The organism is Polaribacter sp. HL-MS24 (assembly GCF_032758595.1).
GTDB lineage: Bacteria > Bacteroidota > Bacteroidia > Flavobacteriales > Flavobacteriaceae > Polaribacter.
The window spans coordinates 1,466,102-1,696,787 of record NZ_CP136415.1; the positions used below are offsets into that span (position 1 = coordinate 1,466,102).

At 36.5% G+C, this 230,686-nt stretch carries 192 protein-coding genes, 4 tRNA genes, 19 pseudogenes and 2 riboswitches (2 of these 217 cut by a window edge); of the genes and pseudogenes, 122 read left to right on the top strand and 93 right to left on the bottom strand.

Going from position 1 to position 230,686, the window contains the following annotated elements:
- Positions 1 to 713, bottom strand: the 5' portion of a protein-coding gene (gene era / locus RRF69_RS06920; protein WP_316939111.1) for a GTPase Era. 172 nt of this gene lie to the left of the window's left edge; 713 of the gene's 885 nt are visible here — the first part of the coding sequence; the start codon lies at positions 711 to 713; its stop codon lies off the left edge, out of view.
- Positions 714 to 1,117: 404 nt separating this feature from the next.
- Here era and RRF69_RS06925 point away from each other — a divergent pair.
- Positions 1,118 to 1,190 (top strand) — tRNA-Met (locus tag RRF69_RS06925).
- Positions 1,191 to 1,533: 343 nt separating this feature from the next.
- Here RRF69_RS06925 and RRF69_RS11785 read toward each other — a convergent pair.
- Positions 1,534 to 1,626 (bottom strand): annotated as a pseudogene (locus RRF69_RS11785) (IS982 family transposase); the annotation flags it as partial.
- A 330-nt stretch (positions 1,627 to 1,956) separates the two neighbouring features.
- Between RRF69_RS11785 and RRF69_RS06930 the strand changes: the two are divergent.
- Positions 1,957 to 3,735, top strand: coding sequence for a GEVED domain-containing protein (locus RRF69_RS06930; protein WP_316939112.1), 1,779 nt, complete (start codon positions 1,957 to 1,959; stop codon positions 3,733 to 3,735).
- Positions 3,648 to 8,402: an Ig-like domain-containing protein gene (locus RRF69_RS06935; RefSeq protein ID WP_316939113.1), complete on the top strand. Its 4,755-nt coding sequence runs from the start codon at positions 3,648 to 3,650 to the stop codon at positions 8,400 to 8,402. Before RRF69_RS06930 ends, RRF69_RS06935 begins: the two co-directional genes overlap by 88 nt.
- Before the next feature lie 210 nt (positions 8,403 to 8,612).
- Here the strand turns inward: RRF69_RS06935 and RRF69_RS06940 are convergent, their stop codons facing one another.
- The 3 genes from RRF69_RS06940 to RRF69_RS06950 form a co-directional block, all read right to left on the bottom strand.
- Positions 8,613 to 8,825 carry a helix-turn-helix transcriptional regulator gene (locus RRF69_RS06940; RefSeq protein ID WP_316939114.1) on the bottom strand — a complete coding sequence of 71 codons (213 nt, stop codon included), beginning with the start codon at positions 8,823 to 8,825 and terminating at the stop codon, positions 8,613 to 8,615.
- Positions 8,826 to 8,827: 2 nt separating this feature from the next.
- Positions 8,828 to 9,217, bottom strand: coding sequence for a DUF6249 domain-containing protein (locus RRF69_RS06945; RefSeq protein WP_316939115.1), 390 nt, complete (start codon positions 9,215 to 9,217; stop codon positions 8,828 to 8,830).
- A gap of 428 nt (positions 9,218 to 9,645) precedes the next feature.
- Positions 9,646 to 9,783: a hypothetical protein gene (locus RRF69_RS06950; protein ID WP_316939116.1), complete on the bottom strand. Its 138-nt coding sequence runs from the start codon at positions 9,781 to 9,783 to the stop codon at positions 9,646 to 9,648.
- Positions 9,784 to 9,898: 115 nt separating this feature from the next.
- On the opposite strand from RRF69_RS06950, the gene RRF69_RS06955 reads away from it, so the two are divergent.
- The 11 genes from RRF69_RS06955 (at position 9,899) to RRF69_RS07005 (ending at position 17,110) form a co-directional block, all read left to right on the top strand.
- Positions 9,899 to 10,645 (top strand): NIPSNAP family protein, encoded by a 747-nt coding sequence (locus tag RRF69_RS06955; protein ID WP_316939117.1) that lies wholly within the window; start codon positions 9,899 to 9,901, stop codon positions 10,643 to 10,645.
- Positions 10,646 to 10,764: 119 nt separating this feature from the next.
- Complete coding sequence (locus RRF69_RS06960) at positions 10,765 to 11,958, top strand: serine hydrolase domain-containing protein (protein WP_316939118.1); 1,194 nt, start codon at positions 10,765 to 10,767, stop codon at positions 11,956 to 11,958.
- 87 nt (positions 11,959 to 12,045) lie between these two features.
- Complete coding sequence (locus tag RRF69_RS06965; protein WP_316941152.1) at positions 12,046 to 12,258, top strand: hypothetical protein; 213 nt, start codon at positions 12,046 to 12,048, stop codon at positions 12,256 to 12,258.
- Positions 12,162 to 12,410 carry a DUF5684 domain-containing protein gene (locus RRF69_RS06970; RefSeq protein WP_316939119.1) on the top strand — a complete coding sequence of 83 codons (249 nt, stop codon included), beginning with the start codon at positions 12,162 to 12,164 and terminating at the stop codon, positions 12,408 to 12,410. Before RRF69_RS06965 ends, RRF69_RS06970 begins: the two co-directional genes overlap by 97 nt.
- A 253-nt stretch (positions 12,411 to 12,663) precedes the next feature.
- A complete protein-coding gene (locus tag RRF69_RS06975; RefSeq protein ID WP_316939120.1) occupies positions 12,664 to 13,401 on the top strand; it encodes a heavy-metal-associated domain-containing protein in 738 nt (245 codons plus the stop codon).
- Between the two features lie 283 nt (positions 13,402 to 13,684).
- On the top strand, positions 13,685 to 13,951 hold the full coding sequence (locus RRF69_RS06980; protein ID WP_316939121.1) for a hypothetical protein: 267 nt from the start codon (positions 13,685 to 13,687) through the stop codon (positions 13,949 to 13,951).
- Positions 13,952 to 13,999: 48 nt separating this feature from the next.
- Positions 14,000 to 14,422, top strand: a complete 423-nt coding sequence (locus RRF69_RS06985; protein WP_316939122.1) for a Rieske (2Fe-2S) protein — start codon at positions 14,000 to 14,002, stop codon at positions 14,420 to 14,422.
- Between the two features lie 18 nt (positions 14,423 to 14,440).
- The gene (locus tag RRF69_RS06990; RefSeq protein WP_316939123.1) at positions 14,441 to 14,839 is read left to right on the top strand and encodes an FAD:protein FMN transferase; all 399 of its coding nucleotides are present in this window, start codon (positions 14,441 to 14,443) and stop codon (positions 14,837 to 14,839) included.
- A gap of 43 nt (positions 14,840 to 14,882) precedes the next feature.
- On the top strand, positions 14,883 to 15,437 hold the full coding sequence (locus RRF69_RS06995) for an FAD:protein FMN transferase (RefSeq protein ID WP_316941118.1): 555 nt from the start codon (positions 14,883 to 14,885) through the stop codon (positions 15,435 to 15,437).
- Complete coding sequence (locus RRF69_RS07000) at positions 15,430 to 15,642, top strand: DUF4266 domain-containing protein (RefSeq protein ID WP_316939124.1); 213 nt, start codon at positions 15,430 to 15,432, stop codon at positions 15,640 to 15,642. Before RRF69_RS06995 ends, RRF69_RS07000 begins: the two co-directional genes overlap by 8 nt.
- A 10-nt stretch (positions 15,643 to 15,652) precedes the next feature.
- The gene (locus RRF69_RS07005) at positions 15,653 to 17,110 is read left to right on the top strand and encodes a DUF3570 domain-containing protein (protein WP_316939125.1); all 1,458 of its coding nucleotides are present in this window, start codon (positions 15,653 to 15,655) and stop codon (positions 17,108 to 17,110) included.
- A gap of 321 nt (positions 17,111 to 17,431) precedes the next feature.
- Here RRF69_RS07005 and RRF69_RS07010 read toward each other — a convergent pair whose 3' ends face one another.
- Both RRF69_RS07010 and cas9 read right to left on the bottom strand, forming a co-directional pair.
- Positions 17,432 to 18,508, bottom strand: coding sequence for a hypothetical protein (locus tag RRF69_RS07010; protein WP_316939126.1), 1,077 nt, complete (start codon positions 18,506 to 18,508; stop codon positions 17,432 to 17,434).
- Entirely contained in the window at positions 18,402 to 22,025 is a 3,624-nt protein-coding gene (gene cas9 / locus RRF69_RS07015) for a type II CRISPR RNA-guided endonuclease Cas9 (protein WP_316939127.1), read from the bottom strand. Before cas9 ends, RRF69_RS07010 begins: the two co-directional genes overlap by 107 nt.
- Positions 22,026 to 22,556: 531 nt before the next feature.
- Here cas9 and RRF69_RS07020 point away from each other — a divergent pair.
- Both RRF69_RS07020 and RRF69_RS07025 read left to right on the top strand, forming a co-directional pair.
- Complete coding sequence (locus RRF69_RS07020) at positions 22,557 to 23,798, top strand: OmpA family protein (RefSeq protein WP_316939128.1); 1,242 nt, start codon at positions 22,557 to 22,559, stop codon at positions 23,796 to 23,798.
- Between the two features lie 240 nt (positions 23,799 to 24,038).
- Entirely contained in the window at positions 24,039 to 24,785 is a 747-nt protein-coding gene (locus RRF69_RS07025) for a LytTR family DNA-binding domain-containing protein (RefSeq protein ID WP_316939129.1), read from the top strand.
- 3 nt (positions 24,786 to 24,788) lie between these two features.
- On the opposite strand, the gene RRF69_RS07030 is transcribed toward RRF69_RS07025, so the two are convergent.
- Positions 24,789 to 25,052 carry a hypothetical protein gene (locus RRF69_RS07030; protein ID WP_316939130.1) on the bottom strand — a complete coding sequence of 88 codons (264 nt, stop codon included), beginning with the start codon at positions 25,050 to 25,052 and terminating at the stop codon, positions 24,789 to 24,791.
- Between the two features lie 64 nt (positions 25,053 to 25,116).
- On the opposite strand from RRF69_RS07030, the gene RRF69_RS07035 reads away from it, so the two are divergent.
- The 7 genes from RRF69_RS07035 to RRF69_RS07065 all read left to right on the top strand — a co-directional run bounded on the left by RRF69_RS07035 (position 25,117) and on the right by RRF69_RS07065 (position 45,272).
- Positions 25,117 to 25,425 (top strand): GIY-YIG nuclease family protein, encoded by a 309-nt coding sequence (locus RRF69_RS07035; protein ID WP_316939131.1) that lies wholly within the window; start codon positions 25,117 to 25,119, stop codon positions 25,423 to 25,425.
- A gap of 710 nt (positions 25,426 to 26,135) precedes the next feature.
- Positions 26,136 to 27,683, top strand: coding sequence for a T9SS type A sorting domain-containing protein (locus RRF69_RS07040; protein WP_316939132.1), 1,548 nt, complete (start codon positions 26,136 to 26,138; stop codon positions 27,681 to 27,683).
- 50 nt (positions 27,684 to 27,733) lie between these two features.
- Positions 27,734 to 28,390 (top strand): hypothetical protein, encoded by a 657-nt coding sequence (locus RRF69_RS07045; protein WP_316939133.1) that lies wholly within the window; start codon positions 27,734 to 27,736, stop codon positions 28,388 to 28,390.
- A 50-nt stretch (positions 28,391 to 28,440) separates the two neighbouring features.
- Positions 28,441 to 28,989 (top strand): Ig-like domain-containing protein, encoded by a 549-nt coding sequence (locus RRF69_RS07050; protein WP_316939134.1) that lies wholly within the window; start codon positions 28,441 to 28,443, stop codon positions 28,987 to 28,989.
- A 206-nt stretch (positions 28,990 to 29,195) separates the two neighbouring features.
- On the top strand, positions 29,196 to 29,966 hold the full coding sequence (locus RRF69_RS07055) for a hypothetical protein (protein ID WP_316939135.1): 771 nt from the start codon (positions 29,196 to 29,198) through the stop codon (positions 29,964 to 29,966).
- Between the two features lie 185 nt (positions 29,967 to 30,151).
- Positions 30,152 to 43,573, top strand: a complete 13,422-nt coding sequence (locus tag RRF69_RS07060) for a beta strand repeat-containing protein (RefSeq protein ID WP_316939136.1) — start codon at positions 30,152 to 30,154, stop codon at positions 43,571 to 43,573.
- Positions 43,574 to 44,993: 1,420 nt separating this feature from the next.
- Entirely contained in the window at positions 44,994 to 45,272 is a 279-nt protein-coding gene (locus RRF69_RS07065; protein WP_316939137.1) for a hypothetical protein, read from the top strand.
- Positions 45,273 to 45,316: 44 nt separating this feature from the next.
- On the opposite strand, the gene RRF69_RS07070 is transcribed toward RRF69_RS07065, so the two are convergent.
- Positions 45,317 to 46,063: a LytTR family DNA-binding domain-containing protein gene (locus RRF69_RS07070; protein ID WP_316939138.1), complete on the bottom strand. Its 747-nt coding sequence runs from the start codon at positions 46,061 to 46,063 to the stop codon at positions 45,317 to 45,319.
- A 239-nt stretch (positions 46,064 to 46,302) separates the two neighbouring features.
- Between RRF69_RS07070 and RRF69_RS07075 the strand changes: the two genes are divergently transcribed.
- The gene (locus RRF69_RS07075; RefSeq protein ID WP_316939139.1) at positions 46,303 to 47,286 is read left to right on the top strand and encodes a type IX secretion system membrane protein PorP/SprF; all 984 of its coding nucleotides are present in this window, start codon (positions 46,303 to 46,305) and stop codon (positions 47,284 to 47,286) included.
- Here RRF69_RS07075 and murI read toward each other — a convergent pair.
- The 8 genes from murI to RRF69_RS07115 all read right to left on the bottom strand — a co-directional run bounded on the left by murI (position 47,283) and on the right by RRF69_RS07115 (position 55,195).
- Positions 47,283 to 48,119, bottom strand: coding sequence for a glutamate racemase (murI, locus tag RRF69_RS07080; protein WP_316939140.1), 837 nt, complete (start codon positions 48,117 to 48,119; stop codon positions 47,283 to 47,285). The two genes, RRF69_RS07075 and murI, sit on opposite strands and share 4 nt — an antisense overlap.
- 36 nt (positions 48,120 to 48,155) lie before the next feature.
- Positions 48,156 to 48,677: an OmpH family outer membrane protein gene (locus RRF69_RS07085; protein WP_316939141.1), complete on the bottom strand. Its 522-nt coding sequence runs from the start codon at positions 48,675 to 48,677 to the stop codon at positions 48,156 to 48,158.
- A gap of 84 nt (positions 48,678 to 48,761) precedes the next feature.
- The gene (locus RRF69_RS07090; protein WP_316939142.1) at positions 48,762 to 49,490 is read right to left on the bottom strand and encodes an OmpH family outer membrane protein; all 729 of its coding nucleotides are present in this window, start codon (positions 49,488 to 49,490) and stop codon (positions 48,762 to 48,764) included.
- Positions 49,491 to 49,555: 65 nt separating this feature from the next.
- Positions 49,556 to 52,138, bottom strand: coding sequence for an outer membrane protein assembly factor BamA (gene bamA / locus RRF69_RS07095; RefSeq protein ID WP_316939143.1), 2,583 nt, complete (start codon positions 52,136 to 52,138; stop codon positions 49,556 to 49,558).
- A complete protein-coding gene (locus tag RRF69_RS07100; protein WP_316941119.1) occupies positions 52,107 to 52,850 on the bottom strand; it encodes an isoprenyl transferase in 744 nt (247 codons plus the stop codon). Before RRF69_RS07100 ends, bamA begins: the two co-directional genes overlap by 32 nt.
- A gap of 3 nt (positions 52,851 to 52,853) precedes the next feature.
- Entirely contained in the window at positions 52,854 to 53,531 is a 678-nt protein-coding gene (locus RRF69_RS07105; protein ID WP_316939144.1) for a DUF6089 family protein, read from the bottom strand.
- 105 nt (positions 53,532 to 53,636) lie between these two features.
- Entirely contained in the window at positions 53,637 to 54,536 is a 900-nt protein-coding gene (locus RRF69_RS07110; protein ID WP_316939145.1) for an NAD kinase, read from the bottom strand.
- Positions 54,536 to 55,195, bottom strand: a complete 660-nt coding sequence (locus RRF69_RS07115) for a CBS domain-containing protein (protein WP_316939146.1) — start codon at positions 55,193 to 55,195, stop codon at positions 54,536 to 54,538. The genes RRF69_RS07110 and RRF69_RS07115 overlap by 1 nt, the downstream gene beginning before the upstream one ends.
- A gap of 60 nt (positions 55,196 to 55,255) precedes the next feature.
- On the opposite strand from RRF69_RS07115, the pseudogene RRF69_RS07120 reads away from it, so the two are divergent.
- Both RRF69_RS07120 and RRF69_RS07125 read left to right on the top strand, forming a co-directional pair.
- Positions 55,256 to 55,973: pseudogene (locus RRF69_RS07120) on the top strand (pyridoxine 5'-phosphate synthase).
- Between the two features lie 29 nt (positions 55,974 to 56,002).
- Positions 56,003 to 56,776, top strand: a complete 774-nt coding sequence (locus tag RRF69_RS07125; protein WP_316939147.1) for an alpha/beta fold hydrolase — start codon at positions 56,003 to 56,005, stop codon at positions 56,774 to 56,776.
- A 156-nt stretch (positions 56,777 to 56,932) separates the two neighbouring features.
- On the opposite strand, the pseudogene RRF69_RS07130 reads toward RRF69_RS07125, so the two are convergent.
- From RRF69_RS07130 to RRF69_RS07150, 5 genes and pseudogenes are all read right to left on the bottom strand, one after another.
- A pseudogene (locus tag RRF69_RS07130) lies at positions 56,933 to 59,283 on the bottom strand (TonB-dependent receptor).
- A 312-nt stretch (positions 59,284 to 59,595) separates the two neighbouring features.
- On the bottom strand, positions 59,596 to 60,000 hold the full coding sequence (gene arfB / locus RRF69_RS07135; protein ID WP_316939148.1) for an alternative ribosome rescue aminoacyl-tRNA hydrolase ArfB: 405 nt from the start codon (positions 59,998 to 60,000) through the stop codon (positions 59,596 to 59,598).
- Between the two features lie 18 nt (positions 60,001 to 60,018).
- On the bottom strand, positions 60,019 to 60,621 hold the full coding sequence (locus tag RRF69_RS07140) for an ATP-binding protein (RefSeq protein WP_316939149.1): 603 nt from the start codon (positions 60,619 to 60,621) through the stop codon (positions 60,019 to 60,021).
- Positions 60,585 to 61,214, bottom strand: coding sequence for a nicotinamide riboside transporter PnuC (pnuC, locus tag RRF69_RS07145; RefSeq protein WP_316939150.1), 630 nt, complete (start codon positions 61,212 to 61,214; stop codon positions 60,585 to 60,587). The genes RRF69_RS07140 and pnuC overlap by 37 nt, the downstream gene beginning before the upstream one ends.
- A 224-nt stretch (positions 61,215 to 61,438) precedes the next feature.
- A complete protein-coding gene (locus RRF69_RS07150; RefSeq protein ID WP_316939151.1) occupies positions 61,439 to 62,092 on the bottom strand; it encodes a 4'-phosphopantetheinyl transferase family protein in 654 nt (217 codons plus the stop codon).
- 62 nt (positions 62,093 to 62,154) lie between these two features.
- Here RRF69_RS07150 and ahcY point away from each other — a divergent pair, with 62 nt between their 5' ends.
- Positions 62,155 to 63,462: an adenosylhomocysteinase gene (gene ahcY, locus RRF69_RS07155; protein WP_316939152.1), complete on the top strand. Its 1,308-nt coding sequence runs from the start codon at positions 62,155 to 62,157 to the stop codon at positions 63,460 to 63,462.
- A 114-nt stretch (positions 63,463 to 63,576) separates the two neighbouring features.
- On the opposite strand, the gene RRF69_RS07160 is transcribed toward ahcY, so the two are convergent.
- From RRF69_RS07160 to lpdA, 9 genes and pseudogenes are all read right to left on the bottom strand, one after another.
- Entirely contained in the window at positions 63,577 to 65,112 is a 1,536-nt protein-coding gene (locus RRF69_RS07160; RefSeq protein WP_316939153.1) for a YifB family Mg chelatase-like AAA ATPase, read from the bottom strand.
- Between the two features lie 210 nt (positions 65,113 to 65,322).
- On the bottom strand, positions 65,323 to 67,902 hold the full coding sequence (locus RRF69_RS07165; RefSeq protein ID WP_316939154.1) for a phosphoenolpyruvate carboxylase: 2,580 nt from the start codon (positions 67,900 to 67,902) through the stop codon (positions 65,323 to 65,325).
- 137 nt (positions 67,903 to 68,039) lie between these two features.
- Positions 68,040 to 68,435, bottom strand: a complete 396-nt coding sequence (locus tag RRF69_RS07170) for a hypothetical protein (protein ID WP_316939155.1) — start codon at positions 68,433 to 68,435, stop codon at positions 68,040 to 68,042.
- Between the two features lie 55 nt (positions 68,436 to 68,490).
- Positions 68,491 to 70,455 carry a protein-disulfide reductase DsbD family protein gene (locus RRF69_RS07175; protein WP_316939156.1) on the bottom strand — a complete coding sequence of 655 codons (1,965 nt, stop codon included), beginning with the start codon at positions 70,453 to 70,455 and terminating at the stop codon, positions 68,491 to 68,493.
- 200 nt (positions 70,456 to 70,655) lie between these two features.
- Positions 70,656 to 71,891 carry a tRNA lysidine(34) synthetase TilS gene (gene tilS, locus RRF69_RS07180; RefSeq protein ID WP_316939157.1) on the bottom strand — a complete coding sequence of 412 codons (1,236 nt, stop codon included), beginning with the start codon at positions 71,889 to 71,891 and terminating at the stop codon, positions 70,656 to 70,658.
- 1 nt (position 71,892) lies between these two features.
- Positions 71,893 to 72,171, bottom strand: coding sequence for a hypothetical protein (locus RRF69_RS07185; RefSeq protein ID WP_316939158.1), 279 nt, complete (start codon positions 72,169 to 72,171; stop codon positions 71,893 to 71,895).
- Between the two features lie 27 nt (positions 72,172 to 72,198).
- Positions 72,199 to 73,506 (bottom strand): aminodeoxychorismate synthase component I, encoded by a 1,308-nt coding sequence (pabB, locus tag RRF69_RS07190; RefSeq protein ID WP_316941120.1) that lies wholly within the window; start codon positions 73,504 to 73,506, stop codon positions 72,199 to 72,201.
- 22 nt (positions 73,507 to 73,528) lie between these two features.
- A complete protein-coding gene (locus RRF69_RS07195) occupies positions 73,529 to 74,749 on the bottom strand; it encodes a hypothetical protein (RefSeq protein WP_316939159.1) in 1,221 nt (406 codons plus the stop codon).
- 81 nt (positions 74,750 to 74,830) lie between these two features.
- Positions 74,831 to 76,230, bottom strand: a pseudogene (gene lpdA, locus RRF69_RS07200) (dihydrolipoyl dehydrogenase).
- A gap of 141 nt (positions 76,231 to 76,371) precedes the next feature.
- On the opposite strand from lpdA, the gene RRF69_RS07205 reads away from it, so the two are divergent.
- Together RRF69_RS07205 and RRF69_RS07210 are read left to right on the top strand one after the other, a co-directional pair.
- Positions 76,372 to 76,845, top strand: coding sequence for a heme-binding domain-containing protein (locus RRF69_RS07205; RefSeq protein WP_316939160.1), 474 nt, complete (start codon positions 76,372 to 76,374; stop codon positions 76,843 to 76,845).
- Positions 76,846 to 78,093 (top strand): glycosyltransferase, encoded by a 1,248-nt coding sequence (locus tag RRF69_RS07210; RefSeq protein WP_316939161.1) that lies wholly within the window; start codon positions 76,846 to 76,848, stop codon positions 78,091 to 78,093.
- A 42-nt stretch (positions 78,094 to 78,135) separates the two neighbouring features.
- Here the strand turns inward: RRF69_RS07210 and RRF69_RS07215 are convergent, their stop codons facing one another.
- From RRF69_RS07215 to RRF69_RS07230, 4 genes and pseudogenes are all read right to left on the bottom strand, one after another.
- Positions 78,136 to 80,151 (bottom strand): M3 family metallopeptidase, encoded by a 2,016-nt coding sequence (locus RRF69_RS07215; RefSeq protein WP_316939162.1) that lies wholly within the window; start codon positions 80,149 to 80,151, stop codon positions 78,136 to 78,138.
- A 29-nt stretch (positions 80,152 to 80,180) separates the two neighbouring features.
- Positions 80,181 to 80,661: pseudogene (purE, locus tag RRF69_RS07220) on the bottom strand (5-(carboxyamino)imidazole ribonucleotide mutase).
- A gap of 257 nt (positions 80,662 to 80,918) precedes the next feature.
- Entirely contained in the window at positions 80,919 to 82,076 is a 1,158-nt protein-coding gene (locus RRF69_RS07225) for a 5-(carboxyamino)imidazole ribonucleotide synthase (protein WP_316939163.1), read from the bottom strand.
- A gap of 48 nt (positions 82,077 to 82,124) precedes the next feature.
- Positions 82,125 to 82,535 (bottom strand): phosphoribosylaminoimidazole carboxylase, encoded by a 411-nt coding sequence (locus RRF69_RS07230; RefSeq protein ID WP_316939164.1) that lies wholly within the window; start codon positions 82,533 to 82,535, stop codon positions 82,125 to 82,127.
- Positions 82,536 to 82,728: 193 nt separating this feature from the next.
- Here RRF69_RS07230 and greA point away from each other — a divergent pair, with 193 nt between their 5' ends.
- Positions 82,729 to 83,202, top strand: coding sequence for a transcription elongation factor GreA (gene greA / locus RRF69_RS07235; RefSeq protein ID WP_316939165.1), 474 nt, complete (start codon positions 82,729 to 82,731; stop codon positions 83,200 to 83,202).
- A 40-nt stretch (positions 83,203 to 83,242) separates the two neighbouring features.
- A complete protein-coding gene (locus RRF69_RS07240) occupies positions 83,243 to 83,632 on the top strand; it encodes an HIT family protein (protein WP_316939166.1) in 390 nt (129 codons plus the stop codon).
- Between the two features lie 30 nt (positions 83,633 to 83,662).
- On the opposite strand, the gene RRF69_RS07245 is transcribed toward RRF69_RS07240, so the two are convergent.
- Positions 83,663 to 84,811, bottom strand: coding sequence for a HAMP domain-containing sensor histidine kinase (locus RRF69_RS07245; RefSeq protein WP_316939167.1), 1,149 nt, complete (start codon positions 84,809 to 84,811; stop codon positions 83,663 to 83,665).
- Positions 84,812 to 84,889: 78 nt separating this feature from the next.
- Here RRF69_RS07245 and RRF69_RS07250 point away from each other — a divergent pair, with 78 nt between their 5' ends.
- Positions 84,890 to 85,750: a flavin reductase family protein gene (locus RRF69_RS07250; RefSeq protein WP_316939168.1), complete on the top strand. Its 861-nt coding sequence runs from the start codon at positions 84,890 to 84,892 to the stop codon at positions 85,748 to 85,750.
- A 13-nt stretch (positions 85,751 to 85,763) separates the two neighbouring features.
- The gene (locus RRF69_RS07255; protein WP_316939169.1) at positions 85,764 to 86,135 is read left to right on the top strand and encodes a DUF3127 domain-containing protein; all 372 of its coding nucleotides are present in this window, start codon (positions 85,764 to 85,766) and stop codon (positions 86,133 to 86,135) included.
- Between the two features lie 103 nt (positions 86,136 to 86,238).
- On the opposite strand, the gene RRF69_RS07260 is transcribed toward RRF69_RS07255, so the two are convergent.
- Entirely contained in the window at positions 86,239 to 86,484 is a 246-nt protein-coding gene (locus RRF69_RS07260) for a DUF1456 family protein (RefSeq protein ID WP_316939170.1), read from the bottom strand.
- A gap of 19 nt (positions 86,485 to 86,503) precedes the next feature.
- Positions 86,504 to 87,133, bottom strand: coding sequence for a short-chain dehydrogenase (locus tag RRF69_RS07265; protein ID WP_316939171.1), 630 nt, complete (start codon positions 87,131 to 87,133; stop codon positions 86,504 to 86,506).
- A gap of 109 nt (positions 87,134 to 87,242) precedes the next feature.
- Here RRF69_RS07265 and aat point away from each other — a divergent pair.
- The 7 genes and pseudogenes from aat (at position 87,243) to RRF69_RS07300 (ending at position 93,218) form a co-directional block, all read left to right on the top strand.
- Positions 87,243 to 87,870, top strand: a pseudogene (gene aat, locus RRF69_RS07270) (leucyl/phenylalanyl-tRNA--protein transferase).
- A 46-nt stretch (positions 87,871 to 87,916) separates the two neighbouring features.
- The gene (locus RRF69_RS07275; RefSeq protein WP_316939172.1) at positions 87,917 to 88,243 is read left to right on the top strand and encodes a nucleotide pyrophosphohydrolase; all 327 of its coding nucleotides are present in this window, start codon (positions 87,917 to 87,919) and stop codon (positions 88,241 to 88,243) included.
- On the top strand, positions 88,244 to 88,492 hold the full coding sequence (locus RRF69_RS07280; protein WP_316939173.1) for a hypothetical protein: 249 nt from the start codon (positions 88,244 to 88,246) through the stop codon (positions 88,490 to 88,492). It abuts the gene before it with no gap.
- 186 nt (positions 88,493 to 88,678) lie between these two features.
- On the top strand, positions 88,679 to 89,908 hold the full coding sequence (locus tag RRF69_RS07285) for a 3-phosphoshikimate 1-carboxyvinyltransferase (RefSeq protein ID WP_316939174.1): 1,230 nt from the start codon (positions 88,679 to 88,681) through the stop codon (positions 89,906 to 89,908).
- Between the two features lie 73 nt (positions 89,909 to 89,981).
- The gene (queA, locus tag RRF69_RS07290; protein ID WP_316939175.1) at positions 89,982 to 91,031 is read left to right on the top strand and encodes a tRNA preQ1(34) S-adenosylmethionine ribosyltransferase-isomerase QueA; all 1,050 of its coding nucleotides are present in this window, start codon (positions 89,982 to 89,984) and stop codon (positions 91,029 to 91,031) included.
- A 104-nt stretch (positions 91,032 to 91,135) separates the two neighbouring features.
- On the top strand, positions 91,136 to 92,173 hold the full coding sequence (gene rlmN, locus RRF69_RS07295) for a 23S rRNA (adenine(2503)-C(2))-methyltransferase RlmN (protein ID WP_316939176.1): 1,038 nt from the start codon (positions 91,136 to 91,138) through the stop codon (positions 92,171 to 92,173).
- 67 nt (positions 92,174 to 92,240) lie between these two features.
- On the top strand, positions 92,241 to 93,218 hold the full coding sequence (locus tag RRF69_RS07300) for a polyprenyl synthetase family protein (protein ID WP_316939177.1): 978 nt from the start codon (positions 92,241 to 92,243) through the stop codon (positions 93,216 to 93,218).
- On the opposite strand, the gene RRF69_RS07305 is transcribed toward RRF69_RS07300, so the two are convergent.
- The 4 genes from RRF69_RS07305 to RRF69_RS07320 all read right to left on the bottom strand — a co-directional run bounded on the left by RRF69_RS07305 (position 93,215) and on the right by RRF69_RS07320 (position 97,262).
- Positions 93,215 to 93,856: a DUF4139 domain-containing protein gene (locus tag RRF69_RS07305; protein WP_316941121.1), complete on the bottom strand. Its 642-nt coding sequence runs from the start codon at positions 93,854 to 93,856 to the stop codon at positions 93,215 to 93,217. The genes RRF69_RS07300 and RRF69_RS07305 overlap by 4 nt on opposite strands.
- Positions 93,850 to 95,076, bottom strand: coding sequence for a DUF4139 domain-containing protein (locus RRF69_RS07310; protein WP_316939178.1), 1,227 nt, complete (start codon positions 95,074 to 95,076; stop codon positions 93,850 to 93,852). Before RRF69_RS07310 ends, RRF69_RS07305 begins: the two co-directional genes overlap by 7 nt.
- 62 nt (positions 95,077 to 95,138) lie before the next feature.
- Positions 95,139 to 95,675 (bottom strand): hypothetical protein, encoded by a 537-nt coding sequence (locus RRF69_RS07315; protein WP_316939179.1) that lies wholly within the window; start codon positions 95,673 to 95,675, stop codon positions 95,139 to 95,141.
- 78 nt (positions 95,676 to 95,753) lie between these two features.
- Positions 95,754 to 97,262 carry a GH3 auxin-responsive promoter family protein gene (locus RRF69_RS07320; protein WP_316939180.1) on the bottom strand — a complete coding sequence of 503 codons (1,509 nt, stop codon included), beginning with the start codon at positions 97,260 to 97,262 and terminating at the stop codon, positions 95,754 to 95,756.
- 82 nt (positions 97,263 to 97,344) lie between these two features.
- On the opposite strand from RRF69_RS07320, the gene RRF69_RS07325 reads away from it, so the two are divergent.
- On the top strand, positions 97,345 to 98,136 hold the full coding sequence (locus RRF69_RS07325; protein ID WP_316939181.1) for a DUF2797 domain-containing protein: 792 nt from the start codon (positions 97,345 to 97,347) through the stop codon (positions 98,134 to 98,136).
- A 20-nt stretch (positions 98,137 to 98,156) separates the two neighbouring features.
- Here RRF69_RS07325 and RRF69_RS07330 read toward each other — a convergent pair whose 3' ends face one another.
- From RRF69_RS07330 to RRF69_RS07355, 6 genes and pseudogenes are all read right to left on the bottom strand, one after another.
- Complete coding sequence (locus RRF69_RS07330; protein WP_316939182.1) at positions 98,157 to 99,188, bottom strand: LacI family DNA-binding transcriptional regulator; 1,032 nt, start codon at positions 99,186 to 99,188, stop codon at positions 98,157 to 98,159.
- Positions 99,189 to 99,220: 32 nt separating this feature from the next.
- The gene (locus RRF69_RS07335) at positions 99,221 to 100,624 is read right to left on the bottom strand and encodes a mannosyltransferase (protein WP_316939183.1); all 1,404 of its coding nucleotides are present in this window, start codon (positions 100,622 to 100,624) and stop codon (positions 99,221 to 99,223) included.
- Positions 100,624 to 102,114 (bottom strand): glycosyltransferase family 2 protein, encoded by a 1,491-nt coding sequence (locus RRF69_RS07340; RefSeq protein ID WP_316939184.1) that lies wholly within the window; start codon positions 102,112 to 102,114, stop codon positions 100,624 to 100,626. The genes RRF69_RS07335 and RRF69_RS07340 overlap by 1 nt, the downstream gene beginning before the upstream one ends.
- Positions 102,114 to 102,806: a glycosyltransferase family 2 protein gene (locus RRF69_RS07345; protein WP_316939185.1), complete on the bottom strand. Its 693-nt coding sequence runs from the start codon at positions 102,804 to 102,806 to the stop codon at positions 102,114 to 102,116. The genes RRF69_RS07340 and RRF69_RS07345 overlap by 1 nt, the downstream gene beginning before the upstream one ends.
- 106 nt (positions 102,807 to 102,912) lie before the next feature.
- A complete protein-coding gene (locus RRF69_RS07350; protein ID WP_316939186.1) occupies positions 102,913 to 104,535 on the bottom strand; it encodes a 4Fe-4S binding protein in 1,623 nt (540 codons plus the stop codon).
- A 3-nt stretch (positions 104,536 to 104,538) separates the two neighbouring features.
- Positions 104,539 to 105,889 (bottom strand): annotated as a pseudogene (locus tag RRF69_RS07355) (NAD(P)/FAD-dependent oxidoreductase).
- 168 nt (positions 105,890 to 106,057) lie between these two features.
- On the opposite strand from RRF69_RS07355, the gene RRF69_RS07360 reads away from it, so the two are divergent.
- Both RRF69_RS07360 and RRF69_RS07365 read left to right on the top strand, forming a co-directional pair.
- Positions 106,058 to 107,050, top strand: a complete 993-nt coding sequence (locus RRF69_RS07360) for a glycoside hydrolase family 113 (RefSeq protein WP_316939187.1) — start codon at positions 106,058 to 106,060, stop codon at positions 107,048 to 107,050.
- A 95-nt stretch (positions 107,051 to 107,145) separates the two neighbouring features.
- Entirely contained in the window at positions 107,146 to 107,979 is an 834-nt protein-coding gene (locus RRF69_RS07365) for a universal stress protein (protein WP_316939188.1), read from the top strand.
- 80 nt (positions 107,980 to 108,059) lie between these two features.
- Here the strand turns inward: RRF69_RS07365 and mscL are convergent, their stop codons facing one another.
- The 3 genes from mscL to RRF69_RS07380 are packed head-to-tail and all read right to left on the bottom strand — an operon-like array spanning position 108,060 to position 110,237.
- Positions 108,060 to 108,473, bottom strand: coding sequence for a large conductance mechanosensitive channel protein MscL (gene mscL, locus RRF69_RS07370; protein ID WP_316939189.1), 414 nt, complete (start codon positions 108,471 to 108,473; stop codon positions 108,060 to 108,062).
- A gap of 46 nt (positions 108,474 to 108,519) precedes the next feature.
- The gene (alr, locus tag RRF69_RS07375; RefSeq protein ID WP_316939190.1) at positions 108,520 to 109,620 is read right to left on the bottom strand and encodes an alanine racemase; all 1,101 of its coding nucleotides are present in this window, start codon (positions 109,618 to 109,620) and stop codon (positions 108,520 to 108,522) included.
- A gap of 5 nt (positions 109,621 to 109,625) precedes the next feature.
- Positions 109,626 to 110,237, bottom strand: a complete 612-nt coding sequence (locus tag RRF69_RS07380; protein ID WP_316939191.1) for a thymidine kinase — start codon at positions 110,235 to 110,237, stop codon at positions 109,626 to 109,628.
- A gap of 100 nt (positions 110,238 to 110,337) precedes the next feature.
- On the opposite strand from RRF69_RS07380, the gene RRF69_RS07385 reads away from it, so the two are divergent.
- From RRF69_RS07385 to RRF69_RS07395, 3 genes are read left to right on the top strand one after another with little or no spacing between them, the layout of a single operon-like run.
- Entirely contained in the window at positions 110,338 to 111,132 is a 795-nt protein-coding gene (locus RRF69_RS07385) for a hypothetical protein (protein WP_316939192.1), read from the top strand.
- Between the two features lie 12 nt (positions 111,133 to 111,144).
- The gene (locus RRF69_RS07390; RefSeq protein ID WP_316939193.1) at positions 111,145 to 112,125 is read left to right on the top strand and encodes a glycosyltransferase family 4 protein; all 981 of its coding nucleotides are present in this window, start codon (positions 111,145 to 111,147) and stop codon (positions 112,123 to 112,125) included.
- A gap of 4 nt (positions 112,126 to 112,129) precedes the next feature.
- Positions 112,130 to 113,131, top strand: a complete 1,002-nt coding sequence (locus tag RRF69_RS07395; protein WP_316939194.1) for a DUF3089 domain-containing protein — start codon at positions 112,130 to 112,132, stop codon at positions 113,129 to 113,131.
- On the opposite strand, the gene RRF69_RS07400 is transcribed toward RRF69_RS07395, so the two are convergent.
- A complete protein-coding gene (locus RRF69_RS07400) occupies positions 113,128 to 113,475 on the bottom strand; it encodes an arsenate reductase family protein (RefSeq protein WP_316939195.1) in 348 nt (115 codons plus the stop codon). The genes RRF69_RS07395 and RRF69_RS07400 overlap by 4 nt on opposite strands.
- A gap of 42 nt (positions 113,476 to 113,517) precedes the next feature.
- Between RRF69_RS07400 and RRF69_RS07405 the strand changes: the two genes are divergently transcribed.
- Entirely contained in the window at positions 113,518 to 113,973 is a 456-nt protein-coding gene (locus RRF69_RS07405; RefSeq protein ID WP_316939196.1) for a DinB family protein, read from the top strand.
- Between the two features lie 81 nt (positions 113,974 to 114,054).
- On the top strand, positions 114,055 to 115,203 hold the full coding sequence (locus RRF69_RS07410; protein WP_316939197.1) for a cystathionine gamma-synthase: 1,149 nt from the start codon (positions 114,055 to 114,057) through the stop codon (positions 115,201 to 115,203).
- Here the strand turns inward: RRF69_RS07410 and RRF69_RS07415 are convergent.
- Both RRF69_RS07415 and RRF69_RS07420 read right to left on the bottom strand, forming a co-directional pair.
- On the bottom strand, positions 115,200 to 116,810 hold the full coding sequence (locus RRF69_RS07415) for an Ig-like domain-containing protein (RefSeq protein ID WP_316939198.1): 1,611 nt from the start codon (positions 116,808 to 116,810) through the stop codon (positions 115,200 to 115,202). The two genes, RRF69_RS07410 and RRF69_RS07415, sit on opposite strands and share 4 nt — an antisense overlap.
- A gap of 49 nt (positions 116,811 to 116,859) precedes the next feature.
- A complete protein-coding gene (locus tag RRF69_RS07420) occupies positions 116,860 to 117,552 on the bottom strand; it encodes a ComF family protein (RefSeq protein WP_316939199.1) in 693 nt (230 codons plus the stop codon).
- A 146-nt stretch (positions 117,553 to 117,698) separates the two neighbouring features.
- Between RRF69_RS07420 and RRF69_RS07425 the strand changes: the two genes are divergently transcribed.
- Positions 117,699 to 119,246, top strand: coding sequence for a glycine--tRNA ligase (locus RRF69_RS07425; RefSeq protein WP_316939200.1), 1,548 nt, complete (start codon positions 117,699 to 117,701; stop codon positions 119,244 to 119,246).
- A 68-nt stretch (positions 119,247 to 119,314) separates the two neighbouring features.
- On the opposite strand, the gene RRF69_RS07430 is transcribed toward RRF69_RS07425, so the two are convergent.
- The 6 genes from RRF69_RS07430 to RRF69_RS07455 are packed head-to-tail and all read right to left on the bottom strand — an operon-like array spanning position 119,315 to position 125,108.
- Complete coding sequence (locus RRF69_RS07430) at positions 119,315 to 119,818, bottom strand: DUF3575 domain-containing protein (protein WP_316939201.1); 504 nt, start codon at positions 119,816 to 119,818, stop codon at positions 119,315 to 119,317.
- Between the two features lie 42 nt (positions 119,819 to 119,860).
- Positions 119,861 to 120,394: a DUF3575 domain-containing protein gene (locus RRF69_RS07435; RefSeq protein ID WP_316939202.1), complete on the bottom strand. Its 534-nt coding sequence runs from the start codon at positions 120,392 to 120,394 to the stop codon at positions 119,861 to 119,863.
- Between the two features lie 54 nt (positions 120,395 to 120,448).
- Positions 120,449 to 120,982 carry a hypothetical protein gene (locus RRF69_RS07440; protein ID WP_316939203.1) on the bottom strand — a complete coding sequence of 178 codons (534 nt, stop codon included), beginning with the start codon at positions 120,980 to 120,982 and terminating at the stop codon, positions 120,449 to 120,451.
- On the bottom strand, positions 120,945 to 123,824 hold the full coding sequence (locus tag RRF69_RS07445; protein ID WP_316939204.1) for a hypothetical protein: 2,880 nt from the start codon (positions 123,822 to 123,824) through the stop codon (positions 120,945 to 120,947). Before RRF69_RS07445 ends, RRF69_RS07440 begins: the two co-directional genes overlap by 38 nt.
- Before the next feature lie 35 nt (positions 123,825 to 123,859).
- A complete protein-coding gene (locus RRF69_RS07450; protein ID WP_316939205.1) occupies positions 123,860 to 124,360 on the bottom strand; it encodes a methylated-DNA--[protein]-cysteine S-methyltransferase in 501 nt (166 codons plus the stop codon).
- Positions 124,344 to 125,108 carry a TatD family hydrolase gene (locus tag RRF69_RS07455; RefSeq protein WP_316939206.1) on the bottom strand — a complete coding sequence of 255 codons (765 nt, stop codon included), beginning with the start codon at positions 125,106 to 125,108 and terminating at the stop codon, positions 124,344 to 124,346. Before RRF69_RS07455 ends, RRF69_RS07450 begins: the two co-directional genes overlap by 17 nt.
- 47 nt (positions 125,109 to 125,155) lie before the next feature.
- Between RRF69_RS07455 and RRF69_RS07460 the strand changes: the two genes are divergently transcribed.
- The 3 genes from RRF69_RS07460 to RRF69_RS07470 all read left to right on the top strand — a co-directional run bounded on the left by RRF69_RS07460 (position 125,156) and on the right by RRF69_RS07470 (position 126,179).
- Positions 125,156 to 125,611, top strand: coding sequence for a retropepsin-like aspartic protease (locus RRF69_RS07460; RefSeq protein ID WP_316939207.1), 456 nt, complete (start codon positions 125,156 to 125,158; stop codon positions 125,609 to 125,611).
- 35 nt (positions 125,612 to 125,646) lie between these two features.
- A complete protein-coding gene (locus RRF69_RS07465; RefSeq protein ID WP_316939208.1) occupies positions 125,647 to 126,099 on the top strand; it encodes a GatB/YqeY domain-containing protein in 453 nt (150 codons plus the stop codon).
- Between the two features lie 6 nt (positions 126,100 to 126,105).
- Positions 126,106 to 126,179: transfer RNA gene (locus RRF69_RS07470), tRNA-Arg, on the top strand.
- A gap of 59 nt (positions 126,180 to 126,238) precedes the next feature.
- Here RRF69_RS07470 and corA read toward each other — a convergent pair.
- Positions 126,239 to 127,291 (bottom strand): magnesium/cobalt transporter CorA, encoded by a 1,053-nt coding sequence (gene corA / locus RRF69_RS07475; protein WP_316939209.1) that lies wholly within the window; start codon positions 127,289 to 127,291, stop codon positions 126,239 to 126,241.
- A 162-nt stretch (positions 127,292 to 127,453) separates the two neighbouring features.
- Here corA and RRF69_RS07480 point away from each other — a divergent pair, with 162 nt between their 5' ends.
- A complete protein-coding gene (locus RRF69_RS07480) occupies positions 127,454 to 127,870 on the top strand; it encodes a CBS domain-containing protein (protein WP_316939210.1) in 417 nt (138 codons plus the stop codon).
- 47 nt (positions 127,871 to 127,917) lie between these two features.
- Here RRF69_RS07480 and RRF69_RS07485 read toward each other — a convergent pair whose 3' ends face one another.
- The 5 genes from RRF69_RS07485 to RRF69_RS07505 form a co-directional block, all read right to left on the bottom strand.
- Positions 127,918 to 129,198 (bottom strand): FAD-dependent oxidoreductase, encoded by a 1,281-nt coding sequence (locus tag RRF69_RS07485; RefSeq protein WP_316939211.1) that lies wholly within the window; start codon positions 129,196 to 129,198, stop codon positions 127,918 to 127,920.
- Entirely contained in the window at positions 129,179 to 130,573 is a 1,395-nt protein-coding gene (locus tag RRF69_RS07490; RefSeq protein WP_316939212.1) for an exonuclease domain-containing protein, read from the bottom strand. The genes RRF69_RS07485 and RRF69_RS07490 overlap by 20 nt, the downstream gene beginning before the upstream one ends.
- Positions 130,566 to 131,222 carry a ribulose-phosphate 3-epimerase gene (gene rpe / locus RRF69_RS07495; RefSeq protein WP_316939213.1) on the bottom strand — a complete coding sequence of 219 codons (657 nt, stop codon included), beginning with the start codon at positions 131,220 to 131,222 and terminating at the stop codon, positions 130,566 to 130,568. Before rpe ends, RRF69_RS07490 begins: the two co-directional genes overlap by 8 nt.
- Positions 131,223 to 131,404: 182 nt before the next feature.
- Positions 131,405 to 132,268 carry an RNA polymerase sigma factor RpoD/SigA gene (locus RRF69_RS07500; RefSeq protein ID WP_316939214.1) on the bottom strand — a complete coding sequence of 288 codons (864 nt, stop codon included), beginning with the start codon at positions 132,266 to 132,268 and terminating at the stop codon, positions 131,405 to 131,407.
- A gap of 199 nt (positions 132,269 to 132,467) precedes the next feature.
- Positions 132,468 to 133,082 (bottom strand): deoxynucleoside kinase, encoded by a 615-nt coding sequence (locus RRF69_RS07505; RefSeq protein ID WP_316939215.1) that lies wholly within the window; start codon positions 133,080 to 133,082, stop codon positions 132,468 to 132,470.
- 248 nt (positions 133,083 to 133,330) lie between these two features.
- Here RRF69_RS07505 and RRF69_RS07510 point away from each other — a divergent pair, with 248 nt between their 5' ends.
- From RRF69_RS07510 to RRF69_RS07520, 3 genes are all read left to right on the top strand, one after another.
- Positions 133,331 to 134,164: a GLPGLI family protein gene (locus RRF69_RS07510; protein WP_316939216.1), complete on the top strand. Its 834-nt coding sequence runs from the start codon at positions 133,331 to 133,333 to the stop codon at positions 134,162 to 134,164.
- 22 nt (positions 134,165 to 134,186) lie between these two features.
- Positions 134,187 to 134,642 carry a carboxypeptidase-like regulatory domain-containing protein gene (locus tag RRF69_RS07515; protein WP_316939217.1) on the top strand — a complete coding sequence of 152 codons (456 nt, stop codon included), beginning with the start codon at positions 134,187 to 134,189 and terminating at the stop codon, positions 134,640 to 134,642.
- Positions 134,643 to 134,943: 301 nt separating this feature from the next.
- Positions 134,944 to 136,938, top strand: coding sequence for a TonB-dependent receptor (locus RRF69_RS07520; RefSeq protein WP_316939218.1), 1,995 nt, complete (start codon positions 134,944 to 134,946; stop codon positions 136,936 to 136,938).
- A gap of 85 nt (positions 136,939 to 137,023) precedes the next feature.
- Here RRF69_RS07520 and metK read toward each other — a convergent pair whose 3' ends face one another.
- Positions 137,024 to 138,280, bottom strand: coding sequence for a methionine adenosyltransferase (gene metK, locus RRF69_RS07525; RefSeq protein WP_316939219.1), 1,257 nt, complete (start codon positions 138,278 to 138,280; stop codon positions 137,024 to 137,026).
- A gap of 394 nt (positions 138,281 to 138,674) precedes the next feature.
- Positions 138,675 to 138,808: riboswitch (SAM riboswitch) on the top strand.
- Positions 138,809 to 138,996: 188 nt separating this feature from the next.
- Between metK and RRF69_RS07530 the strand changes: the two genes are divergently transcribed.
- The 22 genes and pseudogenes from RRF69_RS07530 (at position 138,997) to RRF69_RS07635 (ending at position 161,247) form a co-directional block, all read left to right on the top strand.
- A complete protein-coding gene (locus tag RRF69_RS07530) occupies positions 138,997 to 140,277 on the top strand; it encodes an O-acetylhomoserine aminocarboxypropyltransferase/cysteine synthase family protein (RefSeq protein ID WP_316939220.1) in 1,281 nt (426 codons plus the stop codon).
- Between the two features lie 25 nt (positions 140,278 to 140,302).
- On the top strand, positions 140,303 to 141,277 hold the full coding sequence (locus RRF69_RS07535; protein ID WP_316939221.1) for an alpha/beta fold hydrolase: 975 nt from the start codon (positions 140,303 to 140,305) through the stop codon (positions 141,275 to 141,277).
- 12 nt (positions 141,278 to 141,289) lie between these two features.
- Positions 141,290 to 142,456, top strand: a complete 1,167-nt coding sequence (locus RRF69_RS07540; RefSeq protein ID WP_316939222.1) for a trans-sulfuration enzyme family protein — start codon at positions 141,290 to 141,292, stop codon at positions 142,454 to 142,456.
- A 25-nt stretch (positions 142,457 to 142,481) separates the two neighbouring features.
- Entirely contained in the window at positions 142,482 to 142,895 is a 414-nt protein-coding gene (locus RRF69_RS07545; protein ID WP_316939223.1) for an Rrf2 family transcriptional regulator, read from the top strand.
- A 136-nt stretch (positions 142,896 to 143,031) separates the two neighbouring features.
- The gene (locus tag RRF69_RS07550) at positions 143,032 to 143,247 is read left to right on the top strand and encodes a DUF2061 domain-containing protein (RefSeq protein ID WP_316939224.1); all 216 of its coding nucleotides are present in this window, start codon (positions 143,032 to 143,034) and stop codon (positions 143,245 to 143,247) included.
- Positions 143,244 to 143,873, top strand: coding sequence for a phosphoadenosine phosphosulfate reductase family protein (locus tag RRF69_RS07555; RefSeq protein ID WP_316939225.1), 630 nt, complete (start codon positions 143,244 to 143,246; stop codon positions 143,871 to 143,873). The genes RRF69_RS07550 and RRF69_RS07555 overlap by 4 nt, the downstream gene beginning before the upstream one ends.
- Positions 143,874 to 143,884: 11 nt before the next feature.
- Complete coding sequence (gene cysD / locus RRF69_RS07560) at positions 143,885 to 144,790, top strand: sulfate adenylyltransferase subunit CysD (RefSeq protein WP_316939226.1); 906 nt, start codon at positions 143,885 to 143,887, stop codon at positions 144,788 to 144,790.
- A gap of 18 nt (positions 144,791 to 144,808) precedes the next feature.
- Entirely contained in the window at positions 144,809 to 146,056 is a 1,248-nt protein-coding gene (locus RRF69_RS07565) for a sulfate adenylyltransferase subunit 1 (RefSeq protein WP_316939227.1), read from the top strand.
- 11 nt (positions 146,057 to 146,067) lie between these two features.
- A complete protein-coding gene (locus tag RRF69_RS07570; protein ID WP_316939228.1) occupies positions 146,068 to 148,176 on the top strand; it encodes a nitrite reductase in 2,109 nt (702 codons plus the stop codon).
- Positions 148,166 to 148,935, top strand: a pseudogene (cobA, locus tag RRF69_RS07575) (uroporphyrinogen-III C-methyltransferase). The gene RRF69_RS07570 and the pseudogene cobA overlap by 11 nt, the downstream one beginning before the upstream one ends.
- A 5-nt stretch (positions 148,936 to 148,940) precedes the next feature.
- Positions 148,941 to 149,516 carry a bifunctional precorrin-2 dehydrogenase/sirohydrochlorin ferrochelatase gene (locus RRF69_RS07580; protein WP_316939229.1) on the top strand — a complete coding sequence of 192 codons (576 nt, stop codon included), beginning with the start codon at positions 148,941 to 148,943 and terminating at the stop codon, positions 149,514 to 149,516.
- A gap of 7 nt (positions 149,517 to 149,523) precedes the next feature.
- Positions 149,524 to 150,580: pseudogene (locus tag RRF69_RS07585) on the top strand (NAD(P)/FAD-dependent oxidoreductase).
- 55 nt (positions 150,581 to 150,635) lie between these two features.
- Positions 150,636 to 150,965 carry a 2Fe-2S iron-sulfur cluster-binding protein gene (locus tag RRF69_RS07590; RefSeq protein WP_316939230.1) on the top strand — a complete coding sequence of 110 codons (330 nt, stop codon included), beginning with the start codon at positions 150,636 to 150,638 and terminating at the stop codon, positions 150,963 to 150,965.
- Positions 150,966 to 151,014: 49 nt separating this feature from the next.
- A complete protein-coding gene (epsC, locus tag RRF69_RS07595; protein ID WP_316939231.1) occupies positions 151,015 to 151,728 on the top strand; it encodes a serine O-acetyltransferase EpsC in 714 nt (237 codons plus the stop codon).
- Positions 151,729 to 151,732: 4 nt separating this feature from the next.
- On the top strand, positions 151,733 to 152,626 hold the full coding sequence (gene cysM, locus RRF69_RS07600; RefSeq protein ID WP_316939232.1) for a cysteine synthase CysM: 894 nt from the start codon (positions 151,733 to 151,735) through the stop codon (positions 152,624 to 152,626).
- Between the two features lie 68 nt (positions 152,627 to 152,694).
- A riboswitch (SAM riboswitch) is annotated at positions 152,695 to 152,819 on the top strand.
- Between the two features lie 49 nt (positions 152,820 to 152,868).
- Positions 152,869 to 153,870 carry a homocysteine S-methyltransferase family protein gene (locus RRF69_RS07605; RefSeq protein ID WP_316939233.1) on the top strand — a complete coding sequence of 334 codons (1,002 nt, stop codon included), beginning with the start codon at positions 152,869 to 152,871 and terminating at the stop codon, positions 153,868 to 153,870.
- A 120-nt stretch (positions 153,871 to 153,990) separates the two neighbouring features.
- Positions 153,991 to 156,750, top strand: a complete 2,760-nt coding sequence (metH, locus tag RRF69_RS07610; RefSeq protein WP_316939234.1) for a methionine synthase — start codon at positions 153,991 to 153,993, stop codon at positions 156,748 to 156,750.
- Positions 156,751 to 156,888: 138 nt separating this feature from the next.
- On the top strand, positions 156,889 to 157,842 hold the full coding sequence (gene metF / locus RRF69_RS07615; protein ID WP_316939235.1) for a methylenetetrahydrofolate reductase [NAD(P)H]: 954 nt from the start codon (positions 156,889 to 156,891) through the stop codon (positions 157,840 to 157,842).
- Positions 157,843 to 157,980: 138 nt separating this feature from the next.
- A complete protein-coding gene (gene trxA / locus RRF69_RS07620) occupies positions 157,981 to 158,298 on the top strand; it encodes a thioredoxin (protein ID WP_316939236.1) in 318 nt (105 codons plus the stop codon).
- A gap of 132 nt (positions 158,299 to 158,430) precedes the next feature.
- On the top strand, positions 158,431 to 159,351 hold the full coding sequence (locus tag RRF69_RS07625) for a DUF58 domain-containing protein (protein WP_316939237.1): 921 nt from the start codon (positions 158,431 to 158,433) through the stop codon (positions 159,349 to 159,351).
- Between the two features lie 62 nt (positions 159,352 to 159,413).
- Positions 159,414 to 159,487: transfer RNA gene (locus tag RRF69_RS07630), tRNA-Asp, on the top strand.
- A gap of 491 nt (positions 159,488 to 159,978) precedes the next feature.
- Entirely contained in the window at positions 159,979 to 161,247 is a 1,269-nt protein-coding gene (locus RRF69_RS07635) for a hypothetical protein (protein WP_316939238.1), read from the top strand.
- 74 nt (positions 161,248 to 161,321) lie between these two features.
- Here the strand turns inward: RRF69_RS07635 and RRF69_RS07640 are convergent.
- From RRF69_RS07640 to RRF69_RS07680, 9 genes and pseudogenes are all read right to left on the bottom strand, one after another.
- Positions 161,322 to 162,019: pseudogene (locus tag RRF69_RS07640) on the bottom strand (sulfite exporter TauE/SafE family protein).
- Positions 162,020 to 162,466, bottom strand: coding sequence for a FixH family protein (locus RRF69_RS07645; RefSeq protein ID WP_316939239.1), 447 nt, complete (start codon positions 162,464 to 162,466; stop codon positions 162,020 to 162,022). It lies immediately after the preceding pseudogene.
- Between the two features lie 30 nt (positions 162,467 to 162,496).
- Positions 162,497 to 163,919, bottom strand: a pseudogene (gene ccoG / locus RRF69_RS07650) (cytochrome c oxidase accessory protein CcoG).
- A 30-nt stretch (positions 163,920 to 163,949) separates the two neighbouring features.
- On the bottom strand, positions 163,950 to 164,078 hold the full coding sequence (locus RRF69_RS07655) for a hypothetical protein (RefSeq protein ID WP_316939240.1): 129 nt from the start codon (positions 164,076 to 164,078) through the stop codon (positions 163,950 to 163,952).
- Positions 164,056 to 164,820: a cbb3-type cytochrome c oxidase N-terminal domain-containing protein gene (locus RRF69_RS07660; protein WP_316939241.1), complete on the bottom strand. Its 765-nt coding sequence runs from the start codon at positions 164,818 to 164,820 to the stop codon at positions 164,056 to 164,058. The genes RRF69_RS07655 and RRF69_RS07660 overlap by 23 nt, the downstream gene beginning before the upstream one ends.
- Positions 164,821 to 164,831: 11 nt before the next feature.
- The gene (locus RRF69_RS07665) at positions 164,832 to 164,999 is read right to left on the bottom strand and encodes a CcoQ/FixQ family Cbb3-type cytochrome c oxidase assembly chaperone (protein WP_316939242.1); all 168 of its coding nucleotides are present in this window, start codon (positions 164,997 to 164,999) and stop codon (positions 164,832 to 164,834) included.
- 10 nt (positions 165,000 to 165,009) lie between these two features.
- Complete coding sequence (ccoN, locus tag RRF69_RS07670; protein ID WP_316939243.1) at positions 165,010 to 167,187, bottom strand: cytochrome-c oxidase, cbb3-type subunit I; 2,178 nt, start codon at positions 167,185 to 167,187, stop codon at positions 165,010 to 165,012.
- 21 nt (positions 167,188 to 167,208) lie between these two features.
- Positions 167,209 to 167,373: a cbb3-type cytochrome oxidase assembly protein CcoS gene (gene ccoS / locus RRF69_RS07675; RefSeq protein WP_316939244.1), complete on the bottom strand. Its 165-nt coding sequence runs from the start codon at positions 167,371 to 167,373 to the stop codon at positions 167,209 to 167,211.
- A 115-nt stretch (positions 167,374 to 167,488) separates the two neighbouring features.
- Positions 167,489 to 169,866: pseudogene (locus RRF69_RS07680) on the bottom strand (heavy metal translocating P-type ATPase).
- Positions 169,867 to 169,967: 101 nt separating this feature from the next.
- On the opposite strand from RRF69_RS07680, the gene RRF69_RS07685 reads away from it, so the two are divergent.
- The 9 genes from RRF69_RS07685 (at position 169,968) to RRF69_RS07725 (ending at position 178,000) form a co-directional block, all read left to right on the top strand.
- A complete protein-coding gene (locus RRF69_RS07685) occupies positions 169,968 to 170,654 on the top strand; it encodes a Crp/Fnr family transcriptional regulator (protein ID WP_316939245.1) in 687 nt (228 codons plus the stop codon).
- A gap of 350 nt (positions 170,655 to 171,004) precedes the next feature.
- Positions 171,005 to 171,826, top strand: coding sequence for a prephenate dehydratase (locus RRF69_RS07690; protein ID WP_316939246.1), 822 nt, complete (start codon positions 171,005 to 171,007; stop codon positions 171,824 to 171,826).
- Positions 171,823 to 172,965 (top strand): pyridoxal phosphate-dependent aminotransferase, encoded by a 1,143-nt coding sequence (locus RRF69_RS07695; protein WP_316941122.1) that lies wholly within the window; start codon positions 171,823 to 171,825, stop codon positions 172,963 to 172,965. The genes RRF69_RS07690 and RRF69_RS07695 overlap by 4 nt, the downstream gene beginning before the upstream one ends.
- Positions 172,962 to 173,813, top strand: coding sequence for a prephenate dehydrogenase (locus RRF69_RS07700; RefSeq protein ID WP_316939247.1), 852 nt, complete (start codon positions 172,962 to 172,964; stop codon positions 173,811 to 173,813). The genes RRF69_RS07695 and RRF69_RS07700 overlap by 4 nt, the downstream gene beginning before the upstream one ends.
- 60 nt (positions 173,814 to 173,873) lie before the next feature.
- Positions 173,874 to 174,956, top strand: coding sequence for a bifunctional 3-deoxy-7-phosphoheptulonate synthase/chorismate mutase type II (locus tag RRF69_RS07705; protein WP_316939248.1), 1,083 nt, complete (start codon positions 173,874 to 173,876; stop codon positions 174,954 to 174,956).
- Between the two features lie 180 nt (positions 174,957 to 175,136).
- Positions 175,137 to 176,102: a ribosome small subunit-dependent GTPase A gene (rsgA, locus tag RRF69_RS07710; protein WP_316939249.1), complete on the top strand. Its 966-nt coding sequence runs from the start codon at positions 175,137 to 175,139 to the stop codon at positions 176,100 to 176,102.
- A gap of 3 nt (positions 176,103 to 176,105) precedes the next feature.
- Positions 176,106 to 176,558: a D-aminoacyl-tRNA deacylase gene (dtd, locus tag RRF69_RS07715; protein WP_316939250.1), complete on the top strand. Its 453-nt coding sequence runs from the start codon at positions 176,106 to 176,108 to the stop codon at positions 176,556 to 176,558.
- Between the two features lie 13 nt (positions 176,559 to 176,571).
- Entirely contained in the window at positions 176,572 to 177,285 is a 714-nt protein-coding gene (locus RRF69_RS07720; RefSeq protein WP_316939251.1) for a tRNA threonylcarbamoyladenosine dehydratase, read from the top strand.
- Between the two features lie 79 nt (positions 177,286 to 177,364).
- The gene (locus RRF69_RS07725) at positions 177,365 to 178,000 is read left to right on the top strand and encodes a YceI family protein (protein WP_316939252.1); all 636 of its coding nucleotides are present in this window, start codon (positions 177,365 to 177,367) and stop codon (positions 177,998 to 178,000) included.
- Between the two features lie 211 nt (positions 178,001 to 178,211).
- Here the strand turns inward: RRF69_RS07725 and RRF69_RS07730 are convergent, their stop codons facing one another.
- Positions 178,212 to 178,667, bottom strand: a complete 456-nt coding sequence (locus RRF69_RS07730; RefSeq protein WP_316939253.1) for an Lrp/AsnC family transcriptional regulator — start codon at positions 178,665 to 178,667, stop codon at positions 178,212 to 178,214.
- Positions 178,668 to 178,820: 153 nt separating this feature from the next.
- Here RRF69_RS07730 and RRF69_RS07735 point away from each other — a divergent pair.
- Positions 178,821 to 180,021 (top strand): annotated as a pseudogene (locus RRF69_RS07735) (aminotransferase class I/II-fold pyridoxal phosphate-dependent enzyme).
- A gap of 25 nt (positions 180,022 to 180,046) precedes the next feature.
- Here the strand turns inward: RRF69_RS07735 and RRF69_RS07740 are convergent.
- Positions 180,047 to 181,069 (bottom strand): metal-dependent hydrolase, encoded by a 1,023-nt coding sequence (locus RRF69_RS07740; protein ID WP_316939254.1) that lies wholly within the window; start codon positions 181,067 to 181,069, stop codon positions 180,047 to 180,049.
- Positions 181,070 to 181,149: 80 nt separating this feature from the next.
- On the opposite strand from RRF69_RS07740, the gene RRF69_RS07745 reads away from it, so the two are divergent.
- Positions 181,150 to 182,616, top strand: a complete 1,467-nt coding sequence (locus RRF69_RS07745) for a Na+/H+ antiporter NhaC family protein (protein ID WP_316939255.1) — start codon at positions 181,150 to 181,152, stop codon at positions 182,614 to 182,616.
- A gap of 3 nt (positions 182,617 to 182,619) precedes the next feature.
- The gene (locus RRF69_RS07750; protein WP_316939256.1) at positions 182,620 to 183,072 is read left to right on the top strand and encodes a GNAT family N-acetyltransferase; all 453 of its coding nucleotides are present in this window, start codon (positions 182,620 to 182,622) and stop codon (positions 183,070 to 183,072) included.
- Here RRF69_RS07750 and RRF69_RS07755 read toward each other — a convergent pair.
- The 3 genes from RRF69_RS07755 to RRF69_RS07765 are packed head-to-tail and all read right to left on the bottom strand — an operon-like array spanning position 183,023 to position 185,173.
- Positions 183,023 to 183,277: a hypothetical protein gene (locus tag RRF69_RS07755; RefSeq protein ID WP_316939257.1), complete on the bottom strand. Its 255-nt coding sequence runs from the start codon at positions 183,275 to 183,277 to the stop codon at positions 183,023 to 183,025. The two genes, RRF69_RS07750 and RRF69_RS07755, sit on opposite strands and share 50 nt — an antisense overlap.
- 49 nt (positions 183,278 to 183,326) lie before the next feature.
- Positions 183,327 to 184,028 (bottom strand): putative porin, encoded by a 702-nt coding sequence (locus tag RRF69_RS07760; RefSeq protein WP_410479479.1) that lies wholly within the window; start codon positions 184,026 to 184,028, stop codon positions 183,327 to 183,329.
- Positions 183,998 to 185,173, bottom strand: a complete 1,176-nt coding sequence (locus RRF69_RS07765) for a putative porin (protein ID WP_316939259.1) — start codon at positions 185,171 to 185,173, stop codon at positions 183,998 to 184,000. Before RRF69_RS07765 ends, RRF69_RS07760 begins: the two co-directional genes overlap by 31 nt.
- 305 nt (positions 185,174 to 185,478) lie before the next feature.
- On the opposite strand from RRF69_RS07765, the gene RRF69_RS07770 reads away from it, so the two are divergent.
- The gene (locus RRF69_RS07770) at positions 185,479 to 186,108 is read left to right on the top strand and encodes a ribonuclease HII (RefSeq protein WP_316939260.1); all 630 of its coding nucleotides are present in this window, start codon (positions 185,479 to 185,481) and stop codon (positions 186,106 to 186,108) included.
- Between the two features lie 99 nt (positions 186,109 to 186,207).
- A complete protein-coding gene (locus tag RRF69_RS07775) occupies positions 186,208 to 187,260 on the top strand; it encodes a nucleoid-associated protein (protein ID WP_316939261.1) in 1,053 nt (350 codons plus the stop codon).
- Between the two features lie 39 nt (positions 187,261 to 187,299).
- Here RRF69_RS07775 and lipB read toward each other — a convergent pair.
- Positions 187,300 to 187,999 (bottom strand): annotated as a pseudogene (gene lipB, locus RRF69_RS07780) (lipoyl(octanoyl) transferase LipB).
- 64 nt (positions 188,000 to 188,063) lie between these two features.
- Here lipB and RRF69_RS07785 point away from each other — a divergent pair.
- A complete protein-coding gene (locus RRF69_RS07785) occupies positions 188,064 to 190,298 on the top strand; it encodes a zinc-dependent metalloprotease (RefSeq protein ID WP_316939262.1) in 2,235 nt (744 codons plus the stop codon).
- A 102-nt stretch (positions 190,299 to 190,400) separates the two neighbouring features.
- Positions 190,401 to 191,315 (top strand): gliding motility-associated ABC transporter ATP-binding subunit GldA, encoded by a 915-nt coding sequence (gene gldA, locus RRF69_RS07790; protein WP_316939263.1) that lies wholly within the window; start codon positions 190,401 to 190,403, stop codon positions 191,313 to 191,315.
- A 22-nt stretch (positions 191,316 to 191,337) separates the two neighbouring features.
- Here gldA and dnaE read toward each other — a convergent pair.
- A pseudogene (dnaE, locus tag RRF69_RS07795) lies at positions 191,338 to 195,676 on the bottom strand (DNA polymerase III subunit alpha).
- A gap of 233 nt (positions 195,677 to 195,909) precedes the next feature.
- Here dnaE and RRF69_RS07800 point away from each other — a divergent pair.
- The 4 genes from RRF69_RS07800 (at position 195,910) to RRF69_RS07815 (ending at position 197,877) form a co-directional block, all read left to right on the top strand.
- Positions 195,910 to 196,449 carry a 30S ribosomal protein S16 gene (locus RRF69_RS07800; RefSeq protein WP_316939264.1) on the top strand — a complete coding sequence of 180 codons (540 nt, stop codon included), beginning with the start codon at positions 195,910 to 195,912 and terminating at the stop codon, positions 196,447 to 196,449.
- 20 nt (positions 196,450 to 196,469) lie between these two features.
- Positions 196,470 to 196,994 (top strand): ribosome maturation factor RimM, encoded by a 525-nt coding sequence (gene rimM, locus RRF69_RS07805; RefSeq protein ID WP_316939265.1) that lies wholly within the window; start codon positions 196,470 to 196,472, stop codon positions 196,992 to 196,994.
- Positions 196,995 to 197,079: transfer RNA gene (locus tag RRF69_RS07810), tRNA-Ser, on the top strand.
- A 75-nt stretch (positions 197,080 to 197,154) separates the two neighbouring features.
- Positions 197,155 to 197,877, top strand: coding sequence for a tRNA1(Val) (adenine(37)-N6)-methyltransferase (locus tag RRF69_RS07815; RefSeq protein WP_316939266.1), 723 nt, complete (start codon positions 197,155 to 197,157; stop codon positions 197,875 to 197,877).
- Position 197,878: 1 nt separating this feature from the next.
- On the opposite strand, the pseudogene RRF69_RS07820 reads toward RRF69_RS07815, so the two are convergent.
- A pseudogene (locus RRF69_RS07820) lies at positions 197,879 to 199,244 on the bottom strand (saccharopine dehydrogenase family protein).
- A 71-nt stretch (positions 199,245 to 199,315) separates the two neighbouring features.
- On the opposite strand from RRF69_RS07820, the gene RRF69_RS07825 reads away from it, so the two are divergent.
- Positions 199,316 to 199,696, top strand: coding sequence for a DUF423 domain-containing protein (locus RRF69_RS07825; RefSeq protein WP_316939267.1), 381 nt, complete (start codon positions 199,316 to 199,318; stop codon positions 199,694 to 199,696).
- A 74-nt stretch (positions 199,697 to 199,770) separates the two neighbouring features.
- Complete coding sequence (pckA, locus tag RRF69_RS07830; protein ID WP_316939268.1) at positions 199,771 to 201,381, top strand: phosphoenolpyruvate carboxykinase (ATP); 1,611 nt, start codon at positions 199,771 to 199,773, stop codon at positions 201,379 to 201,381.
- An 80-nt stretch (positions 201,382 to 201,461) separates the two neighbouring features.
- On the opposite strand, the pseudogene RRF69_RS07835 reads toward pckA, so the two are convergent.
- The 3 genes and pseudogenes from RRF69_RS07835 to RRF69_RS07845 all read right to left on the bottom strand — a co-directional run bounded on the left by RRF69_RS07835 (position 201,462) and on the right by RRF69_RS07845 (position 205,749).
- Positions 201,462 to 203,935: pseudogene (locus tag RRF69_RS07835) on the bottom strand (sodium-translocating pyrophosphatase).
- A gap of 118 nt (positions 203,936 to 204,053) precedes the next feature.
- Complete coding sequence (locus RRF69_RS07840) at positions 204,054 to 204,581, bottom strand: inorganic diphosphatase (RefSeq protein ID WP_316939269.1); 528 nt, start codon at positions 204,579 to 204,581, stop codon at positions 204,054 to 204,056.
- Between the two features lie 190 nt (positions 204,582 to 204,771).
- Entirely contained in the window at positions 204,772 to 205,749 is a 978-nt protein-coding gene (locus RRF69_RS07845) for a pyruvate dehydrogenase complex E1 component subunit beta (protein ID WP_316939270.1), read from the bottom strand.
- 693 nt (positions 205,750 to 206,442) lie between these two features.
- On the opposite strand from RRF69_RS07845, the gene RRF69_RS07850 reads away from it, so the two are divergent.
- The 6 genes from RRF69_RS07850 (at position 206,443) to RRF69_RS07875 (ending at position 212,171) form a co-directional block, all read left to right on the top strand.
- Positions 206,443 to 207,189, top strand: coding sequence for an electron transfer flavoprotein subunit beta/FixA family protein (locus RRF69_RS07850; protein ID WP_316939271.1), 747 nt, complete (start codon positions 206,443 to 206,445; stop codon positions 207,187 to 207,189).
- A gap of 65 nt (positions 207,190 to 207,254) precedes the next feature.
- A complete protein-coding gene (locus RRF69_RS07855) occupies positions 207,255 to 208,217 on the top strand; it encodes an electron transfer flavoprotein subunit alpha/FixB family protein (protein ID WP_316939272.1) in 963 nt (320 codons plus the stop codon).
- 136 nt (positions 208,218 to 208,353) lie between these two features.
- The gene (locus tag RRF69_RS07860; protein WP_316939273.1) at positions 208,354 to 208,977 is read left to right on the top strand and encodes a bifunctional nuclease family protein; all 624 of its coding nucleotides are present in this window, start codon (positions 208,354 to 208,356) and stop codon (positions 208,975 to 208,977) included.
- Between the two features lie 17 nt (positions 208,978 to 208,994).
- Positions 208,995 to 210,728, top strand: coding sequence for a NupC/NupG family nucleoside CNT transporter (locus RRF69_RS07865; RefSeq protein WP_316939274.1), 1,734 nt, complete (start codon positions 208,995 to 208,997; stop codon positions 210,726 to 210,728).
- Positions 210,729 to 210,750: 22 nt separating this feature from the next.
- Positions 210,751 to 211,575: a thymidylate synthase gene (locus tag RRF69_RS07870; RefSeq protein ID WP_316939275.1), complete on the top strand. Its 825-nt coding sequence runs from the start codon at positions 210,751 to 210,753 to the stop codon at positions 211,573 to 211,575.
- Between the two features lie 107 nt (positions 211,576 to 211,682).
- Positions 211,683 to 212,171: a dihydrofolate reductase gene (locus tag RRF69_RS07875; protein ID WP_316939276.1), complete on the top strand. Its 489-nt coding sequence runs from the start codon at positions 211,683 to 211,685 to the stop codon at positions 212,169 to 212,171.
- On the opposite strand, the gene RRF69_RS11790 is transcribed toward RRF69_RS07875, so the two are convergent.
- Positions 212,168 to 212,386 carry a DUF6146 family protein gene (locus RRF69_RS11790; RefSeq protein ID WP_410479453.1) on the bottom strand — a complete coding sequence of 73 codons (219 nt, stop codon included), beginning with the start codon at positions 212,384 to 212,386 and terminating at the stop codon, positions 212,168 to 212,170. The two genes, RRF69_RS07875 and RRF69_RS11790, sit on opposite strands and share 4 nt — an antisense overlap.
- Before the next feature lie 303 nt (positions 212,387 to 212,689).
- Between RRF69_RS11790 and RRF69_RS07885 the strand changes: the two are divergent.
- Positions 212,690 to 213,246, top strand: a pseudogene (locus RRF69_RS07885) (DNA-3-methyladenine glycosylase I).
- 6 nt (positions 213,247 to 213,252) lie between these two features.
- Here RRF69_RS07885 and RRF69_RS07890 read toward each other — a convergent pair.
- The gene (locus RRF69_RS07890) at positions 213,253 to 213,459 is read right to left on the bottom strand and encodes a hypothetical protein (protein ID WP_316939277.1); all 207 of its coding nucleotides are present in this window, start codon (positions 213,457 to 213,459) and stop codon (positions 213,253 to 213,255) included.
- Between the two features lie 108 nt (positions 213,460 to 213,567).
- Here RRF69_RS07890 and RRF69_RS07895 point away from each other — a divergent pair, with 108 nt between their 5' ends.
- Both RRF69_RS07895 and RRF69_RS07900 read left to right on the top strand, forming a co-directional pair.
- Entirely contained in the window at positions 213,568 to 214,290 is a 723-nt protein-coding gene (locus RRF69_RS07895; protein WP_316939278.1) for an SDR family NAD(P)-dependent oxidoreductase, read from the top strand.
- Positions 214,291 to 214,315: 25 nt separating this feature from the next.
- Positions 214,316 to 214,702: a nucleoside triphosphate pyrophosphohydrolase family protein gene (locus RRF69_RS07900; protein WP_316939279.1), complete on the top strand. Its 387-nt coding sequence runs from the start codon at positions 214,316 to 214,318 to the stop codon at positions 214,700 to 214,702.
- Between the two features lie 353 nt (positions 214,703 to 215,055).
- Here RRF69_RS07900 and RRF69_RS07905 read toward each other — a convergent pair whose 3' ends face one another.
- Positions 215,056 to 216,111, bottom strand: a complete 1,056-nt coding sequence (locus tag RRF69_RS07905) for a branched-chain amino acid aminotransferase (protein ID WP_316939280.1) — start codon at positions 216,109 to 216,111, stop codon at positions 215,056 to 215,058.
- A 244-nt stretch (positions 216,112 to 216,355) separates the two neighbouring features.
- Here RRF69_RS07905 and mnmD point away from each other — a divergent pair, with 244 nt between their 5' ends.
- The 7 genes and pseudogenes from mnmD to RRF69_RS07940 all read left to right on the top strand — a co-directional run bounded on the left by mnmD (position 216,356) and on the right by RRF69_RS07940 (position 221,442).
- Complete coding sequence (gene mnmD / locus RRF69_RS07910; protein ID WP_316939281.1) at positions 216,356 to 217,018, top strand: tRNA (5-methylaminomethyl-2-thiouridine)(34)-methyltransferase MnmD; 663 nt, start codon at positions 216,356 to 216,358, stop codon at positions 217,016 to 217,018.
- Positions 217,019 to 217,220: 202 nt separating this feature from the next.
- On the top strand, positions 217,221 to 217,772 hold the full coding sequence (gene ruvC, locus RRF69_RS07915; RefSeq protein ID WP_316939282.1) for a crossover junction endodeoxyribonuclease RuvC: 552 nt from the start codon (positions 217,221 to 217,223) through the stop codon (positions 217,770 to 217,772).
- A 134-nt stretch (positions 217,773 to 217,906) separates the two neighbouring features.
- Complete coding sequence (locus RRF69_RS07920) at positions 217,907 to 218,053, top strand: hypothetical protein (protein ID WP_316939283.1); 147 nt, start codon at positions 217,907 to 217,909, stop codon at positions 218,051 to 218,053.
- A 141-nt stretch (positions 218,054 to 218,194) separates the two neighbouring features.
- Positions 218,195 to 219,321 (top strand): annotated as a pseudogene (gene hemW / locus RRF69_RS07925) (radical SAM family heme chaperone HemW).
- Positions 219,322 to 219,357: 36 nt separating this feature from the next.
- Positions 219,358 to 220,119: a cyclase family protein gene (locus RRF69_RS07930; RefSeq protein WP_316939284.1), complete on the top strand. Its 762-nt coding sequence runs from the start codon at positions 219,358 to 219,360 to the stop codon at positions 220,117 to 220,119.
- Complete coding sequence (locus RRF69_RS07935; protein WP_316939285.1) at positions 220,106 to 221,059, top strand: alpha/beta hydrolase; 954 nt, start codon at positions 220,106 to 220,108, stop codon at positions 221,057 to 221,059. The genes RRF69_RS07930 and RRF69_RS07935 overlap by 14 nt, the downstream gene beginning before the upstream one ends.
- Before the next feature lie 8 nt (positions 221,060 to 221,067).
- The gene (locus RRF69_RS07940) at positions 221,068 to 221,442 is read left to right on the top strand and encodes an MmcQ/YjbR family DNA-binding protein (RefSeq protein WP_316939286.1); all 375 of its coding nucleotides are present in this window, start codon (positions 221,068 to 221,070) and stop codon (positions 221,440 to 221,442) included.
- Here RRF69_RS07940 and RRF69_RS07945 read toward each other — a convergent pair.
- Entirely contained in the window at positions 221,431 to 222,279 is an 849-nt protein-coding gene (locus RRF69_RS07945; protein WP_316939287.1) for an AraC family transcriptional regulator, read from the bottom strand. The two genes, RRF69_RS07940 and RRF69_RS07945, sit on opposite strands and share 12 nt — an antisense overlap.
- Before the next feature lie 126 nt (positions 222,280 to 222,405).
- Here RRF69_RS07945 and RRF69_RS07950 point away from each other — a divergent pair, with 126 nt between their 5' ends.
- From RRF69_RS07950 to RRF69_RS07965, 4 genes are all read left to right on the top strand, one after another.
- Entirely contained in the window at positions 222,406 to 223,317 is a 912-nt protein-coding gene (locus tag RRF69_RS07950) for a dihydrodipicolinate synthase family protein (RefSeq protein ID WP_316939288.1), read from the top strand.
- Positions 223,318 to 223,441: 124 nt separating this feature from the next.
- Positions 223,442 to 225,025, top strand: coding sequence for an aldehyde dehydrogenase (NADP(+)) (locus tag RRF69_RS07955; RefSeq protein WP_316939289.1), 1,584 nt, complete (start codon positions 223,442 to 223,444; stop codon positions 225,023 to 225,025).
- A 79-nt stretch (positions 225,026 to 225,104) separates the two neighbouring features.
- Complete coding sequence (locus tag RRF69_RS07960) at positions 225,105 to 226,115, top strand: 4-hydroxyproline epimerase (protein ID WP_316939290.1); 1,011 nt, start codon at positions 225,105 to 225,107, stop codon at positions 226,113 to 226,115.
- Position 226,116: 1 nt separating this feature from the next.
- Complete coding sequence (locus tag RRF69_RS07965) at positions 226,117 to 227,364, top strand: NAD(P)/FAD-dependent oxidoreductase (protein WP_316939291.1); 1,248 nt, start codon at positions 226,117 to 226,119, stop codon at positions 227,362 to 227,364.
- A gap of 18 nt (positions 227,365 to 227,382) precedes the next feature.
- Here the strand turns inward: RRF69_RS07965 and RRF69_RS07970 are convergent, their stop codons facing one another.
- Complete coding sequence (locus RRF69_RS07970) at positions 227,383 to 228,129, bottom strand: peptidoglycan DD-metalloendopeptidase family protein (protein ID WP_316939292.1); 747 nt, start codon at positions 228,127 to 228,129, stop codon at positions 227,383 to 227,385.
- A 91-nt stretch (positions 228,130 to 228,220) separates the two neighbouring features.
- On the opposite strand from RRF69_RS07970, the gene ade reads away from it, so the two are divergent.
- On the top strand, positions 228,221 to 229,843 hold the full coding sequence (ade, locus tag RRF69_RS07975; protein ID WP_316939293.1) for an adenine deaminase: 1,623 nt from the start codon (positions 228,221 to 228,223) through the stop codon (positions 229,841 to 229,843).
- Positions 229,844 to 229,937: 94 nt separating this feature from the next.
- Complete coding sequence (locus tag RRF69_RS07980) at positions 229,938 to 230,537, top strand: PhnA domain-containing protein (protein ID WP_316941123.1); 600 nt, start codon at positions 229,938 to 229,940, stop codon at positions 230,535 to 230,537.
- A gap of 102 nt (positions 230,538 to 230,639) precedes the next feature.
- Here RRF69_RS07980 and RRF69_RS07985 read toward each other — a convergent pair whose 3' ends face one another.
- Positions 230,640 to 230,686, bottom strand: the 3' end of a protein-coding gene (locus tag RRF69_RS07985; RefSeq protein ID WP_316939294.1) for a dipeptidase. It continues 1,342 nt past the right edge of the window; the window shows 47 of its 1,389 coding nt (coding positions 1,343–1,389); its start codon lies off the right edge, out of view; its stop codon occupies positions 230,640 to 230,642.

Below are 230,686 nucleotides of genomic sequence, written 5' to 3' on the forward strand. Positions count from 1 at the left end.
CCTTTTTGTGTTTCTCGCTCCACCATAATTACAGAGCGGATACGAACGATATGTTCTTCTTCTGTAAATTCTTCTGTTTCTACTTCTACAGAATAGGGAATTTCTTTTTTGTAGTGAATGAGTATTTTTTCTCGTATTTTTTCGTTCACAAAAAAGCGTTCGGGTTTGTCGGTCAACTGATCTTTTGGATAATAGGCAGGAGCTTCGGGAAGCAGTTCGATGATTTTTTCGAACAAACTGTCTACATTGAATCGTTCTAAGGCAGAAATGACAAAAACTAAGGCATTGGGGACTTTTTCTTTCCAATACTGAACTTTTTCTTCCACTTCTTCTTGAGAAGAGGTGTCTATTTTATTCAATAATAAAATGACAGGTATTTTACTGTTGATGATTTTTTCAAAGAAGCCTTCATTTTTGAGTTCTTTTTCACCTACTTCGACCATATAGATCAAAATATCGGCGTCATCCAGTGCCGATTTTACAAAATCCATCATTGAAGATTGCAATTCATAGGCAGGTTTTAGGATTCCTAGGGTGTCAGAAAAAACAATTTGGTAGTCATCGTGGTTTACAATTCCTAAGATGCGGTGTCTGGTGGTTTGTGCTTTTGGGGTGATGATTGATAGTTTTTCACCAACTAAAGCATTCATTAGTGTAGACTTACCCACATTTGGATTTCCAATAATATTTACAAAACCTGATTTGTGTACCATAGGGCAAAGATAGTTTCTTTTTCATTTTTGAAGTAGATATTTTAAATGAATAAAAAAAATGAAATAAAGTTTGGGAAATCCTTTGAATATATACTGTAGTTTAGTCCAAAACTCGAGATAAAGCAGTAGGTAGCTCGATGGGTTTTGTCACATCTACCAATTATAATTATAAAAGTTTGATTTGAATCTTGATGGACGAGGCTAATGATACAAATGATAAAAAGTTTGATTGAAACTTACAAAAACAGATATCGAATTTGAGCTAGATCTTTGTGCTAGAGAATCCTATGAATTACCATCAAATTCAGGTTTTGTGTTTGAATTGAAAACACCTTCCTGTTTTTAAATTATATTCAAATAATCCTTGCAGAGGTTAAAAACTATTGTATATTTGCAGTCTAAATCGCGGGATAGAGCAGTAGGTAGCTCGTCGGGCTCATAACCCGAAGGTCACTGGTTCGAGTCCAGTTCCCGCTACTAAATAGAAAGTCAAAGCTTAATTGTTTTGACTTTTTTTGTTAAAAAAACTAAGGTTTTAAGGACGAGAAGTTTACACTGAGCGGAGTCGAAGTGAGTCCAGTTCCCGCTACTAAGAAACTCCTTGAGAAATCAAGGAGTTTTTATTTGGAATCAAGTAATGCTTGCATCTTCTTGAGAACAAAATAAAAATTTAGATTGCAAAGCAATCGAGTTTCTTTGGGCTTGTTTTCCTCTTTGGCCCTTTGCGAAACAACGTGAAGCAATGAATTCAGTTCCCGCTACTAAACAATACGGATCGGTATTTCTACCGGTCCGTTTTTCATTTTTTTTGTTGTAAGTCCAGATTGGTAATTTGTCCATTTTGCAATTGATTGAATAATGGATTTTCACTATCAATAGACATATATTCGAAAGTTAAACTTAAAGCAACTACCTATAAATCAGATATTTTAAATCCTCTTCAAGCTCGATTTTCTGTATTTAAAACAATATTCAAAGAACTTATAAGTTCTAAAATTTTTAAATAATTCTTTACTGCATTTGAGAAAAATATTGGGTATTTATCTGATTCAAAATATTGATAATCAATTATTTGACTAATGTTCATAACGCTTTTTTACTTTAAGTAATTGCACCTAACGGGTTAATAATATACTTTTGCGTTTTCAACCAAGCACATAGTTAATTTCAAATTATTTTAAACACCTCTAAAAATAATAATAATTGAATAAATCATTTTTTTTCTTGTTTCTATTTATTTTCAATGCTAATATGTTTTCTCAGGAGAAAGCAGATATATTGGCAACTCATTACTAAGGTAATTGACAAAAGTGCTCTTAAATTACCTAGTCCTAATAAAGGAATGGCCTCTTTAAAAACAATCATTTCAACATCCTATGGTGATAAACTAATCATTTGGGACGAGGAAAGATTTGAAGATATCAATGGAATAACAATAATTAATGGAGTTGTTGCTGATAAAAGAGTAACTAGCAAGGTGTATAGAAATGCTGTGATGACTATTAACAGCAAGACAGGAGATATAACCATTATGTTTTCTGATCATGATGGTACTTTTACCATTAGACCATTGAAGCCATTTTCAAAATCGCTATGGGTTGAGGAGCCAAATAAATCTGATTTTAGTGAATTTACATGTGGTTTAGAGGACTTTGATCCAGACCAACTAAAATCTAATTTAAATCATTCCCTGCTATCAAAGGCATCTGAAGAAACTAGTGCATTCAAAAATAGTGCGACATGTGCCAACACGACCATTGATGTGGGTTGTTCTGAAATGGATGCAAATGGGAAATATGTCATAGATATTTTTGTTGGGTATTCGAACGATGCAGTTAATTATTTGACAAGGTATGGGGATACTTATCAAAGCCATGCCGATAGGATGGTCCAAACTATAAACCAAAGTTTATCTAATTCTCTAGTAGATAATGTTTATTTGAGATTGGTTGGAACTGCAGTTAAAGACCACAATACGGGGATTAATTTAAATCCTGATGGACTTGCCTATGTATCCACGCTCTTTGAAAAAGAAATGGTAGAAACGGGTGCTGATTATATTGCCATGTATCAAGAGAGGCTTAATCCTAAAAGTTACAATACTGCAGAAGGATGGGGGGATACACAGGGAAGAAAATCTATAAATGCCATTGAATCTGAAAATGTATTAAGACATGAAGTAGGACATAACTTTGGGTCTTCACATTGTAGTGGGGGCAGCTCAGGATTTCCCTATGCAAATGGCTACAACAATGGTGTGCAAAAAACAATTATGTGCGGTAATGAAATTTTGTATTATTCAAATCCACAGGTTGTCCTCAGTGGTGGGGCAATAGGTACGGCAGGTTTTAATGACAATGCAAGATTAATTCGTGAAAGAGCTTCCGTTATCGCCAACATTGCTACTCATAGAATACCCTATGGTTCCAATGACCCATGTTTTGGAGAAGGAGTTGTTGTAGTTGATTATCCACAGCATTTTGGATCGTATCTTGGAAATAGAATTAATAGGGTTCAGATTGGTCAAATCGATAATATTTCAACCGATCCAACTTGTAGTAATATATTGGGTTACAGCCAATTTAGAAGTGTCTCCACCACGCATGATATGGGTGCTTCAGTTGGTTATGTAGTGACTGGTAACTATAATTTCCCCAATTCTAGAACTCATATTTGGATCGATTGGAGCGGCGATGGTGTTTTTCAAAATACAGAATTAATGGCTCAATCTACTGGTTTACAGATTCTTTCTGGCACATTCACTGTTCCAAATAACATTAATCCAGGACCTAAAGTGATGCGAATTAGGAGGGTCTCAGCTGATGCTCCCTATGTACCTACTCCAATTACACATAAGGTGGAAATTATGAAGGGGGTGAAACCGAAGATTACACCTTTATTGTTACGGATCCCAATATCAATAATATTGCACCAGTGGCTGATGATTTGTCGTCTACCACCTCCGAAGACTCACCTGTTCAAATTATGCTGGCAGGTAGTGATGCTGATGGTGACCAATTGACTTATTCCATTACCCAACCCGATAATGGAGCGGCGGTGGCAACAGGAAATAGTGTTACATATACACCTAAAGCCAACTTTAATGGGGTGGATTATTTTAATTATCGAGCCAATGACGGTAAGACGAACTCCGCCTATGCTAAGGTAACTGTTCAAGTGTCTTCCGTTGAAGATCTACCTGTAGCAGCTGACCTATCGATAGGTACAAAAGTAAATACTCCAGCTGAAATAACCCTCTCCGGATCAGACCCTGATGGGGATGCGTTATTCTACACTGTTGGGAATGTATCAAATGGACAAATCTCATTGAGTGGTTCCCGAGCTACCTATACACCAAATTCTAATTTTGTAGGGAATGATTCATTTACCTATCAAGTAAGTGATGGTAAATCCACATCTCAACCTGCTACGGTAAGTATTTCCATCAGCTCAAATACGCCACCTGTGGTTCAGAGTTTCTCTTTAACAACCAAACAAAACACGCCGATAGAAATTACCTTGATTGGTTCAGATGCAGATTCAGATAATTTAACTTTTACCATCACATCTTTTAATCAGGGGGTAGTTAGTCAAACTGATGATAAATTAACGTTTACTCCCAACTCCACTTTCAGTGGTATAACTTCACTTTCTTATACTGCCAGCGATGGATATTCTACATCTAATACAGGAGTTATCACCATAGTGGTTGACAATCCTGATGAATGTTATGATGCATCACTTTCCCTCGTACAGCTCCCTATTCATGCCTTACCTTTAAGTGGTGAACAAATTTATCAAGTTCAATTGGGTAGTATTAATAACTATAGTAATTCCATCCTATGTGAAAGTGGATATAGTGACTATAGGCAGATTTCTACTACTCATAACATTGGATCTTCCATTCCATTTTATATAAATCATTTTTTTAAATTTGACTTTTCTAGGACAGATATTTGGGTGGATTGGAATGCCGATGGAGAATTTCAAAGCACAGAACTTGTTTCAAGTTTTACTGGCGAAGAAAGTGTTACCGGGACTATTCAAATTCCAAGTAATGTTAGTTTAGGATCAAAAACCTTGCGCATTCGACGTGACTATCGTCCCGACCCACATACCCCAAATGCAGTATCCTCTACAGGATACAATGGAGGAGAAACGGAAGATTACACACTTGTAGTTCAAAGCACCTTTTCTACAAATTCTTTTTCCATTTCAACAGAGGAGGATACTCCAATCAGTGTGGAACTAGCAGTTACCGGAGAAAGTTCAAATTCTTTAATTTACTCTTTGGTAAAACAACCAGAACATGGAGCTGTATCCATCACTAACAATATTGCGACTTATAATCCTGATCCAAATTTCTTCGGTTCAGATGACTTTTCTTTTAAAGCTAGCGATGGCGATATAGACAGTAACGTATCTACTGTTTCAATAAATATTTCTTCAGTCAATGATCAACCTACAACAGCTTCAATATTAAAAACAGTTAAAAAACTGGAAACCTCCTCAATTGACTTACTGGGTTCTGATATTGACGGTGACAATCTAACCTATACTATAGTTAGCGGACCTTCGAATGGTTCAGCTTTACTTTCTGGTAGTGTACTGACGTATACTAGTGATTCAGGTAACATTACTTCTGATCTCTTGACATACAAAGCCAATGATGGATTTGTCGATAGTAATGTATCTTCTATTTCCATCTCCATCATAGAGGATAACTCAGATTCTAGCTGTGGTCCTAAATTGGAACAAATCAATCAAGATGCCTTAGATAATTATGCTCAAGATAGCAACAACAATTTTCTTCCAATACCTAGCGGTTTAAGCGATAGGGATTGGGCAGGAACTACAGTTTCTGCAACAGTTAATGAAATTGAATCGAATTTTACAGCTGCCAGAAGTCTTGATTCTTCTGTCTATCAAGAACATAAAACATTCGAAATCCCGCAAAGTCTTAAAGTTAAAGTTTGTCCAGATGGCGGTTCTTCATGCCTTGATGGTGATAAAATAGAAAAGTGGTTTCTTCTTTCTATTCAGGAAAAAGGATTATTTATTTTGAATTCTGAGCGTGCTGCCAGAGGTCTACCGACTTTTCAAGGAGTTAGCACGGAAGTTGTAGATATCGCACAACAATATGCGGATGCACTCGCAAATCGAAATAATGGTTTAAGCCACAATCTTTCCTTAACTATAAATGGGGTTCAAACTTCAACGCCTTGGGAGAGACTAGCGTCAAACCAAACAATTAGTAATCATAGTGAGTTCTATGGATTTGCAGAAAATTTAGCATATACCGCCAATAACCCTCAAGAAAGTAATATTCCCATTGAACACGCTATTTATTTGTGGAACTACAATGATAGTTCGTCGAATTGGGGACATAGAAACTTTAATCTATCCATTCTCAATGACAATTCTGGCAATGAATATGAGGAGGGTCTTATCGGCTTTGGAGTAAAAAAAGTAGTTCAATCGGATGGCTGGATAAAATATTATACAGTTATGAATGTTATTGATCCAGATTCAACATGGGACTTGACTAACCTACTATTATATTGCAGCTCAGCTTTTCAAAACCATAGGCCATCGGTGTTTACTGTTTCAAAGTCTACCACAGAAGACATTGCGGTTGAGATTACCCTATCTGGAACCGATACTGATGGAGATGAACTTACCTTCTCGGTAACTGACCCTTCTAATGGAACAGTCGAGTTAAATGGAGCAGTAGTTACCTATATCCCTGCCGCTAACTTTAACGGAACCGATTCTTTTACCTATACCGCTAATGATGGAACACTCGATTCTGAACCAGCAACGGTAACGATAACAGTAACTGCGGTTAATGACTCGCCTGTCGTATCTAGTGCAGTTGCTTCAACAAATGAAGACACTGCAGTAGACATTACCCTATTTGGAACCGATGCTGATGAGGATGAACTTACCTTCTCGGTAACTGACCCTTCTAATGGTTCAGTCGTGTTAGACGGGGCTGTAGTGACCTATACTCCGAATGCGAACTTCAATGGTAGTGATAGTTTTAGCTATACTGCTAATGATGGCAATATAGACTCAGAGTCAGCGACGATAACCATAACAGTAACTGCAGTAAATGACGCCCCTATCGTTTCTGATGAGTCCGCTTCAACTAACGAGGATACTGCTGTAGAGATCACCCTATCTGGAACAGATGCTGATGAGGATGAACTTACCTTTTCGGTAACTGACCCTTCTGATGGAACAGTCGAGTTAAATGGAGCAGTAGTTGCCTATATCCCTGCCGCTAACTTTAACGGAACCGATTCTTTTACCTATACCGCTAATGATGTAACACTCGATTCTGAACCAGCAACGGTAACGATAACAGTAACTGCGGTTAATGACTCGCCTGTCGTATCTAGTGCAGTTGCTTCAACAAATGAAGACACTGCAGTAGACATTACCCTATCTGGAACCGATATCGAAGAAGATGAACTCACCTTCGCTGTAACCGACCCTTCTAATGGAACAGTTGTTTTAGATGGCGCAGTGGTTACTTATACTCCTAACGCCGACTTTAACAGCACGGATAGCTTTACTTATACTGCTAACGATGGAGGTTCTACTTCTGAGGTGGCTACCGTATCGATTACAGTGACTGCTGTTAATGATACGCCTGTCGTTTTTGATGAGGCTATTACGACCAATGAGGATATTGCTGTAGAGATCACCCTAACTGGAACCGATGCTGATGAGGATGAACTTACCTTCTCGGTAACTGACCCTTCTAATGGTTCAGTCGTGTTAGACGGGGCTGTAGTGACCTATACTCCGAATGCGAACTTCAATGGTAGTGATAGTTTTAGCTATACTGCTAATGATGGCAATATAGACTCAGAGTCAGCGACGATAACCATAACAGTAACTGCAGTAAATGACGCCCCTATCGTTTCTGATGAGTCCGCTTCAACTAAAGAGGATACTGCTGTAGAGATTACCCTATCTGGAACCGATACTGATGGAGATGAACTTACCTTCTCGGTAACTGACCCTTCTAATGGAACAGTCGAGTTAAATGGAGCAGTAGTTACCTATATCCCTGCCGCTAACTTTAACGGAACCGATTCTTTTACCTATACCGCTAATGATGGAACACTCGATTCTGAACCAGCAACGGTAACGATAACAGTAACTGCGGTTAATGACTCGCCTGTCGTATCTAGTGCAGTTGCTTCAACAAATGAAGACACTGCAGTAGACATTACCCTATCTGGAACAGATGCTGATGAGGATGAACTTACCTTTTCGGTAACTGACCCTTCTGATGGAACAGTCGAGTTAAATGGAGCAGTAGTTGCCTATACCCCTGCCGCTAACTTTAACGGAACCGATTCTTTTACCTATACCGCTAATGATGGAACAGCAGACTCAGAATCTGCAACCATTACTATTACAGTAAACGCATCACTGTCATCAAATGAATATGATGTAAAAAGCTTTATAATATTTCCTAATCCTACCTCATCCCATATTAGAGTGGAAATTCAATTTAAAAAAGCTAAAGTATATGATATTTTTGGACGAATTGTATTAGAGTCTTCGGATAAAATCATAGACCTAACCAATCTTGAAACAGGCGTTTACTTACTTACACTTTATGATGATTCAAATAGGATTTTAGGAACATCAAAAGTGACAAAAAAATAATTCATTTATGTTACATTAAGTTTCTTGACTTATTAAAATTATATGAATTCAACTTTTCATAATACGAGTCATCAAATTTTGAGTGTCTAAGAAATCTCTTGGGGTTAGACTAATGTTCGATATTTTAAAGGAGTTATCTACTAAAACAATAAAACGGTTATACTTTTATAAAGTGTAGCCGTTTTTTTATTATTAACGAGGGCTATTCAATTAAGGAAGTATGAACAAATCTTCAACTGAACAATTTAAAGTCTTTGAAATTTTCAATGCTAATACGGTAGATGGGACATACACTCCATTTTCAATGGCATTAATACTCTTCCTTGAAACCTCCGCTCTTACAGATAATTCTTGTTGAGTTAAACCACAAGACTTCCTCATTTGTTCTAAATTATTTAAAAGTTTTATATGGTTTTTGCCCATAGTTATTCTTTTTCATATTTTTCAACGGTATCAGTTAATTCTTTTCCAGTATTTGGATAGAGATATCCTGCGATCATTGTTCCAATTCCAATTAATCCAACCAAAGCACCAACACCTTTTAGTATATCTCCAATTGCATAATATCCAAGAAGGTATAGACCAATACCAACAAAAATTGTGATGACTCCGTTTCTACGATAATCTATTGGTTCCTTTTTTCTTTCATCAAAAATTCTCAGCAATTCTTCTAATTTTGAAGAGTCATCTAAATGTTTTGAAATTTCTATTATAGTTTTATTTTTGTCTTTACCTTCTATGTATTGCCAGTAAAATACGGATACAGGTATTATTACTCCAATTAGCATTCCAAAAAGCGGTATAATATTTTCCATAATTTTATATATCTTATTAATGTAACGCAAACGTAACATTTATTATTATGATACGCAAACGTTACATTTAATAATTTGGTAATTTTTAAGAATCAGTAATTCTATCTGATTTGCAGTATCGTCAAAATCTCTTGTTGTAAAAATTGAGTTCGATATTTCAATAGAGTTATCTACAAAGAAACTCCTTGAGACATCAACGAGTTTTTATTTGGAATCAAGTGATGCCTGCATCGTCTTGAGAACGAAAGAAAAAATCAGATTGCAAAGTAATTGGAGTTTCTTTGGGCTGTTTTCCTCTTTGGCCCATTTCGGAACAACGTGGAGAAATGAATCCAACTCCCGTTACAAAAATTACAAAACGCTTATACAATTATAGTGTAGCTGTTTTCATTTTATATTCCTTTTGGAGTCTCTCTATAACTTCCTCTTTATTTTGATTCATAGCATCCAAAACTGGATGAAGATCTATTTTCTGGTGTATCGGTCTTATAATGATGATCACTCCACAATGCCAACTCCACGATTATTGCCGTTAATGAGAGCCCATTCTCTGTCAAAAGGTACATATTAGTTTTCTTGTTTTGAGGAATTTTCTTTTTTCAATAAACTTTTAGTTGCATTATGGATTGAATTTTACTGTATCTTTGAATAGAGAGTACCTTAATCTATCAAAACCTTTCCATGATGTCTAAAATTTTCTTCTGTATTTTTACCCTGTCCCTTTTTATTACTACACAAGCTCAATCTGAAATGTATGAGCTTCGCACCTATGAAATGGAATTTTTTAAACAGGCAGACCTCCTTCACGATTATTTTAAAAAGGCACTGATTCCTGCTTTAAATCGGCAAGGGGTATTACATGTAGGTGTTTTTGAAGAAACAAGTGAAGCCTTACCTAAAAAGATATACCTACTTATTACTTATCAACAGCTGCAGGCTCATGAAGACGTAGCTATTGGATTGGCAAATGACCCGCAATTTAAGATTGACGGGATGCCCTATTCAACAGCATCGCAAGAAGAAATTCCTTTCAAACGAATAGAAAGTACCTTTATAAAATCGGTTTCAGGATTTCCTAATTTGGTAAAACCTCCAGAAAATTCAGAGTTCTTTGAACTGCGAATTTACGAAAGCCACAACGAGGATGCACTTCGTAGAAAAGTAAAAATGTTTAACGATAGTGAATTCGGTATTTTTGAGGACGTTGGACTTCCAACGGTGTTTTTTGGTGCCAATATTTCTGGAAATCAAATGCCTTGTTTGACCTATTTATTAGCTTTTAAAGACAAAGAAGAACACGAGCAGGCTTGGTCTAAATTCGGACCGCATCCAGAATGGCAACGAATTATCAAACTTGAAGAATACGCCAATGCGATGAACAATATCACTCGCGTATTTTTAAAACCTTTAGCCTATTCTCAATTGTAATTTTGCTTCTTTTTTTTATATTGAAAAGTGTTTTTTAAAAATTCACAGTCTTCCAAAGTATATATTGATAGTTTCAGAAGAATTGTTAACTTGTACCCAATAAAAAATCTGTTGACAAATTGAAAAAAAATACAAAAAAAATAGCATTCTTAATCCTATCTTTTTGGGGTGCTTTTTTTCTTGTGAATTTGATTTCTGCTACCAAAAACAAGGAAGTAGTTTCGGAGCTTCCCATAAAAACAGAAGTCATCCCATTGCCTGCGGTTGTTACTGAAAGATATCCAGAGAGTCAAACTAAAAAGGTTCACAGCAAGTTAGATTCTCTTTTACAAAGAATTCATAAACGCCAAGATTTTCACGGGACCATTTTAGTTGCTAAAAACAATATGATACTCTATCAGAATCAGATAGGATACGCAGACTTTAAAAAGAAACTTCCTATAGAAGAAAATTCTATTTTCCAATTGGCATCGGTAAGTAAACAGTTTACTGCAGTGGCAATAATGATGCTCGTCGAGCAAAACAAACTTCAACTTACCGACAGCGTACACACCTATTTCCCTAGGTTCCCATATAAGGGAGTTACCATTCAAAATTTATTAAATCACACTGCTGGTTTGCCTAATTACTTTTGGTTGGCAGAGCACAAGTGGGAGCAAGAGAAAGCCCCATCCAATGCTGAAATGATGGAGCTTTTGGCAAGTTCAAAAGTCTATCCCTTTTTCAAGCCTGGAAGAAATTTTGATTATTCGAATACGGGGTACTTTGTACTTGCCTCTATTGTGGAAAAGGTCTCAGGAACCTCCTTTCAATCGTTTTTAAATACCGCTATTTTTGAACCCCTTCAGATGTCAAATTCTTATGTGTACAGTTTCGAAAAGGACAGTATTCGAGAGCATCAGTTGAATGGGTATCGGATACATAGAGGATGGAAACACGTTAAAATAAAAAGTACTGTGAACGATGCTGTTGTAGGAGATAAAAATGTATACACTACTGCAGGAGATTTGTTTAAATGGACTGTTGGACTAAATTCTGGCAAACTTTTGAAAAAAGAATCATTGGATCAAATGTATTCAAAAGGAAAGACTATTTATGGGAGAAAAATACCCTATGGTTTTGGATTTAGAATCAATTCAAAAAAAGAAAATACCATCTACCATCATGGGCGATGGAATGGTTTTAGCACAGGGCTTACCAAATATATAGATGAAAATTTGGTGGTAATTGTTCTGGAACATTCTAGTTACAATGCCATTTCATCGCTCAATAAAAAAATAAAGAAAATTGTTGTCGAAAACTTAAAAAGCTGATTTTTAATTGGATATTTTAATTACGGATAAACTAAAATTTATTTTTTTTATTATATTTGAACATACGAACCCATAAAACTAAAAAAAATGGAAGACGCAGCTTTATTAGGTATTGGTTTGATTGCCATAGTATTTTATCTAGCAATCATTATTTTATTAATTGCCGCTCAATGGAAAATTTATTCTAAAGCGAATCAACCCGGATGGGCCAGTTTGATTCCGATTTACAATATAATAGTCCTGCTACAAATTGTAGGGAAACCTGGTGGTGGCTTTTATTATTATGTATTCCTGGAGTAAATTTTGTATTTCTCATTTGGATGACCAATCTCTTGTCTAAAAGTTTTGGAAAAGAAGAAGGCTTTACAATCGGATTGATTGTATTACCAATTATTTTTTACCCAATTCTTGGATTTGGTTCTGCCGAATACAAAGGACCCGCAGGACAATAACAACAGACTCCACTTCGATGAGTGGTATAATTTTTACACAACCAAAACGGCGATACTAAGTTCAGTATTGCCGTTTTTTTTATAAATACTCAAACCTATCGAGTTGGAAAAATTCGAAAAGAAGCATTTATTATTTTTAGCGGACTTCATATTGGGGATATTGCTTCAAAAAAGAGGATGTAATTTTGTATATTTGTAGAGTATTAAATCGACTACTTTTAGTCCCTTTTTAGGAAAAAAAACAGCACAACAGATGAAGGTAAAAGTTGCAATATTGGGAATGACTTGTGGTGGTTGTAAAGCAACTGTCGAAAAGGCCCTTCTTAGTTTGGAGTCAATCTCAAAGGTTGAAATTGATCTTGAAAAAGAAGAAGGAATCATTCATATGGCTCACCTTATTGAGATCGAAGCACTCCAAAATGCAGTGCCTTCAAAATTTTCAATTTCACTAAAACCAGTAGCAAAGACTCCCACTGGTGATCCTATTGAAATAACAGATAATATTTCAGAAAAGACCAAAGTACAACAATTAAAACCCTTGTTTTTAATTCTCCTGTATATTCTAGTTGCAAGTGTGCTAATGCATTTTAAAAATTGGAGTTGGAGCGAATTCATGCTCGACTTTATGGGCTTGTTCTATATTGTCTTTAGTTTCTTTAAAATGTTAGATTTAAAAGGCTTTCCCGAATCGTTCCAAATGTATGATCCTTTGGCAAAGCGGGTTCCTGTTTATGCACGAGTATATCCCTTTTTAGAAACGGCATTGGGACTTCTGTTTCTAATGCGAGTTGAACTACAAATTGCTCTAATTTTGACACTTATCATTTTGGGGATTACCACTATTGGAGTCACCAAAACATTACTCTCAAAAAAGTCAATTCGTTGTGCTTGTTTAGGCACGGCCTTAAAATTGCCCATGTCAGAAGCGACCTTTATCGAAAATGCGATTATGATAGTCATGGCACTAGCGATGTTGCTTGGTGTTTTTTAGGACAAAAGGATCATCGTTTTTTTTAAAATAAGTATTGCAGACCTACAGTAATTTAAAAAAAGTTAACTTTGTTTTTGAAGGAATAGATTTTATATTTCAAAATTGTAAGAATCACCCATGAAAAAAACACTTTTAATAAGCCTTGTATTGTTATTGTCTACTCGTGCAATAGGTGCTCAAGATTGGTATACCAATGCCGAAACTGCTATAGAAACAGCTGCCAAAGAAGAAAAAAAGATCATCTTGGTTTTCGGGGTCCGATTGGTGTGCGCCCTGTATCAAATTGGACAGAGAAATTTGGAGTACAACCGAATTTCAAGAAGCCGCTAAGGCGCATTTTATCATGCTTCAGGCTGATTTTCCTAAGAAAAAGAAAAATCGTTTGTCCAAAGAATTACAAACTCAAAACAAGCGGTTGGCAGAAAAATACAACCCCAAAGGACATTTTCCGTATGTGGTAGTTTTAAATCCCCAAGGAAATATTTTGGGGAGCTTAGGTTATGAAAAAACAAGCCCAGCGCTGTATTTCAAAAAATTAATGGACTTTTAAAAACAATACCATCAATCATTTACATTGATTTGGAACAAATAATAATATATGGAACGCAAAGAATTCTTAAAATCGATTGGAGCAGCTGCAGCACTCGCTGTTACTTTTTCATGTTTAGGGGGCTGTTCTGATGCCTCTCCAGAAGATGCACCAGATGCTACCCCAACAGGCACGCTACTAACATTAGATTTAACCGCAGCCTCATCAGAGCCTCTCAAGGAAAATGGAGGATACCTTATTAAAAATAATATTGTTGTTGCCAAAAATCTTTCGGGAAATTATGTCGCTGCAACCGTCGTGTGTAGTCATCAACAAAATAAGAATGTGATTTTTAGAGAAGATGAGTTTTACTGCACAGCCCATGGTGCTCGATTCGATTTGAACGGAAACGGACTCAATGACGAAGGCGGAAATGGACTAAAAATCTATTCAACTTCTGTGGAGGGTGATTTGTTAATTATTTCGAATTAATTTTGATAAAGAATTAAGATGAAAATTAAATTTTTCCTTTTAATAATTATTGGATTTATCGGTTCAAGGAGCCACGCACAAGAGGTGTTTCATCAAACATTAAAGTGCATGGGGAGTTGGTTTGAGATCACTGTAGTTGCTAAAGATTCTCTTCAAGGAAACAAATACATCGATGCAGCAGTTCAGGAAATTACTCGCATTGAAAAACGAATCTCTTCATGGGATCCAACATCGCAAACCTCAGAAATTAATGCCAATGCGGGGATCAAACCTGTAGTTGTGGATGCCGAATTGTATCAATTGATTCAACGTGCTCTGAAAATCTCAAAAATCACCAACGGAGCATTTGATATCAGCTATGCTTCTATGGATCGTGTTTGGCATTTTGATGGTTCCATGACCGAGATGCCTTCCTAAGGCCCAAATTGCAAAATCTGTTGCAAAAATAGGCTACCAAAATATTCTTTTAAATGACGAACAACAGTCGGTTTTTCTGAAAAATCCAGGAATGAAAATTGGGTTTGGTGGAATTGGTAAAGGCTATGCTGCAGATAAAGCAAAAGCCTTGCTGATTGAAAAAGGGGTTTCCGCGGGCATTATCAATGCCTCAGGAGACTTAAATACTTGGGGCAAACAACCCAACGGAAAAGACTGGACGGTTGCCATTGTCAATCCATTAAACAAAGAAAAAGTGTTCTCATGGATGCCAGTTTACAACAGTGCTGTTGTAACTTCGGGCAACTATGAAAAATATGTAAAATTCAATAATGTGCTGTACACTCATATAATCGATCCTAGAACGGGCTATCCTGCAACAGGAATTTTAAGTGCAACGGTATTTACAAAAACAGCCGAATTGGCCGATGCACTCGCTACTTCCATTTTTGTTATGGGCACTTCTACGGGTTTGGACTTTATCAATCAATTAAAAGGAGTAGAATGTATCATCGTCGATCAAGACAATCATATTCTTACTTCAAAAAACATCACATTAAATCCTTTAAAAAATGATTAAAAAAACAATAATATATGCATTCCTCATCAGTTTTTACAGCTCCTGTGTAGCTGTAAAAGAATATGAAAAGGTAAAGCTTAGTGATCCAGATATGGCACTGACAACAAAAAAGATAGATCGTTTTGAAACTGCCTTTCAAGTTTATCGAGAAGGAGCAGCGGGCGCAAATGGTGGAAAATCAGGTGGAGGCTGTGGTTGTAATTAAATTGATACCGATGAAACACCTACAAATAATGATGGCCCTTTTTTGCTTTGGAAGCATTTTCGCTCAAGAAGAAACGCCCGATGCATACAAAAAGAGAGTTTTAGAAACTGCAGAAATTGATTTTTTAAGCAGTTATTACAGTCAAGAGGGGAACAATGCATCAGTAACAGGTGGAATTGGAACAGAACAATTATCAGATGCAACAGCAACCATTGTTTTGAGTATTCCATTGAATGATGATGATGTTCTGACCATAGATGCAGGAATTTCTGCATACTCGTCGGCTTCTTCAAGTAATGGAAACCCTTTTGATATCACAGGGGCTTCAGGTAATGGATACGATGATGATGATGACGACGATGATGATGACAACGACCGAGGTAGCAATGCCGCGGGATCTGTAATTGGAAGCCCTTGGCTTGCGTCTACTGGAGCTTCGCGTTCGGATGTATGGTCTTCTGTCAATGCCGATTATGCACACAGTTCGGAGGATCGAAATACCTTTTGGAATGCAGATGTTTCTTTTGCCACAGAATACGATTATACTTCTTTCGGATTTGGAGGGGGAATCACTCAACTTTTTAATGAAAAGAACACAACTATTGGGCTTAGTGGAAAGGTCTATATAGATGCTTGGCAACCCATTTATCCTACCGAATTAAAAGCCTATGACGACGAAAACGGCAACCAGAACCAGGGCTTTTTTAATGGGGTTACCATACGCAATCAGAACGGAAATGCCTCAAGTCAATGGAAACCCTTGAATGGCTTTGCTACGATACAAGACAAGGGAAGAAATACCTATTCGGTTTCTTTCAGTTTTTCTCAAATCCTCACACAAAACGCTCAGTTTTCTGTGTTTTTGGATCTCGTAAAACAACAAGGATGGTTGGCAAACCCTCTGCAACGTGTTTATTTTGGTGATGTTCCAAATTTTTATATTGGAAATGCGGCCAGTATTCCCACTTATACTTCTGCTTCCAATACCGACGTATTTCAATTGGCAGATGACATCGAGCGCTTGCCTTCTAGCAGATTGAAAATTCCTGTGGGCTTAAGACTGAATTATTATGTCAATGAGGTCATTTCTCTTCGAACCTATTATCGCTATTATTTTGACGATTGGGGCATGCAGTCCAATACGGCAAGTTTGGAAATGCCAATTAAAATTTCGGATCAATTTACGCTCTATCCTTCTTATCGATATTATGATCAAACGAAAGCAGATTATTTTGCGCCTTATGAACAAAACCTATCGACGAGTGAATTTTATACTTCCGATTACGATTTGGCACAATTCAATGCTCAACAATTTGGCTTCGGGATCAGTTATACCGATATTTTTACCAAAGCTCATTTGTGGAAAGTTGGACTGAAAAGCATCGATTTTAAGTACAACAATTACCAACGATCAAATGGCTTGAGTGCTCATTTTATGGGAATAGGATTTAAGTTTATTGTAGATTAATTTTTTTTTAAACAGCCTTGAAATCGAGTTGGTCATGTCAAAAGGCTCAATTTTTGAATCAGAATGCCTTTAAACAAGTAAGTATTGCTATTTTTTTGTTAAAAAAATATTTTTCTTTGGTTTTCTAAAAAACTAAATGTACATTCACACTGTCTATAGGGCACAGAAACAATTTTTACAATATATCTTAAGTTGTGAATTGATTTCGAATTGCGCGGTCTATGTGAGCAATCACTAGATACATAGATTCCCCAATCTTTCAATGATGGACTCTTTTCCGCAATTTTCTCACGATAATGATTACAAGCAAATTCTATTGAATCAGCGTTCAACGCCGAGAACTTCTCCTAGTCGACTGATTTGCAATTTCCAGCAAAAGGTTTTCAAAGATCTTTTTTCAAAATCGGCTTCTACTTTGTTTAAGGTAGAAAATTCTACTTTGTCTTGTATCGGTTTTGCAACATGATGTGGAATACCATACAACCGCTTGCCTGTAAAACTTACAATTTTATAGATGCGATGCACTTGTTCTTTGTTAAGATTTTTAAAGTCTACCGAGTTTTTTTCATCCAACTCATCGTCTGTTGGTAGGTAGATGAGGTCGTTGGGAGAGAGGCTAAAAAGCAATCGCCCTTTGGCAGGATTGGGAGCAATGGGAAGCTTGTTTCCTTTAGAAACTGTTGCCATTTCTTTTTGATGAGCGATCACCTGATGTAAAGGAATGGTTTCAAAATCACGTTCCATTGTTTTTTCATTCAAATACACTGCAAAAAACAGATTGGTCCCTCTTGCGGCTTCTACAAATTTTCGCTTCTTGGAACCTTTTTGGCCTACTGGAAATTTATTTCCCTCCTCGTACAGGCGTACTTTGTATATGGGCTGATGCGGTTTTCCTCCATTCAGTTCGGTAAGATGGGCGTTCATATCTGCAAGTCCTTCGGGGTTGAATGCCAAATCGAAGCGCTCTTTTTGGTTGGCGTCGATGTATTTCAGAAGGTGGTTTTCCAAGATGGTTTGAATCCCTCTGTCTGTAATGGCACCGAGTTGTTTTCGTGTAAATTTTTCATCCAAAGAAACCCGAGTTGCTGTTGCGTTTTGAGTCCATTCAAATACAGAAACTTTGGTGATTTCTTTTCCATCCATCCTCATGGGATACCGTTTGAGATGTTGTTTCATTTTTTTGAGATTCTGCTCAAATTCTGTTCCGAGAGCAACCACACGGTTTCGAATGCGTTTATCGACAATGAGGTTGGGTTGGTCGAGGTAACGCATCAACCAGCTTTCTCCTTTTTTAATATTTTGAATGTATACTTTCCCCGAAACGGTTTCTTTGTGTAGGGGTTTTCGAATGGCCCAGTTTTGAAGATTCGACGTCGTTATAGGGCCTTTTTGCTTCACCCGTTCTTTTTGAAAATGACCATTCGCTTGTCGCTTCCATTGCTAAGGTTGCATTATTGGTTTTGTTGATGATGCGAACATTCTGTTTAAAACTAATCACTGTTATGTCTAGCTTTTCTTTGAGTTCAGATATGAATTCCTCCCAAGGAAGCTGAAATTTATGTTTGAAATTCCCCATCTTATTTTGTTCGAAGAGGATGGGTTTTAAGGATAATTTTTCTTTTTTCGCATGCAAGGAACTCAAGTATTCGAGATGATTTTTTGTGCAACATGCCACGACCAACGCATGAAGAGCGGCAAATCGATAATCGATTTTCTTTTTGTGAAATCCCCGAGCGATTTGCTCTGGAACCATACTTCTAAAGGCGTCAATTTTTGCATCCCACTGTCCAAAATCCGAACTGTTGGTCAGTGTGTTCAATCGGATAAATCTTGGGGCAATAATTGCATTCCACGTCTGGTGTAGCTGCCAATCTTGAATTAGTTTAGACGAAACAGCACTAATAACTGGCAAGACCCGTTTTGAGGTGGCTTCTTTTTCATCTGCTTCTCGAACGAGATTGCTTAATAAAATACACATCATTTTTTCTACAGCACTTTGTTCTTTGAATTGCCCTTTGATGATTTCCTTAGGAATTTTTTCCGCCATTAAATACTCAAGTTTCCGACGGTTATTTTTAAAATACTGATGACAATGGATGCTGTAGGCTTCAAAATTGAGCAATCCAATCAACCTACCATTGTTAGCCTTGAGGAGCTTTCCTCCTTGTTCTTTCATAAAGGTATAGGCGGTTTGTGAACCCTTAGCTTCATTGACTTCATGTTCACAAATCACCATATTTGCTTTGGAATTTTCAAAATACTGCGATTGGGGAAGAATGTGTTCTCGTTGGTATTCATCTGTAAATAGTTTGTCCAAGGGAATCCGTTCGCCTGTATAGGGCGAAATATAACCTTGCGCTAACCACGAGCGATAGGTCTCTAGTTCTGCTCTGCTAGGAGCATCGCTTTTCCGAATTCGATGAATGGCTGCCTCAGTCACTTCAGAATAGTCGGCATTTGGATTTTGAAAGACGCCTTCTTCATAGATTTTTAAAAGTTCTTGATGACTCGGAGAATAGGATCGAATTTCGTTGGAAGAGGTTTCATTAAGCAATTCCAAGAGGGCTTTGATTCGGTGTTCTGTATTTTCATTTTCGTGGATACGCGATGACAAAAGTTTGCGTTTCTCACTACTGCTTTTCAGTTCTCTGCTCATTTCGACATGAATTTCATCAAAAAAATTCTCGGCTCCCTTTCCATAAGTTTGCCAAAGATCTCTAACCACACGGAGAGTTTCCGCAACGACCTGTGCAACAATAGGGTTGTTAAAATGCTGTTGTTGAAACTCCTTATTTAAAAAGTGATCTATAGCTTTGGGGGAGTTCCAATTACTGATTAGACCCGCTTTGCTGTGGTGATTGTACACTGCAAAACAGGCTTGTTTCGCGTTCAAACCTTTGGTTGCATTTTTATGCAGCAAGGGCAAAAAACAGTCTTGAAACTCTTTCGAAATTTCTGTAGATTCTGTTGGCGAACTTCCAAATTGTTGGAGCGAGTTCATCACCTGGGAAACGCGTTGGTGTGTTTCGGGAGAAAGTGCATTCGCATTCCAGTACTTCCCCAATCGCATCAAAGGAAGTATTTTTTTTAGGGCTTTTTCGGAATAGCTGGCAGCGGCTTTTGGAAAAGGAGGGAACTGACTAAAACTTCCCACAAAAGAAGGAGCATCAAGCTTGTTTTTTCGTGCAAAAGTTTTCAATGCTTGGAGGTATTCATTGGGGTCTTTGATTGAATAAATTAAATGCCACAAGGCAACTTCCATTTCATAATTTAAAAAGGAGCTTGCCTTTAGATGTGCTACTTTTTTCAATCGAGAAAGCAATGCGGCTCGTGTTTCATTCAAAGGATATTTTTTATTCGCCACATCATTCCAACGATATTTTTGGAGCTGATTTTTTTCAATCTTTTGTTCACGTACCAAAAAGCGAAGCACTTGTTTCTGGGTTACTTCTTTGCTGTCTTTTAGGAAGTCAAACAAGTCAACCCAGTCCTTTTCAGAGCTAAAAAACTGTTCTGTAACATCGGTTTCAAAGACTCCTTGCGCTGGGGCTCCTTTTTCAAAAATCCGAAGATGATGCACAAATTGCCACAAACGAAATTCTTGATAGATGGGATGCGACTTCGAAATACATTTTACTGCCTTGCGTACTTTTTGTCCATCTTTTAGGTAATACCTTGATTCATAGGGGCAGTCTGGATGACTTGAAGGTTTGGGCTTTAAGGGTCTTTGATAAAAAAGAAGATCTTCGATAAATAAATGAGAAAAGCAGTCTGAAGCGCTCTGTTCGAGAAGTGCTTTTTGATGGCCTTCATTTTTGGGATACAATTCGTGCACACAGTCAGAAAACAGTTGAACATCGGTCAGTTCAGAATGAAAAGTAGCTTGTGTTTGCAAGATGGCCTTCAATTCTGATTTGTAAAAGCTCCGATCGATGGTCTTGATCCAGGCACCTTTTATTTTTTGAATCGGATGTTCTAGGAGTCGCTCGAAGATATATTCTCCAACCGTTTTGGCTTGTGTTTTGAGTGCTTGTTCTGTTTTTTCTTTAATGGCAATCCAATCTTTTTCAGGATCTACCGCATTAAAGTTTCTAAGTACGACTCCCTCATCATCTACCTTTTCCTTTCCGTTTGCGTCGAGATGGGTGGTCACCATAAAGGATTTTGTACTACCTACCCAATGTTGTAAAGGGGCAGTACTTTGTCTTTTGTAGACCCAGCCATTTTCAAGGTGAAGATGGTACCAAGTTCCTTTGGAGTCACTTTCTTCGGTGGCAATCACGGCATTTATTTTGAGCTCGTGGTATTCTTTTTGGGTTCTTTTGGGAAGTACTTTCTCGCCTTCACTTCGCAATTTCGAATAGCCTCTTTTTTGATTGAAATGCAAGAGAATCCAAGCCAATTCTTCCTTCTTAATTTTTTGGGTCAGGGCTTTTGTTCTTAGGTAATAGAGTGTCCAGTCATAGGGAATTTTTGCCTCCTGTCCATGCGCTTTAAATACTGCCGTCATTTCTGCAAAGGAATCTTTAAATAGAAATTCGTGATTACCTTGGCTATTTTTTCTGTAATTGAGTTTTACTTCTGAATGTTCTTTAAATCGGCCTAATTGCTTTTTAAAATCGAGAGACTGTTCATAGTGCGCTGGCAAAAAACCCATACGATATAATACTCGATGCAATCGAGCTCTTCGCAAAAGCATTCTTTGGTGGCGTCTTCGGAGGATTCTATATTGGGTACGTTCAGCAGTTTGTGAAAGCGAATAGCCTGCATCAAATTTTCCCAAAACATCTTGAGGCATCGGCAGTACTCGACAGCCTATTTTGGCAATAGCTCCTCGGTGATCTTCAATGTCTTGAGTACTAATAGCCCAACCAATGGAATGGGGACTAAGGCTTAATCCTACAATTCTTTTCATCGCTCTTTTTTGTACAATCTTGGAAGATTGAGATTTGATCTTATTTCAAAAGAGTGGGGAAGTTGTGTGTAAAAATTTTGTGAAAAATAGCTTTTTTTTTAAAACTAACAAATTTTTTATACATTTGAAGTGCAATTTGATTTCAATTCACAATAAGGACGATTCCGTTGTGAAAACATACAAAGGGGCATCATAGATTCTATGGTGTCGTTTTTTTTGCACCTGGTCGGCGTATTCTTTTCATGCACTTGAAGCACCAAAAATAACAATCTGCGCATAGAATGAGGGGAAAAGAGCATTTTTAGAGTCGAAAATGTTGGTAAAACCAGCATTTTAAGAGCTTCATAGACCCCTAAATCAACAATGTATTCTCAAATTCAACCCACTTATACCTTTATTTGACCACTTGTTACTTGGTGTAACATAGTATCAAAAGTTTGTTTTTTATTTGCAGTTCATGACAAAAATTGGATAAAAATCAATATGAAGCACAACTTGTTTTTTGTAATTTTTTTTTGTAGCCTATTTTCAATGGCACAAAAGTATCAGAAAGTTGATAACTATGAAAAATGGTCATTTAAAGTAGGTCTGAATGCTGTAAATAATTCTGGAGATTCAAATGTATTCAAGGTTTTTGAAACGGATAAAATGGCTTTTTCCAATCCTATTGCTGCAGGTTTGGATTATAAGATTTCGCCCCATTGGTCTGTGGGTTTCTTTATAAGTAACAACAAGTTTTTGAAATCAAAAGCAGTGATTGATGGAGAAGTTATCACCAAAAATTTAGGATATCTTGCTACAGATGTAAATGCAAAATATTATTTATGGAGTGCTCAACGTGAAGAAAAGAACAACTTTACGATGTATTTTTCTGGAGGATTTGGTGCATTCAATCTTTCAGGGGCATCACTTTCTTACAACTTTGGTGGAGGTCTAACGTATTGGATCAATAGTTCTTTGGGTGTGAATCTTGAAACGATGGCCAAATGGTCTGGAGAGGATGATGTGCTATACAATACGGGGCATATTCAGTATTTTGCTGGAATTGCTTTTCGCCCAAAAGTGAAAGCGGACAGAGATCAAGATGGTGTGATTGATTCAGAAGACTTTTGTCCGGATGTTTTTGGGTTTGCCGAATTTAAAGGCTGTCCAGATAGGGATAATGATGGTGTAGAAGATGCAAAAGATAACTGTCCTAAAATTGCTGGAACGAAAGCGAACCATGGATGTCCAGATACCGATGGTGATGGTGTGATCGATTCTATTGATGAATGTGATCATATCTATGGCCCAAAAGGAAATAATGGATGTCCCTACAAAGATACAGACCACGATGGGATCATAGATAAAGACGATCAATGTCCTTACACAAAAGGAATTTCTGCAAACAATGGTTGCCCTGTACAAGTGAAGAAAGAAAACCCAAATAAAGTAGTAAAAGAGTTTACGAAATTAATTCATTTCAATGCTTCTAGAAGTAGCTTTAAAGAGGAATCCTATGGTGTTTTGTTGGAGATTCTTTCTGCTTTCCAAAAACATCCTACTGCTCAGATTACCATAGAAGGGCATACAGATAACATTGGAAGTGAAGATAAAAACCAAAAAGTAGCTACTTTAAGAGCCAATACAGTTCGAAATTTCTTAATTAAAAATGGAATCCCTGCAAAGAATATCAAAGCAATAGGCTATGGCGAATTGAAGCCAATTGCCTCTAATATGCACGAAGAAGGTAGAGCTATGAATAGAAGAGTTGAAATCCGAGTGAGCGAATAATTGAAAAGAGAGAGTAGTTTTTTAAACGCTACTTCCTAAGCTATGGGAAGTGGCGTTTTTCTTTTCCGCTTTTAAAAAGGGCTCATTTTGGTATTTAATGAAAAGGTATTACTGTAGTTAAAACCACTTATTCCAAATTTTAATACACTTATACTTATATTTTACCAGATATTAAACGGTACAAGTATTTCAGAGCAACGTTTTTTTTTTAGCATAATTTTGAGAGATAAAATTTATGGCATGAGAAATACCGGAGATCGAATCAGGACACTAATAGTAGAGGATGATGTTCTAAACATTGCCCTACTTCAAAAATTAATAGCGACCTATTGTCCAGAATTGGAAGTCACTGCAACTGCAAAAAATTCTGATGAATTTGTAGAGGCATTGTTCTTGGAAACACCCGACTTGATCCTGTTAGACATTCATTTGGGTGAGCAAAGAAATAGCTTAGAAATCTTATCTGAAATTAAGGACTTACAATCCGAAATCATCATCATTAGTGCCGATGAATCACAGGCGCTGAAAGCCATCAATCAATATCATGTGGCAGGATACCTTTTAAAGCCTATCAACATTGTACAGCTTAAAAGTGTAGTCAAATCAGCCCTACATCATATCAATCTGAAAATTATTGCACAAAGATCAGAGGGATTTCATTCCGAAGTATTGATTGCCGTTTCTACGACAAAATCCATTGAGTTTTTAGTCATCAAAGATATTTTGTATCTAGAAGCCGATGGCAAGTATACTATTTTTCACTTATTAGATCAAGAGGTAAAAGTAGTTTCCAAAAATATTGGAGAATATGAAAAGATTCTTCCTCCGCAGCTTTTTTTTAGAATTCACCACAAATACATTGTCAATATTCAAAAGGTTGTCAATATCAATCGTTCTGAAGGGATTTACTGCCATTTAGTTAACGGAGAATCTTTGTCCATTTCGAAAAGAAGACAAGATACACTTCGGAAGTTTTTAAATGTGTGATGTTCAATTCCCACCCAGTTGGTTTCTAGAGACTCCTACACAACAGTAAGCCAGCAAGAGTAAGCCCGCAAGAGTAAGCCCACCCAGTTTGTCTTCCTGAAAGGAACCCACACAAGAGTGAGCCCGCAAGAGTAAGCCCACAACAGTGAGCCCACCCAGTTTGTCTTCCTGAAAGGAACCCACACAAGAGTGAGCGGACAAGAGTAAGCCACCCAGTTGGTCTCCTGAGACTCCTAACGGAGTGACAAACTCGATGGGTGAGCCCACCCAGTTTGTCTTCCTGAAAGGAACCCACACACGAGTAAGCTAACAATTAAAAAAATCAATATTTATGATATCACATACAAAAGGAATTTACAATTTTTACGTGTATATACTTACTAATAAATCCAAAACAGTTTTATATACAGGTGTCACTAACAACCTAAGGAGGCGACTCTATGAGCACACAGTAAAGTTAAATCCAAAGAGTTTTACTGCAAAGTACAATACTCATTTTCTAGTTTATTTTGAGCATTTTGGATGGATACAAAAAGCCATAGCTAGAGAGAAGGAAATAAAAAATTTAAATAGAGAAAAAAAAAGAAGCATTGATTGCAAGCCAAAATCCAAATTGGTCGTTTTTAAATCATCTTTTTGAGACTCCTAACGGAGTGACAAACACGGGGGGTAAGCCCACCCAGTTTGTCTTCCTGAAAGGAACCCACACAAGAGTGAACCCGCAAGAGTGAGCGGACAAGAGTAAGCAACCCAGTTGGTTTCCAGAGACTCCTACGGAGTGACAAACTCGATGGGTGAGCCCACAAGAGTGAGCAACCCAGTTGGTTTCCAGAGACTCCTAACGGAGTGACAAACTCGATGGGTGAGCCCACCCAGTTTGTCTTCCTGAAAGGAACCCACGCAAGAGTGAGCCAGCAAGAGTAAGCAACCCAATTGTCTTCCTGAGACTCCTACGGAGTGACAAACTCGATGGGTGAGCCCACCCAGTTTGTCTTCCTGAAAGGAACCCACGCAAGAGTGAGCGGACAAGAGTAAGCCCATGCAGTTTGTCTTCCTGAAAGGAACCCACGCAAGAGTGAGCCCACAAGAGTAAGCAACCCAATTGTCTTCCTGAGACTCCTAACGGAGTGACAAACACGGTGGGTTGTGTTTCTGAGACTCCTATGGAGTGAAAAACACAGGGGCTCCAAAGGGCACTCGTAGGGGTGTTTTGAGGTCTCAAAAAAAACACTTATTCTATTTTTAAACCCACTTGTACTAATTTTCGACCACTTGTTTATTCGTGTAAAAAAATGTGAAATAGTAGCCTCAAATTTGTCTTATAAAGTAAGAATTAAAAAAAAAAAAAACATGAATAAAATTATCTTTTTTATACTGTGTGCTGTGGTAGGGAATATCGCTTGGGCACAAGATTTAAGTGTTTATACAGGAGGCTCTCTCTACATAACTCCAGAAAGCCATGTGTTTGTCAAAAGTAATTTTAGCAATGAGATTCAAACGGCAGGAAATGTAACGGTGAGTTCGGACGAGAACAATAGTGGAGTTTTAATTGTAAAAGGAACTGCAACAGGTAGTGTCACTTACCAACGTTTTGTAAATGCAACAGGAACTTCCTGGCATTTGGTTTCGCCTCCTGTTGGAGCGGGAACTCAAGATATTAAGACTTTCGCAGCGCATGCCGACAACAAAATTAGAGTTAGTACGACTAATTATGCGATTGCGGAGTTTGATAATTCAAAGCCTATCGCTTCGAGATGGGTATACCAAAGTGTTGGTGCACCTGTTGATGAGAATCAGGGTAATTTAGGGAATTTTAATAACGGAATAGGATATAGTACTAGTAGAGAAGAAGCGGGAACCTATACTTTTGAAGGCGCCTTAACGGTTGGAAATGTTGACGTTACCATAGGGGGTAATGGAAACGGGTGGACAAGTGTTGGAAATCCATACACTGCTTTTCTTTCTAAAGCAGAAATTTTTACAGCCAATATGAGCAATATCAATTCAGAAGTTTTTGGGGCTCTTTATTTTTGGAATCCAGAACTGGCCACCTATGTTCCTTTCAATTTGTCATCAGTTGATGAGCAATTGCACCCGGGGCAAGCATTTATGGTAAATGGAGCCTCCGATCAAACTTCAAATTTTAGCTTTTCGGAGAATTTGAGAGCAGTAGAAGATCCAGCAACAGGAAATTTCCAAAGAGCAGAAACGACTCCAAGCATTGCGGTTCGTTTAACCAATGGAACCGATACTTCTAGAACCATTTTAAAATATTTTTCAAATACCACTTCCGGTTTAGACATTGGTTGGGATGCAGGAACCTTTAGTGGTACCGTTTCTTCTTTTGCCATCGACACCCATTTGGTCAGCGATAGCAATGGGATTGACTTTACCTTGCAGTGTTTGCCTGATTCGAATTATGAAGCTTCTATAGTACCACTATCGGTAAGAGCAGCGGCGAATCAAGAAATCACTTTTAGTACAACGGTTGAAAACCTACCCGAAGGAATCATGGTGTTTTTGGAAGACAAAGTTGCTGAAACGATCACCAATATCACAACAGAAAGCCACCTAGTCACTTTAGATACTGATTTGAGTGGGATAGGGCGTTTTTATCTACATACGTCCACCGAAAATTTGAGTGTTGATTCTGAAATGAACCATACGCCAATTAATGTCTATACAACTAGCAACACAAATCTTCGAATTGCTACTGTTCAGCAAGGAGCTGCTTCGGTGAAGGTGTATACCATCTTAGGGAAAGAGGTACTTTCTTCTGATTTTCAATTGAAAACGGTAAACGACATTTCGCTACCAAGTCACTTAGCTTCAGGAATTTATCTAGTACAGTTAGAGACTCAAAATACGAAACTGTCTAAAAAGATAATTTTAGAATAAAATCTACCTCATAGAAACGAGAATATAGACCGATAAACACGACCATGTTTATGAATAAACATATTCAGATTGCCAATTCTCTTGTGCATGCAAGCAGACCTCTCTTTATAGGAGTCTGCTTGTTGTGCGCGAGTGTTTCTTCATGGGCACAGTTCTATTTGCAAAAAGGAACCACTTTGAGTCTTGGTGATGCAACGACGATTGTAAGTTCTCAGGAAACTTGGAACCAAATCAATGCCGATATTACGGGTGAAGGAACGCTACTTTTAAATGCTAAAACGCCTCAAATTTTGAGCAGCACGCAAGAGAAGTTAGTGCTTCCAAATCTTCAGTTGGAAAATGCTGATTGGGTTGCCATTCACACCGAGCTCAAAATTGAAAATACCCTGAAGATTACAAAGGGAATTTTACTCCTAACTCAGAAGCTTGTGCTAAAGAATCAAGACGCTTTGGTGTTGGGAGAAACTGCGGGTATTTTGAGTACGAGCATAGGACAGTTGGTCTACAGCAACAAGCTGCTAGAGCAGATACGGCCCCCAATTTTTCAAGTACATCAGTTTCTAAAATATACCTGTTCTCATGGCATTTATGAAGATGCATCCAATGTGTTGAAAATCACACAGACTTCCCATCGAGGAAGTGTTGCCGCTTATATCGGTCTAGTGCATTGTAAATACATGACACCTCCTCCAGAAGTTGTCGGTTAACAGTGCTCATTTCAAATTTTAAACACAACAATAATATAAATACCAATACCATGAAATATTTAAAACAAATTTTAGTCATCACTTTATTTTTTACACTAAGTACAACCTCTTTTGCTCAAGTGGGGATTGGAACCATTACTCCCGACCCTGCTGCAGCACTTCATTTAGAAAGTAACTCGAAAGGTTTTTTGCCACCACGTATGAATAAGGACCAGCTAGATGCATTGAATGCTACAGCACCTCAAGGACTTATGATTTATTGTACCGATTGTAATCCAAAGGGAATCTACATGTCGGATGGTACCGATTTTGTCGCTTTGGCAAATGATTCGGGAGTTACAGTAGATGCAGTTTCTTTAATCACTACAGATACCACTCCAGAACTGAATGGAACTGTAGGACAAACAACGACTGTGGTTACGGTGACTGTTGGAGGAACTGAATATACAACGACAAACAACTTAAACGGAACCTGGACCTTGGCCGATGATACCATTTCTCCTGCATTGTCTGTTGATACCCATGGGATTACGATCAAAGCAACAAAAGCAGACGGAAGATCATTTACCATTTCGGCAAGTCTTGTAATTCAACAATAAGACAAAAATGAAGCTGGAACAAAGGGTTTTGGAAGAGGGGACTGGTTTTTACCAGGGTGCTCTCAACGGGTGTAAGGATACACCAGTCTTCAAAAACAATCTGATTGGGTTTCTTCAATTCGGAAATTCATCATCCAAATAATAATTTAGAATATTCAAAATTTAACTTTTAAATGAAGTTATATAACTTATCAAAATCAAAAGCAATGAAAAATTTTACGCAATATATATTGACGATTTTATTTTTTATGGTAGGCTTAACCACCTTTGCTCAGGTGGGAATTGGAACTACAACTGCAAATCCTGCTGCCATATTAGAAATAAAGAGTACAACAAAAGGGTTTTTACCACCGCGTCTTAGCCAATCACAAATGAATGCCATCCAAGCTCCAATTCCAGAAGGACTGATGGTGTTTTGTACAACCTGTTCCCCGGTAGGAATCTACTATTATGAGGGGACCTCTTTTCTGCCCATTTCATTTACGGAGTCTTATGTGCCTTTAAGGGCGTCGTTGACTTCGCAATTGCTTGGAAACTATGTGAATCCAACATTTTTTGACAATGGAGATCTCGTTACAGTGACCATTGACTATCCTGTTACAATGGCATTTGAAGCAGGGGCTAGTGGAACCATCAATATTGACGGTGTGTCTTTTGTTTTAGACACCACAGCGAGTGACCCTGCAAACGGAAAGTTGGTATTTTCTCTTTCTGTAGGATCGGGGCATTCTATTAAGGCTGTCGATTTTGACTTTATTCCATCAATGGATGTACTTTTAACTGGAGTGACAGAAAACGGAAATCCAGTAGACTTGTCAGTGTATACAACACCGATAGATTTTAGAACACTCATCGATGGAAATGCAGCTTTGCAAAGTTTGGCTTCTGATGATGCAACACCCAATGACGGTGTGACTGCCAACCCAGATATTTTAGTTTCCAACCTTGTAGCCAACGCTCCTGGGAATATAGTTTAGATGGAGGTTCTACATGGATTTCCAGTCCAACCGATGCCGATGCAGACGGAAAAGGAACCATTACCGTTACAAGCTTTCCACTGACTGGAGAAGTACTCGTGCGCCATATCTACAACGGATCGCTTATTGAGAGCAACCCCTTAGATTACGTAAAAATTGTCAGGGCTAATATTACAATTTTAGGAGTGAGTGACGACTTTGGAGATGAATTAGGGGCTGTGGCTGATGGGGAGACTACAGACGATTTGACACCCACAATTTTTGGTGAAGTCGCAGCAGCTCTACCCAGTGGTGCCATATTACAGATCTATGATGGAGATAGTCCTATAGGAGAAGCAACTTTTGCGCCGAATTCGCTTCTTTGGTCCTTTACGCCTTCTCAGGCTCTAGCTGAGAGGCAGTACAATTTGAAGGCGAACATTGAAGAGAACAGCACAATCCTTGCTAGCTCAAACTCCTTTGGTTTTATTACGGCCCTACCATCTCTTCCAACAACAATTGCTACCATTGCAACCGTGACCGACGATGCGGGCGATACTACTGGAACGCTAAGCAGCGGTGCCAGCACAGATGACAGGACCCCCGCAATGGCAGGAACCCTATCCACCACCTTGGGAGCCGATGAAGTGCTGGCACTTTATGAGGGCAGTACCCGTTTGGGGGAAGCGGTTGTTGATACGATTACCAAAACTTCTTGGTCTTTTGATTTGATCAACAATGCCCCCTTTGGATTGACTGCGGGTGTTACTGTCGATGCGACGACCAACACGATTACAAAGACGGCAGCGAATGATTGGAATGCTATGGCAATTTCAACCCAACAACTGAGTGGAGATGCTTCGGTATCCATCACAGTAGATGTCAACAATACATATAAGCAAATAGGCTTTGCGACGTCTTCCAATCCAGCATTCAATGGTGAGCATACGCTGCGCTATGCGATGTATATGTATAGAACTGGTAAAATATATATTAATGAGCTTGAAAGTCGAAGAGCCAATGAAGTAACTACCTATGCGGCAAATGATGTATTGACGGTTAGAAGGACAGGTTCTAAGGTGACCTATTTGAAAAATGGCACAGTTTTTTATGAATCAAGGTATGCCTCTACCGGAAATGTGTATGCCGGGGGTGTAATTTACACTTCCGGAGCGATCCTTCAAAATATGGAGATTGTTACCGAATTATCCTTTGACAGTAATACCCTAACGGTTCAGGTGGAAGATACAGCTACGGGCTTGAGCGGTCCTGCTTCGGACCCCTTTGTGTTGAATGTCAATGAGGTGGTTCTTAGTACTATTAGCGATAATTTCGGTCCAGAGGTGGGTGCCGTACTTCAAGGGGAATCCACAGACGATTTGACCCCAACCCTAGTGGGTACTTTAGGAGCTCCTTTGGGGGCAGGAGAAAAAATTCAAGTCTACAACGGTACAACTTCATTGGGAACGGCAACCCTAGACGGACTCAATTGGAACTTTACACCTTCCCAAGAATTAGCTATTGGTGACCAGCAGTTGAGCGCTAAAATTGAAAACGCCAGCGGGGACGCCCTGATGGTCTCAGAGACCGTTGGTTTTACTACGGTCCTACTACCAACCCCTCCAACGACAACCGCCATCATTACAACGGTGACCGACGATGTGGGCGATACTACAGGAACCCTAAGCAGCGGTGCCAGCACAGATGACAGGACCCCCGCAATGGCAGGAACCCTATCCACCACCTTGGGAGCCGATGAAGTGCTGGCACTTTATGAGGGCAGTACCCGTTTGGGGGAAGCGGTTGTTGATACGATTACCAAAACTTCTTGGTCTTTTGATTTGATCAACAATGCCCCCTTTGGATTGACTGCGGGTGTTACTGTCGATGCGACGACCAACACGATTACAAAGACGGCAGTGAATGATTGGAATGCTATGGCAATTTCAACCCAACAACTGAGTGGAGATGCTTCGGTATCCATCACAGTAGATGTCAACAATACATATAAGCAAATAGGCTTTGCGACGTCTTCCAATCCAGCATTCAATGGTGAGCATACGCTGCGCTATGCGATGTATATGTATAGAACTGGTAAAATATATATTAATGAGCTTGGAAGTCGAAGAGCCAGTGAAGTAACTACCTATGCGGCAAATGATGTATTGACGGTTAGAAGGACAGGTTCTAAGGTGACCTATTTGAAAAATGGCACAGTTTTTTATGAATCAAGGTATGCCTCTACCGGAAATGTGTATGCCGGGGGTGTAATTTACACTTCCGGAGCGATCCTTCAAAATATGAAGATTGCTACCGAATTATCCTTTGACAGTAATACCCTAACGGTTCAGGTGGAAGATACAGCTACGGGCTTGAGCGGTCCTGCTTCGGACCCCTTTGTGTTGAATGTCAATAAGGTGGTTCTTACGGGGTTGAGTGATGATTTTGGTTCCGTGGTGGGTCCTGTACTTTCAGGAGAGGTTACGGACGATTTGACCCCAACCCTATCGGGTACTTTGGGAGTTCCTTTGGGGGCAGGAGAATACATTCAAGTCTACAACGGTACAACTTCATTGGGAACGGCAACCCTAGACGGACTCAATTGGAACTTTACACCTTCCCAAGAATTAGCTATTGGTGACCAGCAGTTGAGCGCTAAAATTGAAAACGCCAGCGGGGACGCCTTGGTGGTCTCAGAGACCTTTGGTTTTACTACGGTCCTACTAACCCCTCCAACGACAACCGCCATCATTACAACGGTGACCGACGATGTGGGCGATACTACAGGAACCCTAAGCAGCGGTGCCACCACAGATGACAGGACCCCCGCAATGGCAGGAACCCTATCCACCACCTTGGGAGCCGATGAAGTGCTGGCACTTTATGAGGGCAGTACCCGTTTGGGGGAAGCGGTTGTTGATACGATTACCAAAACTTCTTGGTCTTTTGATTTGATCAACAATGCCCCCTTTGGATTGACTGCGGGTGTTACTGTCGATGCGACGACCAACACGATTACAAAGACGGCAGCGAATGATTGGAATGCTATGGCAATTTCAACCCAACAACTGAGTGGAGATGCTTCGGTATCCATCACAGTAGATGTCAACAATACATATAAGCAAATAGGCTTTGCGACGTCTTCCAATCCAGCATTCAATGGTGAGCATACGCTGCGCTATGCGATGTATATGTATAGAACTGGTAAAATATATATTAATGAGCTTGGAAGTCGAAGAGCCAGTGAAGTAACTACCTATGCGGCAAATGATGTATTGACGGTTAGAAGGACAGGTTCTAAGGTGACCTATTTGAAAAATGGCACAGTTTTTTATGAATCAAGGTATGCCTCTACCGGAAATGTGTATGCCGGGGGTGTAATTTACACTTCCGGAGCGATCCTTCAAAATATGGAGATTGTTACCGAATTATCCTTTGACAGTAATACCCTAACGGTTCAGGTGGAAGATACAGCTACGGGCTTGAGCGGTCCTGCTTCGGACCCCTTTGTGTTGAATGTCAATAAGGTGGTTCTTACGGGGTTGAGTGATGATTTTGGTTCCGTGGTGGGTCCTGTACTTTCAGGAGAGGCTACGGACGATTTGACCCCAACCCTAGTGGGTACTTTAGGAGTTCCTTTGGGGGCAGGAGAAAAAATTCAAGTCTACAACGGTACAACTTCATTGGGAACGGCAACCCTAGACGGACTCAATTGGAACTTTACACCTTCCCAAGAATTAGCTATTGGTGACCAGCAGTTGAGCGCTAAAATTGAAAACGCCAGCGGGGACGCCCTGATGGTCTCAGAGACCGTTGGTTTTACTACGGTCCTACCAACTCCTTCAGCGACAACCGCCATCATTACAACGGTGACCGACGATGTGGGCGATACTACAGGAACCCTAAGCAGCGGTGCCACCACAGATGACAGGACCCCTGCAATCACTGGAACCCTGACTGCCGCCTTGGGGGACGATGAAGTGCTGGCACTTTATGAGGGCAGTACCCGTTTGGGGGAAGCGGTTGTTGATACGATTACCAAAACTTCTTGGTCTTTTGATTTGATCAACAATGCCCCCTTTGGATTGACTGCGGGTGTTACTGTCGATGCGACGACCAACACGATTACAAAGACGGCAGCGAATGATTGGAATGCTATGGCAATTTCAACCCAACAACTGAGTGGAGATGCTTCGGTATCCATCACAGTAGATGTCAACAATACATATAAGCAAATAGGCTTTGCGACGTCTTCCAATCCAGCATTCAATGGTGAGCATACGCTGCGCTATGCGATGTATATGTATAGAACTGGTAAAATATATATTAATGAGCTTGAAAGTCGAAGAGCCAATGAAGTAACTACCTATGCGGCAAATGATGTATTGACGGTTAGAAGGACAGGTTCTAAGGTGACCTATTTGAAAAATGGCACAGTTTTTTATGAATCAAGGTATGCCTCTACCGGAAATGTGTATGCCGGGGGTGTAATTTACACTTCCGGAGCGATCCTTCAAAATATGGAGATTGTTACCGAATTATCCTTTGACAGTAATACCCTAACGGTTCAGGTGGAAGATACAGCTACGGGCTTGAGCGGTCCTGCTTCGGACCCCTTTGTGTTGAATGTCAATGAGGTGGTTCTTAGTACTATTAGCGATAATTTCGGTCCAGAGGTGGGTGCCGTACTTCAAGGGGAATCCACAGACGATTTGACCCCAACCCTAGTGGGTACTTTAGGAGCTCCTTTGGGGGCAGGAGAAAAAATTCAAGTCTACAACGGTACAACTTCATTGGGAACGGCAACCCTAGACGGACTCAATTGGAACTTTACACCTTCCCAAGAATTAGCTATTGGTGACCAGCAGTTGAGCGCTAAAATTGAAAACGCCAGCGGGGACGCCCTGATGGTCTCAGAGACCGTTGGTTTTACTACGGTCCTACTACCAACCCCTCCAACGACAACCGCCATCATTACAACGGTGACCGACGATGTGGGCGATACTACAGGAACCCTAAGCAGCGGTGCCAGCACAGATGACAGGACCCCCGCAATGGCAGGAACCCTATCCACCACCTTGGGAGCCGATGAAGTGCTGGCACTTTATGAGGGCAGTACCCGTTTGGGGGAAGCGGTTGTTGATACGATTACCAAAACTTCTTGGTCTTTTGATTTGATCAACAATGCCCCCTTTGGATTGACTGCGGGTGTTACTGTCGATGCGACGACCAACACGATTACAAAGACGGCAGCGAATGATTGGAATGCTATGGCAATTTCAACCCAACAACTGAGTGGAGATGCTTCGGTATCCATCACAGTAGATGTCAACAATACATATAAGCAAATAGGCTTTGCGACGTCTTCCAATCCAGCATTCAATGGTGAGCATACGCTGCGCTATGCGATGTATATGTATAGAACTGGTAAAATATATATTAATGAGCTTGAAAGTCGAAGAGCCAATGAAGTAACTACCTATGCGGCAAATGATGTATTGACGGTTAGAAGGACAGGTTCTAAGGTGACCTATTTGAAAAATGGCACAGTTTTTTATGAATCAAGGTATGCCTCTACCGGAAATGTGTATGCCGGGGGTGTAATTTACACTTCCGGAGCGATCCTTCAAAATATGGAGATTGTTACCGAATTATCCTTTGACAGTAATACCCTAACGGTTCAGGTGGAAGATACAGCTACGGGCTTGAGCGGTCCTGCTTCGGACCCCTTTGTGTTGAATGTCAATGAGGTGGTTCTTAGTACTATTAGCGATAATTTCGGTCCAGAGGTGGGTGCCGTACTTCAAGGGGAATCCACAGACGATTTGACCCCAACCCTATCGGGTACTTTGGGAGCTCCCTTGGCGGCAAATGAAACTTTGGAAATTTACAACGGTACAACCCTTTTAGGAACAGCAACAGTAAACGGCCTCGGTTGGAGTTTTATACCGAGCCCAGAACTTTCTTTGGGTGCACAACAGATTTCAACTTCCATTGTCGCACGAGGAAATGCATTGGTCACTTCCACCAATACCTACAACTTTACGACCATTGAGCCGGCTACGGCACCTAGCCAAACAGCTGTTATTGTACAAGTGGCAGACAATGTTGGAGAGAATACCACGGCAATCAGCAAGGGAGCATCTACCGATGATGCCACCCCGAAACTAAGCGGAATGCTTAGCGGTCTTTTGGTAGACGGTCAAGTACTTGCCATTTATGACCTTGCCAATGGTGCAAAAACCAAATTAGGTGAAGCCACAGTATCCGGAACCGTATGGACCTATGACGCATCGCTTGCTTTTGGGCTCCATCAATTGACGGCGCAGGTGGAACTTTCGGGAACCAACTTGGTCGGACCTTCCAGTGAAGCCTTTGGAGTCATTGTCAATGGCATTCAAATCAGCAGTATCTTCGATGATGAAAATACGGCAGGAAATGTTTCCAATGCAGGAGAGACTGATGATCCTACTCCCACCTTGTCGGGGACTTTGAAAGCACCCTTAGGAACCAGCGAAACCGTAAAAATATACAACGGGACTGCACTTTTAGGGGAGGCTCAGGTGACAGGGAATCAATGGACTTATACACCAACGGATGCACTTTCTTTTGCAAATTACAACTTTGTGGCAAAAATTCACAATGCCAATGGCGATGTCCAACTCAGTTCTGCAGCTTATGCCGTTCAGATTATAGATGCTACAACTCCACCTCCTACACAAACGGTGGCTCTTTTGAGTGTTACTGACAATGTAGGACTAAACGGCTCAGTTCAGGGGACACTCACTTCCAATAGCAGTACCGATGACACGACGCTCGCTTTGATGGGGACACTGAGCGCAGTGTTGCGTTCTGGTCAAATTTTAGCGGTCTATGACCAAGTCAATGGAATCACTACGAAAATTGGTAAGGCAACGGTCAACGCCAATACCTGGAGATTTACCACACCAGCACTCGTGGAGGGGCAACATCGTTTGACCCTAGCGGTGGAAAACACCATCAACGGTGTACAAGGGCCGGTATCAACCGCCTTTACGTTACAGGTGCAAAGCATCACTCTTTCGGCCATTGTGGATGACCAAGGTACAATTACAGGGAATCTCTTGGCACAAGGGGTAAACACCACCGACGATGTCCTTCCTGTTATTTCCGGAATACTAACAGTACCCCTGGGGACTGGAGAAGAAATTGGAATCTACAATGGAAGCAATTTATTAGGAATAGCGACCACAACGGGAACCGATTGGACCTTTACCCCGAGCAGCGATTTGTCTACGGGCACACATTCACTCAAAGCAGTGATTCAAGCGACGGGGACTACAGACAGTACTTCTGGACGTGTCATTAGTGGCACGCAAACTTTCACAATTCTTGATGCTGCTGTACCTGTCCAAACAGTCACTCTTGTAAGTTTGACGGACAATGCTGCGACCAATGGTTCTATCGAGGGAACAGTGGCCTCGGGCAGCAGTACGGATGACACTACGCTGGCCATTTTGGGGACTTTGAGTATTCCATTGGGCACGGGACAAGTGCTCGCTGTGTATGACACCTTCAATGGTGCCACGGCCAAGATTGGCAACGCTACCCTTTCCACGACGACTTGGACTTTTAACACACCTACATTGAACCCTGGGCTTCACAGCTTTACAGCACGTGTTGAAAACACCGCGAACAATACACAAGGATCTCTATCAACCCCTCCATATGAAGTACGAGTGCAATCCCTTTCGATTGCTGCGGTTTCAGACAATATTGGGAAAGATACAGGGAATTTACTATCGCAAGGGGTCACTGTGACCGATGACAGTACTCCAACACTAAGCGGTACGGTTGCTACAGCACTTGCGAGTACTGAACAACTTTCTATTTACGATACTACAGGCTACTTAGGGGCGGCAACGGTAACAGGGACCTATTGGACCTTTACCCCGTCAGGCAACTTATCTGAAGGAGACCATACTTTTAGAGCAGTGATTCAAGCCACAGGCATGTCCACAATTGCTACTGCGCAGGTAGTCAGCAATTCAGTAGACATAATAGTGGGAAATCCTGCAGCTCCAACCCAAACGGTGGCCATTTTGAACGTTACCGACAATGTGGGAGTCAATGGCTCAGTTCAGGGAACACTCACGTCGGGTAGTAGTTCGGATGACGCAACTTTAGACTTGACAGGGACACTGAGCACCGTGTTGGCTACGGGTCAAATTTTGGCAGTCTATGACGAAGTAATTGGAGTGAATACAAAAATTGGTGAGGCGACCGTCAATTTCACCACTTGGAGTTTTACAACACCAGCACTCCTTGAGGGGCAACATCGTTTGACGCTGGTGGTAGAAAACACCATCAATGGTTCACAAGGGCCGGTATCAGCCGCCTTTGCGCTACAGGTGCAAAGCATCAAACTTTCCGCTATTATGGATGACCAAGGTGTACTAATAGGAAATCTTCTGGCACAAGGGGTGGACACCACCGATGATGTCCGTCCTGTTATTTCAGGAACGCTTTCCACAGCCTTGGGTGCTGGAGAAGAAATTGCAATCTACAATGGAAGCAATTTATTAGGACTAGCGACCACAACGGGAACCGATTGGACCTTTACACCGAGCAGTGATTTGCCGTTGGGAACTCATTCACTATATGTAGTGGTTCAAGCTACGGGGACTACAGACATTGGTTCTGGTCGTGTGATTATATTGAAGATCATAACGATTATGGATACTGCTGCACCGGATCAAACAGTCACTCTTGTGAGTATGACGGACAATGCAGTGACCAATGGCTCTACTCAGGGAGCATTGACCTCGGGCAGCAGTACCGATGACAGTACCTTGGATATTGTAGGTACGTTGAGTATTCCTTTGATTTCTGGACAGGTGCTAGCCATTTATGATGTCTTTAATGGGGTAACCACCAAAATTGGCAACGCTACCGTTTTGGGTACTACTTGGAACTTTACAACACCTACATTGGGACAAGGGCTACACAGCCTTACAGCAGTTGTTGAAAACACCTCGAACAATACGCAAGGATCTCCTTCAAGCCCTCCTTTTGAAGTACGAGTGCAAGTACTCTCGATCGTTAAAATTGTCGATGACCAAGGTACGATTACTGGAAACTTAAGGCTTATGGGTGCTTCGGAAACGGATGATGGAAGACCCACATTGAGCGGTGTTATTTCGACGGACCCAGGTAGTGGTGAAGAACTTGCGGTCTATGATGGTTCGACCTATCTTGGTTCGGCAACCTTTATGGGCACTAGTTGGACCTTTACACCAAGTTTTGATATACCAATTGGAGAACATTCATTCAGAGCCACCATTCAGGCGACAAACAACAGGGATTTGAGTGCTGCTCGTGTGATTTCCAATTTTTATTTACTCACCAATGTGTATGGCGGTATTCCATCACAAACCGTTACGATTTCCAGCGCCACAGATAACCAGACAAGTTTGGGCTCTGTACAAGGGATTGTAGCTTCTGATAGCAGCACAGACGACAACAGCTTGGATTTGGAAGGAATTTTGAATTCTGCTTTGCAAACTGGACAGGTATTGGCAATCTATGACACCAGTAATGGCGTTAGTAGTCGCATCGGCGAAGCCAATGTTTCTACTACTACTTGGATGTTTACGGCCAATTTAGGGAATGGAAGTCATACCTTGACTGCACGTGTAGAAAACACTACAGCCGGAGTCTATGGAGCATTCTCTGATGGTTATCAAATTCATATACAAGCCCCTTCTTTAAACACGGTAACGGATGATGTAGGAAGTATTCAAGGGGATGTATCCACATCTCAAGCAACAGACGATACCACACCAACTCTAGTGGGAATCCTGGGGAGTACCTTGGGGACTAACGAAGTGGCTGCAGTCTACGCGACTGTCAATGGGGTGGTAAGCCGTTTGGGAGAAGCTACAGTGAACAACGACAGCTCGTATAGCTTTACACCAGCTTCGGCATTGAGTGATGGTGAATATCAATTTTCCGTTCGGGTTGAAGATGGTACAGGAAGTATTCTTGCGGCATCTTCAAGCAGACTGTTGATCATTAATACCAGCGATGTAACCCAAACCATCACCATTACGGAAGTCTTAGACGATAATACGATTACTGGATCAGTTACAGGATTGGTTGCTAGTGGAACGACTACGGATGATTCCACACCAATCCTAAAAGGGACGCTTTCGGCACCACTGACTTCTGGGCAAAAGATTCTTGTCTATGTTGGTAGCTATTTCTTGGGTGAAGCCACAGTTTCCACAATTTCTCCTGTAAGTTGGGAAAAAGAGATGCCAAGAGAAATTGTAATTTTGGATGGAGATTCAGACTTTACCGCTGTGATTGAAAACCCGAGTGGGAGCAGTACTACTTCAGAGGTATACACAGTTCACTTGCAAAACATTCTTAGTTTTGATATCGATGGAAATAGTAACTCAGACTTAAGTGTCACAACGAGTCCTTCTCCAACGTTATCAGGGACTCTAACGGCGTCATTGGGTACGAATGAAGAACTGGCTATGTACAGCGATGAGAATAAGATAGGGACAGCTACCGTCGAAACAGATTTAAGCTGGACCTTTACCCCAACGACTCCACTTGTTGAGGGACTTCATAGGGTATTGATTCAAGTACAGGACGTCACAACAGGTAGTTTTAGTACTGGGCGTGTAGTCAGTCGAACCCATTCCTTTTTGGTAAGTGGTTCACCTACCCAAACAGTAGTTATAGACGGTATGACAGACGATGAGTCTGTTAACGGATCAAGTACCGGTATTTTTGGAAGTACGGGAGTCACAGACGATACCACCCCAAGTTTCTCGGGAACGCTAAATGCTCCGCTGATTTTAGGGCAGCAAGTCAATATTTATGAAGGAACAACGCTTGTCGGTTCGGCGGTAACGAGTGGCCAGTCGTGGAGTTTTTCAGTACCTTCTGAGGCTGCCTTGACAACGGGTACACACAGTTTTACCGCTCGGGTTGTCAATCCTGGTAGTGGTGCTCAAGGACCTGAATCATCAGCCTTTAGCTTCGAGGTTCAGCAAATTGACATTACAACGCTTACGGATAATGAAGGGGCTGTGACAGGCAACCTGTTGGCAGATGCTAGTAGCACAACCAGTTTTGCAACTGATGATACCACTCCAGTGATTGCTGGGACCACTGCATTGGCCTTGAAAGCAGGTCATGTGGTTGCAATTTACAATGATGGTGTTCGTTTGGGCGAAGCAACAATCAGTAATTCGGTCGATTGGACTTTTGACATTCCGACCCTCAATGAGGGCAGTCATGATTTGGTTGCAAAAATTGAAGATACGACGACGGGCAATGTGATTGCCGCGACCACTAGCAGCAGTTCAGTTACGCTACACGTGGATGCAGCAACGCCAACACAAACGGTTGCCATCAATACGGTTGTCGATGATCTATATGAATTTACATTCACAGGGAACCTAACCGATGGAAGTACGACCAATGATAATGTTTTAGATCTCTCAGGAACCCTGAGTGAGCCTCTAACAGGACCACAGGTCTTGGCAGTCTATGACGGTACTACCCGTATGGGGGAAGCCAACCCAACTGGAACGGCATGGACCTTTAAGTTTTTCGATCCTATTTGGAGGTCAGCGGCCGAACAGGCTGGATTTGTTCCGATCACCCCCGATACGATTAGCAATATTTCGACCACGGGCAACAATTTCACAAAGACAGGGACTGCTGATGCTTGGGATGCAGGTTTCTTCGCTTCCAATGTCATCACAGGCGATGGTGCGGTCGCTACCACAGTAGTAGAAACCAATACCAGTCGAATAATTGGGTTGAGTGACTTGTCATCTCGTGATGACAATAGTCTTGCAGCCATAAAATTTGCAGTCCTTTTGAAATCCAACACTCGCTTGGAAGTTTATAAAGAGGGAGCATGGGCAAACCCGAATGTTACCTATGCCACAGGCGATGTAGTCAGTATTGTTCGTCGAGGGGATCAAATTTCCGTTTTAAAGAATGGTGTGGAGGTTCATAACTTTGGTAATTTTACAGGCGATTTGTATGTAGATGCTACGTTTTTAACACCAAATGCTACACTGAACAATGTTGTAGTGAATACTACGAGTGCTAGTATAGACCCAACAATATTCAGATTGGGCAGTCGTTCTTCTTTGACAGCACAGGTTGAGAATCCTGCGACAGGTACGAATGGACCTGTTTCTACCCCCTTTACGGTAGTACTTCAAAGTGTGCACTGGAGCAGCATTACAGATGATGTAGGTACTGTGACAGGTGATTTCTTAGACAATGGCGCAACAGACGATCGAAGACCAACTCTAGCCGGTACGATCGGTATTGCGCTTGGAGCGAATGAAGTTTTGGGTGTCTACGATGGTACTCAACGGATAGGTCAGGCAACAGTCAATGGACTTGACTGGAGTTTTACTCCAACAGTCGATTTGACTAACAGAGTACATCTATTACGTGTGCAAGTGGAAGATGCCATTAGTGGATCTGCCACCTCAGGTATAGCCAGTAGCAAACAACATGCTATATCTGTGGATGCGACGGCACCTAGTTCAATTTTGGCAAGTATTACTCGTCTAACTGACAATTTTGGTACAGAAACCGGTGTGGTAGTACCCGATGGGATCACAGATGATGAGACTCCTACCGTAACAGGTATTGTCAATCTCTCATTGACTCCAAACCAGCGTGTGATCATCTATGATGGGACAACCCTTCTGGGCACAGCGACGGTCACGGGAACCAACTGGAGCTTTACAACACCTACGTTAGCAGCAGGAAGTCATGCCTTGACTGCCGTGGTAGAAAATCCAGCTCTGGGAGACAGTGGTGTAGCATCGGCGGTGTTTAACTTTAGCATACAACAAATTACGGTACTAGCAATCATGGACGATGTTGGCGTACTGCAAGGGAATGTGTTTAATGGTAATAACACCCAAACAAATGACACCTCGTTGACTTATACAGGTAGCTTGGCAGGATCACTAAATGAAGGTCAGAGCGTGAAAGTATACGACTCGGGCGTCTTTATAGGTACTGCGACCATAAGTGGTACGGAGTGGAGTTTTGTTTCACCGAGAGCCTCTTATGGAACTCATAATTTGAAATTCCAAATTGAAGACGATGCAGCACTAGGAACTGGTATATTAGATACAAGAGTGACCGTTGAGGTTGTTTTAGAAGATCCTGCTTTCGATTCGTTTTCTACTAGTACCTATGAAATTGGAAGGAATGGTCGAAGCTTAGATCTTACACTAGTAAGTAATCTAGATCAGCCGGTTTATGCAGTATTTAATTTAAGTAATAATATAGGTGTTACTTCAGGAGCAGGGACAAACAGCTTGACCTTGAATATTGATGATGTAATGCTATCAGATGTAAATCTGTTCAATAGCACTAATGGTTATGATGGATTGGACGCTACTGGTCGTAGACAAATTAGAATTGACGGTACCAGTGGTACGGTGAATGTACTAGGTGGCGGATGGACAGCTGCAGGAACTACTACGGATTCTGAAGGCACTACTTACAATGTCTTTAATTATGGTACAACAGGTTCGGTACTTGGTCAGTTACTAATTCAGGATACAGTAAGCCATACAGGACTATAAGTATAGAAACTCAATTGGAACGAGGTGAGACCCTCGTTTCCAATTGTTTGAAATTAATTTTTTAAAAATACAATACCTCTTGTGTTGCCTTTCAAAGGGCACTCACAGGAGGTATTTTTTTGTGGGTTACAGTGAGCTCCTTCGGAATTACAAACACGGAGGGGTGAGCCCATAAGAGTGAACCCATAAGAGTGAGCCCGCAAGAGTGAGCAACCCAGTTTGTCTTCCTGAGACTCCTACGGAGGGACAAACACGGGGGTTTGTCTTCCTGAAAGGTACCCACGCAAGAGTGAGCCCGCAACAGTAAGCCCACCCAGTTTGTCTTCCTGAGACTCCTACGGAGTGACAAACACGGTGGGGGTTGTGTTTCTGAGACTCCTACGCAGGAGTGAGCCCACAAGAGTAAGCCCACCCAGTTGGTCTCCAGAGACTCCTACGGAGTGACAAACTCGATGGGTTTGTGTTTCTGAGACTCCTACGGAGTGACAAACACGGGGGTTTGTCTTCCTGAAAGGAACCCACGCAAGAGTGAGCAACCCAGTTGGTTTCCAGAGACTCCTACGGAGTGACAAACTCGATGGGGTTGTGTTTCTGAATCTCCTACGGAGTGACAAACACGGGGGGTTGTGTTTCTGAGACTCCTACGCAGGAGTGAGCCCGCAACAGTAAGTCCACCCAGTTTGTCTTCCTGAAAGGAACCCACACAAGAGTGAGCAACCCAGTTGGTTTCCAGAGACTCCTAACGGAGTGACCAACTCGATGGGGTTGGTTTCCAGAGACTCCTACGGAGTGACAAACTCGATGGGGTTGTGTTTCTGAGACTCCTACGGAGTGACAAACTCGATGGGGTTGTGTTTCTGAGACTCCCACGCAAGAGTAAACCACCCAGTTGGTTTCCTGAGACTCCTACGGAGTGACAAACACGGGGGTTTGTCTTCCTGTAAGGAACCCACGCAAGAGTGAGCAACCCAGTTGGTTTCCAGAGACTCCTACGGAGTGACAAACACGGTGGGGGTTGTGTTTCTGAGACTCCCACGCAAGAGTAAGCAACCCAGTTTATCTTCCAGAGACTCCTACGGAGTGACAAACTCGATGGGGTTGTGTTTCTGAGACTCCTACGGAGCGAGGGGGATGTGATCCTGTAAAGCTTCACCACTTGTACTCAATAAATTGCCAGTTATACTTAATTTTTACCACTTATTTATTGGTGTGAGGATAAACTTAAAAAAAGTACGAATTTTACTGTTCATTAGTAAATGATAAGAGCATTGTCTTTTAGAAAATCATAAGATACAGTACCACACCTCGGTAAAAATAGTTAGGGGTAGTTGTCTTAACCGAGTGTGGTTCTTGTATTTTTTACGATTATTCCCCATACGCAATTTATTGAATTTTTGTTTTTTTTAATCTTTAAATTCGTATGTTAGTAAGGAAGTCATATAAAATTAATTTTGATGAAACGGTGTGGAAAGAAGAGCGAGATCAGCGAAAGTATATGATCCATGAATTAGAAACCACTCGCTCATTGATTGGATGTACTAAAAGGGAGGTTATTCAAAAATTGGGAGATGAGTTCAACGATGACAATTCCGATCGTTGGACCTACTATATTGGTACTAAGAATGTTTTTGGTTCAAAAATGTATTTAGTGATTTATTTCGGCACCAATAAAACTGTTTTTAAAATTGAAAAACGATAAGTTTTTTATTGAATTGTCTTCTTCAAAATAAGAATTTCCAGCAATTATTTCACGTTTAAGAATTGATACAAAGATTCCAGTCTTCGCTTGGCAATGGGAACTAGCACTTTGTTGGCAAGCTCACAAACAGGTTTTCCTGATTTGTGAATTCGGATAATTTTGGAGATGTTGACTAGGTAGCGATGGTGAACTCGGTAAAACAGTTTTGGATTTACAAAGGATTCATATTCTCCAATGTTTTTACTGGACACCTTTTTTGTTTGATTGGATAGATGTACCACCGTATATTTTCCATCTGCTTCCAAGTATTCGATTTCATCTGAAGAAATTAATGCTACATCTTGGATTCCAGGAATGGAAATGATGCTGGAGTGGGGGATTTCGTTTTGTTTGGAAAAAGAAAAGTTGTTTTGTGAAGTTTTTCTTTCGATGTTAAAGATGGCTTTTTGAATGGCTTTTTTAAGTTTTTGAACCTTGATTGGTTTCATTACATATCCTGTAATATCGTAGTTGACTGCAGTAACACCATAATGATTGTGAGAACTGATTAAAATGATTTCTGCAGAGGTTGTTTTGAGCTCATCGATAAAACTAAATATGGTATCGTTCTCTAAATTGACATCTAACAAAAGAATCTCAGGTTGTGTTTTTAGGTATGCCTGAATTCCTGTTTGCACGTCTGAAGCTTCAGCAACCACATCTAATAGAGGGATGTAGAGGTTGAGGGTTGACTTTAATAAATTGATATGCTCAGGATTATCGTCAATTAGTAGGGTTTTGTACTTTCTCAATCTTTTTTACAAAAATACAATTATTGTTCAAAATTGACTATTAATCTATTATATATTATCATTTATGAATTTTTTATATCTTAAAAGTATAAAATTAGCGAGTTGCTGAGGGTTGTTTCGCTGGTAAAAAATATTCAAAACTTCTTTTTCATTTTAGATTTCAGGATTAAAATTTTGATTTAAAAGAATATGTGTAATAAAATGAATAACTTTGAACTAACAAATACAGGCCCCACCAAATGAAATCATTTTCTTTTATTATTCCTTTTTTGGTTGCTCTTTTTATGGCGATGCCTACTTTTTCTCAGGGAACCCTTCCAATTTATGGAGATTATTTGTCAGACAATGTTTATTTGGTGCACCCAGCCGCAGCAGGAATTGGAAATACTTCAAAATTGCGATTTACTGCAAGACAGCAGTGGGCGGGAATTCCCAATGCACCGGCGCTGCAAACACTGAGTTTTCATAGTCGATTGGGTGAAGAGTCCAATGCAGCTTATGGCTTCGTGATGTTTAATGACAAAAATGGATACCACGCACAACAAGGGATGCAAGGGACCTATGCATACCATTTGCCAATGAGTATTGGCCGAAACTTTGAACAACTTTCCTTTGGTCTGTCGTTTACATTTGTTCAAAACCAATCCGATCAACGATTATTTTCAGGAGATCCCTCTGTTTCTCAAATCATACAAAGCTCTAGTTATTACAATTCAGATTTTGGAATGTCCTATCATTTAGGAGGTTTTTCTTCCTATCTAACGATAAAAAACCTACTCCTTACAGCCAAAAACAATTTCAATATCAACGAACCCTTAGATTTAAGAAATTATATTGTTTCTGTGGGTTATTTTTATGGTACAGAAAACGTTGTACAACTAGAACCTTCTATAATGCTGCAGTTTCGGGAGAGTACCGGAGAGCGCATTGCTGATTTTAATTTAAAAGTATACAAGACTTTTGGGGAAACTCAATTTTGGGCAACGGTATCGTACCGAAGAAATTTTGATTCTGGAGCGATTGAAAATTTACAATACATTACGCCTATTATTGGGCTCAATTTTAAACGGTTCATGTTTTCGTATACCTATTCGCATCAATTAAACGATTTGGTCTATACCAATAGCGGGTTCAATCAAGTGAGTTTGGGCTTTAACCTATTTACAAGAGCGCCGAGAGCTGCAGCCTGTCCAAATATCAATGCGATGTTTAACGGCTTTTAAAAGTCCGTTTCTCGAATGGTATGCTGCTTTTTAAGCTTGTTTTCTTTAAGGAGTTCCACCAAAGTGTCTTTATTGCTGTTGATCAAGAATTCATGGCTACTTTCAATTTTATTACCACCGGTGTTTACGAGACCAGTATCAGCTAAGATTTTCTTAGTTTGTTTGGCAACTGCTTGTCCAGAATCGATGATTTGAATCCTAGGTCCAATGATCGATCGAATTTGCGGAATCAGATAGGGATAGTGCGTACAGCCCAAGACCAAACAGTCGATATTTTGAGCCAACATGGGGTGAAGGTAGCTTTGCAAAAGGGTTGTCATTTCTTGAGAATACAATTTTCCACCTTCAATAAGTTCTACCAGTCCTTTCCCGATTTGCTCTACAATCCGAATTTCTTTGTCAATTTTACTGGAGGTATGTTCAAAGAGTTCACTGTTTAAAGTTCCTTGGGTTGCCAAAATACCGATGGTATTGGTTTTTGTTTGAAAAGAAGCGGGTTTTATGGCCGGCTCTATTCCAATAAAAGGAACCTTATAGTGTGCTCTCAAATACCGAATGGCGTTTGTGGTAGCTGTATTGCAGGCCACAACAATAATTTTACACTGTTGGTCGAGTAGGTATTCTGTATTTTTTATGGCCAATTGAAGGATCTCTTCTTTGCTTTTTTCACCATAGGGAGCGTTCTTACTGTCTGACAAGTACAGGGTACTTTCATTGGGAAGCAGGAGATTGATTTCGGACCAAATAGAAGTGCCTCCAACACCGGAGTCAAATATGCCAATCGCAAAATCTTTGTATTTCATATGAGTAAAAATAAAAAAAAACCTACTCATAAAGAGTAGGTTTTTATATCTTTTAAAAAGAAATCTCTATTGTCTTGGTGTTGGATCTTCTAATAAGCTCAACTTGGCTTTTACAGCTTCGTATAAATCTTCTCCTTTTTTCACGATTAACATGTTCGAAGTAAACACATATAAAATTCCTTTTGCAGCAGCTACTTCGTTGATAGCATCGATTGCTTTTTTGTTGATGGGTTCTAAACCTTCGCTTTGCATTTGTTGCAATTCTGCAGGTGCCATTTGCTGTACATTTTGAAGTTTTTGATATTCTCCTTGTAATTCAGCTTTTCTTTTTTGGTTGGTTTCTTCCGTTTGGGTTGAAGCTTCAGCGTCGTATTTCTTCGCTTTGTTTTCAAATTTCTTCTTCATTCCATCAATATCATCTTTCAAAATCTTTGCTTTTTTATCCAAATCAGCAAACAACGCTCTTGTTTCAGACATATTTGCAACAACTCTTTCAAAATCAACATGAGCAATTTTTTGTGCATTTGCAATTCCAGCAAATCCTAATGTAAATACAGCTATTAATAGTAACGTTTTCAAATTCTTCATTCTTGTTTTCTTTTAATTAATTATTAGTGTTCTTCTTGTTTTTTTGTTCTTCTCTTCTCTTTTTAGCAGCTTCTTGCTTTTCTTTTAAAAGGGCTCTTTTTGCTTCTTTTTTTCTGCCAAAGCTTTTTTTCTTGCTTCAACGACCCGTCTTCTTTTTTCTTTTTTAGCATTTATTGCAGTTGCTCTATCCTCGGTTCTTGCTTTTTTAGTAGCAATTAGCTTTTCTTGTTTTGCCGATAATTCTTTAGGAGCCTCATTTTTTTCTTTCGTTTTAGCATCCCGTTCTGCAATATTCCGTTTCTTATCAATAGTTGATAAAATTAGTTCGCTAATATCGTATTTTTTATTTGAATAAAGCATGACTAAGTCACTAGATTTATCAAAAACAAAATCATATTTTTTTGCAACGACAATTTTCTGAATGGCATTATAAACTTGATCTTGTATCGGTTTGACCAATTGCTTTCTAACCGAAAACATATCCCCATTGGGGCCAAAATACAAAGATTCTAATCTCCGTAATTCTTCTTGTTTTAAGGTAATTTCTTCTTCTTTTTCTTCGATAAGGTCTTTGGTTAGAATGGCTTTTTCATTCGCCAAATCCGATTTTAAAACCTCGATACTTCTCGATTGTTTGTCTAAATTCCCTTTCCACTTTTCTATTTTGGCATCTAATGTATTCTGAGCTTTTACATATTCTGGAAGATTTTCAAGAATATATTCCATATCTATAAAAGCTATTTTTTGACTTTTCTGCGCAAATCCGAAAGCGACTGAAAGTGAAAGAACGATAAAAAAGCTTACTTTTCTCATTAAATTAGGTGTTAAGAAAAAACCGTGCCAAAAAAATGACATCCTCTAACAAATGTACTATTTTTCTAGAACTGTCTTCCGATTATAAAATGTGTTTGCCAGCCCGATTTGATGAGTTGTCCTAGTAAAGGATCAAACCCGTGTGCAAAATCGATTCCTAAAAGACCAAAGGCGGGCATAAATACACGAATACCTAAACCTGCAGATCTCTTCACTTCAAACGGATTAAAATCAACAAAATTGTCATACGAATTTCCAGCTTCTAAAAAACCTACGGTATAAATGGATGCCGATGGAGTGTCGGTGATCGAATATCGCAATTCTAGCTGATATTTGTTGTAAAGGGTACCCCCTCCGTTTTGCAAAGGAGTCAGTCTACTGTTTTCATATCCCCTTAACCCAATCGTTTCTCTACCATCCAATTGAAAAGCAGCAACACCGTCACCACCAACAAAATATCTTTCAAAAGGAGTATGTCCTACCTCCTCATTATAGTAGCCTAAGAAACCAGTCTCGATATTGGTCATTAGGACCAATTTGTCGGTAAATGAGGTATACCATTTTCCTTTTGCACTTACTTTATAGTACTCCAACCATTTGTAATTGTCGGCAATTTTTGCGTTTTTTTCGATATCCGATAAGCTGTCATCTACGGTATAGTCTTTTCCATTGAGCAATGAATACGGAAATGTGGCTTTTACGGCGATGGTAAATTCAGACCCATAAGTTGGGAATATCAAACTCGGTCCTGCAGAGTTTCTTGACAAACTAACATTGTATGCTAAATTATTTAAGGTACCGTTGCTTAAGATGGCGCTACCAACTCTAAATCCGTAGTTGTTCAGCTTGAAACTTTGATAACTGATGCTTTGTGATAATTGAAAGAAATCATCAGGTCTTTTTAAACGCTGTCCTAAACCTAAGGTTGCTCCAATAATTCCTAAACTCTGATTTTTGTCTACATCAAAAGTTTGTGGATTGATTTGGTACTGATTTGAAGAGTAAATAGAGAAGGATAGCGACTTTGGTTTCTTACCTCCTAACCATGGTTCAGCAAATGAAAAGCTATAGGTATTAAAGGTTCTACTCGATTGCAAACGGATGGATAAGGTTTGTCCGTCTCCCATAGGTAAGGGTTTGTATGCTGCTTTGTTGAACATATTTCGAAACGAAAAATTGTTAAAAGAGAGTCCGAGTGTTCCAATGAAAGATCCCCCTCCATATCCTCCTTGTAGCTCTATTTGGCTTCCTCCTTTTTCTACCACATTAAAGTTAATGTCTGCGGTTTTATTTTGATAATCTGGAAGAACATCTGGAGTTACGTTTTGATCGAAAAAGCCCAATTGGCCAATTTCTCGAATGGATCGAATAATGGCACTTCTACTGAATAAATCGCCCGGTTTTACGCGCAATTCCCTAAAAAGGACATGATCATTTGTTTTGTCGTTTCCAGTAACGGTGACTTTTTTAATGGTCGCTTTTTCGTCTTCTCGAATTCTAATTTCTACGGTTATCGAATCGTTTTCTACCTTAGTTTCTACAGCATTTACAGATGAGAATAAAAAACCATTGTCTTGGTAAAGTGTAGATAAATCTTCAGAGGTTGGCGTACCATCTCCACTTACACGTTCTTTTAAAACGACCCCATTGTAGATGTCTCCTTTTTCAATACGTAAAAATTGATTTAAAAATTCATCGGTGTATTCTTTGTTTCCTACGAAGAGCACTTCAGAAAAGCGGTATTGCTTTCCTTCTTCCAATTTAATATCTAAATTGATGGTGTTATCATTGTTCCAAGTAAGTTCGTCACTTAAAATACGCGCATCTCTGTATCCTAAAACGCTGTACATTTTTAAAATACTTTCTAAGTCCTCTCGATAGTCATCTTCAATATATTTGGATCCTTTCCAAAAACGGCCAAAAAATCTTCTTTTGGTGTTTTTCATCGCCTTTCTCAACTTTTTACTTGAAAGAGATTTGTTTCCAATAAAATTGATGTTTTTAATTTTAATTTTATTTCCTTTATCAATAAGAATTGACATGTTTACCGTGTTAATATCTGAAGAGTCTTTTTGAGTAAATAAGTTTACTTTTGTTTTTAAGTACCCTTTGTCGGTATAGGTTTTTTCAATATAGTTTTTGGTAGTTACAATCAAGTTGTCTGTAACCATTGCACCTGTTTTTAATTCGGCGTCTTTGATCAGGTCCTTGCTTTTTGACTTGCTAATACCCACAATTTTTACAGCATTCAATTGAGGCAGTTCTTGAACATCAAATTGAAGATAGATGGAAGTACTGTCTACTTTTTCAAGATAGACATCAACATTGCTAAATTGCTTGCTTTCATATAATTTTTTGATGGCACTGGTCAGTTTGTCTCCTGGAATTTTAATGCTTTGTCCTGTTTTTAATCCCGTAAAAACACGCACAGTCTCTTCACTAAATTTTTTCAAGCCAATTACACTGATCCCGCCCAAAATATATTCTTTTCCTTTTTCAAAAGATTTGGTCAGCGCTATGCTGTCTTTTAGTACTGGAGGAATACTGTCTGTATTGGTTTGTCCATTTGCAAGTAAGGTAAAAAAAAGTGCTGTAAATCCTAATACAACAGCAATACTATTCTGTAATCTGTTCGCTTGTTTTTCCAAATCGTCGTTCTCTATTCTGATATTCTATAATTGCATCATAAAAATGCTCTTCTCTAAAGTCTGGCCAAAGTATATCTGTAAAATATAATTCAGCATATGCCATCTGCCACAATAAGAAATTACTAATGCGCTGTTCTCCACTAGTTCTTATCATTAAATCAACCTCGGGCAAATTAAATGTATATAAATGGTTATTTATAGTATTTTCATCAATTTCTTTTATCAAAAGTTCATTATTAACAACTTTTTTAGATATGTTTTTGATAGTATTAACAATTTCCTCTCTAGATCCATAACTCAAGGCCAAAGTCAATATGATTCTTGTATTGTTTTGGGTGTCTGAAATGACTCCTTTTAAAACTTTTTGCGCTTTGATGGGTAAGTTTTCGATTCCTCCAATGGCATTTACACAGACCCCATTTTTTTGAAAAGTTTCCAGTTCATTCTTCAGTGAATGAATCAGTAAACTCATTAAGGCGTCTACTTCTAGTTTTGGTCGATTCCAGTTTTCTGTGGAAAAAGCATAGAGTGTTAGCGCTTTTACACCAATTTTTGAAGCAGCTTCAACTGACTGTCTTACAGCGGTGAGCGCATTTTTGTGTCCAAAAACCCTACTCATTCCTTTACTTTTTGCCCATCGCCCGTTTCCGTCCATGATTATGGCTACGTGCTTGGGAATATTGTGTAAATTAATTGGCGGTTTTTTATCCATCATTTATAATCCTTGGGTATAACAGGCAGGGCGACCAAAAGTGTAGAATAATGAAATCCCTGTAAAGGCATACCAATCATTTCCTTTTCCTCCGTAATTCAATAATGAATATCTACTCGTAGAAAAATCTAGATCGTTTTCAAAAGTATAGCGTACTTTTGCTTCAATGGCATAGGCAAAGGGGCCGAAAAGATGTGCTTTGTATCCAACGCCAAACGGAATTGCAAAAGATGTTTTGTTGGTGAAAATAATTTCATTTGTACTGGATACACTTTGTACTGATTGATAGTTGAATGCAGCAAACTCAATAAGAATATATGGGGTTGCTGATTTTTCTGAGGAAGAAATATCATAGTCGTAAAAATTATATTCTAGTCCCAAAGCCAACTCGTTTATGGTGTTGTTAAATTGATATCCTCTATTTTTTTTATAATCGGTTTCTGCGTCTTTGTCATTGCCACTGATGGGCAAATTACTCAAGGTGCCTCGGATTGCAATTCTTGGATTCCAATTCCATTTGTAGATCAATCCTCCTGCAAGATTATTGGGATACAAATAATGGGTTCGACCAATATCACCAATATAATTTGATCCTCCTATAAAAAATCCTATTTCGTTGATTTGTCCCAGCGAAATTGCTGAAAAACTCATACATATTATAAATAATAAACATTTTTTCATCCTCGAAAATAGTCCGCAAAGATATGGATTTCCATTTGCTTTAAAAAGTTAATAATCAGTCTTTTTTGAATAACAAGAAATTTTGGTATTTATTGTTGGATAGGACTAAAGATTCGGTTCGTTTCGGATGTCTTCTCCCCATAATAATTTGCTTCTCAATGTTTGTAAAAAAGATTGATTGTTGGGCAGTATGCTTTTTACAGTAAAAGAGGCTTTTTTAATGGAAACTTTGGTGTTGTTGGGCACCGTAATAATTCGGGAATCTAATGAGATTAAAAATTCTTTTTCTCGCGTGTCGATTTCCAATTCAATGGCCGTATCATCAGGAATAACCATTGGTCTGGCATTCAAATTATGCGGTGCAATAGGAGTGATTACTAAACTTTTGGATGCAGGTAAGATGACAGGGCCATTACAGCTTAATGAATATCCTGTTGAGCCAGTTGGCGTAGCAATAATTAATCCATCTGCCCAATAATTGGTAAGGTATTCTTGGTCTAAGTAGGTTTTGACACCAATCATCGAGGTGGTATTTTTTCTGGAGATGGTTACTTCGTTGAGCGCGAAATTCAAATCAGAAAGCCCTTCGACTTCTGGAGAAGTTGCAACACATAACAACGAACGTTCTTGTATGCTATAGGCCTTGTTGAAAATACATGCAACACTTTCTCGAATGGCCTCTTTTTTGATCGTAGCCAAAAAGCCTAGTCTTCCCGCATTGATTCCTAAAATTGGAATTCCCAAATCTCTTACATAGGTCACTGCTCTTAAAATAGTTCCGTCTCCTCCAATGGTAAACAAGAGGTCGAAAGAAGAGTTAAGATCTTCAAAACGCTCAAATGTCAAATACGCTTTTGGTAAAGAATTGGTTTGGTTGAGCAGAGTGTAAAATTGCTTTTCAAAATACACAACTACTTTTTGTTCCTCCAAAACAGACAGTAAAATTTGAACTTCATTTTCTGTAGTTAGTGAGTAGGACTGACCGTAAATTGCTATTTTATTCATTACATATTGAGGTATTTCTGGAGATACTGCGAACGATTTTTTAAATCGTCTAAATACACATCGTTTTCATGATTGGAAACAATGGTGTAGTCGTACCTTCTAAAAGTTTGTGTAATCTCGTTGATTTCTTGAGCGACTATTTTTAGGGTTACTTGAACCTGACCTTCTTTTTTTTCTGAGATATAGACCCCTAACAATTTACAACCACTTGCTTCAATAATTTGAGCAATGGTACTCATCGAAAAATTATTTTCAAGGGTTTCTACAATCAAGGTTTCACTTTCTTCAAGCATAAAAGGGCTGGATGCAAAAACATCTAAAACGTCGGACAAGTCGTAGTGTCCAATGTATTTTTTATCAGCATCTACTACAGGAAGTGTGCTGCAGTCGTTGTTGGCAAAGAGCTGTAACAATTCCAAAGGGCTTGTTGTCTCTTCAGCAAAAAAACAATCTAAAAGATGGATGTGTGCTCCCAAAGGGCTTTCTGAATTTTCGAGAATTTGCATATCGCTATTGGAAAAAGAACCCAAAAGAATCCCTTCTCCGACCACATGCAGATGGGTGATTGGGTGCTCCTGAAACAACCGTTGCGCCATTTTCACAGTGCTTTTAGTTGTGAGCGGTTGAATATTTGTTAAGATATAATCTGTAATGTTCATGCTCTACGAAGATAGGATAAAATCATTTAATGCGTTATCTTTGCAAGCTAATTTTAGACCATGACAAAGTTAAGTGTAAATATTAATAAAATTGCAACTTTACGCAATTCAAGAGGAGGAGATGTGCCAAACCTTCTAAAGGTAGCTTCCGATATTCAAGATTTCGGTGCAGAGGGAATTACCATTCACCCAAGGCCCGACGAAAGACACATCAAATATCAGGATGCGAGAGATTTGGTAGCAGTTGTGAATACAGAATATAATATTGAAGGAAACCCAATTCGATCTTTTATCGATTTGGTTTTAGAAACACAACCGACTCAAGTTACTTTAGTGCCCGATGCGATCGATGCAATTACGTCGAATGCAGGTTGGGACACCATTAAACATCACTCTTTTTTACAAGAAGTCATCTCTGAATTTCAACAGAACGGTATTCGAACTTCTGTTTTTATTGGAACCGATTTAAAACAAATTGAAGCAGCTGCAAAAACTGGTGCAGATCGAATCGAATTGTATACTGAAGAATTTGCAACCCAATTTAATTTGGGCAACCGTGCTGCGATCAAACCCTACACCGATGCTGCAGTTTTAGCTCATAGCTCTGGGGATGGGCATTAATGCTGGTCACGATTTGAGTTTGGAGAATATCCAATTTTTTAAGGAAAACATCCCAAATTTGGCAGAGGTTTCGATCGGTCATGCATTGATTGCAGAAAGCTTGTATTTAGGATTGGAAAATGTGGTGAATATGTATTTGCATCGTTTGAGAAGTTAGAAGTAGAAATAAAAAACAGCGAAATTCAGATGTCAAACAATCAAATTTTACACTCCACCATTCTAGGAACTGGGACTCCTTTACTGATTTTACATGGGTATTTTGGAATGAGTGACAATTGGAAAACTCTAGGCAATCAATTTTCTGAAAATTTTCAAGTTCATCTGATTGATCAAAGAAATCACGGGCGAAGTTTTCACGCAGATACCTTTAATTACGAGGTTTTAGTTGCGGATGTATTTGCCTATATACAACACCATCAGCTCAAGAAAGTTCACCTTTTAGGCCATTCAATGGGAGGGAAGACTGCCATGTTGTTTGCTGTGAGACATCCTGAGTGGGTTGAAAAATTAATCGTGGCAGATATTTCGCCAAGAAAATACGAACCTCATCACAATGCCATATTAGCTGGGCTCAACGCAATTGATTTTTCCATACAGACCTCCAGAAGTTTGGTCGATGCAAAGTTGGCAGCATTGATTCCAGAAGTGGGCATCCGACAATTTTTATTGAAAAATGTTTATTGGGTTGAAAAAGGGAAATTAGCATTTCGCTTCAATTTGAAATCACTTACTGAAAACAACCCAAACATTGGAGAAGCATTGCCTTCTTCGACCTCTTTTTCGGGAGCAACCTTGTTCTTGAAAGGGGCAAAATCGGAGTATATTACTGCCAATGAAATTCCAAACATAGAAGCGCATTTTCCAAATTCGAAATTGGTTGTTATTTCTAATGCAGGTCATTGGTTACACGCAGAAAACCCAAAAGAATTCTACGCTTGTGTGCAAGATTTTTTAAGCTAAAGATTTCTTTGAGGCGCTGTCTCTGGGTTTCCTTGGAAGTTTTTTTTCCCTGAGAAAGTGGGATTCTAAATCATACAATTTTGAAGTGTCAAAACTGGTTCTAAAAAAATCCCAAACATAAAGCTTGGGATTGAAATGAATTGGAAGTCGAAAGGTTTAGAACTTTAAGGTGACCCCCACTAAAAAATTTCGAGTAGCTTGCGGGTAGTATCCTGCACCATCCACTGTGATCTTCATTCCTAGGGCAGACTATAGGTATCGTCATACGTGTAATAATAGCCTCGATCTACATATTCTTTGTTGAAAATATTGTTGATCAACGCTGAAAACATTACCGATTTAATAATGCTGTTTGGCTGAATTTCGTACACAACATTCAGGTCAGATGTAAAGAAAGAATTTAAGATATCGTTAGTGGAAATGGCGCTGCTATAATTGCTCATCATTTGTTTTCCTACATATTTGGATAAAAAGGAGATTTGGATATTTTCTTTGGGTTGATAGGTAATGATATTCCCGAGAACCATTTCAGGAGAAAAAGAAAGATCGGTATTTCCCAAAGATTGTGGAGTATCTTTTCCGTCTCGGGTAAGAAAGAAATCTCTGTTTTTATTGGAGCTCAGCGCAGCATTGGAGGAGATAGAAAATTGATCGCTCAAACGGATATCAGCATCAATTTCTAAACCCAATCGGTAACTACTTCCAGAAGTTGTTCGAATAGGAGCACCAACATCGTCGATAGCACCGGTCAAGACCAATTGATTTTTATAATTCATATAATAAATATTGGTATTTAGTTTTAGGATTTCGTTTTTTGAACGCCAACCCAATTCAAAATCATGCAGGGTTTCTGCGGTGCTTACTCCTCCTTCAAAATCATTTCTATTGGGTTCTCTGTTTGCAACAGCAAACGAGGTATAGAGTTTATTTTTTTCATTGAGAGTGTAAGTAAATCCAAATTTTGGATTGAAAAAACGAAAGTTTGCAGCTACATCAATTGGAACCCTGTCGCTGGTCAATCCTTGCGTCTGATACGTCACATAGCGCCACTGTAGATCTGCGTATGCAGAAAATGAATCTGATACGGTAAAAGTTGCTTTTGTAAATACGGAAGCGTCGGTTTTTTTGGCGTCTGAAAAATAGTAACGGTCGCTATAGTTTGCATTTGGTGCAAATTTTTCACTCCAAATGACTTCTCCAAAATGGTCTCCCGTGTAGTTGGAATAAGAGATGCCTGAAATCAAATTCAGCGAAGCTGATTTGTATTGGGTATTGAAATTGAATACATAAAAATCATTTTCTAGCCAACGTCTTACAATCACATCACTTCCTTCAAGAATTAGATTATTAAAATCGGTAGCAGTTTCTTCTTCTTTGAACTGCTCAAAAAAACCAGCTCCTTTGGTATAATTTAAGCCCAATGTGCTAGACCAGTTTTCGTTGATTTTTTCATTCCAATGCAATTGGTAATGATTTTGCTGATAATCGTCAACTTCGTTTTCGTAAGTGTACGGATTTTGTCTTCGGTCTGTTGCCAATTCATCTGCTGTGAGTCCATACCATGCTTGGTAGGTTCTTTCTTTTCCACCAAAAGTAACTCCTTTGATCAAGGTGTTTGTATCGGTATAGCTAGCTTGTAAATAATAGGATTTTAAATTTGCAGAGGCGCGATCTACATAGCCATCAGAGGCGATGTTGGAGAAGCGACCTGCAATTTCAATATGCTCATTTAATTTTCCAGTACTAAATTTCACCGTATGTTTTCGGGTATTAAATGACCCCATTGCGTTGGATATTTCTGCCGATGCTTCCTCGGAAACTGCATCTGTCAAAATATTCAAGCTGGCGCCAAAAGCACCCGATCCATTGGTAGAGGTCCCTACTCCTCGCTGCAATTGCAAGTTTTGGGTAGAAGAGGCAAAATCGCCCAAATTGACCCAAAATGTCCCATGACTTTCCGCATCGTTATACGGAATTCCGTTAATAGTTACATTAATTCGTTCTCCATTAGAGCCACGAACACTCATATAGGTATAGCCTACACCTGCACCTGCATCTGAGGAAGATACCACAGAGGGCAAGTAGTTTAAAAGTATTGGAATGTCTTGACCTAGATTTCGTTTGGCAATTTCTTTTTTTGACAAATTGGAAAAGGTAACTGGAACGTCTGTGTTTACACGTACTGCAGCAACCAATACCTCTTCTAAAACCAGGGTGTCTGGAGTTAATTGAAAAGTGACTTCTTCGTTTGTTTGAAGGGTCATTTTTTTGAATATTGAGGTGTAGCCTAAAAATGAAACTTGAAAGCTGTAGGTTCCTTTAGTCAATTGCATGGAGAAATTCCCTTTAAAATCGGTGGTAAATCCTTTGTTGATTTCTTTGACCAATAGGGTTGCAGCCGCTAATGGATTCTGGTTTTCATCAACAACTTTTCCAGTAAATTGATAGGATTGGGAGTTTGTAAGAAGACTTACAAACAAGAACAAAAAAGTGGTAATTTTTTTCATTTTAAAAAAATTTAAAACGAATAAAAAGAGGGAATTATTCTTATAATTATGATTGAATATTCTATTGTGAAGCAAAGGCTTCTTGCGAATAAAGGCGGTAAAACCTCTATCTGCGTTTTCCTAAACAGCATTACCTGTTCTAGGTTCAATGGGTATGATCTCAGCCTTTACCGAATTATGATTGCAGTTGTTAATAAGGAGTAAAAAATACTTCTTAAAACGTACAACACATAAAAAGATAATAGCACCCCTTTATGAGAACCTTGCAAAATTAGGTTGGTTTTTTTAAATGGGAAACTAAAAAGTGTTTTTTTATTCCAATTTTGGTTTTTTTCGCAATACTTTTTTAACCGAAGTTTTTTTCTTGTTTTCTACTCGTTTTCGAAGGGTAGCTTTGCTTGGTTTTGTCGGTCTTCTTTTTTTAGGACGGCTAAGTCCAGTGCGAATAACTTTTAAGAATTTTTGAATTGCAATTTCTTTATTTCTGTGTTGAGATCTGGTTTCTTCACAGACAATTATCAATACGTTTTCTTTGGTAATTTTGGAGACTAGTTTTTCAAGTAAAAGCTGTTTTTCTTCCTCAGATAAGGAAGTAGAAGTGGCTATGTGAAACTGTAATTCTATTCTAGAAGATACTTTATTGACATGCTGTCCCCCAGCACCCGAGCTTCTAGAGGCTTTAAAAAGGAGCTCCTTTAAAATCGTTTCTGCATTCATACTTGTTAGAAAATCGTTTTATACATTCATAGAATCTGAAAAAGAATGCAAATTGGTCCTTTTTGCGATAATTTTATCAATGACGCGAATGGCTTCTTTCAAACGAGTGTCTTTATTGCCCTTTAAAAGGAGGTATTTTTTGTCATGTTTTTTTAGCGCATTTTCAAAGGCTGTAAACATCTCAAATCGTTGCTCTGGTCGATCTCTCAAATCATCTTCTTCCCATGGGGTATCGATATAGGTGAGCAAGTACAAATCATATTCATTTTCTAGTGAGGCTTTATTTAGTTGTTCATCAACAAAACCGCCGTAGTACTCTTCAGAATACACTTTGGTTTCGAGCAGGTCGGTATCGCAAATAAGTACTTTGTCGGCCTTTTTCGCCAATTTATTTTCAAGACGCATCTGTCCAATGGCAATATGAATCAAATCGGAAGCTTCACACGTTTTTCGTTCGTTGTTCCATTTTTTTTGCAAGTATTCTCTTGCATATTCTGGCGTCCATACAGTATTGTAATGGCGTGCCAATTGTTTGGAAAGTGTTGTTTTTCCGGTAGATTCAGGTCCAAATAATACAACTTTGACTAAGTTGATTGGTTTTTGTATAAGTTCTTTTTCCATGCGAAATAGCCAAAAATGGCAATAAATGTGAATCCAAAATATTGAAAGCTCGTAAACGTAAACCCTTTATAAAAATATAAAGGAATCGAGATGAGGTTTCCTATAATCCAAAACAACCAGTTTTCGATTTTTCGTTTTGCCATCAACCACATTCCAACAAAGAAAATGGCAGTGGTGACTGTGTCTATATAGGCAACCCAATTGATCCATTTGTCAAAGGCCTGATATACAAAATAGACAAAAATTAAAGTGGCAATAAATATACTGATCGCGAGCTTTTTTTCTTTCGGAGTTGTTTTTGTTATTTGAGTCACATGAGTGTCATCTACTTTTCGTGTCCAAACATACCATCCATAAAGGCTCATAATGAAGTAGTATCCATTGATCATCATGTCTCCCAACAGTTCCCATTTCAGTAATAAATACACAAAAATAGCAGTGCTAATCATCCCAGTAGGAAAGACCCAAATCTTGTTTTGTTTTGAATACCAAACGGACAAGAAACCAAAGATCACAGCACAAATTTCTAAAGCGATGTCCGAAGTTGAATAGCCTTGGTACTGTGCAAAAAAGAAATCAAAAATTTCTGTCATTGATTTGAATTGAAATGCAAAAGTACTGTTTTATGTCAGTTTGGATTGTTTTTTTGATTGAAATGCGCAGTAAGTTTTTATTTTTTGTTTGGAAGGATCTCCATAGATCCACCGTAATTATCAGCAGAAATTTTTGTGCGGTAAGCATGTTCATAAAAGAATCTTTTTTTCAGAGGTAAGCACCTAGAGATGTGGTTTGTGAAATAGAGGATAGCGAACGGCTATTAGATCTGATTTTTGGAATGTGAAGCTGAAAAAGCAAAGACGCAGGTGAAGCCTTCAAATTCTAAAAATGAAATAGCATGCTGGGATACTTTCCCGTCATAACGAATTTCTCCAGTAGTTTTTGTGCTTTCAAAGAGAAAGTCTTCAATAAAAATATGATGTAAGAATAAGAGTTTTTTCTTTCCGTAAATTTTATACAAGCTCTCTTTAGCTCCCCAAACAATGGTTAGTTTTCGCACCAAAGCATCTGCATTTGCAATGGTTTTGTATTCTTCAAAAGGGGTGAACTTAGGAGCAATTTTTAAAATCTTTTCTCGTTGTTTTTCAATGTCAATTCCTACAGGGCTGATTTCAGAAATAATAATTCCGCTAAAAGTGTAAGAATGTGTGATCGAAATGAATTTCCCATCTTTTAAATGTGGTTTTCCAAATTCGTCATACATCAAATCAAAATCAGAATACCCAACTTCTTTTAAGAGGTGTCGGATACTTAAAAATCCTTTTTGATGCAGTTCGGACTTCATTGATTGCAAGCGAGTTGAACTATTTTCAGACAAAGATATTCCTTCTCTTAAATTGGAAATCGATTCTTCAATCTTCCAAATCAGGACTTTAGTTGTTTGTTGGAATATTAATGTTTTATAAAGAGCCATATTTTTTAAAATGGATGTTGTAACTTTGCACCTCGAAAATTAGAATATAAATATACAAAATTATGAGCGCAACGACAGCTTACGTACCATTCAAAGTTAAGGATATTTCCTTAGCCGACTGGGGAAGAAAAGAAATGGATTTGGCAGAAGCAGAAATGCCAGGATTGATGAGTTTAAGAGAGGAATATGGAGCAAGCCAGCCTTTGAAAGGAGCGCGAATTGCGGGTTGTTTGCATATGACCATTCAAACCGCAGTTTTAATTGAAACTTTACAAGCATTGGGAGCGGAAGTGACTTGGAGTTCTTGTAATATTTTTTCCACTCAAGATCAAGCAGCAGCTGCTATTGCAGCAACTGGAACTGCTGTTTATGCCTGTAAAGGGATGAATGAGGAAGAATTTGATTGGTGTATTGAACAAACGTTGTTTTTTGGTGAAGACAAAAAACCATTGAATATGATCTTAGATGATGGTGGAGATTTGACCAATATGGTTTTGGATCGCTATCCAGAATTGGCAGCGGGAATCAATGGATTGTCTGAAGAAACTACTACTGGAGTTCACAGATTGTATGAGCGTGTAAAAAATGGAACGTTGCCAATGCCAGCAATCAACATCAACGATTCGGTTACAAAATCGAAATTTGACAATAAATATGGTTGTAAAGAATCTGCTGTAGATGCGATTCGTAGAGCTACCGACATTATGTTGGCGGGTAAAAGAGTTGTAGTTTGTGGATATGGTGATGTTGGAAAAGGAACTGCTGCTTCTTTTAAAGGTGCAGGATCTATTGTAACTGTTACAGAAATCGATCCTATTTGTGCACTTCAAGCTGCCATGGACGGTTTTGAAGTAAAGCGTTTAGAGACCGTTGTTGCCAATGCAGATATTATTATCACCACTACTGGAAATAAAGGAATTGTTCGAGGAGAACACTTTGAAGCAATGAAAGACAAGGTCATTGTTGCCAATATTGGTCATTTTGACAATGAGATTGACGTTCCTTATTTGAATGCAAATAGTGAAAAAGTTGAAATCAAACCGCAAGTAGACAAATACAATATCAACGGAAAAGATATTATTTTATTGGCCGAAGGGCGTTTGGTCAATTTAGGTTGTGCAACTGGACACCCTAGTTTTGTGATGTCAAATTCATTTACCAACCAAACCTTGGCACAGATAGAACTTTGGAACAATGCAGCAGCCTATGGGAATGAAGTATATATGTTGCCAAAACATTTGGACGAAAAAGTAGCCTTTTTACATTTGGCAAAAATTGGTGTGGAATTGACTGTTTTGAGTAATGATCAAGCTGATTATATTGGTGTAACTCCACAAGGGCCCTTCAAACCAGAGCACTATCGTTACTAAAAGAGACTTCGTTTTTAAAAACGACTTTAATATACAGAAACCCTTGCAATTATTTGTGAGGGTTTTTTTTGGGGTTCGCTCATTGGTATCTTCTGCTTTTTTAACTTTACCAACTTATCCTAACCAACCCTCTCTATCCAAACTTCTATATTGAATTGCCTCCGCAATATGATCTGAAGAAATCTCATTCTCATTTGCTAAATCGGCAATGGTTCTGGAAACTTTTAAAATTCGATCATACGCTCTTGCGGAAAGGCTGAGTTTTTCCATTGCTGTTTTTAATAGCGACAAGCTTTCATCAGAGAGTTTGCAAAATTCTCTGATTTGTTTCACACTCATTTGCGCATTGTAATGCACACTTTCATATTCCGAAAAACGTTGGAATTGAATTTCTCTAGCTTTGGTAACTCGTTTTCTGATTTCTACCGAAGACTCTCCTTTTCGTTCTTCAGATAATTTTTCAAAAGGAACTGGAGTCACTTCAATATGAATGTCTATTCGATCCAATAAGGGGCCCGAAATTTTACTCAAATAGCGTTGCATTTCTTGAGGCGAAGAGGTCATAGGAGCGTTTGGGTCGTTAAAATACCCACTCGGACTGGGATTCATACTTGCGACCAACATAAAACTACAAGGATAGGTTACTGTAAATTTTGCTCGAGAAATGGTTACATCACGGTCTTCAAGAGGTTGGCGCATCACTTCGAGGACCTCTCTCTTAAATTCTGGCAATTCATCTAAAAACAACACTCCATTGTGTGAAAGAGAGATTTCTCCGGGCTTGGGGTATTGTCCACCACCAACAAGTGCCACGTTTGATATGGTGTGGTGCGGGCTTCGAAAAGGACGATGATACATCAAGCCTTGATCTTTTGTGTTGCCAATAACCGAATGAATTTTTGTGGTTTCCAGCGCCTCTTTCAAGGTCATGGGGGGTAATATGGAGGGCAAGCGTTTTGCCAACATGGTTTTTCCCGATCCTGGGGGGCCAATCAGAATAATGTTATGTCCACCCGCAGCGGCAATTTCCATACAACGTTTGATGGATTCTTGTCCTTTTACATCTGCAAAATCAAACTCTGGAACATCGAGGTTGTTGTAGAATTCTGCTTTTGTATCTACAAAGGTGGGTTTGATTTTTTCATCACCATTAAAATGATTGATCACTTCGATCATGTTGTGAGCTCCAAGGACTTCTAAATTATCGACAATGGCCGCTTCTTTGGCATTTTCATGAGGGACAATAAAATAGTGAAAACCCTCCTCGCGGGCTTTAATTGCCATGGGCAAAACTCCTTTGATGGGTTGTAAACTGCCGTCCAGAGAAAGTTCGCCCATGATTAGATACTGATCGATATTCTTTGATTGAATTTGACCAGAGGCAGCCAGAATTCCAATGGCCAAAGTCAGATCATAAGCAGCACCTTCTTTTCGAATATCGGCAGGTGCCATATTGATGATGATTTTCTTTCCGGGAAGCGTATAGGAATTGTTGTTTAGAGCTGCGGAAATTCGAAATGAACTTTCACTAACAGCTTTGTCCGGTAACCCCACCAAATGATATCCAATCCCTTTGTCGATATTTACTTCTACTGTAATGGTGGAGGCTTCGATGCCGAAAACGGCTGATCCGTAGACTTTTACGAGCATTTTTTTGTTTAAAGATAAAAATTTTTATTTTAAAACAAAAAAAAATCTGTTCATGGTTTTAGAATTTAAACAGTAGTTAGGGATTTTTGGTGAATAATGTAAAAGAGAGCTAAATTTTTTAACACCTGAATTTAATGTAATTTTCTAAAAAAAAAACTCCTACAATGAATTCATTGTAGGAGTTTGTATAAAAATAGGGATTAAAAATTCTTATGCAGAATTTCTACTCGCATTGATATTTCCAAAAAGGGAGCGGGTTACAATTTTTTCATAATCAGCCAACTCTTCTTCGTTTCCAGTTTCTTTTTGAAGTTCTTGAATCTTCTTTAAAGCATACTGTTGGATGGTCAATAGCGGTAATACAATATGTTCTCTAACAGCAATAGAGGCTTTTCCTTCGGGGAAATTTTCCATCAGCTCTTTTTGTCCAGATAGTTTTAATAACAATCGTTTTGTGGTGTTGTATTCTTCAAAAATCAATTTCCAAAAATCACCATAAATAGGGTCGTCAGACATGTAAGCGGTAAGTCCAAAAAAGGATTTTGTCAAGCTCATCATACTATTTTCTAGTAAGGTTTTAAAGAAGTCAGAGGCATTGTAAAACTCAATAACTTCATCAAATCGATTGGCGTCTTCGTATTTTTTAAGAGCAGATCCTACTCCAAAAAAACTAGGGACATTTTGTTTCAGCTGGCTCCAGCTTCCCACAAAAGGAATGGCTCTTAAAGCAGAGAAATCTAGTTTTTCTGAGGAAGCACGCTTGCTCGGTCTACTCCCAATATTAGTTTTTGCATAGTATTTTAAGGTACTCATTTCTTCCAAATAGGGTAAAAATTGAGGGTGATTTTTAAAATCTACATAGGTTTTATAACTAGTTGCTGCCAAATCTTCTATAATGGCTCTGTGACTATCGATCAATTGATCTTTGGTAAAGACATCGTTTTTAATTCCAGAACTCAAGAGCTGCTCTAAGTTGTATTGTGAAGAGTTTAGGGTTCCAAAATTAGAACTGATGGTTTGTCCTTGCACTGTCAGTTGTATTTCTTTACTTTCAATGGTAGGGCCTAAAGAAGCATAAAATTGATGTGTTTTTCCACCTCCTCTGGCGGGTGGGCCTCCACGGCCGTCAAAGAAAATAACTTCAATCCCAAAGGTTCTCGAAATATTTGTCAGGGCCTCTTTGGCTTTGAAAATTCCCCAGTTAGCCATTAAGTATCCACCATCTTTGGTTCCGTCAGAAAAACCTAGCATAATGGTTTGCTTGTTCTTTCTTTTGGTTAAATGTGTTCTGTAGGCTTCATTGCTATAGATTGCACGCATCACTTCTTCTGCGTTTTGTAGGTCGTCTACAGTTTCAAAAAGTGGAATGACATCCACTGTCAATCCTTTTTCAAATCCGCATAAATTCAACATTGCAAAAGTTTGCATTACATGAAGTGCTGATTGATTATTGCTAATGATATATCGATTTGCCCCGCGTTCTCCGTTTCTTTTTTGAATGGTTTTTAGGGCATAAATGGATTCGATGGTTTTTACAGACATTTCATCTGTTAAAATACTCGGATCAATAGTCCCTTTGATTCCTGATAATACCTCAACCTGTTCTTTTTCAGAAAGCGTATGATAGTTTTTTGGAAAAGTGGTGTCTCCAGCAGCCAACAAATCGGTAACGATTTGTGTAAAAGCATTGTGATGCACTCGGCTGTCTTGACGTATGTCTAAAGTTGCGAAGTGAAAACCGAAAATGCGAATTTTATTAATCACGTCGTTCAACTCTTCAATAAATAAGGATTGATGTTGATTTTTAACAATTTCGCGAGCAGTTTCTAATTCGTCCAATAATATTTTTTGAGAAAAATTAAGGGTAGAATAGCTTCGAACCACATGCTTGTAAAGTCTTTTTTCGAGGCGTGATAAAATTTCTTGCACTCCACTAAACGTGAAACGTCTTTTGAGTCGACGTACATCTTTGTAATAATTTCTCAAAATGGTTTGACGCAATCGCTCAGCTACATCTAAGGTAATTTCGGTTGTAACAAAAGGATTTCCATCTCGATCACCTCCTGGCCAAAAACCAAGATCAATGATTTGATTGTCGATGGGTTCACCATCAAAAATATTTGTTTCAATATAATTCTGAATCTTACTTACAGAATGATAAAAAACATTTTCTAAATACCAGATCAAACTTACGGCTTCATCATAAGGAGTTGGTTTCTGCTTTTTAAAGAAAGGTGTCTTCCCTAATTGAGATAACAAATCTTTTATTAATAACAAGTCGTTACGCTGAATGGCACTGTCCAAATCGGTAATGATTCCCAGCACTTCTCCTAGGTAGAATTGCGTAGGGTGTGCAGTCAATACAACACGCACTTTAAAATCTTTTAAATGTTTTTGAAGCTCCTCTTTTTTGTCTTTTGAAAAGGCGGTTTCTTTCGAGTTTCGAAGCGTTCCAATACCGTCCATATTGTTGATAATTGGAAAGGCGGCGTCCTCAATAGCATCAAACAACACGACTTGACGCTCGATGTACTGAATGAAACGAAAGAGCAGGTCTTTTTTTTCACTTTCAGAAGGATTTTCTTGGTATTTTTCGAAAAATGTATTTACAATTTCTGTAGGGTTTTTTCCTACTGCAAAACCTTTTTCGCATACATCGTGAAACAAGGGTAAAAGCACACCAGTATTGCTAATGGTGTCAAAAGGAAGGGTCATGAAAATGCTGTTGTAAATTTGATATGTAGACAGCACATTTTCATTAAATCGAGCTAATTTGGGTAATGCAGACATTTTTTATTATTTAAGTCTGAAAACTACAAAAAACAAAAAGGAAAGTCTGTGTTTTTTCGGTAATAATCTTGGGATTATTTTATTAAAACAACAAAAACTAAAGCCAATTTGAGAGAAAATGAAAATTTGAAAATTAGTTATTGTTGGAAACGTCCGGGCTGAATTCTATTTTGCACACATTGTAAGTTCCATCGTGTAGGATCGTTTTTGTAAAAAAATTCGCGGATAAATTTACTGTTTTGATAGCGCTGCATATCATCAAGATGAAAGGTTATGGGCTTAGTGGACATTTTTTTAAATTCAACAGGTCTTGGATTTAGATCGCTATGGAAACTACTCGATGTCCATTGCATTTCTAACGAAGCAAGTGTGAGTCGTTTGTTCAGTGAAGGAAAACTGTGAGTATCTTCTGCATCCGAACGAAAGGTATAAATACTCTTAGGAGCTTTTTTTTCGACTGATGGTTTTTGTTGTCCATAGAAAGAAATAGTGCAACAAGCAAGGACAATACAAAGGAATGTTCTCTTTTTCATACTCTTGGATTTTGTTGATTCGCTTTATTCCCTTCAAAAATGGTACCGAAAGTTCTTATTTTTTCATTTTTTCTAATCCATTTTGTAGCCAAGCATAATAGGAGTCTCTGTCGCTGTATTGTATCGGTGCGCTCAAAATTTCTAAATTGGAATTCAACAATACATAATAGGGTTGAGAAGCATTTTTAAAATTTACAATTTGAAAAGTCGCCCATTTGTCACCATAGGTTTTGATCTTTTTTATATTTCCATTGGCCTTCAAATAGTCAAATTGTTCGGCTACAGGTAGTTCTTTTTCATTGTCGTCTACATACAATGAAATTAAAATATAGTCTTCTTTTAAGAGGGTATAGATGTCATTTTGACTCCAAACATTTTCCTCCATTTTACGGCAGTTCACACATGCCCATCCTGTAAAGTCGAGTAAGATGGGTTTGTTTTCTTCTTTTGCCGCTGCAAGACCTTTTTCAAAATCTTTATAACAGTTGAGACCCAGAGGGCATTCGGATTCTTGTTGATAGATGCTGTAAAATTGTGGAGGTGGAAATCCGCTTAAAAGGTTGAGTTCCCATGTGGGAGTTTTCATTACTCCTGGAATCAAATACACCACAAATGCGAGGACTAAAACTCCGAATGCTGCTCTTGAAAAGGATAATTTTTTAATGGGTGCATCGTGTGGAAATTTGATTTTAGCAAAGAGATACAATGCCAATCCAGTAAAAATAACCATCCAAAGACCGATAAAGATTTCACGCTTGAAAATCCCCCAATGTCCTACCAAATCAGAATTTGATAGAAATTTAAAGGCAAATGCCAATTCTAAAAATCCTAAAATGACCTTGGTGGTGTTTAACCATCCACCCGATTTTGGCAAAGAATTTAGCCAACTCGGAAATAAGGCAAACAATGCAAAAGGCAATGCCAGAGCAAAACCAAAACCACTCATTCCAGCAGTCAATTGATTGGCAGTTTCTCCCGATGCAGAGAGGGAACCGGCTAGCAAAGAACCTAAAATAGGTCCAGTACATGAAAAAGAGATGATGGCGAGGGTGAGCGCCATAAAAAAGATTCCTGAGATCCCTCCAACTTCCGATGCCGAATCCATTTTGTTTCCCCAAGAACTAGGGAGGGTGATTTCGTAGTACCCAAAAAAGGAACCTGCAAAAAAGATCAAGATTGCAAAGAAGAAGATATTCAGCCAAATATTTGTTGAAATGGTATTCAATACATTAGGATCTAAGCCATCGATCAAGTGAAAAGGGACACTCAATAAAATATAGGTAAGCACAATAAATATCCCATATAAAATGGCATTTGCAATCCCTTTACCTTTGGATTGAGATTGTTTTGTGAAAAAGGAAACGGTTAAAGGAATCATTGGAAACACACAGGGTGTTAGCAATGCCAATAAGCCACCAACGAATCCGAGAAAAAAGATACTCAATAAACTGTTGTTTTCATCATTGGGATTGCTGTCTTTTAAAAGAGCGGTGTTCTTTAGATTGAGGTTTAATTTTTCGGTCAGTTTTTTACTTTTAGAATCGACTTCAATGACTTGTTTTTGGATTGCAGATCCATTCAAAGAAAAAGCATAGGTGTCTTCAAATTGGATACAAGCTGTTTCACATACTTGTCCAAAAAGGTTTAGTTTTACTTGTGTGATTTCTCTATTAGTAACCTCTATTCTTTGGGTGACAATGGCTTTTTTTGTGAAAATAATTTCGTCGACTTCCCAAATGGCTGAATATTTTTTCTTGGTAGCGCTTTCTCTTGCTTTGCCGAGTAGTTTGAATCCCGTTTCTCCCTCTGGAATTGAAATTACCATTGGTAATGAAGCCTCCTCAGGATTGTACTGTGAAAACACATACCAGTTATCTAAGATAGCTCCCGTAAATGTTAGGTCGTAGATGCTGTCGTTAATTTTTTCTATGGAAGTTTTCCAAACAACCGGGGTTTCTTCGGTTTGTGCATTAATACACATCGAAAAACAAAGCAAGCAAGCTAATAGTAGTTTTTTCATTGGATAGATTTTTGTCTAAAAATTGTAATTTTTGTAAGATCTCGGCACATTGGGAACATAGAATTGGAAATGTTAAAATCTCACGTTTTTTCTGTGAAGCATATTTGAATAGAATGTGGTTGATTACTAGAAGCTGCAAAACGCTGATCTTGTCTTTTGCCGATAACCCAAATGATGGTATCATCATTATTGCAAAGTAATCAGGTTTGCTCTTTTTCTAAAAGCGAATATTTTTCGTCTTTGAAATATTTACTGAGCTTCTTTTTTCCCTGCATTCCTTTCGGATAAAAAATGTCTCCATGCTTCCATTTCCGAATAATTAATGGAAAGCTTAGTGCTTCTTTTGAAACGCAAATACTGTTTATGGTATTGTTTGATTTCTCAAATATAGGTTCTATTTTTAAATGAACTGGGAACTCGATCTCAGAGGTGCTTTCTGCAATCAAATAGCTTGTAGTCTCTTCTTGATATTGAATTTTCGACAACATCAAAACCTCTCGATCTTTTGATAAAACGTGTGTTTTAGAAAATAATTGTTTTCCAGACTGCGCCGTTAATAAATTGAAAACATCATCATATTCGGTGAATTGATAGGCTTTTAAAAGCTGAAACAAATAGGCTTTTGGTGCAGAGAGCGCTAAGACTTTTTGGATGTCAATTTGAAAGGATTCCTTTCCTTCAGTAGTTTGGATTGGAATGAAAATTTTTGACTGAATTTCTTCGACTCGATCTGCGACTAATTGTTTGCTTTCTTGAAGGTTGCGTATGGTTTTAGAAAAGCCTTCCAACAAACTTGGATTGATTTCTTTTAGCACAGGAACGACCTGATGTCTGATTTTGTTTCTGAGATATTTTGTAGTTGTATTGCTTTGGTCTTCTCTCCAATCAATACTATTTTCGGTTGCAAAATTGATAATTTCTTCTCGAGAAAAAATCAATAAAGGGCGTGCAATATTCTTGTGAATTGGAGGAATTCCAGTGAATCCATCGAGTCCAGATCCTCTGGTGAGATTGATTAAAAAAGTTTCAAAATTGTCGTCAGCATGATGGGCTGTAAGTACATAGTCAAAACCATGTTCATGGACTATTTCTTGAAACCACTCATATCGAAGATTTCTTGCAGCTAGTTGTGTAGATTGCTTATTTTTAAGAGCAAATTTTTCTGTGTCAAATGATTTTGTAAAACAGTTGAAATGGTGTTTTTTTGCCAATTCTTTTACGAAGATTTCATCCAAATCACTTTCTGTAGCTCGCAATCTAAAGTTACAATGCGCTAAAGAAATGTCAAATTTTAATTTGAAAAGTAACTGAGTCAATACTACCGAGTCGACTCCACCAGAAATGGCCATCAATAATTTTGCGTCCTTTAAAAAAGGAAATTTATTGCTGATATGTTGTTGTAATTTCTGAAGCATTTTCACTTCAAAAGTACTCATTTTAAACTTGATTTTTTAGCCAAGAACGAATATGTTTTCGAATTTGTTGCTCGGGTTTAGGTAAGGGAATTGTTTTTCCAAATTGTTTACTTCGGTTGAATCTTGAAAAGGTAACTTTTACCTGTTTCCATTCTGCTGGATAGCACTCTAAAAACGCATTGAACATGTTTTGCTCATTGGGTTTTTCTTCTAGGCGCTCTGCTGTTTTTTTAAATTTTTCTTCTATGTTCTGAATCATGTCTGCAAAGATAAAGAAATTGATTTCTGCCGATGCGATCAATTGAAGATCAACAGTATCTATTTTGTGTTAGGTTTCGTTAGAATTGACCAGTACATGTTTCATGGCTTTTGCCTTTAACAAGCATTCTTCATATTCATTTTCTGGGACGGATTTTGCAGTAATAGCTCCGCCAACAGAATAGGAAATGTATTTTTTTTCTTGATCATACAAGATACTTCGAATGACCACGTTGAAGTCGAAATCATTTTCAGGTGTAAAATAGCCTACAGCTCCAGAATATAAGCCTCGTTTGGTTTCTTCTAGGGTTTCAATAATTTTCATGGCAGAAACTTTCGGAGCTCCGGTCATACTTCCCATCGGGAAGGTGCTTCGAATAATTTCAACCGGATGCATGGTGGGTTCAACTTCCGAGACCACTGTGGAAATCATTTGATGTACCTGTTTAAAGGAGTAAACCTTACAAAGTTCTTCTACGTGGACGCTACCTATTTTAGCAGTTTTTGATAAGTCATTTCTTACCAAATCGACAATCATCACATTTTCTGCTCGTTCTTTTTCGTCTCTCGACAAGTCGGAGGCAATTTTTTCGTCATCTATCGGACTTATCAGTCTTTTGGCAGTGCCTTTGATGGGTTGCGAAATTATTTTATTTCCTTCTTTTTTTAGATACCTTTCCGGCGATGCCGATAGTAAATATTGTTCATCTATTTTCAGAAAACTGGCAAAGGGGGGCGTTGAAATTTCATTCAAATGGGTATATACCTCAAAAGGATTGATGACTGCATTTTCAGCATAAAATTCTTGACAAAAATTCGCTTCGTAGATATCGCCCCTTTTGATATGGTCAATTACTTTTGCAATTTTTGAATGGTATTCATCCTTGTGAATGCGGAGTTTTATTTTGATTTCTGAAGGTGATTTTTCAAATCTAAGGGTTTCTGATTTTTGAATTTCTTGAAAATCATTTTCAATTTCATCTTCTACCATTTTTAGGTATTGAAATTCTACCAAATTATCCTTGATGAAAATCAACTTTTGTGGCTGAAAAAAATAGAGATCCGAAAAGCCCAATTCATCCAAATTATGAGAAGATAGCTCCTCTACGTCATTTTTGACATCATAAGAAATGTACCCAAAAATATAGTCTTTTGTAATGCTTTGATATTCCTTTAGCTTGTCAAAAGCCTGAAAATAATCGGTTTTTATGGATGTAAATTCATTGACAGTAAGGGCGCTATCAAACGCGGCATATTCTTGCTTATAATTGTTGGAGTCTAACCATGCAATGGTTTCAAACTGTTGAGACCAAACAAATACATGCTGTTTGAAATCATCCATTTGATCAATGGGGAAGGTGCGAATAGTTCTTTGCATCATTGAAACAAAAATACAATTCTTATTGATTAGATAAGGGAATTTTTAAACTGATTCCTGTTTGTATGTCTGGGGCATTATTTACATATAAATCTTCCTTAATATAAAGTGAGATGGTGTAGTTTTTTGCACCATAAGTATACAGCCAAGACCAAGCAGATTGGTATTCATACATTTTTTCAAACCCATTTTGCCAACCAGCATGTATTTCTTTCCATTTGCCAACTAATTGATAATAATCTGCTTCTTCTGTTTTAAACAATGGGGTTTGTATTTGATAGTTTACAGCTACAGAATGATAGTTTTTCTTGCGGGTGTATTCTGTATATTCTAGCATTGCTTCTAAGCTTCCTAAGAAACGGTTGTTTCCTAAATCAACAACGCTATTGAAATTAACAATGTTTTTGCGTAGAATTCCACTTCCAAAAGAACTTCTAATTTCGTATTTTGAATTTAATACCCATTTTTTAATAATATTTCCAGAAAAACCAATGTCTATCGAGGGGTTGTACTTAGCTAAATTTATACCCAAATGGGTCCCAAAATTCAGACTGATATTCTTCTTTTTTAAATTGACCAATGCTGGATAATAAAAATGATTGAACTCAATTCCTGCCATTATGAATTGCCCTTCTTTCAGTTCAAGATTCTTTCCATTTCTATCTTGGTATTTTACATGGACTTGATTCAGCCCATAATACCTTCTGCCAAAAGGGTCTTCTCCACCTGCTATATTACTATGAAACCATTCGATAGTTTCATCACTTGAAAAAAAAGAGAACGGATATGTTCCTTTGGTAACTAAGTAAGAGCGAAGTGTGATTCCGAGTTCCTGTTTTTTTCCAATTTTGGTAGTGAAATCAATTCTTAAGTTCTTGAAAACCGCATCAACAACAATAGTAGAATATTTAGCAGGAGTAGTTTCTTGATCGATAAAATTAAAGCGCCTATTGAACCATATTCTTTCTCTTTGCAGTTGCCTGTCATTTTCATTTTCGGGCAAGTACATCTCTACAAAAGGGTGAAATGTATTCGCACTTGAAAGTGAAAAGGTTAAAGTTTTTTTTGGGGAAGCTTTAATTTTAAAGTTTTGATTAATTCTAGCAGAAAACATTCCAAAATGGTGAATAGGTAACATGCTAGGTTTGTCAATTCCATTTTTTAAAGAAAGGGAGTCTTTTTGCTGACTATAAATAGTTGCAGAAAAAAATAACCAAATAAAAAAGAATCTTTTTTTAGGCATTCTGTAAAGTGGGGAATTCTTAAAAAAAATACCTCACAGTTTTTTAAAACACGTGAGGTATCGTACTGTTTTGAGATTTTTTTATGCGTTCAAGGGCATTCCGTCCCAAGCAGCTTTGGCTGCCTCTTTAACAGCCTCAGAATAGGTGGGGTGTCCATGACAAATTCTTGCCAAGTCTTCTGCAGACGCCCTAAACTCCATTGCTACGGCTGCTTCCATAATCAAATCTGCAACACGTGCACCGACCATATGAACTCCTAAAATTTCATCTGTATTTTTATCTGCCAGTACTTTTACAAATCCGTCGACATCGCCACTTGCACGGGATCTACCCAGTGCACGCATGGAAAATTTCCCCGCTTTGTATTCTATCTTTGCATCTTTCAATTCTTGTTCAGTTTTTCCAACGGCCGCTGCTTCTGGCCATGTGTAGACAATTCTGGAATTAAATTATAATCGATGTGAGGTTTTTGTCCTGCTAAAAATTCTGCGACAATAACTCCTTCTTCTTCAGCTTTGTGCGCTAGCATGGCACCTTGTACTACATCGCCAATGGCGTATATGTTAGGAATGTTGGTTTGCAAATGATCGTTGGTTGCTATCTGACCTCTTTCATTTACGGTAACGCCAACTTTCTCTAACCCTAAACCTTCGGTATAGGGTTTCCTACCCACAGAAACCAAACAATAATCCCCAGAAAATTCAATTTCTTTGTTTTTTTTGTCAGTTGCTTTTACCACAATGTGTGCTCCGTTTTTTTCAACAGAAGTTACTTTGTGGCTGGTCGCAAATTTAATTCCTTGTTTTTTGAATACCTTTTGTAATTCCTTGGAAATATCCGCATCCATTCCCGGAACAATCTTGTCCATGTATTCAATAACTGTTACTTCCGCACCCAAGCGTTTGTATACCGATCCCAATTCCAATCCGATTACTCCTCCACCAATGACCAGTAGATGTTTTGGAACTTCTTTTAGTTTTAATGCTTCTGTAGAAGTAATGATTCTGTCTTTGTCAATTTTTATAAACGGCAAGCTAGAAGGTTTTGACCCCGTTGCAATAATGATATTGGCTCCTTCAATAATCTCAAAAGTTCCATCATTTTTAGAAATTTTTACATGCGTATTGTCTTCAAAAGAACCCAAACCTTCAAACACTTCGATATTGTTTTTGTCCATCAAGTATTTAATCCCGCCGGTAGTCGTTTCAACTACTTTTGCTTTTCGATCTATCATCTTTCCAAAATCGAAAGAAGGTTTTTCAACAGTAATACCATGCTCTTCAAAATGATGCACGGCATCGTAATAATGATGTGAAGAATCCAATAATGCTTTGGAAGGAATGCAGCCAACATTTAAACAGGTACCACCTAGGGTTGCATATTTTTCTACAAGTGCTACTTTTTTACCTAATTGAGAGGCTCTAACTGCGGCAATATATCCACCAGGACCTGAACCGATAACGATTAAATCGTATTTCATGAGTTTGTTTCTTTTGGAATTGTGAGGAAATATTTTAAATTCCCATTTTTCTTTTAAATCAGGCACAAAAATACATATAATTTAGTAAAAATTAATAGAAATGCGTAGTTTTACTAACTTTATAATCTAAACTTGAATCCTATGAAAACTTTAAAAAAAACGGCGTACGTTTTACTCATTGCGTTGATTGTAGCTCAATTTTTTCAACCTGAAAAAAATGAAGGAAGTTTGATCTCGGTGGTCCCTTTTTTAAATGAGACCAATCCACCAGAAAATGTAAAGGAAATTCTTGAAACTACTTGTTTTGATTGTCATTCAAATACAACTACCTATCCATGGTATAACAACATTACTCCTGTAAATTATTGGTTAGAAAGTCATGTAAAGGATGGTAAAAAACACCTTAATTTTTCTGAATGGACCAGCTATTCTATTAAGAAGAAAGAACATAAAATGGACGAGTTATATGAAGAGGTTGAAGAAGGAGAAATGCCCTTAACATCCTATACATGGACGCATTCGGAGGCAAATTTAACTGCAGCACAAATTGCAGAAGTTGTTGCATGGGGTAAAGCAACACAAGCAGTCTATCAACAACAGCTAAATTTAAGATAGTTGTCAGAAAACACTGTATTGATTATTGGCGCTATTTGGGTTGAACCAAATTCTTCTGCAGCTGGCAAAAGAATGTTGCAGCTGATTGAACATTTTTTGGACCAGAATTGGAAGGTCACTTTTGCTTCTACAGCAATAAAAGGGGAAAAAGCTTTTGATTTGCATTCGATCGGGGTAGAAGAAGTTTCCATTGTTTTAAATGACATTTCGTTTGATACTTTTGTCAAAGAATTAGCGCCTGGGTTTGTCTTGTTTGACCGTTTTATGATCGAGGAACAATTTGGTTGGCGAGTTGCAGAAAACTACCCTAAAGCAATCCGAATTTTAGACACAGAAGACCTTCATTGTTTGCGAAAAACACGAGAGCGAGCAATTAAAAAAAATACAATTTTTTCAAAGGAAGATTTGTTGATAGAAGATATTTCAAAAAGAGAGATTGCTTCCATTTTACGATGTGATTTGTCTTTAATAATCTCTACTTTTGAAATGGAATTATTGACCAATTTCTTTAATATTGATTCAAATGTAGTATATCATCTGCCTTTTTTACTGCCTAAAATTGGTCATGACCAACGAACTCGTTGGAATGATTTTACGGCCAGAAAGCATTTTACCTTTATTGGTAATTTTTTACACGCACCAAACGTAGATGCTGTTTTACTGCTAAAAAAAACAATTTGGAAACACATTCGAAAACAGCTGCCAGAAGCAGAGTTACATATCTATGGGGCCTATCCAACCCAACAAATTTTAGAATTGCACTCCAAGAAAGAGGGCTTTTTAGTTAAGGGGTATGCCCCTAAACCCGAACAAATTGTTGGCAATAGTAGCGTTGTGTTGGCACCTTTGCGTTTTGGGGCAGGAATCAAAGGGAAATTAACCGAAGCGATGCTTTTTGGAACACCTAGTGTCACTACTTCAATTGGGGCAGAGGGGATGCATGCCGACTTACCTTGGAATGGAGCAATCACTGATGATTTTGATGAATATGCCCAAAAAGCAGTCGAGTTGTATACGAACGAAAGTCTTTGGAATACTGCTCAACAGAATGGAGTTGCCATCATCAATTCTATTTACGATAAAGAAAAAATAGGGCCCTTATTTATCCATAAAATTCTGGAACTCCAAAAGAATATAGAGGGGCACAGAGTTGCAAATTTCTTTGGAAGTATGCTCCAGTATCAAACCTTACAAAGCACAAAATACATGAGTAAGTGGATAGAGGCTAAAAATAATATGCATGGATAGGAGACAAGCGTAGTAGGTATGAACTCAAAAAATTACGATAGTCTATACCAATCCAGCTCTTTTTAGCAATGCATCCGGTTTTGGCTCTTTGCCTCTAAAACGTTTGTAAAGCACCATCGGTTTTTCGGTACCCCCTTTAGACAATACATGTTCTTTAAATTTTGAAGCCACCTCTTTGTTGAAAATCCCTTTTTCTAAAAAATATTCAAATGCATCTGCATCTAAGACTTCAGCCCATTTGTAGGAATAATATCCTGCAGAATAGCCTCCTTGGAAAATATGAGAAAATGCTGTACTCATGCAGTTTTCGGCAACATCTGGATATAACTTTGTTGCTGCAAATGCCTCGTTTTCAAATTCTTGAATTGATTGTATCGCTGATGGATCTTGTGAATGCCAACGCATGTCCAATAGACCAAAACTCAACTGTCTCAGAGTTTGCATTCCTTCATGAAAACTTGCTGATTCTTTAATTTTTTCAACGTATTGCATTGGGATGACTTCCCCCGTTTTGTAGTGTTTGGCAAACAATTCTAATGCTTCTTTTTCATAACACCAGTTTTCTAAAACCTGACTAGGCAATTCTACAAAATCCCAAGAAACAGAAGTCCCAGATAAACTGTTATAAGTAGTATTTGCTAACATTCCGTGGAGAGCATGCCCAAATTCGTGGAACAAAGTGGTCACCTCATTAAAGGTTAACAGAGAAGGTTTTGTGGCTGTGGGTTTGGTAAAGTTACACACAATAGACACATGAGGTCTCTCGTTAATGCCTTTTTTAATTTGTTGAGGTTTGTAACTGGTCATCCACGCGCCATTTCTTTTTCCTTTTCTTGGATGGAAATCGGCATAAAAAACCGCAATAAAATTTTCGTTGAGATCAGTTACTCTATAGGTTTTCACCTCTTTATGATAGGTGTCAATATCAAATACTTCTTTAAAATTTAGGTCAAATAGCTTGTGCGCAATGGAAAAAGCACCGTTGATCACATTCTCTAATTCAAAATAAGGTTTTAAAATTTCCTGATCTAAATCAAAAATTTCTTTTTTTAGTTTTTCGGCATAATAGGCACCATCCCATTTTTGGAGTTGTTCAATTCCGTCCAGCTTTTTAGCATAATTGGCCAAATCTTCAAACTCACGCTTCGCTGCCGGTTTTGCTTTTTGCAATAACTCATTCGAAAAGGCGATTACTTTTTCTGGAGTTTCTGCCATTCTCTCTTCTAAAACAAAATGTGCATGTGTTTTGTACCCCAGGAGATTCGCTCTCTGATGACGTAATTTTACAATGTCTAGAACAATTTGCTCATTGTTGTATTCATTTTTTTGAAATGCTTTTTTACCCGCGGCAATTGCCATTTTTTTACGGAGTTCTCTATTGTCTGCATAGGTGAGAAATGGAATATAACTGGGATAATCTAAGGTAAATATCCAGCCTTTTTTGCCGTTTTCATTTGCCAATTGCTGCGCCGCTTCTTTCGTAGATTCTGGTAGACCTGAAAGGTCTCTTTCATCCTTCAAATGCATTTGAAAAGCATTGGTTTCTGCGAGGACATTTTCGCCAAATTGCAAAGATAATTTCGAGAGCGCTGCGTCTATTTTTCGAAGTTCGGTTTTGTCTTTCTCATTCAAATTTGCCCCATTTCTCGCAAATCCTTTGTATTGTTTTTCTAAGAGCGTTTGTTGTTCTGGGGATAAGTCTAAGTTTTTTCGATCCTCAAAAACCGTTTTTACTCTTTGAAATAATGCCACATTCAAGGTAATATCATTACGGAATTCACTTAGCCAAGGAGATATTTCCTGAGCAATTTTTTGAATCTCATCGTTGGTTTCAGCAGAATTTAAATTGAAAAAAATACTGGTAATTTGGTTTAGCTTTTCGCCTGTAAAATCTAACGCAACCGTCGTGTTTTGGAAGGTTGCTTTTTCAACGTTTTCAACGATTGCTGAGATTTCGGTTTTTGCAATTTCGATGGCTTGTTTGATAGCAGGCTTGTAATGCTCATTTTTGATTTTGGAAAAAGGAGCCGTATCGAAATGTTGTAAAAGAGGATTCATGGTGAGATTGTTAAATTGTAGCAGGAGATTTAGTTCTGCATTCGTTTAGAAGCTTCTTCAACTTTTAGTTTCAAACCTTCTTTGTATGCAATGATTTTATCCAAGACACATTTATCGGAAGCACCAATAATTTGTGCGGCTAAAATTCCAGCATTTTTTGCGCCATCTAGGGCTACAGTTGCGACAGGAACTCCGCCTTAGCATTTGTAAAATGGATAAGACAGAATCCCACCCATCAATAGAATTTCTACTTTTTACTGGAACACCAATAATTGGTAGGGGACTCATTGAAGCGACCATTCATAGCAAATGGGCTGCACCACCAGCACCGGCAATAATTACTTTGATCCCACGCTTGTGTGCATTGGTTGCGTAATCAAATAGTTTTTCAGGGGTCCTGTGAGCAGACACAATATCTACCTCAATTTCAATGTCAAAACCTTCTAAAATTTCTATTGCTTCTTGCATGATTGGAAGATCTGAATCACTTCCCATTATTATTCCTACCATAATTTATTTTTTCAAATGATTTACTAGCTATGTTTTAACCGAAAAGAACTCCTCGAGGATGGTTCGATTCAATAAATTTTTTATGTTCATCAAAATTGATTTTTCTTTAGAAACGACTCTTATAGATTGATAGGCTCCTTCTTTTTATGAATCAATGAATACACTATTTTAGTGTTTTGAAAAAGAGTGATTTTTTTTTAAAAAAAAGTGCTCTTTTTTTCAATATGAGTCACCACAAATCAAAAATACAAAAAAACTTATTTGCTAATTACTCTAATCGTTTCTTTTACTTTTTGAGCAATTGCTCTGGCTTTGTTAATGTCATCGTTGACAATAGTGACATGTCCCATTTTACGAAACGGTCGTGTTTCTTTTTTGCCGTAAATATGTGGGGTAACTCCGTCAATTTTCAAGATATCATTGAAATTTTCGTAAATTACGTCTCCAGAAAACCCTTCTTCACCTACTAAATTCACCATGATTCCCGCAACCTTACTTGCGGTATTTCCGAGTGGAAGATTTAAAATACTTCTGATATGTTGTTCAAATTGATTGGTATAACTGGCTTCAATGGAATAATGTCCCGAATTATGAGGTCTTGGAGCAACTTCATTCACGATAATCGCATCGTCTTTTGTTTGAAACATTTCTACTGCCAATAGGCCCACAAAGTCGAGGTCTTGTACAACTTTTAGTGCAATTTCCTGAGCTTTTTTAGCGACAGCTTCGTCAATTCTGGCAGGGCAAATTACATATTCAACTTGGTTTGCTTCTGGATGAAATTCCATTTCAACTACGGGATATGTTTTGATTTCCCCGTCTGAATTTCTTGCGACAATCACTGCCAATTCGTTTTTAAAAGGAATCAGTTTTTCTGTGATGCATTCTACATTAGGTAAATTTTCTAAATCGGCAATAGACCTTACAATTTTAACTCCCATTCCGTCATAGCCAAAACGAGCTGCTTTCCAAACAAAGGGAAAATCGATGATTTGGTTTTCGTACGAATGTTTTAGTTCTTCGAGATAGGCATAGTGAGAAAATGGCGCAGTGGGAATTTGATGATCTATATAGAAATTTTTCTGTCTTGCTTTACTTTGAATAATTCGAAGTGTTTTTGGCGTTGGAAAGATGGTCAAGCCTTCACGTTCTAATTGGTCTAAGGCATCTAAATTTACGTTTTCGATCTCAATGGTTAAAAGATCAACTTTTTTTCCAAAATGGTACACGGTTTCAAAATCTAGCAAGTCTCCTTGCACAAAATGATTGCAAATTTGGGAGCAGGGAGCATTTTCATTAGCATCAAGAATGCTGGTGAAAATATCAAATTTTTGAGTTTCAGCCAATAACATCCTGCCCAATTGCCCGCCACCAAGAACGCCCAATGTGAAGTCTGAAGAGAAATAATTTTTCAAGTTGTAATTTTAATTGTGTTTCACAAAAATAGGAATCTAATATTAAAATTAATCACTTATTCGTAAAGAACTTCCGTTTTCACTTATTGTGTATTCTCTTGCAAAGCAATTCCCTTTTCCTTCTGATAAAGGCTGCCCCGTTAAAATGCTATACTCACTTTCGTCACATGAACATTTGAGTCGTAGGCCATCAAAAGACATTGGAACACTACAATCAAAATTTGGACATTTTCTATCGAATGCTTTAAAACCAAGAGTAGCACCATTGTATAAAATAATTCCTTGCATACCTCCATTGATTTCTGAATAGCCAGTGGGTGTCAATAAACCTATTAATTCTGGATTGTTTAAATCTATTGTAAACGAACTTATTGAATTTTGAAAACAAGAGTTTAATCTGGTATTGTCTGTACAGCTTACCATGATGATTAAAACGAATAAAAATAAATATTTTTTCATGAAGCTAAAAACTGTCTTATTTGAAAACCTTTGCAATTTACAAATATTTTGTATCTTTGTATACCGATCTCATTTCTGTCTACAGATATGAGATTTTTAAATTTAAACCCTAAACGGGATTGAGAAAAAGAATCCTTTCTTTTTACTGGAACGTATTGATACCGAAAGAAAAAGAATTTTAAATAAAATACAAATGAGCGATATATCTTATTATTCAGCAGAAGGATTGAAAAAATTAAAGGATGAGTTGTTATACTTGGAGCAAACAGAAAGACCTAGAGTAACTCAAGAGATTGCAGATGCACGTGATAAAGGAGACCTGAGTGAGAACGCAGAATATCATGCAGCAAAAGAGGAACAATCTCATTTAGAATTTAAGATTGCAAAATTAAAGAATGTGATCTCCAATGCTCGTATTTTAGACGAAAGTCAGTTAGATACATCCAAAGTTCTAATCCATTCAAATGTGGTTATCAAGAATGTTACCAACGGAATGGAGTTTTCCTACCGATTGGTTGCCGATTCTGAAACCGATGTTCGAAACGGAAAACTATCTGTAAATTCGCCTATTGGAAAAGGGTTGTTAGGAAAAAAAGCAGGAGAAGTTGTAGAAATTCAGGTTCCAAACGGAGTTATGACTTTTGAAATCATCTCTGTTTCTAGATAGATTAGCGTTTCAGAGTTGATCCTTTAAAATATAAAAATCCATGAGCATATTTACAAAGATAATTACAGGTGAAATTCCAAGTTATAAGGTTGCAGAAAACGATGATTTTGTTGCTTTCTTAGATATTAATCCAAATGCGAAGGGACATACCTTAGTAGTGCCCAAAAAAGAAGAAAATAAGATTTTTGATCTGTCAAAAGAGGCTTATGCATCCTTAATGGATTTTTCATACGATGTTGCCAAAGCTATCGAAATAGCGGTGCCTTGCAAGCGTGTCGGAATGAGTGTTATTGGATTGGAAGTGCCTCATGTACATGTACATTTAATTCCGATCAATATCATGGCAGACATGCAGTTTGTACAAAAAGTTTCTTTGACTCATGAAGAATTTGTTGGGTTGGCAGCAAAGATTGCCAGTAAATTAGGGTAGGTTCGTGGATCTGATAAAAAACGAGTTTTTTTACACCTTATCTAACAAGATTTCAAAAGTAGTTCCCAAACCAATTTCTGATTTTTGCACAAAGAGTTTCCCTTTATGGTAATCTTCAATAATTCTTTTCGAGAGTGACAGCCCAAGTCCCCAACCTCGTTTTTTGGTGGTAAATCCTAGCTTAAAAATTTGTTTAAATTGCGATTTATGCATTCCTTTTCCAGTATCAGAAACAGTAATTTTTATCTTCTTTAGAATACTTTCAATTTGTATGTGTAGAGTTCCTTCTCGCTGCATCGCATCAATGGCATTTTTGATGAGGTTTTCAATAACCCAACCAAACAATTCCTTGTTTAGGTTGACAAGAGGCTTTTCTCGCTCTTCAGAAAAAGAAAATGAAATTTGTTTGGAGCTTCTGGCCTCTAAATAATCAAATGCTTGTTTGGTAATGGTGTTGATGTTTTCTGGACGAAGTTCGGGCATAGAACCAATTTTAGAAAACCGATTGGCGATAGTGCTTAATCGGTATACATCTTTTTCAATTTCTGTAATATAACTATCTTCAATTTTTTCAATTTTCAAAATGGCAATCCAACCCAATAGGGAAGACAGAGGTGTTCCAATTTGATGGGCGGTTTCTTTTGCCATTCCTGTCCAAAGTTTATTGGTTTCAGCAGCCTTATTCGAGCTATAAAAAAGATAAATAACACTTAAAAATAAGATTAGAATTAAGATCAATGCAAGTGGATAATAGGTGAGTTTGTCCAATAAATCAGAATCTCTATAATAGATGTATTTTTTGTTTCTCCCTTGAAAACTTACTTCAACAGGTTTGTTTTGCAATTTCATTTTTTGCAACTGAGCTTCAACATAGGCCTCATTTTGTCCTTTGATAGAATCTAAATTTGTATATTCAACTTCACCAAATTCATTGACTAAAATCATCGGGATGTCGCCACTATTTTTTATAATTTGAAGAGGCAAGTCTACATTGGTATTTAAATCGGGGTTGTTAGACAATTCTTTTTGAGCAGTAGCAAACAGTTCAATTTTTAGGCGTTCTTCCTGCTTGAACTTTTGAAAAAAAGTATAGGTATTCCATAAAATAAGCGAGACTATACAAAACGATATCAAAACCGCAATTCGTTTCAGCAATAGGGTGTGAGTGTAAAATTTCATCAAAACAAATATAAAGGTTTCCAGTAGATAACTCATTTATGATTTTGATAGTATCTTTACAAGACAAAAAATTTTGACATGCTTTCGATAGATCCCAAAGAAATTTCAACAGGTAAATTACACGGTTATTTATTAGATGCCGTAGCGCCAAGACCGATTGCATTGGCAAGTACGATGGATGCTGATGGAAATCCCAATTTATCACCCTTTAGTTTTTTCAATGTTTTTAGCTCTAATCCACCAATTCTCATCTTTTCTCCTGCGAGAAGAGTTCGAGACAATACCCTAAAGCATACTTTAGAAAATGCATTGGAAACCAAAGAAGTAGTCATCAATGTTGTAAGTTATGGGATGGTTCAGCAAATGTCGCTGAGCAGTTCAGAGTATCCAGTTGGTGTCAACGAGTTTGAGAAAGCGGGTTTTACGATGTTGGCTTCCGAAACGATTGCCCCTTTTAGAGTGGCAGAATCTCCAGTTCAATTTGAATGTAAGGTAAACGATGTGATTTTTATGGGTGAAGAAGGTGGTGCAGGAAATTTGATTGTTTGTGAAATTTTAAAAATGCATATTTCCAAAGAGGTTTTAGATGAAAAAGGAGGCATCGATCAGTATCAAATAGATTTAGTGGCAAGAGCAGGGGGGAGTTATTATTCGAGAGCTAGAGATGGTTTTTTTGAAATCCCAAAACCAATAGCAACTTTAGGAATTGGAGTTGATGCAATTCCTGCAGAAATAAGGAGTAGCAAGGTTTTGACCGGGAATGATTTAGGCCTCTTAGGGAATGTAACGCAATTGCCAACGAATGAAACTGTTGATAACTTTGCAAAAGAACACCCCGAATTTATTGGGTTAGAAACCGCAAAAAAACATACATTTGCGAAAGAGTTTTTAAGTAAAAATGATATAGAAAGCGCTTGGAAGGTGCTTTTAATTAAATAGTTAATAATATATTATGGAAGTTATAGGTAAAATAAAATTAATTGGAGAGGTTCAAACTTTTGGATCAAATGGATTTAGAAAAAGAGAATTGGTTGTTACTACAGACGAACAATATCCGCAAATGATTATGGTTGAGTTTGTTCAGGATAAATGTGACTTGTTAAACAGTTATGCTGTGGGGCAAGATGTAAAAGTTTCGATCAATTTAAAAGGTAGAGAATGGATCAATCCACAAGGTGAAGCAAAATATTTTAATTCAATCCAAGGATGGAGAGTTGAAGGAATTTCACAATCACAAGCTGCAGCGAATAATTTACCTCCAGTGGATCAATTTCAACCAGCCTCAAATGTTTCTACTGAAGAGCCAGACGATTTACCTTTTTAAGGAAATTTCTATAAAGTAGCATATAAAATCAAAAAGAGCGTTCACTTTAAAGTGAACGCTCTTTTTGATTTTCAAAACCTGGTATAGTTTCAACAAAGTGAGTTTATTTTTTTTCTTCCTTTTTAGGCATAGGCCCTCGAAGGTGCACAATGAGTCCATTTAAGAAATTACGTAAAATTTGATCTCCACATTCTACATATTTATCATGATCTTCATTTCTAAATAAAGCACCAAGTTCTCCTTTACTGACTTTAAAATCTACCAAAGCACAGATTTCTACAATATCGGTATCACGCAATTTATGCGCCACACGTAGTTTTTTTAAGATGTCGTTGTTTGTTAGTCCCATGTTGCAAAGGTAAGAGAAATTAATTGACTACTTTAAATATTGCCCATGCATAAATAGCAAATCTTGCAAAACGAAAGGTTCCAAAAATCACAACATTTACAAATGGATACTTAATCATTCCTGCTGCCATACAGGCAATTGAAAATGGCAAGGGCAATAATGCACCCACAAGAATTAAAAAACCACCCCATTTTCGGGTGTTTTTTAGATTTTCGGCCATTTTAATTTCCAAATAATTTTTAATAGCAGTTATTTTTAAAGTCATTCTTCCCAAAAAGTAAGAGATCAATCCACCACTATAGGAAAGAGTAGCTAGTAGAGTTAAATTTAAAATAGGGCTTGCCGTTTTTTTAGACCAAGCAATAAAAATTTCTGGAGGAACCAGTCCGAGTAAGGTCTCAGAGATGAAAAAAGTAATCAAAACACCCATTCTTGAAAAAGTTTCGGTCAAGTGTTCCAATCCTTGATTGATGTCGTAGACATATTGATTGAAGAGAAAGACCGCTAGAACCACCAAAATGATTGGAAAAATAGCTTTTTTCAAGCTTTCCCAGACAAACAGATAAAATCCAGTTCTCCCATAGTAGTTATGGAGTCTTTTTCCGATAAAAGCAGTTTTTTTTTTTCTTAGGGTTCTGTTTTTTTCCAATTGGAAATTATTTTGATGAATTGACAAAAATAAGAACTAATTTTGTGTTAACGATCATAAATAAAAGGATTAACATCTTTTTTTTCTTTTAAAAAAAAACAACAAAAAATTGGTTTGGCTTTCAGATAGTATTGATTTTCCGTCTCCAGAATTGGCAAGGAAGGACGGTATTCTTGCTCTAGGTGGCGATTTGTCTGAGAAAAGATTAATTCATGCCTATCAAAATGGTATTTTCCCTTGGTTTTCTGAAGGAGAGCCAATTGTGTGGTATAGTCCTGAGCAACGGATGGTGGTGTTTCCAAATGAATTCAAGCTCTCAAAATCCATGCGACAATTTGTTCGGAAAACAACGCTCACCATTACAGAAAATACAGCTTTTGAAGAAGTGATATTTAATTGTAAAAATATTGACCGGGAAGATGGTCTTGGAACTTGGATTACCAATGATATGGAGCAAGCATACATTAGCTTGCATCGGATGGGCTTTGCAAAATCGATTGAGGTCTGGGATGGCAATGAATTGGTTGGAGGCTTGTATGGAGTTGAAGTAGGGGAGGTATTTTGTGGAGAGAGTATGTTTTCTAAAATTTCAAATGTTTCCAAGCTAGCCTTTTCCCATCTTGTACAAAACGGAAATTATCAGCTGATCGATTGCCAAGGTGTATAATGATCATTTGGCAAGTTTAGGAGCAAGAGAAATTCCAAGAAATCAATTTTTAAAGATTTTAAAATCTTAAATCCCTTTCAAACTTTGTAACTTTACCCCCTAAGAAAACCACAAACATGAACATAGAGAACGCTCAAAAACAGGTAGACGATTGGATCAAAGCGCATGGAGTGCGTTATTTTAACGAGTTGACAAATATGGCTCAGCTTACCGAAGAAGTAGGGGAGGTTGCAAGAATCATCGCTCGTAGATATGGAGAGCAAAGTGAAAAAGAATCTGATAAAAACAAAGATTTAGGTGAAGAGTTAGCCGATGTTCTTTTTGTGGTTTTGTGCTTGGCAAATCAAACAGGAATTGATTTACAAGATGCTTTTGAGAAGAAATTAGACGTAAAAACTCAGCGCGATCACGATCGTCATCACAACAATCAAAAACTAAAATAAATGAATTTTTTACAAAAAATAAAACAACCTCAATTTTGGAACAACTTGGTAAGAGTTGCTGTTCCTTTTTTTATTATTGTGACTTTGTTTTCGCTATTTTTTAATAGTTGGGAGGCAATCTTTTCGGCGAATTGGGCTGCTGTTTCTGAAGCCAATTTTGAGAACGGAAAATGGATTCAATTTTGGGGAACCAAAGTTGTAGTCTGTTTTGTTTATGGAATGTATGTAACCAATAAGAACATGAAGTAAGTTTTCATATTGTTTATTCCGTACTTACTTTTGGGTATTAAAATAGTCCAAAGAAACTTGGGTATATTTTTTTTGTACAGTAACTTCGCAACCAGTAAATAGCGATTGAGAACCTGACTTAAAAACACTATTTAAAAAGGAATTGTTATTGAAGTTTAAGATACAAATTAAAAGAATTTTTTTAGAATGGACATATTGTTAACGGCGGGTAGAAGAGAAAAAATCAATGAGAGAATAACAATTTCTGGTTCTAAAAGTGAGTCGAATCGCTTGCTTATTTTACAACAATTGTTTCCTGAAATTTCGATAGAAAACCTATCCGACTCTGATGATTCTGTGCATCTACAACATGCACTTTCTTCAAAAGAAGAATCCATTGACATTGGCCATGCGGGAACAGCAATGCGTTTTTTAGTCGGTTATTTTGCTTCAAAAGAACATTGTGAAGTGGTGTTAACAGGTTCAGAAAGAATGCAAAACAGACCAATTGGTATCTTGGTAGATGCATTAAAAGATTTAGGAGCCCATATTTCATACGAAGTCAAAGAAGGGTTTCCGCCAGTGAGAATCAAAGGGAGGCACATTACTAAACAAAAAGTTCAAATTAACGGAAACGTAAGTAGTCAGTATATTTCTTCTTTAATTTTGATGGGGACTCATTTAGAAAATGGCCTAGAAATAGAATTGATTGGAAACATTACCTCTGTTCCTTATATCGAAATGACATTGAGTTTGTTGACTCAATTGGGAATTCAAACAAGTTTTGAAGGAAACATCATACAGGTATTTGCCGTAAAAAATATTTCCAAACAAACTGTTGTTGTAGAGTCTGATTGGAGTTCTGCCTCGTATTTTTATTCTATTATTGCCTTGAGCGAAATAGGGTCAGAAATTCATTTATCAGCCTATCGAAAAGATAGTTTACAAGGAGATTCTTGTTTGGCAACTATCTATACACATTTTGGTGTCGAAACGGAATTCAATCAGAATTCAATTACACTAAGAAAAGAAAGACCTACAAATTTACACTCATTAGACATCGATTTAAAGAATGCCCCTGATATTGCACAAACCATCGCTGTAACTGCTTTTGGATTAGGAGTTTCGTGTGAATTAACAGGTTTACATACTTTAAAGATTAAAGAGACTGATCGATTAGAAGCTTTGCAAGAAGAATTAACGAAGTTAGGGGCTACAATTAGAGTAACCAATGACAGCCTATACTTATCTGTTTCTTCAGCAATACACGAAAATGTTGCAATCAAAACCTATAACGATCATCGGATGGCTATGGCTTTCGCTCCACTGGCACTTAAAGTGCCGATTCAAATTCAAAATGCAGAAGTGGTTTCAAAATCCTACCAAAAGTTTTGGATAGACATGGAGCAAATTGGGTTGCTCATTAAAGAACTGTAAATTAAAGAGTAAAAGACTTGACAAGGCCTATTTCGATATCGTATATTTGCCGCCCTTAGAACCCATATAACTTATGAAATTATCACAGTTCGAATTTGAATTACCAGAGAAATTAATATCAAAATATCCCTCAGATCACAGAGACGAGTCTCGTTTGATGGTGGTGAATAGAAAAGAAGGTACTATAGAACACAAACTTTTCAAAGACGTTATTGATTACTTTGATGAAGGTGATGTTATGATGTTGAATAATACCAAAGTTTTTCCAGCCAGAATGTATGGTAACAAGGAAAAAACAGGTGCTAGAATTGAAGTTTTCTTATTGAGAGAACTAAATGCTGAGAACAGATTGTGGGATGTTTTAGTAGATCCTGCAAGAAAAATCAGAATCGGTAACAAATTATTTTTTGGAGAAGACGATAGTTTAGTAGCTGAAGTTATTGACAATACAACCTCTAGAGGTAGAACCTTACGTTTCTTATTTGACGGAAGTTACGAAGAGTTCAGAGCAAAATTATTAGAGCTAGGCGAAACTCCTTTGCCGAAGGTAATCGGTCGAGATGTAGAGAAAATGGACAAAGAAAGATACCAAACAATTTTCGCAAAAGATGAAGGTGCCGTTGCAGCTCCATCAGCAGGATTGCATTTTTCTAAGCATTTAATGAAACGTTTGGAAATAAAAGGTGTCGATTTTGCAGAAACCACATTACATATTGGTTTAGGTACTTTTGCTCCGGTTGAAGTAGAAGATTTGTCAAAACATAAAATGGATTCTGAGCAAATTGTGATATCTGCCAATTCTGCAGATATGATTAACAAAGCGAAGATCGATAAAAAAAGAATCTGTGCTGTAGGAACGACGGTAATGCGAACGATAGAATCTTCGGTTTCTGCAAATCAGCAATTAAAACCATTTACAGGTTGGACAAATAAATTTCTTTTTCCACCTCATGAATTTAGCATCGCAAACTGTATGATCACGAATTTTCACAATCCAAAATCTACCTTATTGATGATGGCTGCCGCTTTTGGGGGGTATGATTTGATTATGGAAGCATACAAAGTAGCAATCAAAGAAGAATATAGATTTTTTGCATACGGTGATGCAATGTTGATCATATAAAGCAACATTGAATTGAGTAATTAAAAACTGGTGCTTCAATGAAGTACCAGTTTTTTTATGGTTATTTTTGCAGCAGTATTTTTTAATCTTTTAATCATTGTACCTTGAATAAAAAGAAAGACATAAGAGCATTAACCAAAGAAGAATTAAGAGATTTTTTTGTGGAGAATGGCGATAAGGCATTTCGTGGAAACCAAGTTTATGAATGGCTGTGGAGCAAAGCTTTGCATTCTTTTGAAGAGATGACAAACATTTCCAAAGAAACTCGAGAAATGCTTGAGGCTAATTTTGTGATCAATCACATCAAGGTCGATTCTATGCAGCGAAGTAAAGATGGAACGATTAAAAACGGCATAAAATTACATGATGGTTTTATTGTTGAATCAGTTCTGATTCCAACACCAAAAAGAACAACCGCTTGTGTTTCTAGTCAAGTAGGATGTAGTTTGGATTGTAAGTTTTGTGCAACTGCGAGTTTAAAAAGGATGCGAAATTTAAATCCAGATGAAATTTACGATCAAGTTGTAGCTATCGATAAACAAAGTAGATTGTATCACAATCACAAGTTGTCAAATATCGTCTTTATGGGAATGGGAGAGCCGTTGATGAATTATAACAACGTGATCAAGTCCATAGAAAAAATCACTTCACCAGAAGGGTTGGGAATGTCTCCTAAGAGAATTACGGTTTCTACTTCTGGAGTGCCAAAAATCATCAAAAAAATGGCAGATGACCAAGTCAAATTCAATTTGGCCGTTTCGTTGCACTCGGCAATCGATGAAGTAAGAACGACGATTATGCCTTTCAATACAAATTTTCCATTAAACGATTTAAAAGATTCTTTGGAGTATTGGTATGAAAAAACCCAGCGAACAGTTACTTATGAATATATTGTTTGGGACGGGATTAATGACCGCAAAGAAGACATTCAAGCTTTGATTAAGTTTTGTAGATATGTACCTTGTAAAGTCAATTTGATTGAGTACAACCCAATTGATGATGGACAGTTTCAACAAGCAAGTTCATCGGCAATTAACAATTACATTTCGAATTTAGAAATGCATGATATCACTGTCAATGTGCGTCGTTCTAGAGGAAAAGACATCGATGCTGCTTGTGGTCAGTTGGCCAACAAATCATAATTTTTAGCCGATATAACTGCTGTTTATAAAACCATTATATCTTGTTTATATTTTGTATTTTTGAGTGATGAATCCAGTTGAGATAATTAAACGTCCTATTTTATCCGAAATGGAACTCTTTGAAGAAAAGTTCAAAGATTCGATGCTTTCCAAAGTTCCACTTTTAAACAGAATCACCTACTATATTGTTCGAAGAAAGGGAAAACAAATGCGACCGATGTTTGTTTTTTTAGTTGCTAAAATGGTTTCGAATGGTGGTTTTGACGAGCGAACCTATCGAGGGGCTTCAGTTGTTGAGCTCATTCATACCGCTACTTTGGTCCATGACGATGTGGTTGACGATAGCAACCGAAGACGGGGTTTTTTTTCCATCAATGCGCTTTGGAAAAATAAAATTGCAGTACTCGTCGGCGATTTTTTATTGTCTAAAGGGTTGCTACTTTCTATCGATAACGGAGACTTTGATTTGTTAAAACTGATTTCCATCGCTGTTCGCGAAATGAGTGAAGGAGAATTACTTCAAATTGAAAAAGCCAGAAAATTAGACATTACCGAAGATATTTATTTTGATATTATCAGAAAAAAAACAGCCACTTTAATTGCTGCTTGTTGTGGTATTGGTGCTGCTTCGGTAGGAGCAAACCAAGACACCATTCACCAAATGCGAAAATTTGGAGAATATATCGGAATTGCTTTTCAGATCAAAGATGATTTGTTTGATTATTCTGAAGCAAAAATTGGAAAGCCTACTGGAATAGATATCAAAGAACAAAAAATGACATTGCCTCTTATTTATACCTTAAATACTTGTTCTTCGGAAGAAAAATCCTTATTGATCAATTCTATTAAAAAACACAATAAGGATAAAAAGCGGGTAAAAGAAGTCATCGCCTTTGTTAAAGAGCATGGGGGAATTGAATATACAATCACCAAAATGGGGGAATACAAAAGCAAAGCTATTGCTATTTTGGACAATTACCCAGACAATGAATACAAGTCCTCCCTGTTGAAAATGATCAACTATGTAGTTGATCGGAAGATTTAATCAAGAATTAAGTTTCTATTTTTTGGATATTTAACAGCATATTTTAAAGACAATTCTTGAGTTGTTTTTGTTCTGATATCAAGATCCCATTGTACTTCTCCTGTTTCATTATTTAAAATTCCATTAAAAGTTTCATCTAAGGTAATTTTTATTTCTTCTCTTTTAGAAATTGGAATTTGATCTAAAACTATTATTTTAATGTCTTGAGATTTATTGTTTTTTACACGAATATTCCAAGCTTTAAACTCTTCTTTCTTACTTCCTATTAGTTTTTTTGTTGTAAAATCTTTTGATTTGACTCTGTTGACAGAAACATTTTTATCTTCACCTAATGAAATTGAGAGCAAATCTTTTGATGAACGGGTATCTATTAAAGTTGTTCCAACAAAAGTATTTTCAAAATATACATTTGCTTCTCCTTCCAATAAGTTGAATTTCTCCCAATCCTTTAAAGACGCAAGTAAAAATGCTTTTTCTTCTATTTTTGGAATTGAATAATAAGTGTAGCTTGCATTAGACTGAAATTCGTTCATAGAAATCGTAAAATCTTTATTACTTGATTTTATAGAGTAGGGTTCAATAATTTCAATACTAAAGGAGGTCTGATTCAGAATTTCCTGAGTTGGTATCCTTATGATTTTAAATCAGAAAAGGCTGGAATATGTTCATTTAAAGAATTTTTCCGAGTCTCTTTTTTCTTAATTGAACCGTAATCCGCAATGACAACTTCCTCTAACAAATCAGCATCTTCTTGTAAAGTAACATTAATAACAGGACTAGAAATTGGTTTTATTTCACTTATAAATCCCAAATATGAGAACTCTAACTGACGACTATTTTGGGGGACTTTTATAGAGTATTTTCCGTCGAAATCTGTAGAGGTTCCAATTGTTGTTCCTTTAACGTGAACATTAGCTCCCGATAAAGGTAGAGAATTATCATCTGTTACATAGCCTGATACCTCATCTATGATGGCACCATAAAAAGGAGGAATTGACCCATAATCTAGATAATAGGGAATTATTTTACCAGCTTTTGTTGAATTACTTGGATTTGCTGATGAAAATCTAAGGTTTACATTTGACCAATCAATTTTAGAGTTTTGTTTTAAATTCGCTTTGTATACAAGGGTCAGCGGAGAGCTAATGTCAGAAACTCTAATATCATATGAAGGGAACCAGCTTACATTGGAAACATTGTACATTAATTCAAAATTAGCTTTTTGTTTAGTGTTTGATTTAATTTTGATAAAAATTTCTCCTGATGCAAAATGCTTTTTTTGGGTTAAATCACTTAACTGTTTTGCAATGGATTTTTGTTCCTTTTTAAGCTCTTTGAGAATATTTCTAATGAGTAATTCTTCAGTTTTCAAAGATTTAATTTTGGAGGCATAATAATTCGAAGCTTCTTTCAATACCGATGCCGTTAATGTTTGGTTTCCTTTAATATTCTTATTGGTGTTTAAAAATTGAATATTTTCTAGGACTGTTTCGAGGCGTATTGTTTCTAGATCAATACTGTTCTTGCTTTGTGTGAGTTTGCTTTCAAGCGAAATCTGTTCACTACTTTTTTCACCTGTCTTTAAATAGTTTTTTTGAAAGTTTACAGATTGGATTTCTACTCCTTCCACTTTCACTTGAATACTTTTTTTGTCTACAAATGGTGAGAGGTTTGTAAATTTCAAAATTTGAATTCCTTTTTGAATTTCAATATTTTTTTTACGACTTACCTGTGCGCTGTTTAAAAATACTGTAGCGGAATTTACCTTTGATTTGATTTCTTTTTCTATAAAATCTTGACTATTTACTTGAAGGATGGTTATCGTTACAAGTGCAAAAAACACTATTTTTTTCATCATGAATATTGTGGTGATTAAAATTAGAAATTTTAAGAAGTAAAAACACAAATAGATCTATATTCTCAATACAATAGAATTCCTAGAGCAACGAGAAAAAGCAATGGAAATAAAAAAACAAGTTCACTTATCAGTCCCCAAAAAAGAAATTTCCCCCAATGTATTCGTCTGTTTTTATCTTTTTTAATCCGCTTACTCAATTCGGAAACAGACATTCTTAAAAGGGTTTCTTTCTCAATTTTTAAATCAATAACGCCAATGGAGTTGATTCCTGCTTTATATCCTTTTATGACTTCCTTTGGGTAGTTTAGTAAACAGAAGCCCATTGCCCATAAACTGATCAGTCCAATTGGGAGATGTTTCCATAATTGGGTGCCAATTTCCCATCCTGCTATAAAAGCTTCTCCTTTCCAAGTAGTATCACAATTGTATAAAACATGCTGAATATCATGAATATAAATTACCTTTTTTCTATGCTGTGTATTTGGAAGTTTTAAGGTAAAGTATCTGAATTTTAACTCAAAAAAGGCCTCACTTTCTCCGCCATCTTCTTTGAAGTTGTTTTCTTTATAAAATTGTTGAAGTGATTGTGAAATAGTCATATTTAGATGATTGCCTTCACAAAGGTAAAATGCATCAATAAGAAAAATATTGACAAATGTCACTATTGATAAAGTTTTCTATAATTTCAATAGTTCTTCTACAAAGGCTCTGGAGTTTGACAATCTAGGCACTTTGTGTTGGCCTCCTAACTTCCCTTTTTTCTTTAGCCAACTGTAAAACAATCCTTTTTTGGCAAGATGAACTTTTGGCAACATTAGTGTCATATTCATATAGCGTTTTGCTTCATAATCAGAGTTGATTGATTTTAAGGCATCGTCTAAAATTTGTGTAAATGAATCGATGTCTTTTGGTCTTTTGGCAAATTCAATGATCCACTCATGCCCCCCCTTTTCTTTTCCTTCCATAAAAATTGGCCCCACTGTATATTCAGAAATGAGTGCATTTGTTTTTTGACAAGCCAATCGCAAAGCTTCTTCCGCATTTTCAATAATCAATTCTTCACCAAATACATTGATATGGTGTTTTGTGCGTCCTGTAATTTTTATTCGATAGGGATCAGTTGATGTGAATTTTACGGTGTCTCCAATTAAATAGCGCCACAATCCACCATTTGTTGTAATCAATATGGCGTAATTTACGCCCTCTTTTACTTCTGATAAGGGGATTGCATCGGAATCTTCTCCGGCATATTCTTCCATCGGAATAAACTCATAAAATATTCCATAGTCCAACATCAACAATAATTCTTTGGATCCATTTCGATCTTGAATTGCGAAAAATCCTTCGGAAGCATTGTAAATTTCGTAGTATTTAAAATCTGCATTCGGAATCAATTTCTTGTATTGTTCACGATAGGGATTGAAGTTGACACCTCCATGAAAATAAACTTCAAGGTTGGGCCATACCTCTAAAATATTATCTTTTCCCGTTTTTTCCAAAACCCTGTTGAGGAGTACCAACATCCAAGAGGGAACGCCCACCAAGCTAGTGATGTTTTCCTTGATGGTTTCATTTACGATGGCTTCCATTTTTGTTTCCCATTCAGCCATTAAGGCTACTTGCTGACTAGGAGCCGAACTAAAATCAGCCCAAAAAGGCAAATTTTCAGTAATGATCGCAGACAAATCGCCAAAGTAAGAACCGTTGTCTTGATAGACTTCCGAACTGCCTCCCAAACGCAACCCTTTTCCGGTAAAAAGCTGTGTTTTTGGGTTGTTATTGATGTACAAACAAAGCATGTCTTTTCCAGCTTTTATATGGCAATGTTCTAAGGCATTTTCAGAAACAGGTATGAATTTACTTTTTGCATTGGTAGTTCCGCTACTTTTTGCAAACCATTTGACAGGGGTAGGCCAGAATAAATTTTGCTCTCCCTTTCTGCAGCGTTCAATCAAGGGTTCAAAAGTCTCGTATTTTTGAATGGGTACTTTTTTTTTGAAATCAGAATAGTCTTGAAAGGTTGAAAATTCATTTTTAACACCAAATTCGGTGTTTTTAGCCGTATTGACAAGTTTGAGTAAAAGTTCTTCTTGAACATCAATAGGATATTTTAAAAAAAGGTCGATTTGATGTATTCGCTTCTTTAAAAACCAAGATATTATAGAATTGATAATCTGAAACGCCATAGAATTGTGTAAATTTGTTTGCTTTGGTTTTTAATTAATATATCACTATAAATTTCTCCCCTAAAGTAATAAAATCTTTTATATGATCTATCAAGGAGTTTTAAAAAAAATGATGACTGAAAATACTGAGATAATTCAGTATTATTTAGATATGAACGACGATTTCATCAACATGAATCAATTGTTGGGAGCTCAAATTGGAATCCAATTCGTCAGCTATGAATGTTTGAATTGTCATTCAGCAAAAGAAATTTACAGACAAGGTTTTTGTAAATCTTGTTTTTTTGACACTCCCAATGCAGGTGATTGGATCATGAGACCCGAATTGAGTACAGCACATTTAGGTATTGAAGATCGAGATTTAGCCTATGAGCAAAGTGTACAATTGAAACCGCACATTGTGTATTTGGCAAATTCAAGCAATGTAAAAGTAGGAGTGACTCGGAAGCAACAAGTGCCAACTCGTTGGATCGATCAAGGTGCCCACGAAGCGATTGAAATATTAGAAGCACCCAATCGGTATTTGGCTGGGATTACTGAAGTTGCGTTAAAAGAACATGTGGCTGACAAAACCAATTGGCGAAAAATGCTAAAGAATGATATTGAAGATGTCAATTTAGTAGATTGGAGAAATCAATTGGAAGCTTATATTCCTGATGAAGCTAAATCCTATTTTATTACAGACAATACAGAGACTCATTTGAATTTTCCAGTGCTGAAATATCCGATTAAACCAAAAAGTTTAAACTTGCTAAAAACCTCAAAGTATACTGGAAAGCTGGTGGGTATCAAAGGACAATACTTAATTTTTGAAGATGAAACTGTTTTTAATGTGAGGTCCAATGAAGGACTAGTCGTTTCATTAGAATTTTAAGAGGACAGTTTTTGTTTGATTTAAAAAGAGAATTTTTTTGTAGAATTTCGTTCTACCAAATTTGTTTTGATCACGACTGTTTTTGGCTTTTCAGAAGCTCTCTTTTTATCTAATTTGTTGATTAAAATTTCTGCTGCTGTAGCGCCCATAAGCTCACCATGCTGACTTACAGTAGTTAGTTTTGGACTAGAATGTCTCGCTAAAATTCCGTTTGAAAAAGAGACAACAGAAAAGTTTTGAGGGATTTTAAAACCTTTTTTTATAGCAATTTTCATGGCAGCTATTGCTGAAGATTCGTCGGTAGCAATAACAGCATCTATGGTGTTGTTGTCAAAGATAGGCTCTAAAATGCTCTCATACATTTTATAGTCTTCCTCTAAAATATCAATAATTAAATTTTTATTGACCGTTAGATTATTCTCTTCCAACCCTTTTAAATATCCGTGTTTTCTTTTTTCTCCAATTTTTAATTTACTAATTGTAGAAATAAACGCAATGTTTTTGCTTCCCGTTTTTACAAGGTGATTTACTGTATTTACAGCACCAATAAAATCGTCTGTAATTACCTTGTCGCAATCAATATCATCGGTTACCCGATCAAACATCACAATGGGAGTGTCATTATTAATCATTGCTTGTAAATGGGCATACTCATTCTTTAGAATGGTTTCTTCAGACAATGAAAGAATAAAACCGTCTATGATCCCGTTTGAAAGCATTTCAATGGTTTCTACTTCTTTGGTATAGGACTCGTTGGAAATACAAGAAATTATTTTATAGCCTTTGTCATTCGCTACCTTTTCAATTCCTTTAAAGGCCTGTGCAAAAAAGTAATTCAACATATTCGGAATAATGATTCCGATCGTTTTTGTTTGTCTATTCTTTAAACTTAATGCATTGAAATTTGGCTTATAATTGTTTTCTTTCGCAAATTTTTTTATTTTTTCTTTGGTGCTAATGCTAATCTCATAACTATTGTTCAACGCTTTTGAAACTGTTGATATAGATACGTTGAATTCTTTAGCGATGTCCTTAATAGTTAATCTTTTCATTGAAAATAGATAAGTTGGTAAATTACAAAAAACTATGTACAATCTATGTGAACAGCCTGCTGTTTTTTCTTTTTTAATTCAAAAATCAAATACGAAAATACGAATAAATATTCTAAAATAAGGAACCAGAAATTTTCATTCCATGGTGTATTTGCGTATGCCTGATAACTTAATATTATGCTAAGGCTCCAAACAATTGGAAAACGATATTTGGTAAAAACACACAAGAGAATCAATGTGGCTAAATACCATGGGTGCATTGTTGTAGTTGTAAAGTAGTAGAAAGTCAGCCCGAAAAGTAATGCTGGAATCAATGTTTTAAGCGTAGTATTCTTTCTAAAAAAAGTAATTCCTCCCAAAAACAAGAGGGTAAGTATCGGAATAATTCTTCCAATTATTGCGATTTCATTCCAACCTCTGAAAGCGTATCCGACTTCTCTAAAAAGGTAATAAAAACTCGCATTGAATTCAAATTTCTGAAACCATAACCCTACTGAATTCAAATAATTATTGACAAGTTCGGGAGTGTAAAATGGGAGAAAAAGCCCAATTGTAGTGATCAAAATAAGTGCGTAAAAAGCAAGTAGTTTTGCAAATCCTAAAGGCTTTGATTTTAAAGAATTCTCTTCCAGTTTATTTTTCTGAATTGTATTGGAAGGGGTTAAAAACCATTGATAAAATAGTGGTAAAAACAAAAGTGGAATTAGTTTCACCGAAATGGAACAAGCGATGAGAAGGGCAGCAATAATCCATTTTTTTCGTGATAATTGATACAAAGCCCAAACAAAAAAGAACAACATTATGGGTTCGAAATGCAAATTCCCAGTCATTTCAATAATAATAAAAGGATTCAAAAAGTACCAAAAAATAGCGCTAACTGGGAGGTTTAGTTTTTCTAAGAGTCTGCTTCCAAAATAGAGAATACCAATGTCTGCCAAAATAAGAATGACTCTTAAAACAAGTACAGATCCAAAGATACTTTTACTACTAAAGACCGCTGCAATTAGAAAAAAGAGTTGATGTAAAGGTGGGTAGTTGGTATAATGGCTTCCATTGAGTTCACCCATACCGTGATAGAGTGTTTTTGCTTCCGAAATGGGAGATCGTCCAAACTGAATAAATGTTTCAGGTAGTGAGAGGTAGGGATTGAGTCCTTCCAAAAGCATTCTTCCGTCCCAAATAAAGCGATAAAAATCTTGTGATAAATTGGGCATCTGAAAGAACAACACCAATCTAAAAAGGATGGCAATTCCAGCTAAGTCTTTAAAACGAAGATAGCTGTTGCCAATCAGTAAATAAAAACAAGTAAATAGTGAAATCCAAACGAACAATAACTGATAAAAATCCGTTCTTTCTATAAAATATCCTGAAAAAAAATAACCCAAACAACTTGTTAATAGTAGAAAAATAGCATGGTATTTAGCTACACGATTCATTATGCTTTTGAATAGACAGATTTGAAGAAAACATAACTAAATCCGATAAAAAGCATCAAGTGAAAAGGGAATAAACCAAAATCTCCTCCTTGGTCTCCAACGATAAAAGCACTGTACATTCCAAAGGCAAAATAGAGGACTAAAATCCCTTCAATAACTACATGTATTGAGGGCTTATTCTTGATGTAAATATTGCTTTTCCAACCGTCTTTAATGGTCTTGATATTAAATTTAGGTGTTCTTACAAATTCACTTTTCTTTCCAAAATGTCCCTCTAAAACAGCAATAGAATTGTGTAATGAAAAGCCCATCGCAATGGAAAAGAACGTAAAAAACAATCCAATGTATTTTACAAATTTCAAAAAGCCACCTCCGTAGGTTTTTTTGTACATGTACCAATAACAAATAAAGAAGATAACTGAGCTGATAACAAAGAAGCTCATCATATAAAAGTAGTTCTTTAGGTGCGCATATTCGTTTTTAATATACAACATGGGGATGCTCAACACTGCCACAATAAATACATTTAAAAACATGGAACTATTTAGTAGGTGCAAAACACTGTGAATTTTTGTTCGCAAGGGCAATCCTTTAGTTTTTAGAACCCTTCCTGCCATTTTTTGAAAATTCTCTGCGCCTCCTTTGTTCCATCGAAACTGTTGAGAACGCGCTGCACTAATGATGACAGGCAATTCTGCTGGAGTTTCTACATCTTCAAGATATTTGAATTTCCAGTTTTTTAACTGTGCTCTATAACTTAAATCTAGGTCTTCTGTAAGTGTGTCACCTTCCCAGTTTCCAGCGTCATATATGCATTCTTTTCTCCAAAGACCTGCTGTTCCATTAAAGTTGATAAAATGTCCTTTGCTATTTCGACCTACTTGTTCAAGGGTGAAATGTGCATCCAATGCAAACGCCTGAATTTTGGTAAGTGTTGAATAATTTCTATTGATGTGTCCCCAGCGAGTTTGTACAACACCAATTTTCTCGTCTTTAAAGTAGGGAACCGTTTTTAGTAGCCAATCTTCTTCGGGTAAAAAGTCAGCATCAAAAATGGCAATAAATTCCCCTTTTGTAGATTCCAACCCTTCTTTTAAAGCACCCGCCTTGAAGCCTTGTCTGTTGGTTCTGCAAATATGTTGAATGTCAACTCCTTGGGCTTGTAGTTTTTTAATTTGTAGGGAGGTGTTCAAAACCGAGACGTCCGTCGAATCGTCTAGTACTTGAATTTCTAATTTTTCTTTGGGATATTTTAATTGTACAATATTATTCAGCAGGCGCTCCATTACATACATTTCGTTAAAAACAGGCAGTTGTATTGTGATGAAAGGGACTTCCTCTGGATTTGATAAATCAAACTGAGGAGACTGATCTTCTTTTTTATGTGCAGATAAATAATTAAAAAGTAAGTTCAATTGTGCTAGTGAGTACATAAAAATTAGCACTAGAGAAATTGAATAAATGGCAATCGTAATGTATGCTAGAATCATTATTTAAAGCTATATTTAAAAATCCAAGTCAGAATCTTAATTCCTGCAAATATAGCACCTTTTACGGTCCCTGAAACTTTAGAGACGCCAATTCTATTTCTATATTTTACGGGAACTTCTTGATAGTGAAACTTTTGCTTTAAGGATTTAAGCTGCATTTCTACTGTCCATCCATAGGTCTTGTCCTCCATCTCTAAGCTGAGTAGTTTCTTGTATTTAATGGCTCTAAATGGACCTAAATCAGTAAAAGTGGCTCCAAAGAAAAGTTTCATCAAAGAGGTGGCTAGCCAATTTCCAAAAATTTGAGGTGTTGTCATAGCTCCTTTTTCTCGAAGTGCTTTCACTCTAGCTCCAATTACAATATCCATATTTTGGTGGATGATCGGTGCAATGAGTTCTACCAATTGTTCAGGGTAGTCAGAATAGTCACCATCCAAAAAAACAATAATTTCGGGGGTTGAGTTTTGTTGAGCGATGTAGTCCATCCCTTTTAGGCAGGCATATCCATAGCCTTTTCGTTGTTCTTGTAAAACGGTTGCTCCAGCATTTTTCGCATTCAATTCTGTAGCGTCTGTAGAATTGTTATTAATGACTATGATTTCATCAACAATTTCAGGAATATCCTTGATTACTTTTGCAATTGAATCTTGTTCGTTATGCGCAGGGATAATTACTTTTATGATTGGTTGCATGTACTGCCGTTTTTTTGTTGGGATTTCTATTCGGTAAAAGTACTAAGATTCGCTTTTATATCAACCCAGATTACCCCTCTTCTTTTCGGTCTTCTTCTGGTAGTTTTTATTTTTTATTGACAAGCTCCATCAAATCGACATTATTTCCCAATAGAATTTCAGTAGGGTTAATTCTTCCAGTTTCAGGGCCATTTTCAAGTTTTAATACACCTCTTGGACACACTGCTGCACAGATACCACAACCTACACAACTAGACCGTACAATATTTTCTCCCTTTTGTGCATAGGCTCTGACGTCGATTCCTTGTTCACAGTAGGTAGAGCAATTTCCACAGGAAATACACTGACCTCCATTGGTTGTAATTCTAAAACGTGATTTAAAACGTTGAATAAATCCCATATAGGCCGCCAGTGGACAACCGAAACGGCACCAAACACGATTTCCGAAAATAGGATAAAAACCTGTTCCAATGACACCTGCAAAAATTGATCCGATTAAAAACCCGTAAATATCTTGAATAGTTTGTGTTCGAATTCCAGCAATTTGATGTGCTCCTGAAAAGAAGCTGTACAAGGCAATTCCTGTCATTACCATCACAAAAATTAAAACGCTGTGAATTACAATTCGCTCCACTCTCCATGAAAGCAATGTTTTACTGGACAATTGTCGGTACGGGTCGCCTAAAGTTTCTGCCAATCCACCGCAACCACAAACCCAAGAGCAGTACCACCTTTTTCCAAAGAAATAGACCATCACAGGAACGATGACGAGGGTGAGTACAATTCCCCAAACTAAAATAAACAGTCCGAAAGTACCACTAGCCAACAACTCGTCTAAATTCCATTTGAAGAAAAAATCATAATCTAAAGGAAATGCATTTTTAAAATCGTACCACGGCTTTTCAAAACGGACCAAAATTTCGGGAATTAAAAAGGCAAATACGATTTGAAAAAACAAGACCGAAGTCGTTCTTAAAATTTGGTATTTGTTATGTCTGTATTTGATATACATTCTAACGGCCATCACTGTCATGACGGTACAGTATAAGAATCCATATAAAAACCATTGACTGGCAGCGTTTCCACTTATAAATTCGCTAATACCGTCAACCAAATACACCCAATTGACAATGAAATCGGGATAAAAATACAGCAAGACATAAAAGGTGACCAAAAACACAAAAGCAAACCAACCGATCCAACCACGATTTGTAGCAGCATTCAGAAAAACACCATCATTTTTGATTCCTGGTGGGCCCAAAGTGACGACATTAGGAATGATAAATAGCAATGCTCCCAGAATTCCCAGCCCAAAAGTGAGCATCCAGGCCCAGACTTTGTGTGTTTGGACAAAACCTTTTCCTGCTTTTTTTGCCAATTCAAAAGTTAAGGAATGGGGCTTTCCAAAAGTTTTAAATTGAAATTGTGCCGCTTTCTGACTCCAGTTTTTTTCTGAATTGTATTTCGAAATTAATTGATCATAAAATTCATTAGAAGTTGCATAGGCTTTTCGAACACGACTCGAAAAGGTGAAAATATTTTGATGATCGTTGGTGACGACTGCTTTTTGAAGTTCTGTTGCAAGAACTTCACTCTTATAGCCTTTTTCTTGAATATATGCATCTAATTCAGTTTTTGAAAGATTAAAGGAGCCTGTAAAAATGGATGCAGTAAAAAGAGATATTCCAATAAAAAAGAGGAGCAACCCAATGTTTTGTAGTGTTTTCATAGTTTAAAGACTATTAAATATTCTTTTCCAACTCTTTTTTTGCAACGAAATATTTGTGCCAAATTTGAGATTGAATTGATCGAGGATGGATGCTTCATGGATTTTGTAAAACTCAGGATCAAAATTGGCATCGGCTAGATGTTCCAATACAAATTCGATTGTTTTTTTTTGAGTCAACCACTGATCAAAAACTTCATGTCGCATTCGTATTCCGAAGGTGTTGATTCCTAGAAAAAGATGTGAATCTCTATCATATGAAACAGTCAAGCATTTGTTTTCTTGAGGGTGCTTCCATTGAAAATGTGCTTCGTTTTCTTGTTTGGATTGCTCATTAAAAACCCAACCATAAGTTTGATATTCAATGTCTAAAAATTTGGCAGAATTGAACCAATGCCCCGGTTTGTATTCAGTTTTTGTGTTGCAAATGGTTTGAGCTAGTGTTTCGCCCATCATGCGTCCAGTATACCAAACCGCTTCAATAGCTCTTCTATTTCCAATGGCTTCTTGCTGTTCTGCACAATCTCCAATAGCATAGACTCCATCGATATTGGTTTCTAAAAAGCGATTGACCAATACACCTTTATTGGTTGCTATTTTTGATTGTTTGATGAAATCGATATTTGGTGAAACTCCCGCTGTTAAACCGACTACACTACAGGCAATTTCTTCGCCTGTTTCATCAATGATAATTGAGGAAACACCTCCATTTGGGGCTGCTTTAATTTCTCTCAAATTGACTCCTAATCGCAAATCGATGTGATGCTCTAGGATGTGATGATTGATCATTTCAGATTCTTGAGTAGGTAAAACTCCGTTCCAAAAACTGTTCTCTCTTACTAAAAAAGTAACGGGAATATTCCTACTTCTAAGCATTTCTGCCAATTCAATACCAATCAATCCACCCCCAACAATGACAGCCCTCTTACAAACTTCGGCATTTGGAGCATATTTTTCTAATTGTTCTAAGTCTTGTTTATGGTACATCCCCAGCACACCCTTTGAATCTTGTCCTTAGCCAACCAAATTTATTTGGTTTTGATCCCGTTGCAAGAATCAGCTTATCATAGGTCAGCGTAGAAGCTTTATCAAAAAATAAGGTTTTTTTATCAGTATCAACAGAAGTCACAAAACCTTGTTTCAAATTGAGATTGTTTTTTTTCCAAAACCAATTTTCATAGGGTTGGGTATGTTCAAACTTGAGATGCCCCATATAGACATACATGAGTGCAGTTCTTGAAAAAAAGTAAGGACTTTCTCCCGATACAATCGTAATTTTTTTATCAGATAATTTCCGAATATGCCTTGCAGCAGTTATACCAGCAATCCCATTTCCAATAATAACTATGTGTTCCATAAATTGTACGTTGTGGTATTTCTGACCAAGTCAAAGTTACTAACTTTCAGATGGGTAAAAAAATATGTTTCAATCTAAATTTATTTTTCAATCCGAAACGAGTTCAGATTGTCATGTCTTTATCTTCAGAAAATCTCTTCCAATTAAATAGTCTATTTTTGAAAGGATATGAAACAATTTCAACTTCTTTTTCTCGTCATATGTTTTTCGTGCAATTCTCAACACCAAAAAATCAATGGTGTTAGTTTTGTTGCCTCTAAAGATTCAATAACGAGTGAGCATGTTCAGCCTGTTTTAAATGTGCATAGCAATTATGTAGCATTAATGCCCTTTGGTTTTCTCCAAGAGTTGAATTCACCAATAGTCCTGTTCAATACTCACCGACAATGGTTTGGTGAGACCCAAAAGGGATTGCTGCAATATGCTGAAAAATTTCAAGAAGAAAAAGTAGGGATCATGGTAAAACCTCAGATTTGGGTTTGGAGAGGAGTTTTTACAGGAGACATCAACATGGATTCTGAAGAACAGTGGACATTTTTTGAGAATTCTTACAGCGATTTTATACTTACCTATGCCAAAACAGCTCAGGATATGGGAGCGGAAATTTTATGTATTGGAACAGAATTAGAACAATTTGTGCTAACTAGACCTGTCTATTGGAAAAGATTAATTAAAGATATTCGAAGGATTTACAAAGGAAAATTGACCTATGCCGCCAATTGGAATGAGTATTTAGAGGTGTCTTTTTGGAGTGAATTGGATTATATTGGAATCGATGCCTACTTTCCATTAAGTGATGAGAAATCTCCAAGTATTTTGGATTTTGAGAAGGGATGGGAACCTCACAAAAAAGACATTTTAGAGCTTCAGCAAAGAGTGAAGAAGCCGGTCTTATTTACAGAGTTTGGGTATCGAAGTGTTAATTATAATGGGAAAAAGCCATGGGACTCGAGACGAGTAGAAGGGGCGGTTAATTTTGAAGCACAATCAAATGGCTTACAGGCAGTGTACAATCAATTCTGGAATGAAGATTGGTTTGCTGGTGGTTTTATTTGGAAGTGGTTTCATGTCAATGATGCTGCAGGTGCTGAGAATAACAATAGATTCACACCTCAAAACAAGCCTGCAGAAGATGTGATTAAGAAAACCTACAAACAATAATTCTTAGATAAAACATAAAATTTCAAAACATGACAAATGTTTTAAAATAAGAAAAAAAAGAATTTTAAATTTGAGAAACGTTTAAAAACACTCTCATGAAAAAGATTATTGTACCGATAGATTTTTCCAAACATTCTGAATATGCTTTAAAAACAGCAGCATTATTTGCGAAGAAAAGCAAGGGGACTGTTTATGCTCTGCACATGCTGGATCTTCAAGAAATTTCACTTTCTGAAAGTTCAAGTTATCAGCATGAAAAAGCAGTTTTTTTCTTAAAAATGGCAGAAAAAAAGTTTAAAGATTTTTTGAATAAAGAGTATTTACAGGGGTTGAAAGTGGTTCCAATAATCAAACATTATAAGGTATTTAGCGAAATTAATGCCATCGCAGAAGAGGTCAAGGCTGACCTAATTGTCATGGGCTCTCATGGGGTAAGTGGGTTGAAAGAATTTTTTATAGGTTCGAATACAGAAAAAGTTGTTCGGTACTCGAATTTACCCGTTCTAATTGTGAAAAATGAAGTAATGAACTTGGATTTTTCTGATGTTGTTCTAGCCTCGGATTTTTCTGAAAAAAGTATTCCAACATTTCAAAAAGCATTACAAACATTAGATTTATTAAATGCTAGATTACATATTCTATATGTGAATTTGCCTACAGAAGAGTTTAAATCAACTGCAGAAATGGATGCAATGGCAAATATCTTTTTGTTAAAAGCAGAAGGGAATGTCGATCGGCTTGTCAACGTAAATTTTGTTTGTGATCGAACAGTTGAAAAAGGAATTTTGAATTTTTCAAATGTAATTGGTGCCGATTTAATTGCTGTAATTACCCATGGTAGAAAAGGATTGGCTCATATTTTTGGGGGAAGTATTGCAGAGGATGTTACAAATCATTCCACCTTACCAATCATTACCTTTAAAATCTGAACAGCTCCTTTAAAGATAACACACGGATTTTATATCCCCATTATTTTAATTCTATTATTTTTTAAAGAACTATGGCTTCTTTAGAATTTTTTAGCCAATAGATCTCTAATTTCGGTCAACAATTCCTCTTGGGTAGGTTTTTTGGGTGCTGGAGGAACCACTTCTTCTTTTTTCTTGGTTTTATTGTAGGTTTTTACCATGACGAACACCACAAAACCAACAATGATCAAATTCATAATACTATCTAGCCAAGCTCCGTAAAGAATTGCATTTTCTGGCGTGATGATCTTTCCAGAAGGGTCAATTACAGCCTCTGATAAAATTTGTTTTTTGTCTGCAAAACTAATGCCTCCAGTAAAAATTCCAACAAATGGCATCACTATATGGGTTACAAATCCTTTTGCTACTGCTCCTATGGCACCTGCCATGATGAAGGCAACAGCAAATTCGATAACATTTCCTCCCGTAATAAATTTTTTAAATTCAGTAAACATATTCTTTTTTAAATTGATAAACGTATGGCAATATATAAAATAATATTTATTGTTTAAAAATTTTATGAACCCTTTGAGAAATTCCAGTTAAAGTTTCATACGGAATGGTTGTTGCAATGTCAGCAATTTCTTGGATCATTTGTTGACTGTTAAATACAGTTACTTCATCCCCTTCGGTACACTCAATTTTAGTGACATCCACCATGATCATGTCCATACAAACATTTCCAATAATTTTTGCTTTCTGATTTTGAATCAATACATTTCCTTTCTGGTTTCCTAGTTTTCTAGAAATTCCGTCTGCATGCCCAATGGGGATGGTAGCAACGAGTGTTTTCTTTTTGGCTACAAAAGCTCTGTTATATCCTACTGTTTGTCCTAGTTCAATACTGTGAATTTGAGAAATAATGGATTTTAAATTATGTGTGTTTTTAAGTTGCTTTGTTTCGATAGGATCATTTCCAAAACCGTACAATCCAATTCCAATTCGCACCATATCAAACTGAGCTCTGGGATAGTTGAGAACCCCTGAAGTATTTAATAGGTGAAAAATAGGTGTGTAGTCTAAATGCTTTTTAAATTCTTCTACAATATGTGTAAAAAGACCAATTTGATTTTCTGTAAATTTTTGTTCTTCGAGATCTTCACTAACCGCCAAATGAGAGAAAAGAGACTGAATTTTGAGTTGTTTCGTGTTTTTAAAAAAAGCTAAAACTTCAGGAATGTCAGACTCAGAAAACCCTAATCTATTGAGTCCTGTATTGAATTTTAAATGGATAGGATAGTCCGATAATGAGTTTTCTTTTGCAATTTTTAAAAAGGCATTTGCGATTTTAAAATGATAAAGGTTGGGCTCTAAGCAATACGACAGCATGAGTTCTAAATTGGGGATCTGAGGATGCAAGACCAAGATGGGAGTTTGAATTCCAGCTTCACGCAGTGCGACTCCCTCATGTGTATAGGCTACTGCAAAGTAGGCTACTTTTTTTTCTAAAAATTTCGCAATTTGTACTCCGTCACTTCCATAGCCAAATGCTTTTACAACAGCTAAGATTTTGGTTTCTTGATGTAGTTTTTGTTTGAAATACTCAAGGTTATGTTCAAGCGCTTTTCCGTCTATTTCTAAAACAGTGACATGGTGGTTCATTTTTGCTAAACGTCTTTAGAATCCGTAGTTTCTTTTTGTTGTTTTTGGATTGCTTTGTAGTAGGCAGCTCTACTTAAAGGCTCATATTCTTCTGTTTCTCCCAACATTACGATAGTGTCATTCTGTGCTTTTCGGAAGCTATAATGAGCTGGATTCCCTGTGTGTGTGCAAACAGCGTGAACTTTGGTTACATATTCAGCAGTTGCCATCAATGCAGGCATAGGGCCAAAAGGATTTCCTTTAAAATCCATGTCCAAACCAGCAACAATCACACGAATTCCTCGATTTGCTAAATCATTACAAACTGCAACAATTTCATTGTCAAAAAACTGAGCTTCATCAATCCCTACCACATCTACATCATTGGCAAGCAAACGAATGTTTGATGCAACTGGAACGGGCGTGGAACGAATTCGGCTGTCATCGTGAGAGACCACTTCCTCTTTGTCATAACGAGTGTCTACAGCAGGTTTGAAAATTTCGATACGTTGTTTCGCAAATTGAGCACGTTTCAACCTTCGGATTAACTCTTCCGTCTTACCAGAAAACATAGACCCGCAAATTACTTCTATCCAACCAAATTGTTCTGTATGATTTACTGTATTTTCAAGAAACATTTTGTAATTTTAGGCTTTTAGTTTTTTAATTTTACGTTATTTTGATAAATAACAAATTTAAGGATATTTCCTAGGAAAAAATAAATTCAAGATACAACTTATGCACAAAAGATTAGAAGCCGAATTAGTAAGTCTGGCACATGACATTTTACAAATGAAAAATAGAGAGGATGTCTTTGCACTCGCCGAAAAAGCGAACCTAATCTCAAGCACACTTTCAATGTTGGCGTTTGTCGAGAACTATGTAAACACGACTCCTAATTTAGATGCTACCAAAGAGGAATTGATTTCTAAAGTGGAAAAAGCCTTTGAAAATAAGGCGATACAAGAAGCTGTAGAAGATGATTTAATAATCAAACATCAATTAAATGCTAAAGAAGATGAAATTCCTGAAGCAGCAATTATCGAACAAGAAGTTTTAGGAAATGATGCAATCTTGAAGAAAGATACTGCTTCCCAAATAGAAGAAGTACCGATTTTAGAACAACCTTTTGACGACTTAGAAGCTGTTTTATTTTCTTCTGAGGAGCAAGCTGAAGACTCTATAGAAGATACTGAAGAAAGTAATAGTATTACTTTGGAAGAAGAATTGAAAGATACTTTTCCAGTAGACATGATGGCTAATTTATTTGAATCAGTGCCTTCTAAATCCTTAAATGATACTCTTACGAACAATATTCAAATAGGATTAAATGATCGAATAGCCTTTGTAAAGAATTTGTTCAATGGTAGTCAAGAAGATTTTAATAGAGTTGTATCTCAATTAAATTCCTTTAAAACAGAAAAAGAAGCCAGAAAATTCATTAATAAAATGGTGAAACCCGATTATCACTGGGAAGAACAGGAAGAATTTGAAGTTCGTTTTATGGAGATTATTCAAAGAAAATTTCTCTAAAACAGCATCTCCTTGAAACCAATTTTAATCCATACTCATTTCCACAAACGAAGAACAGGAGTCACTAGAAGTATCGAGAATGTATTTTCGTATTTTGCGACAACTTATGAATCGTATGTCTATGGGAATACGGTCAATGCACCCAAAATTGGCGTCTTGAAACTCGCTTCACTATTGTTTTCTAAAAGAAAAGTTGTGGTGCATTGTCATCGAAACAATGAGATTCTTAGACTGTTATTCTTTCGTATTTTGGGAGCAAAATTTAAACTTCTCGCGACGCGTCATGCAGAAAGTCCTCCGTCCAAATTTACCTTATTCCTGCTTCGAAAAGCAGATACTGTAATTACACTGGTTCAGAGTATGAGTGAAAACTTAGGATTTGAAAATACGGTTGTTGGGCATGGGGTCTTAGTTGATGCATTTGTGCCAAAACCAGAGCGTTCTCTTCATACGATATCACAGCAAAACCTTATTATTTGTGTGGGAAGAGTCCGAGAGGCTAAAGGACAAAAAGTGTTGTTAGAGGCTGCAAAAGTTTTGAAAAATTATCCCCAATGGGCATTGGTAATTGTTGGAAAAGTAGATAAGCCTGATTTTTTAGAGGAATTGAAGCGCATTGCAAAAAACCATGCGATCCAAAACCAAGTATATTTTAGAAAAGAAACACCAGAAATTATAACGTATTATCAAGCAGCAAAAATTGTAATTGCACCTAGTTTTTCTGAAGGATTCTCTTTGGTTACCGCGGAAGGAATGTCTTGTGGTTGTACTGTAGTTGCAACCGAAAATGTTGGTGTACACTCTTCTTTGATCAGTCATTCCAAAAACGGTTATCTTTTTGAAGCTGGAAACAGCAAAGAATTGGAGCAATTGTTAGCCCAATTGCTTGAAGAAAAAATTCCTTTAGTAGGGATACAAGCCAGAGAAGAGATTGTTAAAAATTGGAGTGCACAAAAAGAAGCTGCACAGTTAATGCAACTATATCAAAAATAAAATAATGAAGAACGTCGCTTTTTTACTGATTTCTGTTTGTTTTTTAGCAGGTTGTAAATCGACTTATCAAATTCAAAAATTTCAATCCTCAAATACACCAGCTGCACCAAATTATGAGGAAGCACAAAACTGGGCTGTGTTGCCTCATACTTATTCTGACGATTTAAAAGCATTTTCTGCCGAAGACATTACGGGCTTAAAAGTAGACGTTTTTTATGTATACCCCACGTTAAATACTGCCGATGAAGACCTTCGTTGGAATGTCCCCATTGATGATGGTATTCAACAAAAGAAAGTTTTACAAAAAGCCGTGTTGTTTCAAGCATCAGCTTTTACAAATGTTGCCCAGCTATACGTTCCCTATTATCGGCAAGCGCATTTACGCTCGTATCAAAGGTTAGACGAAGGAGGGAAGCAGGCACTTTTACTTGCCTATTCGGATGTGAAAAAAGCTTTTGAAACCTATTTAAAAAAATTCAATAATGGCAGACCCATAATTCTCGCAAGTCACAGTCAGGGTTCTACGCACACCAAATTTTTATTACGAGATTTTTTTGACAACAAGCCTTTGCAAAATCAATTGATTGCAGCTTATGTAGTAGGTACGGTTATTAAATCTGATCAATACCAGAGTTTAAAACCGATGACATCGCCCAACGAGGTTGGAGGCTATGTAGGTTGGAATACTTTTAGGAAGGGCTATTATCCGAAGAATAAAAATTTTTATAAAGGAAGTGTGACCACGAATCCTATTACATGGGATGCTGCAAAAACAACAGTGCTCAATCAGCACAAAGGCTTTTTGTATTCAAACAAAAAAGTCTATTCAAAAGCCTTGAAAATTGAAGTAACTGATGGGTTAATTTGGTCGACAAATCCTAAATTTCCAATGCGTTTTTTTATGTCTTTTATGAAAAATTACCATGTGGGAGACCTCAATCTTTTTTGGCAAGACATTCGTGAGAATGTAGCCCTAAGAACGAAGACTTTTTTAGAAGAATATTAATTGATTTTCGATTTTAATTCGGTGATTACTTTTTTGCTATTTCCAATAAAAATTTCATTGTCAACTATAAAAACAGGTCGTTTTAAAAAAGTGTATTCCTCTAAAAGGTGCTTTTTGAAATCAGCTTCAGAAAGTGATTTATTTTTCAAATCCATTGATGCATACAACTTTGCACGTTTGTTAAATAGTGCTTCATAACTTCCAGAAAGGTGGTGCATCGTTTCCAATTGTGATAATGTCACAGGAGTTGTTTTAATTTCTTGTTGTTCAAAATTGGCAGTGTTTACTTCTTTTAAAATACGTCTGCAGGTATCACAAGTTTGTAAAAAATAGACTTTCCTCATTATTTATAGTGTTATATTTACCGTTCAAAATTAAGCATAAAAATGAAATTACAATTCGATGTTTTAAAGAAATCACGCGCCTTGCTTTTAAAAGAGTTGGACGGGTTGACATTAGATCAAATTCATGCAATTCCAGCAGGATTTAAAAACAATATTGCGTGGAACGTTGCACATTTAGTCGTTACACAACAATTGTTACACTACAAATTGTCGGGACTGAATTGCTTGTGCCCAGACGATCTTATTGAGGGCTATACCAAAGGAACTGCCCCTAAAAAACCGTTTACAGAAGAAGAATTTGAGGAGGTGAAAGACCTTTTAATCGGTTTGCCAGATACCTTAGAAGAAGATTTTGAAGCAGGTATTTTTGAAACCTACCACACTTATCCAACTAGTACAGGGATTGTATTGGACTCTATAGAAATTGCCTTGGCTTTTAATAATTTCCACGAGGGAATTCACTATGGAATTATTAGGTCAATTAAGAAGTTTCTCTAAAAACAAGCGATTTTTTTATAAAATCTTTTTGAAAGTTTTATCTCGATTTTCAGAACCTGAATCATACCATAGCTTTAAAAAATGAAATTCAATACCAAAACAATACACGGAGGTCAACAGCCAGAAAAATCGTCAGGAGCTGTCATTCCTCCTGTTTTTTTGAGTTCCACGTACGCACAATCCAGTCCTGGAGATCACAAAGGGTATTCTTATTCTAGAGGAGGAAATCCGACAAGAACTGCCTTGGAAGATAGTTTTGCTGCCATTGAAAGCGGAACTCATGGATTTGCTTTTTCCTCTGGATTGTCTGCGATTGACTGTGTATTGAGACTGTTGCATCCAGGAGATGAAATCATTACTGGGGACGATCTGTATGGAGGTACTTATAGATTATTTACAAAGCTCTTTAAGAAATACGGTCTTATTTTTACCTTTGTAGACATCAGCGATACAGAGAGTATTACCAATGCAATTAGCGAAAGAACAAAATTAGTTTGGTTGGAAACTCCCACCAACCCAATAATGAAAATTGCAGATATTCAAGCAATTTCAACAGCTGTAAAAGAACGCAATTCATCGATTTTAGTAGCTGTAGACAATACCTTTGCAACACCCTATTTGCAGCAACCTTTAACTTTGGGTGCTGATATCGTAATGCATTCAGCAACGAAGTATCTCGGTGGGCATTCTGATATTATTATGGGGGCTTTGATTGTTAAAGATGCTCAATTGGCAGAAGAGATTCATTTTATACAGTTTGCAGCGGGAGCTATAGCGGGTCCAATGGATTCTTTTTTAGCACTAAGAGGGATTAAAACCTTGCATATTCGGATGCAACGCCACTGTGAAAATGGGAGAGATGTTGCCAATTTTTTGAAAAATCATCCAAAAGTTGGAAGGGTCTATTATCCAGGTTTTGAAAATCATCCTAGTCATGAGATTGCCAAAAAGCAAATGAAAGATTTTGGAGGGGTGGTTTCTTTTCATTTAAAAGAGGATACCCAAGAAGCTACTTTTCGCTTTTTAGAAAATACCCATCTATTTACATTGGCAGAATCCTTGGGCGGTGTTGAAAGTATGGTAAATCATCCAGCAACTATGGCTCATGCCTCGATTCCGGAAGTAGAACGGTTGAAAATTGGGGTTACAGATTCCCTCATTCGACTGAGTGTTGGAATTGAAGATATTGAAGATCTTTTGCAAGATTTGGAGCAGGCTTTAAATGCTTAATCGTTCAATCGAAATACAGGGTTTAAATAATAGTTGGGACGTAGCGTTAAATCTTCATCCTTAAAATAAATAATTTTTTCAGGCAATCTCCTTTTAAGATAATTTCCGGTATCCCAGACATTATTTTTATTGCGGTCTTCAATTGCTCGAATGATATATTCCATAGGTTCTAGGAGGTCGTATACAATAGTAGTAGAGTTTGTTGTAAAGTCTCGCTGTACTAATTCTAATTTGGAATTCAACAATTCGATAATGTAGTTTTTAGAAGCTGGATTGTTAACCGTTAAAGTTATTCTTCCATAATCTTCAATTTCGATGGTTTTTACACGATACTTCAAGGAATCATTTTTGAAATCATAAATATCAGAGAAAGCTTCTGGTAAAAAGGAAATATTGTAGGTTTGGACAGGTTTTTTTTCAAAAACAAGTGCCAATTTATTTTCCTTAGTATTCAGAATACTTTTGAAGTTGACTGCAAGCGTGTCTTTGTCGATTATCGAAATTTTTGTTGTATCGATTTGAACAAGGGGATTGTTGGTTCTCAAAAAGAAGGTGTCTCTAAAATGCATCAATCCTTTGGTTGCTCCAGTGATACTCAAAGTGTCTAATTGATTCTTTCGAAGTTTTACTGTAACGGTATCTTTAAGATTTTCATTGGAGATGATGAAATTTAAAGAGTCTGCCTCAAAAGGTGTAAACCAGTAGTTTAGAGTATCCTTTTCTTTTTCAAATTTTGAAATACTTTGAAAGTGTGGGGGAACCTCAGAAAGTACTTCAATTTGGATGTCTTGGTGTTTACCACGAAACGGAAAAATTAGTTGTCCTTTTTTGAGTTCTTTTGCTCTACCAAATTTAAATTCAAGGTTTTCTTTGAAAACCCATATTGGGTCTTGAAGAATACTGTCTTTTGGAAGTTGAATAGTGTCAGGATAAAAGCCAATTTCATCCATCTGTGGATCAAAAAGATAATCATTGACCGACTCCTTTAGTGCCACTAATATGTAGCGCCCTTTTTGAACATTAGAAAAATTAAAATGGATAGAGTCTGTAGTTGTGGTAACGTAATTTGGTTTTTCACGATACACAATCGAATCTGTATAAGCACTATCGATGCGATAGAGTAGTACATTAAAATCGCTGTTGGGCTTGTTTAATAGCACATCCTTAATTGTTCCTTTAGATTCAAGAGAATCAATATAACTTCCAGTTGAAAAAACATATTTAAAACGTTCTAAAGGATTGCTTTCATTGTTATCTTCAATGGCGTTTCCAAAGTTAAAAATATAGGTGGTATTTTTAGATAAGGTGTCTAGAATTTTTATTTCGATGAATTTACTGGCATATCCTTGTGGAGAAATAATGGGGGGGTATTTCATTGGAGGAGAGATCACTAACTGTTTGTTCAAATCTTTCAATTTGATAAACTCGTTAAAAGATAATTTGATCTTTTTTTTGTCAAAAAACAGATTTTCATAAGGAGGTGAGGCAGTCACCATTAATGGTGCTAATTCATCTTTGGGACCTCCGTCAGGTCTACTGGTTCTTGCACAGTTGATCAAAAGGGCTGTAAATATGACGAAAAGTGTATATGAAATCGAATTTTTCAAGAGGAATTATTTTGTTACAAATAAACAATTTATTTTTTAGTTTTTACTGTTAAACTTGTGCTGAGCACGAAAGGGTTAAAATACTAATTTTTATCTTTTGCGTTTTTAGTAATTCTTTGCAGCATGCTTCTAGAGTTGCTCCAGTAGTGATTACATCGTCGATTAATAAAATATGTTGGTTTTCAAAAACTTTAGTATGGGTGATAGAAAAACGTGTATCGACATTTTTAAATCGTTCATATCGATTTTTAAAGGTTTGGGTTTTGTTCGCACTGATTTTTACAAGGAAGTTTTCTTTTAAAGGGATTTGTAAATGAAAACTGAGTCTTTTGCCAAATTTAGTAAGTTGATTGTAACCTCTTTCTTTCAATCTTTTCGAGTGAAGTGGAACTGGAACAATGCAATCAATCTCTGAGAAATGCTTGTTTTCTAGGATAAGTACTCCCAACCAATCCCCCAGAAATTCGCCAATCTGTTCATTTCCCCTATACTTTAGTTCGTGAATGAGTTTTTTTGTTTTTCCTTCTTTGGTAAACCTTAAAAGGGTATTTGCCTCTTCGATGGAAATTCTTCCGTAAAATTTTTCAACAATCGGGTTATTGCAGGCGTCCTTAGAGTAAATCACTGGTAAATCGTGACGGCAAAGAGTACAAGCGATGGCTTCATTTTGCAGGAGTGGAAGTTCGCATATTGCACAGGTATTGGGATAAAAGAGGTTGATGAGGTTTTTCAAGAACTGCATCTTTTTTTAAGGAAATATACTAAAAAACTTTTATTGAGGGAGTTTTAAACGAATTCGTCCTCGACTTGTATATTGGTTTTTTGGAAAAAAAACTTCCATTTATTTTTCTTGAAAAACTTAATCAAACGTTTATCTTTGCCCTCATTATGGCAAAACAAGAAGATCAATTTAAGAAAGTACTCTCGCATGCAAAAGAATACGGATATGTATTTCAATCTAGTGAAATATATGACGGTTTAAGCGCAGTGTACGACTACGCTCAAAATGGAGTTGAGCTTAAGAAAAATATACGAGATTATTGGTGGAAAGCCATGGTGCAGATGCATGAAAATATTGTAGGAATCGACGCCTCAATTTTAATGCACCCAACAACTTGGAAAGCCTCAGGTCATGTTGATGCGTTTAACGATCCATTGATTGACAATAAAGATTCTAAAAAGCGCTACAGAGCAGATGTTCTTATTGAAGAATATTGTGCTAAAATTGAAGCGAAAATAGAGAAGGAAGTAGACAAGGCAGCAAAACGCTTTGGAGATGCCTTTGATAAAGAGGAATTTGTTACTACTAATGGAAGAGTTGTCGGGTATCAAGAAAAAATCAAGAGCATTCTTGCTAGAATGGGTAAATCGTTGGAAAGTGAAGATTTAGCCGATGTAAAAGCATTGATTGAAGAGTTGGAAATTGCTGATCCACTAACGGGATCAAAAAATTGGACCGATGTCAAACAATTCAATTTAATGTTTGGAACTAAGTTGGGAGCTTCTGCAGAGACTGCAATGGATTTGTATTTACGTCCAGAAACTGCACAGGGAATTTTTGTAAACTTTCTAAATGTTCAAAAAACGGGGAGAATGAAAATCCCTTTTGGAATAGCACAAACCGGAAAAGCTTTTCGAAATGAAATTGTTGCAAGACAATTCATTTTTAGAATGCGTGAGTTTGAGCAAATGGAAATGCAGTTTTTTGTAAAACCAGGTACTCAAAAGGAATGGTATGAGCAGTGGAAAGAAACGCGTTTGAAATGGCACCTTTCTCTAGGAATGGGTGCAGAGAACTACCGTTTTCATGACCATGAAAAATTAGCGCATTATGCAGATGCAGCAGCAGATATTGAATTCAAGTTTCCTTTTGGATTCAAAGAATTGGAAGGGATTCATTCGCGTACCGATTTTGATTTAAAAGCTCACGAAGAATATTCTGGAAAGAAATTGCAATATTTCGATCATGAAGAAAATAAAAGTTACACTCCTTATGTTGTAGAAACCTCTATTGGTTTAGATAGAATGTTTTTAGCTGTTTTTTCAAATTCGTTACAAGAAGAAGCATTAGACAACGGAACGTCCCGTACGGTTTTAAAATTACCCGCAATTTTAGCTCCCTTCAAAGCAGCTATTTTTCCGTTGGTTAAAAAAGATGGTTTGCCAGAAGTTGCCCGTGCAATTATGGACGACTTTAAATGGGATTTCAATGTTTTTTATGATGAAAAAGATGCTGTAGGGAAACGCTATCGGAGACAAGATGCAGCAGGGACTCCCTTTTGTATTACAGTAGATCATCAGACCCTAGAAGACAACTCTGTAACGATTCGATTTCGAGATACGATGGAGCAAAAAAGAGTGAAAATTTCTGAAGCAAAAGATATCATTGAAGCTGCTGTTGCCGTAAAAGGCTGGTTAAAAAAAATGGAATTCTAAAGGAAATTGACTGATAAAAAAAACCTCACTAAAATTTAGTGAGGTTTTTTTTATGCGTTTTTGTTGCGTTAAAATCTCCAACCTAAATTGACACCCAAACGAGGTACAATAATCGGTGAGTTTGCACTGAATAAATTTCGTCCAATTCCTCCAAAGATGTCTACGACCAGACCACCTTCAGAAGTGTATTTAGATCCAACAGCAATTCCTAAAGCACCGTCAGAATATTTTTCATAAATAGTACCTGTTTCGTCAATGGATTTTATTTTGGTATACCCAGTACTGTATCCAAAAAAAGCTTCTCCAAAGAGATTCCAAGTTTTATCTGCAGTAAAATAATGCCTAAAATAAGGGGTAAACATACTTTCCTCATTGTATCTGAAGTCAGATGATTTTTTTTCAAAATTGTACAAACCAGAAATTCCTACCGAAGAATCTCCACTGAGGTAATATTCGTAAGAAATATCGATGGTTTTTATTACGAGTGCATTTCCGATATTTAACTTTACTTCTTGTTGAGCAGCTGCATGAGTTGCAACTAGAAAGGTTAAAATTGACAATATTTTTTTCATTTCCTTTTATTTTCTACAAATCTACTGAATTTAATAGAATGATTAAAATCTGTAGCCCACAGAAATACCCATACGTCCAATTATATCATTATAATCATTTTTGATGAAATTTCTACCAACACCCAACAAAACTTCTGTTGTAAATCCTTGTTTTGAAACAAATTTGCCACCTACAGAAACACCAAGACCAAATCCAGTCTCGTATTTATGATGGTTAATCTGAAAAATCCCAGTGTCTTTTGCAGAGAATAACATTCCAAAACCTTCAACAAAAAATCCTCTTGCAAAATGTCCAGAAAAATAGCGTCGGTAATAGGGTGTTAAAGCAAATTTTAAATCTGAAATATCTGAATCGGTGTTTAAGGTTGTTGAAATTCCAAAAGAAGACTCTTGGTCTATAAGTCTTTCGTAAGAAAAATCTATCCACTTTGCAACTAATAAAGTCAACGCATTAATTTTAAGTTCGTGCTTTTTGTTTACATCTTGAGGAAATTTAGGCGCTTCCTCTATTGTTTTTTCTTGTGAAAATGCAAGTCCACTGATCAATAGGCATAGCATTACAGTGATTTTCTTCATAGTGTTTTAAATTTATGTTATTTTATTAAGTGCAACAAGTATACCAAAAAAAACTCAAAAAATAGCTTTTAACTGGACACTTCCTGTATGAATTGTTTTAGAATCTTCACTTTTTCTACCTAAATAACTAACACTTAGATTCAGAATTGTATTGATTTTATGGTTCAAAAGAAGGTTCCATGTATAATTCCTTCCCGCTTGCAATCCTTCCAGCATTTGATAGGCAACCGGACTTTGTTGGTTTCCGTTATAATTATTAAGAAAAACCGTTCCATTAGCAGAGATTTGATTTTTCTTTTCACTACTATAAAAATAGTCAATGCCAAATTTATGTTGTTGCAAGGTTTCAAAATTTTGGGATGTATTTTCCTTATTTTTAAAGTGGTAGAATGTAGAAAAACGATGGTCTTTATGATATAAGAATGAAATTTTTGGGTGTAACTCTTTGGAACGAATTTTGAAATTTCTGTTATTGAAGTTTTCAGTAAGCAGCTCATGAACTCCTTGTTTCCCCATCAGTTCTATCAACCAGAAATTTGAAAATTTATGACTAAAATCTATTTGTGTTAGATGATTGTTGTTTTCCATGGCTTCCAATAAAAAATTGTTGCTTGTTTTTAGAATTCCCAATTGTAAGTGTAGCGCTATAGTTTTGTAAATTTCGATTCAAATACAGTTGGTTTCTAAAACTGTAGTTGAGTCCAAGTAATTTATCTTCGTTAAAATCGAAGGGATTGAAATTAAACGAGGTGCCAACCCGTTCTTGTTCATTGTTTACGGTCAAAAATATTTGATTGCTCAAATGAGACAGGATCTTTTGAAATCCATCTTTGCCACTCCATTTGTTGAAGTTGATTCCAATCGATTGCTTCCATTTGGCACTTTGTGTGGCAATAAAACGCAAGTTGGGTAAAGGAATTCTCAAATAGGATGCTTGGTCTTGAAATTGTGCAATTTCAAATTCGTCAAAATCTTGGACTCCATCAGAATTATAATCAATCCAGGTATAAAACCCCTGTCCAATCTCTGTTTTTACGTAGATGTAATCTTGTCGTGCGATGTTTCCTGAAGAAGTTTCATAGGCAATATTGAAATTGACAAAATCTACTAGAAGTTTTTGTTGATACATCACTTTTGAGCTGAGTGATTTCTCATTTTGACGAAAGGCATTCTTTGTCATTCGATAATTGGCATAGACAGACAATTGGGTATTTTTGTTTGCAATAAGTTTTGAGTTGAAATAGAAGGTTTTTCGATGGTTGATTTCTGTAAATTGGTTCAATTTGATACTGTCGTTATTTCTGTAGTTGTACCCAAATTTCGAAAATACTGTCGCGGTATCTCCAATTCCAAAATAGGTCTCATATTCTTTAAACTGATGACTGGTATTGATGTATTCTTGATTGTTGTCTTTTCTACTGTTTTTTTCTAGCTGTGTATATGCTCCTGCCCAACTTTTTGAGAATTGATGTTCTACGGTTGCTTTAGCTCTTAAAAAGGAGTTGTTTTCTTCAGAAGAACTGTTTTTTAATAGACTTGCATCTGCAGAAAAGCTTGTTTGATGGAGCCGAATTTTCGATTGTATCTCATGCTTGTTTCCCTTGAATGAATTGTCATAGCTCAGATTGTTGTATTGGTAAAACACAAAATCTTTTTTTTTGTTTTGCAAAGTAAAATTTGACTGAAAGTAGTTTTTTGTTGCATTATTGGTCAAAAGATTCCAATCCCTATTGAATTCTACAGGTTCCCATCCTTGTTCTGTATTAAAGTTTTGTTGAACGTACTCGTGATTAATAGTGCTTTTTAATTGCCATTTTTTATCTATTAGAATTTGTTGCCAACCAATTTTGGCTGCGATGGCCTTATTTTCAGTGTCATCTATGGTAGAAAATAAATTTGCATCGTTGTTACTCAAGGCAATTTCCGATTGAATTGTAGTTTTTTTGTTAGGGTTATAGTCTGATTTCACTACAAAAACCTGTACTTTGGATGGAGCTACGAGTTTTATAATGGGATTGTAGTCCCCTAAATTGATTCCTACATATTCATAAATATTGCCAGAGCTTACGGTTCTAGATAAGATATAATCTCCTTTGTTGCTCCCCACATTGGTAAATCGTACGGTGTACAAATCTTCTATCGGGTTGGTAGAATATTCAAAAAATTCTATGGCACCGCGGATCGATTTTTTGTACAATACTTTGTTTTCAGAATATTCGTCGAGGAAAGCACTTTCAGAAACCATTAAGTCTGTATTGTTTCCTGCATTTGCCAATATTTCCTTTTGATTTTCTGACAATACTTGTTGTAAAGGTTGATTTTTCGCATCATTTTCACTGTAAAAGTAACCGCTAATATTAAGTTTTTCGCTGGTATACTTGGCTTGTTCATAGGTCACAAAACGAGTGTAATTTCTATCTGAATATTGAAATTCAACCCAAATTCGCATGTCATTCGTAATAGGAAAAGTGGTATTAAAAGTGATTTCGGAAAGGTTATAATCAATTGTATACTCTTTGTTTTCGCCAGCTTCTATTTTCACGCCATTCACATAAACACTTTCGCTGTTAGCAATCATTACAAAGGCAGGTTCATTATTTGGTCCTAATATTTTATAAGGTCCTTGGTTACCTTCATTTCCGACCAAAGTAAACGTGTTGAACTTTCCTCTAACTACAGCTCCAGAAGCACCAATTTTTAAGTTCTCATTTACTTGTGCTTCTATTTCTAGTCCTGCGATTTGTTTTGAAAAGGTCATGAAATAACTTTCGTTGTTTTGCAAACTAATATCTCCAGCTTTAACTCGCCAATTTTTACTGTATAGTTCAATGAAAATTCTATCAAAATCTGTGATATTTTGAGAGTATCCATTTTCTTGTAAAGGGATATTGGTGTCGAAAATATTGGCACGAACACTTACTGAATTCGAAATTTTACCGGAGATCTCTAAATCTAAGGCAGAGTTGGTAACTGCATTTTGATTGTTTCCTGAGGTAATTCCTCTGGTAAGGAACCCTTTGGTTTCCAAACCATTAAAAAGAGGTGTAATGCTCGCTTTTTTATTGGTCGTAAAACTATAGAGTTTCCCCGTGTTGGTATTGTTTGGAACAATTCGATTCTTATCGAACGGTGTGTAGACTTTGGTGATAAATTCTGGAAATCGAAAATATTCTACTGTAATTTCAGAATGTATTTTCGAATCAATGATTAAAAGAGCTTTTAAAAAATTGATTTGATATTCTTGTGGGTCGATTATATGTTGTTTTGCATCTAAAACCCTAAATTTCTGTGAGTTGATAGCTACAGAGTCTATTTGTATACTGTCGGTTAGAATGTTGAATTTTGTACGTCTAAAATCTTTGGATACAATCTGTGATTGGATGGAAAATCCAAGTAAAAGTAGTATTAGTAGAAGTAGTTTTTTATACATATTGGGATGATGTATTCAACGCATACAACGCTATTTTAGTATGAAAAATCTTCAAAAAGGCTTTGTTGCTTTGTTGGATTTTCGTGATTCAAAAGCCATTTTTTACGCCAAATCCCACCAGCATAACCCGTTAAAGATCCGTCAGAACCCACAACACGATGACAAGGAATCACAATCCATAGTGGGTTTTTACCGTTAGCAGCAGCGATGGCTCGAACTGCTTTTATATCTCCAAAGGCTTTACTTTGTTCCAAATAGCTTTTTGTCTTTCCGTAAGGTATTTTGAGTAATGATTTCCATACTTTGATTTGAAAAGGAGTCCCTTTTGGATTGACCGTTAGGTCAAAATGGGTTCTTCTCCCGTTAAAATATTCTTGAAGCTGAGCCACGCAAGCTTGCAAACACAAAGGAACTTCTTTTGTGGTCTCCACAGAAGTATCTAAAACTATGATTGACTGAATGCCGTTTTTATTTCCAACAATTTTTGCAGTCCCTATTGGGGTGTTGAAATATGCAGTTTTAGATTCCAAAAACATCTTTTGAGTTTTGAGTCGTAATGGCTGCAATTTCTTGAAAAGAGACTCCATATATGTTGACTAATTTGTCAATGACTGCCGTAATATAGCTGCTCTCATTTCTTTTTCCTCTGTAGGGGACTGGGGCTAAGTATGGAGCGTCCGTCTCTAAAACAAGGTGTTTGAGGTCAATTTCGTTTAAAAAAGTATTAATTTTTCCATTTTTAAAAGTAGTAACACCTCCAATTCCCAACTTCATATTGTAAGAGATTGCTTTTTTTGCCTGCTCTAAAGTCCCTGAAAAACAGTGAAAAATTCCGAATAAATCGGCTCCCTTTTCGGTTTCAAGAACTTCAAAAATTTCGGAAAAGGCTTCCCTACAATGAATCACAATAGGAAGTTTTTTTTCTTTTGCCCATTGAATTTGAGTTTTAAAGGCTTCTTTTTGCTGAACTAAAAATTTTTTATCCCAATACAAATCAATTCCAATTTCTCCAATCCCAACAAAATTTCGTTTCTCAATCCACTCATGCACCAATGCCAATTCTTCTTTATAATTTTCTTTTACAGAGGTTGGGTGTAGTCCCATCATTAAAAAGACTTCTTTGGGGAATTGCTGTTCCAAATCTAACATTCTTTGCGTATAGCTGCTGTCGATCGCAGGAATAAAAAAACGACCAACCCCAACATTCATGGCGCGTTTCACCATTTCTATTCGATCTTCGTCAAATTGTTCTGAATATAAATGCGTGTGGGTATCTGTAATCATTAAAAATGTATTTTTGTAATGCTTAATTTAGCGTAAAAATACAGTAAATGGCAAGCTTAAAAAAGATACTTAAGAAAAAGAACTACACAAATATTCCACTAACGAGAATGGTGACCAATCATTTGGAACTCATCGCGTCGATAAATGGAGTAGAAGGACGATTTATTTTAGATACAGGTGCTTCCAATTCGTGTGTCGGTTTGGATAGTATTGCGCTATTTCAACTTGATACTGAAGAAAGCGAAACTAAAGCCTCCGGAGCGGGTGCCACTAACATGGAAACCCTACAATCAAAAAAGAATCACTTACAAGTTGGTGATTGGCAAACTGAAAAATGCCATTTGGTCTTGTTCAATTTAGTTCATGTAAACAAAGCCCTAACAGAACATGATGCCAAAGAGGTTCACGGGATTATTGGAGCAGATATTTTAGGCAAAGGCAAAGGCATTATCGATTATAATAAAAATATTTTGTACTTAAAAAAAGTAAAAAAAAGAAATTGAGTTTTGTATCTTTGAGCGAATAAAATAAAAGAACTATGAGTTTGCAGAAACAAATAATGGACGAAATGAAAGTGGCTATGAAAGCAAAAAACACAATAGCTTTGCAAGCCCTTAGAGCTGTTAAATCTGCATTTTTATTGGCAAGAACAGAAACGGGTGCAGCAGAAGATTTGACGGAAGAGCAGGAGATGAAAATTATCCAAAAACAAGTGAAACAACGAAAGGATAGTGCAGCCATATTTATAGAGCAAGGAAGACAAGATTTGGCAGAGCCAGAATTGAAAGAGATAGCCGTTTTAGAACAGTTTTTACCTGAAGCCTTGTCTGAAGAAAAAATTGAAGTAGCAGTGAAAGCAGCAATTACCCAAGTGGGCGCTGCAGGAATGAAAGATATGGGAAAGGTAATGGGCATTGTCTCTAAAGAATTGGCAGGACAAGCTGATGGAAAAATTATTTCGATGTTGGTCAAAAAACATCTAGCAAATTAACTACTCGGCCTCGTGGCGCAATTGAATAGCGCACTGGATTTCGGCTCCAGCGGTTGTAGGTTTGAATCCTACCGGGGTCACTTTAGAATAAAAAGTCTGCAATCTGTGCAGACTTTTTATTTTTTTCAAATTTAGGATTTTACAACCACTTTTTTCTTTTAAAGTAATAGAACATCAAGGAGAATAAGGTGATGATTACACTCCAAAAAATAGGATAGCCATAGTCAGATTTTAATTCGGGCATATTTTCAAAATTCATTCCGTAGATTCCCGCAATAAAGGTTAAGGGGATAAAAATAGTAGCCACAATGGTTAGTACTTTCATCACCTCATTCATCTTGTTGCTAATGTTGGTCATGTGCATATCCATTAAGCCCCAAAGCATTTCTCTATAGATCTCGATGGTTTCAATTACCTGAATAGTATGGTCATACAAGTCTCTAAAATAATTTTTCATTGTATCCTGAACCAAGTCGGTTTCTGCTTTTTCCAACTTGCTCACTACTTCACGAAGTGGAAAAATAGAGCGCCTTATTTTTAAGGCTTCTTTTTTTAAATTTAGAATGTCAAGGACGGTATTGTCATTGGATTGGCTAAAAAGACGTTCTTCAATATGCTCAATTTTTTCACCTAGGGTTTCAATGATTAAAAAATAATGATCAATCACTGAATCCATTAATGTATAGAGTAAATAATCGGGTCCATGGCTTCGAATAATTCCTTTGTCAAATCGAATTCGATCTCTGATAGGACCAAATACATCTCCATCTGCCTCCTGAAAAGAGAGAACATACGTATCTCCTAAGACCAAACTAATGTGTTCAACCATTAGTTGATTGTTCTCATAATAGAGCATTTTAAAGACGACAAAAAGCGCGTCTTCATATTCCTCTATTTTAGGTCTTTGCTGTGTTTGAACAATGTCTTCCAAAATAAGAGGATGCAGATTATAGTGGTCCCCAATTTTTTTGATAGCATCAATATTGTTCAGTCCATCTATGTTAATCCAAGTGACAGATTTGGTTTCTTTGAACTTAAAGCACTCTTCAATGGTAGTAAATTTTTCTTCTGTAAAGGCTTTTTTGGTATAGTCAAAAACTTCAATAAAAGTATTGGTATTCTGTTTGTCTCCTGTGTACACCATGGTGCCTGGAGCCAAACCAATCTTATTTTTAGGATTATGGTTTTTCATTGTTTAGGTCAATTTCGGGCAATGTAAGGAGTTTTTTGAAATAGGCGAACTATTATTTTTAGGGGTCTTTGAAAAAATTTGAATTTCACTTAAAACTGATAAAAGTCATCTTTTTAAAGTTTTATATTTCAGAAATTTGAAGGAGAACTTAAAACCAACACAATGAAAAAAAGAACTCCAGTTTCGGAAATAATGTCTACAGATTTAGTTACCTTGAATAGTACTGATACCTTAGAGGCTGCCGAAAAATTATTTAAAAAACATAAGATCAAACACATTCCTGTAGTTAATAATAAAGAAATAATTGGAATGTTGAGTTATTCAGACATTCTTCGAATTAGTTTTGCAGATGTTTCCGATGACGAAAAAAGTATAGATGCCTTTGTCTATGATTTGTTTACCATTCCCCAAGTGATGGCAAAAAACGTGTTCATGGTGCCTCCGTATGCTACCATCAAAGAAGTAGCAGAACTGTTGGCGAAAAAATCTTTTCACGCATTACCAGTGGTAGAAGACAATGAGTTGGTTGGGATTGTAACCACAACTGATTTGATCAAATATCTTATCGCACAGTATTAGTTGCTATAGATAGTAGTAAATATAAATAGAGGCTTTCGAGCCTCTATTTATGAAGGTTCAGAAGTTAACTCGTCCATAATATACCCATCATGAAGTGTTCCCAGAACACCCATGGCTGCTCTTTCACCAGAAATCATTGCCGCATTTAGTGAGCCATTCAAGAGCTGGTCTCCTGCTAAAAATAGAGAGGCAGTGAGTTTGGTTTCTGTACTTGAGATCTCGTACAGAAGGTTGTCGAGTTTTGGTAAAGCTTTGTGTATTTGAAAACGCTTGATGAATTTCGGGTTTAAAATTCCGCAAAATACCTCCAATTCTTGGATCACTTTTTCAATCAATTCAGCTTCGTTCAGATCATGCTGCTTTACGACGGTTACAGACAGTAATTCCTGTGCTCCTTTTGTGGCTGTTGTTACTGAGGTATGGTAAAAGAGATTGTTGATTAAGGCATTCGAATCGGCAATCAGACCAATAATTGGTCGCTCTATTATTTTGTTAGCAGTTTCAAAGTACAACGTATCACAGGATTTCCAACTCGTTTCCTGATTTTTTAGGTTGGCAATCAACGGACTTGCATCGGTAGCTATAATTGTAAAATCACTTTTAATTTCTGAACCGTCCTGAAAAAGAAGCATTTTGTTTTTTATTGATTTTACAGGGGTATTGAAACGAAATTTGGTATGGGATAAGTTATTTTTTAACTGATTTGAGATTGCTTGCATTCCCGATTTTGGTAGCACAGCAAGTCCATCTCCAAACATTTTGTAGACAAACTCAAACATTCTACTTGAAGTTTCCAGACTTGGTTCTAAGAAAATACCGCTGAAAAAAGGAGTGAAAAAATCGCTGATAATTTCATTTGAAAACCCAAGATCTTGAAGATACTGTAAAGTCGATTTTTCTGAGGTTTTAAAAATTTCTTGAATGGATTTTTTTTGAAGTCGTCGATTGAGACGTAAGATTTTTATTTTATCAGTGAAAGTACCGATGGAAGAACGCAATGTTGGAAATAGCAAAGATAATTTACGTAAAGGATCTCCAACTGTTTGTGATTTACCCTTTTTAAAAATGGCTGCTCCGGGTAAGAGTTCTTGAATTTCTAGCTCTTCAAAATCTAAATATTTTTGGGCAGCTGGATAGGAGGTGAGTAGTACTTGAAATCCGTGATCTAAAGTATAACCATTAACGATCTCCGATTTTACACGACCTCCAACAGTTCCTGAAGCTTCAATAATAGTCGGTGTGTACCCATGGTCCTCCAAAACCTTAGCAGCGATTAATCCGCTAATCCCCGCACCAATAATGTGTATGTTATATGCCGATTTCTTCATCTAATGGTTCTTTTAGCTTCTTTTGTTTCTTTAGATACCCAGCAATTATTCGTTGAACATCTTTGTTGTCTTTTTGGGGCTTTACAAAAAACTGGTAGTCTTCAGGTTGTGTCAATCCTTCCGCCTGATTTTTATCTAGGTATCCAAATCCTTGGTAAATACCATTTAAAATTAAGGCAAATCCTACTTCATTTTCTGTTCTGCCATTTTGTGAAATTACTAGATTTTGTGCACCAATTCCTACAGATTGAATGGCTTTTTTTACCCGAAGGTTATAATCTTCTATAGATTCTTGATCACAACAAATTCCTCTACAATCTTTTAGTTGATATTGAAAACAGCTTGAAACATTGGTTTGTAAATGACAATATTTTGGGCACAATTCAAATTCTTTACACAACCGCTCTAAATGATTTCGACATTCTGTAATGGTATAATATTTATTGATAGGGTTGGGTGCTAATTTTAGCCTGTTATATGCTAAATGGATGATTCCTTTTTGGTCTTCGTATGAAAAAAGCCCAACAGCCTCTCCAGCTCTTCTTTGTGCTCTATTGTATTTTGGGTAATATTGTTTTATTTCAGAAGATTCGTGCAAGAGTGCCAATAATTCGCTGCCAGTTTCTGTAAAGGAAATGTCCGCTATTTCCATGCACATCGAAAGTTCTTTCTTTTTTTTGTCATAAAAATGACTGATCACTCGCTGCTTAATATTGTTTGCTTTCCCGATATAAATGATTTCTTTGTTGGTATTCTTAAAATAATATACTCCGTGTTTCTCCGAGAGATGATCTACTACCGATTTGTCTAAAAGAGGGGGAAGGGTTGCCTGTCTCGATTTTGGGTTTAAAAAAGAATTGATAATAAATTGGTCATCCCTTTGGATTAATCGGCGAAATAATTCAACTGTTGCTTCTACATCTCCTCTTGCTCGGTGTCTTGCGGAAATAGGAATTCCTTCATCGGCACAAATATTTCCTAAACTATAGGAGTTTAGTCCTGGAATAATTTTTCGAGACAAACGAACGGTACATAATTTTGGAAGTTTAAAATCAAAGCCCAAGGTTTTGAATTCAGCCTGAATGATATTGTAATCGAAGTTGACATTATGGGCAACAAAAATAGTGTCCTTGGTGATTTCTGCAACTTTTTTTGCAATCTCATAAAATTTTGGTTGATTCCGAACCATGGCCTGGGTTATTCCTGTAAGATTTGTAATAAAAGCAGGAATAGGTGCTTCCGGATTGACGAGTGTTGTAAACTCATCAAGGACTTTTGTACCATCAAAAATAAAAATGGAGATTTCAGTTATTTTCTGACCTTTGTGCCCATTTCCTGTGGTTTCTATGTCTACAACAGCGTATAATTTATCCAATAATATTTTTTAAGTCTGCAATCGTTTCTGTAGGGTTTTCTGCACCAAAGACATAGCTTCCAGCAACTAGCACATCGGCACCAGCTTCGATCAATGCGTTTGCATTTTTATTGGTAACTCCACCGTCAATTTCTATCTGACAATCAGATTTTGAAAATTCTATCAAATGCTTTAATTGTGCTACTTTTTTGTAGGTGTTCTCAATGAATGATTGACCACCAAAACCAGGATTTACACTCATGATACATACCAAGTCCAGATCTGCGATTGTGTCTTCTAAAACAGCGATGGGTGTGTGAGGATTCAATGCGACTCCAGCTTTCATTCCTGCAGCTTTGATTGCCTGAATGGTTCTGTGTAGATGGGTACACGCTTCGTAGTGTACCGTTAAGATATTTGCTCCTAATTGAGCAAAGGTTTCTATGTATTGATCGGGATTTACGATCATTAAATGCACATCTATCGTTTTGGTAGCGTGCTTTGAGATGGCTTTTAAAACAGGCATTCCAAAAGAAATATTTGGAACGAAGACACCGTCCATAATATCAATATGAAACCAATCTGCTTCACTATTGTTTACCATTTCGATATCTCGTTGTAAATTGGCAAAATCTGCCGCTAAAATTGAAGGTGCAATTAAATTACTCATGGGTTGGTATTGGATGGTTATTTTTACAAAGATAATTAAATCGTTAAAGTTTAAAGGAATGCCGAAGCAATCTTTTTAGCTTTTGTGCTTTAAATTTTAGGAGTAATTGGATTCAGTAAATTGGGGCATAAAAAAACTCCCAAATAATATTGGGAGCTTTATTGATTTCTTGAAGAAGACGCCTATCCTAAATAGGTCATCAAAATTTTACTTCTAGAAGTATGTTTCAATCTTCGAATTGCTTTTTCTTTAATTTGACGAACACGTTCACGAGTCAAATCGAATGTTTCTCCAATTTCTTCCAAAGTCATTGGTTGGTGTTCTCCTAAGCCAAAGTATAATTTTACAACATCTGCTTCACGGGGAGTTAAAGTCTCCAAAGCTCTATTGATTTCAATACGCAAAGACTCGTGTAACAATTGTCTGTCAGGATTTGGAGATTCTCCAGAGTTCAAAACATCGTATAAATTGGAATCTTCACCTTCAATTAATGGCGCATCCATCGATACGTGACGACCAGAATTCTTCATCGATTCTTTTACGTCATTGACAGTCATGTCTAACTTCTTTGCAATTTCTTCTGCACTGGGTGGACGCTCGTTTTCTTGTTCTAAGAAAGCGTACATTTTATTGATTTTATTGATAGAACCAATTTTATTTAACGGCAATCGAACTATTCTTGATTGTTCTGCAAGGGCTTGTAGGATAGATTGACGAATCCACCAAACTGCATACGAGATAAATTTAAAACCTCTTGTTTCATCAAAACGTTTCGCCGCTTTAATCAAACCTAAGTTTCCTTCATTAATTAAATCGGGTAGGGTCAATCCTTGATTTTGGTATTGTTTTGCAACCGACACCACAAATCGTAAATTGGCTTTTGTCAATTTCTCTAAAGCTCTTTGGTCTCCAGCTTTGATCAACTGTGCCAATTCAACTTCTTCATCGGCAGTAATTAAGTCTACTTTACCGATTTCCTGTAAGTATTTGTCTAAGGATGCAGTCTCTCTATTGGTAACCTGCTTTGTTATTTTAAGCTGTCTCATGCTAGTATCAAAAAATTAGGGATTCATATGATGTCTCAACTTATTATACGTAGTAAAGACTCTTTATGTTACAAAAAGAGTGATTTTTTTGCAAAATAATAATTTCAGGTTTGATGCAGCTTCATGTTTTTTCTGAATTTAAATTGTGTGTTCAGCTCTTAATGAAGAACTCTTGGATATTTGAAAGAAGTGTATCTGGTTAAAAAAGTCCGTTGATTTGTGCATCTATTCGATCAATCACGTAGCCCAAATCTTCCTGATTGTCTACAAAATCCAGATTGTCCACATCGATAATTAATAATTTTCCTTTGGTATAGGTAGAAATCCACGCTTCATAGCGTTCGTTCAATCGACTTAGATAGTCAATGCTAATCGAGTTTTCGTATTCTCTTCCTCTTTTGTGAATTTGTCCAACTAAGGTAGAAATATCAGCGCGAAGGTAGATGAGTAAATCGGGAGGGGTGACCAATTTTTCCATCAATTCAAATAATGAACTATAATTTGTATAGTCTCTATTGGTCATCAAACCCATTGCGTGAAGATTGGGTGCAAATATGTGTGCATCCTCGTAAATGGTTCTGTCTTGAATGATTTTTTTACCCGATTCGCGCAATTCTAAGATTTGTCTAAAACGGCTATTTAAAAAATACACTTGTAAATTAAAAGACCAACGTTCCATTTCACCGTAAAAATCATCTAAATATGGGTTTTCGTCTACAGCCTCATAATGGGGTTTCCAATTATAATGTTTCGCTAAAAGTTTGGTTAGCGTGGTTTTACCTGCGCCAATATTTCCGGCAATTGCAACGTGCATAAATTAAATGTTAAATGAATAGTTGGGTCGATAAAGGTAGTAAATTTTTGTGATTTTCAGATCAATTTAAATTCAAAGCCTCGAATACGAATAAAATGAATATCTGAACTTTGCTGTTGTTTTTTCGGATCAAACTTTAAACTCTTCCTAATCGATTTTTTTTTTGATTTCCGATTGCATTAAACTTTTATTGTGCTTTGCAGTCTAAGGGTTGTTAATTATCATTATTTTTATAAAAAATTAGAATTATGAAATCACTGTTTACCATCCTACTTACCCTAGCAACATTTTCCCTTTTTTCACAAAGCAATTTTAATGGAAAAGCCATCTACATGTCTAAAACTTCAATGGATATGAGTCGTTTTGACAAAATGCCAGAACAGCGAAAAAAACAGATGATGGCTCGATTCAAAAGTTTTTTAGAAAAAACCTATACCCTTAGTTTCAATAAAACAACCTCTTCTTTTAAAGAAGATGTGGTCTTAGAAGGCCCAGGAGCCTCAGGGCCTAGTTGGGGAAGAAGCAACGGACAAGGCTCAATCTACAAGAGTTTGACAGACAAAAAAATGATCGAAGACGTTGAACAGTTTAGCAAGCGTTTTTTGGTTACAGAAACTATGGAGCCCTTGGCATGGGAGTTAGGAATTGAAACCAAAAAAATTGGAAACTATACCTGCTACAAAGCAACCTTAGTCAAAGAAGATACTAAAATTGATTGGGGCAGTATGTTTAGTAGAAGAGGGAATGATCAGAAAAAAGACTCTACCAAGACTAAAGCAGCGGAACCAGAAAAGAAGCTGTTAAACGTGACTGCTTGGTATACACCTCAAATTCCTGTAAGTGCAGGACCAGATGTCTATTGGGGTTTGCTAGGCTTGATTTTGGAATTGAATGCGGGAAGAACAACCATGTTGTGTACCGAAGTTTCTATAAGCGCCAATGAAGTGCTAGAAATTAAGGAACCTACCAAAGGGGAAAAAGTCTCTCGAGAAGAATATACCGTCATTGTCAAGAGGAAAACAGAAGAACTTAAAGAGCGTTTTCAAGGGAATGGAAGACGAGGAAGAGAGCGAAGATTCTAAAGAGTACAAATCAAAGATTTAAATGGAAAAAATAATTCGTACAGCCCTACTACTCTGGGCAGGGATATCAATTGGGCAGATTAAATTGACAGGTGTTGTTAAAGATTCTATTGGTAATCCTTTAGAAATGGCAAATATAATTGCATTAGATACTGTTGCCAAAAGAATTGCTTCTTATGGTTTTAGTGACAAACAAGGGAATTATAAACTGGATTTGAATTCCAATACAACATATAATATCAAAATTAGCTATGTCGGTTTTAAAGACCTTAGTGAGTTTGTGAAAACAACAGCATCTAACATTTCAAAAAACTACACCTTATATGAAGACAATATGCTGGACGGAATCAATATTGTTTCCAAAATGCCAGTTACCATTCAGGGGGATACAATTATTTACAATGCAGATTCTTTTACCAATGGAACCGAGCGAAAATTAGAAGACATTTTAAAGAAATTGCCTTGGGGTCGAAATTAATGATGCTGGTCAAATAGAGGTAGAAGGAAAAGCGGTTGAGAAAATTACCGTAGATGGGAAAGATTTTTTCAGTGGCGACACTAAACTAGCCACCAAAAATATTCCTTCAAATGCAGTTGATAAAATTCAAGTTCTGCGAAATTACTCCAATGTAAGTCAGTTAAGTGGTGTTCAAAACAACCAAGATCGTGTTGCCATTGACATCAAATTAAAAGAAGGGAAAAAGAATTTTTGGTTTGGAGATGTTACAGCAGGTGCAGGAAATTCTCCCAGTACAGGCTTGTATCTGTTTCAACCGAAATTGTTTTATTACTCCCCAAAATATACAGTCAATGTGATTGGAGATCTTAATAATATTGGAGATGTGGTTTTGAGTAGAAGCGATGTTCGAAGCTTTGGAGGCGATTTTCAAAGTCAGAGTCCATCCAATGGTACCAATATAAATATTGCGGATGCGGGTATTGGCTTTTTATCTGCAAATGCAAGAAATGCCAACAAAATTGAAACAAAATTATCCGCATTCAATTTTAGTTATTCACCGAATGAAAAATTGGATCTCGGGGGCTTTTTAATTTGGTCGAGCAATAGCAATGGGCAACAAAATATCAATACCATTGATTATGTAGATCCTTCAACTCCCGATGATTTGGTAGCGACTATCACCGATCAGACCAGTAATACTGGACTGTTTCGATTTGGTGCGATTTATAAAAAAGACTTCAACAATCAGTTGAATTATGATGTTACGGGGCGTTTTTCGAACGAATTCAGAAGAGAAGATGTGAGTTCTCGTGTGTTAAGTGATATTACTGAAGCAGAAAGAGCAACACCCTTCAAGATCAATCAAAATTTAAGTTATTTCTACACCGCTAGCGAAACGAGTATTTTTGCTCTAGAAGTGCAGCATTTGTTGCAAGATGAAGATCCTTTTTATGTGGCTATTTTAGAGAACGACCCTGCTAACAATGACACTGCAGACCAAGATGGTTTTGATGCTGTTGCAAATAGTTTAGGTTTGAATAGAAGCAACCCTTTCTACAGATTGGAGCAAGATCGAAAAGTGAAAACAAATCAATGGGACGCGAAATTAGATTACTATTATATTCTAAACTCAAAAAGCAACATAAACGTGGTTGCTGGAACCATTCTGAGTTCTCAAAATTTTGATTCACGGTTTTTCCAAATTTTAGAAAATGGAAACGAGTTTCTTCCTAATCCAACGATACAAGGGGTTGAAGATGCGCAAACCACCAACGATACCCAATACGATTTTAGGGACCTTTATGCAGGATTGAGATACCGATTGAAATCGGGGATTTTTACTTTTACACTAGGATTTACTTTGCATTCTTACAATTCAAAAAACACTCAGTTTGGGACAGAATTTTTTCATGATACATTTGAAAAACTGTTGCCCGAGTTTGAAATGATTATTCAGTTTAAAAGAAGTGAGAGTTTGAATTTTCGATACCAGCAAGAAGTGAATTTTACAGACGTCAATCAAATTGCTAGAGGAATTGTAGCCAATAGTTACAACTCCTTCTTTGCAGGGAATTCCAAATTGGTCAATGCAAGTTCACATAATTTTAAGCTGAATTACAGAAGCTTTAATTTATTTAATAACAGCAGTTTTTTTGGGGGATTGAACTACAGTAAAACGGCAGATCAAGTGAATCAAAATACAATTTTTGAGCCAGGTTCTGTGGTTTCAAGTAGTACAACGATCAATTCTCCATTCGAGAATGAGACCTTTACTGCCTACGGAAGTCTTAGCAAGTCGATCAAAAAAGTGACAGGAAGACTTGGAGGAAATTTTTCCTACAATAAGAGTTACCAGTTTATCAATTCGTTAGAGAATACCAATGAAAGTTTAGTTCGATCTGTGAACACAAGAATTGGAACCAATTTCACAAAAGCACCCAACGTAAGTCTGAATTATAGACTCTCTTTTGTTGATCAGACAAACAGTGCTAGACCCACAACTATCAAAAATATCACACATGCACCCTCTATAGATTTTGATGCTTACATCTGGAATTCTGTAACGCTGAAATCAGATTTCACTTTCAATGAACAACGGCAAGATGGAGCTGTTATCAATACCTTTCAGATTTGGAATGCAACCTTTGCATATCGAAAGAATCGAGATGCAAAATGGGAATATGAATTGGTCGGAAGTAATTTATTGGCAACAGGTTCAAGAGCTTCAGTGTCTCAAAGTGTAGTCTCTTTTAGAATCAATGAAACCTTTATTTTGCCCAGGTTTGTAAGCCTAAGAGTACGGTATCAATTGTAGTGCCTGTTTTCTAAATAACATAAAGAGGTCGTCAAAAAAATAGTTTTTAGACGACCTCTTACAAGATGTTTTTTTCGAAGAGAGCTTACAGTTGAAAAGCCTCTTTTACAATCTCAATAAAGTCTAATTTTTCCCATGTAAAGGTTTCAACTTCTTGAGAAACAGTTTCTCCCATAGGATTGGTAAATGTTACTATTTTTGTTTCTGGAGTTCTTCCCATATGTCCATAAGCCGCAGTTTCAGAATAGATAGGAGTTCTTAATTTTAAGCGTTTCTCGATAAAGTACGGACGCATATCAAAAATCGTTTCTACGATTTTACTAATTTCTCCATCGGTCAATTTGACATTGGAAGTTCCATAGGTTTCTACGTTGATACTGGTTGGTTTAGCAACTCCAATCGCATAGGATACTTGTACTAAAACCTCTTTACAAAGTCCAGCAGCTACTAAATTTTTAGCAATATGTCGGGTTGCATAGGCTCCAGAACGGTCTACTTTACTTGGGTCTTTTCCAGAAAAAGCACCTCCTCCATGCGCCCCTTTTCCTCCATAGGTGTCTACAATAATTTTACGTCCGGTAAGTCCAGTGTCTCCGTGAGGCCCTCCAATAACAAAAGTTCCTGTTGGGTTGATGTGATAGGTGATGTCTGTGGTGAATAATTTTTGAAGATGAACTGGTAATTTTGCAACCACTCTAGGAATCAAAATAGTTACAATATCTTTTTTGATTTTGGCCAGCATTACTTCATCTGAAGCATCAAAATCATCGTGTTGTGTAGAGACTACAATGGCATCAATTCTTTGAGGAATGTTGTCATCTGAATATTCAATAGTGACTTGAGATTTTGCATCGGGCCTTAAATAGGTAATGTCGTTATTTTCTCTGCGCAATGCGGCCAGTTCAATCAATAATCGGTGCGACAATTCCAATGCCAAGGGCATGTAGTTTTCGGTTTCATCGGTTGCATAGCCAAACATCATTCCTTGATCTCCTGCGCCTTGTTCCTCTGGATTTGCCTTGTCAACTCCTTGATTGATGTCTGGTGATTGTTCGTGAATTGCCGAGAGTACTCCACAAGAATTGCCATCAAACATATAGGCTCCTTTTGTATATCCAATTTTATTAATTACATCTCGTGCAATTTTTTGAACATCCAAATAGGTTGTGGATTTGACTTCACCAGCCAAAAATACCTGACCTGTAGTCACAAGTGTTTCGCAAGCAACTTTGGAACTTGGATCGAACGCTAAAAAGTGATCAATTAAAGCATCAGAAATTTGATCTGCAACTTTGTCTGGATGTCCTTCAGAAACACTTTCTGAGGTAAATAAATATGACATAATCTTTTTCTTTGGGTATGGTCAGAAAAATAAAATGATTGCTTGGTCGCTAAAAGAAGTAGAAATTACTGCTTTAGCATTTTGTTATGTTGTAGTTTTTTTAAAAAAAAGCCACAACAAAGAGGTTGCAATCAGTTCAAATTTTTCCTCTTAAATTCGCTTGCAAATTTACAGCTAAATTTTAAATGCAAATGCTATTTTCTTATTTTTCTTTTTATTGAGTTGCGTATTTTTAGTAAAAAGGGAATTGATTTCCAAAAATAATAGGAATTCTATAATGAGAAGTTTCTTAAATTCTGAATTCCTCAATAATTAAAAAAAAATGAAAAACAATTAGGATATTCATTTTTTCTGACATTATATTTGCACTCACAAAGTTCAATAACTTATTGAAATGTTATCAAGAAAGGTGGAGGGATTAGACCCTGTGAAACCTTAGCAACCCTTTAGTAATAAAGAAGGTGCTAAATTCTACCCTAGTACAGAATTCGATTCTGTACTTTATCAGCAATGAAGGATAGATAACAAAAGAGAATTCCCTTTCAGGAAATTCTATTTTTTCTTTTTAATATTTTTCTAGTAGGTACATCAAAAAATGATGGATTTGACTTTTGGTTTAATCTCAAGAAGATTCACCCAGAGCTATAGGGGTTCTTTTTGAAAAAATTCATTCTAGCGAAAGCAGAATTATTTAATTAACTCAAAAAAATAGAAAAATGAGTACACAAAAATTAGCAACACAAGCGTTGCACGTTGGTCATGACACCAAATTGAATGGAGGAGCAAGAGCTGTTCCTATTTATCAAACCACTTCGTATGTTTTTAACAATTCTGAACATGCTGCCAATCTTTTTTCATTACAAGAACTTGGATTTATTTACACACGTTTAAACAATCCTACCAATCAAATCTTACAAGATCGTTTAGCGGCTATTGAAGGTGGAATTGGAGCCGTGGTTTTTGCTTCGGGGACTGCTGCCATCGCAACAGGTTTATTAACACTTTTGAAGTCGGGAGATCATATTGTTGCTTCGAGTAGTTTGTATGGTGGAACATACAATTTACTCAGTGTTACCCTACCAAGATTTGGAATTACGACTACTTTTGTAGATGCATCCAATCCTGATAATTTTGCAGGGGCTGTTCAAGACAATACAAGAGCCTTTTTTGTAGAATCTCTAGGAAATCCTAAATTGGATGTCTTAGACTTAGAAGCAATCTCTGTACATTCTAAAGCAGCTAAAGTTCCTTTTATTGTTGACAATACTGTAGCCACACCTGTTCTATTGAATCCAATTCAACATGGTGCAGATCTCGTAATTCACTCCTTAACAAAATACATTGGTGGACAAGGGAACTCTTTGGGAGGTGCTATTGTAGATGCTGGAACTTTTGATTGGTCTAGTGGGAAGTTCCCAGAATTTACAGAGCCATCTGCAGGGTATCACGGATTGAAATATTATGAAACTTTAGGAGCAGCTTCTTTTATCTTCAAATTGATTTTAGAAGGATTGCGCGATTTTGGAGGGGCATTAAGTCCAACCAATGCGTTTCATATCATTCAAGGTTTGGAAACGTTACCAGTTCGAATTCAGCAACATTCCAAAAATGCCTTAGAATTGGCAACATGGTTAGAGGCACAAGAAGAAGTTGCTTGGGTGAATTATCCTGGTTTGGAGAGCAGTAAATACAAATCGTTAGCAGATAAATATTTGTCAAAGGGCCAAAGTGGAATTGTGACTTTCGGAACCAAAGGAGGTTATGAGTCGGCAAAATCTATTGCAGATACAACCAAAGTGTTTTCTTTATTAGCAAATATTGGAGATACGAAATCGTTGATTATTCATCCTGCAAGTACGACTCACCAACAATTATCTGCAGCCGAACAAGAAAGTGCAGGGGTTACTCAAGACTTAATCCGTTTGTCTGTCGGAATCGAAGATATTGAAGACTTAAAAGCCGATTTAAAAGCTGCTTTTTCAACGATCTCATCATAATAAATTTTTTGAATAAAAATACCACGTGAATTCAATACTTCAACAGATCCCAATAGATCATTTTATTACCGAGAGTGGTAAGACAATTTCTTTACAATTGTCTTACCAACTTTTTGGTCAGCCTTTATCTGAAGCTCCCGTCGTTTTGGTCAATCATGCCTTAACGGGAAATTCTGATGTTTGTGGTGAAAATGGCTGGTGGAAAGATTTGATAGGAGATGGCAAAGCCATAGATACCAACCATTATACGATTTTAGCTTTCAACATTCCAGGAAATGGATTTGATGGATTTTTGATTGAAAATTATCAAGATTTTATTGCAAAAGATATTGCAAAATTATTTTTAACAGGATTGGAAGCATTAGATATTCAACAACTATATGCAATTATTGGAGGATCTTTGGGAGGAGGAATTGCTTGGCAAATGGCAGTTTTAAATCCAACAATTTGCAAACACTTAATCCCAATTGCTTCCGATTATAAAGGGACAGATTGGTTAATCGCAAACTGTAAAATACAAGCATTGTTTTTAAACAATTCTTCAAACCCGATCAACGATGCAAGAATGCACGCAATGTTGTTGTATCGAACTCCGGCATCGTTTAACAATCGTTTCAACAGAACCATCAATAAGGATTTGAAAATTTTCAATATTGAAAGTTGGTTGCTACATCATGGAAAAAAATTGCAGAAAAGATTTCAATTATCTGCATACAAATTGATGAATCATTTGTTGAAATCCATTGATGTTACTCAAGAAAATGAGTCAAGTATAAGCACTTTGAGTAGCATTCAAAGTAGTATTCATATAGTGAGTGTAGATTCTGATTTGTTTTTTACAGCAGAAGAGAATCAACAAACTTTTATTGAGCTATTTAAAGTAAAAAATGATGTTGCCTATTCAGAGATCAAATCAATTCACGGACATGATGCTTTTTTGATAGAATTTGACCAACTCGCCAAAATTATTGAACCAATTTTTAAGACGACCACAATTTAAAAACTTTAAACTATGGAAGATTTTAGCTTTGAAACTCAGGCAATACGAACGCAATCCGAACGGACCCAACATCGAGAGCATTCGACACCTTTATATTTAACATCTAGTTTTGTGTTTGAGGATGCAGAAGAGATGAGAGCGTCTTTTGCAGAAGAAAAAGAGCGAAATCTATACAGCAGATTTACCAATCCAAATACCACCGAATTTGTAGATAAAATCGTTGCGATGGAGGGTGCAGAAGCGGGCTACGCTTTTGCCACAGGGATGTCTGCCATTTTTTCCACCTTTGCAGCCTTGTTACAAGCTGGTGATCATGTTCTTTCATGTCGCTCTGTTTTCGGATCTACCCACAGCATGTTTACCAAGTATTTTCCTAAATGGAATATTTCTACCACCTACTTTAAAGTAGACGAGGTGGATTTAGTTGAAAGTTTGATTCAGGAAAATACTAAGATTCTTTATATAGAAACACCTACCAATCCTGCAGTTGATATTTTAGATTTAGAAGCATTGGGTGTTCTGGCAAAAAAACACGGTCTTATTTTTATTGTTGACAATTGTTTTGCTACGCCTTATTTGCAAAAGCCCATCCATTTTGGAGCAGATTTGGTCATTCACTCTGCAACAAAATTAATTGATGGACAGGGAAGAGTATTGGGAGGTATTACTGTTGGAAACAAAGAATTGATGCGTGAAATATACTTATTTGCCAGAAATACAGGGCCTGCCATGTCTCCGTTCAATGCTTGGGTTTTGTCTAAAAGTCTAGAAACTTTGGCAGTGAGAGTAGAAAGACATTGTGAAAACGCTATGAAGGTTGCTGAGTTCCTAGAACAACAGCAAAACATTCAGTTGGTAAAATATCCATTTTTGAAGTCCCACCCACAGTATGAAGTTGCTAAAAAGCAAATGAAAATGGGAGGTAATATTGTTGCTTTTGAGTTGAAGGGTGGAATTACTGCAGGAAGAACTTTTCTGAATAAGATACAAATGTGCTCACTATCTGCTAATTTAGGCGATACCAGAACTATTGTAACACATCCAGCCAGTACCACTCACGGAAAACTATCCGAAGAAGATCGACTGGAAGTGGGAATTACCGATGGTTTGGTGAGAGTTTCTGTCGGTTTAGAAACCCTTACTGACATTATCCATGATTTAAAACAAGCACTAGCATAATTTTAAATTTAAGTATCTTTGTGTTATGCTTTCGAAAAAAACAAAATACGGAATTAAAGCGCTGATTTATTTAGCAAAACAGGAGAGTAGAACTCCTGTGGCCATCGCAGTAATTTCTATGAGTGAAAATATTTCACTAAAATTTTTAGAAAGTATCTTATTAACACTTCGTAAAAATGGTTTTTTGGGATCAAAAAAAGGAAAAGGTGGAGGATACTATCTCATGCAGGATCCTAAAGAAATCAAAATGACCTCAATCATGAGGGTTTTAGAAGGACCCATTTCGATGGTTCCCTGTGTCAGTCTCAATTTTTATGAAAAGTGTGATGACTGTCCAGATGAAAATACCTGCGGTGTGCATCGACTTATGGAAGAGGTTCGAGATAATACCTTGGCTATTTTTAAGAATAGACGGTTATCAGATTTGTGTAATTCGTAAATTAACCCCCTAATTATTTTCAATTTTTTATCGGGATTTAAAAATAGTTTATATAGTTTTGCTTTTTTATCCTACAATCCCTATAGGGTAATTAGATTGATTAGATTGATTAGATTTAGACATAATTTTTTTGAATATGGAAACAGAAATTAAAGAGGAAAAAATAAAGAGAAGTATTGCCAAAACAGCAAGTTGGAGAATCGTTGGTACGATTTCAACAGTAGTGATTTCTTATATAATCACGGGAACAATGGCATTGGCTTTTTCAATTGGATTTGTAGAATTAATCTCCAAATTAGTTCTGTATTTTTTTCATGAGCGAGCTTGGAATAAAGTAAAATGGGGAAAATGAGCGAATTAAGAACCTTACTAGACATAACAGCATTGAATAAAGGACTGAAGAAGTTTACTCCCAAAGAAATTGTGGAGTGGGTTTTTGAGCTCAATAGGAAAACGATTGTGACCACAAATTTTAGACCCTACGAGGCTGCAATTTTACATGCAGTTACCAAAGAGAATCCAGAAGCTAAAATTATTTGGTGCGACTCAGGGTACAATACACCTCAAACCTACAAGCATGCTGAAGTTCTTATCAAAAAATTAAATCTACAGATTGATTTATTTGTTCCAAAACAAACAGCTGCGCACCGGAATGCAGTTTTAGGGTTGCCCGAGGTCAATACCAAGGCACATCTTATTTTTACAGAACAAGTAAAGTTGGAGCCTTTTAACAGAGCAATGAAAAAACACCAACCTGAAGTATGGTTTACTAACTTACGAAAGGGACAAACTGCTTTTAGAGACAGTATCGATATTCTGTCATTCTCCAAAGATGGAGTCTTAAAAGTCAGTCCTTTTTATCATTGGTCAGACTCAAAGTTGGATGACTATTTAGAAACCCATGATTTACCCAATGAGTTTACCTATTTCGATCCAACAAAAGTCGAGAATAATAGAGAATGTGGTTTGCATATTTAAAAGACATGATTATGAATCAAAGAACATTACCCTTAGATGCTTTAGAAAGTGAAGCCATTTATATCCTTAGAGAAGTTCTAGCACAATTTGAAAAACCAGTACTCCTTTTTTCTGGAGGAAAAGATAGCATTACCCTAGTAAGACTTGCTCAAAAAGCATTTTATCCTGCAAAACTTCCTTTCCCGTTATTACACATCGATACTGGACACAACTTTCCAGAGACCATTGAGTTTAGGGATCGATTGGCAAAAGAGTTGGATTTGGAATTGATCGTGAGAAACGTTCAAGACAATATTGACAAAGGGATTGTAAAAGAAGAGACTGGTAGATATGCCAGTAGAAATATATTGCAAACGCAAACTCTGGTAGATGCAATTGATGAATTTGGTTTTGACGCTTGTATTGGTGGTGCGCGTAGAGATGAAGAAAAGGCGAGAGCAAAAGAACGTATTTTTTCTGTGAGAGATGATTTTGGGCAATGGGATGAAAAAAATCAACGTCCAGAATTGTTTGACATGCTCAACGGAAAAATTGATTTAGGTCAGAATGTTCGCGTGTTTCCAATTTCAAACTGGACAGAACTCGATGTTTGGTCCTATATAGAAAAAGAAAAAATTGAAATTCCTTCAATCTATTTTGCCCATAAAAGAAAAACCTTTTTAAGAGATCAATTGATCTGGTCTGCCGATGATAAGGTGGTGTATAGGGATGAAGATGAGGAAGTTGTGGAGCGAATGGTGCGTTTTCGAACCGTTGGAGACATGAGTTGTACTGCAGCTGTTTTGTCGAATGCGGTAGACATTGCCAAAGTAGTGGAAGAAATTAGAGATTCTTCTATCTCTGAAAGAGGTGCCAGAATCGATGACAAACGCTCTGAAGCTGCCATGGAAAAGAGAAAACAACAAGGGTATTTTTAATAAAGAAATAAAGCACAAATGAAAGTATTAAAAATAGCAACAGCAGGAAGTGTTGATGATGGGAAAAGTACTCTTATTGGACGTATTTTATACGATACCAAATCATTGACAGACGATAAATTAGAAGCAATGACCCAAAAAAGTAAGCAAAAAGGTTTTGATTATTTAGACTTTTCTCTTGCTACTGATGGTTTGATGGCAGAACGTGAACAAGGAATTACGATAGATGTTGCACATATTTATTTTTCAACACCTTCGAAAAGTTTTATCGTTGCTGATAGTCCTGGACATATAGAGTATACTCGAAACATGATTACGGGGGCATCAACAGCACAGGTTTCTATTATTCTTATTGACGCAAGAAAAGGAGTTGTAGAACAAACTTACCGACATTTTTTTATCAATAATTTATTGCGAATTAAAGAAGTGGTAATTGCGATTAATAAAATGGATTTGGTCAATTTTTCTGAAGATCAATACACTACCATTAAAAATGAAATTCAATACTTAGCAAATATCAGTGAATACAAAGGTCAGAATTTAACTTTTATTCCCCTTTCTGCTCTGCAAGGCGATAATGTTGTTGAGTATTCTCAAAATATGCCTTGGTATAAAGGAGAAACCCTAATGCATCATTTAGAAAATCTAGAAACGGAAGATGTACAAGAAATTTCTCAAGTTCGTTTTCCTGTCCAATCGGTCATTCGTCCCAAAACAGAAGCCTTTCACGATTTTAGAGGTTATGCAGGAAAGATATATGGGGGTGATTTTTCAATAGGAGATCCGATAACAGTATTGCCATCACACACAAAGTCAGTCATTAAAAGCATCCATTTTTTTGATCAAGAATATACAACAGCAAAAAGTGGAAGTTCTGTTGTCATTGCTCTAGAAGATAATGTGGATGTGAGCCGAGGAGACATGTTGGTAAAGACAAATGAAGAACCAACCCTTTCCAAAGAGATCGATGCAACTATTTGTTGGATGGACAAAGAGCCTTTAAAAGCTTCACAGAAATATTTTATAAAACATGGTGTAAACGACGCACAGGCAAAGATTACATCCCTTTCAAGCCTGATTAAAATTGACTTTTCAGGGGTAGAAGATCATCCTTCTCAACTTCTTTTAAATCAAATTGGCGATGTGCATTTGAAGTTAAGCAAACCTTTGTTGTTTGACAGTTTCAATCAAAATAAATCAAACGGGTCCTTTATTTTAATAAACCCCAAAACAAACAATACCGTTGGTGTCGGTTTTATCCGATAAAAATAGAGAATATGCAAAGTTTTAGAACCGAAATAGAAAATCCAATTGTTGAAAAAGACATTCTAGAGTTGGAACGAAAAATCCAGCTTTTTAAAGAAGGAAAGATTGACGAAGAGCGCTTTCGAAGTTTACGTTTGGCCCGAGGAGTGTATGGACAACGTCAATTTGGTGTCCAAATGATCCGTATCAAATTGCCTTATGGAAAAGTAACTAGTGAACAATTGCATCGAATTGCGGATGTTTCTGATGAATATTCCCGAGGAAGATTACACATTACTACACGTCAGGATATTCAAATACATCATGTCAGTTTAGATCGAACTCCAGAATTGTGGGCTCAATTGGAAAAAGACGATATTACCTTGCGCGAAGCTTGCGGGAATGCCGTTAGAAATATCACAGCATCAGAAACTGCGGGAATCGATATTAAAGAGCCCTTTGATGTTTCTCCATATGCCGACGCTACATTTCAATTTTTCTTAAGAAATCCAATTTGTCAAGATATGGGCCGAAAATTTAAAATATCTTTTTCAGGTACCGATGAGGATAGTGCTATTAGTTTTATTCACGACTTAGGATTTATTGCCAAAATTAAAAGCGAAAATGGAATTTCTAAAAAAGGATTTAAAGTTTTGTTGGGTGGTGGTTTGGGATCCCAACCACGACATGCCGATGTAATTTATGAATTTTTGGAAGAAGACTTATTAATACCAACAATAGAAGGTGTTTTAAGGGTTTTTGATCGCTATGGAGAACGCGTAAAAAGAGCAAAAGCACGATTAAAATTTTTGATTAAAGAAATTGGGTTTACCTCTTTTTTACAATTGGTTTCGGAAGAAATCAAAGCTTTATCTAACCAAAGGGTTTCAATAAATACAGCACCTTTTGAAAAAGGAATTACTTTTCAAGAGGTAGAATTTCCATCAGTATCTATTGAAAATCAAGAAGCTTATGAAAAATGGAAACAGACCAATGTCATTCCTCAAAAACAAGAAGGCTTATTTGCAGTAGGAATCAAAGTCCATTTAGGAGATTTTTATACGCCCAAAGCGAGATTATTGGCCGACTTAGTCAAAAAATATGCAGCCAATGAAATTCGGTTGACCTTGCGTCAAAATATATTAATACGTCATGTAAGAGCTGCTTTATTGCCCTTGTTTTATGTGGAATTAGATAAATTGGGCTTTGCAAAACCAGGATATAATTCTTTACTAGACATTACCGCGTGCCCCGGAACAGATACTTGTAATTTAGGAATTGCAAGTAGTACTGGAATTACGGTTGAATTGGAAAAAGTATTGGAAAACGAATATCCAAATTATCAGAACAATAAGGAGATTACAATTAAAATTAGTGGTTGTATGAATGCATGTGGACAGCATAATATGGCGCATATAGGCTATCAAGGAATGTCGATCAAAGTGGGGAATCTTCAAGCACCTGCATTGCAAATTTTAATTGGAGGTGGAATTTTAGGAGATGGGAAAGGTCGTTTTTCAGACAAACTAATAAAAATCCCAAGTAAAAGAGGTCCCGAATCACTGCGTTTACTATTGAATGATTTTGAAAAGAACAAACAAGAGGGTGAGGATTTTCTTGCTTATTATGATAGAAATGGAAAAATCTATTTTTATGATTTGTTGAAAATATTGTCAGATACCACCAATTTAGAACCTACTGATTTTATTGATTGGGGACATTCTGAAAACTATGTAAAAGCAATTGGTGTCGGAGAATGTGCAGGGGTCGTAATTGATTTAATTGCAACACTTTTGTTTGAAAGTGAAGAGAAAATAAGTCATGCACAAGATTCCTTAAAAGAGGGGCAGTTTTCCGATAGTATTTATTATTCCTATACTTCTTTGATCAATACCGCTAAAGCATTGTTGATTTCTGAAAATATCACGACCAATACTCAAGCAGGAATTATTTCCAGTTTTCAAGAACATTTTATAGTCACTCAACAAATTGACCTCAACGTTTCTTTTCAAGATCTAGTTTTACAAATTCAAAAAGAACGCCCAACAAAACTATTTGCAAAAACGTATTTAGAGGACGCTAAGCTATTTTATAAAAAAGTAGATCTTTTCAGAAAAAAAGCCGTGAATCATGTATCGTAAAACCCCGAAATTAACCGTAATCGGCGCAGGTCCTGGAGATGTTGATTTGATTACTGTGAAGGCAGTCAATGTTTTAAAAACTGCTGAGGTAGTCCTGTATGATGCTTTGGTCAATGAGGAGTTATTGAGTTATGTCAACCCCAATGCAGAATTAATTTTTGTTGGAAAACGAAAAGGATGCTATCACTATCAACAAGAGCAAATAAACGAATTGATTGTAACTCGTGCTCATACTCATGGGCACGTGGTACGTTTAAAAGGGGGGATCCTTTTATTTTTGGAAGAGGTGCTGAGGAAATGGAATATGCTGCTAGTTTTGGAATTGAAGTAGCCATGGTTCCGGGAATATCCTCTTCTTTGGCAGTTCCTGCTTATCAAAATATCCCATTAACAAAGCGAGGAAGTGCAGAAAGTTTTTGGGTGATTACAGGAACAACAAAAGAGCATAAATTATCGGATGATGTTGCCTTAGCTGCAAAGTCAAATGCAACAGTGGTTATTTTAATGGGAATGGGAAAACTTCCAGAAATTGTGAAATTGTTTCAAAATGAATCAAAAAACCATTTGCCAGTAGCAATTATTCAAAATGGCACAACAATCCATGAAAAAGTAGGCATCGCAACCATTGATACCATTTTAGATGTTGTAGAAAAACAAGCGCTCAGCAATCCAGCCATCATTGTTTTAGGTGAAGTAGTCCATCATAGAAGTGTTATCGAAAATGTACAAAAGGCATATTCAAAAACACTTATTGCATAGTGGCTATGGAACAAAACGAATTGTATCCCATTTTTTTAAAAACACATCAACTAGAAACATTAATTGTTGGTGGAGGTTTTGTGGCTTTAGAAAAGTTGTCATTTTTGATGAAATCGAGCCCCAATTCGAAGGTCACAATGGTTTCTCCATTTTTTAGAGAAGAAACTCAAGAACTCGCAAATCGATATCACATTGAAATGATTCTCGACCAGTACCATGCAACTTATTTAGATCACAAGCATATGGTAATTGCGACCACCGATAAGATTGATGTAAATATTCAAGTATACAAAGATTGTAAGGCCAAAAACATTTTGGTAAATGTAGCCGATAATCCTCCATATTGTGATTTTTATATGGGAGGAATTGTCACCAAAGGAAATGTGAAAATCGCGATTTCAACCAATGGGAAATCACCTACAACAGCCAAAAGGTTACGGCAGTTTTTTGAGGATGTAATTCCCGAAGATATTAATGATATGGTGAAAAATTTAAACGAATTCAGAAAAACAATCAAAGGTGATTTTGAACATAAAGTAGCTACGTTGAACGAATTCACAAAAGGATTAATTAAAAAATAATAGTAAAATGATTACAACAGATATATTAATTATAGGAGCGGGTCCCACAGGATTATTTACCGTATTTGAAGCAGGGTTGCTAAAATTAAAGTGTCATTTAATTGATGCTTTGCCACAGGCAGGTGGACAGTGTTCTGAAATTTACCCAAAGAAACCCATTTATGATATTCCTGCTTACCCAGAGATTCTTGCAGGTGATTTAACCAAAAACTTATTGGAGCAAATCAAACAGTTTGAACCTTGGTTTTACTTTTGGAGAACGTGCAGAAACCATCGAAAAACAAAAGGATGAAACTTTTATTGTTACCACGAACAAGGGGACTCAGCATCATGCAAAGGTTGTTGCCATCGCAGGAGGACTCGGATCTTTTGAGCCTAGAAAACCATTGATTCCCAATATCGCAAATTTTGAAGACAAGGGAGTCGAGTATATTATCAAAGAACCCGAATTGTATAGAAATCGAAAAATTGTCATTTCTGGTGGAGGAGATTCTGCGTTAGATTGGGCGATTTTCTTGTCGAATATCGCTTCAGAAGTAACCTTAATTCACAGAAGAAATGAGTTTCGTGGGGCTTTAGATTCTGTAGAAAAAGCACAGGAGTTAAAGAATTTAGGAAAGATCAATATCATTACTCCTGCAGAAGTCGTAGGACTTTTGGGAACAAGGCGTCTTACTGGTGTTGCTGTTGAAAAAAAAGGGGAAGATTCCTTTATCATTGATGCCGACCATTTTATTCCGCTGTTTGGACTGTCCCCAAAATTGGGACCTATTGGAGAATGGGGGCTTGAGATTGAGAAAAATGCCATTCTCGTGAATAATGCATTGGATTATCAAACCAACATTCCAGGGATTTATGCTATCGGTGATGTAAATACCTATCCAGGAAAATTGAAATTAATTTTATGTGGATTTCACGAAGCAACTTTAATGTGTCAAAGTGCATATAAGAGAATTTTTCCAGACAAAAAATATGTTATGAAATATACCACAGTAGGAGGTGTGGATGGTTTTGATGGAACCCGAAAAGAAGCTCCAAAAGCTGTTGTGAAATCCATCCAATAATTTAATTTTTTTTAAGACCTTTGAGTTTTTATAAAAGACATACAATTCGTTACGAATGCAAGACATCAATATAAAAGTTACAGATAGGAATGGCGTTACTCACGATGTAATCGCTCCTACAGATATGGCAATGAATTTAATGGAGGTAGTTCGATCGTACGAATTGGCACCAGAAGGAACCATCGGAATTTGTGGTGGTATGGCAATGTGTGCCTCTTGTCAGTGTTATGTAAAGTCAGATCATGAGTTGCCCGAAATGTCAGAGAGTGAAGATGCGATGTTGGCAGAAGCGTTTTATGTGGAAGATAATAGCCGATTGGCATGTCAAATTCAAATGACAGCCGCTCTCAATAATTTAGAAATTGAATTAGCACCCGAATATTAATTTGAAAACAAACGATACTACATCCCCAAAAAAAATAATCAACTACAACATGTGTCTTAGAGATGTTGTAGGAGATTTTACCAAAGAGTTAGTTCATTGTTTATTTGATTCGCAATATCAAGACATTCACCTTGAAGATACGAAGCATCTTTTTTTGAAGATTTTAAAAAAGTTAGCCATTCAAAATGAAGACTCTCTGTGGAACGCTTTTGAAAATTCCTTTCAAGAAATTCGGACCAAATTAGATTTAGATGCCCTCGCTGCATTTGAAAACGATCCTGCGGCAAAATGCATCGAAGAAATTTATTTGGCATATCCTGGTTTTTATGCTATTGCGGTCTACCGATTGAGTAATTGTTTACTCAAATTAGAATTGCCAATTTTACCACGAATGATGAGCGAATTTGCGCACAGTTCAACTGGAACAGACATTCATCCAGGAGCAGAAATTGGACATCCTTTTTTTATAGATCATGCTACAGGAATTGTAATAGGAGAAACCACCATTATCAAAAATAATGTTTCTATTTATCAAGGAGTTACTTTAGGAGGTATGCAAGTACACAAGCGCTTGGCAAAAACAAAAAGGCATCCTACCATTGAAAATAATGTAGTGATCTATGCAAATGCTACTATTTTGGGGGGTAATGTTGTGATTGGTGAACACTCTGTCATTGGTGCAAATGTATGTGTTACCGAATCGATTCCTCCAAATTCGCTAGTCACGGTACAATCAGAAAATCAAATTTCTCAAAGAAAATAATCAGATGAAAACAAAAAGCATCATCGATTTTGTTGGAAATACACCTTTAATTGAAGCGAAAAACATCATTCAAAAAGAGGGAGTGAGATTGTTTTTGAAGTTGGAAGGACACAATCCTGGTGGAAGTGTGAAAGATAGAGCTGCTTACAATATGATTTCCGAAGCTCTAAAAAGAAAAGACATTCAAAAAGGAGATACTTTAATTGAAGCGACCAGTGGAAATACAGGAATTGCGTTGGCACTAATGGCGAAGGTTTTAGGAGTGAACATGGTCGTGGTTTTGTCTGAGAATTCTACAATCGAGAGAATAAAGACGATGAGGGCTTATGGTGCAGAAGTGTTTTTAACTTCCAAAGAGTTGGGCGTAGAAGGTGCTATTGATTTTGCACTCAAATTAAAAAAAGAAAAGGGTTATTTTCAACTCAATCAGTTTGACAATCCCGACAATGCCAATGCGCATTTTAAAACTACTGGACCAGAAATATGGAGCGACACCGGAGGAGAAGTTACTCACTTTGTTTCTGCCATGGGGACTACAGGGACCATTATGGGAGTTTCAGCCTATTTGAAAGAACAAAATCCCTTGATCACAATTGTTGGGGCTCAGCCCAAAGAAGGTTCTAGAATACCAGGAATCAGAAAATGGTCAGAGGAATATTTACCAGCAATATTTGATAAAAAAAGAGTAGATATGATCACCGAGGTAAGTCAGGAGCAAGCAACTATTATGGCCCGAAGGCTGGCGCAAGAAGAAGGTGTATTTGCTGGAATGAGTAGTGGAGGCTCTGTTCATGTTGCAGTTGAACTGGCAAAAAAACTTCAAAAAGGAATTATAGTAGCAATCATTTGTGACCGAGGAGATCGCTATTTATCATCCTCCCTTTTTGAAGGACAATAACCTTAAAAAAAGGTTTAAAAAGTAAAAAATATTGCGTTAATTTGCAACTTAGTTCATTACTTAATATAATGTTATCAAGAAAGGTGGAGGGATTAGACCCGCTGAAACCTTAGCAACCCTTAGTGAAAACAAAGAAGGTGCTAAATTCTACTTTTATTCTGAATATAGATTCAAGGTTAAAGAGAGATAACGGAAAGAATTTTTCTTCTTTTCCTGATAACATTTTACTTTAAAATTCAGGAATGTCAAACATTTATAAAGAAATCCAAAAAAGAATCCTTGTGCTCGATGGAGCAATGGGAACCATGTTGCAGCAATATCATTTTTCGGAAGAAGACTTCAGAGGAGAACGCTTTAAAGATTATCCAAGTCCTTTGCAAGGAAACAACGACTTGTTGTCATTAACTCAACCCAAAGCAATTGAGGACATTCATGCCAAGTATTTTGCAGCTGGAGCAGACATCGTAGAAACCAATACTTTTTCAGGAACATCCATTGCAATGGCAGATTATCAAATGGAAAATTTGGTTTATGAGCTTAACTATCAATCTGCAAGTATTGCCAAAAAAGTGGCCCAAACATTTACCCAAAAAGAACCTCACAAACCACGGTTTGTAGCAGGAGCTATTGGACCTACAAACAAAACAGCTAGTTTGTCTCCTGATGTCAATCGACCAGAGTATAGAGCCATTACCTTTAACGAATTGCGCGTTGCATACAAACAACAAGTTGAGGCCTTGATTGATGGTGGTGTCGATTTATTATTGGTAGAAACAATCTTTGATACCCTGAATGCCAAAGCAGCATTATTTGCCATTGAGGAAGTAAAAGAAGAACGAAATATTGAAATCCCAATCATGGTATCAGGGACGATTACGGATGCTTCAGGAAGAACACTCTCAGGGCAAACTGTAGAAGCGTTTTTGACTTCAGTTTCACACATCCCATTGTTTTCTGTAGGATTTAATTGTGCCTTAGGAGCCCAACAATTAGAACCTTATTTGAGTAGATTGTCTCGAGCAACCGATTTTTATACATCGGCGCATCCAAATGCTGGTTTGCCCAATGCGTTTGGTGAATATGATGAGACACCAGAACAAATGAAAGGTTTTATAGAAAGTTATTTAAAAGACAATTTGATCAACATCATAGGAGGCTGTTGTGGTACAAGTCCAGAACATATCAAGGCGATTGCAGATGTGGTGGTTCATTATCAACCTCGGAAAGTTGAAATTTCAAAATAACCCTTTCAGGGTTTCAAACCCTGAAAGGGTTAAAACACAAGAAGTAAATATGATGCTAGAAATGGACATTTTACAGTTAAAAAAAACAATAAACGGATTTATTAATTAGGATAAAAAAGTATGATTGATAAAACGATTCAGAGTCAAAAACCATCAACCACAACCTCTCGAAGGAGTACTGGTCTTGATCGATGTTTAACCCTATCTGGTTTAGAACCTCTAATAATTACTCCTGAAAGTAACTTTGTAAATATTGGCGAGCGTACTAATGTCACTGGCTCACGCAAATTTCTTCGACTGATTAAAGAAGAAAAATACGAAGAGGCTTTAGCGGTTGCTAGAGATCAGGTAGAAGGAGGTGCGCAAATTTTAGACATTAATATGGACGAAGGAATGTTGGACGGTGTGTATGCTATGACCACCTTTCTAAATTTGATTGCTTCTGAGCCAGACATCTCTAAAATTCCTTTAATGATTGACAGTTCCAAATGGGAAATCATTGAAGCAGGATTGCAAGTAGCTCAGGGGAAATGCGTTGTAAATTCCATTAGTTTAAAAGAAGGGGAAGCCGAATTTATTCGACAAGCTAAACTCGTAAAGCGCTATGGTGCTGCCGTTATAGTCATGGCATTTGATGAAATAGGGCAGGCCGATAACTATCAAAGACGTATCGAAATCTGTGAACGCTCATACAGAATATTGGTAGATACTGTAAAGTTTAAACCCCAAGACATTATCTTCGACCCCAATATTTTCCCTGTAGCAACAGGAATGGAAGAGCACCGAAAAAATGCCTTGGATTTCTTTAAAGCCACCCAATGGATTCGTGAGAATTTACCGTATGCAAATGTATCTGGAGGTGTGAGTAATGTCTCTTTTTCTTTTCGAGGAAACAACACGGTACGGGAAGCAATGCACTCTGCATTTTTATACCATGCCATTCAGCATGGAATGAATATGGGGATTGTAAATCCGACCATGTTGGAAATTTACGATCAAATTCCGAAAGATTTATTAGACGCTGTAGAAGATGTTTTATTGGATCGAAAAGAAGATGCAACAGAGCGTTTACTGGATATTGCTGACAGTGTAAAAGGAACTAAAAAAGAAAGTGAAGCCAAAGTTTTAGAATGGCGAGGTTTTCCTTTGCAAGAACGAATTACCCACAGTTTAGTTAAAGGAATGGATGCTTTTATTATAGAAGACATTGAGCTAGCTAGACAAGAAGCGGAAAAGCCTATCGAAGTAATCGAGGGGAACTTAATGATTGGGATGAATGTCGTTGGAGATCTTTTTGGAAGTGGAAAAATGTTTTTACCTCAAGTAGTGAAATCGGCACGTGTTATGAAAAAAGCAGTGGCATATTTACAACCTTTTATTGAAGCTGAAAAGGATGGGAAACAAGAATTTGCAGGGAAAATATTAATGGCAACCGTAAAAGGAGATGTACATGATATTGGAAAAAACATAGTCTCTGTGGTCTTGGGATGTAATAATTATGAGATAATCGATTTAGGAGTGATGGTTCCTCCAGAAAAAATTATTGAAACTGCCAAAAGAGAACAAGTAGATGCAATTGGATTGAGTGGATTGATCACTCCTTCCCTCGACGAAATGGTCTATTTAGCAAAAGAAATGGAAAAAAATGATTTTTCTGTTCCCTTATTAATTGGAGGAGCCACTACCTCAAAAGCCCACACTTCAGTAAAAATTGCACCCAATTATTCGAATGCTGTTGTACATGTAAATGATGCATCTAGAGCAGTCACTGTGGTCGGAAATTTATTGAAAAATGATGGGGGTATCTATAAAAATCAAATTCGAGAAGAGTATGATGTGTTTCGCGAGAAGTTTTTAAATCGATCCAAATCCAAAGAATATATTACTTTAGAGGAAGCTCGAAAACGAAAATTCAATATTGATTGGAATTCTTCTAAAATTTTTAAACCCCATCAATTAGGGATTCAGGAATTTCAAGATTTTGACATTCGCTTATTGGAAGAGTTTATCGATTGGAGTCCTTTTTTTAGAAGTTGGGACTTGCATGGAAAATACCCAGAAATTTTAACAGATGAGGTGGTAGGAACACAAGCCACAGAATTGTTTGCCGATGCTCAAATCTTGTTGCAGAAGGTTTTTTCAGAAAAATTGTTAAAAGCGAAAGCAGTCTTTGGATTGTTTCCAGCAAACACCGTTGGAGACGATGATATTGAGGTCACAAAAATTTTAGGAGAAGGAGCTGAAGTAGCAACAGCACAAAATGAAGCAGCTTATCAGTTTCTTACTTTACGTCAGCAATTAAAGAAAAGAGAAGGAGTTCCTTCTTTTGCCTTGGCCGATTTTATTGCTCCTAAAGAAAGTGGTGTGCAAGATTATATGGGCGCTTTTTGTGTGTCTACAGGTTTTGGAACCAAATCCTTAGCAGAAGCCTTTGAAGCAGATAATGACGATTACAATTCCATAATGATCAAAGCATTGGCGGATCGGTTGGCAGAAGCATTTGCAGAGTATTTGCACAAAGAAGTAAGAACGACCTACTGGGGGTATGCTTCTGGTGAGCAATTGACAAACAGCGATTTGATCAAAGAAGGATACAAGGGAATTCGTCCAGCACCGGGTTATCCTGCCTGCCCTGATCATTTAGAAAAAAATACCATTTGGAAGCTTTTGGATGTTTCGGAACGAATTGGTGTCGAATTGACCGAAAGTTTGGCAATGTGGCCAGCGGCCAGTGTTTCCGGTTATTATTTTGGGAATGAAAAAGCCAAGTATTTTGGGTTGGGAAAAATTACGGAAGATCAAGTACAGAATTATGCAATACGAAAAGGGATTTCTGTCGAGGATGCTCTTAAATGGTTGCATCCTAACTTGGCAGAATAGTCTGCTTTAGTCGCTGTAGTGGGACCTTTTTGCGTTGATTCGGGTTTGAACAGTATAAAAGATAGAACAAAAAGTGCGACCCTAATGGGAACGCCTAAAAAAAATAAAAGAATAAAAATTTAAAGAAGTTTCACAGAGATGAAAGTTACAGAGCATATTGAACAAGCAAAAGGCAAAACATTGTTTTCATTTGAAATTATTCCACCAAAGAAAGGAAAAAGCATTCAGGAATTATACAATAATATAGATCCTTTAATGGAGTTTCAACCACCCTTTATTGATGTAACTACTTCTCGAGAGGAGCACGTATATGTTAAAAAGCAAGGCTTGTTAGAACAGAAAATAACACGAATGCGCCCTGGGACTTTAGGGATTTGTGCCGCATTAAAACACAAATATCAAACCGATACAGTGCCTCATGTATTGTGTGGAGGTTTTACCAAAGAAGAAACCGAATACTTGTTGGTAGACTGTCAGTATTTGGGAATAGACAATGTGATGGCGTTGCGAGGAGATACCATGAGTCATCAAAAATATTTTGAAGCAACTGATGGCGGACATTTGTATGCTAAAGATTTGGTTGCGCAGATTCACGATTTAAATGCGGGTAAATATTTGCATGATGTGCTGGAAGTAGATCATCGAGCGAATTTTTGTATTGGTGTTGCCGGGTATCCAGAAAAACATTTGGAAGCACCATCCTTACAAACCGATTTGAAACGACTCAAAGAAAAAGTAGATGCGGGGGCAGATTATATCGTTACCCAAATGTTTTTTGACAATCAAAAGTACTTTGAGTTTGTAGCTGCAGCAAAAGAAGCTGGGATTCATGTGCCTATTATTCCAGGAATCAAACCTTTAGCAATACAAAAGCATTTACAATTATTGCCTCAGGTCTTTAAAATTGACTTGCCAGAAGCATTAATTAATGCTGTAGAAAGTTGCAAAGACAATGCTCAAGTGCGAGAAGTGGGTATAGATTGGGCAATTGAGCAGTCTAGAGAATTACTGCAAGCAGGGGTGCCAGTATTGCATTACTATTCGATGGGAAAATCTTCCAATATTAAAAAAATAGCTTCTGAACTCTTTTAAATAAACGTATAGTAGCAGAAAGATAAAGAGCATTGATAGACTAATAATCAAAAGCAATTTCACAATAGGATAAGTGCTAGAATATTTACTTACATTTGTGCTAGAATAAACTGAAATAAAAATTTAAAAATAAATATTATGGCATTAGAAATTACAGATGCAAATTTTGACGAAATCGTATTAAAATCAGACAAGCCTGTATTGGTTGATTTCTGGGCAGCTTGGTGTGGACCTTGCAGAATGGTTGGTCCTATCGTTGACGAAATTCATACAGAATATGATGGAAAAGCTATCGTAGGAAAAGTAGATGTTGATGCAAATCAAGAATTTGCTGCCAAATATGGAGTGCGTAATATTCCTACCGTTTTGATCTTTAAAAATGGAGAAGTCATCGACAAACAAGTTGGTGTAGCTCCAAAAAATGTTTACACAGGTAAAATTGATGCTGCTTTATAGAAGTAGTATCCGTTTTTTAAAATATCAAAAAGGTTTGGCTAAGGTCAAACCTTTTTTTATTTTTAGTCCTTAAGTTTCCTTTATAAAACATCTAATTGGTAATCCATTTAAAAAAGGTAAAGTAAAAAGAGCATGAATCTATCGGAAATAAACTCTTCAGAAATTAAAAATCTAGACATTCTTGCAAAACAAGTAGTCGAAGGGTTTATTACAGGAATGCACAAAAGTCCATTTCATGGATTTTCGGTCGAATTTGCAGAACATACCTTGTATAACAAAGGCGAAAGTACCCGTCATATTGATTGGAAATTGTTTGCCAAGACAGAAAAACTATACACCAAAAAATACGAAGAGGAAACCAATTTGCGCTGTCATATCATTATAGACAATTCGGCATCCATGCATTATCCTGAAGTAGAAACACAGACTCTCTCCTCTTTGAATAAAGTTGGGTTTTCTGCTGTGGCTGCAGCCTCACTAATGGAAATTTTAAAAAGACAACGTGATGCTGTTGGCTTAAGTGTGTATGCTGATACCTATGAGTATTACGCTCCAGAAAAAGGCAGTGAACGGCATCGTAAAATGATTCTAAGCCAGCTGGAAAGCCTTTTAACGACAACTTCTCGCAAGGCTACAGAAACGTATCAATTTTTACATGAAATAGCCGAAAATATTCACAGGCGATCGTTGATTTTCTTATTTACAGATATGTTTCAGGCCAATGCAGAAAAAACAGCATTGTTTGAGGCTTTGCGGCATTTAAAATACAACAAACATGAGGTTGTTTTGTTTCACACTTACGATGGAAAAACAGAATTTAATCTCGAATATGATGGTTCTCCTAAAAAATTTGTTGATGTTGAAACTGGTGCTTCGGTAAATGTATTTTCGAAAAACATTCAACAACAATACAGAGAGATGGTTGGTACGTATTTTAATGAGCTGAAAAATAAATGTTTACAATATAAAATTTCTTATTTCCCTATTGATATCCGTCAGGGATTTCATGAAATATTAACAGCCTATTTAATAAGTAGAAAAAAAATAAAATAATTATTGTTTTTCTGTTTGCATATCTAAAAATGTATACTATATTTGCACCCGCTATTAGCAACGGTTTGGTAGTTCAGTTGGTTAGAATACCTGCCTGTCACGCAGGGGGTCGCGGGTTCGAGTCCCGTCCAGACCGCAAAAGCCTTGATAATCATTTGATTATCAAGGCTTTTTCAATTTCAATATTTCCCTGTTTTATTTCCTAGAATAAGTTACTCGAGGTGAATCCTCATTCATTTCAAAAGTTTCTATTCAATTTTCGCTATTTTTTAGAGAAATTGAATGAATGGATATTGGTTGTTTTTTTGGAAAAGAAAAAGTTATGAGATTTAGTGTTTAGAAATTGAAGAACTTTTTTTCTATAACAATGGTCTCTTATGATCAAGAATCAATTGATAAACACTTTTTTTTCATAGCAATATAAATTTGAATGTGCCTAAAAAAAGATTCTTTCTCATAACAATTTTTTCAAAGATACGATTCGATTTTCAGCAGTTCAAATTTGGACCTTTTTTGGACTTTTTTGTAAAAATGTAGCTCATTAGCAGTCCAAAACAAGTCCAAAAGCAGTCCAAAAATGCCGAGAAATGAAAAATTTGACTAAATTGTATGATAAAAAGCTACCCCTTGAAATACAAAATCTTAAAAGATGCGATAATTTCCAAGTTTGGGAAAGATATTGCAGACTCATCCAGTGCAAAAAATTTAATTATTTCCATTGCCAACGAAACCGGCGAGGAGGTTAGTTACAATACCATCCGTCGTTTTTTTGGATTGATCGACCATCATCAATCGAATTATCATCTTAAGACTATTAATATACTTTCTAGGTATTGTGGATTTAAAAATTATTCAGATCAAGAAAAGCATTATGCAAGTTTTAAATCGTGGAAACTGATCAATACCATTGGCTTTTCTAAAAATAAAATTGAAAAATTCGATGAAATTGTAAAAGAATTGGAAAAATTAATTTCAATTGATTCAAGCTCATTATTGTATTTAGCAATCTTAACAGACCGGTTATTACTTCAAAGTAATGAAGAACAACTCGTGCAACTTTACAACATTAAAATTGAAAATATTTATGAAGAGAATATGTTGATGCAGGTGACCAATTGTTGTAATTTATTTGCCAATAATTTAAGAAACTATACCTTTAAAGACCGTAATAATTTACTCCAATTATCAAAAAAGGAAACTTTTGTAAGACTTTATCTTCATCATTTTATTGATTATGGGGTGAATCAAAATTATATAGATCTACTTGAGAATACCGATGATTCAATTTTCAATTCGACAGATTTAGCCTATAAATACTTATATTTAGACCGATATTATTTTTTAATAGGGGATAAAAAAAATGTAACATTTAAAGGCATAGACATTCCCTTTAGTCAGATCACTGTTGACTTTGTCCGAGGAAGATGGATTGCATCAACATATATGAAGGACCCAAGTAGATTTAACTTTGATACGTTTATGGAAAAGGGTATGAAATCAATTTTGTTAGCTACCGAAGTTCTTGTTTTTGCGCTCATTGAAAATGATTTTTCAACCATAGAAAAAGTCTGCTCTTATTATGATTTTGAAAATATTAAAAGTTTGGCTTGGCACAATACAAATGAAAAAATCATATTAGAACTTTTTTTAATATTGAATGCACACCTTAAGAACAAAACAATACAATCTACGCTGCAAGGAACCAATATTGAAGAGAATTCAAATTTTCAATGTTTAGAATACAATACTGCGATTTTTCTTTACATTCAAACGATTATCGAAGGAGATTCTCCTGAATTAAAAGAGCAATTCGAAATAATTAAAAGAAAAACATATTTATACAATTTAGATTATCAGCAAGCCGTCAGACTGCATAGCTCTTTATGTCTACTTTAGGCTACATTTTGTGGAATCGAAAAGCAATCTTCGAGGCTCTAACTTGAGGATCGTTTGGTTTAAGAATTTTTTAATTAACAGCCTTGTGCAGCCGCAGTTTCCAGATGGTTCATTGGTAAAGGAGAGAGGTAGGGGATCCCTAATCCCAACCCGCGGAGTACAAACAAGAGCCCCATAAGCACTACTGCATAAGGAATGATTTGCTGTATCCTTTTGCGAACTATTCTATTCGTGAAATTCCCAAGATATATCACTACAGTCATTAACGGTATGGTGCCTAGTCCGAAGAAAAATAGATAGATGCTACCCCAAAAAGCAGTTGTCATAGTCAACGCCCCCAATAGCGCCATATATACGAGTCCGCAAGGTAAAAAACCGTTGAGAATACCAACAGTGAAAAAGGTGTCATTTCCTTTTTTTTGAGTTCTTTTCCCAAGGAATTTTTCAACTTAAAAAGAAGGATATTAATTTTTTTTGAAAATTGAATTTTAGAAATTAGTTTGGGAAAAACGATGAAGAGAATCATACTTAGTCCAACTACAATCGATAATTGTTGTTGAATTCCAAAGAAATAAAACCCTTTTCCTAAAAATCCAAAGAGCAAACCAATCAAGCTATAAGTGAACAGCCTTCCAAAATGATAGCTTATAATCTGTAAAAAACGTTTTACAGGACGCTTTCTGTCTACAGGTAACAAAAATGCAATAGGTCCACACATACCCATACAGTGAAAACTTCCTAAGAGTCCAAATACAAACGCAGAAAACAACATTTAGTAGCTGATTTTTTTTATTATTAAATACTCTTTTTGCTGATGATTCCATGATATTTGAATGTTCCAACGACCATCTACTAAACGTTCCTCAGGCACGAGCAAATGTGTGTTAGAAAATGAAATTGGAATTTCAAAATCTAACTGTTTATTAGATGGTCTGTATAGGAACACCTTTCCGTTGATTTCTTTAAAAGGAAAATCGAAAGGAAATACTATTTCTAAGCCTTTTAGACCTTTTTTGACAGTTATTTTTTCGTTGAAAATCGAAGCATTTTGTACGGCATCGATTTCATCTTGAAACTGAAGTTCTTTCTGATAATATTTTTCTGTAACAAGATCATGTTCATACTTGTCGTCGGTAGTCATATTGATTACAAAGTACATGATAAAGCTCATAAAACTGATAATCGTTATTACAATCCCTGTTCCCCAATTCCATTTCATCTCTTCTGATTTTATGTTCTCTATTGTGCATTATTGATAACTTCTTGGACCTAAAAAATTGGTCGTAGTAGTTTCAATCAATTTGTCACCGCTAAAAACTCCAATTTCCAGTCTTTCTTTATCGCTTTTTAAAGCAGAAGCGTTTAATTCGATAAAGAGTGTTCCTTCTGCCGAACCTTCTTTCTGTATGCTAAAATGATGATTGGATACCAGCTTAATCGTTCCTGTATGAGACAAGATTTTATAGCTAACATCAGAAATTTTGTTTTTGGTTTTATTGATTACTTTATAGGTATACACATTGCTGATTATATTGTTTTCTTTGTGTTGATATAATTGTCCAAGGCAATCTTAAAATGGTTGCTTCTACATCGTTGCGTAGGAACAACATTCCAACCAATACGCCAATCAGAATGAATAGAACTGCAGAATATCCTTTCATTCTTGCTGAAAATCGGAAGGGTTTCTTTAAAGCGATGTTTTCTTCACTCGCATATCGAATCAATCCTTTTGGTAGGCCAACGTGTTCCATCATCGTATCACATTCATCGATACAGGCTGTGCAATTGACACATTCTAATTGGGTGCCGTTTCGAATATCGATCCCTGTTGGACAGACTACTACACATTGCTTACAATCGATACAATCTCCTTTTCCTGTTTTTGCTCTTTCTTCGTTTTTTTTGAATTTCGCTCTTCCTTTTTTTCCTTCTCCTCGCACATAATCATAAGCGACATTGATGGTTTTGTTATCTAAAAGTACGCCTTGTAATCTTCCATACGGACAAGCAATGATACATACCTGCTCTCGAAACCATGCAAACACAAAATAGAATACCCCTGTAAAAATGGTAAGTGAAATGAAGGTATGCATATTGTCAAAAGGACTGTTGCTGATGAATTGAATGACTCGATCTCCACCAACTAAATAGGCTAAAAAAACATTGGCAATAAGAAAGGAGATGACAAAAAATAGCAACCATTTTAATAACCTTTTTCTGATTTTCTCTGCATTCCAAGTTTGTTTGTCCAAACGAATTTGCTTTCCCCGATCTCCATCAATCCAATATTCTATTTTCCGAAAAACCATTTCTAAAAAAATAGTTTGTGGACAAATCCATCCACAGAAAATCCGTCCAAAAATCACCGTAAAAAGGATGACAAACACTACTCCAACAATCATAGAGATGACCAGCAAATGAAAATCTTGAGGCCAAAATGGAAATCCAAAAACTGAAAACTTTCGTTCGATAACATTGAATAATAAAAACTGATTCCCGTTGATTTTGACAAAAGGAGCACTAAGTAAAAAAGCCAGCAAAAAGGAACTCACGTAACTCCGGTATCGATACAATGAGCCATTGGGTTTTTTGGGAAATACCCATGCACGTTTTCCCTCTTCATTAATTGTTCCAATACTGTCTCTAAAACGTTCTTCTTGCCTTTTTTCCATTATTTAGTTATCAAAGCTGCTTTGTTTAGACTATTCTAAAGAGCTGTCTACCCACTTATTACCCTCGGGTGTTTTGGCTTTTAAAGGTGTAGTTCCTTGTAGCGAAACAACATAACTTGCTACTTTGGCAATGTCTTCAGCTTTTAAAGTTTTGCCCATAAGCAATCATCCCTTTTCCATCTCTTCCTCCATTGGAAATCGTTGAAAAGATATTTTTAATTCCTCCTCCTAGAATCCAATATTCATCTGTGAGGTTAGGGCCTATAGAGCCTCCACCATCTGATAAGTGACAAGAGGCACAATTTAATTTATAAACTGCTTTTCCTCTTTTTAAATCTGAGGCGCTTGTTAATAGGGTTATATTGTCAACATTGATGATATCAGTAGCTGTTGCTTTGTAATTAGAAACTTCCTTTTTAGCTTGCGCCACTGCGTTTTCATATTCATCTATTTGAGTATCTCCATCTAAAACTTCAAAACGCACCAGATATATAACAGCGAACAGTATGGTTACATAAAATAGATATACCCACCAAGGTGGAAGTGAATTGTCCAATTCTTTGATACCATCATAATTATGGTCCAATACTATTCGGGCATTTTCTTCCTCAAGAGATTCTGATTTATCTCCCATCGAGAAGAATTTTCTCAACCAGTTATCCGATGGTTTTGGTTCAATTCCCCATTTTTCATTTTGCAATTCACGGGCTTTTTTGACGGCCAATCCTATGACGATTTCTTTTAAAATTATCACTGAAAATAAACCGATTATTGCTGTCCATACAATCGGATGTTCATAGACACTCAAAGGGTTTTCATATACTTCAAACGCTTTTAAGAGTCCTGTAAAAGTTGCGATTACAAAAATCACATATACGATAGATTGAAAATATTGTTTCATATTCTTTAAGTTTAGGAGTCTAAGGGTAAGTTTTTTACCTCATTGATATAGCTTTTTTTTGCTGTAAATACCCACCAAAAGAGGATGATAAAAAAAGTAAAAAAAATGATTAATGAGATTAACGGATAAATTTCTATTCCGGTAATACTCTCCATATGGTTTTTTATATATTTCAACATGCTGGTTGTTTTATTGGTTTTTTACTTTGATGTCGGTACCCAATCGTTGGATATAGGCAATTACAGCTACAATTTCTCTATTTCGCATTTCAATAAAATCATTGCCATTTTCTGAGGCATAGGCCTTATCCGCTTCATAGTTTTTAGCAAAGTCGGGATCATCATGTAAGTTCGCTTCAATTTGAGCCCCTTGGGCTGCCATAAGTTGATGCGCATTTTCGATTTCGGTATCTGTATAGGGAACTCCCAAAGAGACCATAGTTCTCATTTTATCTTGAGTTTGGCTCTTGTCTAGTTCGCTAGTGATTAGCCATTTGTAAGAAGGCATGATTGAATTTGGCGAGGTGCTCTGTGGGTCGTACATATGATTCAAATGCCAGCTATCTGAATACTTTTGACCAATTCGATGCAAATCAGGACCTGTTCGCTTAGATCCCCATAAAAATGGGTGGTCGTATACAAATTCTCCTGCTTTAGAATAAGGACCGTATCGCTCTACTTCACTTCGAAAAGGTCTGACCATTTGGGAGTGGCATCCTACACAACCTTCACGAATATAAATATCTCTTCCTTCTAATTCTAAAGGTGTATAGGGCTGTACACTACTGATAGTTGGAATATTTGACTTTACCAGCAGGGTAGGAATGATTTGGATCATCCCTCCAATTAGAATGACAATCGTAGCATAAATGGTTAATTTGATTGGTTTTCTCTCTAGCCAAGTGTGATAGTCTTCTCCTTTTGTTCTATATTTTGAAACTTTTGTTAAAGCTGCTGCCTCTGCGAGTTCATCGGTGACATCGCTTCCTGCTTTGATCGTTTTGATTACGTTGTATAGCATCACAAGAGCACCAATAATATATAAAGATCCCCCTATAGCTCGCATCCAATACATCGGAATGATTTCGGTTACGGTTTCTAAGAAATTTCCATAGGTCAATGAGCCATCTGGATTGAATTGTTTCCACATTGATGCCTGTACGACCCCTGCAATATACATGGGTAAGGCATAGAGAATAATTCCTAAAGTCCCAATCCAAAAGTGGAAATTTGCCAATCCTTTCGAATATAGTTGTGTTTTAAATAATTTTGGAATCATCCAATACAACATTCCAAAGGCGAAGAAGCCATTCCAAGCCAATGCACCAACGTGTACGTGAGCAATAATCCAGTCACTAAAGTGTGCAATAGCATTTACACTCTTTAAAGACAGCATTGGGCCCTCAAAAGTGGCCATTCCATAGCCTGTAATTGCAACTACCATGAATTTTAAAACAGGGTCTACTCGAACTTTATCCCATGCACCTCTAAGGGTAAGTAATCCGTTGATCATTCCTCCCCAAGAGGGAGCGATTAACATCACAGAAAAAGCTACCCCTAAATTTTGTGCCCAGTCCGGTAAGGAGGTATATAGTAAATGATGAGGTCCTGCCCAGATATAGATAAAGATTAATGACCAAAAGTGAACAATAGACAGCCTGTAGGAATACACGGGTCTTTCTGCCGCTTTAGGAATAAAAAAATACATTAATCCTAAGAAGGGCGTTGTTAAGAAAAAGGCTACTGCATTGTGTCCATACCACCATTGAACAAGTGCATCTTGCACTCCAGCGTATACAGAATATGATTTTAAGAAGTTTACGGGTAAAGCAAGACTATTAAAAATATGCAAAACCGCTACTGTGACAAATGTGGCCAAATAGAACCAAATGGCAACATATAAGTGGCGTTGTCTTCTTTGTAGGATAGTCCAAATCATATTGACACCAAAGGCAACCCATACTAGGGCAATTGCAATATCAATTGGCCATTCTAATTCGGCATATTCTTTTGACGTAGTATATCCTAAAGGGAGTGTGATTGCTGCTGCAACAATAATCGCTTGCCATCCCCAAAAGTTGAAACTGCTTAAAAAATTACTTGCCATTCTCGTTTTTAACAATCGTTGTAACGAGTAATAAACCCCAGCAAAAATAGCATTTCCTACGAAGGCAAAAATAACAGCATTGGTGTGCAAAGGTCTTAGTCGACCAAAACTTAACCAAGAAATTCCATCAGTAATATTTGGAAATAAAAACATAAGAGCTAACAGTAGCCCCACAGTAAAACCGACGATTCCCCATAATAAGGTCGCGTAGATGAATTTTTTTACGATTTTATTATCATAATAAAATTGTTGCAGTTCCATAGTTTCGAATTTAATTTTTGATTATTTGTTTTTGTTTTCTTGTACCAATTCGTCCTCAAATAACATTCGTACTGAAGGCGTATAAAAATCATCAAACTGTCCATTCTTTACAGAGTATAGAAATGCAATAAAGAAAACAATAGCCACTAAAATGCTTAGTGTTAGCAGTAGGTAGATTACGCTCATATGTTGCCTGATAATTTTAGTTCAAAAATAATATTGATGGTTTTCTTAAAATATGATTTTAGTCATGTTTAGTTTTAAAAAAAATATTTTTCAAAAGCTAAATTCCATTTTTGAATTAGCTTCGGTTCAATTTATTTCCTAGATAATTAGTTGCAACATTTGTAAAAACAACAACACTAATAGAGCTAATAGGCATCAAGATAGCAGCAATAATGGGGGTTAGTTGTCCTGTTATTGCAAAATACAACCCAATACTATTGTAGCATAAAGAGAGAATAAAACAATATTTTATAATTTGAATTGCCTTTTTGGAAGCATCCATAAAAGCAGCAATTTTATCAAATTGTGAAGCGTCTAGAATGGCATCACATGCGGGAGAAAAAACATTGATATTTTCTGACAGGGCAATCCCTACATCACTTTGTGCCAAAGCACCTGCATCATTTAATCCATCGCCAATCATGGCTACTTTTTGATTGTCTTTTTGAAAATTTTCAACCACCAATAATTTGTCTTTTGGTTTTTGGTTGAATAGGAGTGGAGTTCCTTTTGGGAGTATCTTTTGCAAGTAGTTTTTTTCACCTTCATTGTCTCCAGAGACTACTGCCAATTGAAATTTATTTTTTAGCCTATCAAAGACTTTTTCAAGACTGGCTCTATAGGAATTTTTAAAGGTAAATTTTCCTTTGTATGTTTTACCAAAACGTAGGTGAATAGATGTATCTAATTGAGAATTATCCCCCTCGTTTTTTACAAAATAAGAAGAACCTAGTGTCAAATTATTGTCCTGATAACGAGCTTGAATTCCGCTACCTACAACTTCTCTATACTGAAATATTTCAACGGTTGGGGTCTCTGTAAATGTTGCATACAAGTTTCTGCTCAACGGATGGTTTGAGGCTCTTAAAGAACTTTTTAAAATGCTTTTTTCTAATGAAGTTAAAGGGGTGCCTTCATAGTAAAAGCGATTTTCTTTATGAGTGGTAAGAGTTCCTGTTTTATCAAAAAGAATACGGTCAATTTTTGCCAATTGTTCCACAACTATGGTGTTTTTTAGGTAAAATTTATGTTTTCCAAAGATGCGTAAGAGATTTCCAAGGGTAAAAGGTGCTGCCAAAGCTATGGCACATGGACAGGCGATAATTAAAACGGCGGTAAAAACATTCAGTGCTTTGCTTGAATCGTGGTATAGCCAAAAGGAAGCTGATAAAATGGCGATGCTTAGAACTCCAATCGTAAAATTTTTACTAATGGTATCGGTAATGGTTTTAAAATGGGATGGTTGGTCTTTTTGAAAAACAGCATTGCTCCACAACTGGGTGATATGACTCTGTGAAAAAGGGGTCAATACTTCTATTTCTATCACGCCAGCTACTTGTTTACCACCAGCATACAATTTATCTCCAATTTTTTTGTTGACAGGAACGGCTTCTCCGGTAACAAAACTATAATCGATCTGTGCATGCCCACTTGTTAAAATTCCGTCTACAGGAATAAGTTCTTGATTCCGGATGAGTAAATGATCTCCTTTTTGAATCTTATAAATTTGTACATTTTCTTCTTTTGAATCTTTTATGCGTGTTACTGCAATTGGAAAGTAGGATTTGTAGTCGCGTTCAAAGGATAAAAATTGGTAAGTTTTTTGCTGAAAATATTTACCTAATAGAAGGAAGAAGACCAGCCCCGTTAAGCTATCAAAAAAACCAGAACCTAAATCGAAGAGAATTTCGACTACACTACGAAGAAATAAAACTGAAATGCCCAATGCAATGGGGACTTCAATATTTAAGAGCTGTGATCGCAGTCCCTTATAGGCAGAAATAAAATAGTCTTTTCCAGCATAAAATACTACGGGTAGTGAAAAGAAAAACATGAGCCATCGAAAGGTGATTTTGTATTTTTCGATCCAAAAACCATCTACTTCAAAATACTCAGGAAAAGAGAGAAACATCACGTTTCCAAAGGCAAAACCAGCAATGCCTAACTGATACAACAGGCTTCTGTCAAGAACTTTTTTTTCACGTTCATACTCCTCTAGATGGATGGAGGGTTCGTAGCCAATGGTACCTAAAATAACTACTATTTCTTTGAACGAAGCTTCTTTAGGATGAAAGGTAATTCGAACAGTTTTTTTTGGAAAATCAACTTGAGAATGTATAACTCCTGGGTTCAATTTGTGTAAGTTTTCTAAAACCCAAATACAAGAACTACAATGCATTTGCGGGATGAACAAGGTTGCCACTTGGGTATTTTCGTCAGAAAAATCTAATAATTTTTCAGTGATTTCTAGATGGTCAAGAAAATCATATTTTCCTTGAATTTCAGTAGGAATGCTCCTAGTTTTTCTTGAAAATTATAATAGTTGCTTAAATCATTTTCAGAAAAGATCTCATAGACGGTTTTACATCCGTTACAACAGAAAATTTTATTGTCATATGGAATAATTGTATGATTACAATAATTTCCACAGTGAAAACAGTGTTTAGAATTCATAATTACTCAGTGCCTATTGCAAAATTGAATGAAAAGAGATCCTTAAAACATGATATTTATCATCTTTTGTTTATATTTGAATAAAAAATTGAATAAAAAATATGAGCAAATGTGAACAGTGTATTGTTCGGAAATTGAATTCTCTAAGAGAACTCTCTAAGGAGGAGTTGTTGAGAGTATCTAATTGTAAAACCTCCAAACAGGTAAAAAAAGGAGAACTTATTTTTGATGAAGGAGATCATCTCAATGGAGTTTTCTGCCTTCAAGAAGGGATTTGTAAAGTTTCCAAAATGAGTGCGAATGGTCGCAATCAAATAATCAGTTTGATTCAAAAAGGGAGTTTATTGGGAGAGCGAAGTTTACTTTCTGAGGAAGCTTCCAATTTAAAAGCGATTGCCTTGACTGATATGCAAGTGTGTTTTATCCCAAAAGATGAGATTATGAGAGATCTTCGAAAAAACCCTAATTTTTCGATGAGTGTTTTAAAAACCATGGCGGATACCTTGAAGCAAGCAGATAATTTAGTTGTTGATATGGCTCAAAAAACCACCAAAGAACGTCTGGCAGAAACTCTTCTGTATCTAAACACTTACTTCTATTCTGCAGAAAAGGGGTATATTGAGGTTCACTTATCCCGAAAAGATTATGCGGATATTATTGGAGCTGCTACAGAATCTACGATCAGATTACTTACGGATTTTAAGAAAAAAGGAATCATTAAATTTATTGGGAAAAACATTTCTATTTCGAATTTGAGAGAGTTGGAGAAAATTGCGAGTGGTTTTTAAAAAATCAGAAGCATCAATACCCCAAAAATAGCCCATGGAATGAGGTTTGTTAGCAGATGATTTTTAGAAATGTCTATTTTTTGTTTGTTGAAATAGGTGTATCGATAATTTTTTTACACATATATTATGAATTTGTTATTTTTTAAAAAATTCCATTGCATTTATTTTTTTATTTCAATTTAATACATACTTTTGACGCTCAACATCAAGAGAATGAACATGCAATACATTTGGACTCGTTTCAACTTTTACTTTTATTTTACTAAAAGCTGAGACTCTGTTGTGTATTGTAAAACTAACTATATATAAAAAGTCTCGAATCTATCGAGGCTTTTTTTTATGACTGTAAAATGAAGGTATCCATTCAAGGAATTAAAGGGTCAAATCACCACATAGTGGCGAAAAACTATTTTGAAAAAGAAGTGTCTCTATTAGAGTGCATGTCTTTTGATAGTTTGGTAGATTCTCTTATTGAGGGAAAAAGCGATATTGGTATCATGGCGATCGAAAATACCATTGCAGGTTCGATTATACCAAACTATGCACTGATCGATCAGCATCATTTACATATCGTGGGAGAATATTATCTAAATATTCATCACCATTTGATGGCCTTGACTGGTCAGAAATTAACCGATATTAAAGAAGTGGTATCTCATCCAATGGCACTATTGCAGTGTAAAGAGTTTTTTAAAAATCACAAAAATATTAAGTTGGTAGAAGATTCCGATACCGCAGATGTTGCCAAAAGAATTTCTGAAAACCAATTGAAAAACATAGCTGCCATTGCACCTAAAATTGCAGCAGAGATTTATGGTTTAGAAGTAATTGAAGATGAGATTCAAACGATTAAAGACAATGCTACTCGTTTTGTAATTGTGCAAACGAAGCAGTCCAAACTAAACCAGAATTCCATTAATAAAGCCTCTTTAAAGTTTCAGTTGGACCACAAAAGAGGAAGTTTGGCCGCTATTTTAAATGTCTTGAGCGATTGTAAAATGAGTTTGACTAAAATTCAGTCTCTTCCAGTTATTGAAATGCCGTGGAAATATGCTTTTTTTGTAGATGTAACTTTCGATGTGCTTTCAGATTATGAAAAGGCAATCTCTATTATAACCATTATGGCAGAGGATTTTAAAGTTTTAGGAACTTATAATAACGGAAGAAAATAATGAAAGCTGCTAAAAGATTAGACACCGTACAAGAATATTATTTCTCTAAAAAATTGCGAGAAGTTAGTGGTTTGCTAGCTGCTGGAAAACCAATTATCAATATGGGGATAGGGAGTCCAGATTTGCAACCCCCTAGGAGTGTCATTGAAGCGATTCAGAATAGTTTTCAGGATGCTTCCGCACACAAATATCAATCCTACCAAGGGTTACCAGCATTGAGAAATGCAATTTCTGATTTTTATAAAAACAAGTTTTCTGTTGATTCAAATCCAGAAAATGAAATACTTCCTTTGATGGGGAGTAAAGAAGGAATTATGCACATTTCAATGGCATTTTTAAATGAAGGAGATCAAGCGTTGATTCCGAATCCTGGATATCCAACCTATACTTCGGTAACCAAACTGGTCGGAGCAACACCGTTATTCTACAATTTAAGTGCTAGCTCAAATTGGCAACCTGATTTCGAGGAATTAGAGCGCCAAGATTTGACAAATACCAAAGTAATGTGGGTCAATTATCCCCACATGCCTACTGGAACAAATGCAACTTTAGAAACCTTTGAGAAATTAATTGCCTTCGGGAAAAAACATGATATTTTAATCATTAATGACAATCCGTATAGCTTTATTTTGAATGCACATCCGATTAGTATTTTACAGGTAGTAGGAGCAAAGGATGTTGCTTTAGAATTAAACTCATTAAGCAAAACCTTTAATATGGCAGGTTGGCGAGTTGGAATGGTCTTAGGAAACCAAAACTACATCAATCAAATTCTCAAAGTAAAAAGCAATATGGATTCTGGAATGTTTTACGGAATTCAAAAGGGAGCCATTGAAGCATTGAATTTATCAGATGATTGGTTTTTAGAACAGAATAAAATTTACAAAGAACGGAGAGATTTGATTTGGCAATTAGCAGATGCTTTGAACTGTTCCTATGACACCAATGCAACAGGGCTGTTTGTTTGGGCAAAAATCCCTGAGGGTAAAAAATCGGAAGAAGTAACCGATTCTATTCTATACGATTCAGATATTTTCATTACTCCAGGAACTATTTTCGGGAGTCAAGGCGAAGGATATATTCGGTTTTCACTATGTGTCAGCTCAGAAATTATAAAAGAAGCAATATCGAGAATATGAAAAACATCTATTTGATTGGTATTGGTTTGATTGGGGGAAGTTTTGCCATCGATCTTAGAAGGAAGTATCCCAAAGCTGTTCTTCACGGAATTAGCAGAAAGGATGAAACCCTACAAAAGGCTTGTGATTTAAATTTGATTGATCAAAAAGCCACTTTAGACGATCTAAAAAATGCTGATTTGGTAGTTGTTTCCATTCCTGTAGATGCAACAGTAAAATTATTGCCAAGTATTTTAGATAAAATAGCAGAAACTACCTTGGTTATTGATGCTGGTTCAACAAAAGAAGCCATTTGCAAAGTAGTAGAAAATCATCCTAGAAGAAGAAATTTTTTAGCTTGTCACCCAATTGCAGGAACAGAAAATTCAGGGCCTACCGCAGCAATACCCAATTTATACGTGGGGAAAACAAATATTATTTGTGAAGTAGAAAAAACCACTTTTAAGCTTCAAGAAAAAGCCTTAGAGATTTTTTCAGAGTTAGGAATGCGGATTCGGTACATGGATGCAAAATCGCATGACAAACACATTGCATATGTATCACATTTGTCCCACATCAGTTCTTTTATGTTAGGAAAGACCGTTTTGGAAAAAGAAAAAAATGAACGTGATATTTTTGATATGGCTGGTTCTGGGTTCACATCTACAGTACGTTTGGCAAAAAGCTCTCCAGCAATGTGGACGCCTATATTTGAACAAAATAAAGAAAATGTTATCGAAACATTGGAAGAATACATCAACAATTTAGAGCACTTTAAAAAGCTGATGCAACAAGATAATTTCTCTGAAATTTTTAGTGAAATGGAGAATGCGAATTATATTAAACAGATTTTAAACGGCATAAAATAAAAGCCAAAAACCGCTGTTAATTCGAGCTTTTCGAAAGCCACAGCACAAACAATTATTACAATGGAGAATACAAAAGAATTGAAAACATGGTTGGATGACATGAAATTAGAGCATCCTCTAGTAATAGCAGGGCCTTGTAGTGCAGAAACCGAAGAACAGGTTATGAAAATTGCACACGAATTAAAAGATTCTGATGTAAACTATTTTAGAGCGGGTATATGGAAACCGAGAACACGTCCAGGAATGTTTGAAGGAGTAGGTGCTTTAGGCTTAAAGTGGTTGCAAAAAGTAAAAGCAGAAACAGGAATGAAAACCTGTACTGAAGTTGCCAACGCAGCACACGTGAAATTGGCTTTAGAATACGATGTCGATTTATTATGGATTGGAGCACGTTCGACAGTATCACCGTTTATCATGCAAGAAATTGCGGATGCCTTGAAAGGGACGGACAAGATTGTATTGGTTAAAAATCCAGTAAATCCTGATTTGGCTTTATGGTTGGGTGGAATTGAAAGATTGTACACTGCAGGAGTTAAAAATTTAGGAGCTATTCATAGAGGGTTTTCAACCTATGAAAAGTCAAAATATAGAAATATTCCAGAATGGCAAATCGCAATTGAATTTCAGAACAGATTTCCAGATTTACCATTAATTTGTGATCCTTCACACATTACTGGAAATAGAGAAATGATTTTTGATGTTTCTCAAACAGCTTTAGATCTTAATTTTGATGGTCTTATGATTGAAACGCATACAGATCCAGACAATGCTTGGAGTGATGCTGCACAGCAAGTAACACCAGATTCTTTAAAGAAGATTATGGTAGACCTAAAGATTCGTAAAGAAACGAATACCGAGGAAGTATATCAGACGACTCTAGATAATTTGCGTGCGCAAATCAATGTAGTAGACACTCAGTTAGTTGACTTGTTAGGGAAGCGAATGAAGGTTGCAGATCAAATAGGAACTCTTAAAAAAGACAAAAATGTTGCGGTTTTACAATCCAAACGTTGGAATGAAATTTTAGGAAATATGATTTTAGAAGGTGAAAGTAAAGGATTGAGTGAAGAGTTTGTTTTAAAAATGTTCAAAGCAATTCATCAAGAATCTATCAATCATCAAGAAAAGATTATCAATGGATAACCAATAGAAACGACTATTTGTAGTCGATTTTCTTCTCAGACCTCGCAAGTTTTTAAAACTTGTGAGGTCTTTTTTTTACTCCAAAACCAATTTGAGAACATATCGGTAGGGCCAAATAAAATCTTCGTGTATTTGAAGCATTGTATTCCAAATTCGTAATTTATTCTCATCTTTGTAGGAATGACAGGAATCGTATACAAATCTACTGGAAGTTGGTATTGGGTAAAATCGAATGATGGCGCTTTGCATCAATGTAGAATGAAGGGCAAGTTTAGAATTCAGAATATTAAAAGCACCAATCCTATTGCTGTTGGTGATAAGGTTGAATTCGATTTAGAAAAAAAAGGGGATGAGGAAACTGGGGTAATTAAAACCATTCACGATCGAGACAATTTCATCGTTCGAAAATCAGTAAACTTATCCAAACAAACCCACATTATTGCGTCCAATATTGATCAAGTATTCTTATTAATTACAATTAATAACCCTCCTACTTTTTCAGCCTTTATAGATCGTTTTTTAGTATCGGCAAGAGCTTATCGAATTGATGTAATCTTGGTTTTTAATAAAATTGATTCCTATGCGCTAGAAGAACGTGCAGAGATTTTATATTTAAAAGATATATACGAAAAAATAGGATATGAATGTGTAGAGGTTTCTGCCACTCAAAATACAAACGTTGATACGATCAAGAAAATGATGCTGGGAAAAACATCAATGTTTGTGGGGCATTCAGGTGTTGGAAAAACCACATTGGTCAATACCATAGAACCGACCTTAAATTTGAAAACCAAAGAAATTTCTGATCAGCATAACCAAGGAAAACACACAACCACTTTTGCAGAAATGTTCGATTTAAGTTTTGATGCTAGAATTATTGACACTCCTGGAATCAAAGGTTTTGGAGTAGTTGATATCGATAAATATGAATTGGGAGATTATTTTCCTGAGTTTTTTAACTTAAAAGAGAATTGTAAGTTCAATAACTGCATTCATGTAAAAGAACCCCAGTGTGCTGTAAAAGAAGCATTAGAAAAAGAGAAAGTATCCTGGTCTCGTTACAGAAGTTACCTTCAGATTTTGGAGGGAGAAGAAGAATCAGAGCACTACAGAACCGATATCTGGAACGAAGAAGATACCGAATAAACAATGAAAGCTGTCATTCAAAGAGTTTCAAAAGCGAGCGTTCGCATTCAAGATCAAGAAGTAGCTTCGATACAAAGAGGGCTTCTAATTTTGTTGGGAGTTACTACTGAGGATTCCAAAGAAGATATTCATTGGTTGGTTCGAAAAGTAGCCAATCTTCGTATTTTCAATGATGATGATGAAGTGATGAACAACTCCCTACTTGATATCGATGGAGAGGTGATTGTTGTTAGTCAGTTTACCCTCCAAGCTTCCACCAAAAAAGGAAATAGACCCAGTTATTTGAATGCAGCAAGACCAGAGATTGCGATTGCTTTGTATGAAGAATTCGTGATCTATTTAGAATCGACAATCGGAAAAAAAGTACAAACAGGACGCTTTGGCGCAGATATGCAGGTTTCATTACTCAATGATGGTCCTGTGACGATTGTGATCGATTCAAAGCACAAAGTATAATTCAATTAGTAGGATGGATTGGTTAGAGCGTACAGAGCTATTAGTAGAGAAAGCGGGAGTTGAAAAATTGAAAAAAGCCCATATATTGGTTGTCGGATTGGGAGGTGTAGGTTCTTATGCTGCTGAATTCATAGCACGATCAGGGGTTGGGAAAATGACATTGGTTGATGGAGATGTTTTTGATGAAACCAATATCAATCGCCAATTAACTGCCCTAAAATCTACTGTTGGTTTGTCAAAAGCAACCGTACTTTCTGAAAGGCTTAAAGACATCAATCCCGAAATTGAGATCAGGGTAGTAGAAGCGTTTTTATCTCCAGAAAGCGCCTATGAAATTGTTTCCAAAGAATTTGATTATGTGTTGGATTGCATCGATAGCATCACGCCAAAAATTAATTTAATCGTCGCTGCCAGAAGAAAGAAAGTAAAGATCATTTCTTCAATGGGGGCAGGTGGGAAACTGGATGCAACAAAAATTTGTGTCAAAGATATTTCGAAAACAAAACAATGTACCATGGCTAGAGTTGTGCGTAAAAGACTCAAAGAACGGAAGGTAGATAAAGGTGTGAAAGCAGTATATTCAGAGGAAATTCAATTAAGTACCAGTGTACAAAAAACAGATGGGACCAATTTTAAAAAGTCTTATTATGGTACGATTAGCTTTCTCCCAGCAGCATTTGGGCTCCAAGCCGCCGCACATGTAATCAATTACTTATTAAAAAAGTAGTATTTAGTTTCCAAGGGAAATAAATTATTTATATATTTGCCATGGAAAATAATTATTTAAAACAATTAAACAAATCAATATGAAAAAAGTCATTTTATTAGTAGTGGTATTTGCAACAGTATTAACTGCATTTACAGGAATTAAAAAAGAAAAAACAACAGTAAACGATGCTGTTGCGATTGAAAATAGTGTAGCTGTAAACAATGTGAATCTCGAGGCTTCCGTTTTGACATGGAAAGGAAGTAAGCCAACAGGATCTCATAATGGAACGGTTGCTTTACAAAGTGGAGATTTAGTAGTTGAAAATGGAACCCTTACCCAAGGCGTTTTTGTGGTAGATATGAATACAATTACCAATACCGATATGGCAGGTTCTGATGGTGCAGCAAAGATTGAAGGACATTTGAAAGCTGCAGATTTTTTTGATGTAGCTCAGTATCCAACATCAAAATTTGTAATTACAAGCGTTGTTGAAGAAGAAGGCAAATTATTAGTAACTGGAAATTTAACGATCAAAGCGATAACAAAGAGTATTACCATTCCTGCAAGCCTTTCAACAGAAGATGGTATTTCAACTTTTAAGAGTGATGTATTTACAATTGATAGAACCGATTTTAACGTGAAGTATGGTTCTAAATCGTTCTTCGATGGTTTAAAAGATAAGTTTATCAATGACTTAGTTGAAATGTCTTTTGAAGTAGTCACCAAAGCTTAATCTCATTTTAAATCCCCAATACAGATGAAAATTATAAAAACAAAGAAAGCAGACAGACCTACTTGTGGATGTGGAAATACATCAGACCCAGATGGGTTTTGCGATGGATCGCATGCGACTAAATAAATAGTTTTTTGTATCCTATTCATGAAAACCCAAAACAGATGTTTTGGGTTTTTTGCATTCTTATTTCACCAATAGATACCTCAATTTACAGCTGAATTGCAGTTGTATTTTTTACTTGTTCAATGGAAAAGGTACTCTGTGTACTTCCAATATATTGTATGGCTGTTAGTTTGGTAATGAGAAATTCGCGGTACGCATCCATGTCTTTTACATAGATTTTAAGAATATAATCGTAATCGCCACTCACATGAAAACATTCAGAGACTTCTTCTAATTTCAATACTTCTCGCTCAAAAGTAGTCACGTATTCTTTGGTATGCTGCACCAATTTTACATGACAAAAAACCAAAAAGGATTTTTCAATCTTGCTTTTATCTACCATCGCCACATATTTTTGAATCACCTTTTGATTCTCGAGCTTCTTTATGCGTTCATAGACTGCTGTAACCGACAAGTGGAGTTGCAAAGAAAGTTGTTTGGTCGTTTGTTTACTGTCGTTTTGTAAAATGTTCAGGAGTTTTTTATCTGTGGTGTCAAGCATAAAAATTATCTATAAAATGAAAATTATGGACTCTATTATAGTTTTTAAAACTATTAATAAGTAAAAATATAGATAAATAAACTATATATGCAATTTGTAATTGATTTTTTTTCTAAATAATTGTCAATTTGAGATCACAGAAATTAAATAATTATGAAATTCAATCCAGCTGATCAGATTCAAGACTTACAATATTTTGGAGAATTTGGAGGTGTGAATCCCTCCATTTCAGATTCATCAACCTACACCTTTATTTCGGCAAAAACCATGTTCGATACTTTTGAAGGGAATGCAGATGGATGTTATTTATATTCACGGCATTCTACTCCATCCAATTTATACCTTGGCGAGGCTTTGGCCGCGATGGAAGGCACTGAAGCAGCCAATGTAGCTGCATCTGGAATGGGAGCAATTACACCCGTGTTACTTCAGTTGTGTGGAACAAACGACCATATTGTTTCGAGTAGAACTATTTATGGTGGAACCTATGCTTTCTTAAAGAATTTTACACCTCGATTAGGAATCCATACTTCGTTTGTAGACATTACCAAATTAGACCTTGTAGAGGCGGCAATCACTAAAAGCACAAAAATTTTATATTGCGAAACGGTAAGCAATCCACTATTAGAAGTCGCAGATATCAAAGGCCTTTCTCGATTAGCAAAACAATATCATTTACAATTGGTAGTTGATAATACTTTCTCTCCTTTATCCGTTTCTCCAGCAAAATTGGGAGCAGATGTTGTGATTCACAGTTTGACAAAGTTTATCAATGGATCTTCAGATACCATGGGGGGTGTTGTTTGTGGTACCACAGAATTTGTAAACTCACTCAAAAGCGTTATCGATGGGGCTAGTATGTTATTGGGGGCTTCAATGGATAGTTTGCGTTCAGCCTCTATTTTGAAGAATATGAGAACGTTGCACCTTCGAATGAAACAACACAGTAAAAACGCTTCTTTTTTAGCTGATAAGTTTGAAAACTTAGGATTGAAGACCGTTTATCCAGGATTGAAATCCCATCCGTCACATAAAATTTTTCAATCGATGTTCAATGAAGAATTTGGATATGGAGGAATGCTTACAATTGATGTGGGTTCTTTAGAGAAAGCGAATGCTTTAATGGAAATAATGCAGGAGCGTAATTTGGGTTATTTAGCAGTGAGTTTAGGTTTTTACAAAACACTTTTTAGTGCGCTATAGGACTTCAACCTCTTCTGAAATTCCTGCAGACGAGCAAAAAGAAATGGGATTGACTGATGGATTGATTCGTTTTTCTGTTGGTTTAGACAATGACATTCAACGCACCTTTCAAATAATGACTGCCTGTATGAAAGAGGTAGGGGTATTGTAAGTGGTGGTTGAAAAAGAGGTGAAACTTAAATCCCTTTTACTCGATTGAAAAACACTTCAAAATCTTCTTTAGTGGGTGGGTTTCCGGTGAATGGGAGCATATCCCATTGCTTGTTTTTTTCAATCAGAGTAAATTTAAAAAGTGCCGTCTTTTCATCTTCAGGATTTAGGATTGGATATCTTAGATCTACATAGGTGTAGGTGTCTGCCTGCTTTCCTGGAGAAAGATTGAAGTATCCATTGCTAAACCAAGATAGGGTTTGCAAATTTTTAGAACTTACATCCAATAGCTCGTGATTTTTTGGAACTGTGATTATTTTTTCTGAAAAATTACTTTGGTCGAGTAAGGAATAAAATGCCAGATGATAATCATCAGCAGTTTCTGCAACAGAGTACCATAAAAAAGTATTCATAATGGTGGGTTGTGCAGAAAACCGATGAATAGAAATTCCAGCTTTATCAAAAGATTTTTTAAAAACAGCATCTATGTACAACTTATTGGCTACTGTAAAAAGCAGATAAAAAGTACTGCTAAAAATTCCAATTTTGGTCCATAAAAGTCGTTTTGAGTTACTTCTTTTGAAGCACAAGACGACAATCATTGAAATTAAAAAAGGCAACGTATATAGAGGGTCTACAACAGAAATTGTATTGAACGCTACTCTGTAGTTCGAAAAGGGTGCAAATAATTGAGTGCCATAAGGTGTAAAACAATCTAATAGAGGATGGGTGAAAATAGCCCAAAAGAAAAGTAGTATCCAATCTTTTTGAGTTGTGGTTTCTTTTCTTTTTCCAGAATTATAAATTTTATAAGTCAGCCATCCAAAGAGAAATGCCCCTAAAAGTGCAAATATAATGGAATGCATAAATCCTCGATGGAACGCCATGGTTTGAATTTCATTAGCATAGAGCCATCTTCCGACAAAGACATCCAAGTCTGGTAGGGTACCTCCAATAGCTCCAAACAATAATGCTTTATTGCCAATTTTTTTCCCAAGTACTAGTTGGCCACAAGCAGCACCTAAAACAATTTGCGTTAACGAATCCATAACCGCAAATGTAAGGAACGATTTTCATTTGCATAGCCTAATGAAAAATTGTAACATTACAGTACAAAAAAAATAGTAAAATGCACGAAGGGAAAAATATTTCAGAAATACACATACAGGATCAGAAAATAATTGAGAATAAAGAATTGAGTCTTTTGGAGTCTTTAATTCCAGTTGTACTCTTAATGGGAATTTTGGCGTATAATATTTTTGTTCAAGATGGTGCATGGTTAGGAGACTATTCTAATCAATACATTTTATTAATCGGAGGCTTAATTGCTGCAATTGTCGGTTTTAGAAATAAAGTACGTTTGGTTCGAATGGCTGCTGAAGTTTGGGAGAATTGGAAAAGTGTTTTGGTTCCTATTCTCATTTTGTTTCTGGTAGGTGCTTTGGCGGGTACTTGGTTGGTAAGTGGTATCATTCCCGCTATGGTATATTATGGATTGCAAGTATTAAGCCCAGAGATTTTTTTACCTGCATCGGTCGTCATTGCCGCTATCATATCTATTGCCACAGGGAGTTCTTGGACAACTTCTGCAACAGTAGGTATTGCATTGGTAGGCATTGGAAGTGCATTGGGAATTCCGACAGGAATGATAGCTGGAGCTGTAATTTCTGGAGCCTATTTCGGAGATAAAATGTCACCACTTTCCGACACAACAAATTTAGCACCTGCGATGGCAGGAACCGATTTGTTCACACATATCAAATACATGTCCTATACCACTGTGCCAACAATTATCGTAACTCTTATTGTATTTAGTATTTTAAGTGGTACTATAGATACCACGGGAAGTGCTGATATTAGTGGCTTGTTGGCTTCAATTAAAAACACATTTTATATTTCACCATGGTTGTTTGTTGTTCCAGGGATGGTGATTGCCATGATCTTATTAAAAACAAAACCTTTAATTGCCTTGGGTAGTGGGGTTGTAATGGCAGGAGTTTTTGCCCATATGTTTCAAGGGGATGTATTGAGTAGTTTTTCTGATTCCAAATTAGAGGGAATCATGACTTCCTTTTGGACCGATGTTCAAATTCAAACAGATAACGAAAAGTTAACAGAATTATTTAGTTCTGGTGGAGTTCTGGGGATGTTATGGACGATTCTATTGATTATCTGTGCCATGGTTTTTGGAGGGATTATGGATGCTATTGGTGCTTTGGCAAAAATAACAAAGAGTTTATTATCAGTTGCTACTTCTGTTTTTGGATTGTTTGGAAGTACCGCAATCAGTTGTTTTGGATTAAATGCAATAGCTTCTGACCAGTATTTAGCCATCGTAATTCCTGGTAAAATGTTTAAAAAAGCCTACGAAGATAAAGGTTTGGCTCCTGAAAATCTAAGTAGAACTCTTGAAGATTCGGGGACGGTAACTTCTGTGTTAATTCCTTGGAATACTTGTGGAGCTTATCAGTCGGGTGTATTGGGAGTGGGTGTTGGAGAATATTTTATCTATGCAATCTTTAATTATTTAAGTCCGATTACTACTTTATTGTTTGCTGCATTCTCCATAAAGATCAGGCAGTTAGTAAAAAAATAAACTATGATTGTTGCTGCTACACTTTTAGACGGCAAAGTCCTAACTGAGATTGCCATACAGTCAAAAGCCTTTTGGGGCTATGCTCAAGTGCATCTTGAAAGTTGGCGGGACGAGTTGACCGTCTCTACACAAATGCTTCAACAATGTAGTGTGTCTAAATTTTTAGTTGGGACTAAGCCTGTTGGATTTTATGTATTGAATTTGCCAAAAGGTGAATGTATAGAATTGGAAATGCTCTTTGTTTTGCCTCAATACATAGGGAAAGGAATTGGAAGTCAGTTACTGGAAGATGTATTTTTTAAGGTGACAAAAATGAATTTAAAATCGATTATCTTAGTTGCAGATCCCAATGCAGTTCCTTTTTATGAATCAAAAGGGTTTTATGAAATTGATCGTAAAGAGAGCTCTATTGCTGGTCGTTTTTTGCCGCTACTGAAAAAAGATGTAGCAGGATAGAAAGGATGAGTAGGATCCAAGGTGCTCCATGCAATAGTACATCAAACCAATCTTGCCCCTGCATGGCATCTACTCCCGAAAACGCGTTTCCACCTAATATCCATTGAATTTTTCCCAAAAGATGTGGGGGATTAAAAGGAGCTAAACCCAAAGTAAAACTTCCAATTAAAAAGAGTTTCCAGTTATTTTTCAATTTTTGTATCATAGGTGTGTTAAAGGATTGATTAAGAGATTAATTTTCCTGAGAACGATTTCTAAATAAACCAATTCCAGACCAAACCAAATCGAATGGTAAAATCTCTGTAAGGATAGTTGGGTGCAGAAAAATAAGAAGGAGTTCCTATAGAAGACAACGCATTGTCAATTTTAAAGAACAAACGGGTTCTTCTAACTTGTGCATTGAAGAAAAAATCTACTGTATGGAAGCCTATTTCGGTATCATTTTGTAATCTAAATTCTCCTAATAGCGGATTGTAGGCATTTGCATTGTATTTGGTAAAGAATTTAAAAGTTGTCCCAATCTGCACCTGCATTGCTTTTTTAAACCAATAGTCGGAATAATAGAAGGTGTTCCTTGTCACAAATTCCGGGACTCTTAAGACCGAACTTCCGTCACTAACATTCTGATACATTAGTGTATTGTTCAATGCAAATTTTCGATAGTTGATTTCTTTTGAAACTTTAGCTTTTAGGTAGGTTACATTACTTCCAAACTGTTGTGGGGTGTTCTGCTCGTCAAAGTAAGTGTAGTTGTCTATGTGGGTCAAGTTGACCGACGCATCTACCCATTTGGATTGAAAGTCGAAACCTAGGTTGCGGGTCTTTACGGTACTAAAATTGTTTTGCCAGTTATAATCATCATAGACACTTTGATGCAATAAAAAATTGAAGTTTGGTGACTTTGAATTGAGCAATAAACTCGCTTTTACAGAAAAGAGGCTGTCTTTTGTGTAGATTGCTTCTCCTTTAAAAAAACTTCCAGAAAGGTTAGAATTCCTGGAGTAATAGAAGCATCAGCGTTTAATTGAAAATTTTTGACTTTTGCTTTCCAATCGGCTCCAAAAGAAATTGCGCTTCCAGCTAATTCAATATCTGTAATAGTGCTATTGGTGTTTAAAATGGTGTCGTACCTATAGGAATAACTCGTTAAATCCGTTTTTACTTTAAACTTTCCCAAAACATATTTGGAGTTAAATTCTAAAAAGAATTGATTGTTGGTGATGGTGTTTTCGACTCCCTCATTCGTTGCATCTGTAGCATTTATTTCTCCAAAAAAAGATGGAGTTCTTGTCCTTTGTGTAAAATCATAGGTTTTGGTTTCACTGTTTAAAATATGCCCAATTTTTAAATTGCTAAAATCTTTTTGGGTAGTGGAATCTTTTTTCGAAAGCAACTTGAAATCGTGTTCGAAATAGTATCGAGATCCTTCTAATAGACTTTCAGAGTCGTTTAAATTCACATCCAATCGTCCACGATCTTCGAAATCAGGATCCTTGTTGGTAAAAGAGTTTAGCGATGCCTCCTGTAAGCCGCCGCTTTCCTGATTTAATATGTCCTGAGAAGTAATATGACCTCGAAGAGAGTATCGATTTTTTTTGGTTGTATAATGAAATGAGGTACTAAAATTCCCGCTGCTCGCCAAAGAACGTCTGTATGCACCTAACGAACGGATTCCTCTGTAAAAGAGAGAAACATTCATTCTTTTAGAAAAATTGAGTGAAAAAAGTGTTTCTAAAACCTGGCCTTGTTGCAATCCAGTTCGATATAAGATCTCGGTTGTAGGGGTAGGAACTTCATAATAGTTGATGTCCTCGGTTGATAAATAATTGAAATGTTTTCCTCTTACACCAATATCGGGCAGGGCAGAGATTGTTTGAAAATCATAGCCCAGATTGGTAAATGTTTGTCCCTGATTATGAAATCCTAAAAGTTCAAAATGATCCTTTCTTAAAAAGTTGAATTTGAATTCTTTCTGAATTGATAAGGTCGTATCAATATAGGTAGTATCTCCTTTAAAAGAAAACACCTTATAATCGGTATACTTGGTTTTTCCGGACAATTTAACATTTACGCTTCCAGTAGAAGAATTTATAGAGTCCATGAAAGGTTGTGTTCGGTTAAACCCCAGATCCTTCATTTCTTTTCTCTGAGAGAAACCATGAATGCTGGAAAGCAAAAATAAAACGAAAAGGAGATGTGTATATTTTTTCATAGTACTGAACTGCAACAACAAATGTAAAATAATAAAATGATACTGTAGAGCAATAAATTGAATACAAATAGTTAATTCTATAAAAGCGCCTCAAATGGTTTCATTTTAGTATTGTATTTGTGTTGGGATGTAATTAGAACGAACTAGATCGCTCTAAAGAAATTTATAAGCAAAAGATTTCTTTTCTTTGCAATATGCTGAAACAAAATTACAGTGAATTTTCTTTAGAAGCAGGAACCGATGAAGCAGGTAGAGGCTGTTTAGCTGGACCTGTAGTTGCAGCAGCGGTTATTTTGCCAGTTAATTTCACCCATCCATTTTTAAACGATTCAAAACAATTGTCTGAAAAAAAGAGAGCACAATTGCGGCCTATTATAGAAGAACAAGCATTGGCTTTTGGCGTTTCTTTTGTTTGGCAAGACGAAGTTGATGAGATCAATGTATTGCAAGCTTCTATTACTGGAATGCATCGTTCAATTGAGGCACTTCAAATACTACCCGAATTTATTATAGTAGATGGGAATCGATTTCGGACTTACAAAGATATTCCGCACAAAACCATTGTAAAAGGGGATGCAAAATACCTAAGTATTGCTGCCGCTTCTGTTTTGGCGAAAACCTACAGGGATGCATACATGCAGAAAATCCACAATGAATTTCCGATGTATAATTGGAAAAAAAATAAAGGATATCCTACCATAGAACATCGAGAAGGGATTCGAAAATTTGGTACGACCCGCTATCACAGAAAAACGTTTCAATTACTGCCCAAACAATTAAAGTTAAAATTACCTCCACAGATCCTTAAATCAGATTCGGAATAACACTTGTTTCGAAGGATAGTATTTATTTTTCAGATTCCTCTTTGATATCCAAATCATACCCAAACTTTTCTCTATTTTTACGATCTCAATTTTTTTCAGATGATAAAAAAAACACGTGTAGAAATTACCAAATGTATCCTTCATAAAGTAGCCAATAAGTTTAATAGTGGTCACAATGTTTTCTCAAAAGATCTTATTCGTTTTGATCAGGAGGGGTATGATTTAATGAAGAGTTTTTTATTAAAGCCATTTGGGACTCTGACACAAAGTTATCGTTTTTCCCATCATGCAGATGTGCGTTTGAATGAATTGAACAATTATGCTTCAGAAATTTTTAAGGATGAAAATTCGTTTATAGAGTATTCAAAAAACATTGTCAACCATTTGTATGAACAATCCAATTCTGCTCAAATAAAAACAGGAGATGTCTTAATTGTTCTTATTGAAGGTATTGAGTACAAAGATGTGTTGACAGAAGCGATTGGAATTTTTAAAATTGAAAACAAGGTCGATTTTTTTCAAACCTACCTAGACGACAATCAAAGTTTTGATGTAGTTGTACAAAAAGGAATTTCAACAAAGAAAATTGACAAAGGCTGTTTGATTTTAAATACTTCTGATGCAGAGGGAACGATTGTTTTGTCGGTAGATCACAACAATTATGATGCACAATACTGGATCAAGAATTTTATGAGTGTGAAATTGGCAGATGATTACAATTCGCACACACAAAATTATTTGGAGATGTGTAAAGAATTCTCGGAAGAGGTGATCAAGCCAGAGTTGGGGATGAAAGAACAAGGAAATTTCTTAGCCAGTACGGTAGATTATTTTAAAGAAAATGAAGCGGTAGACTACGCTACTTTTAAAGATGAGGTTTTTGAAGAAGACAAGCATAAGGAACTGTTTGATGACTATAAGAAACATTATGAGACCTTAAATGATGTGCTCATTCGGAATAATTTTGATGTTTCAGGGGTGGTTCTAAAGAAAGAAAAAAGTAAGCTTAAAACCGAAATAAAGTTAGATACACAGATCAGTATCAAGTTGGATGTAGACGCTCCTGAAGCTGCTTCGGAATATCTTGAACGAGGTTATGATGAGGAGAAAAAAATGAAGTACTATAAAGTCTATTTTAACGAAGAAAAATAAAGGATTTTATTTTTGTATTTCAAATTGTTGAGATTTGTACTAAGAATCTATTTCAAAAAGACTTTTAAAATGTTTTAAAAGGGTCTTTTTTACGGCTTCTTGATCAACTTTTTTGCCCAGCTCAACCTCCATTGAAGTCACTGCTTTGCCTTTAATTCCGCAGGGAACAATATTGTCAAAATAGCCCAAATTTACATTCACGTTTAGGGCAAATCCGTGCATGGTGACCCATCTTGAAGAGCGAATTCCCATCGCACAAATTTTCCTAGCAAAGGGTGTACCAACATCGAGCCAAACTCCAGTTTCTCCATCACTTCTTACTCCTTTTAATCCATATTCAGCAATGGTCAAAATAATGGTTTCTTCCAACAAGCGAAGGTATTTGTGGATGTCTGTGAAAAAATTTTCTAAATCCAAAATCGGATATCCAACAATTTGACTAAGGACCATGATAGGTGATGTCTCCCCCTCGATTGATTTTGTAAAAAGTAGCTTCTTTTTCTTCTAACTGTTTCTCATTGAGTAATAAATTACTCAAATCTCCACTTTTTCCTAGGGTATATACATGAGGGTGTTCTACAAATAAAAAATAATTGGGTGTAGGTTGGTTTGTATTTGTTCGGCGATTTGTGATTTTAAGATCTACAATTTCTTGAAGCAAAGAGGTTTGATACTCCCATGTTTCTTTGTAGTCTTTTGAATTGAGATCGATAAAGGTAGTTTTCCTATTTTTTTGCACATGACAAAGATAAATATTTGGTTATATTTGGAGTGCTATAATCTTTAAAAGTAATCAATCATTTATGATGAAAAAAAATGCATTCCTACTTTTCTTTTTTTTGTGGGGAGTTTCTGGCTTTGCACAGTCTTCGCAATGGACAATGCTTTCCGAAAAAGGAGACAAGTTTTCTAAAAGGGAATTGAAAACAAGAGAACAGTTGCCCACTAACCATAAAATATTTGCTTTTGATTTTGAATCTTTTCAGCAAAAAATACAAACATCTTCTTTAAAAACAATTGAGTTGCCCACCTTAGACGGAATTCAACAGTTTTCCTATTTGGAAAATTCTTCTTTATCGCCTGCACTTGCGGCTAAGTTTCCAATGATCCAATCTTATCAGGGGGAAGGAATCGATGATCCATCAAAGACGGCCGTCTTTAGTATGGGGACGAATGGAGTGCATGCAGTGATCTATTCCGTTGGTGAAAGTCCCTATTATTTGGATGCCTATTCAAAAAATAACAAGATCTACATTGCGTATCAAAAGAAAGATCTTTTCCGCAACCCATCTGATTTTAATTGCCAAGTAGAAGATGCTTTTAAAACCACCGTAAGTAAAGGTGTAGGACAACGCAGTTCTGGTGATGATCAGTTGAGAACCTTTCGTTTGGCACTCGCTAGTACAGGAGAATATTCGGAATTTCATTTGAATCAACAAGATATTGCTGTTACAGCTACTGAAGCAGTTAAAAAAGCAGCAGTCCTATCAGCGATGAATACCACTATCACTAGAGTGAATGCTATTTTTATGAGAGATTTGGGAGTGAAAATGGAATTGGTAGCTAACAACGATCAACTTATTTTTTTAGATGCCGCAACCGATGATTTAACAAATTCTTCTGCAAGTTCATTAATCAATGAAAGTCAATCGAAATGTGATGCGGTAATTGGAAATGTGAATTATGATATTGGACATACTTTTAGTACGGGAGCCGGAGGGCTTGCCGGATTGGGTGTGGTGTGCATTAATGGGCAAAAAGGGAGAGGAGTTACTGGAAGGTCTCAGCCCATCAACGATGGCTTTGATATTGATTATGTAGCTCATGAGATAGGTCATCAATTTGGAGGAAATCATACCTTTAATGGAACTGTTGGAAATTGTGCTGGTAACAATCGAAATGATCCAACAGCAGTAGAACCTGGAAGTGGGAGTACGATTATGGCCTATGCTGGGATTTGTGAGTCAGACAATTTACAAAATTATACCGATAGTTATTTTCATGCCGTCAGTATTGCGCAAATATGGAATATCATTCTCAATTCTGCTACTTGTGCAGCCGTGAGCCCCACTAGAAATACTCCTCCAACAGCCAATGCAGGACTCGATTTCTCGGTACCAAAATCAACACCACTAGTTTTAAAAGGAGCAGGAACTGACCTAGATGCTGGGAATACCTTGTCATATAGTTGGGAGCAAATAGATACCGAAGTTGATTTCCCCATTCCAATTCTTTCCACAAATACAGGTGGGGCAATGTTTCGATCTGTTTTACCCAAATCTTCTCCAAATCGATATCTGCCGGAGCTGTCAACTGTGATCAATGGAAGTACATTCTCTTCATGGGAGGTACTTCCTTCTGTGGCAAGAGATTTGAATTTTTCTTTTTTGGTAAGAGACCAAAACAGTGGGGGGGGGAATACCGCTAGAGATGATGTGTCGATTTCTGTCTTAGATGTTGCTCCTTTTGTTGTTTCGACACCTTCAACAGCAGTTGTATGGGGTGCAGACACTTCTCAGACAGTTACTTGGGAAGTAGGAGAAACAAATAGTGCACCCATAAATTCACAATTGGTCAATATTAAGTTATCTACAGATGGTGGTCTTACTTTTCCCATCACCATTGTTTCTAATACTCCCAATGATGGAACTGAAGTGATTGTAATTCCAATTGTGATGACTACATCAGCGAGAATCATGGTCGAAGCAGCAGACAATATTTTTTACAATGTGAATTCTGTTAATTTTACCATTGCCCAAGAAACGGCTTCTGTAAAAGATGATACCCTTAAAGGGTTTAATTTATATCCAAATCCATCAAAGGGAATCGTTAATCTAGAATTTGATATTGAAAATGTAGAAAAAGTTTCCGTACAATTATTTGATCTAAGAGGAAGGCTGATTCGTCAGAAATTTTTTTATAATAATACGACTAAATTTTCTGAAAGGATTTCTTTTCCTAAAGGATCAAAAGGGCTGTATTTAGTAAGAATTATAAATTATGATAAACAATTGACTAAGAAGATATTTATTGAATAAGCATCTCTGGGTATATTTAAAAACGATGCTCATTAAAAGGTCATGGCTCAACTATTTTCGAAGGAATTTCGGTATCCTTAGAATTCAAACTATTTTTGTTACATGTCAATAAAAGTTACAGCAGTTAGTAAAAACTACAGCAGTCAAAAAGCCCTAGATGAGGTTTCTTTTTCTGCAGAAAAAGGTCAGATTATTGGTTTTTTAGGGCCTAATGGGGCTGGAAAATCAACAATGATGAAAATTTTAACGGGTTTTGTTAGGCCTACATCAGGAGCCGTTTTTGTAGATGATATTGATGTTTTACAAAACCCCATAGCAGCACAAAAAAATATAGGTTACTTACCTGAACACAATCCGCTATATGCTGAGATGTATGTGCGTGAATATTTGCATTTTCAGGCATCGCTCTATAAAGTAGGCCAGAGAGAAGTTGAAAACAGTATTCAAAAAGTGGGTTTAGAATCGGAAGCGCACAAGAAGATCAATCAATTATCAAAAGGATTTCAGCAACGAGTTGGATTGGCAGCAGCAATAATCCACAACCCAAAAGTGTTGATTTTAGATGAGCCTACAACGGGTTTGGATCCCAATCAATTAGTTGAAATTCGAGCTTTGATTAAAGCCTTAGGTAAAGAGAAAACAGTTTTGTTTTCTACCCACATCATGCAAGAAGTAGAAGCAGTTTGTGATCGGGTAATCATTCTTCAAAAAGGAGTAATTTTGATGGATCAAACACTTTTGGAATTGCATCAGAATACAAAACAACTCATTGAAGTGACCTTTGATGTCCAAATTGAAAAGTCTCAATTTGATCAATTAAAAAATAAAATTTTCTTTGAAAACACTCATGGGAATACCTGGAAAATTCAGTTTGATTCAAAGAATGATATGCGTTCTAAAATCTTTGATTTTGCCCATGAAAACAATTTCAAAATTTTGGAATTGAACAGTCAACAGAAAACCTTGGAAACGCTTTTTAGAGAGGTAACACAGTCCTTGCATTTTCATGAAAACTAGGAATTCTCATTTACAGTTCAGTTTAATTCAATTTGAAATTAATTTGCTGTGCTTCTAGAGTTGCCAGTAATTCATTTGTAATTTTCACTTTTGTATTTCTACTTGGCAAACTCACTTCAATTTTTTCTTTTGCATCCCAAACGGTAAAATATAAAGATTGTTTTCCAGGATTGTTTTTTAGAATGGTTTCCAAATTCAAGATGGTGTCTTCTTTAATTTCTTCTAGAGGAATTTTAATGGTCACTTTTTTACAGAGTTCGTCCATGATATCGTGCAGGAGTTTCATTTCAGTAAATTTCAATCTCGGTTCACCTTTTACACCGTCTTTATTCGTCCAGCCAGGTTGAATGGTCGCCCGGACAAATAAGAAAGAGTTGGGTACTAAAAAGTGTTTCATTTTTAAGTATTCTTCTCCAAAAATTCGAAATTCATTACTATCGCCATAATCTTCTATGGTAAATAAAGCCCAACCTTTTCCTGCTTTTGATACTCGGTGCTGAACATCCGATATAATTCCCGCAAAAGACAAATTCATATTAACGTATTTTGCTAAGGTCTCCTTTGAAGTGCTTTATAGTTGCGTTGCAAAAAATCATTTCATTTTTAAAATCATCTAAAGGATGTGCAGAAATATAAATTCCAATCACTTCTTTTTCTTGAGAGAGAAGTTCCATAGTTCCTCAGGTTTCACATTCTGGAATATCTGGTTCTGGAAATTGAACGGTAGAGGCTTCTCCAAACATGGATACTTGTGCAGAATTTTCGTTTTCTTGGTATTTACTTCCAAATTTCATTGCCCGTTCTAAAAAGGTAATTCCTTTTTCATCTTTGCTAAAATATTGCGCTCTGTGGGTATCTTCAAATGAGTCAAAGGCGCCTGCTTTGACCAAGCTATCAAAGGATTTTTTATTGGCTGCACGCAAATCGACACGTTTAGCCAAATCGAAGATTGAATTGTAATTTCCGTTTTCTTTTCGCTCTTTGATAATCGCTCTTACAGCAGAGGCTCCCACTCCTTTTACAGCGGCCATTCCAAAACGAACTGCACCTTCTTGATTTACTGAAAATTTTAAATAAGATTCGTTCAAATCGGGACCTAAAACGGCCAAGCCCATGCGCTTGCATTCTTCCATAAAGAATGAAACCGATTTTATATCATTCATATTGTTTGATAAAACAGAAGCCATATATTCAGCGGGATAATGCGCTTTTAAATAGGCTGTTTGATAGGCTATCATTGCATAGCAAGTAGAGTGTGACTTGTTAAAAGCATAACTCGCAAAGGCCTCCCAATCTTTCCAGATTTTTTCCAACTTTTCTGCATCATGTCCATTTGTAGCTGCTTGTTCGATAAATTTTGGTTTCATTTTATCCAAAACGGCAATTTGCTTTTTCCCCATTGCCTTCCTTAAAACGTCCGCTTCACCTTTGGTAAAATTCGCTAACTTTTGTGAGAGAAGCATTACCTGCTCTTGGTACACGGTAATACCGTAGGTCTCTGCCAAATATTCTTCCATGGCAGGCAAATCGTACTCAATATCTTCTGTCCCGTGTTTTCTGTTAATGAAAGACGGAATGTATTCCATTGGTCCCGGTCGGTACAAAGCGTTCATGGCAATTAAATCGGCAAAAACTGTCGGTTTTAAAGAACGCATGTGCTTTTGCATTCCTGGGGATTCGTATTGAAAGATGCCAACCGTTTCTCCTTTTTGGAAAAGTTCATAGGTTTTTTCATCATCCAAAGGAAAATTTTCTGGATCTAAATCGACATTGTGTTTTGCTTTTACAATTTTTACAGTATCCTTAATTAAGGTCAGTGTTTTTAAACCCAAGAAATCCATTTTCAATAGGCCTGCAGACTCTACCACTGAGTTGTCAAATTGGGTGACATACATGTCAGAATCTTTTGCCAAGGCTACAGGAACATAATTTGTAATGTCGCCAGGAGTGATGATAACACCACAGGCATGAATCCCTGTATTTCTGATTGAACCTTCTAAGATGGTCGCTTTATTGATCGTTTCGGCAGTAAGGTCATTTCCATAAGAAAGGGTTTTTAATTCTTCAACAAGTTGTTTTTCTTCCGCTCTTAAACCAGCAACCTTTCCTTTACTTTTTGCATCGTCACCAAAAATATTTTGTAGCTTGATTAAAGGCAATAATTTTGCAATTCGATCTGCTTCAAAAAGAGGTAGATCTAAAACTCTAGCAGTATCTCTAATTGAAGATTTTGCAGCCATGGTTCCGTACGTAATAATCTGTGCAACTTGATTTGCACCGTATTTTTGAATCACATAATCCATCACTCGACCTCGACCTTCATCATCAAAATCAATATCAATATCGGGCATGGAAACTCGTTCTGGATTTAAGAAACGCTCAAAAAGCAGATCGTATTTAATGGGGTCGATATTAGTAATCCATAGACAGTATGCCACCACCGAACCGGCAGCCGAACCCCGTCCGGGTCCAACAGCCACATCCATATTTCTGGCCTCTCGAATAAAATCTTCTACAATTAAAAAATATCCAGGATATCCTGTTTTTTCAATTACCGAAAGTTCAAAATCTAACCGTTCTTGGATCGCTTCAGTAATTTCTCCATATCGTTTTTTTGCACCTTCATAAGTAATGTGTTTTAGGAAATTGTTTTCTCCTCTTTTCCCATTGTCTTCTTCATCCTTAGGGTCAATAAATTCTTTTGGAATATCAAAAGCAGGTAATAAAACATCTCTTGCTAAAGTGAAAATTTCAATTTTATCTACGACTTCTTGAATGTTGATAATCGCCTCTGGTAAGTCTGCGAAAAGATGTTTCATTTCTTCCGTAGACTTGAAGTAATATTCGTCATTCGGCAAACCATATCTATAGCCTCTCCCTTTTCCAATGGGGGTTGCTTGCTTTTCACCATCTTTTACACATAATAAAATATCGTGTGCATTGGCATCTTTTTTATCGAGGTAAAAAGTGTTGTTGGAGGCGACAATTTTAACATCGTGGGCTTTTGAAAACTTTAATAAGGTTTCGTTTACAATGGTTTCATCTTGTTGATTGTGGCGCATCAATTCGATATATAAATCGTCTTTGAATTCTTCTTTCCACCAAAGTAGTGCTTCTTCTGCCTGCTTTTCTCCTAGATTAAGTATTTTGCTAGGAACTTCTCCGTTTAAATTTCCAGTTAATACAATAATATCTTCTTTGTATTTTCTGATGACTTCTTTGTCAATTCGTGGAATGTAATAAAAGCCATCGACAAATGCGATGGAAGACATTTTAGCTAAATTGTGATACCCATTTTTGTTTTTTGCCAATAACACAATTTGGTATCCATTGTCTTTAACCGATTTGTTTTTGTGATCAGTACAAACATTGAATTCACAACCCACAATCGGTTTGATAGGAGTTGCGGCAGTCTTGTTGTGGTTTAAGATAGCGCTCACAAAGTGAAAGGACGCCATCATGTTTCCAGTATCTGTCATGGCAATTGCTGGCATATTGTCTTTCGCAGCAGCTTTTACAATATTGCCAATTTGCATGGTTGATTGTAAAACAGAGAATTGAGTATGGTTGTGTAAATGAGAAAATTGTACATTTTCTAATGCAGCTAAGCCCTCTGAAGTAGACTGTGTTGTTTCAACATCTTTTAAGGTGTCAAGGCGTTTTCTTATTTTATCACTTTCTTTTTTAAGGTTGATATGTTGTAATCCAAGAACTTGAATCGGTTGTGGATTGACTTCGGTAAAGTTTTTAAAATAGGCAGCTTCAACCCCTAATTGTTCTTTTGTAAAATGCTTTAGCCGAATTAATTCTAAAAAACAGCGAGTAGTTGCTTCCACATCTGCCGTTGCGTTGTGAGCATCTCCAAAACCACTACCAAACAAATGGTTGTGCAATTCAGTTAAGGTGGGTAGCTTAAATTTTCCGCCACGACCCCCTGGGATTTGACACATCAAAGCCGTTTTTTCGGTACAGGTGTCTAAACGTGGAAGCTTGGTTAAATGAGTTTCAATACCCAGTCTATGAAATTCACAACCCATGATATTGATGTCAAAATTCACATTTTGGCCAACAATAAATTTCGTTTTTTGTAAGGCATCATTAAAAAGCCCCAATCCCTTCTCTAATGAAATACCCTTTTTTTCAGCTAATTCTGTCGAAATTCCGTGAATTCTTTCAGCGTCATAGGGAATATTATATCCATCGGGTTGTATTAAAAAATCATTGTGTTCAATAACTCTCCCCATTTCATCATGGAGTTGCCATGCAATTTGTACACACCTTGGCCAGTTGTCCGTATTGGTAATAGGAGCATTCCAGCTTTTTGGTAAACCAGTGGTTTCTGTATCAAAAATTAAGTACATAAAGGGCTTTTTTTCTAAGATGAATTTCGAAAGTTAAAAATACAAAATCAGCTTAGAAAATGAGGTGATAAGTTGTCTTGATTTATCAACAAAAAAGGGACTTTCTTTTAAAGTTACAAAAGGTTGATTTTAGGTATTTAGAAATAAAATAAGTTGTATATTTGCGCCCACTTACTACGAGATGGTAAGATTTTTAATAATCAAGGTCGAGCACCTTAAAAAATTAACAAATTATGTCTGTAAAGATTAGATTACAAAGACACGGAAAAAAAGGGAAACCATTCTATTGGATTGTTGCCGCTGATGCACGTGCAAAAAGAGATGGTAAATACTTAGAGAAATTAGGTACTTACAATCCAAACGTAAACCCAGCAGAAATCAACTTAAACATTGATGAAACTGTTGAATGGTTGCAAAATGGAGCACAACCAACAGATACTGCGAAAGCAATTTTATCTTACAAAGGTGCAATGCTTAAGAACCATTTAATTGGTGGAATTCGCAAAGGAGCTTTAACTCAAGAGCAAGCAGATGCAAAATTTGCTGCTTGGTTAGAAGAGAAAGCAACCAAAGTTTCTGACAAAGAAGCAGGTTTAACCAAAGCGCAGTCTGAAGCGAAAGCAGTAGCGTTAGCTGCTGAAAAAGCAGTAAACGAAGCAAGAATTGAAGCAGCAAAACCTGTTGTTGAAGAGGTCGTTGTTGAAGAGGTAGTTGCTGAAGCTGAAGAAGCTCCAGAAACGATTGATGAAGCAGCAGAAAAAGCAGCAGAATAAAATTATAAACCGATACGACAATGCGTAAAGAAGATTGTTTTTATTTAGGCAAAATCGTAACAAAATATAGTTTTAAGGGTGAAGTGGTTATCAAATTAGATACCGACGAACCTGAGTTGTACAAGGAAATGGAATCAGTTTACGTCGAATTTGGCGCGAATTTGGTTCCATTTTTTATTGAAAAAAGTTCATTGCACAAAGGAAATCAATTGCGTGTTCAATTTGAAGATGTGTATTCTGATGAGGAAGCTGATGCTATTTTGAAATGTGCTGTATACTTGCCAATGGAGATGTTGCCAAAATTGTCTGGAGATAAATTTTATTTTCACGAAGTAATTGGTTTTACCGTTGTTGATGCAAAATTTGGTACCGTAGGAACCATTGTTCACATCAATGATAAAGCGGCACAGCCCCTTTTTGAAATTGACAGAGAAGGCACTGAAATTTTTATCCCTATGGTAGATGATTTCATCAAAAAAGTGGATAGAGAACATAAAAAAATAGAAGTTGAAACTCCTGACGGATTGATAGCACTCTATTTATAAAGAGAGGTGGCCGAGTGGTCGAAGGCGCACGCCTGGAAAGTGTGTATACGGCAACGTATCGAGGGTTCGAATCCCTTCCTCTCTGCAAATTAGTTTAAAGGTATAAAAGTTCTGTGTTGTATTTCACAGAACTTTTTAGTTATAAAGATCAAAGGATATTTTGAACAAACCATTCCGATTTAAAGAGTTTACAATTCATCAAGATGCAACCGCTATGAAAGTAGGTACTGATGGTGTTTTGCTTGGGGCTTGGTGCAACCTTGAAATGTATCCAGATACCATACTAGATATAGGTGCAGGAACTGGAGTTATCTCGTTAATGATCGCCCAGCGATGCGATGCCATGACCATTGATGCTGTGGAGGTAGATGAAGAGGCTTATGAACAAACCGTTCAGAATTTTGAAGCATCCGATTGGGGAGATCGTTTGTATGGCTACAATGCCTCCTTTCAGGATTTTGCTGCTGAAATTGAGGAAGAAGAGGAAAGTTATGATCTCATTGTGTCGAATCCACCATTTTATACCGATGCGTTTGAAACTCAAAATGATGCTAGAAATAAAGCGCGTTTTACTTCTTCTTTGTCTTTTGAAGAATTGCTGGAAGGAGTCTCAAAAATCATCGCTGAAGATGGAATTTTCACCACCATCATTCCGTATAAAGAAGAGACTGAATTTATCAATTTGGCAGTTCAAAACAAGCTTTTTCTCAACCGAGTTTGTCGCGTTCGAGGAAATGCAACCACTGAAATTAAAAGAAGCCTGCTCGAATTTTCCAAGCATCCAAAGCAACTACTAGAGACAACACTAACGATCGAGACTGGTCGCCATCAATATACTGAAGAATATATTTTGTTGACTCAAGATTTTTATTTGAAAATGTAGTTTATCCAATTGACGTTGGATTGTACCCCAAGTATGCTGTTGTTTTTTCTTTAAAAACGATGCCGTGAGTTTCTAGTTCTTTTAAAATTGGAGTGTACACTTCATGGGTAATTGGACGTTGTACCTGATGTTGAAATCTCTCCTTTTAAGATTTTTAGCGCCGCAATGGCAACCGGTAGTCCTACTGTTTTGGCCATAGCGGTATAGCTCTGGTTTTCTCCGATAACTACCAAACTACTTTCAACTTGTTTTTTTTCTCCATTGATTTCATAACCAAAAAGATGCTGCATGATGATCATGTCTTTATCTGTTTCTTCCAAGGTCCAGGAATCTTCTAATATTCTTTGAAGGATTTGTGCAGGAGTTGCATTTTTCAACCCAATTTTTTTCTTCGGATTGAAAAGATCCAATTCTACCAATTTTGCCCACATCAAGTCATCTTGATCTATCTGAAGGTAGGAACGCAATTTGAGCTCAACAGAATCGGAAGGGGAGTAGGTCAAGAATAAATTTACAAAATCGCGATAACTCATGTCTTCAGATTCTTGAATGGTATAGGAATCATCCGTCATTCCCAATTGAACAAAGATGTTCCAGGCTCGTGAAAAACCTTTCTTCCGAATGGTTCCGCGATACATGGTCGGAATGTCATCCAATCCATAGATGCTTCTGTATTTGAGAGAATCTCTGTTCGCATAGGCTTCAAATTCTTCACTGCCATTGATTTTTAAAAATTCGGTTCTTCTAAATAATTTATGGTACGGAATGTACTTGTAGGTCCCTTCTTGAATAAACATTGCAGCCCCTCCTTGTCCCGCCAATACTACGTTTCTTGGGTTCCATGTAAATTTGTAATTCCATAAATTGGTGTCGCTTTCTGGTGCAACGATACCGCCTGTGAAAGATTCAAAAAGCAACATTTTTCCTCCTTGTGCTCGAATCCGATCTAGTACCTGCATGGCACTCATATGATCAATTCCAGGATCGACACCGATTTCATTCATAAATACCAATCCATTTTTTTTAGCTGCCACATCTAAGGCTTTCATTTCTTCAGAAATATAGGAAGCCGTAACCAAATGTTTTTTATAGGTGATGCAGTCTGTGGCAACTTGCAAATGAAATCTTGCAGGTAGCATGGAGATGACCATTGTTGCTTGTTGAATAGCGGCCTCTCGATCTTTTTTACTGAAGACATCCAATATAATTGCGGTAGCATTTGGATGATTTCCGATTAATTTTTCAGCATTTTCTGTTGAAATATCTCCAATTGTTAGGAATAGGTTGTCTTTTTTAGATTGCTCTAAAAGATATTTTATCATTGAAGAACTTGACTTTCCAGCGCCAATAATCAAAATATGATTCATAAAGAAATGGTGTATTTTTGTAAAAGACTAAGATAGTCTAAATGTTTAAAATTTAACAATAACTAGTAAAAATGTTTAAAAATTTATCAATTACAAGTCTTTTAGGTTTTATTGCGGTAGTATTAGGTGCATTTGGAGCACATTCATTACAAGAAGTTCTCACTCCTGCTCAGCTTTTAAGTTTTGAAACTGCTGTTCGATATCAAATGTATCATGTGCTTGTACTTTTGCTCATCAATCTACATGATGGATTTTCATCCCAACAAAAAAATGGCATTAGTGGATTCTTTTTTGCAGGGATTGTTTTCTTTTCGGGTTCAATTTATTTGATACAATTGACTCCAGTTACCGCAGCTTCTGTTTGGTTTGTCACGCCTCTTGGTGGATTGTTTTTACTGATTGGCTGGTTGACTTTATTTATGATATTCTTAAAAAAATGGGTCAAAAAATAAATTAAAAATAAATTATAAATTAAAATAAAGCCATTTTAAAATATTATGTATTTTTGGCCTCAAAAATCAGTACAATGAAAGATCTTAGTACGAAATCGATTTCGTTGAATTATCTAGGAATTAAAAAAGGGCTCATTCATTATCAATTATCTTCAGACGAATTGCATGCATTGACCCTCGAAAAAGAGCAAGGAATTATTTCTTCATTAGGTGCCATTTCTGTGCAGACAGGAGAATTTACAGGAAGATCTCCCAAGGATCGTTTTATCGTAAAGGATGGGGTTACTAAAGATGAGGTGTGGTGGAGTGAAATCAACTTGCCTTTTGAACCCGATATGTTTGATGCTCTTTATGACAAAGTAACCGCCTACCTTTCGGAGAAAGAAATTTTTGTAAGAGATTCCTATGCATGTGCCGATGAAAAGTATAGACTCAATATACGAGTAGTCAATGAGTATCCTTGGAGTAATCTATTTGCTTACAATATGTTTTTACGACCATTGAAAGCCGAACTAAAAGATTTTTCTCCAGAATGGACAGTAATCAATGCTCCAGGTTTTAAAGCAACTCCAGAAGTAGATGGGACGCGTCAACATAATTTTGCGATCTTAAATTTCACCAAAAAAATTGCTTTAATTGGAGGGACTGGTTATACTGGTGAAATTAAAAAAGGGATTTTTTCTGCCTTAAATTTTATGCTGCCTGTTTTTAAAAATACGCTCCCAATGCATTGTTCTGCAAATATTGGAAAAGAGGGAGATACGGCTATTTTCTTTGGTTTATCAGGAACTGGTAAAACCACCCTTTCTACAGATCCAAATAGAAGTTTGATTGGAGATGATGAACACGGCTGGACAGATGATAACACCATTTTTAATTTTGAAGGAGGCTGTTATGCAAAAGTGATCAACCTATCAAAAGAACAAGAACCCGAAATATACGCTGCCATTAAAAAGGGCGCAATTCTAGAGAATGTATTGATGGATGATAAGGGCGTTGTCGATTTTGCAGATACCTCAATTACTCAAAATACACGAGTGTCTTATCCTATTGACCATATTGAAAATATTCAAATACCTTCTACAGGGAGGTATCCTAAAAACATATTTTTTTTAACAGCCGATGCTTTTGGAGTTTTGCCACCCATTTCTAAATTGACACCTAGTCAAGCTGCCTACCATTTTATTTCTGGATATACTGCAAAAGTTGCGGGAACAGAAGCAGGAGTGACAGAGCCAACACCGAATTTTTCAGCCTGTTTTGGAGCCCCATTCATGCCCTTGCATCCCACACGATATGCTGAAATGTTAAGTAAAAAAATGAAAGAAGCCGGCGTAAATGTCTGGTTGATCAATACCGGATGGTCCGGTGGGCAGTTCGGAGTAGGGAGAAGAATGCCTCTCAAATATACCCGTGCAATGATTAACGCTGTTTTAAATGGTGATCTTGGCGATTATACGTATGAGAATTATCACATTCATTCTGTATTTGGTGTTGCACAACCGAGATCTTGCCCAGGAGTTCCTTCAGAATTGTTAAGCCCCAGAACTACTTGGAACAATGATGAAGCCTATTACCAAACAGCCTTTAAATTATCAAATGCATTTCGAGTTAATTTCAAACAGTTTGAAGAATTTGCTAACGAAGAAATTCGAAGAGGAGGACCGCAAAGATATGCCTTCTAGGAATTTATTAATATTGTGAGCAGTAAAAAAGCATCCAATTTTTAAATTGGATGCTTTTTAGTTCTTATAGGAAGTTCGAATTATTTTTTTTCGATGACTTCTACTTTGATTCTTTTTCCTCCGTCTTTTTCAGTATCAACATGAATTGTGCCCATGGTACTTTCAAACGATTTTAGTTGCTCTTTTACTTCTTCAAGAGTTCCTTCAAAAATTTCATCTGTTGTTACTTCCTCTCCGTTATGGGTTGTTGTAATGGTAATGGTTGCTTTGGCAGTGCCATCATCATTTTTATCGATGTTCATTTTTACGATTTTCTTAGCAGCGTGATCAGTCATAAATGTAGCATCGGTAGTAATCGATACTTCATGGTTGTTCTCTTCTGTGGTGTGTCCCCCTAAAATTGGAGCAATTACCAATCCGATCAAACAAGTTAATTTAATTAAGATGTTCATCGAAGGTCCAGAAGTGTCTTTGAATGGATCTCCAACGGTATCTCCAGTTACAGCTGCTTTATGCGCTTCAGAACCTTTGTAAGTCATTTCTCCATTGATCTCTACTCCTGCTTCAAAAGATTTTTTAGCATTGTCCCAAGCACCACCTGCGTTGTTTTGGAAAATTGCCCATAAGACACCCGAAACAGTAACACCGGCCATATAGCCTCCTAACATTTCAGCAATGGCTAATTTTTCCATTCCAAACACCAAAGGTAAAAAGGCAATAATTAATGGAAATCCAATGGTCAATAAACCGGGTAAGACCATTTCTCTTAAAGAAGCTTCTGTAGAGATTGCAACACATTTATCGTATTCAGGTTTCCCTGTTCCTTCCATGATTCCAGAATTTCTTTAAATTGACGACGTACTTCGTTGACCATTTCCATGGCCGCTTTTCCAACAGCATTCATTGCCAAAGCAGAGAACACGACGGGTACCATTCCACCTACAAATAGCATGGCCAAAACAGGGGCTTTAAAAATATTAATTCCGTCAATCCCAGTAAAGGTTACATAAGCTGCAAATAAAGCTAAGGATGTTAATGCAGCAGAAGCGATTGCGAAACCTTTTCCTGTTGCAGCAGTTGTGTTACCAACAGAGTCTAAAATATCAGTACGTTCTCTAACGATTGGTTCTTGTTCACTCATTTCAGCAATCCCACCTGCATTGTCAGAAATTGGTCCAAAAGCGTCAATGGCCAATTGCATTGCAGTTGTTGCCATCATTGCCGAAGCGGCTAATGCAACACCATAAAATCCAGCAAATGCATACGAAGCCCATATTGCTGCAGCAAATAATATTACAGAAGGAAAGGTAGAGATCATTCCTGTAGCCAAACCTGCAATAATGTTAGTTCCTGCTCCTGTAGAAGACTGTTGCACTATTTTTAAGATTGGTTTTTTTCCCAAACCAGTATAGTATTCAGTGACAGCAGAAATAACTCCACCTACAACCAAACCAACTAAGGTTGCATAAAATACTCTCATTGAAGAAATCTCTTGTACTCCTTCTCCGAAGAATTCCATTTGCATGGTTTCTGGAAGCATCCAGATCACTAAACCATAACAAGAAAGCGCTACCAATAGAATTGATGTCCAGTTTCCCCTATTTAACGCTCCCATTACTTGAGATTCTTTTGCATCATTATTTTTTATTTTTACCAACAGGGTACCAATAATCGAAATAATAATTCCGACTCCCGCAATCGACATGGGTAATAAGATCGGTCCAATACCTCCAAAAGCATCTGAAATACTTCCCCCCATATCTTTAATGACATAGTTCCCCAATACCATTGCTGCTAAAACCGTTGCAACATATGAACCAAATAAATCGGCTCCCATTCCAGCAACATCTCCAACATTGTCTCCAACATTATCTGCAATTGTTGCAGGGTTTCTAGGATCATCTTCTGGTATTCCAGCTTCTACTTTTCCTACTAAATCAGCCCCTACGTCAGCAGCTTTTGTGTAGATTCCTCCACCCACTCTTGCAAATAAGGCAATGGATTCAGCTCCTAAAGAAAAACCAGCTAGGGTTTCTAGAACGATGGTCATATCCATAGTATTTGTCCAAACACCTCCCATGAAGTAGTGAAAGAAACCAATGAAAAATGCAGTTAATCCTAAAACAGCTAAGCCAGCAACACCTAATCCCATAACAGTTCCACCTCCAAAAGAGATTTTTAATGCATTTGGCAAACTTGTTTTTGCTGCTTGAGTGGTTCTAACGTTTGTTTTGGTTGCAATTTTCATCCCAATATTTCCTGCGAAAGCAGAAAAGATGGCTCCAAAAATAAAGGCAATAACTATTAAATAACTTGTAGTTGGGACAAAATACGCAACGATGGTTAATAAGATACTTACAATAATAACGAATAGCGTCAATAGTTTATATTCGGCGCTCAGGAAAGCCAGTGCTCCTTCATAAATGTGGTCTGAAATTTCTTTCATTTTTCCATCTCCTGCATCTTGCTTCATTACCCAAGATTGTTTAATCCACATATAGATTAAACCTAAAACTGCCAATGCAATTGGCATCCAAATCATCATTGATTCCATAAATTTTTCTTATTTGATTAGTTTAAAACGATGGTAAATGTAATAAAATCAAACAGAAATAAAAAACCTCTTAAAATTTTACATTTAAGAGGTTGGTAATTTATGGTTCAGAAATTTGTTAAATCGTGAAATTCCCTGTCTTTTTATGCTCACTTTTCTCGTATCTATCAACACAAGCATTGAAAATAGCTTTTGCTTCATCGGCATTTCCCCAACCACCAACATCTACTTTTTTCTTTTCTAAATCTTTATATACCTTAAAGAAATGTTCGATTTCTTTTAAACGGTGTGGATTTAAATCAGATAAATCATTTTTATTGTTCCAGATTGGATCTGAAATTGGAACACAAATAATTTTTTCATCCGGTCCTTTTTCATCAGTCATATGAAATACACCAATCGCTTTTACTTCAATAACACACATTGGGAAGGTAGGTTCATGTCCTAAAACCAATACATCCAAAGGGTCACCATCTAAGGCCAAAGTTTCGGGTACAAAACCGTAATCTGCTGGATACATCATTGAAGAAAATAACATTCGGTCAAAACGAATTTTATTCAATTCAAAATCGTATTCATATTTATTTCTGCTTCCTTTTGGAATCTCGATTAAAACATCAAAAGTTTCTTTATTTTTTGCACTCATAAGTCTTTTTTTTCTTTACAAAATAGGTCTGCAAAAATAGTGAAATAGCACTGCTAAATCCTATTTTCCTGAGAATAATTACGCAAAGGATTTCGAGGATTGGTTTTTTGTGGAATTTCAATTTCAGTAGAAAATAAAAATCCTTTTTTCAAATAGAAAAAAGGATTTTTAATAAGAGTTGTAAGAAAAACTATTTTGATAGAATTTCTTTGACTGCATTGATGACATCCTGTGAATTTGGAATCCATTTTTCTAATAAAACTGGAGAATAGGGAGCAGGGGTGTCTGCTGTCGTAAGTCTTTTGATAGGAGCGTCTAAATAATCAAATGCTTCATCTTGTATTCTATAGGTGATTTCTGAAGCAACACTAGCAAATGGCCAAGCTTCTTCCAATATGATTAATCGATTTGTTTTTTTTACAGAATTCAAAATCGCAGCATGGTCCATTGGACGAACGGTTCTGAGATCAATAATCTCTACAGAGATTCCATCTTTTGCCAATTCATCAGCCGCTACGTAGGCTTCTTTAATGATTTTTCCAAAAGAAACGATGGTCACATCTGTTCCTTCTCTCTTTATTTCTGCAACTCCAATTGGGATAATGTATTCTCCTTCTGGAATCTCCATTTTGTCACCATACATTTGCTCAGATTCCATAAAAATAACGGGATCATCATCGCGAATGGCAGCTTTCAATAAGCCTTTTGCATCATAAGGATTGGATGGTACAATTACTTTTAGACCTGGGGTATTTGCAAACCAGTTTTCAAATGCTTGTGAGTGAGTTGCTCCTAATTGTCCAGCAGATCCTGTGGGTCCTCTAAAAACAATTGGACAATTGAACTGCCCACCAGACATTTGTCTAATTTTTGCAGCATTATTGATAATTTGATCGATACCAACTAGAGAGAAGTTAAAGGTCATGTATTCTACAATAGGTCGATTGCCATTCATGGCAGATCCAATTGCAATTCCTGCAAAGCCTAATTCTGCAATAGGAGTGTCGATTACTCTTTTTTCCCCAAATTCTGCGAGCATTCCTTTACTGGCCTTGTAAGCACCATTGTATTCGGCAACTTCTTCTCCCATTAAATAAATGCTTTCATCTCTGCGCATTTCTTCGCTCATTGCTTCGCAAATTGCTTCTCTGAATTGAACTGTCTTCATCTAAATCTAATTGTTATTTATGTATGACGCAAAAGTACTGAAAATATGAATAAAATATATGCTCAAAATAAAAATAAAATGGAGCTCCTTTTTAGTGTGTCATGAAAACTGGATGACTTTTGACATTGTAGCATCTTCTTAAATAAAAATACTATTTTCATAACAGATAAAATGGGAAGCAGTCCTATTTTTTCTATGGGACATAGACATCTATACGCAGCTGATGATTCTAGTATTTTTCAATTCCTAATTTTTTTTTAGCAGTATATCTTTTTAGCAACTCTTTAGTTGTTCTAAAATATGGAGTTCGACAAAACATTACTTCATAATATACGCTACTAATATTATACTTGATCTTGATAGTTTGTGGATTTTTGTTTTTTATCTTATCACTGTAAACACAATTGAAGAAGGCTTGGATTGAAATTTATACGATACTCTTTTTCATATTTCTTATGATGGAATCATCATTCCCTTTTTGCTTTTCTATTTTGTAGAAGAACCCCTAACAGTGAGTTCAACACGCTACCTTATTATGGTCAGATTGATCTTTGATGTCTCACTTAAATTTCATAAAAACCCGCAATCGATTTCGGGTCTGTTAAATTGTGAAAAAATTTATTATGCACGCATAGTATTTTTTTAGAAAAAAGGCGTAACTTCGTAGCGTTATAAAACAAAATTACAAGAATTATGAAAATATTGGTCTGTATTAGTCATGTGCCAGATACCACTTCAAAAATTAATTTCACAGAGAATGATACGAAGTTTGATACAAATGGAGTGCAATTTGTGATCAATCCTTATGATGAGTTTAGTTTGACAAGAGCCATGTGGTTCAAGGAAAAACAAGGCGCTACAGTAACGGTTGTGAATGTTGGGAATGCTGCTACAGAACCTACTTTACGAAAAGCGTTGGCGATTGGTGCAGATGATGCTATTCGTGTAAACGCAGAAGCAACTGACGGACTATTTGTTGCAAAACAATTGGCTGAGGTTGTCAAAAATGGAGGCTATGATTTGGTGTTGGCAGGAAGAGAATCTATTGATTATAATGGAGGAATGGTGCTAGGAATGCTTGCTGCTTTAGTCGATTTTAATTTTGTAAATGGATGTGTTGGTATTGAAGTAGAGGGAACTTCAGTTTCTTTAACAAGAGAAATTGATGGAGGAAATGAAATTCATTCTTCTAGTTTACCAATGGTAGTTGCCGGGCAAAAAGGTATTGTTGAGGAATCGGATTTAAGAATTCCGAACATGAGAGGAATTATGATGGCTAGAAAAAAGCCCTTAACGATTGTAGAACCTGTTGAAGTATCAAATGCGACTCGTGCAAGGTCTTACGAAAAACCAGCACCGAAAGGAGCAGTAAAATTAGTTGCTGCAGACAATATCGATGAACTCATCAATTTATTACACAACGAAGCGAAAGTAATTTAACAATCGGCTCGTTTTCAAAACGATAACATTAATACACCGTCACAACAGTTAAAAAAAATAAGAATATGTCAGTTTTAGTCTTTGCCGATTCATCGGATGGAAAATTTAAAAAATCTGCTTTTGAAGTCGTTTCTTATGGAAATAGAGTTGCAGCCCAAATGGGAACTTCAGTAGTAGTTGTTACAATCAATGCTTCAGAAGTTTCAGAATTGTATACCTATGGAGCCGAAAAAGTTGTGACCGTTACCAACGCACAATTAACAACGTTCAATGCAAAAGCCTACACCTCTGTGATTGCGCAAGTGGCCTTTGCTGAAAATGCGAATGTAGTTGTTTTGGGCTCTGGCATCAATGTTTTGCATATTGCTCCTATGTTGGCTGTTGCCATGGATGCAGGTTATGTTTCTAACGTTGTTGCATTGCCGACAGATATAACTGATTTTACTGTAAAAAGAAAAGCATTTTCAAACAAAGGGTTTAGCAATACACTAATTAGTACAGCAAATAAAATCATAGGAGTTGCAAAAAATTCTTTTGGAGTTCATGAAAATATCGTTTCAGGGATTTCAGAAAGTTTTGATGCGCAAATTTCGGATGCAGACTTTGGAGTCAGCTCTGTAAAAGTAGAAAAGGCATCAGGAAAAGTAACGATTGCAGACGCAGATACTGTCGTTTCGGCGGGCAGAGGTATGAAAGGACCTGAAAACTGGGGAATGATCGAAGAGTTGGCAAGTGTTTTAGGTGCTGCAACAGCATGTTCTAAGCCGGTGTCCGATTTAGGCTGGAGACCTCATGGTGAACATGTTGGCCAAACTGGAAAACCAGTTGCTTCCAATTTGTATATTGCCATTGGTATTTCTGGAGCAATTCAGCATTTAGCAGGAATCAATGCCTCTAAAGTAAAGGTAGTCATCAATACAGACTCGGAAGCTCCTTTCTTTAAAGCAGCAGATTACGGAATAGTTGGTGATGCTTTTGAGGTTGTTCCCGTTCTCATTGAAAAACTAAAGGCATTTAAGGCTGCATAAGTTTTTATAAATTACAATTGATATTTAAAGGTTCAACACATATTTTTTATTAAATTGTGCCCAATAAAAGGGCTATCTAATTTTAGGTATTCTCCTAATTTGGATGGCCTTTTTTTGTATTTTACTAAGATTGTTTATGGGTCTAATTAAGCTTACTATAAAAGGGATTTCTTACAGCCAAACTCAAAGCGGAGCATACGCTTTGGTGTTGAGCGAAATGGATGGTGCTAGAACTTTACCAATTATTATTGGTGCTTTCGAAGCACAATCCATAGCGATTGCACTGGAAAAAGAAATTAAGCCACCAAGACCGCTTACTCACGACTTATTCAAAACCTTTTCTGATCGTTTTGAAATCAATATTTCCCAAGTTATTATTCACAAGTTGGTAGATGGGGTGTTTTTTTCAAGTTTAATATGTGAAAAAGATGGGGTAGAGGAAATTATTGATACTCGTACTTCTGATGCCATTGCAATAGCAGTTCGTTTTGAGGCTCCTATTTACACCTACGAGAATATCTTAGACAAAGCGGGAGTGTATTTGAAGAATGAAGATGAGTTTGGATTGAATCAAGATCAAGATGAGGATGACTTTGAAGAAGAGGATGCCTATGAAATTGATAATGTCAACCTTAAAAAAGAATCTCCATTTTCTGAAAATAGCTTGAAAGAATTACACAGTCAGTTAGAAAAGGCAGTAGAATCAGAAAATTACGAATTGGCAGCAAAAATAAGAGACGAAATCAGTAAACGAGTATAACCCCAATCAAGTACATCATGAAAAAAATAGTATTCATCGCTTTCTGTTTACTGTCTATTGTAGGATTTTCTCAAGAATTTGAAAAAGAATGGAAGATTTCTTCCATTACAAAAGCCCAAGATTCTCAACACATTGAAATTAATGAAAATGCTATTTTTTCTTTTTCAGATGGAAAATTTGAGTATGTAATTTCGGAAGAAGAAGGCGGAAATGCTTCTGGAAACTATATTCGTCAAAACAATTTGTTGATTTTTAATTTCCGTCAACCAAAAGATACCCTCCGATATTTTAATATTGTTTCTTTAGACCAGAACCATTTGGTCTTGTCTGAAAATGATGTAGTTTATACCCTCTCTTCTTCAGCACTTGTAAAAAAGGCATCAATCGATGTTTCGGACACAAAGCAAGAAGAAAAAATTTCAGATTCTAAAGAAATTGTAGCCAGTCAAGGGTTTTCTGTAAACAGTCTGTGGAGAGGGGTTTTAGGAATGTTTTCCTTATTGATTATCGCATTTTTATTTAGTAGCAATCGAAAAGCAATCGATTGGAAAAAAGTAGGAATTGGGATTTCGCTTCAGTTACTCATTGCCATAGGTGTCTTAAAGGTGGCATTTGTTCAACATATATTTGAATTTATCGGTGGAATATTTATCGAAATTTTACAGTATACCAAAGCGGGTAGTCAGTTTTTATTTGCTGGGATGGTTGAAGATATGAACACATTTGGATATATTTTTGCCTTTCAGGTATTGCCCACAATTATTTTCTTTTCTGCTTTGACGTCCTTGTTCTTTTATTTGGGAATCATTCAGAAGATTGTGAAAATTATGGCAATAGTTCTTTCTAAATTTTTAGGAATTTCTGGAATGGAGAGCCTTTCAGTAGCAGGAAATATTTTTCTAGGTCAAACTGAAGCTCCATTGTTGATTAAGGCCTATTTGGAGAAAATGAATAAGTCTGAAATTCTTTTGGTGATGGTTGGAGGTATGGCAACTGTTGCAGGTGCTGTTTTAGCAGCCTATATTGGTTTTTTAGGTGGAGGTGATAAAGTATTGGAGTTGGTTTTTGCAAAACACTTGTTAGCCGCTTCTGTAATGGCAGCTCCTGGAGCTATTGTGATTTCTAAAATACTATATCCACAAACAGAAAAAGTAAGTACAGATGTGAGTGTCTCTCAAGAAAAAATAGGATCAAATATTTTAGATGCTATTGCAAACGGAACCACCGAAGGTTTGCGTTTGGCAGTGAATGTAGGAGCCATGCTATTGGTTTTTGTGGCAATCATTGCGATGCTGAATGGAATTTTAGGATGGGTTGGGGACATCACGACCTTAAACCTTTGGATGTCAGAGAATACGGCTTATGACAGTTTTTCTATAGAAGCTATTTTAGGATACGCATTTGCGCCCTTGATGTGGCTGATTGGTGTAGCAACAGAGGATATCGCGCTGATGGGACAATTATTAGGAATCAAGTTAGCTGCCAGCGAATTTATTGGATACATACAACTAGCCGAACTTAAGAATATTGCAAACGCGACTCACCTGACTTTTAATAAGTCCATCATTATGGCAACTTATATGTTGTGTGGTTTTGCTAATTTTGCTTCAATAGGTATTCAAATTGGAGGAATTGGATCTTTAGCGCTAGGACAACGCAAAACATTGTCAGAATTTGGAATGAAAGCCCTTATTGGAGGAACAATTGCTTCCTTAATGTCAGCGACCATTGCAGGAATGATTATAGGATAAACAATTATAGAACGAATATCAAATGAAACAATATCACGACTTAGTACAGTACGTTTTAGAAAACGGAAATGAAAAAGGAGATCGAACAGGTACAGGTACCAAAAGTGTTTTTGGGTATCAAATGCGATTTGATTTGAGTGAAGGCTTTCCGATGGTAACTACCAAAAAATTGCACTTAAAATCCATTGTTTATGAGTTGCTGTGGTTTATCAAAGGCGATACTAATATTCAGTATTTACAAGAAAACGGAGTTCGAATTTGGAATGACTGGGCTGATGAAAATGGAGATTTAGGACCTGTGTATGGACATCAATGGAGAAATTGGAATAGTGATGATATCGATCAACTAACTGATGTGATTGAGACTCTCAAGAATAATCCAAATAGTAGACGAATGATGGTTTCTGCATGGAATCCGAGTGTTTTGCCAGACAACTCCATTTCTTTTGGAGAGAATGTAGCCAATGGAAAAGCAGCCTTGCCTCCTTGCCATGCATTTTTTCAGTTTTATGTTGCCGATGGAAAGCTGTCTTGCCAATTATACCAACGAAGTGCAGATATCTTTTTAGGTGTTCCTTTTAATATTGCTAGTTATGCCTTGTTTACCATGATGATAGCGCAAGTATGTGGCTACCAAGCAGGAGAATTTATTCACACTTTTGGAGATGCACACATTTATAACAATCACCAAGAGCAATTAGAATTGCAATTGAGCAGAGAACTAAGACCTTTGCCAAAAATGAAAATCAATCCAAAAATCACCAGTATTTTTGATTTCGATTTTGACGATTTTGAGTTGGAAGATTACAATCCGCATCCTCATATCAAAGGGAAAGTAGCCGTATAAATTCAACAGACTCTCAGAAAATTCTATTTAGCCTATTTTTCTTTCATCGAGTTCAAACAAAAAGGCCCAATACATTTCCAGTATTTTATTTTAAACTTCATTTGAATATGATTACAATTATTGCCGCAATTTCAACAAACAATGCTTTAGGGAAAGACAATGATTTGATATGGCGTTTACCTGCCGACTTGAAACGATTTAAAAAAGTAACAACAGGGCATTTTATCTTAATGGGCAGAAATACTTTTGATTCTATTGGCAAAGCATTGCCAAACAGAACCTCTGTCATTATTACTAGAAATGAACACTATCAACAAGAAGGTTGTTTGATTGCAGGCTCTATAGAAGAAGCCATTCGTTTTGCAAAAGATGAGCAGGAGGTCTTTATTATTGGGGGGGCACAAGTATACCAACAAGCCATGGAACGAAACCTTGTGGATCAATTAGACATTACGTTGGTACATGAAGAATTTGAGGCAGATGTGTTTTTTCCTGAAATAGATCAAACAATTTGGAAAGAAGTATCCAGAGAAGATTTTAAAGCGGATCATAAGAATGCTTACGATTATAGTTTTATCAGCTATCAGAAAATTTAGCGAAGTTGATTTTGCCTAAATCCACCACCTAAATTCATTTTATACTTTCTTTGAGCAAATAAAAAGTAGTTGAAAAGTTTGTAGTTTACTTCGTACCCGTAATCCACATTGAAATCATAATCAATGATGTTTTCATAAATATTTTCATTGAACAGTTGTGGGTTTTGTGCTCTTTGATTCCAAGTAGTTACCCAAAAACGATTTCGTAATTCCATATACTCTTGAGAAAAAAAAACCTTCGGGCCGCGCTATTGAAGCCAAGTATACATTGAATCCTGGGTCAATAATAATGATTTCGTACGCTAAGCTGTCATTTGCAATCCGTACGGGAGTTTCAGCTTCAGTTGAACTGTTTTGTCTTGGAACTGAACTGCATGACGAGAGCAGTACAATCATGAAAAATAGCAATAAAAATTGTGTACATTGTTTCATTTTGAATGATTCGGTACCTTAAAGGTGCGAAAAAAAAATCTATATTTGTTTCAAAATAAACGATTTTAACATTCATAATCTAGTACATGAAGAAGAGGTGTTTTTGGGCTACGTCTAGTCAATTATATATAGACTACCATGATCAAGAATGGGGAGTGCCTGTTTTTGACGATGCCACTTTGTTTGAGTTTCTACTTTTAGAAACTTTTCAAGCAGGTTTGAGTTGGATTACTATTTTGAATAAAAGAGAAAACTTTAGAAGGGCATTTGATAATTTTGAGTATGCAAAGATCGCACGTTATTCTGAAGAAAAATATAATCTTTTAATACAGGATGCAGGGATTGTTAGAAACAAACTGAAGATTCGAAGTGCAATTACTAACGCCCAATTATTTATGGAGATTCAAAAAGAATTTGGCTCGTTTTCTACATTTATTTGGAGTTATGTTGATGGGAAGCCCCTTCAAAATAAGTTTCAACATCAATCCAACGTTCCTGCGACAACAGCTTTGTCGGATACAATTTCAAAAGATTTAAAAAAAGAGGTTTTAAGTTCGTAGGATCTACAGTAATCTATGCCTATATGCAGGCGATCGGATTGGTCAATGACCATACTTCCGACTGTTTTAAATATAGCAAATAATGTGTGTTAATGACCTGTTAATAGGCGAATGGCAACAAAAATAATGAATACAAGTCCACCATAAATTGCCAAATTTTTAGCAGCATTTTTATAATGTATTTGATGACTTTTTGAGTCCTTTTTATAGCTGTAAATTGCTAAAGCAGTAAAAGTAATTACGAAGAAAATGATAAAAATAATTCTACCTGTTGTAAAATATGCGGCTAAAAACATTGTTTTTCTGTATAAGTTATGTGTGAATAGAATCCGAAACAATGGAACAATGTCAAGAAGATTCTATATCTTGTGTTTTGAAATAGATTCTGCAAAATTACAAATTAAATGAAGAATGCCATCGTTTTTGGAGCAACTTCTGGAATTGGGAAATCGTTGACCGAAATTCTAATCAAAGAGGGGTATAAAGTTGCGATCACCGGAAGAAGACTAGACAAATTAAAGGCTTTTAAAAAGCAGTATCCAGACAACATTCTCATCAAGCAGAATGATATTCAAGATGTCGATGATGTAGCACGTGTTTTTGAAGAAATTGTATGCGCCTTTAAAACGATCGATTTGGTTGTACAGTCTTCAGGTGTGGGCTATGTTAACCCAAAACTTGATTGGGAGCTGCAACAGCAAACTATCAATACGAATGTTCTGGGATGTACGAAGTTGTATATTTTAGCCTATAATTTATTTAAAAAACAACAATTTGGACACTTGGTCGGGATTTCATCAATTGCATCGATTCGAGGGAATCGTTCTGCTCCCGATTATTTTGCTTCCAAAGCTTATCAAAAAGCTTATTTAGAGAGCTTGTATATCAAAACGAAATCCATCCCCTCTGGAAAAGTTTTTATCACCGATATCAGACTAGGTTTTGTAGATACCCCCATGGCTTTAGGCGACGCTATTTTCTGGATGGTACCCCTTGAGAAGGCTGCAAAGCAAATTTTTTCTGCCATTAAAAAGAAAAAAAGAGTAGCTTATATCTCCAAACGCTGGGAGCTCATAGCTTGGATTTTAAGTTTCATGCCCGCCTGGGTTTTAAAGAAAGTACTTTAATTTTAACAGATATACCATATAAACAATGAAAAACAAAATCGCTGCGGTTCATCAATTTCATACCGCTTTTCAACTAAACACACAAGAGGTTCCTACTGTAGCCATTTCAGAAGATCGAAAACAATTGCGTTTTGAATTGATGAAGGAAGAAAATGAAGAGTACCTCGAAGCTGCCAAAAATAACGATTTGGTTGAAGTTGCAGATGCTTTAGGAGATATGTTATACATTCTTTGTGGAACAATAATTGAACACGGTATGCAGGATAAAATTGAAGAAGTCTTCAATGAAATTCAGCGGAGTAATATGAGTAAATTAGGAGCAGATGGAAACCCTATTTATAGGGAAGACGGTAAAGTGTTAAAAGGGCCCAATTACTTTAGACCCAATATTGCTGAAATTTTAGAAAAATAATTTAGTTTCAAAATCTGTGAGGTCTATCTTTTATGTTAGTTCAGATTTTTCTTCGATAGGTTGTTACTTTATTTGATGAATTACTGCAAAGTTCTCTTTATCTCTCAATCAGTCAATGAGGTTCTTTCAGTCAATGAGGTTCTTTCTGATTAAATTCGTTTTTTATTGATGAAATTGATTGATAGGGAGTGTGTTTATAGGCCTTAAAATTTTGTAAGAACTTTTGACATAGGGTTTAGATGCTCCCAATTAATTAAATTTTTAAGGATTCTTCACTATTTTTAAGCTTACAGAAAAGGATAAAAAAGAAAAACCTCAACAACGTTGAGGTTTTAAAATAAATTTTATTCAAACTAAAGTTGAACTCTCCAGCCATATGGGTCTTCTGTTTTGTTAGTTTGCAAATCCGTAATCGTCTTTTTCAACAAAGAGGCATAGCTGTCTTTTACTTCTGGTAATTCATAATCTGAATTTTGATATCCAAAACCAGCAATTGGAGAAATCACTGCAGCGGTTCCTGCTCCAAACATTTCCAACAGAGTACCTGCTTGTGCAGCTGCAACAACTTCAGACACTGTGATTTTTCGAACTTCCATATCGATGTTTAAATCTTTTGATAATTGAATGATACTTTTACGAGTAATTCCGTCTAAAATACGATCACTTGTCGGACTTGTAATTAGAGTATCATTGATTCTGATGAAAATATTCATTGCACCAGCTTCTTCAATGTATTGGTGACTATGGTCATCGGTCCAAATCACTTGATTGTATCCTTTCTCGATTGCCAACTGTGTAGGATAGAATTGCGCTGCATAGTTTCCACCAGCTTTAGCAAAACCGACACCTCCGTTGGCAGCACGTGCGTATTTTTCTTCAATTAAAACCGTTACTTTTCCCGCAAAATAAGCGCCTGATGGGGCGGTACATATCACAAATTTGTAAGCGTCTGCAGGAGATGCATGAAAGCCATTTCCAGATGCAAACATAAAGGGTCTTATGTATAATGAACTTCCTTCATTGGTAGGAATCCATTGATTGTCAATTTCTAATAATTTTTGCAATCCATCCATGAAAATTCCTTCAGGAATTTCAGGAATCATTAATCGTTCTGCAGATTTATTGAGTCTCTTAAAATTCTCTAGTGGGCGAAATAATAAGGTATTGTGATCCGTATCTTTATAGGCTTTCATTCCTTCAAAAATGGATTGACCATAATGAAATATTTTGGAAGAAGGATCTAAAGAAATTGGTGAGTATGCTTTAATGACAGGGGTTTGCCATGCTCCATTTATAAAGTCGCATTCTAGCATGTGATCGGAGAAAACACTACCAAAAGGGAGGTTGTTAAAGTCTACCGTATCTATTTTAGATTTCTCTATGGGTTGAATTTCTATGTGAGTAGCCATCTGTTTAGGTTGATTGTACCTCACAAAGGTACATAATTTATGAATCCAAATATATATTTAAATATTGATTTTATTGTTTAAAACCTTACATTTGTATGGAGCATGTTAAAGTTTTCAAAGATGAAATTATGGATTCAATTTTTTGCAGGGTTTTCTTTGTTTTTTACATGCAGTAATGAACAAAATTCTGTGGGAAAAAGCATCGCTTTGGAAAACGGTATCACACTAAAAATTATTTGATTATTTGGAAAGAGAAATCATCATAACCTCAGATGGTTCTACGACCATACACCTTCCTAGTTGGAATGAGCAATATCATTCAAAACACGGTGCGATTCAAGAAGCCTATCATGTTTTTTTACATTCTGGTTTTTTTAAAATTGATCGGAGCTCCATTTCAATTTTAGAAATCGGATTTGGAACTGGATTGAATGCTTTTATTACTTTTTTAGAATCGAGAAAGCGAAACAAAAAAGTAAAGTATGTGGGGGTAGAAGCCTATCCAATTTCTTCTGATGAAGTCCAAAAACTGAATTATGTTTCTGAATTAAATGCGAAAGCAAATCAAACTATTTTTGAAGTCATGCATCAAACTCCTTGGGATGAAGAATACGAGTTGTCAAAAGATTTTCACCTATTCAAGCGCAAACAGTTTTTTCAAGAAATTAATGATGTAGCTGCTTTCGACCTGATTTATTTTGATGCGTTTGGAGCTCAAAATCAGCCAGAATTATGGACCGAAGAGATTTTTGAAAAAATGTTTCAAGCAATCAGACCAGATGGGATCTTGGTTACTTATTGCGCAAAAGGAAGTGTCCGAAGGGCTATGCAATCTGTAGGATTTATGGTAGAAAGATTGCTAGGACCTCCTGGGAAAAGAGAAATGTTAAGAGCTACTAAAATCTAATACAATTAATATGAGAATCGGAAGAAGATTTGGAGATCGTAAGCGATCAAAACCTCAAAAAGGGGTCATTTTAATTTTACTTTTGGGGATCGTTTTATTCCTTTGGTTTAAAGCTGAAAGTTTAATTTCCAGCTTATTTTAAACTCCAAGTAAAAAACCTCTGTAGTAAGATTTCATTTTTTAATTCAACAACCGTAGAACTGTGGCAGTAGAAAAAATTATTTTAGGAATTGACCTAGGAACCACCATTATGGGGTTTGGATTGATCAAAGTTGTGGGTAAAAAAATGGAATTTATTCAAATGAATGAATTAATGCTTCAAAAATATGACGATCATTACCTGAAATTAAAACTCATTTTTGAAAGAACTATAGAGTTGATTGACACGTATCACCCCGACGAAATTGCAATTGAAGCTCCTTTTTTTGGTAAAAATGTCCAATCGATGTTAAAGTTAGGCCGTGCACAAGGTGTTGCCATGGCAGCCGGTTTGTCGAGAGAAATTCCGATTACAGAATATTTACCCAAAAAAATTAAAATGGCGATTACTGGAAATGGAAATGCTAGTAAAGAACAAGTTGCTTTAATGTTAAAATCACTATTGGATTTAAAAACCTTACCTAAAAATTTGGATGCAACTGATGGGCTAGCGGCTGCTGTCTGTCATTTCTATAATTCTGGCAAAGTCATTGGAGGTAAAAACTATACGGGTTGGGCTAGTTTTGTGAAACAGAATCCTAAAAAGATTACTTAGAGATTGATTATTAGTGGACTATTATCAGTAGTGGAATTCAACATCGTCTCTACTGAGGGTTTCAAACCATCCACTTCCAAATAAATCATAGGATCTACTTATCCAAATTGGAAAGTTCAGTAAAGAGTTTATAAATGAAGAGAATACTTGAATCAAATCAAATTTTAAAAAAGAGGTATTGGATTGGCGCGAACTTAATTCAAGTAAATAGAGCGATTTTAAAAGCAGATTTTTCTGGTACAATTTCAATCGCTTATAAAGAGTGTTTAGAAACAAAATAGGAGGTACATTTATAAAAAAATAATGCTGATATTGAATAGAATATTAATGAAGAATTGTTTGAGAAAACGGGTGTAGTAGGTCGGATTCTATTTTGAATACTAAAAACCACCTGAATTAATAAATAATAATTGGTAACTGATTTGTCCGGAATATACATACACATCCCGTTTTGCAAACAAGCATGTTTTTATTGTGATTTTCATTTTTCGACTTCACTGAAAAAGAAAGATGCATTATTATCTTGTTTGATTAAAGAAATTGAACTTCGAAAACAAGAATTGGGGGGTGAAGTTGTAGAAACTATCTATTTTGGAGGAGGTACCCCAAGTATGCTTTCTGCCAAAGAAATTTCAATTCTAATCGATGCAGTATATGCAAATCATACTGTTATAGAAAATCCAGAAATCACCTTAGAAGCCAATCCAGATGATTTGTCAGAAACCAAAATACTCGAACTTTCTATCTCTCGAATAAATCGACTCAGTATCGGTGTGCAATCCTTTTTAGAAAAAGATCTAACCTTGATGAATCGGGCCCACAATTCTAAGGAAGCAATAAACGCATTATTCTTAGCCACCCAATATTTCGACAATATTTCTGTAGATCTGATCTACGGAATTATAGGTTGACCAATGAAGAATGGCGTCAAAACATTCAAACGGTTTTAGATTTTAATATTCCTCATATTTCGAGTTATGCATTGACTGTAGAGCCCAAAACAGCACTAGCAGCTCTTATTCAGAAAGGAAAAATTGAAAACATAAATGATGACTTGGCACAAACACAGTTTTCTATGCTAACTGCAATGTTGGAGAAGGAGAACTTTGTACATTACGAATTGTCTAATTTTGGAAAAGAAAGTTATTTTAGTCAAAACAATACGGGGTATTGGTTAGGGAAAACCTATTTAGGAATCGGTCCTTCTGCACATTCTTTTGACGGAAAACAACGAAGTTGGAACGTGAGAAACAATGCTATCTATATCAAGAAAATTGAACAAAATAGGTTGCCGGTCGATAGAGAAATACTTTCTGTCACCGATGCCTATAACGAATACGTCATGACCGGGCTGCGAACGATATGGGGAGTTTCACTTCAAAAAATTAAAACAGATTTTGGAGTCAAGTATGTTTCCTACATAAAAAAAGAATCGGACAAATACATTCAGCAAAAATTATTGTATTTTGATGGCGAAATATTAAAAACAACAAAAAAAGGAAGGTTTTTGGTAGATGGGATTGCTTCCCACTTATTTATGCTCAACTAAATTTTCATTCCTTTTTTTAGCAATAAAAAAATTATAATGAAAGCAATTATAGAATACAATTCCAGGAAAATAGCCATTGATGTTTCTCAACCTATCGATATTTCTATCGCAATAGATATCACAAAAGAAAACGTTAATGCTTGGTATATTGGTGACCCTGAAATTTTTCCTCAAAAATTTGGTGATGATATTGTCAAGGTTTCAGAAGGTGCCGTAATCAATTTCAACAATATTCATTTCAATCCCCATTCGCACATTACCCATACTGAGTGTGTTGGGCACATAACTGAAAAAGTGCATTCTGTCAATCAGAATTTAAAGCATTATTTTTTTCTTGCTGAAGTAGTTACAGTTGCTCCAGAATTGATTCAAGGAGATTTTGTGATTTCAAAAAAACAGTTGCAATCACAACTAGGAAATAAGAAAAGAGATGCAATTATTATCCGAACCTTACCCAATTTACCTGAGAAAAAATCTAGAAGATATTCCGATACCAATCCTACTTATTTGTTGGAAGAAGCGGCCGTATATCTTCGAGAAAAAGGAATCAAACATTTGTTGATTGACCTTCCTTCTGTCGATAAAGAACGCGATGAAGGGAAATTATTGGCACACAATGCCTTTTGGAATACTTCTGGAAAACTTAGAATGGATGCTACCATCACAGAATTAATTTACGTACCTAATGCTGTTGAAGATGGAGAGTACTTATTAAATTTAATGATAGCCCCTTTTGAAAATGATGCGACTCCCAGCAAGCCTGTTGTATACAAAATCATTGTGGATGAGAAAAAGTAATCTAAGGAAATTTGCTTTGTATGGATGTTTTGTGTTGTTGATTATCGCTTTTAGAAGCGGTTTCTACATAGACATTCCTGTTGAATCCTTGAAGCCAATTTACGCCAATGAATTCTCAAAGTTTATTGAAATCGATGGAATGCAAGTGCACTATCGAGTTGAAGGAACTGGAATGCCCATTGTACTTCTTCACGGAACAGGTTCTTCTTTGCATACCTGGGATGATTGGACAGAGAACTTAAAAGAAAACTACCGAGTAATTCGTATGGATTTACCAGCATTTGGACTTACGGGGCCCAATAAAAGAGGGGATTATTCCATTGATGGCTACACTCATTTTTTAGACAAGTTTGTATCAAAAATGAAACTAGATTCTATACTGTTGGCAGGAAATTCTCTAGGTGGGCATATTGCGTGGAAGTATACCTTACAACACTCAGAAAAAGTGAAGAAATTAATTTTAGTAGATGCTAGTGGATTGTCGACTCATAAACCTCAGCCTTGGATTTTTAAAATGGCAAAAACACCTCTTTTAAATACTTTATTCTTGTATATCACTCCTCGTTATATACTCAAACACAATTTACAGCAGGTGTATGAAGATGATTCTAAAATTACAGAAGAACTCGTTACACGATATCATAAAATGACTTTACGAGCAGGAAATCGAGGTGCATTTATAGACCGAGCCAAATCAGACATTATGCATTCGGAAAGCTTTAAAGAAGACCAATTAAAAAGTATTCAAACGCCAACGTTATTGCTTTGGGGAAAAAATGATCAGTGGATCCCTGTAGAGAATGGTAACAGAATGAATGCACTTATGCCTAATTCGGAGCTTGTGGTGATTCCAAATTCAGGACATGTTCCAATGGAAGAAAACCCAATCGAAAGTATTCAAATTCTGAATGCCTTTTTAAATCAAAAAACAGAAAACTAGTTGATGTTATGCAGATCGATGAATTAAGAGATTTTTGTATGGAAAAAAAAGGAGTCACAGAACACTTTCCTTTTGACAAAGTTACTCTAGTTTTTAAAGTAATGGGAAAAATGTTTGCACTAGTAGGTTTGGATAGTTGGGAACAGGGGGTGCAGAAAATAAATTTAAAGTGCGATCCAGAATGGGCAGAAGAATTAAGAGGAGAGCATGAAGGTGTCAACTCTGGTTGGCACATGAACAAAAGACTTTGGAACACTGTTACCGTTAATGACAGCGATGTTTCGGATACTTTGCTCATAAAGTTGATCAATCATTCCTACGATTTGGTGGTTGAAGGATTGACAAAGAAACTCAGAGAAGCATTGAATCATTCATCCAAATAAATTTTTCCGATAAGCTGTTGGAGTACTTTTTTTTATTTTTTTAAACTGCCTATTAAAATTTGATATGTTTGTAAAACCTACATGAAAAGCAATTTCATTAATGGACAATTCCTTTGTTTTGTGTAATAATTTACAGCTGTTTTCAATTCTTAATTCGGTTAAAAAACGGATATAGGTTTTGTTGGTTCTCTTTTTGAAATATTTACAAAAAGCATTTTTTGTCATGCTAGCAATTTCAGAAATTTCTTTTAACCCTATCGATAAATGCGCATTTTTTATGGTATATTCAAAAACAGATCGCATTCGTTTTCCTTCGATATCGGTATATTTTTTGGTAAAATTAAAAGTTGATAAAGAGTGTTGCTTTGAAGAAGAAATCAGTTTTAATAGTTGTAAAAAAAGTAAGAAACGATTCATTTTTGTAGCCTGTTTTAATTGCAGAAATAAGCGTTTAATTTTTTTTTGATTGGAGGTGATTTGAAAACCTTTTTCAGATTTCTCAAAAAATGAACGAATTTCTTCAAACTCACTCAGATTAAAAAAATCAGCTCCAAAAGAGGTTTTTGTAAAAAACAAACTCAGCATGCTAGAGGGTTCTGAAGTATTTTTTTCACTTTTAAAAATATGCGGAATGGAACTCCCAATCACAAAAATATCGTTTTTGGTATAATTGTAAAATCGATCGACCACCAACAAAGTTCCACTCCCTTTTTTAATAAAACTGATTTGGATTTCATCGTGTTGATGCAGCTTGTCATAGAAAATAATTTCGTTGTCTTCCTGATAAATCAAACCACTGTTTTCAGATTTCGGAATTTTAAAAGGCAAAATTTTCATAGTATAAAAATAATCAAATAATTGTATTTGTACATTATTTTGGATACTATACTATTAATTATGAATAATTTTTAACAACCCAGCTTCAAAAAAGTTCTTTAATTTAGTGCTCTAAATAAGTAAAAAATGAAATTTAATTGGGAAGGCGTAATGCCAGCAGTAACAACAAAATTTACAGAAAATGACCAATTGGACATTGCCATGTTTCAAAAAAACATACAAGCACAAGTTACAGCAGGGGTTCATGGAATTGTATTAGGTGGAACTCTTGGTGAAGCCAGTACGCTTTTAGAATCCGAAAAAAGACAACTCATTAAAAGTACTCTTGAGGTTGTTGGTGATAAAATACCTATATTGATGAATATTGCTGAGCAATCTACTCGAGGAGGGATTTATGCAGCACAGCAAGCACAAGAAGATGGTGCGAGTGGTTTGATGATGTTGCCGCCAATGCGATACAAAGCTTGTGACCGCGAAACGATTGAATACTTTAAAGCAGTTGCTTCCAACACCGATTTGCCAATTATGATTTACAACAACCCTGTAGATTATAAGATAGAAGTAAGCTTAGACATGTTTGAAGAATTATTGGAGCAAACCAATATTCAAGCTGTAAAAGAATCAACAAGAGATACGACCAATATCACAAGAATTAAAAATAGATTTGGGGATCGATTAAAAATCATGACTGGAGTAGATACGATTGCTTTAGAAAGTATGATGCTGGGCGCAGAAGGCTGGGTTGCGGGTTTGGTTTGTGCTTTTCCTGAGGAAACCGTTGCGATTTATGAACTACAGAAGGCTGGTAGAATTCAAGAAGCCATCGAGATTTATCGATGGTTTATGCCCTTGTTGGAATTGGATATTCATCCGAAATTAGTGCAAAATATTAAATTAGCGGAGGCCTATGCAAATATTGGGACAGAACATGTTAGAGCACCTCGATTGCCCTTATCTGGTTCAGAAAGAGATGAGGTGATTATGATTATAGAAGAAAGTTTAAAACACAGACCCGCTTTGTATGATTACAAAAAATGATACGTAACTTTGAGTGTTCATTTTTTAAGAAGGGAGGACACTTAAAGTTGATTATTTTATTTTAGATATTCATTGCAACTGTTATACATGATTTTCACAGATTTATAAAAGAAATATTTTACACATGATTTCAGGGAAAAACTACATAGGCAAACTACTAACTGCCAAAGGGAGTACAAAATTCAAAACGTTCAATCCGTTGTTAAATCAACATAATACTTGGGAAATTACAGAAGCTACTATTGAAGAGGTACATCAAGCTGCAGAATTGGCTGCAGTAGCGTTTAAAACATATGCACAATTTTCTGGAAAGAAGAAAGCAACATTTTTAAGGGCGATTGCAGAAGAAATTGAAGTTTTAGGTGATTCTTTGTTAGAAATGTACTGCACTGAAAGTGGGTTGCCCTTAGGAAGAGCTATTGGAGAAAGAGGTAGAACTTTAGGGCAATTGAATGCGTTTGCAAGTCATCTAGAAACAGGGGATTGGGTTGAAGCAACTATTGACACCGCACAGCCAGAAAGACAGCCGATTCCAAAAGTAGACCTAAGGAAAATGAATATTGCTCTCGGGCCCGTGGTCGTTTTTGGAGCTTCTAATTTTCCATTGGCATTTTCAACAGCAGGAGGGGATGTTGCAGCCGCTTTGGCAGCAGGGTGTTCTGTGATTGTGAAATCGCATCCAATGCATGCTTCAACTGGCGAAATGGTTGCTTCTGCAGTGCTAAAAGCGGCACATAAAACGGGAATGCCCAATGGAGTTTTTTCCAATTTAAATTCAAAAGGAAATGAAGTTGGAGAGCAATTAGTTTTGCATCCGAATGTCAAAGCAGTTGGGTTTACAGGAAGTTTACATGGAGGTCGAGCCTTATACAATTTAGCTGCTACACGTAGCGAACCCATTCCTGTATTTGCAGAAATGGGAAGTGTCAATCCCGTAGTTCTTTTGCCAAATGCACTCAAAAACAGTGCAAAGAACTTGGCGAAAACTTTTGCAGGATCGATCACCTTAGGAGCTGGGCAGTTTTGTACCAATCCAGGCTTAATTATTGGAATCGCCTCAAAGGAGCTGACCAATTTCACCAAATCTTTAGCGGAAGAAATACGTCAAATAGCCCCTATTTGTATGTTGCATCCCAATATATCAAAAGCGTTTCAGACCAATAAAGAAAAAGCTCTTGAGCAAGAAGGGGTCTCTCTTATTGCCGCTATTTCGGAGCCAGTTCCGCCCAATTATGCAGATCAAATGGTAATCACTGTTAGTGGGCTGAGATTTATTAAGAATCCTAATTTGCATCATGAAGTTTTTGGGCCTTTCTCACTGATTATTCAATGCAGCGATCAAACAGAATTGGAAGCAGTGGTGCGAAGTTTAGAAGGGCAATTGACAGGGACTGTTATTTCAGACAATAACGAAGTAGCAGCGTATACTACTGTTGTAAATGAACTTCGGCAAAAGGTTGGGAGAATAATTTTTAACGGAGTTCCAACGGGTGTTGAAGTTTGCCCATCCATGCTGCATGGAGGTCCTTATCCAGCATCTACAGACAGTCGATTTACAGCAGTTGGAGTCGATGCAATCAAACGATTTGTAAGACCTTTTAGTTTTCAAGATTGGCCCAACGAATTGCTTCCAGAAGAATTGAAAAATGAAAATCCATTAGCGATTTTAAGAACCGTAAATGGTATAAAAACGACAAAGTCCCTCTAAAATGAATTTGTTTTAACACTAGAGATTATCTTGTAAATGATCACGAAAAAATGAAGATCACGATCCATATTCAAAGCTCATGAGTAGAACTACCTTTGTTTGTATAGACGCTCACACATGTGGCAATCCTGTTAGGCTTATCAAAAGTGGAGGGCCCCATCTCATTGGAAGCTCGATGAGTGAAAAACGGCAACATTTTTTAAAAGAGTTTGATTGGATTCGAAAAGGCTTAATGTTTGAACCAAGAGGTCATGACATGATGAGCGGTTCTATTTTGTATCCTCCTCACGATTCTAAAAATGATTTTGCTATTTTGTTCATAGAAACCTCTGGTTGTTTGCCTATGTGCGGACATGGTACAATAGGGAGTGTTACAATTGCCATAGAAGAAGGCTTAGTGGTTCCAAAAGTGCCCGGTAAAATTCGTATGGAGGCTCCTGCAGGTTTGATCGAAATTGAATATCAACAAACGAATGAAAAAGTAGATTGGGTAAAATTGACCAATGTAAAAAGTTATTTAGCCGCAGAAAATTTAACCATTGACTGTCCTGAATTAGGAGAACTCATTTTTGATGTAGCTTATGGTGGGAACTTTTATGCGATTGTAGATACTCAAAAAAACTTTTCAGGAATTCATCATTTTACAGCGTCTAAAATTGTTCAGTACTCTCAAGTGGTTCGTGTACGAATCAACAAAAAATATGCAGACCGATTTGTACATCCTGAGAATGATACGATTCGAGGTCTTACCCATTTATTATGGACAGGGAATCCAATTGACAGGTCTTCTCATGGTAGAAATGCAGTTTTTTTTGGAGATAAGGCAATTGACCGGAGCCCTTGTGGCACAGGAACTTCTGCACGATTGGCACAGTTGTACGCCAAAGGGAAATTAAAAGTTGGTGAAGAATATATTCATGAAAGCTTTATTGGAAGTAAGTTTATAGGGAAAGCGGAAGAAGAAACTACTTTGGCAGGGATGAAAGCAATAGTCCCAAGTGTTCAAGGCTGGGCAAAAATATATGGACACAATATCATCAGCATCGATACAGAAGATGATCCGTATGCACATGGTTTTCAAGTAATTTAGGATGAGCAAAAAAATTGTTATTATAGGGGGTGGAATTATTGGTCTTTGTACAGCTTATTACATGCAAAAGGAAGGCTTTGAAGTGACAATTGTTGATCAATCTGATTTTTCAACAGGGGCTTCTTTTATAAATGCAGGATACATTACCCCCAGTCATTTAATTTCTTTGGCAGCACCGGGGATAATCTCTAAGGGAATCAAGTGGATGTTTGACGCATCCAGTCCTTTTTATGTAAAGCCTCGATTCGATATGGATTTTTTAAAGTGGAGCTTAGCGTTTAAAAAATCGGCAACAAAAGCAAAAGTTGAAAAAGCAATTCCGCATATTAAAAATTTCAATCTTTTAAGTAGAGATTTGTACGAAACAATGTTGACATCTAATGATTTTGATTTTCATTATGAAAGAAAAGGATTGCTTATGTGCTATAAAACAGAGAAAGCTGGTGAAGAAGAGTGGGCAACTGGAAAAATGGCAATTGAACAAGGTTTGGGTGTCCAAAACTTATCAAAAGAAGCAGTTAGAAAATTAGAACCCACTGCAAATTTTGACATTAAAGGAGCCGTTTATTACGATTCTGATGCACACATGACTCCCGCAGATTTTATGCCAAGAATCATAGCGTTTTTAAAAAGCATAGGAGTGAGGTTTCTCAAAAACAGCAAAGTCATTGATTTCGAAGTTACAAACAAAAAAATTACAAAAATTAAAACCCTTCAACAAACGATTGAAGCCGATGAATTTGTTTTAGCGGCGGGAAGTTGGAGTGCCCTTTTAAGTAAGAAACTGGGCTTAAAGATTCCAATTCAGGCTGGAAAAGGATACAGTATTCATACCACGATGCCTACGGGAATTACCATTCCTGCCATTTTATGTGAAGCTAAAGTTGCCGTTACTCCCATGAATGGATTTACCCGTTTTGCTGGTACCATGGAGTTTTCAGGAATTAACCACACCATAAATTCGGTAAGAGTAGCAGCAATTTCTAAAGCAGTTTCAAACTATTATACAGGGGTTCAACTAACCCCCCAAGAAAATAAAAATGCAGCGTGTGGATTAAGACCTTGCTCTCCAGATGGTTTGCCCTATATTGGAAAATCTACAAAGTGTGAAAATTTAACCATCGCAACGGGGCACGCAATGATGGGGTGGAGCTTAGGTCCTGCAACTGGGAAGCTGGTTTCAGAAATTCTTGCAAATAAGAAATTGTCTCTAGATATGGATCCCTATCATCCTGATCGAAAATTTTAAATTCAATTTTTCGAATCCTTAAAAACCCTCCAATTTAAAAAGTAAATTTGGGTCAGGACAAATGCTTTTCCAAATCTCAATTTCACTTTCAAAAGCGACCCTAGGAAAATCACTCGTGAAGTCTAGAAGGGTTAGCATAATTTCAAAATGCAAATGAGGAACCCAATCTCCATTTTCGGTTTCATCAGCCAGTATTGCAATTTGTTCTCCTTTTTTGACCTGATGCCCTATGGGATGTTTCAAAACACTACTGACTGTATTATGTCCGTAAAGTGTATAAAAATGAAAGTCACTCAGTTGGTGTTTTAAAATAAGCAAACCTCCATATCCTTTGTGATGGGAATCATCGGTTACACACACTACTTCACCGTCAAGGATTGCATGAACTGGAGTGTTTTTTGGTAGCCAAAAATCGAGTCCTATATGCACATCTCTTTTTTCTGCTCCTTCTTCATTGGTTCTTACATAAAGGTCCGAAGTATACAAATTGCGCTTTTCTAAATAGCCTCCTGCAATAATTTTTGTGGGTACTTTTTGCTGAAGTGCTTCGAGTTTTTGTGCAAATAAATTCAAGTTGTGAAAGTCTTCCTTATTTTCAAGAAAATCGCTAGTAGGGCTTAAGTCGAGTGGATGGATTTCATTTTTTTGAATGGTTGGAAACATGGATTTCAAAGAAAAAGTATGAGTAGCTGCCCAGTCGCGAAACTTTGCAGAATTTGGGTGACTTATAAAACCGAATTTGTTTTTAAAGTGTTGCTGTGCCATTGATTTGTTCATTGCATAAAAATAAGATAAAGTTCAGAATTCTCGATAGCTCCATTCAATATTCTTTGTAGGTTTGTATAAAAAGAATCCCATGGTAGTCCAAGGAAATATAGTTGATATTCTAAACAAACGAATTTTTAAAGGAGCAGTTACTGTCAAAGACGGGAAAGTCCATTCAGTTCAAGAGGAAAATCATACCAAAAAGGGCTATATATTACCTTATTTTGTAGATGCACACATTCATATTGAAAGTTCAATGTTGGTTCCTTCAGAATTTGCAAAAATTGCTGTTACTCATGGAACCGTTGCAACAGTTTCTGACCCTCATGAAATCGCAAATGTGCTGGGTGTACAAGGTGTCAATTTTATGATTGAAAATGGAAAGAAAGTTCCCTTAAAATTTAATTTTGGTGCTCCAAGTTGTGTGCCTGCAACTTCTTTTGAAAGTGCAGGAGCTACGATTGATGCAGAGGATGTTAAAAGATTGATGGAGAATCCTGAGATCAAATACCTTGCAGAAATGATGAATTATCCTAGGGTTTTGTTTGATGATGAAGAGGTCCTTAAAAAGATTCAATACGCTAAAGACAATGACAAGCCTATAGATGGACATGCCCCTGGTTTAAGGGGAGAAGCTATTTCCAAATACATTGCTGCAGGAATGTCTACCGACCATGAATGTTATGATTATGAAGAGGCGCTAGAGAAATTACTGAAAGGAATGAAGGTTTTGATTAGAGAAGGAAGTGCTGCTAAAAACTTTGATGCTTTGATTGATTTGCTTCCAGAACATTATGAAAATATAATGTTTTGTTCAGATGACAAACATCCGGATGACTTGTTAGAAGGACACATCAATCAGTTGTGTGAAAGAGCCGTTGTCAAAGGAATGGATGTTTTTAAAGTATTGCAAGTTGCCTGTATAAACCCTGTAAAGCATTATGATTTGGAAGTTGGTTTGTTGCAAAAGGGAGATCCAGCTGATTTTATTGTGGTACAAGATTTACAACAATTCAAAGTCTTAGAAACCTATATCGATGGTAAATTGGTCGCTAAAAATGGAAATTCTCTTGTGCCTCATGTAGATTTTGAAGTTTTGAATAATTTTAACACAAATCCTAAAAAGATTTCCGATTTCGAATTTTGTTCTACTGCCAAAAAAATAAGAGTGATTGAGGCAGTGGATGGTGCATTGGTTACGAATCAAATTACAGCTACTTCACTCATAAAGGCTGGGAATTTACTATCAAATACTGAAAAAGATATTTTAAAAATGACGGTTGTAAATCGTTATCAAAATGCAAGGCCTTCGGTTGCTTTTATCAAGAATTTCGGAATTAAAGAAGGAGCTATTGCTAGTTCTGTTGGACATGATTCTCATAATATTATTGCAGTGGGTGTTTCCGACGAAATGATTTGCAAAGCAGTAAATTTAGTCATTGAAAATCGTGGGGGAGTTTGTGCAGTAACTGCAACAGATCAAAAAATTGTTCCACTTCCTGTTGCTGGAATTATGTCAGACCAACCTGCAGTGATTATCGGAGAAGCCTATGCAGCATTGGACGCGATGGCAAAACAAATGGGAAGTAAATTGCAGGCACCCTATATGAGCTTATCGTTTATGGCTTTGTTGGTGATTCCATCATTAAAACTATCGGATAAAGGATTGTTTGACGGGGAATCATTTCAGTTTACTTCTTTAGAGATTCATTAAACAAAGATGTCATTTTTTTATTTTCTAGAATGAAAACCAGACAGAATTTCTGATGAAAACACTACTTTTGCCATCATCAAACGAAAGATATTTTATGGGTTTACAACAAGATTTAGAAATTAGAAGCGGAAATCAATGCGAATTGTGTACTTCAAAAGATAATTTGTCAGTATATGAGGTGAAGCCAACCCTTACTGTTGGTGGGAGTGGTGTTGATGGGAGTTTGCTAGCTTGTGAAATCTGTATCCGTCAAATAGATGCTCCCGAAACGACTGACGCAAACCACTGGCGTTGTCTTAATGATTCGATGTGGAGCGAGCACAGGGCTGTAAAAGTGATTGCTTGGAGACTCTTATCTCGTTTAAGAAATGAAGGTTGGCCCAAAGATTTGTTGGAGATGATGTATTTGGAAGATGAGGATTTGCGTTTTGCGAAAGAAACAGGAGATCATTTAGACGAAAGTGAAAAAATAATTCACAGAGATGCAAATGGAGTTGTTTTGCAAGCTGGAGATAATGTTGTTTTGATCAAAGATCTAAAAGTAAAAGGCTCGAGTATGGTTGCCAAGCAAGGAACAGCCGTTCGTAGAATCTCTTTAGACCACCAAAATGCAAAATATATAGAGGGGAAAGTAGGCCCTACTCAGATTGTTATCATTACTGATTATGTAAAGAAAATGGCTGATAAAGAGTAGTCGTGTAACCCCAGTTCAATCAAAATCAGAATGGTATCGAGGGCTAAATCGTTACACTCCATACCATTTTTAGTTTCTAAAAAGGGATTATTATAGTTCTATTTATTTTGAGAGTTCTGCAAAATTTTGATAAAAATACGGTATTGTTT

Coding starts and splice junctions, on each gene's coding strand:
- ccoN (WP_316939243.1), bottom strand. CDS start 167,187: ATGGAACTGCAACAATTTTATTATGATAATAAAATCGTAAAAAAATTC.
- RRF69_RS07800 (WP_316939264.1), top strand. CDS start 195,910: ATGTCTGTAAAGATTAGATTACAAAGACACGGAAAAAAAGGGAAACCA.
- RRF69_RS07860 (WP_316939273.1), top strand. CDS start 208,354: ATGGGTCTAATTAAGCTTACTATAAAAGGGATTTCTTACAGCCAAACT.
- mscL (WP_316939189.1), bottom strand. CDS start 108,473: ATGTTTACTGAATTTAAAAAATTTATTACGGGAGGAAATGTTATCGAA.
- RRF69_RS07100 (WP_316941119.1), bottom strand. CDS start 52,850: ATGGATAAAAAACCGCCAATTAATTTACACAATATTCCCAAGCACGTA.
- RRF69_RS07360 (WP_316939187.1), top strand. CDS start 106,058: ATGAAACAATTTCAACTTCTTTTTCTCGTCATATGTTTTTCGTGCAAT.
- RRF69_RS07905 (WP_316939280.1), bottom strand. CDS start 216,111: ATGGCTACTCACATAGAAATTCAACCCATAGAGAAATCTAAAATAGAT.
- RRF69_RS07950 (WP_316939288.1), top strand. CDS start 222,406: ATGAAATTTAATTGGGAAGGCGTAATGCCAGCAGTAACAACAAAATTT.
- RRF69_RS07965 (WP_316939291.1), top strand. CDS start 226,117: ATGAGCAAAAAAATTGTTATTATAGGGGGTGGAATTATTGGTCTTTGT.
- RRF69_RS07175 (WP_316939156.1), bottom strand. CDS start 70,455: ATGAAAAAACTACTATTAGCTTGCTTGCTTTGTTTTTCGATGTGTATT.
- RRF69_RS07970 (WP_316939292.1), bottom strand. CDS start 228,129: ATGGCACAGCAACACTTTAAAAACAAATTCGGTTTTATAAGTCACCCA.
- RRF69_RS07740 (WP_316939254.1), bottom strand. CDS start 181,069: ATGGATTCGTTAACGCAAATTGTTTTAGGTGCTGCTTGTGGCCAACTA.
- RRF69_RS07385 (WP_316939192.1), top strand. CDS start 110,338: ATGCACAAAAGATTAGAAGCCGAATTAGTAAGTCTGGCACATGACATT.
- RRF69_RS07945 (WP_316939287.1), bottom strand. CDS start 222,279: ATGAAAATTTTGCCTTTTAAAATTCCGAAATCTGAAAACAGTGGTTTG.
- RRF69_RS07430 (WP_316939201.1), bottom strand. CDS start 119,818: ATGAAAAAAATATTGTCAATTTTAACCTTTCTAGTTGCAACTCATGCA.
- RRF69_RS07000 (WP_316939124.1), top strand. CDS start 15,430: ATGATTAAAAAAACAATAATATATGCATTCCTCATCAGTTTTTACAGC.
- gldA (WP_316939263.1), top strand. CDS start 190,401: ATGTCAATAAAAGTTACAGCAGTTAGTAAAAACTACAGCAGTCAAAAA.
- RRF69_RS07420 (WP_316939199.1), bottom strand. CDS start 117,552: ATGCAGTTCTTGAAAAACCTCATCAACCTCTTTTATCCCAATACCTGT.
- RRF69_RS07770 (WP_316939260.1), top strand. CDS start 185,479: ATGCTGAAACAAAATTACAGTGAATTTTCTTTAGAAGCAGGAACCGAT.
- RRF69_RS07055 (WP_316939135.1), top strand. CDS start 29,196: ATGAAAAATTTTACGCAATATATATTGACGATTTTATTTTTTATGGTA.
- RRF69_RS07450 (WP_316939205.1), bottom strand. CDS start 124,360: ATGTTTTTGGAATCTAAAACTGCATATTTCAACACCCCAATAGGGACT.
- RRF69_RS07335 (WP_316939183.1), bottom strand. CDS start 100,624: ATGAATCGTGTAGCTAAATACCATGCTATTTTTCTACTATTAACAAGT.
- RRF69_RS07115 (WP_316939146.1), bottom strand. CDS start 55,195: ATGAACATTACAGATTATATCTTAACAAATATTCAACCGCTCACAACT.
- RRF69_RS07545 (WP_316939223.1), top strand. CDS start 142,482: ATGCTTTCGAAAAAAACAAAATACGGAATTAAAGCGCTGATTTATTTA.
- RRF69_RS07690 (WP_316939246.1), top strand. CDS start 171,005: ATGAAGGTATCCATTCAAGGAATTAAAGGGTCAAATCACCACATAGTG.
- RRF69_RS07425 (WP_316939200.1), top strand. CDS start 117,699: ATGGCAAAACAAGAAGATCAATTTAAGAAAGTACTCTCGCATGCAAAA.
- RRF69_RS06955 (WP_316939117.1), top strand. CDS start 9,899: ATGATGTCTAAAATTTTCTTCTGTATTTTTACCCTGTCCCTTTTTATT.
- RRF69_RS07395 (WP_316939194.1), top strand. CDS start 112,130: ATGAAGAACGTCGCTTTTTTACTGATTTCTGTTTGTTTTTTAGCAGGT.
- RRF69_RS07325 (WP_316939181.1), top strand. CDS start 97,345: ATGATCTATCAAGGAGTTTTAAAAAAAATGATGACTGAAAATACTGAG.
- RRF69_RS07645 (WP_316939239.1), bottom strand. CDS start 162,466: ATGAAATGGAATTGGGGAACAGGGATTGTAATAACGATTATCAGTTTT.
- RRF69_RS07255 (WP_316939169.1), top strand. CDS start 85,764: ATGGAAGTTATAGGTAAAATAAAATTAATTGGAGAGGTTCAAACTTTT.
- RRF69_RS07455 (WP_316939206.1), bottom strand. CDS start 125,108: ATGATTACAGATACCCACACGCATTTATATTCAGAACAATTTGACGAA.
- RRF69_RS06945 (WP_316939115.1), bottom strand. CDS start 9,217: ATGGAAAATATTATACCGCTTTTTGGAATGCTAATTGGAGTAATAATA.
- RRF69_RS07160 (WP_316939153.1), bottom strand. CDS start 65,112: ATGCTCGTAAAAGTCTACGGATCAGCCGTTTTCGGCATCGAAGCCTCC.
- cas9 (WP_316939127.1), bottom strand. CDS start 22,025: ATGAAAAGAATTGTAGGATTAAGCCTTAGTCCCCATTCCATTGGTTGG.
- RRF69_RS07745 (WP_316939255.1), top strand. CDS start 181,150: ATGCACGAAGGGAAAAATATTTCAGAAATACACATACAGGATCAGAAA.
- RRF69_RS07510 (WP_316939216.1), top strand. CDS start 133,331: ATGAAATCACTGTTTACCATCCTACTTACCCTAGCAACATTTTCCCTT.
- cysM (WP_316939232.1), top strand. CDS start 151,733: ATGAAAACAAAAAGCATCATCGATTTTGTTGGAAATACACCTTTAATT.
- RRF69_RS07050 (WP_316939134.1), top strand. CDS start 28,441: ATGAAATATTTAAAACAAATTTTAGTCATCACTTTATTTTTTACACTA.
- RRF69_RS07280 (WP_316939173.1), top strand. CDS start 88,244: ATGAATTTTTTACAAAAAATAAAACAACCTCAATTTTGGAACAACTTG.
- ade (WP_316939293.1), top strand. CDS start 228,221: ATGGTAGTCCAAGGAAATATAGTTGATATTCTAAACAAACGAATTTTT.
- RRF69_RS07705 (WP_316939248.1), top strand. CDS start 173,874: ATGGAGAATACAAAAGAATTGAAAACATGGTTGGATGACATGAAATTA.
- trxA (WP_316939236.1), top strand. CDS start 157,981: ATGGCATTAGAAATTACAGATGCAAATTTTGACGAAATCGTATTAAAA.
- RRF69_RS07625 (WP_316939237.1), top strand. CDS start 158,431: ATGAATCTATCGGAAATAAACTCTTCAGAAATTAAAAATCTAGACATT.
- RRF69_RS06940 (WP_316939114.1), bottom strand. CDS start 8,825: ATGGGCAAAAACCATATAAAACTTTTAAATAATTTAGAACAAATGAGG.
- RRF69_RS07350 (WP_316939186.1), bottom strand. CDS start 104,535: ATGAAAACACTACAAAACATTGGGTTGCTCCTCTTTTTTATTGGAATA.
- RRF69_RS07300 (WP_316939177.1), top strand. CDS start 92,241: ATGAATCCAGTTGAGATAATTAAACGTCCTATTTTATCCGAAATGGAA.
- RRF69_RS06930 (WP_316939112.1), top strand. CDS start 1,957: ATGCTAATATGTTTTCTCAGGAGAAAGCAGATATATTGGCAACTCATT.
- RRF69_RS07400 (WP_316939195.1), bottom strand. CDS start 113,475: ATGAGGAAAGTCTATTTTTTACAAACTTGTGATACCTGCAGACGTATT.
- RRF69_RS07405 (WP_316939196.1), top strand. CDS start 113,518: ATGAAATTACAATTCGATGTTTTAAAGAAATCACGCGCCTTGCTTTTA.
- alr (WP_316939190.1), bottom strand. CDS start 109,620: ATGAACCACCATGTCACTGTTTTAGAAATAGACGGAAAAGCGCTTGAA.
- RRF69_RS07170 (WP_316939155.1), bottom strand. CDS start 68,435: ATGAAAAAGAGAACATTCCTTTGTATTGTCCTTGCTTGTTGCACTATT.
- RRF69_RS07500 (WP_316939214.1), bottom strand. CDS start 132,268: ATGAGACAGCTTAAAATAACAAAGCAGGTTACCAATAGAGAGACTGCA.
- RRF69_RS07865 (WP_316939274.1), top strand. CDS start 208,995: ATGAAAAAAATAGTATTCATCGCTTTCTGTTTACTGTCTATTGTAGGA.
- RRF69_RS06965 (WP_316941152.1), top strand. CDS start 12,046: ATGGAAGACGCAGCTTTATTAGGTATTGGTTTGATTGCCATAGTATTT.
- ccoS (WP_316939244.1), bottom strand. CDS start 167,373: ATGAGCGTAATCTACCTACTGCTAACACTAAGCATTTTAGTGGCTATT.
- RRF69_RS07570 (WP_316939228.1), top strand. CDS start 146,068: ATGCAAAGTTTTAGAACCGAAATAGAAAATCCAATTGTTGAAAAAGAC.
- RRF69_RS07215 (WP_316939162.1), bottom strand. CDS start 80,151: ATGAATCCTCTTTTACAACATTTCGATACGGCTCCTTTTTCCAAAATC.
- RRF69_RS07165 (WP_316939154.1), bottom strand. CDS start 67,902: ATGTCTGCATTACCCAAATTAGCTCGATTTAATGAAAATGTGCTGTCT.
- RRF69_RS07045 (WP_316939133.1), top strand. CDS start 27,734: ATGAATAAACATATTCAGATTGCCAATTCTCTTGTGCATGCAAGCAGA.
- RRF69_RS07890 (WP_316939277.1), bottom strand. CDS start 213,459: ATGTTTTTAGCCGCATATTTTACAACAGGTAGAATTATTTTTATCATT.
- greA (WP_316939165.1), top strand. CDS start 82,729: ATGAGCGATATATCTTATTATTCAGCAGAAGGATTGAAAAAATTAAAG.
- pabB (WP_316941120.1), bottom strand. CDS start 73,506: ATGCAAAGAACTATTCGCACCTTCCCCATTGATCAAATGGATGATTTC.
- RRF69_RS07505 (WP_316939215.1), bottom strand. CDS start 133,082: ATGCACGTTGCAATTGCCGGAAATATTGGCGCAGGTAAAACCACGCTA.
- ahcY (WP_316939152.1), top strand. CDS start 62,155: ATGAGCGCAACGACAGCTTACGTACCATTCAAAGTTAAGGATATTTCC.
- RRF69_RS07090 (WP_316939142.1), bottom strand. CDS start 49,490: ATGAGAAAAGTAAGCTTTTTTATCGTTCTTTCACTTTCAGTCGCTTTC.
- RRF69_RS07320 (WP_316939180.1), bottom strand. CDS start 97,262: ATGGCGTTTCAGATTATCAATTCTATAATATCTTGGTTTTTAAAGAAG.
- RRF69_RS07330 (WP_316939182.1), bottom strand. CDS start 99,188: ATGAAAAGATTAACTATTAAGGACATCGCTAAAGAATTCAACGTATCT.
- metH (WP_316939234.1), top strand. CDS start 153,991: ATGATTGATAAAACGATTCAGAGTCAAAAACCATCAACCACAACCTCT.
- RRF69_RS07900 (WP_316939279.1), top strand. CDS start 214,316: ATGAAAAACAAAATCGCTGCGGTTCATCAATTTCATACCGCTTTTCAA.
- RRF69_RS07485 (WP_316939211.1), bottom strand. CDS start 129,198: ATGAAGAAATCGGCATATAACATACACATTATTGGTGCGGGGATTAGC.
- RRF69_RS07850 (WP_316939271.1), top strand. CDS start 206,443: ATGAAAATATTGGTCTGTATTAGTCATGTGCCAGATACCACTTCAAAA.
- rimM (WP_316939265.1), top strand. CDS start 196,470: ATGCGTAAAGAAGATTGTTTTTATTTAGGCAAAATCGTAACAAAATAT.
- corA (WP_316939209.1), bottom strand. CDS start 127,291: ATGAAAAACCATAATCCTAAAAATAAGATTGGTTTGGCTCCAGGCACC.
- RRF69_RS07195 (WP_316939159.1), bottom strand. CDS start 74,749: ATGCCTAAAAAAAGATTCTTTTTTATTTGGTTATTTTTTTCTGCAACT.
- RRF69_RS07085 (WP_316939141.1), bottom strand. CDS start 48,677: ATGAAGAATTTGAAAACGTTACTATTAATAGCTGTATTTACATTAGGA.
- RRF69_RS07550 (WP_316939224.1), top strand. CDS start 143,032: ATGGAAACAGAAATTAAAGAGGAAAAAATAAAGAGAAGTATTGCCAAA.
- RRF69_RS07315 (WP_316939179.1), bottom strand. CDS start 95,675: ATGACTATTTCACAATCACTTCAACAATTTTATAAAGAAAACAACTTC.
- RRF69_RS07230 (WP_316939164.1), bottom strand. CDS start 82,535: ATGAAAAAATATTTATTTTTATTCGTTTTAATCATCATGGTAAGCTGT.
- RRF69_RS07380 (WP_316939191.1), bottom strand. CDS start 110,237: ATGTTTCTTGAAAATACAGTAAATCATACAGAACAATTTGGTTGGATA.
- RRF69_RS07590 (WP_316939230.1), top strand. CDS start 150,636: ATGCAAGACATCAATATAAAAGTTACAGATAGGAATGGCGTTACTCAC.
- pnuC (WP_316939150.1), bottom strand. CDS start 61,214: ATGACAGAAATTTTTGATTTCTTTTTTGCACAGTACCAAGGCTATTCA.
- RRF69_RS07765 (WP_316939259.1), bottom strand. CDS start 185,173: ATGGACTCTATAAATTCTTCTACTGGAAGCGTAAATGTTAAATTGTCC.
- RRF69_RS07730 (WP_316939253.1), bottom strand. CDS start 178,667: ATGCTTGACACCACAGATAAAAAACTCCTGAACATTTTACAAAACGAC.
- RRF69_RS07580 (WP_316939229.1), top strand. CDS start 148,941: ATGGAACAAAACGAATTGTATCCCATTTTTTTAAAAACACATCAACTA.
- dtd (WP_316939250.1), top strand. CDS start 176,106: ATGAAAGCTGTCATTCAAAGAGTTTCAAAAGCGAGCGTTCGCATTCAA.
- RRF69_RS07260 (WP_316939170.1), bottom strand. CDS start 86,484: ATGGGACTAACAAACAACGACATCTTAAAAAAACTACGTGTGGCGCAT.
- pckA (WP_316939268.1), top strand. CDS start 199,771: ATGAAAGATCTTAGTACGAAATCGATTTCGTTGAATTATCTAGGAATT.
- RRF69_RS07720 (WP_316939251.1), top strand. CDS start 176,572: ATGGATTGGTTAGAGCGTACAGAGCTATTAGTAGAGAAAGCGGGAGTT.
- RRF69_RS07250 (WP_316939168.1), top strand. CDS start 84,890: ATGCTTTCGATAGATCCCAAAGAAATTTCAACAGGTAAATTACACGGT.
- metK (WP_316939219.1), bottom strand. CDS start 138,280: ATGTCATATTTATTTACCTCAGAAAGTGTTTCTGAAGGACATCCAGAC.
- RRF69_RS07685 (WP_316939245.1), top strand. CDS start 169,968: ATGAGCAAATGTGAACAGTGTATTGTTCGGAAATTGAATTCTCTAAGA.
- RRF69_RS07310 (WP_316939178.1), bottom strand. CDS start 95,076: ATGATGAAAAAAATAGTGTTTTTTGCACTTGTAACGATAACCATCCTT.
- RRF69_RS07840 (WP_316939269.1), bottom strand. CDS start 204,581: ATGAGTGCAAAAAATAAAGAAACTTTTGATGTTTTAATCGAGATTCCA.
- RRF69_RS07515 (WP_316939217.1), top strand. CDS start 134,187: ATGGAAAAAATAATTCGTACAGCCCTACTACTCTGGGCAGGGATATCA.
- RRF69_RS07775 (WP_316939261.1), top strand. CDS start 186,208: ATGATAAAAAAAACACGTGTAGAAATTACCAAATGTATCCTTCATAAA.
- RRF69_RS07435 (WP_316939202.1), bottom strand. CDS start 120,394: ATGAAGAAAATCACTGTAATGCTATGCCTATTGATCAGTGGACTTGCA.
- RRF69_RS07285 (WP_316939174.1), top strand. CDS start 88,679: ATGGACATATTGTTAACGGCGGGTAGAAGAGAAAAAATCAATGAGAGA.
- epsC (WP_316939231.1), top strand. CDS start 151,015: ATGTGTCTTAGAGATGTTGTAGGAGATTTTACCAAAGAGTTAGTTCAT.
- RRF69_RS07940 (WP_316939286.1), top strand. CDS start 221,068: ATGCAGATCGATGAATTAAGAGATTTTTGTATGGAAAAAAAAGGAGTC.
- rsgA (WP_316939249.1), top strand. CDS start 175,137: ATGACAGGAATCGTATACAAATCTACTGGAAGTTGGTATTGGGTAAAA.
- RRF69_RS06950 (WP_316939116.1), bottom strand. CDS start 9,783: ATGTACCTTTTGACAGAGAATGGGCTCTCATTAACGGCAATAATCGTG.
- RRF69_RS07540 (WP_316939222.1), top strand. CDS start 141,290: ATGGAAGATTTTAGCTTTGAAACTCAGGCAATACGAACGCAATCCGAA.
- RRF69_RS06970 (WP_316939119.1), top strand. CDS start 12,162: ATGGGCCAGTTTGATTCCGATTTACAATATAATAGTCCTGCTACAAAT.
- tilS (WP_316939157.1), bottom strand. CDS start 71,891: ATGAGTACTTTTGAAGTGAAAATGCTTCAGAAATTACAACAACATATC.
- RRF69_RS07660 (WP_316939241.1), bottom strand. CDS start 164,820: ATGAAACAATATTTTCAATCTATCGTATATGTGATTTTTGTAATCGCA.
- RRF69_RS07140 (WP_316939149.1), bottom strand. CDS start 60,621: ATGGAAAAAGAACTTATACAAAAACCAATCAACTTAGTCAAAGTTGTA.
- arfB (WP_316939148.1), bottom strand. CDS start 60,000: ATGAATGCAGAAACGATTTTAAAGGAGCTCCTTTTTAAAGCCTCTAGA.
- rpe (WP_316939213.1), bottom strand. CDS start 131,222: ATGAGTAATTTAATTGCACCTTCAATTTTAGCGGCAGATTTTGCCAAT.
- RRF69_RS07755 (WP_316939257.1), bottom strand. CDS start 183,277: ATGATACAAAAATTGAAAAATAACTGGAAACTCTTTTTAATTGGAAGT.
- RRF69_RS07750 (WP_316939256.1), top strand. CDS start 182,620: ATGATTGTTGCTGCTACACTTTTAGACGGCAAAGTCCTAACTGAGATT.
- RRF69_RS07870 (WP_316939275.1), top strand. CDS start 210,751: ATGAAACAATATCACGACTTAGTACAGTACGTTTTAGAAAACGGAAAT.
- RRF69_RS07725 (WP_316939252.1), top strand. CDS start 177,365: ATGAAAAAAGTCATTTTATTAGTAGTGGTATTTGCAACAGTATTAACT.
- metF (WP_316939235.1), top strand. CDS start 156,889: ATGAAAGTTACAGAGCATATTGAACAAGCAAAAGGCAAAACATTGTTT.
- RRF69_RS07785 (WP_316939262.1), top strand. CDS start 188,064: ATGATGAAAAAAAATGCATTCCTACTTTTCTTTTTTTTGTGGGGAGTT.
- RRF69_RS07465 (WP_316939208.1), top strand. CDS start 125,647: ATGAGTTTGCAGAAACAAATAATGGACGAAATGAAAGTGGCTATGAAA.
- RRF69_RS07205 (WP_316939160.1), top strand. CDS start 76,372: ATGAAAACTTTAAAAAAAACGGCGTACGTTTTACTCATTGCGTTGATT.
- RRF69_RS07020 (WP_316939128.1), top strand. CDS start 22,557: ATGGCACAAAAGTATCAGAAAGTTGATAACTATGAAAAATGGTCATTT.
- RRF69_RS07825 (WP_316939267.1), top strand. CDS start 199,316: ATGTTTAAAAATTTATCAATTACAAGTCTTTTAGGTTTTATTGCGGTA.
- RRF69_RS07340 (WP_316939184.1), bottom strand. CDS start 102,114: ATGATTCTAGCATACATTACGATTGCCATTTATTCAATTTCTCTAGTG.
- RRF69_RS07040 (WP_316939132.1), top strand. CDS start 26,136: ATGAATAAAATTATCTTTTTTATACTGTGTGCTGTGGTAGGGAATATC.
- RRF69_RS07665 (WP_316939242.1), bottom strand. CDS start 164,999: ATGTTGAAATATATAAAAAACCATATGGAGAGTATTACCGGAATAGAA.
- RRF69_RS07845 (WP_316939270.1), bottom strand. CDS start 205,749: ATGAAGACAGTTCAATTCAGAGAAGCAATTTGCGAAGCAATGAGCGAA.
- RRF69_RS07930 (WP_316939284.1), top strand. CDS start 219,358: ATGAAAGCAATTATAGAATACAATTCCAGGAAAATAGCCATTGATGTT.
- murI (WP_316939140.1), bottom strand. CDS start 48,119: ATGAGTAGGTTTTTTTTTATTTTTACTCATATGAAATACAAAGATTTT.
- RRF69_RS07955 (WP_316939289.1), top strand. CDS start 223,442: ATGATTTCAGGGAAAAACTACATAGGCAAACTACTAACTGCCAAAGGG.
- RRF69_RS07460 (WP_316939207.1), top strand. CDS start 125,156: ATGGCAAGCTTAAAAAAGATACTTAAGAAAAAGAACTACACAAATATT.
- RRF69_RS07530 (WP_316939220.1), top strand. CDS start 138,997: ATGAGTACACAAAAATTAGCAACACAAGCGTTGCACGTTGGTCATGAC.
- RRF69_RS07075 (WP_316939139.1), top strand. CDS start 46,303: ATGAAATCATTTTCTTTTATTATTCCTTTTTTGGTTGCTCTTTTTATG.
- RRF69_RS07005 (WP_316939125.1), top strand. CDS start 15,653: ATGAAACACCTACAAATAATGATGGCCCTTTTTTGCTTTGGAAGCATT.
- RRF69_RS07920 (WP_316939283.1), top strand. CDS start 217,907: ATGAAGAGAATACTTGAATCAAATCAAATTTTAAAAAAGAGGTATTGG.
- RRF69_RS07480 (WP_316939210.1), top strand. CDS start 127,454: ATGAAAAAAAGAACTCCAGTTTCGGAAATAATGTCTACAGATTTAGTT.
- RRF69_RS07895 (WP_316939278.1), top strand. CDS start 213,568: ATGAAGAATGCCATCGTTTTTGGAGCAACTTCTGGAATTGGGAAATCG.
- RRF69_RS07875 (WP_316939276.1), top strand. CDS start 211,683: ATGATTACAATTATTGCCGCAATTTCAACAAACAATGCTTTAGGGAAA.
- RRF69_RS07035 (WP_316939131.1), top strand. CDS start 25,117: ATGATATCACATACAAAAGGAATTTACAATTTTTACGTGTATATACTT.
- RRF69_RS07025 (WP_316939129.1), top strand. CDS start 24,039: ATGAGAAATACCGGAGATCGAATCAGGACACTAATAGTAGAGGATGAT.
- RRF69_RS07605 (WP_316939233.1), top strand. CDS start 152,869: ATGTCAAACATTTATAAAGAAATCCAAAAAAGAATCCTTGTGCTCGAT.
- RRF69_RS07855 (WP_316939272.1), top strand. CDS start 207,255: ATGTCAGTTTTAGTCTTTGCCGATTCATCGGATGGAAAATTTAAAAAA.
- RRF69_RS07440 (WP_316939203.1), bottom strand. CDS start 120,982: ATGGAAAACAACAATCATCTAACACAAATAGATTTTAGTCATAAATTT.
- RRF69_RS07960 (WP_316939290.1), top strand. CDS start 225,105: ATGAGTAGAACTACCTTTGTTTGTATAGACGCTCACACATGTGGCAAT.
- queA (WP_316939175.1), top strand. CDS start 89,982: ATGAAATTATCACAGTTCGAATTTGAATTACCAGAGAAATTAATATCA.
- RRF69_RS07700 (WP_316939247.1), top strand. CDS start 172,962: ATGAAAAACATCTATTTGATTGGTATTGGTTTGATTGGGGGAAGTTTT.
- RRF69_RS07935 (WP_316939285.1), top strand. CDS start 220,106: ATGAGAAAAAGTAATCTAAGGAAATTTGCTTTGTATGGATGTTTTGTG.
- RRF69_RS07345 (WP_316939185.1), bottom strand. CDS start 102,806: ATGCAACCAATCATAAAAGTAATTATCCCTGCGCATAACGAACAAGAT.
- RRF69_RS06975 (WP_316939120.1), top strand. CDS start 12,664: ATGAAGGTAAAAGTTGCAATATTGGGAATGACTTGTGGTGGTTGTAAA.
- RRF69_RS07065 (WP_316939137.1), top strand. CDS start 44,994: ATGTTAGTAAGGAAGTCATATAAAATTAATTTTGATGAAACGGTGTGG.
- cysD (WP_316939226.1), top strand. CDS start 143,885: ATGAATCAAAGAACATTACCCTTAGATGCTTTAGAAAGTGAAGCCATT.
- RRF69_RS07110 (WP_316939145.1), bottom strand. CDS start 54,536: ATGAATAAAATAGCAATTTACGGTCAGTCCTACTCACTAACTACAGAA.
- RRF69_RS06990 (WP_316939123.1), top strand. CDS start 14,441: ATGAAAATTAAATTTTTCCTTTTAATAATTATTGGATTTATCGGTTCA.
- RRF69_RS07410 (WP_316939197.1), top strand. CDS start 114,055: ATGAAATTCAATACCAAAACAATACACGGAGGTCAACAGCCAGAAAAA.
- RRF69_RS07240 (WP_316939166.1), top strand. CDS start 83,243: ATGAGCATATTTACAAAGATAATTACAGGTGAAATTCCAAGTTATAAG.
- RRF69_RS07655 (WP_316939240.1), bottom strand. CDS start 164,078: ATGGGCAAAACTTTAAAAGCTGAAGACATTGCCAAAGTAGCAAGTTAT.
- RRF69_RS06985 (WP_316939122.1), top strand. CDS start 14,000: ATGGAACGCAAAGAATTCTTAAAATCGATTGGAGCAGCTGCAGCACTC.
- RRF69_RS07565 (WP_316939227.1), top strand. CDS start 144,809: ATGAAAGTATTAAAAATAGCAACAGCAGGAAGTGTTGATGATGGGAAA.
- RRF69_RS07275 (WP_316939172.1), top strand. CDS start 87,917: ATGAACATAGAGAACGCTCAAAAACAGGTAGACGATTGGATCAAAGCG.
- RRF69_RS07105 (WP_316939144.1), bottom strand. CDS start 53,531: ATGAAAAAATGTTTATTATTTATAATATGTATGAGTTTTTCAGCAATT.
- RRF69_RS07445 (WP_316939204.1), bottom strand. CDS start 123,824: ATGTATAAAAAACTACTTCTACTAATACTACTTTTACTTGGATTTTCC.
- RRF69_RS07980 (WP_316941123.1), top strand. CDS start 229,938: ATGGGTTTACAACAAGATTTAGAAATTAGAAGCGGAAATCAATGCGAA.
- RRF69_RS07245 (WP_316939167.1), bottom strand. CDS start 84,811: ATGAAATTTTACACTCACACCCTATTGCTGAAACGAATTGCGGTTTTG.
- RRF69_RS07150 (WP_316939151.1), bottom strand. CDS start 62,092: ATGGCTCTTTATAAAACATTAATATTCCAACAAACAACTAAAGTCCTG.
- RRF69_RS07365 (WP_316939188.1), top strand. CDS start 107,146: ATGAAAAAGATTATTGTACCGATAGATTTTTCCAAACATTCTGAATAT.
- RRF69_RS07125 (WP_316939147.1), top strand. CDS start 56,003: ATGTCAAACAATCAAATTTTACACTCCACCATTCTAGGAACTGGGACT.
- RRF69_RS11790 (WP_410479453.1), bottom strand. CDS start 212,386: ATGGAATTACGAAATCGTTTTTGGGTAACTACTTGGAATCAAAGAGCA.
- RRF69_RS07555 (WP_316939225.1), top strand. CDS start 143,244: ATGAGCGAATTAAGAACCTTACTAGACATAACAGCATTGAATAAAGGA.